At 71.7% G+C, this 225,807-nt stretch carries 201 protein-coding genes and 11 pseudogenes (2 of these 212 cut by a window edge); 111 read left to right on the forward strand and 101 right to left on the reverse strand.

The features are described 5' to 3' along the window. A protein-coding gene (gndA, locus tag Q8A52_RS11010; RefSeq protein WP_316750562.1) for an NADP-dependent phosphogluconate dehydrogenase crosses the window boundary here: on the reverse strand, positions 1–1,402 show its 5' portion. 38 nt of this gene lie to the left of the window's left edge; only the first 1,402 of its 1,440 coding nucleotides appear in the window; it begins with the start codon at positions 1,400–1,402; its stop codon lies off the left edge, out of view. Positions 1,403–1,792: 390 nt separating this feature from the next. Between gndA and Q8A52_RS48990 the strand changes: the two are divergent. Continuing rightward, positions 1,793–1,999: pseudogene (locus Q8A52_RS48990) on the forward strand (transglycosylase family protein); the annotation flags it as partial. A gap of 168 nt (positions 2,000–2,167) precedes the next feature. Continuing rightward, positions 2,168–2,917 (forward strand): annotated as a pseudogene (locus Q8A52_RS48995) (M23 family metallopeptidase); the annotation flags it as partial. Here Q8A52_RS48995 and Q8A52_RS11020 read toward each other — a convergent pair. Next, positions 2,907–4,181, reverse strand: coding sequence for a DMT family transporter (locus tag Q8A52_RS11020; protein ID WP_316750565.1), 1,275 nt, complete (start codon positions 4,179–4,181; stop codon positions 2,907–2,909). The pseudogene Q8A52_RS48995 and the gene Q8A52_RS11020 overlap by 11 nt on opposite strands. 210 nt (positions 4,182–4,391) lie before the next feature. Here Q8A52_RS11020 and Q8A52_RS11025 point away from each other — a divergent pair, with 210 nt between their 5' ends. The 6 genes from Q8A52_RS11025 to Q8A52_RS11050 all read left to right on the forward strand — a co-directional run bounded on the left by Q8A52_RS11025 (position 4,392) and on the right by Q8A52_RS11050 (position 13,197). Further along, positions 4,392–5,168, forward strand: coding sequence for a (2Fe-2S)-binding protein (locus Q8A52_RS11025; protein WP_316751022.1), 777 nt, complete (start codon positions 4,392–4,394; stop codon positions 5,166–5,168). A gap of 38 nt (positions 5,169–5,206) precedes the next feature. Continuing rightward, positions 5,207–6,376, forward strand: a complete 1,170-nt coding sequence (gene glgA, locus Q8A52_RS11030; RefSeq protein ID WP_316750567.1) for a glycogen synthase — start codon at positions 5,207–5,209, stop codon at positions 6,374–6,376. Between the two features lie 53 nt (positions 6,377–6,429). Continuing rightward, positions 6,430–7,650: a glucose-1-phosphate adenylyltransferase gene (glgC, locus tag Q8A52_RS11035; protein ID WP_316750570.1), complete on the forward strand. Its 1,221-nt coding sequence runs from the start codon at positions 6,430–6,432 to the stop codon at positions 7,648–7,650. A 134-nt stretch (positions 7,651–7,784) separates the two neighbouring features. Next, positions 7,785–10,106, forward strand: a complete 2,322-nt coding sequence (locus tag Q8A52_RS11040; RefSeq protein ID WP_316750572.1) for a GH92 family glycosyl hydrolase — start codon at positions 7,785–7,787, stop codon at positions 10,104–10,106. A gap of 145 nt (positions 10,107–10,251) precedes the next feature. After that, complete coding sequence (locus Q8A52_RS11045; RefSeq protein WP_316750574.1) at positions 10,252–11,589, forward strand: wax ester/triacylglycerol synthase family O-acyltransferase; 1,338 nt, start codon at positions 10,252–10,254, stop codon at positions 11,587–11,589. A gap of 114 nt (positions 11,590–11,703) precedes the next feature. Then, the gene (locus Q8A52_RS11050) at positions 11,704–13,197 is read left to right on the forward strand and encodes an SDR family NAD(P)-dependent oxidoreductase (RefSeq protein ID WP_316750577.1); all 1,494 of its coding nucleotides are present in this window, start codon (positions 11,704–11,706) and stop codon (positions 13,195–13,197) included. A 119-nt stretch (positions 13,198–13,316) separates the two neighbouring features. On the opposite strand, the pseudogene Q8A52_RS11055 reads toward Q8A52_RS11050, so the two are convergent. Further along, positions 13,317–13,953: pseudogene (locus tag Q8A52_RS11055) on the reverse strand (SDR family oxidoreductase); the annotation flags it as partial. Positions 13,954–13,978: 25 nt separating this feature from the next. Next, positions 13,979–14,383, reverse strand: a complete 405-nt coding sequence (locus tag Q8A52_RS11060; RefSeq protein ID WP_316750579.1) for a hypothetical protein — start codon at positions 14,381–14,383, stop codon at positions 13,979–13,981. Positions 14,384–14,832: 449 nt separating this feature from the next. Here Q8A52_RS11060 and Q8A52_RS11065 point away from each other — a divergent pair, with 449 nt between their 5' ends. Both Q8A52_RS11065 and Q8A52_RS11070 read left to right on the forward strand, forming a co-directional pair. Then, positions 14,833–15,006, forward strand: coding sequence for a hypothetical protein (locus Q8A52_RS11065; RefSeq protein ID WP_110633937.1), 174 nt, complete (start codon positions 14,833–14,835; stop codon positions 15,004–15,006). Positions 15,007–15,061: 55 nt separating this feature from the next. Further along, complete coding sequence (locus tag Q8A52_RS11070; protein WP_316750585.1) at positions 15,062–15,547, forward strand: GNAT family N-acetyltransferase; 486 nt, start codon at positions 15,062–15,064, stop codon at positions 15,545–15,547. Here Q8A52_RS11070 and Q8A52_RS11075 read toward each other — a convergent pair. Further along, the gene (locus Q8A52_RS11075) at positions 15,525–16,910 is read right to left on the reverse strand and encodes an amidase (protein WP_316750588.1); all 1,386 of its coding nucleotides are present in this window, start codon (positions 16,908–16,910) and stop codon (positions 15,525–15,527) included. The two genes, Q8A52_RS11070 and Q8A52_RS11075, sit on opposite strands and share 23 nt — an antisense overlap. Before the next feature lie 547 nt (positions 16,911–17,457). Here Q8A52_RS11075 and Q8A52_RS11080 point away from each other — a divergent pair. Together Q8A52_RS11080 and Q8A52_RS11085 are read left to right on the forward strand one after the other, a co-directional pair. Next, on the forward strand, positions 17,458–17,844 hold the full coding sequence (locus Q8A52_RS11080) for a hypothetical protein (RefSeq protein WP_316750589.1): 387 nt from the start codon (positions 17,458–17,460) through the stop codon (positions 17,842–17,844). 2 nt (positions 17,845–17,846) lie between these two features. Further along, positions 17,847–20,081 (forward strand): caspase, EACC1-associated type, encoded by a 2,235-nt coding sequence (locus Q8A52_RS11085; protein WP_316750590.1) that lies wholly within the window; start codon positions 17,847–17,849, stop codon positions 20,079–20,081. 26 nt (positions 20,082–20,107) lie between these two features. On the opposite strand, the gene Q8A52_RS11090 is transcribed toward Q8A52_RS11085, so the two are convergent. Next, the gene (locus Q8A52_RS11090; RefSeq protein ID WP_316750591.1) at positions 20,108–21,154 is read right to left on the reverse strand and encodes a LacI family DNA-binding transcriptional regulator; all 1,047 of its coding nucleotides are present in this window, start codon (positions 21,152–21,154) and stop codon (positions 20,108–20,110) included. Positions 21,155–21,374: 220 nt separating this feature from the next. Here Q8A52_RS11090 and Q8A52_RS11095 point away from each other — a divergent pair, with 220 nt between their 5' ends. The 7 genes from Q8A52_RS11095 to Q8A52_RS11125 all read left to right on the forward strand — a co-directional run bounded on the left by Q8A52_RS11095 (position 21,375) and on the right by Q8A52_RS11125 (position 31,417). Further along, complete coding sequence (locus Q8A52_RS11095; RefSeq protein ID WP_316750592.1) at positions 21,375–22,667, forward strand: ABC transporter substrate-binding protein; 1,293 nt, start codon at positions 21,375–21,377, stop codon at positions 22,665–22,667. Between the two features lie 6 nt (positions 22,668–22,673). After that, positions 22,674–23,570: a carbohydrate ABC transporter permease gene (locus Q8A52_RS11100; RefSeq protein WP_316750593.1), complete on the forward strand. Its 897-nt coding sequence runs from the start codon at positions 22,674–22,676 to the stop codon at positions 23,568–23,570. Continuing rightward, positions 23,567–24,472: a carbohydrate ABC transporter permease gene (locus Q8A52_RS11105; RefSeq protein WP_316750595.1), complete on the forward strand. Its 906-nt coding sequence runs from the start codon at positions 23,567–23,569 to the stop codon at positions 24,470–24,472. Before Q8A52_RS11100 ends, Q8A52_RS11105 begins: the two co-directional genes overlap by 4 nt. A 28-nt stretch (positions 24,473–24,500) precedes the next feature. Then, complete coding sequence (locus tag Q8A52_RS11110; protein WP_316750597.1) at positions 24,501–25,757, forward strand: glycoside hydrolase 5 family protein; 1,257 nt, start codon at positions 24,501–24,503, stop codon at positions 25,755–25,757. Next, complete coding sequence (locus tag Q8A52_RS11115) at positions 25,754–27,805, forward strand: endo-beta-N-acetylglucosaminidase (RefSeq protein ID WP_316750599.1); 2,052 nt, start codon at positions 25,754–25,756, stop codon at positions 27,803–27,805. The genes Q8A52_RS11110 and Q8A52_RS11115 overlap by 4 nt, the downstream gene beginning before the upstream one ends. A 31-nt stretch (positions 27,806–27,836) precedes the next feature. Beyond that, entirely contained in the window at positions 27,837–30,857 is a 3,021-nt protein-coding gene (locus Q8A52_RS11120) for an alpha-mannosidase (RefSeq protein ID WP_316750601.1), read from the forward strand. 92 nt (positions 30,858–30,949) lie between these two features. Next, entirely contained in the window at positions 30,950–31,417 is a 468-nt protein-coding gene (locus tag Q8A52_RS11125; RefSeq protein ID WP_316750603.1) for a DUF4231 domain-containing protein, read from the forward strand. 30 nt (positions 31,418–31,447) lie between these two features. On the opposite strand, the gene Q8A52_RS11130 is transcribed toward Q8A52_RS11125, so the two are convergent. Further along, complete coding sequence (locus Q8A52_RS11130; protein ID WP_316750605.1) at positions 31,448–32,149, reverse strand: FadR/GntR family transcriptional regulator; 702 nt, start codon at positions 32,147–32,149, stop codon at positions 31,448–31,450. Between the two features lie 164 nt (positions 32,150–32,313). Between Q8A52_RS11130 and Q8A52_RS11135 the strand changes: the two genes are divergently transcribed. From Q8A52_RS11135 to Q8A52_RS11170, 8 genes are read left to right on the forward strand one after another with little or no spacing between them, the layout of a single operon-like run. After that, positions 32,314–33,384, forward strand: coding sequence for a sugar ABC transporter substrate-binding protein (locus Q8A52_RS11135; RefSeq protein WP_316750607.1), 1,071 nt, complete (start codon positions 32,314–32,316; stop codon positions 33,382–33,384). Continuing rightward, a complete protein-coding gene (locus tag Q8A52_RS11140; protein ID WP_316750609.1) occupies positions 33,381–34,883 on the forward strand; it encodes a sugar ABC transporter ATP-binding protein in 1,503 nt (500 codons plus the stop codon). Before Q8A52_RS11135 ends, Q8A52_RS11140 begins: the two co-directional genes overlap by 4 nt. Then, entirely contained in the window at positions 34,876–35,901 is a 1,026-nt protein-coding gene (locus tag Q8A52_RS11145; RefSeq protein ID WP_316750610.1) for an ABC transporter permease, read from the forward strand. The genes Q8A52_RS11140 and Q8A52_RS11145 overlap by 8 nt, the downstream gene beginning before the upstream one ends. A gap of 38 nt (positions 35,902–35,939) precedes the next feature. After that, positions 35,940–37,280 carry an L-fuconate dehydratase gene (locus Q8A52_RS11150; protein WP_316750612.1) on the forward strand — a complete coding sequence of 447 codons (1,341 nt, stop codon included), beginning with the start codon at positions 35,940–35,942 and terminating at the stop codon, positions 37,278–37,280. Then, on the forward strand, positions 37,277–38,032 hold the full coding sequence (locus Q8A52_RS11155; protein ID WP_316750614.1) for an SDR family NAD(P)-dependent oxidoreductase: 756 nt from the start codon (positions 37,277–37,279) through the stop codon (positions 38,030–38,032). The genes Q8A52_RS11150 and Q8A52_RS11155 overlap by 4 nt, the downstream gene beginning before the upstream one ends. Next, entirely contained in the window at positions 38,029–38,997 is a 969-nt protein-coding gene (locus Q8A52_RS11160) for an aldo/keto reductase (protein ID WP_316750616.1), read from the forward strand. The genes Q8A52_RS11155 and Q8A52_RS11160 overlap by 4 nt, the downstream gene beginning before the upstream one ends. Beyond that, on the forward strand, positions 38,994–39,347 hold the full coding sequence (locus tag Q8A52_RS11165; RefSeq protein WP_316750618.1) for an L-rhamnose mutarotase: 354 nt from the start codon (positions 38,994–38,996) through the stop codon (positions 39,345–39,347). Before Q8A52_RS11160 ends, Q8A52_RS11165 begins: the two co-directional genes overlap by 4 nt. Next, positions 39,344–40,183: an amidohydrolase family protein gene (locus tag Q8A52_RS11170; RefSeq protein ID WP_316750620.1), complete on the forward strand. Its 840-nt coding sequence runs from the start codon at positions 39,344–39,346 to the stop codon at positions 40,181–40,183. Before Q8A52_RS11165 ends, Q8A52_RS11170 begins: the two co-directional genes overlap by 4 nt. Here the strand turns inward: Q8A52_RS11170 and Q8A52_RS11175 are convergent. After that, positions 40,171–41,592 (reverse strand): lipase maturation factor family protein, encoded by a 1,422-nt coding sequence (locus tag Q8A52_RS11175; RefSeq protein ID WP_316751024.1) that lies wholly within the window; start codon positions 41,590–41,592, stop codon positions 40,171–40,173. The genes Q8A52_RS11170 and Q8A52_RS11175 overlap by 13 nt on opposite strands. A 116-nt stretch (positions 41,593–41,708) precedes the next feature. Here Q8A52_RS11175 and Q8A52_RS11180 point away from each other — a divergent pair, with 116 nt between their 5' ends. Genes Q8A52_RS11180 through Q8A52_RS11190 form a run of 3 tightly spaced genes read left to right on the forward strand, consistent with a single transcriptional unit; the run spans position 41,709 to position 46,037 of the window. Continuing rightward, the gene (locus Q8A52_RS11180; RefSeq protein ID WP_316750622.1) at positions 41,709–42,995 is read left to right on the forward strand and encodes a DUF6777 domain-containing protein; all 1,287 of its coding nucleotides are present in this window, start codon (positions 41,709–41,711) and stop codon (positions 42,993–42,995) included. Positions 42,996–43,054: 59 nt separating this feature from the next. Beyond that, a complete protein-coding gene (locus Q8A52_RS11185; RefSeq protein WP_316750623.1) occupies positions 43,055–45,142 on the forward strand; it encodes a SpoIIE family protein phosphatase in 2,088 nt (695 codons plus the stop codon). Between the two features lie 31 nt (positions 45,143–45,173). Further along, complete coding sequence (locus Q8A52_RS11190; RefSeq protein WP_316750626.1) at positions 45,174–46,037, forward strand: Fpg/Nei family DNA glycosylase; 864 nt, start codon at positions 45,174–45,176, stop codon at positions 46,035–46,037. Positions 46,038–46,044: 7 nt separating this feature from the next. Here the strand turns inward: Q8A52_RS11190 and Q8A52_RS11195 are convergent, their stop codons facing one another. From Q8A52_RS11195 to Q8A52_RS11210, 4 genes are all read right to left on the reverse strand, one after another. Next, positions 46,045–46,629 (reverse strand): hypothetical protein, encoded by a 585-nt coding sequence (locus Q8A52_RS11195; RefSeq protein WP_316750627.1) that lies wholly within the window; start codon positions 46,627–46,629, stop codon positions 46,045–46,047. 81 nt (positions 46,630–46,710) lie between these two features. After that, positions 46,711–47,364: a zf-HC2 domain-containing protein gene (locus Q8A52_RS11200; protein ID WP_316750629.1), complete on the reverse strand. Its 654-nt coding sequence runs from the start codon at positions 47,362–47,364 to the stop codon at positions 46,711–46,713. Positions 47,365–47,505: 141 nt separating this feature from the next. Then, positions 47,506–48,021, reverse strand: a complete 516-nt coding sequence (locus tag Q8A52_RS11205) for a hypothetical protein (protein ID WP_316750631.1) — start codon at positions 48,019–48,021, stop codon at positions 47,506–47,508. Between the two features lie 146 nt (positions 48,022–48,167). Further along, on the reverse strand, positions 48,168–48,716 hold the full coding sequence (locus Q8A52_RS11210) for a sigma-70 family RNA polymerase sigma factor (RefSeq protein ID WP_316751026.1): 549 nt from the start codon (positions 48,714–48,716) through the stop codon (positions 48,168–48,170). A gap of 228 nt (positions 48,717–48,944) precedes the next feature. Here Q8A52_RS11210 and Q8A52_RS11215 point away from each other — a divergent pair, with 228 nt between their 5' ends. Next, entirely contained in the window at positions 48,945–50,096 is a 1,152-nt protein-coding gene (locus tag Q8A52_RS11215) for a CapA family protein (protein ID WP_316750633.1), read from the forward strand. 18 nt (positions 50,097–50,114) lie between these two features. Here Q8A52_RS11215 and Q8A52_RS11220 read toward each other — a convergent pair whose 3' ends face one another. Together Q8A52_RS11220 and Q8A52_RS11225 are read right to left on the reverse strand one after the other, a co-directional pair. Further along, the gene (locus tag Q8A52_RS11220) at positions 50,115–51,527 is read right to left on the reverse strand and encodes an amino acid permease (RefSeq protein ID WP_316750636.1); all 1,413 of its coding nucleotides are present in this window, start codon (positions 51,525–51,527) and stop codon (positions 50,115–50,117) included. Positions 51,528–51,578: 51 nt separating this feature from the next. Then, positions 51,579–52,541: a LysR family transcriptional regulator gene (locus tag Q8A52_RS11225; protein WP_316750638.1), complete on the reverse strand. Its 963-nt coding sequence runs from the start codon at positions 52,539–52,541 to the stop codon at positions 51,579–51,581. Positions 52,542–52,617: 76 nt separating this feature from the next. On the opposite strand from Q8A52_RS11225, the gene Q8A52_RS11230 reads away from it, so the two are divergent. Continuing rightward, positions 52,618–53,898 (forward strand): MFS transporter, encoded by a 1,281-nt coding sequence (locus Q8A52_RS11230; protein ID WP_316750640.1) that lies wholly within the window; start codon positions 52,618–52,620, stop codon positions 53,896–53,898. On the opposite strand, the gene Q8A52_RS11235 is transcribed toward Q8A52_RS11230, so the two are convergent. Then, positions 53,834–54,304, reverse strand: a complete 471-nt coding sequence (locus Q8A52_RS11235) for a universal stress protein (RefSeq protein ID WP_316750642.1) — start codon at positions 54,302–54,304, stop codon at positions 53,834–53,836. The genes Q8A52_RS11230 and Q8A52_RS11235 overlap by 65 nt on opposite strands. An 89-nt stretch (positions 54,305–54,393) precedes the next feature. Between Q8A52_RS11235 and lysX the strand changes: the two genes are divergently transcribed. Together lysX and Q8A52_RS11245 are read left to right on the forward strand one after the other, a co-directional pair. Next, a complete protein-coding gene (lysX, locus tag Q8A52_RS11240; protein WP_316750644.1) occupies positions 54,394–57,672 on the forward strand; it encodes a bifunctional lysylphosphatidylglycerol synthetase/lysine--tRNA ligase LysX in 3,279 nt (1,092 codons plus the stop codon). A gap of 89 nt (positions 57,673–57,761) precedes the next feature. Continuing rightward, positions 57,762–58,595: a polysaccharide deacetylase family protein gene (locus Q8A52_RS11245; RefSeq protein WP_316750646.1), complete on the forward strand. Its 834-nt coding sequence runs from the start codon at positions 57,762–57,764 to the stop codon at positions 58,593–58,595. Between the two features lie 30 nt (positions 58,596–58,625). Here Q8A52_RS11245 and Q8A52_RS11250 read toward each other — a convergent pair whose 3' ends face one another. Next, positions 58,626–59,303, reverse strand: a complete 678-nt coding sequence (locus Q8A52_RS11250; protein ID WP_316750648.1) for a class F sortase — start codon at positions 59,301–59,303, stop codon at positions 58,626–58,628. 970 nt (positions 59,304–60,273) lie between these two features. On the opposite strand from Q8A52_RS11250, the gene Q8A52_RS11255 reads away from it, so the two are divergent. Beyond that, entirely contained in the window at positions 60,274–60,684 is a 411-nt protein-coding gene (locus Q8A52_RS11255; RefSeq protein WP_408649192.1) for a hypothetical protein, read from the forward strand. Between the two features lie 398 nt (positions 60,685–61,082). Here Q8A52_RS11255 and Q8A52_RS11260 read toward each other — a convergent pair whose 3' ends face one another. Continuing rightward, positions 61,083–61,847: a bestrophin-like domain gene (locus Q8A52_RS11260; protein WP_316750650.1), complete on the reverse strand. Its 765-nt coding sequence runs from the start codon at positions 61,845–61,847 to the stop codon at positions 61,083–61,085. Between the two features lie 42 nt (positions 61,848–61,889). Continuing rightward, on the reverse strand, positions 61,890–62,375 hold the full coding sequence (locus Q8A52_RS11265; RefSeq protein WP_316750652.1) for a hypothetical protein: 486 nt from the start codon (positions 62,373–62,375) through the stop codon (positions 61,890–61,892). Between the two features lie 320 nt (positions 62,376–62,695). Between Q8A52_RS11265 and Q8A52_RS11270 the strand changes: the two genes are divergently transcribed. The 3 genes from Q8A52_RS11270 to Q8A52_RS11280 all read left to right on the forward strand — a co-directional run bounded on the left by Q8A52_RS11270 (position 62,696) and on the right by Q8A52_RS11280 (position 67,004). Then, positions 62,696–63,661 carry an SCO0930 family lipoprotein gene (locus Q8A52_RS11270; protein WP_316750654.1) on the forward strand — a complete coding sequence of 322 codons (966 nt, stop codon included), beginning with the start codon at positions 62,696–62,698 and terminating at the stop codon, positions 63,659–63,661. Between the two features lie 392 nt (positions 63,662–64,053). Next, positions 64,054–64,866, forward strand: coding sequence for an SAM-dependent methyltransferase (locus Q8A52_RS11275; protein WP_316750656.1), 813 nt, complete (start codon positions 64,054–64,056; stop codon positions 64,864–64,866). After that, complete coding sequence (locus tag Q8A52_RS11280; RefSeq protein WP_316750659.1) at positions 64,863–67,004, forward strand: putative bifunctional diguanylate cyclase/phosphodiesterase; 2,142 nt, start codon at positions 64,863–64,865, stop codon at positions 67,002–67,004. Before Q8A52_RS11275 ends, Q8A52_RS11280 begins: the two co-directional genes overlap by 4 nt. 122 nt (positions 67,005–67,126) lie before the next feature. On the opposite strand, the gene Q8A52_RS11285 is transcribed toward Q8A52_RS11280, so the two are convergent. Next, positions 67,127–68,011: a LysR family transcriptional regulator gene (locus tag Q8A52_RS11285; protein ID WP_316750661.1), complete on the reverse strand. Its 885-nt coding sequence runs from the start codon at positions 68,009–68,011 to the stop codon at positions 67,127–67,129. Positions 68,012–68,131: 120 nt separating this feature from the next. Here Q8A52_RS11285 and Q8A52_RS11290 point away from each other — a divergent pair, with 120 nt between their 5' ends. The 6 genes from Q8A52_RS11290 (at position 68,132) to Q8A52_RS11315 (ending at position 74,463) form a co-directional block, all read left to right on the forward strand. Then, a complete protein-coding gene (locus Q8A52_RS11290; protein ID WP_316750663.1) occupies positions 68,132–68,803 on the forward strand; it encodes a succinate dehydrogenase in 672 nt (223 codons plus the stop codon). Position 68,804: 1 nt separating this feature from the next. Next, positions 68,805–70,754: a fumarate reductase/succinate dehydrogenase flavoprotein subunit gene (locus Q8A52_RS11295; protein WP_316750664.1), complete on the forward strand. Its 1,950-nt coding sequence runs from the start codon at positions 68,805–68,807 to the stop codon at positions 70,752–70,754. Then, complete coding sequence (locus tag Q8A52_RS11300) at positions 70,751–71,500, forward strand: succinate dehydrogenase/fumarate reductase iron-sulfur subunit (protein ID WP_316750666.1); 750 nt, start codon at positions 70,751–70,753, stop codon at positions 71,498–71,500. The genes Q8A52_RS11295 and Q8A52_RS11300 overlap by 4 nt, the downstream gene beginning before the upstream one ends. Positions 71,501–71,599: 99 nt before the next feature. Beyond that, positions 71,600–72,625, forward strand: a complete 1,026-nt coding sequence (locus Q8A52_RS11305; RefSeq protein ID WP_316750667.1) for a hypothetical protein — start codon at positions 71,600–71,602, stop codon at positions 72,623–72,625. 156 nt (positions 72,626–72,781) lie between these two features. Further along, complete coding sequence (locus tag Q8A52_RS11310) at positions 72,782–73,558, forward strand: GNAT family N-acetyltransferase (RefSeq protein ID WP_316750669.1); 777 nt, start codon at positions 72,782–72,784, stop codon at positions 73,556–73,558. Beyond that, on the forward strand, positions 73,558–74,463 hold the full coding sequence (locus Q8A52_RS11315; RefSeq protein WP_316750671.1) for a lysophospholipid acyltransferase family protein: 906 nt from the start codon (positions 73,558–73,560) through the stop codon (positions 74,461–74,463). Before Q8A52_RS11310 ends, Q8A52_RS11315 begins: the two co-directional genes overlap by 1 nt. A 198-nt stretch (positions 74,464–74,661) precedes the next feature. Here the strand turns inward: Q8A52_RS11315 and Q8A52_RS11320 are convergent, their stop codons facing one another. Beyond that, positions 74,662–76,995 carry an excinuclease ABC subunit UvrA gene (locus Q8A52_RS11320; RefSeq protein ID WP_316750673.1) on the reverse strand — a complete coding sequence of 778 codons (2,334 nt, stop codon included), beginning with the start codon at positions 76,993–76,995 and terminating at the stop codon, positions 74,662–74,664. An 86-nt stretch (positions 76,996–77,081) separates the two neighbouring features. After that, positions 77,082–77,273: an antitoxin gene (locus tag Q8A52_RS11325; RefSeq protein ID WP_316750675.1), complete on the reverse strand. Its 192-nt coding sequence runs from the start codon at positions 77,271–77,273 to the stop codon at positions 77,082–77,084. 151 nt (positions 77,274–77,424) lie between these two features. Between Q8A52_RS11325 and Q8A52_RS11330 the strand changes: the two genes are divergently transcribed. Next, a complete protein-coding gene (locus Q8A52_RS11330; protein WP_316750677.1) occupies positions 77,425–79,896 on the forward strand; it encodes an ATP-dependent Clp protease ATP-binding subunit in 2,472 nt (823 codons plus the stop codon). Between the two features lie 232 nt (positions 79,897–80,128). Here the strand turns inward: Q8A52_RS11330 and Q8A52_RS11335 are convergent, their stop codons facing one another. Together Q8A52_RS11335 and Q8A52_RS11340 are read right to left on the reverse strand one after the other, a co-directional pair. Then, a complete protein-coding gene (locus Q8A52_RS11335) occupies positions 80,129–81,142 on the reverse strand; it encodes an LLM class flavin-dependent oxidoreductase (RefSeq protein ID WP_316750678.1) in 1,014 nt (337 codons plus the stop codon). A gap of 52 nt (positions 81,143–81,194) precedes the next feature. Beyond that, positions 81,195–81,617, reverse strand: a complete 423-nt coding sequence (locus Q8A52_RS11340; protein WP_316750680.1) for a (2Fe-2S) ferredoxin domain-containing protein — start codon at positions 81,615–81,617, stop codon at positions 81,195–81,197. Between the two features lie 97 nt (positions 81,618–81,714). Between Q8A52_RS11340 and Q8A52_RS11345 the strand changes: the two genes are divergently transcribed. Then, a complete protein-coding gene (locus tag Q8A52_RS11345) occupies positions 81,715–82,206 on the forward strand; it encodes a phosphatase domain-containing protein (RefSeq protein WP_316750682.1) in 492 nt (163 codons plus the stop codon). A gap of 25 nt (positions 82,207–82,231) precedes the next feature. Here the strand turns inward: Q8A52_RS11345 and Q8A52_RS11350 are convergent, their stop codons facing one another. Next, positions 82,232–82,447 (reverse strand): dodecin, encoded by a 216-nt coding sequence (locus Q8A52_RS11350; RefSeq protein WP_316750684.1) that lies wholly within the window; start codon positions 82,445–82,447, stop codon positions 82,232–82,234. A 228-nt stretch (positions 82,448–82,675) separates the two neighbouring features. On the opposite strand from Q8A52_RS11350, the gene Q8A52_RS11355 reads away from it, so the two are divergent. Further along, a complete protein-coding gene (locus tag Q8A52_RS11355) occupies positions 82,676–83,935 on the forward strand; it encodes an extracellular solute-binding protein (protein WP_316751028.1) in 1,260 nt (419 codons plus the stop codon). 51 nt (positions 83,936–83,986) lie between these two features. Here Q8A52_RS11355 and egtD read toward each other — a convergent pair whose 3' ends face one another. The 4 genes from egtD to egtA are packed head-to-tail and all read right to left on the reverse strand — an operon-like array spanning position 83,987 to position 88,441. Beyond that, positions 83,987–84,955, reverse strand: coding sequence for an L-histidine N(alpha)-methyltransferase (egtD, locus tag Q8A52_RS11360; RefSeq protein WP_316750686.1), 969 nt, complete (start codon positions 84,953–84,955; stop codon positions 83,987–83,989). Then, positions 84,952–85,767, reverse strand: a complete 816-nt coding sequence (gene egtC, locus Q8A52_RS11365) for an ergothioneine biosynthesis protein EgtC (RefSeq protein WP_316750687.1) — start codon at positions 85,765–85,767, stop codon at positions 84,952–84,954. Before egtC ends, egtD begins: the two co-directional genes overlap by 4 nt. After that, entirely contained in the window at positions 85,767–87,083 is a 1,317-nt protein-coding gene (gene egtB, locus Q8A52_RS11370) for an ergothioneine biosynthesis protein EgtB (RefSeq protein WP_316750689.1), read from the reverse strand. The genes egtC and egtB overlap by 1 nt, the downstream gene beginning before the upstream one ends. Beyond that, a complete protein-coding gene (egtA, locus tag Q8A52_RS11375) occupies positions 87,080–88,441 on the reverse strand; it encodes an ergothioneine biosynthesis glutamate--cysteine ligase EgtA (protein WP_316750690.1) in 1,362 nt (453 codons plus the stop codon). The genes egtB and egtA overlap by 4 nt, the downstream gene beginning before the upstream one ends. Before the next feature lie 269 nt (positions 88,442–88,710). Between egtA and Q8A52_RS11380 the strand changes: the two genes are divergently transcribed. Next, positions 88,711–89,535, forward strand: coding sequence for a TIGR02452 family protein (locus Q8A52_RS11380; RefSeq protein WP_316750692.1), 825 nt, complete (start codon positions 88,711–88,713; stop codon positions 89,533–89,535). Here Q8A52_RS11380 and Q8A52_RS11385 read toward each other — a convergent pair. The 5 genes from Q8A52_RS11385 to Q8A52_RS11405 form a co-directional block, all read right to left on the reverse strand. Beyond that, positions 89,520–89,966, reverse strand: coding sequence for a type II toxin-antitoxin system PemK/MazF family toxin (locus tag Q8A52_RS11385; protein WP_316750694.1), 447 nt, complete (start codon positions 89,964–89,966; stop codon positions 89,520–89,522). The two genes, Q8A52_RS11380 and Q8A52_RS11385, sit on opposite strands and share 16 nt — an antisense overlap. Positions 89,967–90,011: 45 nt before the next feature. Continuing rightward, the gene (locus Q8A52_RS11390; protein WP_316750695.1) at positions 90,012–91,493 is read right to left on the reverse strand and encodes an SPFH domain-containing protein; all 1,482 of its coding nucleotides are present in this window, start codon (positions 91,491–91,493) and stop codon (positions 90,012–90,014) included. Between the two features lie 131 nt (positions 91,494–91,624). After that, positions 91,625–91,843: a hypothetical protein gene (locus tag Q8A52_RS11395; RefSeq protein ID WP_316750697.1), complete on the reverse strand. Its 219-nt coding sequence runs from the start codon at positions 91,841–91,843 to the stop codon at positions 91,625–91,627. Positions 91,844–91,920: 77 nt separating this feature from the next. Beyond that, entirely contained in the window at positions 91,921–92,316 is a 396-nt protein-coding gene (locus tag Q8A52_RS11400; RefSeq protein WP_316750699.1) for a hypothetical protein, read from the reverse strand. A 66-nt stretch (positions 92,317–92,382) separates the two neighbouring features. Further along, a complete protein-coding gene (locus tag Q8A52_RS11405) occupies positions 92,383–93,846 on the reverse strand; it encodes an amidase (RefSeq protein WP_316750701.1) in 1,464 nt (487 codons plus the stop codon). 555 nt (positions 93,847–94,401) lie between these two features. Here Q8A52_RS11405 and Q8A52_RS11410 point away from each other — a divergent pair. The 4 genes from Q8A52_RS11410 to Q8A52_RS11425 all read left to right on the forward strand — a co-directional run bounded on the left by Q8A52_RS11410 (position 94,402) and on the right by Q8A52_RS11425 (position 102,869). Next, positions 94,402–98,505, forward strand: coding sequence for a bifunctional nitrate reductase/sulfite reductase flavoprotein subunit alpha (locus Q8A52_RS11410; protein WP_316750703.1), 4,104 nt, complete (start codon positions 94,402–94,404; stop codon positions 98,503–98,505). A 317-nt stretch (positions 98,506–98,822) separates the two neighbouring features. Next, positions 98,823–100,934, forward strand: coding sequence for a xanthine dehydrogenase family protein molybdopterin-binding subunit (locus Q8A52_RS11415; RefSeq protein ID WP_316750704.1), 2,112 nt, complete (start codon positions 98,823–98,825; stop codon positions 100,932–100,934). Between the two features lie 31 nt (positions 100,935–100,965). Beyond that, complete coding sequence (locus Q8A52_RS11420) at positions 100,966–101,436, forward strand: (2Fe-2S)-binding protein (protein ID WP_316750706.1); 471 nt, start codon at positions 100,966–100,968, stop codon at positions 101,434–101,436. A 551-nt stretch (positions 101,437–101,987) separates the two neighbouring features. Continuing rightward, complete coding sequence (locus Q8A52_RS11425; RefSeq protein WP_316750708.1) at positions 101,988–102,869, forward strand: LLM class F420-dependent oxidoreductase; 882 nt, start codon at positions 101,988–101,990, stop codon at positions 102,867–102,869. A gap of 65 nt (positions 102,870–102,934) precedes the next feature. On the opposite strand, the gene Q8A52_RS11430 is transcribed toward Q8A52_RS11425, so the two are convergent. Then, positions 102,935–103,492 (reverse strand): NADPH-dependent FMN reductase, encoded by a 558-nt coding sequence (locus tag Q8A52_RS11430; protein WP_316750710.1) that lies wholly within the window; start codon positions 103,490–103,492, stop codon positions 102,935–102,937. Between the two features lie 100 nt (positions 103,493–103,592). Between Q8A52_RS11430 and Q8A52_RS11435 the strand changes: the two genes are divergently transcribed. Then, positions 103,593–104,276 carry a TetR/AcrR family transcriptional regulator gene (locus Q8A52_RS11435; protein ID WP_316750712.1) on the forward strand — a complete coding sequence of 228 codons (684 nt, stop codon included), beginning with the start codon at positions 103,593–103,595 and terminating at the stop codon, positions 104,274–104,276. A gap of 81 nt (positions 104,277–104,357) precedes the next feature. Here Q8A52_RS11435 and Q8A52_RS11440 read toward each other — a convergent pair whose 3' ends face one another. Together Q8A52_RS11440 and Q8A52_RS11445 are read right to left on the reverse strand one after the other, a co-directional pair. Then, the gene (locus Q8A52_RS11440) at positions 104,358–105,494 is read right to left on the reverse strand and encodes an FAD-dependent oxidoreductase (protein WP_316750714.1); all 1,137 of its coding nucleotides are present in this window, start codon (positions 105,492–105,494) and stop codon (positions 104,358–104,360) included. Positions 105,495–105,514: 20 nt separating this feature from the next. Then, positions 105,515–106,198 (reverse strand): TetR/AcrR family transcriptional regulator, encoded by a 684-nt coding sequence (locus Q8A52_RS11445; protein WP_316750716.1) that lies wholly within the window; start codon positions 106,196–106,198, stop codon positions 105,515–105,517. 143 nt (positions 106,199–106,341) lie between these two features. On the opposite strand from Q8A52_RS11445, the gene Q8A52_RS11450 reads away from it, so the two are divergent. Continuing rightward, positions 106,342–107,388, forward strand: a complete 1,047-nt coding sequence (locus tag Q8A52_RS11450; protein ID WP_316751030.1) for a LacI family DNA-binding transcriptional regulator — start codon at positions 106,342–106,344, stop codon at positions 107,386–107,388. A gap of 157 nt (positions 107,389–107,545) precedes the next feature. On the opposite strand, the gene trxA is transcribed toward Q8A52_RS11450, so the two are convergent. Then, positions 107,546–107,926, reverse strand: coding sequence for a thioredoxin (gene trxA / locus Q8A52_RS11455; RefSeq protein WP_316750718.1), 381 nt, complete (start codon positions 107,924–107,926; stop codon positions 107,546–107,548). A 119-nt stretch (positions 107,927–108,045) separates the two neighbouring features. On the opposite strand from trxA, the gene Q8A52_RS11460 reads away from it, so the two are divergent. Then, on the forward strand, positions 108,046–109,479 hold the full coding sequence (locus tag Q8A52_RS11460; RefSeq protein WP_316750720.1) for a dihydrolipoyl dehydrogenase family protein: 1,434 nt from the start codon (positions 108,046–108,048) through the stop codon (positions 109,477–109,479). Positions 109,480–109,490: 11 nt separating this feature from the next. Here Q8A52_RS11460 and Q8A52_RS11465 read toward each other — a convergent pair whose 3' ends face one another. The 7 genes from Q8A52_RS11465 to Q8A52_RS11495 all read right to left on the reverse strand — a co-directional run bounded on the left by Q8A52_RS11465 (position 109,491) and on the right by Q8A52_RS11495 (position 113,494). Continuing rightward, positions 109,491–109,646, reverse strand: coding sequence for a hypothetical protein (locus Q8A52_RS11465; RefSeq protein WP_316750722.1), 156 nt, complete (start codon positions 109,644–109,646; stop codon positions 109,491–109,493). Positions 109,647–109,750: 104 nt separating this feature from the next. Continuing rightward, positions 109,751–110,404 (reverse strand): peptide deformylase, encoded by a 654-nt coding sequence (locus Q8A52_RS11470; protein ID WP_316750724.1) that lies wholly within the window; start codon positions 110,402–110,404, stop codon positions 109,751–109,753. Between the two features lie 197 nt (positions 110,405–110,601). After that, on the reverse strand, positions 110,602–110,949 hold the full coding sequence (locus Q8A52_RS11475; protein WP_316751032.1) for a tetratricopeptide repeat protein: 348 nt from the start codon (positions 110,947–110,949) through the stop codon (positions 110,602–110,604). Positions 110,950–111,011: 62 nt separating this feature from the next. After that, on the reverse strand, positions 111,012–111,458 hold the full coding sequence (locus Q8A52_RS11480) for a MarR family winged helix-turn-helix transcriptional regulator (RefSeq protein WP_316750726.1): 447 nt from the start codon (positions 111,456–111,458) through the stop codon (positions 111,012–111,014). Next, positions 111,455–111,943, reverse strand: coding sequence for a MarR family winged helix-turn-helix transcriptional regulator (locus Q8A52_RS11485; protein WP_316750727.1), 489 nt, complete (start codon positions 111,941–111,943; stop codon positions 111,455–111,457). Before Q8A52_RS11485 ends, Q8A52_RS11480 begins: the two co-directional genes overlap by 4 nt. A gap of 88 nt (positions 111,944–112,031) precedes the next feature. After that, positions 112,032–112,997: a pirin family protein gene (locus Q8A52_RS11490; protein ID WP_316750729.1), complete on the reverse strand. Its 966-nt coding sequence runs from the start codon at positions 112,995–112,997 to the stop codon at positions 112,032–112,034. Positions 112,998–113,164: 167 nt separating this feature from the next. Beyond that, positions 113,165–113,494 carry a TfoX/Sxy family protein gene (locus Q8A52_RS11495; RefSeq protein WP_316750731.1) on the reverse strand — a complete coding sequence of 110 codons (330 nt, stop codon included), beginning with the start codon at positions 113,492–113,494 and terminating at the stop codon, positions 113,165–113,167. A 153-nt stretch (positions 113,495–113,647) separates the two neighbouring features. Here Q8A52_RS11495 and Q8A52_RS11500 point away from each other — a divergent pair, with 153 nt between their 5' ends. Beyond that, on the forward strand, positions 113,648–114,553 hold the full coding sequence (locus Q8A52_RS11500) for a LysR family transcriptional regulator (RefSeq protein WP_316750733.1): 906 nt from the start codon (positions 113,648–113,650) through the stop codon (positions 114,551–114,553). 9 nt (positions 114,554–114,562) lie between these two features. On the opposite strand, the pseudogene Q8A52_RS11505 reads toward Q8A52_RS11500, so the two are convergent. Both Q8A52_RS11505 and Q8A52_RS11510 read right to left on the reverse strand, forming a co-directional pair. Then, positions 114,563–115,113: pseudogene (locus Q8A52_RS11505) on the reverse strand (GNAT family N-acetyltransferase). Next, the gene (locus tag Q8A52_RS11510; protein ID WP_316750736.1) at positions 115,110–115,709 is read right to left on the reverse strand and encodes an HD domain-containing protein; all 600 of its coding nucleotides are present in this window, start codon (positions 115,707–115,709) and stop codon (positions 115,110–115,112) included. The pseudogene Q8A52_RS11505 and the gene Q8A52_RS11510 overlap by 4 nt, the downstream one beginning before the upstream one ends. A 56-nt stretch (positions 115,710–115,765) precedes the next feature. On the opposite strand from Q8A52_RS11510, the gene Q8A52_RS11515 reads away from it, so the two are divergent. Further along, complete coding sequence (locus tag Q8A52_RS11515) at positions 115,766–116,440, forward strand: transmembrane-type terpene cyclase (RefSeq protein ID WP_316750738.1); 675 nt, start codon at positions 115,766–115,768, stop codon at positions 116,438–116,440. A 7-nt stretch (positions 116,441–116,447) separates the two neighbouring features. Here the strand turns inward: Q8A52_RS11515 and Q8A52_RS11520 are convergent, their stop codons facing one another. Then, complete coding sequence (locus Q8A52_RS11520; protein ID WP_316750740.1) at positions 116,448–118,322, reverse strand: glycoside hydrolase family 47 protein; 1,875 nt, start codon at positions 118,320–118,322, stop codon at positions 116,448–116,450. Between the two features lie 388 nt (positions 118,323–118,710). On the opposite strand from Q8A52_RS11520, the gene Q8A52_RS11525 reads away from it, so the two are divergent. Beyond that, positions 118,711–119,076: a cupin domain-containing protein gene (locus Q8A52_RS11525; RefSeq protein ID WP_316750742.1), complete on the forward strand. Its 366-nt coding sequence runs from the start codon at positions 118,711–118,713 to the stop codon at positions 119,074–119,076. A gap of 69 nt (positions 119,077–119,145) precedes the next feature. Here Q8A52_RS11525 and Q8A52_RS11530 read toward each other — a convergent pair whose 3' ends face one another. The 4 genes from Q8A52_RS11530 to Q8A52_RS11545 form a co-directional block, all read right to left on the reverse strand. Beyond that, on the reverse strand, positions 119,146–120,117 hold the full coding sequence (locus Q8A52_RS11530) for an NAD(P)-dependent alcohol dehydrogenase (RefSeq protein WP_316750744.1): 972 nt from the start codon (positions 120,115–120,117) through the stop codon (positions 119,146–119,148). 119 nt (positions 120,118–120,236) lie between these two features. After that, complete coding sequence (locus tag Q8A52_RS11535; RefSeq protein ID WP_316750746.1) at positions 120,237–121,211, reverse strand: pyridoxal-phosphate dependent enzyme; 975 nt, start codon at positions 121,209–121,211, stop codon at positions 120,237–120,239. 63 nt (positions 121,212–121,274) lie between these two features. After that, on the reverse strand, positions 121,275–122,633 hold the full coding sequence (locus Q8A52_RS11540) for a VWA domain-containing protein (protein ID WP_316750749.1): 1,359 nt from the start codon (positions 122,631–122,633) through the stop codon (positions 121,275–121,277). Next, the gene (locus tag Q8A52_RS11545) at positions 122,630–123,487 is read right to left on the reverse strand and encodes an AAA family ATPase (RefSeq protein WP_316750751.1); all 858 of its coding nucleotides are present in this window, start codon (positions 123,485–123,487) and stop codon (positions 122,630–122,632) included. Before Q8A52_RS11545 ends, Q8A52_RS11540 begins: the two co-directional genes overlap by 4 nt. A gap of 164 nt (positions 123,488–123,651) precedes the next feature. Here Q8A52_RS11545 and Q8A52_RS11550 point away from each other — a divergent pair, with 164 nt between their 5' ends. After that, positions 123,652–124,224: a TetR/AcrR family transcriptional regulator gene (locus tag Q8A52_RS11550; protein ID WP_316750753.1), complete on the forward strand. Its 573-nt coding sequence runs from the start codon at positions 123,652–123,654 to the stop codon at positions 124,222–124,224. A gap of 113 nt (positions 124,225–124,337) precedes the next feature. Next, the gene (locus tag Q8A52_RS11555; protein WP_316750755.1) at positions 124,338–125,291 is read left to right on the forward strand and encodes a hypothetical protein; all 954 of its coding nucleotides are present in this window, start codon (positions 124,338–124,340) and stop codon (positions 125,289–125,291) included. Positions 125,292–125,331: 40 nt separating this feature from the next. Here the strand turns inward: Q8A52_RS11555 and Q8A52_RS11560 are convergent, their stop codons facing one another. From Q8A52_RS11560 to rhaI, 6 genes are all read right to left on the reverse strand, one after another. Next, a complete protein-coding gene (locus Q8A52_RS11560; protein WP_316750757.1) occupies positions 125,332–125,973 on the reverse strand; it encodes a LutC/YkgG family protein in 642 nt (213 codons plus the stop codon). Next, entirely contained in the window at positions 125,970–127,553 is a 1,584-nt protein-coding gene (locus Q8A52_RS11565; RefSeq protein ID WP_316750759.1) for a LutB/LldF family L-lactate oxidation iron-sulfur protein, read from the reverse strand. The genes Q8A52_RS11560 and Q8A52_RS11565 overlap by 4 nt, the downstream gene beginning before the upstream one ends. Continuing rightward, positions 127,550–128,305, reverse strand: coding sequence for a (Fe-S)-binding protein (locus Q8A52_RS11570; protein WP_316750761.1), 756 nt, complete (start codon positions 128,303–128,305; stop codon positions 127,550–127,552). The genes Q8A52_RS11565 and Q8A52_RS11570 overlap by 4 nt, the downstream gene beginning before the upstream one ends. Before the next feature lie 73 nt (positions 128,306–128,378). After that, positions 128,379–129,827, reverse strand: a complete 1,449-nt coding sequence (locus tag Q8A52_RS11575; protein ID WP_316750763.1) for a rhamnulokinase — start codon at positions 129,825–129,827, stop codon at positions 128,379–128,381. Further along, positions 129,824–131,863: a bifunctional aldolase/short-chain dehydrogenase gene (locus Q8A52_RS11580; RefSeq protein ID WP_316750765.1), complete on the reverse strand. Its 2,040-nt coding sequence runs from the start codon at positions 131,861–131,863 to the stop codon at positions 129,824–129,826. The genes Q8A52_RS11575 and Q8A52_RS11580 overlap by 4 nt, the downstream gene beginning before the upstream one ends. A gap of 113 nt (positions 131,864–131,976) precedes the next feature. Further along, positions 131,977–133,137 (reverse strand): L-rhamnose isomerase, encoded by a 1,161-nt coding sequence (gene rhaI, locus Q8A52_RS11585; protein ID WP_316750767.1) that lies wholly within the window; start codon positions 133,135–133,137, stop codon positions 131,977–131,979. Positions 133,138–133,398: 261 nt separating this feature from the next. Between rhaI and Q8A52_RS11590 the strand changes: the two genes are divergently transcribed. The 10 genes and pseudogenes from Q8A52_RS11590 to sigJ all read left to right on the forward strand — a co-directional run bounded on the left by Q8A52_RS11590 (position 133,399) and on the right by sigJ (position 142,901). Continuing rightward, the gene (locus tag Q8A52_RS11590) at positions 133,399–134,916 is read left to right on the forward strand and encodes a sugar ABC transporter ATP-binding protein (protein WP_316750768.1); all 1,518 of its coding nucleotides are present in this window, start codon (positions 133,399–133,401) and stop codon (positions 134,914–134,916) included. Next, positions 134,913–135,953 carry an ABC transporter permease gene (locus tag Q8A52_RS11595; protein ID WP_316750770.1) on the forward strand — a complete coding sequence of 347 codons (1,041 nt, stop codon included), beginning with the start codon at positions 134,913–134,915 and terminating at the stop codon, positions 135,951–135,953. The genes Q8A52_RS11590 and Q8A52_RS11595 overlap by 4 nt, the downstream gene beginning before the upstream one ends. After that, complete coding sequence (locus Q8A52_RS11600) at positions 135,946–136,920, forward strand: ABC transporter permease (RefSeq protein ID WP_316750772.1); 975 nt, start codon at positions 135,946–135,948, stop codon at positions 136,918–136,920. Before Q8A52_RS11595 ends, Q8A52_RS11600 begins: the two co-directional genes overlap by 8 nt. Before the next feature lie 158 nt (positions 136,921–137,078). After that, on the forward strand, positions 137,079–138,161 hold the full coding sequence (rhaS, locus tag Q8A52_RS11605) for a rhamnose ABC transporter substrate-binding protein (protein WP_316750774.1): 1,083 nt from the start codon (positions 137,079–137,081) through the stop codon (positions 138,159–138,161). Positions 138,162–138,206: 45 nt separating this feature from the next. Further along, positions 138,207–138,377, forward strand: a pseudogene (locus Q8A52_RS11610) (L-rhamnose mutarotase); the annotation flags it as partial. Continuing rightward, positions 138,372–138,662: pseudogene (locus Q8A52_RS11615) on the forward strand (Tat pathway signal sequence domain protein); the annotation flags it as partial. The pseudogenes Q8A52_RS11610 and Q8A52_RS11615, both read left to right, overlap by 6 nt. Before the next feature lie 79 nt (positions 138,663–138,741). Further along, entirely contained in the window at positions 138,742–139,767 is a 1,026-nt protein-coding gene (locus Q8A52_RS11620; protein WP_316750776.1) for a LacI family DNA-binding transcriptional regulator, read from the forward strand. Positions 139,768–139,864: 97 nt separating this feature from the next. Continuing rightward, positions 139,865–141,166, forward strand: a complete 1,302-nt coding sequence (locus Q8A52_RS11625) for an alpha/beta fold hydrolase (protein WP_316750778.1) — start codon at positions 139,865–139,867, stop codon at positions 141,164–141,166. A gap of 52 nt (positions 141,167–141,218) precedes the next feature. Further along, positions 141,219–141,962 (forward strand): PIG-L deacetylase family protein, encoded by a 744-nt coding sequence (locus Q8A52_RS11630; protein WP_316750780.1) that lies wholly within the window; start codon positions 141,219–141,221, stop codon positions 141,960–141,962. A gap of 45 nt (positions 141,963–142,007) precedes the next feature. Beyond that, positions 142,008–142,901, forward strand: coding sequence for an RNA polymerase sigma factor SigJ (sigJ, locus tag Q8A52_RS11635; RefSeq protein ID WP_316750782.1), 894 nt, complete (start codon positions 142,008–142,010; stop codon positions 142,899–142,901). A gap of 3 nt (positions 142,902–142,904) precedes the next feature. On the opposite strand, the gene Q8A52_RS11640 is transcribed toward sigJ, so the two are convergent. After that, positions 142,905–143,105, reverse strand: a complete 201-nt coding sequence (locus tag Q8A52_RS11640; RefSeq protein ID WP_316750784.1) for a DUF5999 family protein — start codon at positions 143,103–143,105, stop codon at positions 142,905–142,907. Between the two features lie 149 nt (positions 143,106–143,254). Then, positions 143,255–143,716: an aldo/keto reductase gene (locus Q8A52_RS11645; RefSeq protein ID WP_316751034.1), complete on the reverse strand. Its 462-nt coding sequence runs from the start codon at positions 143,714–143,716 to the stop codon at positions 143,255–143,257. Between the two features lie 94 nt (positions 143,717–143,810). On the opposite strand from Q8A52_RS11645, the gene Q8A52_RS11650 reads away from it, so the two are divergent. Continuing rightward, positions 143,811–144,641 carry a pentapeptide repeat-containing protein gene (locus Q8A52_RS11650; RefSeq protein ID WP_316750786.1) on the forward strand — a complete coding sequence of 277 codons (831 nt, stop codon included), beginning with the start codon at positions 143,811–143,813 and terminating at the stop codon, positions 144,639–144,641. Here Q8A52_RS11650 and Q8A52_RS11655 read toward each other — a convergent pair. Beyond that, the gene (locus tag Q8A52_RS11655; protein WP_316750788.1) at positions 144,603–146,138 is read right to left on the reverse strand and encodes a cytochrome P450; all 1,536 of its coding nucleotides are present in this window, start codon (positions 146,136–146,138) and stop codon (positions 144,603–144,605) included. The two genes, Q8A52_RS11650 and Q8A52_RS11655, sit on opposite strands and share 39 nt — an antisense overlap. A gap of 118 nt (positions 146,139–146,256) precedes the next feature. Here Q8A52_RS11655 and Q8A52_RS11660 point away from each other — a divergent pair, with 118 nt between their 5' ends. Both Q8A52_RS11660 and Q8A52_RS11665 read left to right on the forward strand, forming a co-directional pair. After that, positions 146,257–146,862 carry a TetR/AcrR family transcriptional regulator gene (locus tag Q8A52_RS11660; protein WP_316750790.1) on the forward strand — a complete coding sequence of 202 codons (606 nt, stop codon included), beginning with the start codon at positions 146,257–146,259 and terminating at the stop codon, positions 146,860–146,862. Between the two features lie 80 nt (positions 146,863–146,942). Then, positions 146,943–147,668: a DUF2470 domain-containing protein gene (locus Q8A52_RS11665; RefSeq protein ID WP_316750792.1), complete on the forward strand. Its 726-nt coding sequence runs from the start codon at positions 146,943–146,945 to the stop codon at positions 147,666–147,668. Here Q8A52_RS11665 and Q8A52_RS11670 read toward each other — a convergent pair. The 4 genes from Q8A52_RS11670 to Q8A52_RS11685 all read right to left on the reverse strand — a co-directional run bounded on the left by Q8A52_RS11670 (position 147,636) and on the right by Q8A52_RS11685 (position 152,034). Next, positions 147,636–148,880: a lactonase family protein gene (locus Q8A52_RS11670; protein ID WP_316750794.1), complete on the reverse strand. Its 1,245-nt coding sequence runs from the start codon at positions 148,878–148,880 to the stop codon at positions 147,636–147,638. The two genes, Q8A52_RS11665 and Q8A52_RS11670, sit on opposite strands and share 33 nt — an antisense overlap. 115 nt (positions 148,881–148,995) lie before the next feature. Continuing rightward, the gene (locus Q8A52_RS11675) at positions 148,996–150,060 is read right to left on the reverse strand and encodes a hypothetical protein (RefSeq protein ID WP_316750796.1); all 1,065 of its coding nucleotides are present in this window, start codon (positions 150,058–150,060) and stop codon (positions 148,996–148,998) included. A 60-nt stretch (positions 150,061–150,120) separates the two neighbouring features. Next, positions 150,121–151,374: an FUSC family protein gene (locus tag Q8A52_RS11680; protein ID WP_316750797.1), complete on the reverse strand. Its 1,254-nt coding sequence runs from the start codon at positions 151,372–151,374 to the stop codon at positions 150,121–150,123. Between the two features lie 81 nt (positions 151,375–151,455). Beyond that, positions 151,456–152,034 (reverse strand): CGNR zinc finger domain-containing protein, encoded by a 579-nt coding sequence (locus Q8A52_RS11685; protein WP_316750798.1) that lies wholly within the window; start codon positions 152,032–152,034, stop codon positions 151,456–151,458. A gap of 115 nt (positions 152,035–152,149) precedes the next feature. Between Q8A52_RS11685 and Q8A52_RS11690 the strand changes: the two genes are divergently transcribed. The 4 genes from Q8A52_RS11690 to Q8A52_RS11705 all read left to right on the forward strand — a co-directional run bounded on the left by Q8A52_RS11690 (position 152,150) and on the right by Q8A52_RS11705 (position 156,377). Then, positions 152,150–153,145 (forward strand): quinone oxidoreductase family protein, encoded by a 996-nt coding sequence (locus tag Q8A52_RS11690; RefSeq protein WP_316750800.1) that lies wholly within the window; start codon positions 152,150–152,152, stop codon positions 153,143–153,145. A gap of 233 nt (positions 153,146–153,378) precedes the next feature. Further along, on the forward strand, positions 153,379–154,668 hold the full coding sequence (locus Q8A52_RS11695) for an ROK family transcriptional regulator (RefSeq protein WP_316750802.1): 1,290 nt from the start codon (positions 153,379–153,381) through the stop codon (positions 154,666–154,668). Between the two features lie 520 nt (positions 154,669–155,188). Next, positions 155,189–155,410, forward strand: a complete 222-nt coding sequence (locus Q8A52_RS11700) for a hypothetical protein (protein ID WP_408649186.1) — start codon at positions 155,189–155,191, stop codon at positions 155,408–155,410. Between the two features lie 118 nt (positions 155,411–155,528). Next, positions 155,529–156,377: an alpha/beta fold hydrolase gene (locus tag Q8A52_RS11705; RefSeq protein ID WP_316750804.1), complete on the forward strand. Its 849-nt coding sequence runs from the start codon at positions 155,529–155,531 to the stop codon at positions 156,375–156,377. Here the strand turns inward: Q8A52_RS11705 and Q8A52_RS11710 are convergent. Both Q8A52_RS11710 and Q8A52_RS11715 read right to left on the reverse strand, forming a co-directional pair. Further along, complete coding sequence (locus Q8A52_RS11710) at positions 156,374–157,339, reverse strand: SDR family NAD(P)-dependent oxidoreductase (RefSeq protein WP_316750806.1); 966 nt, start codon at positions 157,337–157,339, stop codon at positions 156,374–156,376. The genes Q8A52_RS11705 and Q8A52_RS11710 overlap by 4 nt on opposite strands. Before the next feature lie 306 nt (positions 157,340–157,645). Then, the gene (locus Q8A52_RS11715; protein ID WP_316750808.1) at positions 157,646–158,677 is read right to left on the reverse strand and encodes a PHP domain-containing protein; all 1,032 of its coding nucleotides are present in this window, start codon (positions 158,675–158,677) and stop codon (positions 157,646–157,648) included. A gap of 126 nt (positions 158,678–158,803) precedes the next feature. Between Q8A52_RS11715 and Q8A52_RS11720 the strand changes: the two genes are divergently transcribed. Continuing rightward, entirely contained in the window at positions 158,804–159,052 is a 249-nt protein-coding gene (locus Q8A52_RS11720) for a hypothetical protein (RefSeq protein ID WP_316750810.1), read from the forward strand. Positions 159,053–159,117: 65 nt separating this feature from the next. Here Q8A52_RS11720 and Q8A52_RS11725 read toward each other — a convergent pair whose 3' ends face one another. Both Q8A52_RS11725 and Q8A52_RS11730 read right to left on the reverse strand, forming a co-directional pair. Next, the gene (locus tag Q8A52_RS11725) at positions 159,118–160,350 is read right to left on the reverse strand and encodes a ricin-type beta-trefoil lectin domain protein (protein ID WP_316750812.1); all 1,233 of its coding nucleotides are present in this window, start codon (positions 160,348–160,350) and stop codon (positions 159,118–159,120) included. Between the two features lie 97 nt (positions 160,351–160,447). Then, entirely contained in the window at positions 160,448–161,113 is a 666-nt protein-coding gene (locus Q8A52_RS11730; protein WP_316750814.1) for a VanZ family protein, read from the reverse strand. 262 nt (positions 161,114–161,375) lie between these two features. Here Q8A52_RS11730 and Q8A52_RS11735 point away from each other — a divergent pair, with 262 nt between their 5' ends. Genes Q8A52_RS11735 through Q8A52_RS11760 form a run of 6 tightly spaced genes read left to right on the forward strand, consistent with a single transcriptional unit; the run spans position 161,376 to position 165,130 of the window. Continuing rightward, positions 161,376–161,558: a hypothetical protein gene (locus Q8A52_RS11735; RefSeq protein WP_316750817.1), complete on the forward strand. Its 183-nt coding sequence runs from the start codon at positions 161,376–161,378 to the stop codon at positions 161,556–161,558. Then, a complete protein-coding gene (locus Q8A52_RS11740; RefSeq protein ID WP_316750819.1) occupies positions 161,555–162,007 on the forward strand; it encodes an MrpF/PhaF family protein in 453 nt (150 codons plus the stop codon). Before Q8A52_RS11735 ends, Q8A52_RS11740 begins: the two co-directional genes overlap by 4 nt. Then, positions 162,000–162,260, forward strand: coding sequence for a Na(+)/H(+) antiporter subunit B (locus tag Q8A52_RS11745; protein ID WP_316750821.1), 261 nt, complete (start codon positions 162,000–162,002; stop codon positions 162,258–162,260). The genes Q8A52_RS11740 and Q8A52_RS11745 overlap by 8 nt, the downstream gene beginning before the upstream one ends. Beyond that, on the forward strand, positions 162,257–162,997 hold the full coding sequence (locus Q8A52_RS11750) for an MnhB domain-containing protein (protein WP_316750823.1): 741 nt from the start codon (positions 162,257–162,259) through the stop codon (positions 162,995–162,997). Before Q8A52_RS11745 ends, Q8A52_RS11750 begins: the two co-directional genes overlap by 4 nt. A 19-nt stretch (positions 162,998–163,016) precedes the next feature. Beyond that, positions 163,017–163,364, forward strand: a complete 348-nt coding sequence (locus Q8A52_RS11755; RefSeq protein ID WP_316751038.1) for a sodium:proton antiporter — start codon at positions 163,017–163,019, stop codon at positions 163,362–163,364. Then, the gene (locus Q8A52_RS11760) at positions 163,364–165,130 is read left to right on the forward strand and encodes a complex I subunit 5 family protein (protein WP_316750825.1); all 1,767 of its coding nucleotides are present in this window, start codon (positions 163,364–163,366) and stop codon (positions 165,128–165,130) included. The genes Q8A52_RS11755 and Q8A52_RS11760 overlap by 1 nt, the downstream gene beginning before the upstream one ends. Here the strand turns inward: Q8A52_RS11760 and Q8A52_RS11765 are convergent, their stop codons facing one another. Next, the gene (locus tag Q8A52_RS11765) at positions 165,131–165,793 is read right to left on the reverse strand and encodes a DUF4230 domain-containing protein (protein ID WP_316750828.1); all 663 of its coding nucleotides are present in this window, start codon (positions 165,791–165,793) and stop codon (positions 165,131–165,133) included. It abuts the gene before it with no gap. A gap of 210 nt (positions 165,794–166,003) precedes the next feature. On the opposite strand from Q8A52_RS11765, the gene Q8A52_RS11770 reads away from it, so the two are divergent. Next, complete coding sequence (locus Q8A52_RS11770) at positions 166,004–166,966, forward strand: ribose-phosphate diphosphokinase (RefSeq protein WP_316750830.1); 963 nt, start codon at positions 166,004–166,006, stop codon at positions 166,964–166,966. Between the two features lie 63 nt (positions 166,967–167,029). Then, positions 167,030–168,223, forward strand: coding sequence for an elongation factor Tu (gene tuf / locus Q8A52_RS11775; RefSeq protein WP_316750832.1), 1,194 nt, complete (start codon positions 167,030–167,032; stop codon positions 168,221–168,223). A gap of 10 nt (positions 168,224–168,233) precedes the next feature. On the opposite strand, the gene Q8A52_RS11780 is transcribed toward tuf, so the two are convergent. After that, positions 168,234–168,614 (reverse strand): anti-sigma factor antagonist, encoded by a 381-nt coding sequence (locus Q8A52_RS11780; protein ID WP_316750834.1) that lies wholly within the window; start codon positions 168,612–168,614, stop codon positions 168,234–168,236. A gap of 243 nt (positions 168,615–168,857) precedes the next feature. Further along, a pseudogene (locus tag Q8A52_RS11785) lies at positions 168,858–169,031 on the reverse strand (zinc-binding dehydrogenase); the annotation flags it as partial. Between Q8A52_RS11785 and Q8A52_RS11790 the strand changes: the two are divergent. Then, positions 169,027–169,161, forward strand: a pseudogene (locus Q8A52_RS11790) (AraC family transcriptional regulator); the annotation flags it as partial. The pseudogenes Q8A52_RS11785 and Q8A52_RS11790 sit on opposite strands and share 5 nt — an antisense overlap. A gap of 4 nt (positions 169,162–169,165) precedes the next feature. Here Q8A52_RS11790 and Q8A52_RS11795 read toward each other — a convergent pair. The 3 genes from Q8A52_RS11795 to Q8A52_RS11805 all read right to left on the reverse strand — a co-directional run bounded on the left by Q8A52_RS11795 (position 169,166) and on the right by Q8A52_RS11805 (position 171,241). Continuing rightward, positions 169,166–169,729 carry a TetR/AcrR family transcriptional regulator gene (locus Q8A52_RS11795; protein ID WP_316750835.1) on the reverse strand — a complete coding sequence of 188 codons (564 nt, stop codon included), beginning with the start codon at positions 169,727–169,729 and terminating at the stop codon, positions 169,166–169,168. After that, a complete protein-coding gene (locus Q8A52_RS11800) occupies positions 169,726–170,088 on the reverse strand; it encodes a DUF1304 domain-containing protein (protein WP_316750837.1) in 363 nt (120 codons plus the stop codon). The genes Q8A52_RS11795 and Q8A52_RS11800 overlap by 4 nt, the downstream gene beginning before the upstream one ends. 64 nt (positions 170,089–170,152) lie before the next feature. Beyond that, complete coding sequence (locus tag Q8A52_RS11805; RefSeq protein ID WP_316750839.1) at positions 170,153–171,241, reverse strand: helix-turn-helix domain-containing protein; 1,089 nt, start codon at positions 171,239–171,241, stop codon at positions 170,153–170,155. Between the two features lie 486 nt (positions 171,242–171,727). Between Q8A52_RS11805 and Q8A52_RS11810 the strand changes: the two genes are divergently transcribed. Genes Q8A52_RS11810 through Q8A52_RS11830 form a run of 5 tightly spaced genes read left to right on the forward strand, consistent with a single transcriptional unit; the run spans position 171,728 to position 176,273 of the window. Further along, positions 171,728–173,659 carry a sensor histidine kinase gene (locus Q8A52_RS11810; RefSeq protein ID WP_316750840.1) on the forward strand — a complete coding sequence of 644 codons (1,932 nt, stop codon included), beginning with the start codon at positions 171,728–171,730 and terminating at the stop codon, positions 173,657–173,659. A 5-nt stretch (positions 173,660–173,664) separates the two neighbouring features. Beyond that, on the forward strand, positions 173,665–174,075 hold the full coding sequence (locus Q8A52_RS11815) for a roadblock/LC7 domain-containing protein (protein ID WP_030043913.1): 411 nt from the start codon (positions 173,665–173,667) through the stop codon (positions 174,073–174,075). Further along, positions 174,072–174,443: a DUF742 domain-containing protein gene (locus Q8A52_RS11820; RefSeq protein WP_316750842.1), complete on the forward strand. Its 372-nt coding sequence runs from the start codon at positions 174,072–174,074 to the stop codon at positions 174,441–174,443. The genes Q8A52_RS11815 and Q8A52_RS11820 overlap by 4 nt, the downstream gene beginning before the upstream one ends. Continuing rightward, positions 174,424–175,029 carry a GTP-binding protein gene (locus Q8A52_RS11825; RefSeq protein WP_316750844.1) on the forward strand — a complete coding sequence of 202 codons (606 nt, stop codon included), beginning with the start codon at positions 174,424–174,426 and terminating at the stop codon, positions 175,027–175,029. Before Q8A52_RS11820 ends, Q8A52_RS11825 begins: the two co-directional genes overlap by 20 nt. Continuing rightward, positions 175,026–176,273, forward strand: coding sequence for a cytochrome P450 (locus Q8A52_RS11830; protein WP_316750846.1), 1,248 nt, complete (start codon positions 175,026–175,028; stop codon positions 176,271–176,273). The genes Q8A52_RS11825 and Q8A52_RS11830 overlap by 4 nt, the downstream gene beginning before the upstream one ends. A 106-nt stretch (positions 176,274–176,379) precedes the next feature. Here the strand turns inward: Q8A52_RS11830 and Q8A52_RS49425 are convergent. The 4 genes and pseudogenes from Q8A52_RS49425 to Q8A52_RS11850 all read right to left on the reverse strand — a co-directional run. Continuing rightward, a pseudogene (locus Q8A52_RS49425) lies at positions 176,380–176,592 on the reverse strand (IS982 family transposase); the annotation flags it as partial. 72 nt (positions 176,593–176,664) lie between these two features. Further along, entirely contained in the window at positions 176,665–178,278 is a 1,614-nt protein-coding gene (locus Q8A52_RS11840) for a hypothetical protein (protein ID WP_316750848.1), read from the reverse strand. A gap of 756 nt (positions 178,279–179,034) precedes the next feature. Beyond that, the gene (locus Q8A52_RS11845; protein ID WP_316750850.1) at positions 179,035–180,666 is read right to left on the reverse strand and encodes an amidohydrolase; all 1,632 of its coding nucleotides are present in this window, start codon (positions 180,664–180,666) and stop codon (positions 179,035–179,037) included. Positions 180,667–180,684: 18 nt separating this feature from the next. Next, a complete protein-coding gene (locus Q8A52_RS11850; RefSeq protein WP_316750854.1) occupies positions 180,685–182,187 on the reverse strand; it encodes an APC family permease in 1,503 nt (500 codons plus the stop codon). 123 nt (positions 182,188–182,310) lie between these two features. On the opposite strand from Q8A52_RS11850, the gene Q8A52_RS11855 reads away from it, so the two are divergent. The 3 genes from Q8A52_RS11855 to Q8A52_RS11865 all read left to right on the forward strand — a co-directional run bounded on the left by Q8A52_RS11855 (position 182,311) and on the right by Q8A52_RS11865 (position 184,005). Further along, on the forward strand, positions 182,311–183,030 hold the full coding sequence (locus Q8A52_RS11855; RefSeq protein WP_316750856.1) for a TetR/AcrR family transcriptional regulator: 720 nt from the start codon (positions 182,311–182,313) through the stop codon (positions 183,028–183,030). 66 nt (positions 183,031–183,096) lie between these two features. Beyond that, positions 183,097–183,561: a pyridoxamine 5'-phosphate oxidase family protein gene (locus tag Q8A52_RS11860; RefSeq protein ID WP_316750858.1), complete on the forward strand. Its 465-nt coding sequence runs from the start codon at positions 183,097–183,099 to the stop codon at positions 183,559–183,561. Positions 183,562–183,612: 51 nt separating this feature from the next. After that, positions 183,613–184,005: a VOC family protein gene (locus Q8A52_RS11865; RefSeq protein ID WP_316750860.1), complete on the forward strand. Its 393-nt coding sequence runs from the start codon at positions 183,613–183,615 to the stop codon at positions 184,003–184,005. A gap of 12 nt (positions 184,006–184,017) precedes the next feature. Here Q8A52_RS11865 and Q8A52_RS11870 read toward each other — a convergent pair whose 3' ends face one another. Further along, positions 184,018–184,356: a DUF4235 domain-containing protein gene (locus Q8A52_RS11870; protein WP_316751039.1), complete on the reverse strand. Its 339-nt coding sequence runs from the start codon at positions 184,354–184,356 to the stop codon at positions 184,018–184,020. Positions 184,357–184,391: 35 nt separating this feature from the next. After that, positions 184,392–185,405 (reverse strand): glutathione S-transferase family protein, encoded by a 1,014-nt coding sequence (locus Q8A52_RS11875; protein WP_316750862.1) that lies wholly within the window; start codon positions 185,403–185,405, stop codon positions 184,392–184,394. Between the two features lie 52 nt (positions 185,406–185,457). Between Q8A52_RS11875 and Q8A52_RS11880 the strand changes: the two genes are divergently transcribed. Then, entirely contained in the window at positions 185,458–186,519 is a 1,062-nt protein-coding gene (locus Q8A52_RS11880; RefSeq protein WP_408649193.1) for a cation diffusion facilitator family transporter, read from the forward strand. A 147-nt stretch (positions 186,520–186,666) separates the two neighbouring features. Here the strand turns inward: Q8A52_RS11880 and Q8A52_RS11885 are convergent, their stop codons facing one another. Both Q8A52_RS11885 and Q8A52_RS11890 read right to left on the reverse strand, forming a co-directional pair. After that, positions 186,667–187,116, reverse strand: a complete 450-nt coding sequence (locus tag Q8A52_RS11885) for a nitroreductase family deazaflavin-dependent oxidoreductase (RefSeq protein ID WP_316750865.1) — start codon at positions 187,114–187,116, stop codon at positions 186,667–186,669. 91 nt (positions 187,117–187,207) lie between these two features. Beyond that, a complete protein-coding gene (locus tag Q8A52_RS11890; RefSeq protein ID WP_316750867.1) occupies positions 187,208–187,840 on the reverse strand; it encodes a LysE family transporter in 633 nt (210 codons plus the stop codon). A gap of 288 nt (positions 187,841–188,128) precedes the next feature. Here Q8A52_RS11890 and Q8A52_RS11895 point away from each other — a divergent pair, with 288 nt between their 5' ends. From Q8A52_RS11895 to Q8A52_RS11905, 3 genes are all read left to right on the forward strand, one after another. Beyond that, the gene (locus tag Q8A52_RS11895) at positions 188,129–189,358 is read left to right on the forward strand and encodes a cytochrome P450 (RefSeq protein WP_316750869.1); all 1,230 of its coding nucleotides are present in this window, start codon (positions 188,129–188,131) and stop codon (positions 189,356–189,358) included. A 12-nt stretch (positions 189,359–189,370) separates the two neighbouring features. After that, complete coding sequence (locus Q8A52_RS11900; RefSeq protein WP_316750871.1) at positions 189,371–189,574, forward strand: ferredoxin; 204 nt, start codon at positions 189,371–189,373, stop codon at positions 189,572–189,574. An 81-nt stretch (positions 189,575–189,655) separates the two neighbouring features. Then, positions 189,656–190,192: a flavoprotein gene (locus Q8A52_RS11905; RefSeq protein ID WP_316750873.1), complete on the forward strand. Its 537-nt coding sequence runs from the start codon at positions 189,656–189,658 to the stop codon at positions 190,190–190,192. Positions 190,193–190,217: 25 nt separating this feature from the next. Here the strand turns inward: Q8A52_RS11905 and Q8A52_RS11910 are convergent, their stop codons facing one another. Then, positions 190,218–191,084, reverse strand: coding sequence for an endo alpha-1,4 polygalactosaminidase (locus Q8A52_RS11910; protein ID WP_316750875.1), 867 nt, complete (start codon positions 191,082–191,084; stop codon positions 190,218–190,220). Positions 191,085–191,324: 240 nt separating this feature from the next. On the opposite strand from Q8A52_RS11910, the gene Q8A52_RS11915 reads away from it, so the two are divergent. Then, positions 191,325–192,293 (forward strand): aldo/keto reductase, encoded by a 969-nt coding sequence (locus Q8A52_RS11915; protein WP_316750877.1) that lies wholly within the window; start codon positions 191,325–191,327, stop codon positions 192,291–192,293. Positions 192,294–192,324: 31 nt separating this feature from the next. Here the strand turns inward: Q8A52_RS11915 and Q8A52_RS11920 are convergent. Next, positions 192,325–193,002, reverse strand: a pseudogene (locus Q8A52_RS11920) (phytanoyl-CoA dioxygenase family protein). Positions 193,003–193,168: 166 nt separating this feature from the next. Here Q8A52_RS11920 and Q8A52_RS11925 point away from each other — a divergent pair. Continuing rightward, on the forward strand, positions 193,169–193,429 hold the full coding sequence (locus Q8A52_RS11925; RefSeq protein WP_316750879.1) for a hypothetical protein: 261 nt from the start codon (positions 193,169–193,171) through the stop codon (positions 193,427–193,429). A 429-nt stretch (positions 193,430–193,858) separates the two neighbouring features. Further along, positions 193,859–195,829 (forward strand): RICIN domain-containing protein, encoded by a 1,971-nt coding sequence (locus tag Q8A52_RS11930; protein WP_316750881.1) that lies wholly within the window; start codon positions 193,859–193,861, stop codon positions 195,827–195,829. Between the two features lie 93 nt (positions 195,830–195,922). Here the strand turns inward: Q8A52_RS11930 and Q8A52_RS11935 are convergent, their stop codons facing one another. The 5 genes from Q8A52_RS11935 to Q8A52_RS11955 all read right to left on the reverse strand — a co-directional run bounded on the left by Q8A52_RS11935 (position 195,923) and on the right by Q8A52_RS11955 (position 201,537). Continuing rightward, positions 195,923–196,414 (reverse strand): universal stress protein, encoded by a 492-nt coding sequence (locus Q8A52_RS11935; protein ID WP_316750883.1) that lies wholly within the window; start codon positions 196,412–196,414, stop codon positions 195,923–195,925. Positions 196,415–196,434: 20 nt separating this feature from the next. Beyond that, complete coding sequence (locus tag Q8A52_RS11940; RefSeq protein WP_316751041.1) at positions 196,435–197,685, reverse strand: arsenic transporter; 1,251 nt, start codon at positions 197,683–197,685, stop codon at positions 196,435–196,437. A 64-nt stretch (positions 197,686–197,749) separates the two neighbouring features. Beyond that, on the reverse strand, positions 197,750–198,994 hold the full coding sequence (locus Q8A52_RS11945; RefSeq protein WP_316750884.1) for a polysaccharide deacetylase family protein: 1,245 nt from the start codon (positions 198,992–198,994) through the stop codon (positions 197,750–197,752). Between the two features lie 189 nt (positions 198,995–199,183). Further along, positions 199,184–199,864: a DUF4232 domain-containing protein gene (locus tag Q8A52_RS11950; RefSeq protein WP_316750886.1), complete on the reverse strand. Its 681-nt coding sequence runs from the start codon at positions 199,862–199,864 to the stop codon at positions 199,184–199,186. A gap of 137 nt (positions 199,865–200,001) precedes the next feature. Then, the gene (locus Q8A52_RS11955; protein ID WP_316750888.1) at positions 200,002–201,537 is read right to left on the reverse strand and encodes a serine/threonine-protein kinase; all 1,536 of its coding nucleotides are present in this window, start codon (positions 201,535–201,537) and stop codon (positions 200,002–200,004) included. Between the two features lie 46 nt (positions 201,538–201,583). Between Q8A52_RS11955 and Q8A52_RS11960 the strand changes: the two genes are divergently transcribed. Further along, positions 201,584–202,132, forward strand: coding sequence for an RNA polymerase sigma factor (locus Q8A52_RS11960; protein ID WP_316750890.1), 549 nt, complete (start codon positions 201,584–201,586; stop codon positions 202,130–202,132). A gap of 19 nt (positions 202,133–202,151) precedes the next feature. Here the strand turns inward: Q8A52_RS11960 and Q8A52_RS11965 are convergent, their stop codons facing one another. Then, positions 202,152–204,530, reverse strand: coding sequence for a SpoIIE family protein phosphatase (locus Q8A52_RS11965; protein WP_316750892.1), 2,379 nt, complete (start codon positions 204,528–204,530; stop codon positions 202,152–202,154). 131 nt (positions 204,531–204,661) lie between these two features. Between Q8A52_RS11965 and Q8A52_RS11970 the strand changes: the two are divergent. Beyond that, a pseudogene (locus Q8A52_RS11970) lies at positions 204,662–206,239 on the forward strand (DUF4982 domain-containing protein); the annotation flags it as partial. A 58-nt stretch (positions 206,240–206,297) separates the two neighbouring features. Here Q8A52_RS11970 and Q8A52_RS11975 read toward each other — a convergent pair. Beyond that, positions 206,298–206,678, reverse strand: a complete 381-nt coding sequence (locus Q8A52_RS11975; RefSeq protein ID WP_316750894.1) for a DUF2267 domain-containing protein — start codon at positions 206,676–206,678, stop codon at positions 206,298–206,300. Positions 206,679–206,895: 217 nt separating this feature from the next. On the opposite strand from Q8A52_RS11975, the gene Q8A52_RS11980 reads away from it, so the two are divergent. Further along, positions 206,896–209,139, forward strand: coding sequence for a glycoside hydrolase family 9 protein (locus Q8A52_RS11980; protein WP_316750896.1), 2,244 nt, complete (start codon positions 206,896–206,898; stop codon positions 209,137–209,139). Positions 209,140–209,153: 14 nt separating this feature from the next. Here the strand turns inward: Q8A52_RS11980 and Q8A52_RS11985 are convergent, their stop codons facing one another. Together Q8A52_RS11985 and Q8A52_RS11990 are read right to left on the reverse strand one after the other, a co-directional pair. After that, positions 209,154–209,876 carry a 2OG-Fe(II) oxygenase gene (locus Q8A52_RS11985; protein ID WP_316750898.1) on the reverse strand — a complete coding sequence of 241 codons (723 nt, stop codon included), beginning with the start codon at positions 209,874–209,876 and terminating at the stop codon, positions 209,154–209,156. Between the two features lie 14 nt (positions 209,877–209,890). Further along, positions 209,891–210,394 (reverse strand): methylated-DNA--[protein]-cysteine S-methyltransferase, encoded by a 504-nt coding sequence (locus Q8A52_RS11990; protein ID WP_316750900.1) that lies wholly within the window; start codon positions 210,392–210,394, stop codon positions 209,891–209,893. 164 nt (positions 210,395–210,558) lie between these two features. Between Q8A52_RS11990 and Q8A52_RS11995 the strand changes: the two genes are divergently transcribed. From Q8A52_RS11995 to Q8A52_RS12005, 3 genes are all read left to right on the forward strand, one after another. Then, entirely contained in the window at positions 210,559–210,798 is a 240-nt protein-coding gene (locus Q8A52_RS11995) for a hypothetical protein (RefSeq protein ID WP_316750902.1), read from the forward strand. Positions 210,799–210,801: 3 nt separating this feature from the next. After that, a complete protein-coding gene (locus Q8A52_RS12000) occupies positions 210,802–211,179 on the forward strand; it encodes a toxin Doc (RefSeq protein ID WP_316750904.1) in 378 nt (125 codons plus the stop codon). 472 nt (positions 211,180–211,651) lie between these two features. Next, entirely contained in the window at positions 211,652–213,298 is a 1,647-nt protein-coding gene (locus Q8A52_RS12005; protein ID WP_316750906.1) for an RICIN domain-containing protein, read from the forward strand. Between the two features lie 49 nt (positions 213,299–213,347). Here Q8A52_RS12005 and Q8A52_RS12010 read toward each other — a convergent pair whose 3' ends face one another. After that, positions 213,348–214,517: a lactate 2-monooxygenase gene (locus tag Q8A52_RS12010; protein WP_316751043.1), complete on the reverse strand. Its 1,170-nt coding sequence runs from the start codon at positions 214,515–214,517 to the stop codon at positions 213,348–213,350. Between the two features lie 521 nt (positions 214,518–215,038). After that, entirely contained in the window at positions 215,039–215,602 is a 564-nt protein-coding gene (locus Q8A52_RS12015) for a hypothetical protein (protein WP_316750908.1), read from the reverse strand. A 324-nt stretch (positions 215,603–215,926) separates the two neighbouring features. On the opposite strand from Q8A52_RS12015, the gene Q8A52_RS12020 reads away from it, so the two are divergent. Beyond that, positions 215,927–216,361: a protease inhibitor gene (locus tag Q8A52_RS12020; protein WP_316750910.1), complete on the forward strand. Its 435-nt coding sequence runs from the start codon at positions 215,927–215,929 to the stop codon at positions 216,359–216,361. Between the two features lie 135 nt (positions 216,362–216,496). On the opposite strand, the gene Q8A52_RS12025 is transcribed toward Q8A52_RS12020, so the two are convergent. Together Q8A52_RS12025 and Q8A52_RS12030 are read right to left on the reverse strand one after the other, a co-directional pair. Further along, positions 216,497–216,904, reverse strand: a complete 408-nt coding sequence (locus Q8A52_RS12025) for an STAS domain-containing protein (RefSeq protein ID WP_316750912.1) — start codon at positions 216,902–216,904, stop codon at positions 216,497–216,499. 222 nt (positions 216,905–217,126) lie between these two features. After that, entirely contained in the window at positions 217,127–218,632 is a 1,506-nt protein-coding gene (locus Q8A52_RS12030) for an MFS transporter (protein WP_316750914.1), read from the reverse strand. Positions 218,633–218,792: 160 nt separating this feature from the next. Here Q8A52_RS12030 and Q8A52_RS12035 point away from each other — a divergent pair, with 160 nt between their 5' ends. Continuing rightward, complete coding sequence (locus tag Q8A52_RS12035) at positions 218,793–219,137, forward strand: ArsR/SmtB family transcription factor (protein WP_316750916.1); 345 nt, start codon at positions 218,793–218,795, stop codon at positions 219,135–219,137. A 6-nt stretch (positions 219,138–219,143) separates the two neighbouring features. After that, positions 219,144–219,671, forward strand: a complete 528-nt coding sequence (locus Q8A52_RS12040; RefSeq protein WP_316750917.1) for an SRPBCC family protein — start codon at positions 219,144–219,146, stop codon at positions 219,669–219,671. 4 nt (positions 219,672–219,675) lie between these two features. Here Q8A52_RS12040 and Q8A52_RS12045 read toward each other — a convergent pair whose 3' ends face one another. From Q8A52_RS12045 to Q8A52_RS12060, 4 genes are all read right to left on the reverse strand, one after another. Then, a complete protein-coding gene (locus tag Q8A52_RS12045; RefSeq protein ID WP_316750919.1) occupies positions 219,676–222,528 on the reverse strand; it encodes an NHLP bacteriocin export ABC transporter permease/ATPase subunit in 2,853 nt (950 codons plus the stop codon). 1 nt (position 222,529) lies between these two features. Next, positions 222,530–224,752, reverse strand: a complete 2,223-nt coding sequence (locus tag Q8A52_RS12050) for an NHLP family bacteriocin export ABC transporter peptidase/permease/ATPase subunit (RefSeq protein ID WP_316750921.1) — start codon at positions 224,750–224,752, stop codon at positions 222,530–222,532. Next, positions 224,749–225,555, reverse strand: a complete 807-nt coding sequence (locus tag Q8A52_RS12055; protein ID WP_316750923.1) for an HlyD family efflux transporter periplasmic adaptor subunit — start codon at positions 225,553–225,555, stop codon at positions 224,749–224,751. The genes Q8A52_RS12050 and Q8A52_RS12055 overlap by 4 nt, the downstream gene beginning before the upstream one ends. Positions 225,556–225,662: 107 nt before the next feature. Continuing rightward, on the reverse strand, positions 225,663–225,807 hold the 3' portion of the coding sequence (locus tag Q8A52_RS12060) for a type A2 lantipeptide (protein WP_316750924.1). Its footprint extends 71 nt past the window's final position; only the last 145 of its 216 coding nucleotides appear in the window; its start codon lies off the right edge, out of view; its stop codon occupies positions 225,663–225,665.

Genomic DNA, 225,807 nt, shown 5'->3' on the forward strand with positions numbered 1-225,807 from the left:
TGTGGAAGGAACCGTCCTGGTCCACCCGCCGGTACGTGTGCGCCCCGAAGAAGTCCCGCTGCCCCTGCGTGAGGGCGGCGGGCAGGCGCTCGGCGCGCAGCCCGTCGTAGTAGGCGAGGGCCGCGGCGAAGCCCGGCGTCGCCACACCCTGGCGGGTGGCGGCGATCAGAACCTCGCGCCAGTCGTCCTGGGCGGCCGCGATCTCCTGCGCGAACGTCTCGTCGGAGAGCAGGCTCGGCAGGTCGGGCCGGGCGTCGTAGGCGGCGCGGATGCGGTCCAGGAAGGCCGCGCGGATGATGCAGCCACCGCGCCAGATCGAGGAGACCGCGCCGAGGTCGATGTTCCAGTCGTACTCGTCGCTGCCCGCGGCGATCTCGTGGAAGCCCTGGGTGTACGACACGATCTTCGAGGCGTACAGCGCCTGCTCCACCCGGTCGGCGAAGGCCCCCGCCTCCGACTCGGACAGCGCCGTGGGCTTCGGCCCGGCAAGGCCGCGCGAGGCCTCGCGCAGCGCCGCGTGACCGGACAGCGAGCGGGCGAAGACCGCCTCCGCGATGCCGGAGACCGGGACGCCGAGGTCGAGGGCGATCTGGACCGTCCAGCGGCCGGTGCCCTTCTGCTCGGCCTGGTCCACCACGACGTCGACGAAGGGCTTGCCGGTCGCCGCGTCCACGTGGGACAGGACCTCCGCCGTGATCTCGATCAGATAGGAGTCCAGACGGCCCGTGTTCCAGGTCCGGAAGATGTCCGCGATCTGCGCGGGGGAGTACCCGGCGACATCGCGCAGCAGCTGGTAGGCCTCACCGATCAGCTGCATGTCGGCGTACTCGATGCCGTTGTGCACCATCTTCACGAAGTGTCCGGCGCCGTCCGGGCCGACGTGCGTGACGCAGGGCGCGCCGTCCGCGGCCTTCGCCGAGATCTTCTCCAGCATCGGGCCGAGCGAGTCGTAGGACTCCTTCGGGCCGCCCGGCATGATGCTCGGCCCGTGCAGCGCGCCCTCCTCACCGCCGGAGACGCCCATGCCGACGAAGTGGATGCCCTGCTCACGCAGCGCCCTCTCACGGCGGCGGGTGTCCGCGAAGTGCGCGTTGCCACCGTCGATGATCATGTCCCCGGGCTCCAGCAGCGGGGCGAACTCCTCGATCACGGCGTCCGTCGGGCCGCCGGCCTTGACCATGATGACCAGCCGGCGCGGGCGCTCGAGAGCCGCAACGAACTCCTCGGCGGTCTCGGCCCCGATGAAGTCCCCCTCGTTCCCGAACTCCTCCACCAGCGCCTTCGTCCGCGACACCGTACGGTTGTGCACGGCGACCGTGTAGCCGTTGCGCGCGAAGTTCCGCGCGAGGTTGCGGCCCATGACCGCGAGACCCGTGACGCCGATCTGCGCTGAAGTGCTCATACCGCCTGCTCCTCAAAGATCCGGTGGATCCGCTGGATCCTGCAAAACAACAAGGGTGGTGCCGGGCGTGCTCGTCAGTATTGCCCTTCGACCATCCTGACGTGCCGGTACGGCGACCGCACATCCGACCCGCCGGGCTTGATTACGCACGGAAGGTGCCCAGCGCCTCAGCCGGTTCGGCCGATCCGGCCAACGAGGGCCGATTCCTGGCCACTTGCGGTGACCAGTGGCCCGATTGCCTTCTTGTCATGGCCTGTTCGCAGCGCTTACTTTTGCCCCTTCTGACGCATGTCGAGGGGGCTCTCCATGGCCGTACGCGGCCGGCACCGCCGGTACCAGCCGAACAGGATCAACCGCGCCTCACTCACCGTCACGGCGGGCGGCGCCGGAATGGCGATCCCGCTGGTGGCCGCCGGGACCGCCGGCGCGGCCGACGCGGCCACCTGGAACAAGGTCGCCGCCTGCGAGTCCAGCGGCAACTGGAGCATCAACACCGGCAACGGCTACTACGGCGGACTGCAGTTCACCCAGTCCACCTGGGAGGCCTACGGCGGCACGAAGTACGGCCCGCGCGCGGACCTGGCCACCAGGGACCAGCAGATCGCGGTCGCCGAGAAGGTGCTCGACGGGCAGGGCCCCGGCGCCTGGCCGGTGTGCTCGGTGCACGCCGGACTCACCCGGGACGGCTCCGCCCCCGATGTCCACACCGAGAGCGTCTCGACCCGGCCCACGAAGAGCGCACAGGGCGCCAGGGGCTCGGTGCGCGACGTACAGCCGCAGACCACGCCCCAGTCCCGGGCGGGCAAGGCGGAGATGTACACCGTCGTGCACGGCGACACACTCTCCGGCATCGCAGAGGAGCGGCACGTACCGGGCGGCTGGCACCGGCTCTACGCCGCCAACCGTACGACCATCGGGGCCGATCCCGATCTGATCCTGCCGGGGCAGCGACTGAACCTGCGCGGCAAGGCCGCCCCGGCGGCCGGCACCGACACCCACACCACGGCCAAGCCCTCGACGAAGAAGCCTTCTTCGAAGCAGTCCTCGAAGTCGGCTTCGGGAACGAAGAAGTCCTCGTCCGAGGGCACCCACACGACGTCCACGAGTGGCCACTCCCTGGTCGCCCCGGTCAACGCCGCCATGGGCACGCCCTACCACCAGGCAGGTTCCCACTGGTCGAAGGGCTACCACACCGGCGTCGACTTCCCCGTGCCCACCGGCACCTCCGTGCGGGCGGTCGCCGCCGGACATGTGGTCGCGGCCGGCTGGGGAGGCTCCTTCGGCTACCAGGTCGTCATCCGGCACGCCGACGGGCGCTACACCCAGTACGCCCATCTGTCGGCCATCTCCGTGAAGGCCGGGCAGTCGGTCTCCGCGGGCCAGCGCATCGGCCGCTCGGGCTCCACCGGAAACACCACGGGCCCGCATCTGCACTTCGAGGTGCGGACCGGACCCGGTTTCGGTACGGACATCGACCCGGTCGCCTATCTCCGGGCCGGTGGCGTCAGGATTTGACCCTGATGCGGTGCCGGTTCACGACGGGCAGCGGTATATAGACGCCCGTGTAGAAGGGGCTGAAGGTGGGCGGGAGGATGTAGGGGTCCGAGGGCTCCTCGCCGTCGTTGCGCGTCCCGTCCGCCGCCGGTACGAGGACGTCGTCCAGGACGGTGTCGTCGAGGACGGTGTCGTCGAGGACGGTGTGGACGTCGAGGACGGTGTCGTCCAGGATCTCCTCCAGGGCCGCGTCGGCAGGCGCCGCGTCCTCCAGGGCCGCCAACTCCCGCAACTCCTGGAGGTCCTCCAGCTCCTCCAGGGCCGACGCGACCCGCTGCTGGGGCAGGACGACCGACGGCGTACCGGCGGGTGCCGGCTCGGCGAGGGCGAGCACGGGCGCGGCCTCCGCAACCGGGGCCGATCCGGCCTCGGGCAGCGGCTCCGTCGTACGCGGGGAGTGCTCCAGCCGCTCCGTGGTCAGCAGGATCAGACCGCCCGCCGCCACCACACCGCAGCTCAGGGCGAGCGCGGTGCCCGTGGTGCCGTAGCGGAAGCTCTCGCCGAACATCGTGATGCCGACCGCGGCCGCCAGCACCGGGTTCACCACGGTCAGGGTGGCGAGCGGCGCCGCGAGGCCGCCGGAGCGGTAGGAGGCCTGCGACAGCAGCACACCGGCGACCGCGAACACACCGATCACGGCCAGGGACGGCAGGTCCGCGAGGGTGACCCCGCCGGTCCAGTCGACGGCCACGGTCTTGGTGAACACGGACGACATGCCGAAGGCTATGCCGGACGCGGTGGCGAGCAGCATGCTGCGCACCGCCGGGTGCCGGTGCGCGGCCCGGCCCGCGAGCATCAGCGCGACGACCGCGCCGCCGGTGACCAGGGCCACCGCCACGCGCTGCGGCGTTTCGAGGGACCGGGCGTCGGACGAGCCGACCAGGGAGAGCAGACCGGCGAGTCCGACCGTCGCCATGATCGCGCCCCGCCAGGCGGTGGCTCCGGCCTTGCGGCCGACGAACAGGGCCGCCATGGGCAGTGCGAACACGATGGTCAGCGCGCCCAGCGGCTGCACCAGACTGAGGGGGCCATAGGCCAGCGCCACCACGTGGAGCAGCCCGCCGAGCCCGTTCAGCGCCAACGCCGCCCACCAGCTGAGGCGGCGCAGCGGCGCATACTGCTCGTCGGGGGAGGACACCGCGACCTGCTCCTGCACGATCGCTCCGCCCGCGTACGCGACGGCGGAGACGAACGACAGCAGCACGGACAACGCGAGGGCGCTCATGAGCTGTTCCTCTGCGTGAGGCCGGGGCCCTGAGCCCGGTTCGACGAACGGTCTGCTTCCATAGCCAACACTCTGCCGTGTCGAGTTCTTCCCGTCGTCGTACCTGAGCAGGCAATGGGTCCTACTGCCGATGGAGTACGCCGGGACCCCGATCATCCCCAAGGTGGGCGACACAGGGTGGAGACCCTCGGGGACGCGCTGCTACCGCCCCTGGTACTACTGCTGCTCGTGGACCTCGACCCCGACCTTGCCGCGCTCCGCCCGCTCGGCGGCTTCTTCGTCCTACGCACGGCAGGAGGAGCGGCCGCGGCAACACCGGGAGAGCTGCCCACACTTGCCGAAACCTACGAAAAAGCGACGGCGGACGTTCGTGACAATGCGCTGACTTTCCGGGTCGAGACCGTCGCACATCGTCTCCGCACCCGGGAGTCCCGGGTGGCGGCGTCAATCGCCCACCAGGGGCTCGCGGCCCGCCTGTGGTCGGCGGCCCTCGGCTGCGCCGCCCTGTACGGCCGCCTCCCCGACCTGGACGCCCGCCTGCTGCGCTGGGACGCGGCCGCCGTCGCCCCCGACGACCTGTGGCTGACCGAGCTGCGCCCGCTGCCCGGCGACCCCGGGCTCGCCGCCACCCTCGCCGCCGCCGTGCTGCGGGACCATCTGGAGCCCCTAGGGGAAGCCCTGAGAGCCCGGCACGGCCTCGCGGCCGGCCTCCTGTGGGGCAACGCGGGCTCGGCGCTCGCCGGAGCGGCCCGCGAGCTCGACCGGTGGGCCCGCGGCAACGGCCGCGACGACGTGGCCGACCGGGCCCGGACGCTCACCGCCGGACTCTTCACCCACCCCCTTCTGAAGGACACCGGCTCCCTCACCGGCACCTCCTTCCGGCGCCGCAGCTGCTGCCTCTACTACCGGGTGCCCGGCGGCGGGGTCTGCGGTGACTGTTGTTTCACTCGGCCACCGCGCTCTTCCCCGGGCGCCGCATCTGGGTGACCATGAGGGGACCGGCCGGTGAGACCAGGGGGTTGCAGGTGCGAGTGGGACTGCTGAGCCGGGAGTACCCCCCGGACGTGTACGGCGGCGCGGGCGTCCATGTCGAGTTCCTGGCAAGGGAGTTGAGGTCGCTGGTCGACCTCGAGGTGCACTGCTGGGGCGAGGGCCGCGGAGTGGGCGTCGTACGCCACCGGCCCTGGTCCGCGCTCGACACCGCCAACGACGCACTGCGCACCTTCTCCGTGGACCTCTCCATCGCCGCGGCCCTCGAAGGCCGTGAGCTCGTCCACTCCCACACCTGGTACGCCAATCTCGCCGGCCACGTCGCCAAGCTCCTGTACGGCGTCCCGCACGTGATGACCGCGCATTCGCTGGAGCCGCTGCGTCCCTGGAAGGCCGAGCAACTCGGCGGCGGCTACGCCCTGTCCGGCTGGGCCGAGCGCTCCGCGATCGAGGCCGCCGACGCCGTGATCGCCGTGTCGGCGGCGATGCGCGAGGACATCCTCGGCTGTTACCCCGTGCTGGACCCGGCGCGGGTCCATGTCGTGCACAACGGCATCGACACCACCCTCTACCGGCCGGACCGCGGCACCGACGTCCTCACCCGCGTCGGCCTGGACCCGGACCGCCCCTTCGTACTGTTCGTCGGCCGTATCACCCGGCAGAAGGGTGTGCCCCATCTGCTGCGCGCGGTGCGGCACATCGACCCGGCGGCACAGGTCGTGCTGTGCGCGGGCGCGCCCGACACCCCGGAGATCGACCGGGAGTTCCGCGACCTGTTCCAGGAGCTGAGCCGGGTCCGCGAGGGCGTGCACTGGATCCCGCAGATGCTGCCGCGCGCGGACGTCATCCAACTGCTCACGCACGCCGCCGTGTTCGCCTGCCCCTCGGTGTACGAACCGCTCGGCATCGTCAACCTGGAGGCGATGGCCTGCGGCACGCCCGTCGTGGCCTCCCGGGTCGGCGGGATTCCCGAGGTCGTCGAGGACGGGGTGACGGGCCTCCTCGTCCCCGTGCACAAGGAGGGCGCGGACCCCGGGGAGTTCGAGGCGGGCCTGGCGCGGGCACTCGACTCGATCGTCGGCGACCGGGAGACGGCCCGGCGGATGGGGGAGGCCGGACGAGAGCGCGCGGTGGGCGAGTTCGGCTGGGACACGGTGGCCCGCCGCACGGTCCGGCTGTACGAGGAGATCCTCAAGCAGGCTTAGTCCGCGGCGCGCTGGGGCAGGCATGGGGGCAACCAGGGTGAGGGGGAGCGGCCATGCGTCGTGGAGGACCTTCAGTTCTCGGAATGGTGCTGGCGGGCGGCGAGGGCAAGCGGCTGATGCCGCTGACCGCGGACCGGGCCAAACCCGCGGTCACCTTCGGCGGCACCTACCGTCTCGTCGACTTCGTACTCTCCAACCTCGTCAACGCCGACATCCTGCGCATCTGTGTGCTGACCCAGTACAAGTCGCACTCGCTGGACCGGCACATCACCACCACCTGGCGGATGTCCAGCCTGCTCGGCAACTACATCACCCCGGTCCCGGCGCAGCAGCGGCTCGGCCCGCGATGGTACCTGGGCAGCGCGGACGCGATCCTGCAGTCGCTCAACCTCGTCCACGACGAACAGCCGGACTACGTCGCCGTGTTCGGTGCCGATCACGTCTACCGCATGGACCCGCGCCAGATGCTCGAGCAGCACATCGAGGGCGGCGCGGGGGTGACGGTCGCGGGCATCCGGGTGCCGCGGGCGGAGTCCTCCTCCTTCGGGGTGATCACCCCGGGCTCGGACGGGCGGACCGTCGAGCGCTTCCTGGAGAAGCCCGCCGATCCGCCGGGCCTGGCGGACGACCCGGAGTGCGTCTTCGCCTCGATGGGCAACTACATCTTCACCACCAAGGCGCTGATCGAGGCGCTGCATCGGGACGCCGAGGACGAGCAGTCCGTGCACGACATGGGCGGTTCGATCCTGCCCCAGCTCACCGGCCGGGGCGAGGCGCAGCTGTACGACTTCAGCGACAACCACGTCCCCGGCGAGACCACCCGGGACCAGGGCTACTGGCGGGACGTCGGCACCCTCGACGCCTACTACGACGCCCATATGGACCTGATCGCCGAGCGTCCCACCTTCAACCTCTTCAATCGCAGCTGGCCCGTCTACACCCACTCCAACCAGCTCTCCCCGGCCCGCTTCAACGCCGGCGGCATGGCGAGCGAGTCCATCATCAGCTCGGGCTGCCTGATCCGCGGTCAGGTCACCCGCTCCGTCCTGTCGCCCGGCGTGCTGGTCGACCCGGGCGCCGTCGTCCAGGGCTCGATCCTGCACGACAACGTCCACATCGGCCGGGGCGCGGTCGTGCGCGGCGCCGTCCTCGACAAGAACGTCGAGGTGCCGCCCGGCGCGACCATCGGCGTCAACCCCGAGCGGGACGCCGAGCTTTACACGGTCTCCCAGGGCGGGGTGATCGCGCTCGGGAAGGGGCAGCGGGTCCCGTAGGTCTCGTACGCCTGTTTGGTAACTCCCTCTTCTGACACGACGCGTTTTGTTCAATTAGCCCTGGATGCCCGGGTTTCGGATCTCCGACCCTCACGATGCAGACAGCGATGTCGAACCATCGGAGGTCATCCGACATGAGACGGACCCGGCACCCGCGGCTATGCCTGGCCGGGGTGATGACAGCGTCCGCGCTGCTCGCCGCCCCTGCCGCAGGGGCCGCCGAGCCGACCGGCGGTCACCTCACCGACCTGGTGAACCCGTTCATCGGGACCCAGAACGAGGGCAACACCTTCCCCGGCGCGGCCGTGCCCTTCGGCATGGTGCAGCTCTCGCCGGACACCGGGCACAGCACCGGCTACGACTACTCCCAGAACCGCATCCGCGGCTTCTCCCTGGTCCACCTCTCGGGCGTCGGCTGCCGGATCGGCGGTGACCTGCCCGTCCTGCCCACCACCGGCGACGTCACACAGACGGACAACGCGAAGTACGCCGCCGGGTTCCGGCACGAGGACGAGACGGCGAGCCCCGGCTACTACCGGGTGGGCCTGGCGTCCGGCATCGGAGCCGAACTCACGGCGACCGCACGCACCGGCGTACAGCGCTTCACCTTCCCCGCCACCGACAAGGCCAATGTCCTGCTCAACGCGGGCCAGTCGCTGCACAAGAAGGTCTCCGGCAAGGTGGAGGTGCTGGACGACCGGACGGTACGCACCGCCATCACCGGCCGTGGATTCTGCCGGGACACCCTGCCCTACACGGTCTACACGATCACCCGCTTCGACCGCCCCTTCACCGCATACGGCACCTGGGACGGCAAGGCCGTCACCCCCGGCTCCCGGGCCGGAAAGGACGGCGCCTACCTCCGCTTCGACACGACCCGGGACCGTACCGTCACGGCCACCACCGCCCTGTCCTACGTCGACGCGAACGGAGCGGCGGTCAACCTCGGCGCGGAGGGCGGCCGTTCCTTCGACGCCGTACGCGACGCGGCCCGGCGGGCCTGGGAGGAGCGCCTCGGCGCCGTCCGCGTCCAGGGCGGCGGGGAGCCCCTGCGGCGCACCTTCTACTCGTCCCTGTACCGGTCCTTCCTGGCCCCCAACGCCGGCAGCGACGCGGACGGCCGCTACCGCGGCTGGGACCTGCGCGTCCACCGCGCCCAGGGCTTCACCTACTACCAGAACTGGTCCCTGTGGGACACCTACCGCACCCAGTGCCAGCTCCTCGCCCTGCTCGCGCCCCAGGAGGCCCGCGACATGGCGCTGTCGGTGCTGAAGGTCGGCGAGGAGGGCGGATGGCTGCCCAAGTGGGGCTACGGCACGGTCGAGACGAACATCATGACCGGCGACCCGGTCACCCCGTTCCTGACCACCGCCTACCAGCAGGGCCTGCTGAAGGGGCACGAGCGACAGGCGTACCGGCTGCTGCGCCGCAACGCCGACGGCGTGCCGCCCGCCGGCCTGCCGATCGCGGGCCGGGAGGCCAACGCCGAGTACATCGCGAACGGCTTCGCGCCCTACATCAAGGGCCGCCCGCAGGCGAAGCTCGGCGACTCGGACTACCACCAGGGGGCCTCGGTCACCCTGGAGTACGCCCTGTCCGACGCCATGCTGGCGCAGATGGCACGCGGCCTGGGCCACGTCGCGGACGCCGAACGGTACGCGGCCCGCTCCCGCAACTACCGCAACATCTTTGATCCCTCGACCGGGTTCTTCCGGGCCCGGGACGCCTCCGGAGCCTTCGCCGGACCGGACGACCCGGCCCTGAGCGTGGGCTTCCACGAGGGCACCGCCTGGCAGTACCAGTGGCTGGTGCCGCAGGACCTGCCGGGCATGATCGGACTGATCGGCGGCGAACGGGCGGCGAACGACCGGCTCGACGCGTTCTTCGCCTACGACCGGCTGCTGGCCGACCCCGAGCGCACCGCGCGCGAGGTGTGGGTGCACGGCAACGCGTACGCCTACTACAACGCGGCCACGTACAACCCGCAGAACGAGCCCGACCTCATCGCCCCGTACACCTATCTGTCGACCGGGCAGCCCTGGAAGACCACCGACGTGGTGCATGCGGCACTGACGCTCTTCACGGACTCGCCGACCGGCATGACCGGAAACGACGACCTCGGGACGATGTCCGCCTGGAACGTGCTGTCGTCGATCGGGCTCTTCCCGGTCCAGCCCGGATACGGCACCTGGGGTCTGTCCACGCCCGTCTTCGACCGGGTCGACCTCGCCCTGGACCGCCGCTACTGGCCCGGCGGCCGGCTGACCGTGACCGCGCCCGGTACCTCGGCCACCGACCGCTACGTCCAGTCGGCCCGTACGGACGGATCGCCCTACGGCCGGACCTTTCTGACGACCGAGGCGCTGCGCTCCCTGCGCGAACTCGCCTTCACCGTCGGCCCCGAACCGTCCCAGTGGGGTACGTCACGACAGGCGGCGCCACCGGTGCTGAAGTGACCTCGGGCGGCTCTTGAGTCCCGCCCGTTTCACTGAGGGCGGGACTTAATCTGCTGTTAACTGAGCGTAGCCTGATCGTACTTGACCGTAATTGCTTGTGGGAGGTTGACTTCTTGTCCACCCACCGTCGACGCGAGGCAAGCCCTTGACTGATGACCTGCTCGCTCCCCTCGACCTGGCGTTCTGGAACATCGAGTCCGACCGGCACCCGATGCATCTCGGCGCACTCGGCGTCTTCTCCGCGCACTCACCCACGGCAGGTGCTCACGCGGCAGATCTGCTCGCCGCCCGTGCCGCGGCCGTGCCCGGGCTGCGGATGCGCATCCGGGACGTCTGGCAGCCACCGGACCTGCGCCGGCCGCTGGCCTTCGGCGGTGCCACCCGCGAGCCCGACCCCGGCTTCGACCCGCTGAACCATGTACGGCTGCACGCCCCGGCCGCCGACTTCCACGCCGTCGCGGGCCGGCTCATGGAGCGCCCGCTGGAGCGCGGCCGGCCACCGTGGGAAGCCCATGTCCTGCCCGGGGAGGACGGCGTCTCCTTCGCCGTCCTCTTCAAGTTCCACCACGCCCTCGCCGACGGCCTGCGCGCGCTCAAGCTCGCCGCCGGAGTCCTGGACCCGGTGGAGCTGCCGGTGCGCACCCCCCGCCCGATCGAGCCGCCGCGCGGTGTACTGCCCGACGTGCGCAGACTGCCAGGCCTGCTGCGGGGCGCGCTGTCCGACATGGGCCGGGCCCTCGACATCGGCGCCTCCGTCGCCCTGTCCACCCTCGGCATCCGCTCCTCCTCCGCGCTGACCGCCGAGCCCAGCGGTACCCGGTGCACCGCCGGAGTGGTCCTGGACATCGACGATGTGCACCGGATCCGCAAGGCCGTCGGCGGGACCGTCAACGACGTGCTCATCGCCGTCGTCGCGGGCGCCCTGCGCCGCTGGCTCGACGAGCGCGGCGACGGCAGCGAGGGTGTCGCGCCCCGCGCCCTGATCCCCGTCTCCAGGCGCCGCCCGCGCACCGCGCACCCCCAGGGCAACCGGCTCTCCGGCTACCTGATACGGCTTCCCGTCGACGACCCCGACCCGGTCAGCCGCCTCGGCACGGTCCGCACGGCGATGGACCGCAACAAGGACGCCGGCCCCAACCGGGGCGCGGGCGCCGTCGCCCTGCTCGCCGACCACGTGCCCGCGCTCGGCCACCGCCTCGGCGGCCCGCTGGTCGGCCAGGCGGCCCGGCTGTGGTTCGACATCCTGGTCACCAGCGTGCCCCTGCCCGGCCTCGGGCTGCGGCTCGGCGGACACCCGCTGACGGAGGTCTTCCCCTTCGCGCCGCTCGCCCCCGGCCAGTCCCTGGCGGTGGCGATCTCGACCTACCGCGGCCGGGTGCACTACGGGCTGGTCGCCGACGCACGGGCGGTGCCGGACCTCGACGTACTCGCACGAGCGGTGACGGACGAACTGGAGTCACTGATCGCCGCCTGCGACCCCTGAGCGGCCGGCCTGCGGAACGAGTTTGGCGTGCGGCCCGGTGCTCCGTAAAATTCCCCGTTCGAAAGCGGGCGCGAGTCGGAGCGCTGCGCAGATGATCAGGGAAACGGCAGCGCGATGACGGTGACACAGGACGGCCCGATGGCCGAGGACGAGGCGGTCTACGGCCACGGCATCGACCCCGAGCGCCTGGCCGTCTGCCTCAGTGTGCTCGAGGAGCTCGACAAGCTGGAGGTCGACCACCCCGACGCCATCGCGGTGCGCCGGGCCACGGCCGGCCTCTACCGCACGGTCAAGCAGCGCCGCCGCCAGGAGCGCCGGGCCGCCAAGACCGCCCACGACAAGGCGGTCACCGAGGCCACCGCCACCGGCTCCGCCCAGCGCATCGACGACGAGACGGAGGGAATCCTGCCGTCGTCGATCACCGCGGAGGGCAAGGTCGCGGGGATACTCCAGCGCCCGCGCTCCTGCTACACCTGCAAGAGCCGGTACGTCGAGGTCGACTACTTCTACCACCAGCTCTGTCCGGACTGCGCCCGGACGAACCGGGCCAAGCGCGAGGCCCGCGCCGACCTCACCGGCAAGCGCGCGCTGCTCACCGGCGGCCGCGCCAAGATCGGCATGTACATCGCGCTGCGGCTGCTGCGCGACGGCGCCCACACCACGATCACGACCCGATTCCCCAAGGACGCCATCCGCCGCTTCAAGGCGATGGACGACTCGGCGGACTGGATGCACCGGCTGGAGGTCGTCGGCATCGACCTGCGCGACCCGGCGCAGGCCGTCGCCCTGTCCGAGCAGGTCGCCGAGGCGGGTCCGCTCGACATCCTGATCAACAACGCGACGCAGACCGTGCGCCGACTGCCCTCCGCGTACGCGGCCCTGGTCGAGGGTGAGAGCGCCCCGCTGCCCGCCGGGGAGCTCCCCGCCCACCACGTCATCGGCGCCTTCGGGTCCGGCGCCGTCGACGGCATCGCCGCACTGCCCCTCGGCACCAGCGGCCTGGACGCGCAGAAGGTCGCCGACCTCGCGCTCGTCGCGGGCAACGCCAGCGTCGCCCGGCACCTCGACGGCACCGCCATCGACGCGGGCGGCCTCGTCCCCGACGTCGTCGAGACCAACACCTGGGTGCAGACCATCGACCAGATCTCGCCGGTCGAGCTGCTGGAGACCCAGCTGTGCAACTACACGTCGCCGTTCATCCTGATCAGCGCCCTGCGCCCGGCGATGGCGGACGCCGCGAAGAAGGCCGCCAGCGGCCGTGCCTACGTCGTCAACGTCTCCGCGATGGAAGGCGTCTTCGGCCGCGGCTACAAGGGTGCCGGACACCCGAACACCAACGCCGCCAAGGCGGCCATGAACATGGTCACGCGGACCAGCGCCCAGGAGATGTTCCAGACCGACGGCATCCTCATGACCTCCGTCGACACCGGCTGGATCACCGACGAGCGTCCGCACTACGACAAGCTGCGTCTGGCCGAGGCGGGCTTCCACGCCCCGCTCGACCTGGTCGACGGTGCGGCGCGCGTCTACGACCCGATCGTGCGCGGAGAGGCGGGCGAGGACCTGTACGGCGTCTTCATGAAGGACTACGCGCCGGGCAAGTGGTGACACCCGCTCCAGGGCGGTAATCCGGTGGCCGGTGTGCGCGTCGGCGCCCTGGGGTGAGGCACGTACACCGGAGTGCCCGGTGCGCAGGTCACGTGTTCTTCGGGGTGGAATTCCACCAGGCGGGCCCTCTCCGGGGCCGCCCCCCCTTCAGGGGCGCCCGCGCGGCCGACTTGATCTCCGGCACCAATGGCCGCGTCCGATACCAGCCACAGCACCGCCCGCGCGACGTCCTCGGGCTCCCCGATGCACCCGAGGGCAGCCCCGCGGCGATCTCCTCTTCGCCGGTCTCCCACACGAACCTGGCCATGTCCGTGCGGACGAGGCCGGGGGAGACGGAGTTGACCCGCACCCGGGGCGCGAGCTCGCCCGCGAGCTGCTGGATGAGGTGGAGCAGCGCGGCCTGCTGGTGCCGTACGCCCCGACATGGAGCCCGGCGTGCCCCGCGCCCTCCGCGCAGATGTTGACCACCGCGCCACCGTGCTCGCGCATCCACCCCCACCGTGCGCACTGCACCAGCCGCAGCGGCACCTCGACGCTCGGCGTGAACGCGTCACGCCACGCCTCGGGGTCGACGTCCATGAGCGGCCTGTTCGGCCGGCTGGTCGCCGCGTTGTTGATCAGGGCGTCGAGTCGGCCGAACTCCCGGAGGGCCGGCGTCCCGGCGGCGCCGAGCACCTGGGCGACGGCGCGCCCGATCCCGCGTGTGCCGCCGGTGACGACGGCCGCCCTGCCCTCGAGCCCGTACGACGACGTCATCGCCGTACCGCCTCATGACGGACCGTCAGTCGACAGCTCCCAGCGGCGAGTTCCTGGCCGAGACCAGCTCCAGGACGGTGCGCCAGTCCTCCAGGACCCCGGCGTCGAATCCGGCGGTCCGGCTCTCCTCGTCCGCCTGGCGCAGCCGCTGAAGATCGTCGTCGGCGAGGCCGAGGGGCCCGCGGTGGTGTCGTACGAGGTGGGAGACGCGCTCGCCGAGCAGGGGCCGTACCGCGTCGGCCGCGCGGTCCGCCTGAGCGGTCTCGTCACCCGGGCCCAGCAGCCGGCCGATGCAGTGCACCAGTCCGGCCACCTGGAGCTCCTTGTCGGCGGGACGGCTGCGGCGCAGCAGGGCGGCGGTCCGCAGCGCATGCTGGTGCCGACAGGCATACAACAGATCCATCAGCTCCTCGACGCTGCGCAGCTCCATGCGTCAGTCCTCCCGCGAGACAGCCGTTGCGGTACCTCAGCAGATCATGGCGAGCTTGCGACGCGGCCAACGGCACTTGAACTGCACGGCGTGGACTCCTCTGTAGGCCAACCGGGTGGATCCAAACCGAGCGATATGTAATGAACAGTCCCAGAATGGTGCCGATGGAGTACCGAGCGACTCGAGATAGTTACACCTTGTTTGCACTCCCTATCGAGCGGACCCCCGCTCATTTGGTTAGTCTGTAGTCCGACGGACAGCAGTACGGGGTCCCACCCACACCCACGGTCCGTCCCGGGACAAGCCGGTTCACCACGGCCTGCCCTTCCGAGTATCCGGCGCCACCGCGTCCGAACTGGCCTTCCATCCAGACCCGAGCGGGCGTCAGGTGCCGGATCGCAGACTGTCCGGTACGCCCCGAGGGTGACCCGACACATAAGGAGTGCGCGGTGACACCGGAGAAGACGAATCGCGATCAGCGCCCCAAGGAACGCACGGAGCGCGCGGGCCGCAGGCCCGGAGAGCTCGGCAGCCTCGACGTGTGGGCCCGGTCCGCCCCGATCCGCCTCGCGGGCTACGAGGACGACCTCGCCGAACCCCACATCCTGCCGAGCGTGGACTGACCCGCAGGTCAGCCGTATCGCGTTCGCCTGGCATGGGCGTGCGAGACTCACGCCCATGCTGATCAGAGAAGCCGTGGCCGACGACTGGCCACGGATCTGGCCTTTCTGGCACCGGATCGTCGCCGCAGCCGAGACCTACGCCTGGGACCCGGACACGTCGGAGGAAGCGGCCCGCGCACTGTGGATGGGTCCGGCCAAGCGGGTCTACGTCGCCGAGGACGACACCGGCGCCGTGGTCGGCTCCGCGTATCTCACCCCGAACTACGGCGGCCCAGCCGCGCGTGTCGCCAACGCCGGGTTCATGGTCGACCCGGACCGGGGCGGCCGCGGCATCGGCCGCGCCCTCGCCGAACACCTCCTGGCCGAGGCCGAGGCGCAGGGCTACCGCGCGATGGTCTTCAACGCCGTCGTCGAGACCAACCCCGCCGTAATACTGTGGACCTCCCTCGGCTTCACGATCCTGGGCACGGTGCCGGAGGCGTACGAGCATCCCCGGCACGGCCGGGTGGGGCTGCACATCATGTACAAGGCGCTGGGCTGACGGAGCCAGGACGCGTGCGCTGGTCGAGCGGTGCCGTGCGCTGCCACGGGTGCAGTTCCTCCAGCTGCCCGGCCAGCTCCAGCAGATCCGCCTCCGTGCCCGGCCGTCCCACCAGCTGTACGGCGCAGGGGGCGCCCGAGGGAAGCGTGCCGAACGGGACGGACATCGCGGGCCAGCCCGTGAGGTTCCACGGTGGGGTCATCGGGGAGTAGTTGGTGTTGGCCAGGACGTTGGGCAGCCAGCCCCGCTCGTGCCACGGCACGGACCGGGGGGAGCGGCGGGCCAGGGCCGGGGTCAGCAGAACGTCGTGCTCGGTGAAGAAGGGGATCAGCCGGCGCCGGAGGCGTTCACGCTGGTCACCGGTGCGCACGCCGCGTACGAAACGGCGCCCGACGGCCGCGTGCACCCGGGTCCGCCGGGCCAGCCGCGCCAGGTCGAGGCCCTCGGCGTCCACCGCCGTACCCGCCGTCCAGTGCTGGAGCGCGGTGACGCCGAGCGAGAGGGGATACGGCGGATTCGCCGTGCGCACCTGATGACCGGCCCCGGCCAGCACACCGGCCGCCTCGCGGACGGCGGTCGTATACGGCTTGGTGACCGCGACACCGGCGAGGGGGCTGCGCAACGAGACCGCGATCCTGCGAGTGGCGGGCTCCTCCCGGCGTACGAACTCCTCCTGAGCGAGGACCGAGAGCACCAGGCGCAGATCCTCGACGGTGGTCGCCAGCGGTCCGTTCTCCGACATGCCGAACCAGTCGCCGTTGCCGATCCCGGCCGGCACCAGACCGTGGCCCGGCTTCAGTGTGACGAGGCCGCAGTTGGCCGCCGGTATGCGCAGCGAGCCCATGCCGTCGTTGCCGAGCGCGACCGGCACCAGGCCGGCGGCCACCGCGGCCGCGCTGCCGCCCGAGGAACCGCCCGCCGTGCGCGAGGTGTCCCACGGATTGCGGGAGGTGCCGAGAACGCCCTCCGTGGTGCCGAAGATGCACAGCTCGGGCACATTGGTCAGGCCCACCACCACCGCGCCCGCCGACCGCAGCCGGGCCACGGTGACATGGTCGTCGTCGGCCGGGGTGTCCGGGGTGGCGGCCGAGCCGATCCGGGTCGACTCGCCACGCACCGCCAGATTGTCCTTGACCGCCACGGGCACACCCGCCAGAGGAAGTTCGGCCAGGTCGGAGCGGGCCGCCACCTCGTCGGCGGCCGCGAGCGCCGATTCGGCCAGAACCTTGCGGAACGCGCCGATCCGGCCGTCGAGGCGCTCGATCCGCGCAAGATGCTCCGCGACCACCTCACGGGGCGTGGCCCGCTTCTCGCGTACGGCGGCGGCGATCTCGGCGGCGGTCCGGCCGATCCAGCTGGTCACGGGCGCTCCTAGGCAGGGTGCGGGGTGGTGCGCGGGCGCGTACCCATCGGTACGTAGGGAGAACTGTGCACGGTCGCACGCGGCGCGTCGAGAGCCCGTCGGCGCCCTTGGACGTTCGGTACGCCCTCGCGCGCTCCCTCGCCCCGGATGCCGCCGTCGCCGTCTCCGGCCCGCCCTCGCCCACGACGCCCCCGACAAGGGGAGCCGCGCGGCGCTCGTGGCCGCCCGTCCGGTGGCGGACTTCCCGTAGCGGTGGCCCGCGGAGTGTGATGTGTCCATCCGGGACGGGTGGTTCTACCGTGCCGGCCAACGGCCCAAGACCGTAGGTCGGTTGACGGACATCTGCGTCCGGTCCCTGGGGCGCAACGCGGTGCTGCTGCTCTACGTCCCGCCGGATGTTCCGGTCGCGGTGAGTGTTGAACGGTCAAAAAGTGTGCGAAGCCCTCCGATTGAAGCCTGAAATACTGTTCGCCGAATGATTTGCCCGCTCGTGGTCGGCGGCAGAGACTGGATACGACGGAGTGGATCCACCGAAAGGGCTGACCCGGTGGAAAACGAACTGCGCATTCTCCTTGCCGAAGAGGGGGCGGACTCCGAACGCGTGGCGAAACTGTCCGGTTTTCTGCGTGAGGAACTGCTCCAACTCGATGTGGACGACGTGACCCCCCTGCCGGGCGAGGCGGCTCCGCCCGGCGCGCGGGCCGTGGGCGTCACCGAGATCGGCGCCTTGCTGGTGAGCCTGGGCGGTTCCGCCACCGCGCTGAGTCAGGTGATGAACGTGATCCGCGACTGGTTCGGCCGCCACCACGGTTCGCATCCGTCGCTGCGCCTGACGATGGACGACGACTCGCTGGAGATATCCGAGGCCACGGACGAACAGGTGGCGGAGGCGTTCGACCTGTTCGTCCAGCGCCATTCCACGGCCGGAGCCTAGCCATGGGCGAGTCCCGGCACGCGTTGATCATCGCCAATGACAGCTATCAGGACCCGGGACTGAAGAAGCTGAGGGCGCCGGCGCAGGACGCCGTCGCGCTCGCGCGTGTGCTGGGCGACCCCGGGATCGGCGGTTTCGAGGTCGAGGTGGTGAGAAACGAACTCGCGCACGTCATCTGGCGGCGCATCGACGAGTTCTTCTCCGACCGCAGACCCTCCGACACGCTCCTGCTGCACTTCTCCTGCCACGGTCTGAAGAGCGAGTCCGGTGCCCTGTACTTCGCGGCCACCGACACCCTGCCGCGGCTGCTGGACTCCACGGCGGTACCGGCCGGATTCGTCCGCCGGCGCATGGCCTCGACCCGGGCGCGCAGCATCGTGCTGTTCCTGGACTGCTGCTACGGCGGCGCCTTCTCGCAGGGCGCGGACGCCGTGCGCGCGGCCGGGGACGTCAACGTCCTCGACTCCTTCGCGGGGGAGAAGCTCGGTGGCGGGCGGGGCTGGGCCGTGATCACCGCGTCCAACTCCATGGAGTACGCCTTCGAGGGCACCGAGCTCACCGAGGGTGCCGAGCCCGGGACGTCGGTGTTCACCAGCGTGGTGGTGCAGGGCCTGGCCACCGGCGAGGCGGACCTCGACGAGGACGGGCGGGTCTCGCTGGACGAGCTGTACGAGTACGTCTTCGACCGGGTACGCGAGCGGAATCCCCATCAGACCCCGAGCCGCACCGTCGACATGCAGGGCGACCTGTATCTGGCCCGCAGTCAGCGCCGTCGTATCACCCCGTCCCCCGTACCGGAGGACGTGCAGGCCGCGATGCGCAGCCCGGACATCTACACCCGCCGAGGAGCCATCGCGGAGTTGCGGGCCCGCATGGAGAACAGCGACCTCTCCGTCGCGCTGGGGGCGCGCACGGCGCTGGAGGAGATGGCGCGCAAGGACATCCGGGCCGTCGCGGACGAGGCGGGACGGGCCGTGAACGAGGTCGGCGTCAACCCGTATCCGACGCGGCTGGACTTCGGTCCGGTGCCGCAGAACTCACCCGCGCCGCGCATGACGGTACGCCTGCTCGGCCCGCCCCTGGCCCGCAGCTGTGTCGCGCACGCCAAGAGCGACCGGCTCCGGGTCGAGGAGTCGGCCGACGGCCTGGACGTGCGCCTCGACACCGCAGCGCCGGGGGAGCTGAGCGGCGAGATCGTACTGAAGGGGGTCGTGGGCGAGGCGGTGCTGCACGTCGAGGCCGAGGTGCTGCCGGCATCGGACCACGGCGATATGGCCCCGGCCGCACCCGCGACGGACGTCCCGTCGCCGCCGGCCGCCTCCGCGTCCCCGCCGCACGCACCGCACCCTTCCCCGGGTTCCACCGGGCCCGGTGCGAACGACTCCTCGTCGAAGAGCGAGATGTTCCACCACACGCCGCCACCACCGCCCGAGTGGTACGTACAGGGGCAGGCCCCGAAGCCCGGCCCCGCCGCGGCCACGCCCTCACCCCGGCTGCTCGACACGCCCCGCACCGCGGAGCGCGCCCGCCTCGCGACTCCGTCAGCTCCCGCTCGCGCGCACTCCGGGAATCCGGCTTCTCCGGCTTCTCCGGCTTCTCCGGCGCGCTCGCAGGGAGTGCCTCCGAAGGCGTCCGTACAGAAGAGGTACGGCGGGTCGGCCGCGCCTCGCGGCGGGGTTCACCCCGGTCCGGCCCCGGGCCCCGCCCCGCCGGACGGCTCGCTCGCACCGCCACCGCCGAACCGCGCCCGCACCGCGCCCCCGGCACCTCCCGGCCGCTCCCACGGCACGCTTTCCCCGCCTCCTCCCGCCGCCGGCGTGGGCCAACGGCACGAGCCCGCCTTCGCGGGAGCCGGGGGCAAGGCCCAGCGTGCGGCGCTGCGGGCGCCCCTGCTGGCCATGGCCGGGGCGAGCCTGGCCGTGGTGTCGGCGTTCCTTGTCCTGGAGGCCGCCGTGGACGTTGTGCGCCGGCAGTTGGCGGACAGTACGGTCGGCCTGGCCGACCACGCCCGGGCCGCGGATCTGCTCAGCCCGCTCGCGGTCGTGCTGCTGACGGGCACGGCTGCCTACCTGTTCGGCGCCTTCGCCGGCCACGACCTGGCGGACCGGAGCGCACGCTACCCCGCCTCGACGACGACCACCACGAAGATCCTGATCCGGACCACGCAGCTGCTGGCGATCCCGGCGGTGGTCCTGGGAGTGCTCCTGGGCATCACCTATCTGATCCTGACCGCGTAGGCGTCCCCGGCCGGTGCCACTCCCGCTCAGTGCCGCCGTGCAGCCCCCGTACTGCCCCGCCCGATCAACCCGGGCACCGGCGCCCGCACGGTCCGCGCCGGCCCCCCGTCCAGCAGCGCGGTCAGCTCGGTCGCCGCCGTGCGGCCGAACTCCACGCTGTCCCGGGACAGTGCCGACAGCCACGGCTTGACCATGCGGCAGAGCGCCGAGTCCTCCCAGGACACCACGGACACGTCCGCGGGCACGGAGAATCCGAGTTCGGCGGCGGCGGCCACACCGGCGACGGCCATCACATCGTTGTCGTAGACGAGCGCGGTCGGGGGAGGGGAGCCGCGCAGCACTCGGCGGGTCACGGCCGCGCCCTCGGCGTCCGAGTAGTCGGTGGTCACGGACGTCACCTCGGTCAGGCCACGCCGCTCGGCCTCGGCGCGCAGCGTGCGGATGCGGCGCTGGGTGTGCGCGAGCCCGGGCAGTCCCGCGATGTGGACGATCCGGCGATGGCCCAGGGCGGTCAACTCGTCAACGACCGAGGCCATCGCGCCGGCGTCGTCCGCCCACACCGTCGACAGCCCGGGGTGCCGCTCATCGGGCGCGCCGCCGATCACCACGGCGGGCAGGCCGAGTTCGTCGAGCAGGTCGGGGCGCGGGTCGTCCGCGCGCGGGTCCACGACGAGCAGGCCGTCCACCCGGTGCTCGGCCCACCAGCGCCGGTACACCGCGCACTCGTCGGCGACGTCCTCCACCACCTGGAACAGCAGCCCGAGATGACGTTCCGCCAGCACCTCCTGGATGCCGGAGACCAGCTGCAGGAAGAAGGAGTCCACGCCGAGCGTGTGGGCGGGACGGGCGAGGACGAAGCCGACCGTGGCCGCGCCCTCCCCGGACAGGGCGCGGGCCGCCGTGCTGGGCCGCCAGCCCAGCTGTTCGGCGACCCGGCGCACCCGGTCGCGGGTGACCTCGGAGACGCCCGGACGGCCGTTGAGCGCGAAGGACACCGCGCTCTCGGAGACACCGGCGCGCTGCGCGATGTCCTTCATCGTCGGCCGACGGGCGGGGGAACGTTTGGCCGGCACGTTGCTCCCATTTCTGCGCGGATTCCAGCTAATGCGCTTGAGTGCAAGAACCCTAAAGCGCATTAGCGATCCATGGCAAGTTTTCGGCCACACCGTCTTGACCTGCACTAATGTCAGGGGAATTTCTTTAGCTGTGGCCACTCCATTGACTTCTTCCAAACGTCGCGGGCATGGTCGCTGGCGTCCCAGCCGCCGACGCCACCAAGGGAGCCGTGTCACCGTGCCCACATCCCGCAGAGCCTTCGCCGCTGCCGCCGTAGCCGCCCTCGTCCTGCCGCTCAGTGCCTGCGGCTCCGGCGACGACGGCGGCGGATCGACCGACACCTCCGGCAAGGTCGAGGGCGACATCACCTTCCAGACCTGGAATCTGCGCGCCAACTTCAAGCCGTACTTCGAGGGCGTGATCGCCGCCTTCGAGAAGAAGTACCCCGGGACCCACGTGAAGTGGATCGACCAGCCCGCCGAGGGATACGCCGACAAGATCAGTGCCGACGCCGCCGGCGGCACCCTGCCCGACGTCGTCAACGTCTCCCCGGACCTCGTCGCCCCGCTGGCCAAGGCGGGCCTCGCGCTCGACCTCGACAAAGCCGCTGCCAAGTACAAGCCCGAGTATCTCGACGGCGCCTGGGCAAGCCACCGGATACCGGGGATGAGCGGCACGTACGCCTTCCCCTGGTATCTGAACACCGGCCCGCTGTTCTACAACAAGTCCCTGTTCAAGAAGGCAGGGCTCGACCCGGAACAGCCCCCGAAGACCTACGACGAACTCTTCGCCGACGCCCTGGAGCTGGCCCGGCAGAGCGACGGCAAGGTCGCCACCCTCGCCAACGTGCCCACGATCGAGGACTTCGGCCGCTACGGCGTCCGGCTCATGAATCAGCGGGGCACCGGCTTCGCCTTCAACGACGCCAAGGGCATCGAACTCCTCGCCAAGTACAAGGAGTTGTACGACGCCAAGGCGCTCGACCCGCAGGCCCTGACCGCGACCCCGGAGTCCTCCGGCAAGAAGTTCCTCACCGAGGCCGTCGCCATGAACCCCGGAAGCGCCCTCGACCTCGGCAACTTCAAGAAGCAGGCGCCGAACCTGTACCGGAACATCGGCATCACGGACCAGATCACCAGCACCGGCCACGTCAACATGTATGTGATGGGCGTGATGGTCAACTCCCGCACCAGGCACGCGCCCGCCGCGGTCGCCTTCGCGCACTATGTGACCGACGCACAGAACCAGATGTCCTTCGCCGAGAAGGTGGCCATCTTCCCGAGCACCGCCGGCTCCCTCGACGACGCGTACTTCACCAAGGAGGACGGGACCGACGAGACGAAGGTGCGGATCGCCGCCGCCAAGTCCCTGAAGAACGCGGTCAATTACACGCCCGTGCTGTTCAGCGAGCAGATGAAGACCGCGCTGCGCAACGAGGTCGCCAAGGCGCTGCAGGGCAAGGAGAGCCCCAAGGCGGCTCTTGACAACGCTGTCAAGGCCTGCGACCGGCTCCTCCGGCAGCAGGGCTGAGCCGGGATGGCGGATCTCACGGCGCGGTCCCGGGTGCGGCGCCAACTTCCCACCAGTCCCTGGCTGTTCGCGGCCCCCGGACTCCTGATCGCGGGCGCCTTCGTGCTCTACCCCTTCCTCTTCACCCTGTACAACTCCCTCACCGACCGGCGCACCCTGATCCCGGGCCGCTTCGTGGGCCTCGCCAACTTCCGTGAGCTGCTCCACGACGACATGTTCTGGACCGGGCTGCGCAACAGCTCGCTCTACGTCCTCGGCGTCGTACCGGCGCTGGTGGTCCTGCCACTGCTGCTCGCCCTGCTGGTCCAGAAGAACATCCCCGGTATCACCTTCTTCCGGTCCGCCTTCTACACCCCGGTCGTCGCGTCGATCGTCGTGGTCGGGCTCATCTGGGTGTGGCTGCTGGACGAACGCGGGCTGGTCAACTCCCTCCTCGAGACGGCCGGGATCGGCCGGGTCGGCTTCCTCAGCGACCAGTGGCTGCTCCTGCTGAGCGCCATGGCCGTCACGGTCTGGAAGGGCCTCGGCTACTACATGATCATCTATCTGGCCGCGCTGGCGAACGTCCCCCGCGAACTGCACGAGGCCGCGGCGGTGGACGGCGCGGGCCCGGTGCGCCGCTTCCTGAACGTCACCGTGCCCGCCGTGCGCTCGACCATGGTCCTGGTCGCCGCGCTCTCCTCGGTCGCCGCCTTCAAGGTGTTCTCCGAGGTCTATCTGATGGCGGGCCCGAGCGGCGGCCCGGCCGGCGAGGACACCACCCTGGTGATGCTCGTCCAGCGCGCCGGCACCGGTCTGACCGGCCGCGTCGGCTACGCCTCCGCCCTGTCGGTCGTCGTCTTCGCCGTGACCGTCGCCCTGATGCTGCTGGTCCTGCGCGCCGACCGGAGGGACGAGGCATGAGCGTCATGGAGAAGGTACGACCCTTGCGGGCGCCCGCCGTCGCCCGGCAGACGCGGGTCACCGACCAGCACGGACGCCGCATCCGGGTGTGGGAACTGGTGCTGCGCTACACACTGTTGCTCATCGTGCTCGCGCTCGCCGTCGGACCGTTCGTATGGCAGCTGTCCACCTCGCTCAAGGGTCCCACCGAGGACATCTTCAGCTCTCCGCCGAAGTTCCTGCCCGGCCGTCCGACCCTGCACAACTACGAGCGGGTCGCCGACACCATCCCCGTCTGGGACTACGCCCTCAACTCACTGAAGGTCGCCGGCGCCAACGTCGTGACCAACTGCGTCGGCTCGGCGCTCGCCGGGTACGCCCTGGCCCGGCTGCGCTACCGGGGCCGCGGTGTGGCCACCCTCGTCTTCGTCCTGGCGATGCTCGTGCCCGTCGAGGGCATCGTCATCGCCCAGTTCACCACCATGCGCGAACTCGGCATCAACAACACCCTCGTCGGCGTCGTCCTGCCCGGCTCCATCGGCGCCATGAACGTCCTGCTGATGCGCAATGCCTTCCGCAACCTGCCGTACGAGATCGAGGAGGCGGCCTTCGTCGACGGTGCGAGCGCCTGGCAGCGGTTCCTGCGGATCGCCCTGCCCTCGGTGAAGGGGACCCTTGCCGTCGTCGCGATCTTCGCCTTCATGGGCGCCTGGGACGACTTCCTGTGGCCGCTCATCGTGCTCAGCGACCCGTCCAAGTTCACCCTCACCATCGGACTCAACTATCTGCACGGCACCTTCGCCAACGACGAACGGCTCGTCGCCGCCGGCACGGTCATCGCCGTGGCCCCCCTCATCGCCCTCTTCGCCTGCCTTCAGCGGTACTTCTTCCGGGGAGTCGGCGAGGGAGCCGTCAAGGGCTGAACCCCATCACCGCTCGCAAGGACACCGCATGCCTCCTGCCGTGCGCTTCGGCGTCAACTACACCCCGAGCGAAGGGTGGTTCCACCACTGGCTGGACTTCGACCTGGACTCCGTACGCGCCGACCTCGACTCCATCGCCGCACTGGGCCTGGACCACATCCGGGTGTTCCCGCTGTGGCCGTACTTCCAGCCGAACCGGGCACTGATCCGGCCGCGTGCCGTGGAGCAGCTCGTCGCGCTCGCCGACGCGGCCGCCGAGCGCGGACTGGACGTCAATGTGGACGGTCTGCAGGGGCACTTGAGCAGCTTCGACTTCCTGCCCGCCTGGACGGGCACCTGGCACCGGCGCAACATCTTCACGGACCCGGACGTGGTCGAGGGTGAGGCCGACTACCTGCGGACCCTCGCGGCCGCCCTCGCCGACCGGCCCAACTTCATCGGGATGACGATCGGCAACGAGGTCAACCAGTTCGCCGCCGGCCCCCACCCCGACCCCGACCGCATCACCTCCGAGCAGGCGGCGCGGTGGCTGTCCCGGCTCCTCGCCGCCTGCGCCGAGGGGGCTCCCGGCAGGCTCCATCTGCACGCCTCGTACGACGCCGCCTGGTACCAGGACGACCAGCCGTTCACCCCGGAGCACTCGGCCCGCCTGGGCGACGTCACCGCCGTGCACTCCTGGGTCTTCAACGGCACCGCCCAGCGTCACGGCCGCACCTCCGTGCCGACCGAACACCACGCCGCGTATCTGATCGAACTGAGCAAGGCCTGGGCCGACGCCCCGCACCGGCCCGTGTGGCTCCAGGAGGTCGGCGCGCCCGCGCCGCTCATCCCGGCCGCACACGCGGCCGCGTTCACCGAGGCGACCCTCGTGAACACGCTGGACTGCCCTGATCTGTGGGGCATCACCTGGTGGTGCTCCCACGACGTCTCCCGCGCACTCGCCGATTTTCCGGAACTCGAGTACGCGCTGGGCCTGTTGACGAACGACCGGCGGCCCAAGGACATCGCCCGCGTGCTGGCGGCCGCCGCTCGCGAACACCGGGCCGAACCCACTGCCCGCGGCACCGCACTCGTCGTACCGGCCGAACCGGCCCACCGCTCCCGGTGCGCCCCCGGCGGACCCGTCTTCGAGGCCTTCTTCCGGCTGGTCGCCGACGGCGCCCGCCCCACCACCGTCCTCGACTCACGCGCGGACGACAAGCACCACCTCGCCGCCCGCGGCATCACCGAAGTCGTCACTCCCGACGAGGTACTCCCCACCCCACAAGGAGGCACCCGCTCGTGAACCCCACCAGACGCACCGTCCTGATCGCCGCCGGCGCGGCGGCCCTGGCGCCGTCCCTGCCTGTCGCCGCGGCCCCGAAGGTCACCGCCGCGACCCAGCCGTACGCCTCCTACTGGTACCCGGACTCGTTCCCCTCGGGCACCCCGGACACCGGCGTCACCTGGCGCAGCCTGAAGAGCTGGCGGGCCGCCGACGACGCCGACCTCACCTTCAACGCGGCCACGGTGCCGCTCGCCGCCCGCTTCGCGCCGACCCCGGCCAACACCACCGCCCGCTCGGACCAGGCCCGCATTCAGGCGCTGGTCTCCTTCGGGCCCACGTCGGGCAACCCGTCCCAGGGCTCCGCCACCGCCGACTACTACGCCCTCACCCACTGGGCGTACCTGGACGAACTCGTCTTCTGGGGCGGCTCGGCGGGCGAGGGGCTGATCCTCGCCCCGAACGCGCCGATCGTGGATGCCGCCCACCGGCACGGCGTCCCCGTCCTCGGCAACATCTTCCTGCCGCCCGTCGCCTACGGCGGACAGCTCCAGTGGACCCGCGACCTGGTCCAGAAGGACTCCGCCGGGCACTGTCCGCTGGCGGCGCAGCTCGTTGCCGTGGCGGCGGCCTACGGCTTCGACGGGTGGTTCGTGAATGCCGAGACGGGCGGCGGGAACAGCGCCCTGGGCTCCGCGATGCTCGGTTTCGTACAGGAGCTGAAGTCCCTTGCCGCGGCGAAGGGGCAGCGGGTCACCTGGTACGACGCCATGACCGCGAACGGGACGGTGAGCTGGCAGGGGGCGCTCAACAGCCAGAACCAGGCGTTCTTCCAAGCCGCCGACGACATGTTCGTCGACTTCCGGTGGAGCTCGGGCACGCTCGCCTCCTCGGGGCGCAAGGCCGTCCAACTGCGGCGGAACCGCTATGAGTTGTGGGCCGGGGTCGACGTCGAGTCCAACGGCTCGAACACCTCGGTGAACTGGGACGCGATGGTGCCGACCGGGAAGACGCACATCACCTCGATCGGCTTCTACCGGCCCGAGTGGACGCGCAACCACCTGCCGGCGGGGCGCACCCCGGGCGACTTCCACGCCGCCGACGACCGGTTCTGGACCGGGCGGTCGCTGGATCCGTCGCGGCCGGACGGGAGCGACCCCTGGCGGGCGCCGGCGGTGTCGGTCGCGGACCGCTCGACCGTGTCGTCGGTGCCGTTCGCGAGCGTCTTCAACACCGGGCACGGGCTGCGCTGGTACGAGGAGGGGGCGGTCACCTCGGACACGCCGTGGAACCACCTCGGACTCCAGGACCGGCTGCCGTCCCGCCGGTGGGCGGTGCGCACGGCGGGGCAGCGGCCGACCGTCTCCTTCGACTTCGCGGACGCGTGGCGGGGTGGCAGCAGTGTGCTGGTGGACGGTGAACTGGATCAACCGGTCGTGCTGGACCTGTACGCGACACGGCTGCCGATCACTGTTGACACGGTTGTCGAGCTGACGCATCGGACCGACGCTGGGGATGTGAACGTCGAGCTCGCCGTCGCCACAGCCGAGCCGGGTGCCGCCGGTGCGACACCGCCGTACACGTATCTGTCCGGTCTCTCCGGTCTCTCCGGTTTCCCTGGTCCGTCCGGTCTTTCCGGCGTGGCTGTGAACTCGGTCAACGGCTGGCCGACCACGACCGTGCCGCTCACAGGCCTGTCCGGCACCGTACACGCGATCGGCGTCCGGCTCACCGCGACCGACGGCCCCGTCCGGTGGAGGCTGGGCGGACTCGCCGTCCATGACACCGCCCGGACCCCCGCCGCCCCCTCCGACGCGCGGATCACCGCCGTCTCCGGGGGCGATCTGCGCTTCGCCTGGAGCGCCGCTCCCGGCGACGTACGCCATTACGAACTGCACCGCCTGCTGCCCGACGGCACCCGCCGCTTCCTCGGCGGCACCTGCCAGCGGGCGTACTTCGTCCCCGGACTCCGGCCCGAGCAGGGCGAGCGGACGGCGCGGTTCGAAGTGCGGGCCGTGGGGGAGCTCTACACCGCGTCGGCCCCCGTGACCGTCACGCACACCTGGTAACCGCCCTCGACCCAGCAACGGAGCACCCCGCATGCATGACGACCGCAGCCTGGTCGAAGCCCGTCTGAGGCGCGTCCTCGAAGAACGCGTCCGCCCCGCCGTGTACCCCGAGTCCGTGCCCCTCCAGGTCGCGGTATGGCACGCGCCCGGCGAACCCGTACCGGTCGACGAGGGGCTCGCGGCCGAGCCCGAGCCGATCGCTGTGGGCGCCCGGTGGGGTGCTCCCTGGGGCACCAGCTGGTTCCGGGTGACCGGAACCGTGCCCGAGGCCTGGGCCGGGAGGACCGTGGAGGCCCTCCTCGACCTCGGCTTCGACGAGAACATGCCCGGCTTCCAGTGCGAGGGCCTGGTCTACCGGCCCGACGGCACCCCGGTGAAGGGCCTCAACCCACGCAACCAGTGGGTGCGCATCGGCGCGCCCGTCGAGGGCGGCGAGGAGGTACGGCTGCACATCGAGGCCGCCTCCAACCCCGTCATCCTCGACTACCACCCCTTCCGGCCCACGCAGCTGGGGGACAGGGAGACCGCGGGCAGCGAACCGCAGTACACCCTCACCCGCATGGACCTCGCGGTCTTCGACGAGACCGTGTGGCAGCTGGTGATCGACCTGGAGGTGCTCGGCGAGCTGATGGCCGAGCTGCCCGTGGAGTCGGCGCGCCGCTGGGACATCCTGCGCGCGCTGGAGCGGGCGCTCGACGCCATCGATCTGCAGGACGTCAACGGCACGGCGGCGCCGGCCCGTTCGTGCCTGACCGACGTCCTCGCGGCTCCCGCCGTCCCCTCCGCGCACCGCATCAGCGCCGTCGGTCACGCGCACATCGACTCGGCATGGCTGTGGCCGCTGCGCGAGACGGTCCGCAAGGTGGCCCGTACGACGGCCAACATGACCGCCCTCCTGGAGGACGAGCCCGACTTCGTCTTCGCCATGTCGCAGGCCCAGCAGTGGGCGTGGGTGAAGGAGCACCGGCCCGAGGTGTGGGCGCGGGTGAAGAAGGCGGTGGCGGACGGACGGTTCGTGCCGGCCGGTGGCATGTGGGTGGAATCGGACACCAACATGCCCGGCTCGGAGGCGATGACCCGCCAATTCGTCCACGGCAAGCGGTTCTTCCTCGACGAGTTCGGCATCGAGAACGACGAGGCGTGGCTGCCGGACACCTTCGGCTTCGCGGCCGGGCTGCCGCAGATCATCAGGGCCGCGGGCGCCAAGTGGCTGCTCACGCAGAAGATCTCCTGGTCGCAGACGAACAAGTTCCCGCACCACACCTTCCAGTGGGAGGGCATCGACGGCACGCGGATCTTCACGCACTTCCCGCCCGTCGACACCTACAACTGCTCCATGCGCGGCTCCGAGATCGCCCACGCCGCCCGCAACTTCAAGGACAAGGGGTCCGCCCGTCACTCCCTCGCGCCCACCGGCTGGGGAGACGGAGGCGGTGGTACGACCCGTGAGATGGTCGCCAAGGCCGCCAGGCTGCGCGATCTGGAGGGCTCGGCGACGGTCGTCTGGGAGAGTCCCCGAGCCTTCTTCGAGAAGGCGGAGGCCGAGTACGCCCATCCGCCCGTCTGGGTCGGCGAGCTCTACCTCGAACTCCACCGCGCCACCCTCACCAGCCAGGCGCGGACCAAGCAGGGCAACCGCCGCAGCGAACACCTCCTGCGCGAGGCGGAGTTGTGGACGGCAACGGCCGCCGTTGGCACCGGATTCCCTTACCCCTACGAGGAGTTGGACCGCATCTGGAAGACGGTCCTGCTGCACCAGTTCCACGACATCCTGCCCGGCTCCTCCATCGCCTGGGTGCACCGCGAGGCCCGCGCCACCTACGACCGGCTCGCCGCCGAACTCGACGCGATCATCGAGGCGGCCCAGCGGGCCCTGGCCGGTGAGGGCCCGACCCTCCTCGCGTTCAACGCGGCCCCGCACGCCCGGGCCGGCATCCCGGCGGGCGGCGCGGGCACCCCGGTGACCGAGGGCGGCACGACCCTGTCACCCGGACCGGACGGCGGACATGTGCTGGACAACGGCGTGCTGAGGATCGTGATCGACACCCATGGCCTGGTCGTGTCGGCGTACGACATCGAGGCCGACCGCGAGACGATCGCCCCGGGCCGGGCCGCGAACCTGCTGCAACTCCACCCGGACTTCCCGAACATGTGGGACGCCTGGGACGTCGACGCGTTCTACCGCAACATGGTCACGGACCTCACGGACACCGACGAGGTGACCCCGGGGGAGGACGGCCGGTCGGTGCGGATCGTACGGTCCTTCGGCGCCTCCCGGGTCAGCCAGGTGCTGTCGCTGGCGCCGGGCGAGCGGCGGCTGGTCCTCGACACCGAGGTCGACTGGCACGAGACGGAGAAGTTCCTCAAGCTGGCCTTCCCGCTGGATCTGCACGCCGAACGGTACGCATCCGAGACCCAGTTCGGGCACTTCCACCGGCCCACGCACACCAACACCTCCTGGGAGGCAGCCAAGTTCGAGGCCTGCAACCACCGCTTCGTCCATCTGGAGGAACCCGGCTGGGGCGTCGCGGTCGTCAACGACTCGACGTACGGCCACGATGTGAGCCGCACCGTCCGCACCGACGGCGACCGCGGTACGACCACCACGGTGCGCGTTTCCCTGCTGCGCGCCCCGCGCTTCCCCGACCCCGAGACCGACCAGGGCGTCCACCGCTTCCGGCACGCCCTGGTACCGGGCGCGGGCATCGGCGACGCGGTCCGCGAGGGCTGGCGGATCAACCTCCCGGAACGCCGGCTGACCGGCGCCCACGAGGTCGCCCCGCTGGTGACGGTGGACGACGACGCGGTCGTGATCACGGCGGTGAAGCTCGCCGACGACGGCAGCGGTGACGTGGTGGTGCGCCTGCACGAGGCGCACGGAGGACGGGCCAGGGCCACGCTGACGGCGGGCTTCGAGGTCGCGGACGTCACGGCCACGGACCTGTTGGAGCGCCCTTGGGACGAGGGGGCGTTGCCGCAGCGGGACGGCGACCGCATCGTCGTACGGCTGCGTCCGTTCGAGCTGGTGACCTTGAGGCTGCGCAGGGGATGAACCCGAGGTACGCACGGCCGGCGCCCCGTGTGTCCGGCCGTGCGTACCGCCCGGGGTTTCCCCGGCGCGGGCTCGGCCACGATGATGTGCCGATGAGACGAAGAAGGGTCCCCGACAACTCCTGGGCCGCGGAGCCGGATCCCCTGCTCGCCCTCGCCCGACGGGAGCTGACGTTCTACACGCGGACCTGTGACCGGGCCAGGAGGCTGCACCATGTCACCGAGCTCGGCGCTCTCCTCACCACGTCGGTGACGGTGGTGGCCGCCGGACTGCATGCTCCCGCCTGGCTGACCGCGCTGATCGCGGGCGGCGCCGTCTTCTTCACCGGCATGCGTCAGCTGTACGGCGCCGGCTCGCGTTGGGTGCTGGCCGCGCAGGCGCGGGAGGCCCTGCGCCGGGCGATCGACCGCTACCTCCTCCTGCCCGAGTCCGAGCGCGACGCCGCGGCCCGGCAGGCGCTGCAGACGGTGGTCGAGCAGGTCGGGGCCAATGAACTGCGGGCTTGGTCCGAGGCGCAGGGCGGGCGCCCGGAACCACCGGTGCCCGCGGTGGGAGGGTGACCGCAGGCGGGGTGACCGTATGCGGGCGGGTCAGGGCCCCAGCTGGGCCCTGAGCCACTCCTCCACCTCGCCCACGTGCGCAGCCGCCGCCGCGCGGGCCGCCTCCGGGTCGCGTGCGGCCAGGGCGCGGTGGATCGCCGCGTGCTCGCGGCGGGTGCGGGCGAAGGCGCCCTCCTCCTGGTAACCGCGCCAGACGCGGGCGCGGAAGGTGCGGGAGGACAGGCCCTCCAGGATCGCCGCCATGGTCTCGTTGCCCGCGGCGGCCGCGATCTCGCGGTGGAAGGCGAGGTCGTGGGCCAGGATCTCCTCGGGGTCGTCGGAGGCATTCATCGCGGTCAGATGCTTCTCCACCTCGGCGAGCCGGTCCGCGGTGATGCGCGCGGCGGCGAGGGCGGTCGCCGTGGACTCCAGGATCCGGCGCACCTCCAGCAGTTCGACCAGACGCGGGCCCCGTGAGAGGTCGGCGACCACTCCGAAGGTCTCCAGGAGGTCGCCCGCCTCGAGCGCGGTCACATAGATGCCGGATCCGTGCCGGGCCTCCAGGACGCCCAGTACGGTCAGCGCGCGGATCGCCTCGCGCATCGAGCTGCGGGAGATGCCCAGCTGGGCGGCCAGATCCCGCTCGGTGGGCAGTCGCTGGCCCGGCTCGAGGCTGCCGTCGGCGATCATCGCCTTGATCCGCTCGATGGCGCGTTGCGTCACGGTGCCCTTCTGCGGGGCTGCTTCCTCCACGCCACTCCTCCAGTCGCCGAGTGCGTCGCAGTCTAGCCACCAAGGTGGTCCGACCACTACAGGCAAGAAGCGGCGAAATCTGCGCTCGAAGGCTGTTGTGTCGTGTCATTGGTCTGATAAGTATGCGGGCATCTGCTCGAACACGCTCGATGAGGAGCTGCCAGATGCCCGGCAGAACACTGAGGAAGCGGAACAGGACCCGGATCATCGGCGTGGCGGCCCTGGCCGTCGGCGCCTCGCTCGTACTGGCCGCATGCGGCAGCACCAAGGACGACGGCGCCGCAGGCGCCAAGGGCGGCGGCACCGGCCAGGTCGGGGTGATCCTGCCCCTGCTGACCTCGCCGTTCTGGCAGTCGTACAACGACTACGTGCCGAAGATGGCCAAGTCCGAAGGGGTCGACGCGCTGAAGACCGTCAACTCCAACAGCGACGCCTCGCAGCAGATCACCGACATCAACAACGAGCTCAACCAGGGCGTCAGGGGCCTGGTCGTCGCCCCGCTGGACAGCGCCGCCATCGAGGCCGGACTCGACCAGGCCGACCGTAAGGGAGTGCCGGTCGTCGCCGTGGACGTGGCGCCCGACAAGGGTAAGGTCGCCATGGTCGTACGCGCCGACAACGTCGCCTACGGCACCAAGGCCTGCGACTACCTCGGCAAGCGCATCACCAGCGGCAAGGTCGTGCAGATCATGGGCGACCTCGCCTCGGTCAACGGCCGGGACCGCTCCGAGGCCTTCCGGACCTGCGTGAAGAAGAACTACCCGAAGCTCAAGGTGCTGGAGATCCCCGCCAAGTGGGAGTCCGACACCGCGGCCTCCGAGCTCGACACGCTCCTCAACGCCAACCCCGACATCAAGGGGATCTACCTGCAGGCGGGCGGGGTGTACCTCGCGCCGACGCTGCAGACCCTGAAGTCGAAGAACATGCTGAAGACGGCGGGCCAAAAGGGCCACATCGTCATCGTCTCCAACGACGGCATCCCGCAGGAGTACGACGCCATCCGCAAGGGCGAGATCGACGCCACCGTCTCCCAGCCGGCCGACGCCTACGCCAAGTACGGCATGTACTACATCAAGGCGGCGATGGAGGGGAAGACGTTCCAGCCGGGTCCCACCGACCACGACTCGACGATCGTCAGGCTGCCCAGCGGCATCCTCGAGGACCAACTGCCCGCGCCCCTGGTCACCAAGGACAACGTCGACGACCCGAAGCTGTGGGGCAACACGATCAAATGAGCGCACCCGAGAACGCGCCGCTGGTGGAGGCACGCGGCATCGTCAAGCGCTACGGCCCCACGGTCGCCCTCGCCGACGGTCGGCTCACCGTGCTGAGCGGCGAGTCCCATGCCCTCGTCGGCCGCAACGGCGCGGGCAAGTCCACCCTCGTCAACGTCCTCACCGGCCTCCAGGCCCCGGACGAGGGCGCGGTCCGCTTCGACGGCCGGCCCGCGCCCCCGCTCGCCGACCGCGACGCCTGGCGGAGCAAGGTCGCCTGCGTCTACCAGAAACCCACGGTCGTACCGGAGCTGACGGTCGCCGAGAACCTCTTCATCAACCGCCAGCCGCTCAACCGGGGGTTCATCGGCTGGCGCAGACTGAAGACCGAGGCAGCCGAACTCCTCGACACCTGGGACGTCCACGTCGACCCCGAGGCCCGCACCGCCGACCTCAAGGTCGAGGACCGTCAAATGGTCGAGATCGCTCGGGCGTTGAGCTTCGGGGCCCGGTTCATCGTCCTCGACGAGCCGACCGCCCAGCTCGACAACCGGGAGATCGAGCGGCTGTTCAGCCGGATGCGGGCGCTGCAGGACTCCGGCGTCACCTTCCTGTTCATCTCCCACCACCTCCAGGAGGTGTACGAGGTCTGCCAGACCGTCACCGTGCTGCGTGACGCCCGCTGGATCACCACCGTCCCCGTCGCCGACCTGCCCAGGACGGCCCTGGTGGAGGCGATGGCGGGGGAGACGGTCACCCGGTACGGCCCTGTGCGTGCCACGGTCGCCGCCGATTCCCCCGTCGTGCTCGACGTGCGCGGCCTCCACTGCGCCGCGTACCGGGACGTCGACCTCACCGTGCGCGCCGGTGAGGTCGTCGGCCTCGCCGGAACCAGCGGCAGCGGCAAGATCGAGCTCGCCGAGTCGCTCGCCGGACTGCACACCCCGAGCGGCGGGTCGGCCCGGCTCGACGGGAAAGCGCTCCCCTTCGGCGACGTACGGGCCGCGCTGACGGCGGGCGTCGGCTGTGTCCCCCGTGACCGGCACGAACAGGGCCTCGTCCCCTCCATGACCATCGGCGACAACACGACCATGAGCGTCCTGGACCGGCTCGGCCGTTACGGCTTCGTCGGCAGCCGGCGCAGGCGCGGCTTCGCCACCGAGCTGATCGAGCGCCTCGACATCCACGCCGAAGGCCCCGAACAGCCCGTCTCCGACCTCTCCGGCGGCAACGCGCAAAAGGTCGTCATGGCCCGCGCCCTCGCCTCCGACCCCCGCCTCCTCGTCCTCATCAACCCCACTGCGGGCGTCGACGTGAAGTCCAAGGAGTCCCTGCTGGCCCGCATGGACGACGCCCGCGAGGACGGCACCGCCGTGCTCGTCGTCTCCGACGAACTCGACGACCTGCGCCGCTGCGACCGCGTCCTAGTCCTCTTCCACGGCCGCGTCGTCGCCGAGCACCCGGCCGGCTGGCGCGACCACGAGCTGATCGCCTCCATCGAAGGAGTGGACCATGGCTGACACCAAGGCCCCACCGCTCGCCCCGGTACGCTCCCCCGACCCGCGGGCGGCCAGGGCCGTACTGATTCGCCGGGCCCGCGAACTCGCCCTCGTGCCCGCCCTGTTGCTGCTCATGGTGCTCGGGGCGGTGGTCAACGACTCGTTCCTCACGGAGCGCAACCTCATCTCCGTCCTCGGCGCCTCGGCCGCGCTCGCGATGGTCGTGCTCGCCGAGTCGCTGGTCCTCATCACCGGCCGGTTCGACCTGTCCCTGGAGTCGCTCGTCGGCATCGCGCCCGCCGTCGGAGCGCTTCTGGTGCTGCCCTCCGCCCAGTCCGGCTGGGGCACCGAGCTCCCGGCACCGCTCGCGCTGCTCGCGGTCCTCCTCGTCGGCGCGGCCGTCGGTGCCTTCAACGGCATCCTGGTCGTCAAGTTCAGACTCAACGCGTTCATCGTGACGCTGGCGATGCTGATCGTGCTGCGCGGACTGCTGGTCGGCGCGACGAAGGGCAAGACCCTCTTCGGCATGCCGGACAGCTTCTACTCGCTGGCGACCACCACCTTTCTCTCCGTCCCGATGTCGGTGTGGCTCGCCGCCGTCGCCTTCGCCGTCGCCGGGTTCGTGCTGAAGTACCACCGCGTCGGCCGCGCCCTGTACGCCATCGGCGGCAACGCCGACGCGGCCCGGGCGGCCGGCATCCGGGTCGAGCGGGTGATGCTCGGCGTGTTCGTCGTCGCGGGGGTGCTCGCCTCGGTCGGCGGGATCATGCAGACCGGCTATGTCGGTGCGATCAGCGCCAACCAGGGCAACAACATGATCTTCACCGTGTTCGCGGCGGCCGTGATCGGCGGCATCAGCCTGGACGGCGGCAGGGGCACCATGTTCGGCGCGCTCACCGGCGTACTCCTGCTGGGTGTCGTACAGAACCTGCTCACCCTCGCCCAGGTGCCGTCGTTCTGGATCCAGGCCATCTACGGCGGAATCATCCTCGTCGCCCTCATGATCGCCCGCGTGACGACGGGCCGGGCCCAGGACTGACCCCCGCCGCCCCCTCTTCACCGACCGAAAGGCCTTCCGTGTCCCCGACCCCCGCCCGCGTCACCGCGGTCGACACCTACGACATCCGCTTCCCCACCTCGCGCGGGCTGGACGGCTCCGACGCGATGAACCCCGACCCCGACTACTCGGCGGCGTACGTCGTGCTGCGCACCGACGCGCCCGACGGACACGAGGGGCACGGATTCACGTTCACCATCGGGCGGGGCAACGACGTCCAGGTCGCCGCGATCGACGCACTGCGGGGCCATGTGCTCGGCCGCTCCGTGGACAGGATGTGCGACGACCCCGGGTCGCTCTTCCGGGACCTGATCGGGGACAGCCAGCTGCGCTGGCTCGGCCCCGAGAAGGGCGTGATGCACATGGCGATCGGGGCCCTGGTGAACGCGGTCTGGGACCTCGCCGCCAAACGCGCCGGCAAGCCGCTGTGGCAGCTGCTCGCCGACGCCGAACCCGAGTGGCTCGTGCGGCAGATGGACTTCCGGTACATCACCGACGCGCTCACCCCCGAGGAGGCGCTGGACCTGCTGCGCCGCGGCCGGGACGGGGCCGCCCAGCGCCGGGCCCGGCTGCTGGAGCGCGGCTTCCCCGCCTACACCACCTCCGCGGGATGGCTCGGTTACGACGACGACAAGCTCACCCGGCTGGCCGCCCAGGCCGTCGCCGACGGCTTCCGGCAGATCAAGCTGAAGGTGGGCGCCGACCTCGACGACGACGTACGCCGCTGCCGCGTCGCCCGCTCGGTCGTCGGACCCGGCATCCGCCTGGCGATCGACGCCAACCAGCGCTGGAACGTCGACGAGGCGATCCGCTGGACCAAGGCCCTCGCCGAGTTCGACCCGTACTGGATCGAGGAGCCCACCAGCCCCGACGACGTCCTCGGACACGCGGCGATCCGCGAAGCCGTCGCCCCCGTGAAGGTGGCCACCGGCGAGCACGTCCAGAACCGGATCGTCTTCAAGCAGATGCTCCAGGCGGGTGCTCTCGACGTGGTCCAGATCGACGCGGCCCGGGTCGGCGGCGTCAACGAGAACCTCGCCATCCTGCTGCTCGCGGCCAAGTTCGGCGTCCCCGTCTGCCCGCACGCGGGCGGCGTCGGACTGTGCGAACTCGTCCAGCACCTGTCGATGTTCGACTACCTCGCGGTCTCCGGCACCACGGACGACCGGGTCATCGAGTACGTCGACCATCTGCACGAGCACTTCCTCGCCCCGGTGGTGATCCGCCAGGGTCACTACACGGCACCCACCACGCCGGGTTTCTCGGCCGCCATGCGGCCCGAGTCCATCGCGCGGTACACCTTCCCCGGCGGCACCTTCTGGGCCGCCGACCCCGACACACAGAAGGGACGGGCGGCGTGAGCGACTTCGAGGGACTGAGCGCACTGGTGACCGGCGGTGCCTCCGGGATCGGCCGGGCCACCTCCGCACTCCTGGCCGCACGCGGCGCCCGGGTCGCCGTCCTGGACGCCGACCCGTCGTCGGTGGCCAAGCCACTGCTCGGCTACCGGGGCGATGTCACCGACGACGCCTCGGTGCGCGAGGCCGTCGGGCGGGCGGCCGAGGAGCTCGGCGGGCTGGACATACTCGTCAACAACGCGGGCATCGGCGCCCAGGGCACCGTCGAGGACAACGACGACGCGGAATGGCGCCGGGTCTTCGACGTCAACGTCCTCGGGATGGTCCGCACCGCCCGTGCCGCCCTTCCGCACCTGCGCCGGTCGCGGCACGCGGCGATCGTCAACACCTGCTCCGTCGCCGCCACCGCCGGACTGCCGCAACGGGCGCTCTACAGCGCCACCAAGGGCGCCGTGTACTCCCTGACCCTGGCCATGGCCGCCGACCACGTCCGCGAGGGCATCCGCGTCAACTGCGTCAACCCCGGCACCGCGGACACCCCGTGGATCGGCCGTCTGCTGGACGCGGCACCCGACCCGGCAGCCGAGCGTGCCGCACTCGAGGCCCGGCAGCCCACCGGACGCCTCGTCTCCGCGGACGAGGTCGCGGGCGCCATCGCCTATCTGGCGAGCCCGCTGTCCGGCGCCACCACCGGTACCGCCCTGGCCGTCGACGGCGGCATGCAGGGCCTCAGGCTGCGCCCGGCGGGCCGATGAGCGCCCTCGGCCGCAGCGGCGTCGAGGTCAGCACGCCGGCCTTCGGCGCCGCCGGGATCGGCAACCTGTACACCGAGGTCGGGGACGAGCAGGCCTACGAGGCGGTGGCCGCCGCCTGGCAGCGCGGCATCCGCTACTTCGACACCGCCCCGCATTACGGGCTCGGCCTGTCCGAACGACGGCTCGGCGCGGCCCTGCGGAACTTCCCCCGCGCGCAGTACACCGTCTCCACGAAGGTCGGCCGCCGCCTGGAGCCCGCGGACCTCCCCGGCGACGACCTGGCCAACGGCTTCGCCGTGCCCGCCAGATGCCGCCGGGTGTGGGACTTCAGCGCCGACGGCATCCGCCGCACCCTCGAGGCCAGTCTGGAACGCCTCGGCCTCGACCGGGTGGACGTCGTCTATCTGCACGACCCCGACGACCACGCCGAGAAGGCCTTCCGCGAGGGCTACCCGGCCCTGGAGAAGCTCCGGGACGAGGGCGTGGTCGGCGCCATCGGCGCGGGTATGAACCAGACCGCGATGCTCACCCGCTTCGTCCGCGAGACGGACGTCGACGTGGTGCTGTGCGCCGGCCGCTACACCCTCCTCGACCACAGCGCGCTCACCGACCTGCTGCCGGCCGCGGGTGAACGGGGCACGTCGGTCGTCATCGGCGGCGCCTTCAACTCCGGCCTGCTGGCGGATCCGCGGCCGGGAGCGACGTACGACTACGGGGTGGCTCCGCGGGAGTTGCTGGACCGCGCCCTGCGCCTCAAGTCGGTCGCCGAGCGTCACGGCACCACCCTGCGCGCAGTGGCCCTCGCCTTCTGCGCCGCGCATCCGGCGGTCGCGAGCGTCCTGGTCGGGGCCCGCTCCGCGGCCGAAGTCCACGACTGCGCCGACCAGTTCGAGGCCACCGTCCCCGACGCCTGCTGGCGGGAGCTGCGGGAGACGGGCCTTCTGCCCAGCGAGGAGCCGTCATGAGAGTTGCCCTGCACACCAAGGTCCGCGCGGACCGCGTCGCCGACTACGAAGCCGCCCACCGCGAGGTCCCGGCGGAGCTCACGGACGCCATCCGCGCCGCCGGTGCCACGTCCTGGACGATCTGGCGATCGGGGTACCCCCTGTTCGAGCGCAGCCGAGAACTTGGGGGAGGCATCGACCTCTTCCACCTCCTGGAGTGCGAGGACTACGCCCGCCTCCTCGCCGAACTGGAGAAGCTGCCGGTGAACGTCGCCTGGCAGGCGCGGATGGTCGAACTCCTCGACGTCGTGCACGACTACTCCGCCGACGGCGCGGTCGCCGGCCTGCCCGTCGTGTGGGAGCTGCCGTGACCGTCGACGCCCACCACCACGTCTGGGACCTCTCGGTGCGCGACCAGGACTGGATCACCGGCCCCGAACTCCGGCCGCTGCGCCGGAACTTCACCCTCGCCGACCTGACCCCGCAGACGCGGGCGGCCGGAGTGGACCGCACGGTCCTCGTCCAGACGATCACCGTGCCCGAGGAGACCCCCGAGCTCCTCGCCCTCGCCGGGGAGCACGACCTCGTCGGCGCGGTCGTCGGCTGGACCGACCTGACCCGCCCCGACGTCGCCGACGAACTGACCCGGCTGCGTGAACTCCCGGGCGGCCGGTACCTGAAGGGCATCCGCCACCAGGTCCAGGGCGAGCCGGACCCGCAGTGGCTGCTGCGCCCGGACGTACGCCGAGGGCTCGCCGCCGTGGCGGACGCGGGCCTGGTGTACGACCTCGTCGTCCTGCCCCACCAGCTCCCCGCCTGCGCCAAGGCGGCCGCATCGCTGCCCGGGCTCACCTTCGTCCTCGACCACCTGGGCAAACCCCCGATCGCCGTGGGGGAACTCGAGCCCTGGGCGACGGCCGTCCGGACCCTGGCCGCACTCCCCAACACGGTGGCCAAGCTCTCCGGACTGGTCACCGAGGCCGACCACGCCTCCTGGGCGGCCGGCGACCTGCGCCCTTACACGGACGTGGCCCTGGAGGCCTTCGGCCCGCACCGCCTGATGTTCGGCTCGGACTGGCCGGTGTGCACACTGGCCGCCGGCTACGGCGAAGTGCTCACCGTCGCGGGGGAGTTGACCGCGGAGCTCAGCGAGCCGGAACGTGCCGCCGTCCTCTCGGGCACCGCCGCCCGTGTCTACCGCCTCTGAACGGCCTCGGCGAGCCGCGTCGGCGGCAGATACTCGCGCACATACGTCCGCTCCCAGCACGCGCCCGTCTCCCGCAGCTCCCGCCAGGTCGTGTAGCGGTAGCGGAAGAGACGGGCGCGGATGTAGCGAGGGGGCTCGTCGGGCGGGAACGGGGAACTGCGCAGCAGCTTCAGCGTGTCCCGGTCGTTCTCCAGCAGCCGCTCCACCAGGCCGCCGAACCAGGACCCGGCGTACGCGGGGGAGAGCGCGGCGAACCACATCAGCCAGTCCAGCCGCAGGTGGTACGGCGCGAACTGGCGCGGCCAGCGCCGTGGATCGCCCGGCTTGCCCTTGAACTCGTACTCCCGCCACCGCGCCTCCTCGTGCAGTACGTCGTCGAGCGTGCCCTCCACCACCACCTCGTAGCGGACCCGGCTGATGCTGCCGAACGCGCCGTAGGTGTTCACCAGATGCAGCGGGTCGAAGGAGCGGTTCATGACCTGGCGGCGGGAGATCATGTTCATCACCGGGTGGTAGCTCAGCCAGACGATGAGCACGGCGACAGCCAGGACCACGATCTCGTACCAGAGCGGCGCCGGGGGCACGGACGGCGCGGCGGCGGGGATCCGGAGCGCCGACAGGGCCAGCACGATGGTGATCCAGTTCAGCCAGGAGAAGTTGCCGGACAGGACCAGCCACAACTGGGTGACGATCATCAGGGACGCCGCGGCCGTCGCGATCGGCTGCGGGGTGAACAGCAGCACCGGCACCACGAGTTGGGTGAAGTGGTTGGCGGCCACCTCGACGCGGTGCAGCGGCTGCGGCAGATGGTGGAAGAACCAGCTCAGCGGGCCCGGCATCGGCTGGGTCTCGTGGTGGTAGTAGAGGCAGGTCAGCTTCCGCCAGCAGGCGTCACCGCGCATCTTGATCAGACCGGCGCCGAACTCGACGCGGAACAGGATCCAGCGCAGCAGGAACAGCACCACGACCGGCGGCGCCACCTCGTCGTTGCCCACGAAGGCGCCGAGGAAGCCGACCTCCAGGAGCAGTGACTCCCAGCCGAACGCGTACCAGGTCTGGCCGACGTTGACGACCGACAGATACAGCGCCCAGGGCACCAGCCACAGCACCATCCCGGCCCACAGGGGGAGTTGTGAGTCCAGGCCCGCGAGCAGTGTCGCCGACACGGCACAGCCCGCCCAGCAGCAGGCCGCGAACATGCGGTCCGAGTAGTGGAGGTGGAAGAGGCTCGGCGCGTACCGGAACCGCACCCGGCGCAGAAAGTGCGGGATCGGCAACATGCCCCGCTCGCCCAGCAGCGCGCGGAACTGCAGGGCCGCGGTCAGGAACGCGACGAGATACACGCCGGCCAGAGCCCGCTGGAAGATCAGTCGGCTCCACCAGTACTCGGGTGCGGTGAACCAGTCCACGGCCGTGCGCTCCTCCCTCCATTGTGGCGCCGCCAGCACGGCGCGCTCCTTGTGCTCGTCACTCTGTGTACCGCATCGCTCCACTTGCGTGACCCGGACGAGTGAAGCAGACAATAGTGAACGAATTGCCCCAGATGATGTGGGAGAACGTGGTGCGGATACCCACCGGAACCACCGTCATGGCCTGTCTGCTCTCGGCGGCGCTCCTCGTCGCCGGATGCGCCCGCGACGGCGGCAGGGACGCCGGTCCGAGCGGCGAGGTCTTCCTTCTGCCGGTCGCGGCCGAGGGTCCCGACCCCTTCACCGGTTCCACGGCGACCGGCCCGGACTCCGCGGTCACCCGGACGGCGCAGTCGGCCCGCCCCATCGGGAACGCCGTGCCCGTGGGCGGGGTGCGGTCCGTCTCCGGCGGCACGCCCGGCCTGTACGGCGGCACCGCCCGGGTCGGCAGTTGCGACGTCGGGCGGCAGATCGGGTATCTGGCCGCCGACCCGGCCAGGGGAAGCGCCTTCGCCCGGGTCGAGGGCATCACCCGGACGGCGGTGCCCGGATATCTGCGTGGTCTGACGCCGGTCGTGCTGCGCGCCGACACCCGGGTCACCAACCACGGGTACCGGGACGGGCAGGCGGCCGGATTCCAGTCCGTCCTGCAGGCCGGCACCGCCGTGCTGGTCGACGACCGCGGGGTGCCGCGAGTGCGCTGCGCCTGCGGTAACCCGCTGAAGCCGCCCGCGGCGGCCCACGGCGGCTCCGGCACCGGCGGGCAGGCCTGGTCGGGCTACCGGCCCGGCGAGGTGATCGAGGTGACTCCGGCACCGCACGCCATCACCAACATCACGATCATCGACCTAGGGTCACATGCGTGGATCGAACGCCCGATAGGCCATGACGTCCAGCACGACCACGTTGTGCACCCGCCCGTGAGCGCGGCACAGCCGCCGCGCACCCAGGAGCAGAAGCCGCACGAGAACCGCCCCAGTGCGTCCCCCGGCGAGAGCGGCAGGGCGCCGGTCGCCCCCTCCGCCGCCCCGGTCGGCTGCGTCACCCCGACGCCCACCCGCCGCCCGGACTCCGGCGGCGCGACGGCGCCGGTCGCCGCGGACGTCGGCGGCGCCGTCGCCCCGGCCCGGCCGCAGGCGCCGGGCTGTGCCGCGACGACGCCGGCCACGACCGTCCCCGGCACCCAGCAGGCTCCCGTCAGCGGCAGGCCCACCCCCGGCATCTCCGAGTCCTCCCCGGACTCCACCGGGTCCGCCGCCTCCCCGGACACCGCCGGCGAGATCGGCCCCGCGACCGTCCCGGACGTCCCCGACCGGCCCGACGGCGGCGGACTCGCCCCCGATGACGGCACGACGGTCACCGACAGCATCTTCGACAGCCCCACCGGCGTCTTCGGCGGCTGAGCCCCACCGTGTCCTCGATCCCGGTCGAAGAATCTGACGAATCCTGGCAAGGTGGCCCCATGGCTGATCAGGGGGCGACCGCCCTGTCAGTCCCGGACGACTGGCCCGCCCACCCGGATCCGATTCTTGCGCTCAACCGCATGGGCTCGTTCGACTGGGACCTGGACAACGGCCTCTTCCACATGGACGCCCAGGCCCACGAGGTGTTCGACATCCTCCCCGAGGAGTACGACGGACGCCCGGAGAGCCTGTCGCTCCGGGTGCCCCAGCCGGAGGGCAGCCGGCTCGACGCCGTGGTCGCCCGGGCCATCAAGGACGGCAGCGAGAACTACGGCGCCTACTTCCGCATCCGCTGCCGCGACGGCACGCTGCGCTGGACCCACACCCAGGGCTACATCCGGCGGGACGAGACGGGCCGGCCGCGCCGGGTCATCGGCATCGTCCGGGATGCCACACAGGAACTGCAGGACAGCGAGGCGCGCAGCCTGCGTGCGGCCCAGGACGAGGCGGTCCGCAGACAGACCAACGTCGTGCAGGTGATCACGGCGGCCCTGTCGCACGCCCGGAGCGTGCAGGACGTCATCGACGTCCTCAAGGACACCCATGGCGTACGGCACCTGGGCGCGACCAGTCTGGTCATGGGCCTGGTGGAGGCCGGGCGGATCCGGCTGGTGGCCGAGGGCCCGGAGGGCAGCTTCGTCCCCGGCACCCGGGTCACCCGCATCGACGAGCCCTACCCGATGAGCGAGGTCGTACGGACCCTCAGCCCGCGCTTCATCGAGTCCCGGGAGGAGTTCGCCGAGGGGTATCCGATCCTGTGGCCGCACATCACGGACCTGAACATCACCTCGGCCGCCTATCTGCCGCTCATCGCCCAGGCCCGCCCGATCGGTGCCATGGGCCTGCTCTACAACGACCGGCAGGGCTTCCCCGACGAGGAGCGCACCGTCATCGTCGCGCTCGGCAGCAGCATCGCGCAGAGCCTGCAGCGGGCCATGCTCTACGAGCAGGAGAAGGACCTCGCCCAGGGCCTGCAGCAGGCGATGCTGCCGCGCACCATCCCGAGCGTGCCCGGCGCCGATGTCGCCGTCCGCTACCGTTCCGCCTCCGCCGGGGGTTCCCTCGGCCGGGACATCGGCGGCGACTGGTACGACCTCATCCCGCTGCCGGGCGGCCGGGTCGGGGCCGTCATCGGCGACGTCCAGGGCCATGACACGCACGCGGCGGCCGTCATGGGCCAGCTGCGCATCGTGCTGCGTGCCTACGCCGCCGAGGGCCACACCCCGGCCACCGTGATGGCCCGTGCCTCCGTCTTCCTGCACGAACTCGACACCGACCGCTTCGCCACCTGCCTGTACGCGGAGGCCGACCTGTCCACCGGTGTGGTCCAGGTGGTCCGCGCCGGTCATATCGACCCACTGGTGCGGCGGGCCGACGGCAGCTGCCACCGGGTCTGCGTGGAGGGCGGGCTGCCGCTCGGTCTGTCCGCCGAGTTCGGCCGGCTGGAGTACCCGGTCTCCACCCTCGAACTCGACCCCGGCCAGACCCTGCTGCTGTGCACCGACGGACTCGTCGAGCAGCCCGGCGCCGACCTGGACGACGGCATGCAGACCCTCACCTCGCTGATCGCCACGGGCCCGGACGACGTGCGCAGCCTTGCCAACCGGCTCATCCAGGTGGCCGAGGCGCGCGGCGGCGACGACGACGTCGCCCTGCTCCTGCTGCGCCGCCGGGTCCTGGACAGCGTGCGGACCCCCGCCCGGCTCCAGCAGCACGTGGCCCCCGGCGACCCCGAGGCGCTGACACTGGCCCGGCACATGATCCGCGCCGCGGTCCGCGCCTGGGGCGCGGGCGACCGCGCCGACGAGATCGAGCTGGTCGCCGACGAGCTGATCACCAATGCACTGATGCACACCGAGGGCTTCGCGGTCGTCACCCTCAGGGTCCTCAGCGGCAGCGACCGTCGGCTGCGTGTGGAGGTCGAGGACTCCTCCAGCGCTCTGCCGCGACGCCGGGAGGCGGGGGAGTCGGGGGTTTCCGGGCGTGGGCTGCTGCTGGTCGACATGCTCACGGACGTGTGGGGTGTGGAGGCGCGGGGCGGCGGCAAGTGCGTGTGGTGCGAGTTCCTGGTGCCGGAGCGCGGCTGACCGGGGCGGCCCCGGATGGCACCCTGGACCCATGCCGGAACTCCCCGAGGTGGAAGCGCTCAAGGACTTCCTGACCGAGCAGCTGGTCGGCCACGAGGTCGTCCGGGTGCTGCCGGTCGCGATCAGCGTGCTGAAGACGTACGACCCTCCGGTCGGCGCGTTCGAGGGCAGCGAGGTCACCGCCGTGCGCCGGTACGGCAAGTTCCTCGACGTCGAGGGGGACAAGGGCCTGCACTTCGTGACGCACCTGGCCCGCGCGGGCTGGCTGCAGTGGAAGGACCGGCTGCCCGACGGCCCGCCGCGCCCCGGAAAGGGCCCCCTGGCCCTGCGGGTCGCCCTGGAGACCGGTGCGGGCTTCGACCTCACCGAGGCCGGCACGCAAAAGCGCCTCGCGGTGTACGTCGTACGGGACCCGCAGGAGGTGCCGGGCGTGGCCCGCCTCGGTCCCGACCCGCTCGCCGACGACTTCGACGAGGCCCGCCTCGCCGCCCTGCTGAAGGACGAGCGGCGGCAGCTCAAGGGTGCCCTGCGCGACCAGAGCCTGATCGCGGGAGTCGGCAACGCCTACAGCGACGAGATCCTGCACGCGGCGAAGATGTCCCCGTTCAAGCTCGCCGCGTCCCTGACCCCGGAGGAGACCCGAAGACTCCACGAGGCGCTGCGCAGCACGCTCGGCGAGGCGGTCGAGCGTTCCCGGGGGATGGCCGCCGGCCGGCTCAAGTCCGAGAAGAAGAGCGGTCTGCGCGTCCACGGCCGCACCGGCGAGCCCTGCCCGGTCTGCGGCGACACCATCCGTGAGGTCTCCTTCAGCGACTCCTCGCTCCAGTACTGCCCGACCTGTCAGACGGGCGGCAAGCCGCTGGCGGACCGCAGGCTGTCCCGGCTGCTGAAGTGAGGCCGACTCAGCCCTGGCTGTTGCGGAACCCTATGACCACGGCACCCCACCAGCAGACCTGGGACACGAGTGCGGTCGTGGCTCCCCGGGCGAGCACGCGCGGGGCGAGCGGAGCCCCGTCCCGCTGCCGGGCCATGCGTCTGGTGAGCAGTCCGGCCTGCAGCCCGTTGAGGGTGAGCGCGAGCACCAGGCCCAGCTTGACCCGGGTGACGGTGGAGGTGAGGTCCGGCTGGAGCATCGCACCGCTGACGACGAGACCGGCGAGGCCGGTCCAGATCGGGACGTGGAGCCGGTGTGTGCTGCCCAGGGCCTCGCGCAGGGTGCACCGGCCGGTCAGCCAGAGCAGCGCGGAGTAGTCCGCCGACAGGACGGCCCCGAAGCCGAGCACCAGCGACGCCAGATGCACGAAGAGGGCGACCGTGTGCAAGGCGGCGTCCACCCGCAGGTGCAGCGAGATCCATGCGCAGGCCGAGAGCCCGAGACAAACGGCGACCGCGGCGGCCGCGACCGTCCACCAGGCGTCGTACAGTCCGAGCCGCTGTGCGGGCGCCGCCTGAGGGGACACGGACGACTCGGAGGGCAGCGCGGACACGGGTGGCTCCTAGGGGACTCACGGCAAGACTGAGGTAAGGCTCACCTAATGTGAATCTTTGGTCAAGTCCCCGCGGGCCCGCTACCGGGGCTCGAGCGTCACCAGACGCTCCCCGGTCGCGCTGCGCACCTCGTACCGGGCGATCTCTTCGGGATGCATCGCGGAGCCGCCGCGCATGGTGTTCATCCGGTCGCCGTCGCCGCTCTCGCGCCAGCTGGCCACGATCTCCTCCGAGCCGTCGCGGCCGACGGCGACGAGGCGGCAGGAGTGCGGTCCCGCCGCGTCCTTCACCTTCAGCTCCAGCTGGCTGCCGAAGTCGGCGTCCGCGGTCCTGACCTGTGCCCACACGCCCGACTTCGCATCGGTCGCCGCCGTGATCCGCACGGCCTGGCTCTCATGGCCGGCGTAGGCGACGATCCCGGGACCGGCCATGGCGATCACCACCGAGGCGGCCAGGCCGTACAGAAAGCGCCGACGGCGCGCCCGGTGTCGTACGGCCACCTCGCCGAGCAGGCGGTCCAGCAGCCGGGGGCCGGGCTGGGTCATGGGGTGCACGAAGCGCGGCGTGGCCCGCCGGTACAGCATCAACTGCCGTGTCGTCGGCCCGAATTCGGTCACGTGTGCCGCGCAGCGAGGGCACTCCATGAGGTGGTCCTCGAAGCGGAAGGCCTCCGCCTCGTCCAGCACGCCGAGCGCGTACGCGCCGACGTCGCGATGCCTTTCCAGGGACCTCATGCCGAATCCTCGTGCCGAAGGGTGTGGGTGGGGTTACTCCTTGCTCCCACCCGTACGCATCGGACAGCCGAATCACTCAAGGCACACGCAGAATCGTAATCAAGGAGTTCGGAGCGGCCGGGCCCGCGGATTGGTCCTGAATCAAAAAAGATGGATCGCGAGATGTCCGAGGGGCAGTCCGAGCTGCCAGGCGGGTGTCCAGACCTTCGGTCCGTCCTCCTCGCCGACCACCGCACCGCCGCCCGGCACCGCGTCCAGGTCGGGGGCGAGGAGCTCGGTCTCCTCCAGCCAGCGCCAGGCCTCGGCCGCGAGGTCCAGGTCGGGCGACGGAGTGCCGGACTCGGCGGCCGCGGCGGCCAGCTGGGCCATCCGCTCGGCCACCCAGTCCTGCCACGGCTGGTCGTACGCCGTCAGCGAAAGCCAGGTCTCCAGCTGGGTGACGACCCGGATGCCGGAGAGCTCGCCGTCGGTGTCGGACAGGAAGATGGTCAGCGCCAGCGCGTCCCGGCCGGCCCGGAACTCGAAGGACGTCGGCGGCATCAGGTCGCCGGTGCGCAGCAGCTCGTCGGCGATGTACTCCGCGTACAACCACGCCATGGGGACGGTCAGTTCACCGCCGCCGGTGCCGTCCGTGCTCTCTTGACCTCTGTGCAGCATCCCTTCCTGCCTTCCTCCGGTGCGTGCGCGTCGCCCGAACCCGGGCCTGGGGCAAGGCCCCATCCGGAACACGGATGAAGACAGCTGATTGCTCAAACGTGGTCCTCAGCAAGGCGCTTTGCTAAGGCTTTACGCCGACCCTGGTTTCAGTGCAGGTCGGCCGCGTAGCCCGGAAGCACCCGGCGCAGGGCGCGCAGCGCGTAGTACGCGCGAGACTTCACCGTACCGGGCGGAATTCCGAGGGCCTGCGCGGCCTCCGCCACACTCGCCCCTTGGAAATACACCAGCACCAGGACTTCACGGTGCTCGGGAGTGAGTGTCTTCACAGCCTCGCGCACGTCCAGGGTCGCGGCCGACCGTTCGGCGTGGTCGGCGATCACCCGCGCGTTCTCCAGGATCGCGTCGCCGACCTCGGGCGGGCGCGCCTGCCGGGCCCGCCGTGCGTCGATGGCGAGCCGCCGTCCCACGGTCAGCAGCCAGGGCCGTACGGAGTCGAAGTCGTCGGCGCGCAGTGCCTCGGGATGCTGCCAGGCGCGTACGAAGGTCTCCTGCACGAGATCCTCGGCGCGCTGCCGGTCGCCGTCGCACAGCCGCAGCAGCAGTGCGAACAGCGGTCGGCCGTGCTCGCGCTGCAGCGCGGCGAGCTCGTGCTCGGCGGTCGTCGTCCCAAGGGGAAGGGTGGTTCCGGCCGTCATGGCCGTATGGCATCGCAGGGCGCGCCGTCGGGACAGGGTGCGCACCGGGATCTGCGACGGACGGTCGATCGCGTCGACGAACGGTGCGACGAACGGTCCGTCAGGCATGGTCCCGGACACCGGACGGGTTAATGAGACGGCCGAAGCCGTTTGCGACGGCATCCAGATTCGTACCCATTTGTCTATCAATATGACCGTCCGCTCATAAGACGACTCTGGGGTGAGTTGATGATCGCACGCAGACGACAGGTGGCCCTGGCGCTGACCGCGCTCCTCGCGGCGGCCGCCGCCTGCCAGGCCCAGGAGCGGCAGGCCGCCGAACCGCCCGGCCGTCCGGCACCGGCCGCCACCCGCGGCTTCACCCTCGTCGCCTCCGGCGACATCCTGCCGCACGCCCCGGTCATGGAACGGGCCCGCTTCGACGCCGGCGGCCAGGGCTACGACTTCCGCCCGATGCTGTCCGGAGTCCAACCGGTTGTCGCCGGCGCCGATCTGGCGCTGTGTCACATGGAGTCGGTCTACGGCGCGGGCAGTGACCGCACCGGCTACCCGGCCTTCACCTACCCGCCGGAAGTCGCCCTCGCCCTCGTGGCCACCGGCTACGACGGCTGCTCCACCGCCTCCGACCACGCGCTGGACGACGGAGCCGCGGGCATCGGCCGCACCCTCGACGCCCTGGACCGGGCGGGCCTACGGCACGCCGGAACGGCACGCACCGAGGGCGAGGCACGCACCGCCACGATCATGCCCGCGGGCCAGGCCAAGGTCGCCGACCTGTCGTACACGTACGACACCAATGGTCTCGCGCTCCCGCCGAACCAGCCCTGGGCCGTCAACCTGATCGACGAGCGTCGTATCGTCGCCGACGCCCGGGCCGCGCGGCAGGCGGGCGCCGACGTGGTGGTCGTCTCCCTGAACTGGGGCACCGAATGGCGGGAGGGCCCCGACGACCAGCAGCTCACCCTGGCAAAGCGGCTCACCGCCTCGAACACCGGCGGCCGCCCCGACATCGACCTGATCCTCGGCAGCCACACCCGCCTCCCGCAGGCCTACGAGAAGATCAACGGCACCTGGGTGGTCTACGGCATGGGCGACCAGGTCGTCGGCGATCTGCGCAACGGCCAGGGAGTCCTGGACCTGCACGGCAACCAGTCCACCATCGGCCGCTTCACCTTCGCCCCGCCCGCCCGGCCCGGCGGCCGCTGGGAGGTGACCAAGGCCGAGTTCATCCCGCAGCTCTACGACCTCGACGCCGGCCGCGTCATCGACCTCAACGCGGCCATCGCGCAGGGCGCCGAACTGACCGGGGTACGCGACCGGATCCGCGATGTCGTCCTCAGCCGGGGTGCCGCCAAGGACGGCCTGATCATGGGTCAGTGACGCGGCCCTCCGCAGCGGTCAGCGTTCGGCGAGCTTCGACCGCTTGTACGAGTAGCCGAAGTAGATCACGCACCCGACCACGAACCACACGGCGAACCGCACCCACGTCTGCCACTTCAGGAACGTGATCAGCCAGATCGAGAAGACGACACCCAGCGCCGGCACGAACGGCATCCACGGCGTCCGGAAGGCGCGCGGCAGCTCCGGCTGCCGGTAGCGCAGCACGATCACCGCCGTGCACACCACCACGAACGCCAGCAGGATGCCGATGTTGGTGAGTTCGGCCGCCTCGCCGATCGGCACGAACCCGGCGAGGGCGGCCGACGCGAACCCGACGATCCAGGTGACGCGCGTCGGCACATGCCGCGTCGGGTGCGTCTTCGCGAACCACGCGGGCAGCAGCCCGTCCCGGGACATGGAGAACCACACCCGGGTCACACCCAGCATGAACGTGAACATCACGGTGAGGATGCCGATGATCGCGCCCACCGCGATCACGTCCGCGAGCGCGTCCAGGCCCACCGACTTGAACGCCGACGAGAAGCCGCTCTCCGGGTCGATCTCCGTGTACTTCTGCATGCCGGTCAGCACCAGACAGGCCGCCACGTACAGCACCATCGAGATCGCGAGCGAGTAGATGATCGCCTTCGGCATGTGGCGTGCGGCGTCCTTCGACTCCTCGGCCGCGGTCGACATGGCGTCGTACCCGAAGACCGCGAAGAACACGGTCGCCGCACCGGTGAACACCCCGCTGATGCCGAACGGGAAGAACGGGTGGTAGTTCGCCGTGTTGATGTGGAACACACCGACGCCGATCACCACCAGCACCACCAGCACCTTCAGCGCCACCACGAACGTCTCGAAGCGGGCCGCGCTGCGGATGCCCTGGTTCAGCAGCCAGGCGATGAGCAGGCACAGGACCGCCGCGAACAGGTCCACCCGGTGCCCGTGCCCGGTCCCCGGCGCGCCCAGCATCCACGCGGGCAGGTTCGCGCCCAACTCCTCGACCAGGAACCCGAAGTACCCGGAGATGCCGATCGCGACCACCGCCACGATCGCCGTGTACTCGAGCAGCAGGTCCCAGCCGATGAACCAGCCCGCGAACTCGCCGAGCACCGCGTACCCATAGGTGTAGGCCGAGCCCGCCTTCGGGATCAGCCCGGCGAACTCGGCGTACGACAGCGCGGCCGCCGCGCTCGCGACACCGGCGATGAGGAACGAGATGACCACCGCGGGTCCCGCGACGCCGTTGGCCACCGTGCCCGCGAGCGTGAAGATGCCCGCGCCGATGATGCCGCCGATACCGATCGCGGTCAGCTGCCACAGGCCGAGCGTCCGGTCGAGCCGCGGGCCGGCGCTGATCTCCGTCTCCTCGATGTGTTCGATGGGTTTGCGCCGGAGAATGCCTTCACCCATGCGCACCTTGGCCATCTGGCTCACCTCTTCGCCGACGGAAAACGGCTGACGGCGGATCATGATGGCTCAGGGGCGTCCCTCGAGGAAGGCGCCACGCACGGCCTCGGCCCACGGGGGAGTCCAGGTCCTGGCGTCGGCGCGGGCGGGCCGGGCCGCGGCGAGATGCGAGCGGAGCGCGGCGAGCGCCGGGTGGGCGTTGGCGGACTCCCACAGCAGCGAATGCGGATAGACCGGCGTCGGATCGCGCACGGTGATGCGGCGCAGATCGTGGCCCGCGGGCCAGACGAGCCGGGTCTGCTCCCCGACGAAGGTCGCCAGCGCCGAGGAGTCGGCGACCGCGTCCAGGAGCGCCTCGATGCCGAAGTTGGGCCCGATCGAGTCGATGGCGAGCCCGAACTCGGCGGCCAGGGCCTCGTAATAGGCGGCCCACTCGGTGCCGTGGACGATCCCGGGCATCCAGATCCGGTGCCCGGCGAGCTGTGCGGGCGTGACCGAGCGGGCGGCGGCGAGCGCATGGCCCGGTCCGGTGAGGAGCTGGAGGGGCTCGTCGAGGACCCGGACCGCTTCGACGCCCTCGGGGAGCTGCCGTCCCGGCATGGTGACGGCCCGGAAGGTCGCGTCGATCGTGCCGGAGCGCAGGGCGGCGACGGCCGCGTCGGCGTCGAAGAGGGTCACCACGTCGAGGTCGATCCCGGGGTGCGCGAGATGGAAGCCGCGCAGCAGTGCCGCAGGCGCGAGCCGCTGACCGATCACGTCGACGCGCAGCACCCGGCGGCCCGGCCGCACGGAGGCGGCCGCCCGCTCCTCGGCCAGCAGCAGCTCGCGGGCGTGCGGCAGGAACGCCTGTCCGTCGATGGTCAGCTCGGCCCCGCGCGGGGTCCGGGCGAACAGCCGCACACCGAGCTCCCGCTCCAGCGCGGCGACGCGCTTGGAGACGGCCTGCTGGGTGACCGCCAGCACCGCTGCGGCCTCCTGGAACTGTCCCGAGTCCGCCACCGCGACGAAGGTGCGCACGGCTTTGAGGTCCACATCCCTCACCGTACAACCGATGGTTGTGGCGCATCGGCATCGAGTTGTTTGATCCGGACGCCGTCGGCTCGCTTTCATGGGCCCGGTCAACGGGAGGTTGTGCGTGGGACGGCGCTTTGGGTGGCTGTGGGCGGCGTACTCGGTGAGCGCGCTCGGTACCTGGCTCGCCTTCGACGCGTTCTCGCTGATCGCGGTCCTCGTGCTGCACGCCGGGTCGGCCCAGGTGGCGCTGCTCGCCGCGACCGGACCCGCCGTGGGCGCCGTGCTCGCGGTGCCGCTCGGGCCGTGGGTGGAGTTCCGGCGCAAACGGCCGGTGATGGCCGGGACGGACCTGGTCCGCTGTGCCGCGCTGCTCAGCATCCCGGCCGCCTACGCGTTCGGCGTCCTCGGCCTCGGCCAGCTCCTGGCCGTGTCCGTCGTCGTCGCGGCCGCCGACATCACCTTCAACGCGGCCTCCGGCGCCTTCCTGAAGGGGCTCGTACCGGCCGACCGACTGCTCACCGCGAACGCCCGGTTCGAGTCCACGACCTGGACCGCCACGGTCCTCGGACCACCCCTCGGCGGCGCCGCGTTCGGCCTGCTCGGACCGGTGGCGACGGTCGTGGCCAACGCGGTCAGCTTTCTGCTGTCGGCCCTGGGCATCCGGGCCGTCGGCGGTGGCGAACACCGCCCCGAGCGCACCGGCGCCGCCCGCCTGCGGGCCGCCGACCTGCTCGACGGCTGGCGGCACATCCTCTCCAGCCCGGTCCTGCGGCCCCTCTTCCTCAACACGCTCGCGGTCAACGGCCTGATCATGGCCGCCGCGCCGCCGCTGGCCGTCCTCATGCTCGGCCCGCTCGGCTTCGCCCCCTGGCAGTACGGCCTCGCCTTCGCCGTGCCCTGCCTGGGCGGTCTCCTCGGCTCCCGGCTGGCCCGCCCGCTCGCCGCCCGGTACGGGCAGCGGCGGGTGCTGCGCACCGCGGGCACCCTGCGCGCCCTGTGGACCGTCGGACTGGCCTTCGTCCGGCCCGGCCTGCCCGGACTGCTGCTCGTGATGGCTGTGGAACTCGGGCTGATCACCTGCGCGGGCGTCTTCAACCCGGTCTCCGCCACCTACCGCCTGCAGTGCACCCCGGACGACCGGATCGCCCGCACCCTGTCCGCCTGGTCGATCACCGGCAAGGCCACCACCGCCGCGCTGACCGCCCTGTGGGGCGTGCTGGCGAGCCTCACCGGGCCGCGCACCGCCCTCGCCCTCGCCGGTGTCCTACTGCTGGCGACCCCGCCGCTGCTCCTGCAAGAACCCCGAGGGGCTACGGCACCACCGTCACCGGCCAGCGCCCCGCCTTCACGAGCCGGATCGCCACCGAGCCGATGATGCGGTGGCCCGCCTGTTCCGAGGCACCCACCACCACCGCGTCCGCCTTGAGCTCGTCCGCAGCCTTGACCAGGCCGTTGTACGGGTCGCCGCGGAACGTGTGGAACTCCCAGCGCACCTCGAATATCCCCTTGACCCGCTCGGCCGCCTCCCGGATCTGCCCGATCAGATCCTCGGCGATCTCGTCGGTCGTCTCCGCCACCGGCGCACCCATCGCCGCGCCCGCCGTGAGCAACGGCTGTACATACACGACCGCGAGCAACGCGTGCTGCCGCCGGGCCAGCCCGCCGGCATAGGCCGCGGCGCGCAGCGAGGAGTCCGAACCGTCCACGCCGACCACGATGACCTTCGGGCCGTCCGTGCCCCGCTCGAACCGGTGCGCGTGCTGTTCGTGCTGTTCCGTCACAGCCGTGAGGCTATCGGAACACCCGGCTCCGGCGAGAGCACGGGACCGCTCGACGAGCGAGCCGCACGGCGCCTTCCTACAGTCGGAACATGAGTGCCACCGCGGAGGCCGCCACGGGGAAGGGCGCCGCGGGCCCGATACGGCCGCCCGCGGTCGGCTTCCTCAGCCGGGTGCCCGAGGGCTTCGCGACCTTCTTCGGCGCCCTCGGCCTCCTGTGCGGTCTGCTCGCCTTCATCGCCCCGCTGCGCGTGCTGCTGCGCCCGCTCGTCCACATCCTCGACCTGCTCCTCGTCCCGGTCAGCGCCAACCTCGCCTACGCCGTCTTCCTGTTCCTGCTGGCCGCCGCCACCGGCGCGCGCAAGAAGGTCGCCTGGTGGCTGGTCGTGGTCTATCTGGGCCTGATCGTCCTCTCGGACATCCTCGGCCTCGCGCTCGGCCATAACGCCGAGTCGGTCCCGTCCCTGGTGGTGTGCGGTCTCGCGCTGGTCCTGCTGGTCGTGGCCCGCAGGGAGTTCTACGCCGCCTCCCGGCGCGGAGCCGTATGGCGGGCGCTCGCCGTCCTGGTCGCCGGACTCGCCGTGGCGATCCTGGTCGGCTGGGGCCTGGTCGCGCTGTTTCCCGGCACCCTGCCCGAGGGCCAGCACCTGGCCTGGGCGGCCGACCGGGTGTGCGGCGGTCTGGTCTCCGACCGGTCCTTCGACGGCCGCCCGCCCCGCGCCGTCACCTTCGTGCTCGGCCTGTTCGGCGCGCTCGCCCTGCTGAACGCCGCGGCCACCCTCTTCCGCTCACAGCGCCTGGAGGCCGCCCTGCACGGCGACGAGGAGGCCCGCATCCGCGCCCTCCTCAAGGCGTACGGCGAGGACGACTCCCTCGGCTACTTCGCCACCCGCCGCGACAAGGCCGCCGTCTTCTCGCCCAGCGGCAAGGCCGCCGTCACCTACCGCGTCGAGGCCGGCGTCTGCCTGGCCAGCGGTGACCCCGTCGGCGACCGGGAGGCCTGGCCGCACGCCATCGCCACCTGGCTCGATCTGGCCCGTCGTCACGCCTGGGCCCCCGCGGTGATGGGCGCCTCCGAGGACGGCGCCAGGGCCTATGTCCGCGCCGGACTCGGCGCGCTCCAGCTCGGTGACGAGGCCATCGTGCACGTGCCCGGCTTCGACCTGGACGGCCGCGACATGCGCGTCACGCGGCAGGCCGTGCACCGGGTCCGGCGCACCGGCGCCACCTGCCGCGTCCGCCGTCACGCCGCGCTCACCGACGCGGAGATGGAGGAGGTCGTCGACAAGGCCGACGCCTGGCGCGACACCGAGACCGAACGCGGCTTCTCCATGGCACTGGACCGGCTCGGCGACCCGGCCGACGGCGACTGTCTCCTCGTCGAGGCGCTCAGCGACGACGGCCGGCTCCTCGCCCTGCTCTCCTTCGTGCCCTGGGGCGGCGACGGCGTCTCCCTCGACCTGATGCGCCGTGACCGCACCGCCCCGAACGGCGTCATGGAATTCATGGTCGCCGAACTCTGCGCGGCCGTCCCCAAACTGGGCGTGCACCGCATCTCCCTCAACTTCGCGGTGTTCCGCTCGGTGTTCGAGGAGGGCGCCCGCATCGGCGCCGGACCGGTGCTGAGGCTGTGGCGCCGCCTGCTGCTGTTCTTCTCCCGGTGGTGGCAACTGGAGGCCCTGTACCGCTCCAACGCCAAGTACCTGCCCGAGTGGTACCCGCGCTTCATCTGCTACGCCGACACCGCCTCCCTCGCCCGCATCGGCCTCGCCTCCGGAATCGCCGAGGGCTTCGTCGCCGTACCTTCGCTGCGCAAACTCTGGGGAAAGGGGCACTCGAAGGCCGGGCAGCGGCTCACGACCACCGAGGGTCTGCCGCCCCTGGTGGAGCTCGGCCTCGACGGAGGGGGCGAGACCGGGCCCGCAGCCGCGGACGCGGGCCTGCCCGAACAGGTCCGCGTCCGCCACCACCGGCTCGACCGGCTGCGGGCCGACGGCACCGACCCCTACCCCGTGGGGGGTCCGCGGCCCACCCACGCCCTGGCCGAGGTGAGAGAGGGCCAACAGGTCACCGTCGCGGGCCGGATCATGCTGGTCCGCGACTTCGGCGGCATCGTCTTCGTCGTCCTGCGCGACTGGTCGGGCGACCACCAGCTCGCCCTCACCCGCAGCGACTGCGGCCCCGCACTCGACCGCTTCACCGCCGACACCGACATCGGCGACCACATCACCGCCACCGGCCGCGCGGGCCGCAGCGCCAAGGGCGAGCCGACCGTCTTCGTCACCTCCTGGCAGCTGACCGGCAAGTGCCTGCGCCCCCTGCCCGACAAGCGCCGCGGCCTCACCGACCCCGAGGCCAAGGTGCGCATGCGCTACCTCGACCTGGTCACCAGCCCCGACGCCCGTGACGTCGTCCGCGTCCGCTCCACCGCCGTACAGGCCCTGCGCCAGGGCCTCCTCGACCGTGGCTACCTGGAGGTCGAGACCCCGATGCTCCAGCAGATCCACGGCGGCGCCAACGCCCGTCCCTTCACCACCCACATCAACGCCTACGACCTCGACCTCTATCTGCGGATCGCCCCCGAGCTGTATCTGAAGCGGCTGTGCGTCGGCGGCCTGGAGAAGGTCTTCGAGTTGGGCCGCACCTTTCGCAACGAGGGCGTCTCCCACAAGCACAACCCCGAGTTCACGATGCTGGAGGCCTACCAGGCCCACGCCGACTACGACGTGATGCTCGACCTCACCCGCGAACTCGTCCAGGGCGCGGCCACCGCCGCCTTCGGCCGCCCGGTCGCCCACAAGGACGGCAAGGAGTACGACATCTCCGGGCGCTGGACGGTCAGCACGGTCTACGGCGCGATCTCCGAGGCGCTGGGGGAGGAGATCGGTCCCGGCACGGATCCGGAGCGCCTGCGCCGGTTGTGCGACCGGGCGGGCGTGCCGTACACCGCGGACGACGGGCACGGTGACATCGTCCTGGAGATGTACGAGCGGCTCGTCGAGGAGCGGACCCAGCTGCCGACCTTCTACAAGGACTTCCCGACCGAGGTCTCCCCGCTCACCCGGCAGCACCGCACCGATCCGCGGCTCGCCGAGCGCTGGGACCTGGTCGCCTTCGGCACCGAACTCGGCACCGCCTACTCCGAACTGACCGACCCCGTGGAACAGCGCCGCCGCCTCACCGCCCAGTCCCTGCTCGCCGCCGGGGGAGACCCCGAGGCGATGGAGCTGGACGAGGACTTCCTCGACGCCCTGGAATACGCGATGCCGCCCACCGGCGGACTCGGCATCGGTGTCGACCGACTGGTCATGTTCCTCACCGGACTGACCATCCGTGAGACGCTGCCGTTCCCCCTTGTGCGCCGTCGCTGACCGCCGGGACTGGGCCGAGCGGGTGCTTTCCCGCGGCCGTACCGGTGTCGCTGTGGTGCGCCGGAGCCTCTTCGGGCGACTGATGAGTCATGCAGAAGGATCAGTTGCTCACACGGCGCCGGGTGCTGCTCGGTGCAGCCGCTCTGGGAGCCGCCGGTACGGCAGGACTGCTCATGTCCGGCACGGGCGGCGAATCGGTACGGTCGGCGGCGCCCGCCTGGGGCCCGCAGGCGCGCGCCGCGCTCAAGCCCAATGCCTACCGGCTCCAGCCCCTCGCCGGTGACGCACCGCCGCGCAGGCGGCCCGGCAGGGTCGCGGTGCGCAGCGAACCCATCATGGAGCTGCCCGTACACGGCCGGCTCATGGTGCTGACCTTCGACGACGGACCCGACCCCCGCTACACCCCCGACATCCTGGACACCCTGGACGAGTACGGCGTCCGCGCGATGTTCTTCGTGTGCGGGGAGATGGCTGTGGACAACAAGGAGCTGCTGGCCCGGATGGCCGACGCCGGGCACATCGTCGGCAATCACACCTGGACGCATCCGCTGCTGACCCAGCTCGACCGCGCCGAGATCCGCTCCGAGATGGTGCGCACCAGTGATGTCATCGAGGACGCCTACGGGGAACGGCCCTGGTGGTTCCGGGCGCCCTACGGGGCCTGGAACCGCGCGGCGTTCCAGCTGGGCGCCGAGATGGGGATGGAGCCGCTGGCCTGGACGGTCGACAGCCTCGACTGGACCACTCCGGGCACCAGCACCATCATCGACCGGGTCGAGAACGGCGCCGCCCCCGGTGTCGTCGTACTCTCCCACGACGCCGGGGGCGACCGCTCGCAGACCGTGCGGGCACTGCGCAAGTACCTGCCCCATCTGCTCGACGACGGCTACCACTTCACCGTTCCGCGGCGCCGCACCGTCTGAGGGGGCCGGCCCGCCCCGCCGGGGGAACGCTCAGCGGACCTCGGCCAGGCGGGCGAAGACGACGACGTTCCCGTCGTAGCCGTGCTGCTTGGAGAATCCGCCTCCGCAGGTGATGACGCGCAACTCGGGCGTGCCCTTGGAGCCGTAGACACGGTCGCCGGGGAAGTTGTTCTTCGCGAAGACCTCGATGCCGTAGATCTCGAAGACGGCGGTCTTCCCGTCCTTGCGGCCGACCTCGATGCGATTCCCCTTCTTCAGCGACCCGAGTCCGTAGAACACGGCCGGGCCCTGCTTGTTGTCGACGTGTCCGACGATCACCGCCGTGCCCTTTTCGCCGGGAGAGACGGCGCCGGTGAACCAGCCGGCCAGGTTCGCGTCCTCGGGCGGTGGCGCGCCGACCCAGCCGTCCGAGTCCAGGCCCACGGGGATGACGGGTGCGTCGACCCGGATCGAGGGGATCCTGACCCGGTCGGCCGCGGCGAACGACAGGGCCTGCGAGGCGCCCGCGACGGTGGTACCGGGCACCCGGCTGTCCGCGGCCGCGGCCGCGGCCTGGGCGGGCTGGGGCGGCCCGACGTCGAACTCCCCGGAGCCGTTCCGAATGAGCGCGAGCCCGGTCAGCAGAACAAGCGCTATCACGCCCCAAGGGGCGCGCTTCCTTTGCCGCTCCTCCACTTCGACGAGCTCGGAGAGCCCGGACGCATACATTCGCCATCCCCTCTCGACGAAGCCGTCGCCACGTCATTCGCGCATACGAGAACGCTAAGTCCCGCACGGGCGACCGGCGACGGGGCATACGGCGAACGGGTGGCCCGGACGCCCATTGGTGCGCCATCCGAGTTGCCATCGGCCGGAAATTTTCTGACGGTCCGTGACCTGCAATGTTGTCCGATTGTGCGGTTTTCCTTCGGCGTGTCCACTCACCAGGACGGACCATTCTCGAAATGCGGGCGTGTTCCCCGGGTCCGAGGGTCTTTCCTGGAGGTGCTTTCTCGCCGATCGACCGGGGACGGGTCCCGGGGTGCCTCCCGCGGAGGATCACATGAGGAACACACGTGCCCTGGCGGCCGCGGCCTTGACGGCCGCCGCCCTCGGGCTCGCCGCCCCCGCGGCCGTCGCGGACGGTGTGGGTAGCGGCGGCGGTCCGAGCAGCACCGATCTGAACGGTGTGAGCGGCGTAGGCGGCGTGAGCGGTGTAGGTGGCGTAGCCGGTGTAGGTGGTGTGGGCGGCGTCGGTGGCGTCGGTGGCGTGCTCGTCGGGGGCGATCAGGGCAACAACGGGCTCCGCCCCGGCAACAACAACGGGTACGGCAACAACAACGGCTATGGCAACAACAACGGGGCCGGGAACAACAACGAACGGCCGGGGAACAACAACGGGGCCGGCAACAACAACGGGTACGGCAACAGCAATGGGGCCGGGAACAACAACGAATCCCGTCCGGGGAACAACAACGGGGCCGGGAACAACAACGGCGTCGGCAGCAACAACGGGCCTGGCAGCAACAGCGAGATCCGGCCGGGCAACGAAAACGGCAGCGGGAACAACAACGGGGCCGGGAACAGCAACGGGGCCGGGAACAGCAGCGGCACCGCGAACAACACCGGTGCCGGCAACAACAACGGGTCGGCCAACAACAACGGGTCGGCCAACAACAACGGGTCGGCCAACAACAACCTGGGTGACTTCGCGAGGAACATCAACGCCGCGCCCAGCGCGATCGCCGCCGGCGGCCGGCTCACCATCACGGCGGAAGGCTGCCGCGGCGGCGGCACCGCGTCCTCGCGTGCCTTCCGCGCCATCGCGCTGTCGCCGCTCGCCGGCACGACCGACACCGCGCGGGGCATCGCGACGGTCAACAACGACGCTCAGGCCGGCCAGTTCGACATCGACGTCAACTGCAACGGGCGCACACTGACCCGCCCGGCGGCCTTCAGCGTGCTCGGCGGCGTCCGTGGCGGCGTCGGCGGCAGCATCTCGTCCGGGGCGACGAAGACCGACATGGCCATCGGCGGCGGTCTGGTGGCCGCGGCCGTGATCGGCGGTGGGGTGTTCTGGGTGCGCCGCAGGCACGAGAAGCGGATCTGACCGGGTGGCCCCTCTCCCTGGCAAGGTCCCCTTCGGAGAGCGCAGCGCACGGTGACAGGCCTTCGCCCCGGTCCTCGACGGATCCCGGGGCGAAGGCCTGTAGGGGCGTTGGTGGGGGCAGGCACCGTCCGCGCTGAGGCCGAACCAGGCGCTGCCGCCGCCACGACCGTCGGAGACGGCGGGCTCCGCCGACCTCCGCGCGGTCGAGGCAACGCGTATCGCGCCCATGGTCTGTCCCTCCGGTCACCGAGGAGCGGCTGCGGACCTGCTCCGCTCGCGCCTGAAACGCACCTCGCTGATTCGAACGCTAGGGACGCCGGCCCACGGGCGCGATCGGGGTAGAGCGAACGGGTCACGCCCGTGGGCCGCACGGGTGAGGGCTCGAACCCTGGCCGTCGTCATGCCTTGACGTGCGGGAAGAGCGCGAAGAACGGTTCGGCCGTCGCCGCGATGCCCCGGCTGTAGGGCGCGTCGAAGTCCCAGATGAGGAACAGCATGAAGGCGATCGTCGCGGAGAACAGCCCGGCCAGGACGAGCTCGCGTGTGGTGCGTCTGATCTGCAGGGCGAAGACCATGCCGATGGTGATCGCGGCCCCGGTGAGCAGCCCGAACCACACCACGCCCGGCATCGTCGCCCCGGTCGAGTCGGCCCGGGCGTTGCGTGCCTGGTCGGCAGTGGTCACCTGGTCGACCAGCGGCTGGTAGGCCTGCGCCTGGAAGTCCGACTTCGGCTGGAAATCGGTGACGTCGTGGCGGACGCGGTCGAGCAGCTCGGTGCCGCGCGGGGTGAGCCGGCCGTGGTCGGTCATCGCCTTCCACTCGGTGGTGACGACGTGTCCGACATAGGCGTTGACATCGGCCCGAATCCGGTCGCGGACGTCCGGCGGATAGACCCGGACCCGCTCCGAGATCTCGTGCAGCGCCTGGGCCTCCGCCTGAACATGGTCCTGGGCGGCGCTGCGTGCCTCCCACGCCCCGGCGATGGCCAGGCCCAGCACGATGGCGTACACGACGCCGATCCACATGGTCATGTACTCGATGACGTCGGGGGTCTCGCTGGGATCGTCGTCCTCGGCGGCCGTGCGGTGGCGTACGAGGGTGACGACGACCACCACGGCGCACGCGCCCAGCATGGCGAGGGCGAGAACAAGCCATTCCGACAACAGGTGCCTCCAGAGAACAGCGCGTGTCTGTGCGTCGACGTGTCAGCGCGGACGCAGCGCGGCGACGGCGACCACCGCGGGGACGGTGATGAGCAGGACGTAGGTGACCGGGGACGTACGCCCGTGCGTCGTCCCGCCGGTCGGCTTGGGCCGGTAGTGCGGGTACTTCACCGGTGTGGGCGAGGGGTGCGGGGTGGGCTTCGGCTTGGGCCTCGGCGGCGGAGTGGGCGTCGGGGTGGGGACGAACGCCGGCCGGAGCGGGGGCGGCTCGGGGGCGGGCGGCGGCTTCGGCGTGGGCTTCGGTGGCGGTGGCGGCGTCGGACGCGGGGTGGGCGTCGGCCTCGGCGGAGCCGGGGTGGGTGTCGGCGTGGGAGTGGGCGACGGGCAGGCGGGCGGCGTGGGCCAGGAGCGGCTCCCGGCGACGGCCACCGCGACCATGCCGTCCGGGCCGGTCGAGGCGTACGCGCAGGCGTCGGCCGCCGCCGGCCCCGCCGGGCAGCCGGCGAGGGTCCACGTCAGCGCCAGCACGGCCAACACCCTTGGGGTGGGCGCGAGTCGGGTCCGTTCGGGTCCTTGCACGACGGAGATCATGGGCAGCGGAACACCGTCCCACACCGCCGTGCCCGGGGATTGCCCCGAAGGGGGGACCGGCGCCGTACGGCGGTTTGAACGGCGGGGCGAGGCGGCCCGGTGAGGCGCACGCGCGTGCGGTGTGCGGCGGGGTGTGTCACAGCGTCCGGAAAGAAATTTGTGCGCCGGTTGAACACAACGCCCGCCTCCGTCCGTACCCAATGTCGTGCGGCGGCGCAGAGGCGCTGCAATATCCAGGCGATTATGGGGAGTTGACGATGAAGACCTCCTGGCGGAGCGCCTCACTTGTGGCGACGGCCGCATCGGTGCTTATGCTCACGACGGCGTGCGGTCAGGACAATGCCACCACTCCGTCGTCGGCGGCCCAGAACGTCGGTGCGACGGCCGCGGCGGGCGGTTACGGCAGCGCCACCGCCGGTGCGGGTACCGGCGCCGGAAACGGCTACGGCGCCGACGGCAGCCAGAGTTCGAGTTCCCCGAGCCCGGCGGCCCCCGCGGGCAAGCTGTCCGTGGCCACCAACCCGGACCTGGGCAAGGTGCTGACCGACGGTTCCGGTCTCACCCTCTACCGGTTCGACGCGGACACCGCCAATCCCCCCAAGTCGAACTGCGACGGCGACTGCGCCACGACCTGGCCGCCGGTTCCCGCGGACGACGCCGCGGCCGGAGAGGGCATCGACAAGTCGCTCCTCGGTGAGGTCACCCGCTCCGACGGCACCAAGCAGCTGACCATCGGCGGCTGGCCGGCGTACCGCTACGCCAAGGACGTCAACGCCGGTGACGTCAACGGCCAGGGCGTGGGCGGCAAGTGGTTCGCGCTCGCCCCCAACGGCAAGAAGGCGACCCTCTCCGATCTGCCCGGTCTGTCCGTCCGCAAGGACGCCAAGCTCGGCGACATCGTCGTCGACAAGAACGGCATGACGGTCTACCGCTTCATCAAGGACAAGGCGTGGCCCAAGTCCGTCTCGAACTGCACCGGAGCCTGCCTGCAGAAGTGGCCGGCCGTCGCGGAGGTCAGCGCGGACGACACCAAGGGCGTCAAGAAGAAGGGCCTGATGGGCTTTACCCGGCCCGACAACGGCGTCAAGCAGATGACGGTCAACTGCTGGCCGATCTACACCTTCTCCGGTGACAAGGCCCCCGGGGACACCAACGGCCAGGGTGTCGGCGGCACGTGGTACGCCGTCTCGCCCGAAGGAAAGCTGGTCGGCGCGTCGAAGTAAAGATCACCTCCCCAGGGTTGATCGCCTCGCCCATGTCGTATCGGACCACCGCGGAAGGGAGGGACGAGGACGAGCGAGAGTGCCGGACGCACGACAATCGGCGCACGACCACAGGTCCGCCCCCTTCGCACCGCACGGAGGGGGCGGACCTCTTTGCGTGGGCGCGGGGCCGCGCGCCCCGCGGAGACGGGGGGAACGGGGCGACTGACCACGAACCGCCCGCACCCGACCGACGGGCCGAACACCCCCAAAGCGCAGCTCGGCGTTGCCGCAGGCAGTGACCGGGAACGGACGGTCAATTTCCGGTTCGGGTCGCTCCTTTGGCGGGCGATCAGTAGCCTCAGCTCGAACACCGGATCGCCTGACCTGTCGCCTACGCCTTGGAGAGATACATGGAGCGTCCCGCCTGGGCCCCACGAAGCATCGACATCTCGGTGCCGAGCGTTTCGCGTATCTACGACTACTACCTGGGCGGATCGCACAATTTCGAGGTCGACCGCGAGGCGGCCCGCAAGGCCATGGAGTTCATGCCGGGCCTCCCGAAGATCATGCAGGCGAACCGGGCGTTCATGCGCCGGGCCGTGCGCTTCGCGGCCGACGAGGGCATCGACCAGTTCCTCGACATCGGCTCGGGCATCCCGACCTTCGGCAATGTCCACGAGGTGGCCCAGACGGCCCGGCCCGGCGCCCGGGTCGTGTACGTCGACCACGATCCGGTGGCCGTGGCGCACAGCCAGGCGGTCCTGGCGGGCAACGAGCGCGCGGATGTCGTCGCCGCGGACCTCCGCAAGCCCCAGGAGATCCTCTCGAGCCCCGAAGTGGAGCGTCTGATCGACCTGAATCGGCCAGTGGCGCTGCTTCTCGTTGCCATACTGCACTTCGTGGAAGACGCGGACGACCCGTACAGTGCGATGGCCGAGCTGCGAGAGGCGCTCGCGCCCGGCAGCCTGCTGATCCTCACGCATGCCTCGTACGAGGGAATCCCGCTGCCACCGGAGCGGGCGGAGGGTGCGGTGGACGTATACAGGGACATTCGCAACCCGCTGATCATGCGTTCGCGCGACGAGATCGCGCGGTTCTTCGAGGGGTACGACATGGTGGAACCGGGGCTGGTGCCGATGCCTCACTGGCGGCCTCAGACGGCGCCGCAGGACGAGGATCCCTACGCCTTCTCCGGTTTCGCCGGCGTGGGGCGCACGGCGTGACCGCGGAGCCGGACGGGCCGGAAGGCAGATTGCGCCGGTTCGCGACGATCTGGAGCAGGGCCGTCTTCCCCGTCACCTCCACGTCGCTGACCCGGCCGGAGTTCGAAGAGCAACTCCTGCCGCTCGCACGTCGGTTGAGCGACGCGCTGCGGGCACGCAGCTTCGACGCGGACGAGGCCAGGGCGGTCGGCGCGGCGCTGATCGAGGCGCACTGCACCGACCCCGAAGCGCTCACCCGCACCCTGGACTGTGTCGACGCCTACCTGGTGCTCTACTGCGGCGAGGACGGCCCCCAGGACGAGATGCGGATGCGCTCCTCGCGGGTTCAGCACTCCATGGCCGCCGGGTTCGCGCAGGCGCTGCGTGAACGGACCCTGGCCGAGCAGGAGGCCATCGCCCAGGCGGCGTTGCAGGCCCAGGGCGTGGTCGCCCAGGCGCTGCACGCCAGCGAGGCCCGGTTCCGCGCGGTGTTCGAGGGTGCCGCCATAGGCATCGGCATCGCCGACCTCGACGGCAACGTCCTCCAGGTCAACGGGGCGCTGCTGCGAATGTTCGGCGGCTCCGAGCAGTCCGTGCGCGGCCGTAACGTCATGGAGTGGACCCACCCCGAGGACGCGCCCCAGACCTGGAAGCTCTACGACGAGCTGGTGCGCGGCGACCGCGAGCACTACCACGTCGAGAAGGCCTTCAACCGGCCCGACGGAACGGTCCTGTGGACCAATCTCACGGTCTCCCTGCTCAGGGACGCCGACGGCAGTCCGCAGTACCAGCTCGCCCTGATGGAGGACACCACCGAGCGCCGGCTGCTCAACCTGCGGCTGCGCTACGAGGCCACCCACGACGCGCTGACCGGTCTGCCCAACCGCACCCTGTTCTTCGAACGTCTGGAAAAGGCCCTGGCCGCGGGCGAGGGCCAGCGCTTCGGCCTGTGCTACCTCGACCTCGACGGCTTCAAGACCATCAACGACAGCCTCGGTCACGCGGCAGGCGACCGGCTGCTCGTCGAGGTCGCCGACCGGCTCCAGTCCTGCGCGACCGCGCCCGGCGAGATGGTGGCGCGGCTCGGCGGCGACGAGTTCGTGGCGCTGACCACCGGCCCCGGCACCGAGGCCGAGGTGGACGAGCTCGCCGAACGCATCATGCACGCGCTCGTCACCCCGATCAGCATCGACGGCCGCGAACTCCTGGTCCGCGGCAGCATCGGCATCGTCGAGGGTCCGGCGGGCGAGCGCACCCCCGCGGAGGTGCTGCGCAGCGCCGACATCACCATGTACCGGGCCAAGTCGGCGGGCGGCAACCGCTCGGAGCTCGCCGACCCGGAGGCCGACGCGCGTGCCATCACCCGGCACGGCCTGACCACCGCGCTTCCCGCGGCCCTGGACCGGGGCGAGTTCTTCATCGAGTACCAGCCGCTGGTCCACCTCGGCGACGGCAGCGTGCGCGGCGCCGAGGCCCTGGTGCGCTGGCTGCACCCGCAGCACGGCGTCCTCGGCCCCGACCGGTTCATCCCGCTCGCCGAGCACACGGGCCTGATCGTGCCGTTGGGCCGCTGGGTGCTGGAGGAGTCCGTCCGCCAGGCCCGCGAGTGGCGGGAAAGACACGATCGGGCGGCCGACGGACCGCTGCGCATCAACGTCAACCTCTCGCCGTGCCAGCTCACCCACCCCGGTCTGGTGCAGGACACCGTGGAGATCCTCGAACGCGCGGGCGTCGCGCCGGACTCGCTGTGCCTGGAGGTCACCGAGTCCGCCCTCATCGGTGCCGACGACGATCTGCTCAAACCGCTGCGCAGGCTCGCCGAGATGGGCGTCGACATCGCCCTCGACGACTTCGGCACCGGCTACTCCAACCTGGCCAACCTGCGTCGTCTGCCGGTGAGCATCCTGAAGCTGGACCGCTCCTTCACCCAGAGCATGCAGCGGTTCCCGGCCGACCCCGTCGACCTCAAGATCGTCGAGGGGATCGTTTCTCTGGCCCACAGCCTCGACCTCGCGGTCACCGTGGAGGGCGTGGAGACGGGCGCCCAGGCCGAGCAACTGCGCATCCTGGGCTGCGACACGGCCCAGGGCTGGTACTACGCCCGCCCGGGCCCACCGGAACGCCTCCACGAACTGGCACTGGTGGACGCAACGGGCTGAGCCTTTGAAGCACGGGCGGCGCAGTTCCCCCGAGGGGCGCGGGGAACTGCGCGACAAGCCACGACACACCCGCACGCCCGAACGGTGCTACCAGGGCACAAGCAACCGGGCACAAAGCACCCTCACCGCTCGAGCAACATCCGCTGCAACTCACGCGCCGCCCGAGGCGGAGCCACATCGCTGCGGTGGGCCAGCGCGATCGCGCGGTGCAGTCCCGGCCGGGCGAGCGGAGTGACCCGCAGCCCCCGCCCGGCCCGAGTGGCAACCATCCGCGGTACGACGGCCACGCCCAGCCCCGCCCGCACGAACCCCAGCACCGCGTCCATCTCACCTCCCTCCACGGCGAAGTCCGGCTCGAACCCCGCGGAGCGGCACGCGCTCACCGTGAGCTCGCGCAGGTCGTACCCGTGCCGGAACATCACGAGACGCTCGCCCTCCAGGTCGGCGATGCGCACGGCCGGCTCGCCCCGGCCCGGTGCGGGCGCCTCCGGTGACGACACCACCACCAGGTCCTCCCGCAGCAGTTCCACCGTGGTGAGGGCGGGTGAGGCGGGCGGCAGCGGGAGCACGATCAGGGCGAGGTCGAGGGCGCCGCGCGCGAGCTCCCGTACGAGGTCGTGGGAGCCGCCCTCCTCGATCAGCAGCCGGATGCCGGGATAGCGGTCGTGGAAGGCCCGCAGCACGTCCGGGAGCAGGCCGGTGCACAGGCTCGGGGTGGCGCCCAGGCGGACCCGGCCACTGCGCAGCTGCACCAGCTCCTGCACCTCGTGCCGGGCGGTGTCGGCGTCGGCCAGGATCCGGCGGGCCAGCGGCAGCAGTGCCTCGCCCGCGTCGGTCAGGGTGATGTTGCCGCGCGCCCGCAGGAACAGATCCGCACCCAGCTCCCGCTCCAGCGCCTTGATCTGCTGGGACAGGGACGGCTGCGCGACATGGACCAGCTCGGCGGCCCGGGTGAAGTGCCGGGTCTCGGCGACCGCCACGAAGTACTGGAGCTGCTGGAACTGCATGGTTTCAGAATAGCCCCAGCCTATGGAAACAAGCCGGACCATGTCTTGGACCGATCGGGACCTTCGGCCCTAGCGTTCTGACCCATGGCTCTGGCAACGCGGACGGACCGACGGCCGTCCATGGCACGCACTGTGTGGGACTCCACCGTCGGCAAGAAGACCGTGATGGCGGTCAGCGGCCTGATCATGCTGCTGTATCTGGTGGCGCACATGATCGGGAACCTGAAGATCTACTTCGGGGCGGGCGAGTTCAATCACTACGCCCACTGGCTGCGCACGGTCGGTGAACCGTTCATGCACTACGAGTGGACGCTGTGGCTCATCCGCGTCGTCCTGGTCGTCGCCGTGGTGGCCCACGCCACGTCCGCCTACCAGCTCAGCCGCCGTGACATCAGGGCGCGCCCCAGCAAGTACGTGCACAAGAGGCCCCGGGCGAGCTACGCCACGCGCACCATGCGCTGGGGCGGGATCATCCTCGGCCTGTTCATCGTCTGGCACATCCTGGACCTGACCACCGGCACCGTGCACTCCGGCGGCTTCCAGGAGGGCCACCCGTACCAGAACGTCGTGGACACCTTCTCCACCTGGTACGGCAACGTCATCTACATCGTCGCGATGCTCGCGCTCGGCCTGCACATCCGGCACGGCTTCTGGAGCGCCGCACAGACCCTCGGCGTCGGCAGCCGCGCCCGCGACCGCGCCCTGAAGACCGTCGCCAACGTACTGGCGCTGCTGCTCACGGCCGGCTTCATCGCCGTACCCGTGGGCGTCATGACCGGAGTGGTGAGCTGACATGACAACCTACGCGAACTACGAGACCGGCGCGCCCGTCGTCGACGCCAAGGCACCCTCCGGCCCGGTCAACGAGCGCTGGGACAAGCGCCGTTTCGAGGCCAAGCTGGTCAACCCCGCCAACCGCCGCAAGCACACGGTGATCGTCGTCGGCACCGGCCTCGCCGGCGGCTCCGCCGGCGCCACCCTCGCCGAACAGGGCTACCGCGTCGTCCAGTTCTGCTACCAGGACTCCCCGCGCCGCGCCCACTCCATCGCGGCACAGGGCGGCATCAACGCGGCCAAGAACTACCGCAACGACGGCGACTCCGTGCACCGGCTGTTCTACGACACCGTCAAGGGCGGCGACTTCAGGGCACGGGAGTCCAACGTCCACCGGCTGGCGCAGATCTCCGTCGAGATCATCGACCAGTGCGTGGCGCAGGGCGTGCCCTTCGCGCGCGAGTACGGCGGTCTGCTCGACACCCGCTCCTTCGGCGGCGTCCAGGTCTCGCGCACGTTCTACGCCCGCGGCCAGACGGGCCAGCAGCTCCTCCTCGGCGCCTACCAGGCGCTGTCGCGGCAGATTGCGGCCGGGAACGTGGAAATGCACCCGCGCACCGAGATGCTCGACCTCATCGTCATCGACGGACGGGCGCGCGGGATCGTGGCGCGGGACCTGATCACGGGCCGTATCGACACCTACTTCGCGGATGCCGTCGTGCTCGCCAGCGGCGGCTACGGCAACGTCTTCTATCTGTCGACGAACGCCATGAACTCCAACGCCACCGCGATCTGGCGGGCCCACCGGCGCGGCGCGTACTTCGCCAACCCCTGCTTCACCCAGATCCACCCCACCTGCATCCCGCGCACCGGCGACCACCAGTCCAAGCTCACCCTGATGAGCGAATCGCTGCGCAACGACGGCCGGATCTGGGTACCCAAGGCCAAGGGCGACACCCGGCCGCCGAACCTGATCCCCGAGGACGAGCGCGACTACTACCTGGAGCGCATCTACCCGTCCTTCGGCAACCTGGTCCCGCGCGACATCGCCTCCCGCGCCGCGAAGAACGTCTGCGACGAGGGCAGGGGAGTGGGCCCCGGCGGGCAGGGCGTGTATCTGGACTTCGCGGACGCGATCGAACGGATGGGCCGCAAGGCCGTCGAGGCCAAGTACGGCAACCTCTTCGACATGTACCAGCGGATCACGGACGAGGATCCGTACGAGGTGCCGATGCGCATCTACCCCGCCGTGCACTACACGATGGGCGGCCTCTGGGTCGACTACGACCTGCAGACCACCGTCCCCGGCCTGTTCGCCATCGGCGAGGCCAACTTCTCCGACCACGGCGCCAACCGGCTCGGCGCGTCCGCGCTGATGCAGGGCCTGGCCGACGGCTACTTCGTGCTGCCGGCCACCATCAACGACTACCTCGCCCGCAACCCCCACCAGGAGGCGGTGACGGTCGGACACCCCGTCGTGCAGGAGGTGCTGGCCCAGACGCAGGACCGGCTCAACCTGCTCCTCTCCGTCGACGGCGACCGCACCCCCGACTCCTTCCACCGCGAAGTCGGCGAACTGATGTGGGAGTTCTGCGGCATGGCGCGCACGGACGCCGGTCTGCGCAAGGCCCTTGAGCGCATCCCGCAGATCCGCGAGGAGTTCTGGCGGCGCATCAAGGTTCCGGGAACGGGCGAGGAGCTCAACCAGTCCCTGGAGAAGGCGAACCGCATCGTCGACTACCTGGAGCTCGCCGAGCTGATGTGCCTCGACGCGCTGCACCGCGCCGAGTCCTGCGGCGGCCACTTCCGCGAGGAGTCCCAGACACCCGACGGTGAAGCCGCCCGCAGGGACGAGGAGTTCTCCTACGCGGCCGCCTGGGAGTTCACGGGTACGGGCGAGGCCCCTGCCCTGCACAAGGAAGACCTGGTCTTCGAGTACGTCCACCCCACCCAGCGGAGCTACGCATGAAGCTCAACCTGCGCGTCTGGCGGCAGAAGAACGCCGACGCCGAAGGCGCCATGTCCACGTACGAGGTGGACGGCATCTCCTCGGACATGTCCTTCCTGGAGATGCTCGACACGCTCAACGAGGAACTCATCCTCAAGGGCGAGGACCCGGTCGCCTTCGACCACGACTGTCGCGAAGGCATCTGCGGCGCCTGCTCGCTCGTCATCAACGGCGACGCGCACGGCCCGGAGCGCACCACCACCTGCCAGTTGCACATGCGGTCCTTCAAGGACGGCGACACGATCGACGTCGAGCCGTGGCGGGCGTCCGCCTTCCCGGTGATCAAGGACCTGGTCGTGGACCGGTCCGCGTTCGACCGGATCATCCAGGCGGGCGGTTACATCACCGCGCCGACCGGTGCCGCCCCCGAGGCCCACGCCACGCCGGTGCCCAAGCCGGACGCCGACTTCGCCTTCGAGCACGCGGAGTGCATCGGATGCGGGGCGTGCGTGGCCGCGTGCCCCAACGGCGCGGCGATGCTGTTCACCTCCGCCAAGGTCAACCACCTCAACGTCCTGCCGCAAGGGGCGCCCGAGCGGGAGACCCGGGTGCTGGACATGGTGGCGCAGATGGACGAGGAGGGGTTCGGCGGCTGCACGCTCACCGGCGAGTGCGCCACCGCCTGCCCCAAGGGCATCCCGCTGATGTCCATCACGAACATGAACAAGGAGTGGCTGCGGGCCACCCGCAAGGCGGCCAAGCGGTAGGGCCGTTGATCGTTCGCCGACCGGGTGCGGACGGGCGGGGCCGGGAGTGGTGCTCATCCCCGGTCCCGCCAGGTACCCGGCCATCGATAGGCTGCGCGCATGATCTTCGAGAACAACGGGAGGGAGCGGTTCCTCGAGGCCGTCACGGACTTCGAGGCCGCTGTGCGCGAGCGGGACGTGGACCGTTCGGAGCGCGCGTTCGGAGAGCTGTACCGGAGCATCGGGGAGGCGGGGGAGCAGGAGGTCGGCAAGGCCGCGCCGCGGCTCGCCGCGCTGCTGCCCGAGGTGCCTCCGGGACCCCGCGGCACCATAGCCGTGATGGTCGGCGCCTGCGTGGAGCGCGGCGCCGACGCGGTGCCCTGCGCACCGTACGTCTTCGCGGAGCTCGCCGAGACGCTGGCCGCGGTCGGTGAGTTCTGCGAGCGCTGGGCGGAGACCGGCGGAGGGGACTTCCCCGACCCGGACGGCGGCGAGCCCGACCCCGCCCTCTTCGACCGGGTCGGGCCGGAGCAGGCCCTCGCCTGGCTGACACTGCCCCAGTGGGAGATGGCCTCCGTCGCCGTGCTCAGCCACGCGGCCGTGCGCACCGCGCTCGACGGAGCCCTGCGCGCCCGGCTGCTGCGGGCCGTGGAGTCCGTCGCGGAGGCGTCCGGGCACAGCTTCAAGTGCCTGACGTACGCCCTGCTGGTCCTCGACGAGCCACTGATCGTGCTGCACCGGCCCACCGGCACCGGCTACGCACTGCGCATGGGCGGCATCGGCGACAACTTCCAGCTGCACACCCTGCTCGCCGATGTCCTCGTCGGCGGCGGCCATGTGCCCGGCCGCGCCCCGTCCGTCCAGGAGGCGGCCGTGTGCCGGGACCAGCCCGGGCAGGTGCACACCACCGGCTCCTTCAACCTCGTCACCCCCACTGGGGAGTGGGTGTGGAACGAGGGGACGCCCAGCGACATCCCCGTCGTCGACGGAGTACGGCTGCTCGTCCTCGACCCCCCGCCCTACGAGCGGAGCTGGCCCTCCGGCCGGTTCTTCCCGAACATGACGGGCGACCTCGTCCTGGAGCGGGTGCTCGACCCGGAGGAGGCCGGGCGACTGCTCGCCGGGTGCGTGACCAAGGACGGCTGACCGGTCGGTAACCCCGGCGTTCAACATCCCCACATCCACTCTCCTGGCACAGGTCACGCGCAGGCCAACCGGCATCGGAAGAACAGGAGCGGCGGCCCGTACGCATCCGGTCCGCCCGCTTCCCCCGCCGAACCGGCCCGTGACCAGGAGAGAGCCATGACCGGCGTTTCCACCCTCGACCGTCCCCCGCAGCCCGCGGCCCCCACCCGCTACACCGTCACCCTCGCCCGTGACGAGGCCGACGTGCGTGCCGCGCAGCGGCTGCGGCACGACGTGTTCGCCGGGGAGATGGGCGCCCTGCTGTCGAGCCCGCAGCCCGGATACGACATCGACGCCTTCGACGCGTACTGCGACCACCTGCTCGTGCGTGACACCGCGACCGGGCAGGTCGTCGGCACCTACCGGCTGCTGCCGCCGGAGCGGGCCGCGGTCGCCGGCCGGCTGTACTCGGAAGGCGAGTTCGACCTGGCCGGGCTCGACACGATCCGGCCCGGCCTGGTCGAGGTCGGCCGCTCCTGTGTGCACCCCGACCATCGCGACGGCACGGTCATCGGCCTGATCTGGGCCGGAATCGCCCGCTACATGGTCGACCGCGGCCACGAGTGGCTGGCGGGCTGCTGCTCCATCCCGCTCGCCGACGGCGGCGCCCTGGCTTCCGCCACCTGGGAGCGGGTGCGCACCAAGCACCTGGCTCCGGAGGAGTTCCGGGTACGGCCGCTGCTGCCCTGGGTCCCGGACGGCGAGGTCCCGGCCCAGGCCGCGCGCACCGAACTGCCCGCCCTCCTGCGCGGCTATCTGCGCCTCGGCGCCTGGGTCTGCGCCGAGCCCGCGCACGACCCGGACTTCGGGGTGGCCGACCTGTACGTGCTGCTGTCGATGCGCCGGGTCAACCCGCGCTATCTGCGGCACTTCCTCTCGCTCGTGCCGGCCTGATGAGCGTCTGGCTGCCGAGCGCGCCCTGCACCCCGGGGGCGTGTGTGGAGCCGACGGGGTCCGCGACGGCCGTACCGCGTGCCGTGCTGCGGCTGACGGGGGTCACGCTCCTGGTCCTGACCGGGATCGTGCTGGCCCCGCTCGGCGGGAGGATCCCCGCCGGGCTGGTCAGGCGGTGGTGCCGGGCGATCGTGCGGGCCGCCGGGGTCCGGGTCCGCCTCACCGGCGCCGCCGCACCCACCGGCGGACTCCTCATGGTGGCCAACCACATCTCCTGGCTGGACATCCCTCTGCTGGGCGCCGTGCGTCCGGCGCGGATGCTCGCCAAGACGGAGATACGGCATTGGCCGGTGGCCGGGGCACTGGTGGCACGCGGCGGGGCCCTGTTCATCGAGCGCGACCGGCTGCGGGCGCTCCCGCAGACCGTCGCCCGTATCGCCGACGCCCTGCAAGGCGGCGCCGCCGTGGTCGCCTTCCCGGAGGGCAGCACCTGGTGCGGCCGCGCCCAGGGCCGCTTCCACCGGGCCGTCTTCCAGGCCGCGCTCGACGCCGGGGTCCCCGTCCAGCCGGTGCGGCTGCACTACCGGATCGCCGGTGGCGCGGCCAGTACCGCGCCCGCGTTCGTGGGCGAGGACACCCTGTTCGCCTCGGTGTGGCGGGTGGTGTCGGCGCGTGGTCTGGTGGCCGAGGTGGAGGTGCTGCCGGTGATACCGCCGGGCACCCACCCCGACCGCCGCACCCTCGCCCGCGCCGCGGAACCGGCCACGCACGGGCCTGCCTGGACCCATGCGGCCCTGGTGACCCGTGACCGGGCGATCAGTGATCGTTCTCGTGGTGCGGTCCGCCCGGGTTCGGGGTCGGAGGCGGTGCTCCCGGGCTCCCGGGAGGCTCTGGAGCGCGCCTGAAGATCACTCGGGGAACGGTTGCGCTCCCCGGCACTCGTCGGCCGGACCCGCCATGCCTGGACCCTCGTCTGGACCCGTGTGGGCCTGGTGCCTTGCGAGCAGGGGACCAGTGATCGTTCTCGTGGTGCGGTCCGCCCGGGTTCGGGGTCGGAGGCGGTGCTCCCGGGCTCCCGGGAGGCTCTGGAGCGCGCACGAAGATCACTCGGGGAGTGCCCGCCGCAGATAGGGCGCCGTCGCGCTCCCCGGCGCTTGCGCCACCGCGCCCGGTGAGCCCGTCGCCACGATCCGGCCGCCCGCGTCGCCGCCGCCCGGTCCCAGGTCGATCACCCAGTCCGCGCCCGCGACGACCGTCATGTCGTGCTCGACGACCACGACCGTGTGCCCGGCGTCGACCAGGCCGTGCAGCTGGCGCATCAGCACCTCGACGTCGGCCGGGTGGAGCCCGGTCGTCGGCTCGTCGAGGAGGTAGAGGGCGTGACCTCGCCGGGCGCGCTGGAGTTCGCTCGCCAGCTTGATGCGCTGGGCCTCCCCGCCGGACAGCTCGGTGGCGGGCTGCCCGAGCCGCAGATAGCCGAGCCCCACGTCGAGCAGCGTGCCCAGGCTGCGGGCCACGGCCGGGGTGTCCGCGAAGAACTCCGCCGCACTCTCCACGGTCAGGTCCAGCACCTGGGCGATGTTCCGTTCCCGGTACGTCACGTCGAGCGTCTCGGGGTTGTAGCGCGCCCCGCCGCAGTCCGGGCACGGCGCGTAGGTGCTCGGCAGGAAGAGCAGCTCGACGCTCACGAACCCCTCGCCCTGGCAGGTCTCGCAGCGCCCGCCCGCCACGTTGAAGGAGAACCGCCCCACGCCGTAGCCCCGTTCGCGAGCGTCGTCGGTGGCCGCGAAGACCTTCCGTACGACATCGAACAGACCCGTGTACGTGGCGAGGTTGGAGCGCGGGGTGCGTCCGATCGGCCTCTGGTCGACCGACACCAGCCGGCCGACCCCGGCCGCCTCCTCGGTGATCTCGCCGATGAGCGTGGACTTCCCGGAGCCCGAGACACCCGTGACCGCGGTGAACACGCCGAGCGGAAACTCGGCCGTCACCCCGCGCAGGTTGTGCCGGGTCACCGGACCGACCTTCAACCAGCCCTGCGGACCGCGGACTTGACGCACCGGCGCCGGGGAGCGGCCGAAGAGGAAGCGGGCCGTCGCCGATCCGTCGACCCCCGCCAGCGCCGTCACCGGCCCGCTGTGCAGCACCTGCCCGCCGTGCTCGCCCGCGCGCGGGCCCACGTCCACCAGCCAATCGGCGCCGCGCATCACGTCCAGATGGTGCTCCACCACGAACACCGAGTTGCCCGCTGCCTTCAGCCGGGCCAGGACCGTGAGGAGGGCCTCGGTGTCCGCCGGGTGCAGACCGGCCGACGGCTCGTCGAGCACGTACACCACACCGAACAGTCCGGACCGCAACTGGGTGGCCAGCCGCAGCCGTTGCAGCTCACCCGCCGAGAGGGTCGGCGTGGCGCGGTCGAGGCTGAGGTAGCCGAGGCCGAGCTCGACGACCGGCGCGATACGGGACTTGAGGTCCTCGGTGAGAACACGCGCGGTCTGCGAGGTGCCCTCGAGCAGCCCGGCCAGCTCGGCGAGCGGCAGCGCGGCCAGTTCCGCGATCGTACGGCCCGCGAAGGTCACCGCCAGCGCCCGGGGCCGCAGTCTGCTGCCGCCGCACACCGGACACGGCGCGCTGGTGAGGAAGCGCTCCGCCTTCGCCCGCAGGGACGCGCTCTTGGAGTCGGAGAACGTCTTCATGACGTACCGGTGGGCACTCATGTACGTGCCCTGGTACGGCCGTTGGATGCGGTCGGCGTCCCGCACCGGATGCACCGTGACGACCGGCTGCTCGTCCGTGAAGAGGATCCACTGCCGCTGCTCGGCCGGCAGCTCGCGCCAGGGCCGGTCCACGTCGTGGCCGAGGGCGTCGAGGATGTCGCGCAGGTTCTTGCCCTGCCAGGCGCCCGGCCAGGCGGCGATCGCGCCCTCACGGATCGACAGCGACGGGTCGGGGACCAGCAACTCCTCGGTCGTACGGTGCACTTGACCGAGACCGTGGCACTCGGGGCAGGCGCCGGCCGCCGTGTTGGGGGAGAAGGCGTCGGAGTCGAGCCGCTCGGCGCCCGGCGGGTAGTCGCCGGCCCGCGAGAACAGCATGCGCAGCGAGTTGGAGAGGTTGGTGACCGTGCCGACCGACGAGCGCGAGGTCGGGGAGGAGCGGCGCTGCTGCAGCGAGACCGCGGGCGGCAGCCCGGTGATCTCCCCGACTTTCGGCGCGCCCACCTGGTGGATCAGCCGGCGGGCATAGGGCGCCACCGACTCGAAGTAGCGCCGCTGTGCCTCCGCGTAGATGGTGCCGAACGCCAGCGACGACTTCCCCGAGCCCGACACGCCGGTGAACACGGCCAGCACGTCCCGCGGGATGTCCACGTCGACGCCCTTGAGGTTGTGCTCGCGGGCGCCGCGGACACGGACGTACGGGTCGTGAGCGCTGTGCATGCGGGGTTACTCCGTACGGGGGCCGGGCGGGGACAAACCCCGCGATTCTAGCCCGGCGCCCGTCTCGCCCCCAGGAGTGGGCTGCCCTAGGGGTGCGGCGGGATGTCCCGCTCGTGGCCTCCGAGCTCGTCCTTCATCTTCTGCTGTGCGGTGTCGACCTGGGACTGGTACTTGTTCCCGGTCTTCTGGTCGACGTGGTCGCCGCCCTTGTCGATGCCCTTGGAGGCCATGTCTTCGTGGCCCTTGAGCATGCCCTTGATCTTGTCCATGAAGGACATGACGGTCCTCTCAGCCGGTAGACGTTCCGTCTCCCAGCCTCGTCGGCCGCGGCGCCGTCCGCATCTCGGCGGCCGTCCCCGTGCGGGGGTGCCCACCCTGTGCGAGCTTGGAAGGCGCGGTATGCCTGGCGCACCAGAAAGGCCCGTTCCCATGACTACTTCCGGTTTCGGTTTCGGACGCAGCCCCTTCGAAGAGTTCGACGACCTCATGAATCGGTTCTTCGGTGGATCCGGCCCGGCCTCGTCCGGCAGGCGGGTGCAGCGGGTCGACATCGGCAGCCTGCTGTCGGAGCGCGCCCGCGAACTGGTCGCGGACGCACGCGACATCGCCGCCGTGGAGGGCAGCGAGGAGCTCGACGCACGGCACCTGCTGGCCGCCGCCACCGAGCACGAATCCACCCGCCGCCTGCTGACCGAGGCGGGCGCGGACCCCGACCGGATCCGGGAGCGGCTCGGCACGGCCCCGGGCGGCGCCGAGAAGTCCGAGCCCACCACGCTGACCCCGGCCGCCAAGCGTGCGCTGCTCGACGCCTACCAGATCTCCCGCGCCGAGGGCGCGTCCTACATCGGCCCCGAGCATCTGCTGCGGGCGCTCGCCGCGAACCCGGAGTCGGTGGCCGCGCGGGAGCTCACCGACAGCGGCTGGGAGCCGACCCGGATGCCCGCGGAGGGGGCGGCGGAGCGCCGCAAGCCCAGCAGCACGCCGACGATCGACGAGTACGGCCGCGACCTCACCGAGGACGCCCGGGCCGGGCGTCTCGACCCGGTGATCGGACGGGACGAAGAGGTCGAACAGACGATCGAGGTGCTCTCCCGGCGCAGCAAGAACAACCCGGTCCTCATCGGCGACCCCGGCGTCGGGAAGACCGCCATCGTCGAGGGCATCGCCCAGCGCATCGCAACGGGCGACGTCCCCAAGACCCTGGAGGGCAAGCGGCTCGTCTCCCTGGACCTGGCCGGGATGGTGGCCGGGACCAAGTACCGGGGCGAGTTCGAGGAGCGGATGAAGAAACTGCTCGACGAGGTCGGTGAGCACGGCGACGAACTGGTGCTGTTCCTCGACGAGCTGCACACCGTCGTGGGCGCCGGCGGGGGCGGCGAGGGCGCTCTGGACGCGGGCAACATGCTCAAGCCCGCCCTGGCCCGCGGCGAACTGCACCTCATCGGCGCGACGACCGTCGACGAGTACCGCAGGCACATCGAGAAGGACGCCGCGCTGGAGCGCCGCTTCGCCCCCGTCCTGGTCGGCGAGCCCACCGTCGACGACACCATCGAGATCCTCCGCGGCCTGCGCGACCGCTACGAGGCCCACCATCAGGTCCGCATCACCGACGAGGCGGTCGTCGCCGCCGCCGAGCTGTCCGACCGCTACATCACCTCCCGCTTCCTGCCCGACAAGGCCATCGACCTGATGGACCAGGCCGCCGCCCGGGTCCGGCTGCGGTCGAAGACACCTCTGTCGGACACCCGGGACATCGAGGACCGGATCGCCGCCCTCAACCGGGAGAAGGACCAGGCGGTCGCCGACGAGGAGTACGAGCGCGCCAAGGAACTGCGCGACCGGATCAAGGACGCCGAGGAGCAACTGGCCGGGTCGGACCGGGCCGAGGAGCACGCGCCCAAGGTCACCGCCGAGGACATCGCCGAGGTCGTCTCCCGCACCACCGGCATCCCCGTCACCCAGCTCACCGAGGAGGAGCGCGAACGGCTGATGAAGCTGGAGGAACACCTCCACGAGCGGGTCGTCGGCCAGGACGAGGCGATCACCGCGGTCGCCCGGGCCGTCCGCCGCGCCCGCGCCGGCATGAGCGACCCCAACCGCCCCGTCGGCAGCTTCCTCTTCCTCGGCCCCACCGGCGTCGGCAAGACCGAACTGGCCCGCGCGCTCGCCGCCGCCCTCTTCGGTGACGAGAACCGCATGATCCGCCTGGACATGAGCGAGTTCCAGGAGCGGCACACCGTCTCCCGGCTGGTCGGGGCGCCTCCCGGATACGTCGGCCACGAGGAGGCCGGCCAGCTCACCGAGGCCGTGCGCAGGCAGCCGTACGCCGTCCTGCTGCTCGACGAGGTCGAGAAGGCGCACCCGGACGTCTTCAACACCCTGCTGCAACTGCTCGACGACGGCCGCCTCACCGACTCCCAGGGCCGCACGGTGGACTTCAAGAACACCGTCGTGATCATGACCTCGAACATCGGCGCCGACCGGATCCTGTCGTCCGGTGTGGAGGACTACACGAAGGTCCGCGAGTCGGTGATGCCGATCCTGAACCGGCACTTCCGGCCCGAGTTCCTCAACCGCATCGACGAGATCATCGTCTTCCGCGGCCTGGACCGCACCCAGCTGCGCCAGATCGTCGACCTGCTGCTGGAACACACCCGGCGCCGGCTGCACGCGCAGGACGTCTCGATGGAGGTCACCGACGCGGCCGCCGATCTGCTCGCGAACATCGGCCACCAGCCGGAGTTCGGGGCCCGCCCACTGCGCCGCACCATCCAGCGCGAGGTCGACGACCGGCTCGCCGACCTGCTCCTGTCCGGTCAACTGAACGCGGGCGACCGGGCGGTGGTGGACGCGGCCGACGGAGCGATCGCGATCCGGACGGATCAGGCGGCCGCCGTCTGAGGACGACGCCCGGGCACGACCGGGGCGATCAGGGGCCGAAGCTCCACACATTGCCCGCCGGTCGCCCGTCGCGGCGCAGCACCGTGCCTAGCAGCGCCGTGCCTGTAGTGGACGCGCACGAGCGGCCCGTCCCGCTCGACGCAAGTGCCCCATGGCTCCCAGCGGCCCTCCGAGGGCGCGGCACCGCGGATCTGCCTCGCGTACTCGGCCCACAGCCGCGCGGAGGTGGCGCTCACTCGGTGTTCTTCTCCAGGTTCACGATCCCGGCGAGCCGCCGGTAGGAGTCCAGCAGCGCCGGTCGGTCGTACGTGCTGGTCGTGACGAGGATCTCCTGAGCGCCGGTGTCCTTCAACACCATTTCCAGCTCGTCGGCCACCTGCTCCTCGGTGCCCGCGATGTGCCCGGTCAGGCCGGACTCGTAGAAGCCGCGCTCCTTCACGGTCATCGCGCGGGCCTCGATCCGCTCGGCGGGCGACAGGGGCGGAAACGTGCCGTGGGTGCGCGAGTACGCCATGGACCAGGCTTCCGGGACGAGCAGGCGCCGGGCCTCCTCGGGCGTGGCGGCCACCGCGATCGTGCCGGAGACGACGACGTACGGCCGCGACGCCCAGGGCGAGGGCCGGAAGTGGGCGCGGTAGTGATCGATGCCGCGCAGCATCTTCTCGCGGTTGCGGAGGTCGCCGATCACCATGGGCAGCCCGGCGCGGGCCGCGATCCCGGTGCCCTCGCCCATGGCCAGCACGAACGGCGGCACGCGCCGCCCCTCCGCCGGACGCGCGTGCACCCCCGTCGGGGAGGTCCCCTCGAACCAGCCCAGCAGTTCCTCCAGTTGCGCGGCGAAGTCCTCCGCGTCGTCCTTGCCGCGCCCCAGCGCCCTGCGCACCCCGTCGGTGAAGCCAACCGAACGGCCCAGACCCATGTCGATCCGCCCCGGGAACAGCGACTCCAGCACCCCGAACTGCTCGGCCACGACCAGCGGTCGATGGTTCGGCAGCATCACTCCGCCGGTGCCGACCCGGAGCGTGTGCGTGGCCGCGGCCACCGCGGCGGCCAGCACGGTCGGGGCGGACCCGGCGACACCGGGCACGCCGTGGTGTTCGGAGACCCAGAACCGGTGATACCCGAGCTCCTCCAGCTCCCGCGCCAGCGCGACGGTGTCCCGCAGCGCCTCGGCGGGCGGATGACCCTCCCGGGTGCGGGAGCGGTCGAGAACGGAGAAGCGGGCCGAGGCGATCGCGGAGCTCATACGAGCTACAACACCGCAGCCCCCGCGGGATTCCTCACGGTGGCCGCCGTGGTCAGCGCCGCGACCGGGCTCGTGCGCCCCGCGGTGGACGGATGAACTGCAACTCCAGCGTCAACGGCGGTTCCGCGAGTCCGGGACCGCCTGCCGCCGCCCAGTCCACGACTTCCTGGGTGCAGTCGTCGTCCATGGCGAAGCCGATCCAGGTGGGCCGGCCCCCGGCCCGGCGGCCCGCGGCCGACGGCTGTACGACGATGACGTTGGCCTGGTCGCAGGGGCCCAGGCAGTCGGTCGTACGGACCTGGAAGCCGTGTTCGGCCGCGGCCGAGCGCAGCCGGTCGAGCTGCCCGGCGTGGTCCGTGCCGGGGTGCTTGCGCGGGTCGCCGCAGCAGCAGCCTCGGCACACGACGAGGGTGCAGGGACGCCGACGGGCGGCGCCGACCAGGGCCGTACGGGGGGTGGGAAGGGCGAAAGGCATGGCAGAAGCATGATCCATCGGCTCGGCGCCGTCTGCCGGAGGGTCCTTCCGCCCCTCTGCCCGGGTTCCGGGAGCCGCCGCTGATTAGGGTGGCCGGGTGACTGACAGCAATAAGCGCCCGCTCGCCGTGTTCGACCTCGACAACACGCTCGCCGACACCGCGCACCGGCAGCGTTTCCTCCAGGACAAGCCGCGCGACTGGGAGGGCTTCTTCGCCGCGGCGCCGCTGGATCCGCCGCTCGCCGAGGGAGTGGCGCTGGTGCTGGAGAGTGCACGGGAGTGCGAGGTCGTGTATCTCACCGGGCGGCCCGAGCGGTGCCGGCGCGACACGGCCGACTGGCTGGCTGCCCAGGGGCTGCCCGAGGGACGTGTCTTCATGCGGCGCGACGCCGACCGCAGGGGCGCCCGCTACACCAAGCTGGAGATCCTGCGGCGCCTCGCCCGTGACCGCGAGATCCGTGTCCTGGTGGACGACGACAAGCTGGTGTGCGAGGACGCCGAACGGGCCGGGTTCACCGTCGTACGGGCGCGCTGGGCCGACCGGTCCGCCGCCCTGGAGGACGCCCAGGAGCGGGAGGGGCGGACCTGAACCGGCCGGGCACGTCAGAGCCCGATCAGGTCTCGTCCTCGATGCGGAAGCCGACCTTCAGGCCGACCTGCCAGTGCTCGATCTGCCCGTTCGCGATCTGGCCCCTGACCTGCGTCACCTCGAACCAGTCCAGATTGCGCAGGGTCTGGGCGGCGCGGGCGATGCCGTTGCGGACGGCCTTGTCGACGCCGTCGGGGGAGGTGCCGACGATTTCCGTGACCCGGTAGGTGTGATTGGTCATGCGGGTGCTCCTCTCTCTCCGTGACGGGTGTGTCACGCGTCACTCCACCGTGCCGTATATGGAGGCTGAGCGCGAGGCGTCGCGGCCGTACCCCCGGTAGCCCTTGACCGCCGCATTGGTCCATACCAAAATCTTGCACACCCGTGCGAGCCCCGCGCTCGTCCCCCCACGCCGGGCCCCTTCGCCTGTCCGCCAGACAGAACAGGACCCCTCGTGAGACACGAACCGGTGCGCCGTCGGCTGCTCGCCCTCGTCTGTGTGTCCGCCTCCCTCGCCACGGGCTGCAGTGTCCTGCCGGGCGGTGGGAGCGAGCGCCACACGGTCACGGTGTGGCTGATGAAGGACAGCGCGTCGAAGGAGTTCCTGCGCCGCTTCACCGAGGACTTCGAGCGTACGCACAAGAGCATCCGGCTCGACATCCGCATCCAGCAGTGGACCGGCATCGTGCACAAGGTGCAGGCGGCCCTGAAGGCGCAGTCCAAGGACGGCCCCGATGTGATCGAGGTCGGCAACACCCAGGTCCCGCAGTACGTCGAGGACGGCCGGCTCACCGACCTGACGCTGGAGTCGGCGCGCGACTGGGGGATGTCGCACTGGCTGCCCGGCCTCGCCGAGCCCGGACGGGACAACACCCAGCAGTACGGCATCCCCTGGTACGCGGCCAACCGCGTCGTCATCTACCGCAAGGACCTGTTCGAGAAGGCCGGCATCGACGCGCCGCCGAAGACCCGCGAGGAGTGGCTCACCGACACCCGGAAACTCAACTCCGGCGGCAGCCAGGGCATTTACCTCGCCGGGCAGGACTGGTACACCCTCTCCGGATTCATCTGGGACGAGGGTGGCGACCTCGCCAGGGAGACGGACGGACGCTGGAAGGGCACCCTGGACACCCCGGCCGCGCTGCGCGGCATGGAGTTCTACCGCCGGTTGCAGGCGCTGGGCAGGGGACCCGCCGGTGCGGACGAGGAACATCCGCCCCAGGCGGGCGTGTTCGCGGACGGCAAGGTGGCGCAGATCGTGGCCGTGCCGGGACTCGCCCAGGCCATCGTGCAGCAGAACCCGGCGCTCGCCGACCAGTTGGGCTACTTCCCCGTCCCCGGCAGGACCGCCGCCCGTCCCGGCACCGTCTTCACCGGCGGCTCCGACCTCGTCGTGCCGCAGAACACCGACCGGCCGTACGACGCGGCGGCCGTCGTCGGGGCGCTCGCCGGGGCCAAGTGGGACACCGAGCTGGCCCGCACCATGAACTACGTCCCCAACAAGGCGACCCTGGCGGGCGCGGTGGCCGGGGAGGAGGGGGTCGCCGCCATGGCGGCCGGTGCCGCGCACGGCCGGGCGACCCCCACCACTCCTCAGTGGACCGCGGTCGAGGCCGACAACCCGATCAAGGAGTACATGACCAGGGTGCTCGGCGGCGCGGACCCGGCGACCGAGGCGCGCCGCGCCTCCCGGCGGATCACCGAGGCCCTCGCACCGAATCCGGGGTGAGGCGCCGTAACCTGGTCAGTGATCGGCACCCGCCGGTGATCGGCACTGTGCTCAGTGATCGAGCACTGTGCTCAGCGACAGTGCGAAGCGGTTCTGCGGGTCGGTCCACCAGTCGGTCAGCGTCATCCCCGCCGCGGCCAGTTCGGCGGAGATCCCCTCCTTCCGGAACTTCGCCGACACCTCGGTGCGCAGCTCCTCGCCCGCTGCGAACTCCACGGCCAGATCGACCGCGGGGATCTTCACGGTCTGGGCGGTACGGGAGCGCAGCCGCATCTCGATCCACTCGTTCCCGGCGTCCCACAGCGCCACATGGTCGAAGGCGTCCGGCTCGAAGTCGGCGCCCAGCTCGCGGTTGACGACGGCCATGACGTTCTTGTTGAACTCGGCCGTCACTCCGGCCGCGTCGTCGTACGCCCTGACCAGCACCTCCTCGTCCTTGACCAGGTCCGTGCCGAGCAGCAGCGCGTCGCCCGGCGACAGCAGCCCGCGCACCGACGCCAGGAAGCCGGCGCGTTCGGCCGGAAGCAGATTGCCGATGGTGCCACCCAGGAAGGCGACCAGCCGCGGGCCGGGGGTGTCCGGCAGGGTCAGCGGGGCGGTGAAGTCCGCGATCAGGGCGTGCACGAAGAGAGCCGGCCGCTCCTCGACAAGGGCCTCTCCGGCCTGGACGAGCGCGCTCTCGCTGACGTCCACCGGGACGTAGGTGTGCAGGTCGGTGAGCGCGTCGAGCAGGAAGCGGGTCTTCTCGGACGAGCCCGAACCCAGCTCGACCAGGGTGCGGGCGCGGGCCGCCGCCGCGATCTCGCCGGCCCGGGCGACGAGGATCTCGCGCTCGGCGCGCGTCGGGTAGTACTCGGGCAGTTCGGTGATCTTGTCGAACAGCTCGCTGCCCCGGGCGTCGTAGAACCACTTCGGCGGCAGGGTCTTGGGGGTGACGGTGAGGCCGTTGCGGACATCGGCGCGCAGCGCGGCGTCGGTCGCGTCCTCGGGAAGCGTGCGGGTGACGTGCAGGGGACTCACGTACAGGGCTCCTTAGGGGATGGGGGTCCCCCCGCTCGAACGGAGCTGAGAGTGGGGGAGAGTGCCGGGTCCTCGACCGGGGTGAGCAGCACACTTGCGCGGCTCGCCGTGAGCAGCGTGCGGTCGGGGACCTCCTGCCAGTTCGGGTCGTCGTCGTACGGCTCGGAGGCCACGACGGTGCGGGTGCCGGGTTCCGCGAGATAGAAGAGGGTGTCGCCCCAGGCGGTGGCGGCGACGGTCTCGCCGTCGGTGAGCAGCAGATTGAGCCGGGAGGCCGGGGCCGCCTCCGCGACCTGCCGCACCGTGCCGGCCAGCGCCCGGCCCAGGTCGTCGCCCTCGCGCAGCCGGTGCAGGACGAGTGCCCACACGAACGCCGAGTCGTTGCGCGCCTCGAGGGACAGCAGATCGACCGGAGGCAGTCCGGGGGCGAGCGGCGCCGCCGACTGCGGCCAGCCCGCGACGGCGCCGTTGTGGCTGAACAGCCATCGGCCGGCGGCGAACGGCGCGGCCGCGGCCTCCGCGTCGGCGCCCGCCAGGGTCGCGTCACGCACCGCGGCGAGCAGTGCTCCGGTGCGTACGACCCGGGCCAGATCGGCGAAGGAGAGGTCCGCCCAGATCGGCCCGGCGCGCCGGTAGCGGGCCGGCACCGGATCGTCCGGGGCGTACCAGCCCACCCCGAAGCCGTCGGCGTTGACCGTCCCGTACCGCTGCCGCCGGGGCGCCCACGACTGGCGGTACAGCCCGTGCGGGGGCTCCACGAGCAGCCGTCCCAGCGGCTCCTCGGGTCCCAGATAGGCCAGATGACGGCACATCAGACGGCCTCCGAGCGGGCGGTTCGGAACCCGGAGAAGATCTGGCGCCGGATCGGGTAGTCCCAGTTGCGGAACGTCCCCCGGCAGGCCACCGGGTCCACGGCGAACGAACCGCCGCGCAGCACCTTGTACTCGGACCCGAAGAACACCTCCGAGTACTCCTTGTACGGGAACGCGGTGAACCCCGGGTACGGCAGGAAGTCGCTCCCCGTCCACTCCCACACGTCGCCGATCAACTGCCGTATCCCTAGTGGGGATTCACCGGCCGGATAGCTGCCGGCCGGGGCGGGCCGCAGATGGCGCTGGCCCAGGTTGGCGTGCTCCGGCGCCGGATCGGCGTCGCCCCACGGGTAGCGCGTCGAGCGGTCCTGGGCGGGGTCGTACCGGGCCGCCTTCTCCCACTCCGCCTCGGTGGGCAGCCGGCGCCCGGCCCAGCGGGCGTAGGCGTCCGCCTCGTACCAGCACACGTGCAGCACCGGCTCGTCGGGCGGCACCACCTCGGTGACGCCGAAGCGGCGCCTGAGCCACTGCCCGCCGTCGCGGCTCCAGAACAGCGGTGCCGTGATGGAGTGCCGGCGTATGTGCTCCCAGCCCTCCGGCGTCCACCAGCGTTCCTGGTCGTAGCCGCCGTCCTCGATGAACGCCTGGTAGGCGGCGTTCGTCACGGGCGTGGTGTCGAGGTGGAAGGGCGCCACCTCGACCTGGTGGGCCGGGCGTTCGTTGTCCAGCGACCACGGCTCGGTGGAGGTGCCCATGGTGAACGGGCCGCCGGGCACCAGCACCTCGGCGGGACCGGTGAACAGCGGTGCCGGGTCCGGGTCCGGGGCGGTGAGGGCCTGCGGGCCCCTGCGCAGCTGATGGGTGATCAGCATGGTCTCGTCGTGCTGCTGTTCGTGCTGCGCGATCATCCCGAAGGCGAAGCCCGCCTCGGTCAGCCGTGTCCCGTGGAACGCCGTGCTCTCCAGCAGTTCCAGGGCGCGTCCGCGCACCTCGGCCGCGTAGCGGCGGGCCTCGGCGGGCGGCAGCAGCGGCAGCGACGGCCGCTCGGCACGCGGGTGCTCGAAGGCGTCGTACAGGCTGTCTATCTCGGGTCGCATCGCCTCCCGGCCGCCGACCGAGCGCAGCAGCCACAGCTCCTCCTGGTTGCCGATGTGGGCGAGGTCCCACACCAGCGGGGACATCAGCGGAGAGTGCTGGGCGGTGAGGTCGGGCTCGTCGACGCAGCTGGTCAGCAGCGTGGTGCGGTCACGGGCCGCGGTGAGCGAGGCCAGGGCGCGCTTGCGCAGGGCCTCGGGGTCGGTCTCGGGGGCGGTCATGTGCGGATGTCCTTCCCGTGGGCGGTGGGGATCCCACCGGTCGAGCGAAGCCGAGACCGCGGGTGTTCCGTGCCGCGCAGGCGGTCCAGCAGATCGTCGGCGGGGCAGCGGCCCCGGACGACATAGCGGTTCAGGTACGCCGCGACGGCGGCCGTGACGTCGGAGGTCGCGCCGAGACGGGGCAGGGCCTCCAGCGCCGCCGTGAAACAGGTGACGGCGGCCTCGCGCAGCTCGGGGTCGGCGAGCCCGGTCCGTGCCGCGTCGATCCACAGCGGATTGTGCGGCGCGGGGCGCGACAGGGCCCGCTCGGCCAGCGGCTTCACGGTCCGGTACGCGGTCTCGGCCGCCTCCGGGTCGTCGAACAGCGCCGCCGTCACCGCGAGCGGCACGATCCATCCGTCGTCGCCCGGCTGTGCGTCGATCATGCGCAGTTCCAGATGGCCACGCGGTCTGATCGGCGGGAACAGCGTCGTGAGGTGGTAGTCGAGATCCTCGCGAGTGGGCGGCCGGGGCGCGTTCGACCGGGTCCACTCCCGGAAGGTGAGCCCCTCGGGCACCTCCCACGGGCCGTCGTCCTGGCGTACGCACATCACCGGGGCGTCGAGGACGTGTCGGGCCCAGGCGTCGCGCGGCTCCCCGTCGAGCGGGGGAGCGCCCGCCTGCCCCGGGCCGATCTCCAGCCACAGCAGCTGCCGGGTGGACAGCCAGCCCGTGGGCTGCCGTCCCACCAGCGGGGAGTTGGCGAACGCGGCCACCAGCACCGGGCCCAGCTGATGCGCCAGCCACCAGCGGCGGCCGTGACCCAGCGGGCCGGGCTCCTCGTACCCGGCGTCCACGCACACCTGGACGGAGGCCGAGGTGCACATCATGTGCCGGCCCGCCGTACCCCTGCGGTCGAGCGAGGCCTCCATGGCCTCGTAGCGCGGATCGTGCAGGAACCGCCGGGGCAGGTGCCAGGGGTCGTGACCGATGCCGACGAGACCGAGGCCGTCCTCGGCAAGGACCGCACGGACGGCGTCCAGATCGGCGGAGACGGTACCGATGCACTCCATCAGGGAGGCGGCGGGCGGCGAGCTGAGCTCCAGCTGGCCGCCGGGCTCAATGGTGAGCGCCGACCTCAGGGGCACGGTACGCAGCGCGGCATAGGCCGCTTGGAGTCGTTCGGGTGTCACGGGGAGCTGCGGCTGTCGCAGCTCGTGGACCAGCCATTCCACTTCGACCCCGAGGCAGCGGGGCGGTCCGGTCTTGAAGCAGATGCCCCGTACCAGGGCCTCCACCTCGGCTTCGGCGACGGCGGTGCGTGGCTGCGTACAGTCGCTACAGTCACTCACCGAGCCGGCACTGGATGTATCGGACATATCGCGATCCTCTCAGAGATTCCGCGATGCCACCGGTCGGGCGTTCGACGAGCCCCGCTCGGCGGCACTCGTCCCACCCAAGACCCTCGTACCGATTCGCACAAGGGTGCACATAGGGGCGTTCGGGTCTCGTAATCTCCGCTTCCTGCTCGTTTCCGGGGCCGGGAAACTCTGTTGCACAGCAGGACCGGCATCGCTCACGATGCGTTCATGAGCACGACGGGGGAGACCGCGCGGCACGCGGTCGTGGCGCACACGGGGGTGGCGCCATGAGCGCGCGGCTGCGCGGTATCGCGACGGAGACCGAGCGGATCGTGGCGGAGGGTGCGTATCGCGCGCCCGGCGGTCACGAGGTGTCGCTCGCGGCCTGGATCGAGGCCGCGCGGGCGGGCACGCGCATGCACGGGCCCGACCCGGTCCCGTTCCCTCCCGCGACGGCCACGGCCACGGTCCTCGAGGTCACCGGCGAGAGCAGCCTGCAGGCGGCCCGCCGTCTCCCGGGACCGGTCGCCGTCCTGAACTTCGCCTCGGCCCGCAACCCGGGCGGCGGCTATCTGAACGGCGCCCAGGCCCAGGAGGAGGCACTGTGCCGCGCCTCCGCGCTGTACACCTGTCTGCTGCGGGCCCCGGAGTTCTACGACCACCACCGCACCCACCGCGACCCGTTCTACACGGACCGTGTCATCCACTCACCGGCGGTGCCGGTCTTCCGCGACGACCGCGGCCGACTGCTCGACGAGCCGTACACGGCCGGATTCCTGACCTCCCCGGCCCCCAACGCCGGAGTCGTCCTGCGTACGGCTCCGGAGCGGGCGTCCGACCTGCCGCAGGCCCTTGCGGTGCGTGCCGAGCGGGTGCTGGAGACGGCCGCCGCGCACGGCTACCGGAGGCTGGTCCTCGGCGCCTGGGGCTGTGGAGTCTTCCGGAACGACCCCGCGCAGGTCGCGGGCGCCTTCCGCGGGATGCTCGGGCCCGGCGGGCGGTTCGCCGGGACCTTCGAACACATTGTGTTCGGGATCCTGGACCGCACACCGGGAGCCTTGGTGCGAGCAGCCTTCGAAGGGACGTTCGCGGAGCGTCAGGTCCAGCCGTAGCGCTCGTGCAGCCGCTGCCGCACCAGATTGAACCGGCCGCGGTCCAGCGCGCACGCCTCCCGGCGCATGCCCTCCTCGTGCAGCCGCAGCACGCGGTCGACGTCCACCCAGGAGTCGCGCCCCGTCCGGTCCCACGGTCCGCTGCCGATGGCCACCCACTCCCGGTCGCCGTCGTGCCGCTTGCTGGACAGCTGGACGGCGAGGAACGTCCCCGCGGCCTCCCGCGCCACGACCAGCACCGGCCGGTCCTTGCCCCGCCCGTCGTTCTCCTCGAAGGGCACCCAGGTCCACACGATCTCACCGGGATCCGGGTCGCCGTCGTGCGCGGGGGAGTACTCGGTGCGGACCCGGCCGACCTCACGGGGGTCGGCCTCGGTGGTGGCGGTGGGGCCGTGGCGGCCCGGGACGTTCTCTTCGGTAAACGCAGTCACGGGGGCACCTTAGAGGGTGCCCCCGTGACCGTGTCAGCCCGTCACCTACTCCTTCTCCACCGGTACCTTCTGCGCCGGCGGTGTGGCGATCCCGTTGAGGGACGAAGTCCCGTTCGGGGTCGGTCCGTTCTGGTTCATCGAGGCCAGCAGCTGACGCGCCAGGCCGAGACCGGTGCCGCCCATGGTGAGCGCCTTGGCGAACATGTCGGCCATGCCGTCGGCACCGTTGAGCAACACCATGTTGTCGACGTTGCCGAAGGCCGACGCGCCGGCCTTCACGATCTCCGGCCAGTTCTCGGCGAGTTGCTGGGCGACGACCGCCTCCTGGTTCTCGGCGAGAGCCGCGGCCCGCGCCTTGATGGCCTCCGCCTCGGCGAGACCCTTGGCCTTGGCCGCCTCGGCGTCCGCCAGGCCCTTCGCCTGCGCCGCGGCCGCCTCGGCCTCACCGGTGGCCCGGGTCGCCGCGGCCGTGGCATCACCACGGGCCTTCATCGCCTCGGCCTCGGCGCCCGCGGCCGCCTTGACCCGGGTGGCCTCGGCGGCCGCCGCGAGCTCCGTCTCCTTGGCCTTGGCCTGGGCCCCCGAGATACGCGCGTCACGCTCGGCCTCGGCCAGCGTGCGCTTCTCGTAGGCCCGGGCGTCGGCGGGCTTGCGGATGTCCGCCTGGAGCTGCTGCTCGCGCCGGTGCGCCTCGAGTTCGGCGACCCGTGTCTCCTGGACGACGACCTCCTGCCGGGCGGCGGCCGCGGCGAGCGGACCGGCCTGCTGGGACTTGGCCATGGCCTTGTCACGCTCGGCCTGGTAGCCGGCCTGGAGGATCTCGCTGTCCCGGGTCGCCTCGGCCATCCGGGCGTACGACTGCTGCTCGGCCTCGGTGGCGAGACGATTCGCCTCCGCCTGCGCGATACGCGCGTCCCGCTGGACGGCCGCCGCGTGCGGGGCCGCCAGGTTCTGGATGTAGCCGGTCGGGTCCTCGATCTCGTGGATCTGCAGCGAGTCGACGATCAGGCCGAGCTTCTCCATCTCCGTGCCGCAGGCGGCCCGGGTCTGACCGGTGAGCTTTTCCCGGTCACGGATCATGTCCTCGACCGTCAACCCGCCCACGATGGAGCGGAGATGACCGGCGAAGACGTTGTGCACCCGCTCCGACATCAGCTTCTGCTGGTCGAGGAAGCGCCGGGCGGCGTTGGCGACCGACACGAAGTCGTCGCCCACCTTGAAGATGACCACGCCCCGCACCTTGAGCGGGATGCCCTGCTGGGTCACGCAGTCCACTTGCAGTTCGGTCTCGTTCAGGTCGAGGGAGAGCTTGCGCACCGCCTGGACACCGGGCAGCACCAGCGTGCCGCGCCCCGTGACGATGCGGAATCCCATGCCTTCCTCGAGGCCCTCGGTCCGATGCTTCGAACCGGAGATGATGAGCGCCTCGTTCGGTTCGGCGACCCGCCACATCAACTTGAACACACCGATCAACACGAGGACGGCAACGACCGCCGTCCCCGCAACGACGCCGACAACCATCGGCATACGCCCCCTTTGCATGGTGCCCTTTCGGCACCGAACGAAGGGAGTTTGCTCCTGCGCAAGCCCATGGAGAAGACGCTGACGGATCCTTGTCGCAATCTTGATGCGCGGCCCTCACCTGGGGTGGAGCATGCTCAACTGTCGTATGCGGCAGTGACGTAGACGGTTCTCGGCGGCAGGTACTCCACCACCATCACCACCGTGCCCCGCTCGAGCCGTCCCGTGCCGTCTGCGGCGTACGCGAGGAAGTGCTCCGCACCCCCGCGCACCCGGACGATCACCTCGCCGACGAGCCCGGGCCCGATCGTTCCGGTGACCCGCCCCATGAGCCCGACCATCGACGCATCGTCCATGGTCACAGCGTAGGTCCTCACATCGCCCGCGGGACCGGGACGGGCTCAGTCCGGTGCGGGGTCCGCGGAATTGACCGTCACCGGGTCCCGGGCCCACGGGCTCCCGCCGTACCGGCGCGAGCCTCGCGCGGCCAGGGCCGGTGTGTGACCCCGGACCCGTCGTCCACCGCGTCGGCGGGCGGCGGGCAGTGGCGTACGGCGGCCTCGACCGGGATCATCCGGCGACCCAGAGACCGGGCGGATCGCCGGTGGCCCGACTGAAGATCCGGACCGTACGGCCGCGGGCCGACCGTACGGCCGCGGGCCGGACCGCACGGCCGCAGCCGGGCCGGCTCGCGGCCGGCGGGCGCCGGAGCGGTCAGCCGCAGGACCGCGACGTCTGCGAACTGCCCGTCGGCAGGTGCCGAGCCGCCCGGCAGGACCGCGGTGTACGACACCCCGCCGGTCCGGGACGCCGGATGGGCGAGTGCCACCCGCCGCTCCTCGGATGTGTCAGCAGTGGCTGGAGCAGCGGGATCCGGAGGATTCGGTGCGTATCGTCACGCGGCTTGCGGTGCGGCCGCGGTCGGCTCCGGCGGCCACAGTTCGTGCCAGCGCAGCTCCGCCTCCAGCTGGGCGGCGACGGAGATGAGCAGGCCCTCGCTGTTCGCCGGGCCGAGGAGCTGAGCGCCGACCGGAAGCCCCCCAAGGTCTCGGCCTCGCTCGACCAGGGAGGTGCCCCCACCGTCGACGAACCCGGCGGGGACGTTGACGCCGGGCCAGCCCAGGACGTTCCACGGCCAGGCGTACGGGCAGGCCGCGATCATGGCGCGGTCGGTGGCCAGACCGCTGAGCTTCAGCATCGAGCCGATGCGGGGCGGGGGAGCGGCCGTGGTCGGGGCGAGGATCAGGTCGTACGTCCCGAAGAAGGCGCCGATGCGCCGGTGCAGCGTCGCCTCCGCGCGCCGGGCCGCGCGCAGCGGGGCCCCGCCGAGCAGCCGGCCCAGGCGGGCGGCGCCCCGGGTGCGGCGGTCCAGCAGCGCGGGGTCGGGTGTGTCGCGGACGTGCTCGGCGATGCCGACCGTGGCGCGCGGTACGAAGGTCAGCCCGATCTGGCCGTAGGGCGGGTCGGCCTCCTCGACGGTGTGCCCCAACGCGGCGAGTTTTTCGGCGAGTTCGAGGACCCTGGCCCGCACCTCCGGCTGGAGGCGGGCGGGCACCGCGGTGAACGGCGGCTTCAGCGACAGCGCGATGCGCAGCCGCCCGGGGTCCCGGCCGACCGCGTCCGAGGCCGTCAGCGCGGGCGGCTGGTGCGGGTCCCGGTCGTGGTTGCCGCTGGCCGCGTCGAGGAGCAGTGCCGCGTCGGCCACGGTCCGCGCCAGGGTGCCGTTGACCGTGATGCCCTGGAAGGCCTCGCCGCGCGGCCAGGTGGAGATGCGGCCGCGCTGCGGCTTGATGCCGATCAGGTGGGTCCAGGAGGCCGGGATCCGTACCGAACCCGCGCCGTCGGAGCCGAGTGCGGCCGGGACGAGCCCCGCGGCGACCGCCGCCGCCGAACCGCCGGAGGAGCCGCCCGGGCTGTGGTCCGGGTGCCAGGGATTGCGGGTGTCGCCGAACGCGGGCCCCTCGGTGAACGGCCACTGTCCGAGCTCACAGGTGTTCGTCTTGCCGACGATCACGGCTCCGGCCGCGCGCAGCCGCCGTACCGCCTCGCCGTCCTCGGCCACCGGCGGGAAGTCGCCCGGGCAGCCGAACGCCGTCGGCTCGCCGGCGACGTCCATGTCGTCCTTCACCGCCACCGGCACGCCGAGCAGTGGGCCGCGCGCACCCGTGGCCAACGCCCGGTCGGCGGCGTCCGCTTCGGCGAGCGCCGCCTCGCTGCGTACGATGCGGAAGGCGTTCAGGGAGCCCTGAGTGGCCTCGATGCGGGCGAGGGCCTGCTCGACCAGCCGGCGGGAGGTCACCTCCCCCGCGGCCAGTGCGCGGGCGGACTCGGCCAGGCCTTGGGCACGGTCGAGCGTCATTGCGGGACCACCTCCGGAGCACGTTGTCTACCGGAGAGTAACGTCGGAACGGCCGGCGCAGTACAGGTTTCGCACAGGTGACCGCGAGCCGTGTCGAAAGCATTGACGTGCACCTGCCTCCATTCCGCTTCCTGCTCGACTTCTCGAACTCCCTCCGCCGAGCCGGGCGCCCGTGTCGCCGCCCGTCCCCTCACCGGCCGTGTCGCGGTCGTCACCGGCGCCTCCAGCGGCATCGGCGAGGCGTCGAGGCGGGACTGGCAGGGCACCCGGCCGAGGCCGCGTCCCGCCCGGCCCGGTCAAGGCATGGAAGAACGACGCCGCGAGCTCGCCGATTTCCTGCGCACCCGCCACGCCCGGATCACCCGCGACCAGGCGGGACTGCTGGACGGAGCCCGGCGGCGGCCCCGCTCACACCCGCCCTCCGGGGCCTGTGCGGCGGGCTTAACTCCCGATGATCGGCCGAGGTGATCTCGACGTAATCAGCGGTACGTACGTTGGCCCTGTACGAACCGGCCCGATCGCCAGGGACCCGACCACCAGGGAGAGGAGGCGCCCGTGGCCGCGCCCGATCCGCGGACCGACGGCAACTCGACGGTGCGGACGGTCTGTTCGTACTGCGGCGTGGGCTGCGGCATGGTCCTCGACGTCGGACGGGCGCCGGACGGCCGCCGTACGGTGCTCAAGGCCTCCGGGGACAAGGAGCACCCGGCGAACTTCGGGCGGCTGTGCACCAAGGGCGCCACCACGGCCGACATGCTGTCCGCCCCCGGGCGGCTGACCACGGCCCTCCTGCGGCCCGAGCGGGGTGAGGAGCCGGTCCCCGCTCCCGTGGACACGGCGATCCACGAGACCGCGCAGCGGCTGCGGGCGATTATCGACTGGCACGGTCCGGACGCCGTCGCCTTCTACGTCTCCGGGCAGATGAGCCTGGAAGCGCAATACCTCGCCAACAAGCTCGCCAAGGGATTCATCCGCACCAACCAGATCGAGTCGAACTCCCGGCTGTGCATGGCGAGCGCCGGCACCGGCTACAAGCTCTCGCTCGGCGCGGACGGTCCGCCCGGCTCGTACCAGGACCTCGACAGGGCGGACGTCTTCCTCGTCATCGGCTCGAACATGGCCGACTGCCACCCCATCCTCTTCCTGCGCATGATGGACCGGGTGAAGTCGGCCGGCGCCAAGCTGATCGTCGTCGACCCGCGCCGCACCGCAACGGCCGCGAAGGCGGACCTCTTCCTGCAGCTCAGGCCCGGCACCGACCTCGCCCTGCTGAACGGCCTTCTGCACCTCCTGCACGAGAACGGCCACACCGACCCCGATTTCATCGCCGCTCACACCGAGGGCTGGGAGGCGATGCCCGGGTTCCTCGCCGACTACCCGCCCGCCACCGTCGCCGAACTCACCGGCATCCCCGAGGCCGATCTGCGCGAAGCCGCACGGCTGATCGGCGAGGCGGGGGAGTGGACCAGCTGCTGGACGATGGGCCTCAACCAGTCCACGCACGGCACCTGGAACACCAACGCGCTCATCAATCTCCACCTCGCCACCGGTGCGATCTGCCGCCCGGGCAGCGGCCCCTTCTCCCTGACCGGCCAGCCCAACGCGATGGGCGGGCGGGAAATGGGTTACATGGGCCCGGGGCTGCCCGGGCAGCGGTCCGTGCTCGTCGACGACGAGCGCGCCTTCGTCGAGGAGCTGTGGGAGCTGCCGCCCGGCACGATCCGCGCGGACGGCGTCGGCAAGGGCACCGTCGAGATGTTCCGGAAGATGGCCGACGGGGACATCAAGGCCTGCTGGATCATCTGCACCAACCCGGTCGCCTCCGTCGCCAACCGCAAGACGGTCATCGAGGGCCTGGAGGCCGCCGAGTTCGTCGTCACCCAGGACGTCTTCACCGACACCGAGACCAACGAGTACGCCGATGTCGTACTGCCCGGTGCGCTGTGGACCGAGACCGAGGGCGTCCTCGTCAACAGCGAACGCAACCTCACCCTCGCCCGGCCCGCGGCCGACCCGCCCGGCGACGCCATGGCGGACTGGCGGATCATCGCGGCCGTCGCCCGTGCGATGGGCTACGAGCAAGGGTTCTCGTACGACAGCGCCGAGCAGATCTTCGAGGAGATCAAGCGCGCCCGGAACCCGAAAACCGGCTACGACCTGCAGGGCGTCACCTACGAGCGACTGCGCTCCACCCCGGTCCAGTGGCCCGCGCCGACCCCCGACGGGCCCGACCGCAACCCCGTCCGGTACATCGGCCCGGACGGCTCCCTCACCTTCCCGACCGCCACCGGCCGGGCCGTCTTCCACCCCCGCCCGCACCTCCCGCCCGCCGAGATGCCGGACGACGACTACCCGTACGTCCTCAACACCGGCCGCCTCCAGCACCAGTGGCACACCCTGACCAAGACGGCGAAGGTGGCCAAGCTCAACAAGCTCAACCCCGGGCCCTTCGTGGAACTGCACCCCGAGGACGCGGCCCGGCTCGGCATCGAGGACGGCGACTCGGTGGAGGTCGCGTCCCGGCGTGGCAGGGCCGTGCTGCCCGCGGTCGTCACCGACCGGGTACGGCCCGGCTGCTGCTTCGCGCCCTTCCACTGGAACGACCTGTTCGGTGAGTACCTGAGCGTCAACGCGGTGACCAGCGATGCCGTCGACCCGCTGTCCTTCCAGCCGGAGCTGAAGGTGTGCGCGGTGTCGCTGACCAAGGTGTCCACACCGGTCGCCGTGCAGACCCCGGAGGCGACGCAGACCCCGGCAGCGGTACAGACCCCGGCAGCGGTACGGCCGGCCCTCACCCCGACCGCCGTGCAGCCCTCGGCCGCCGCCGTCTTCGGCCTCGACCCCACGCCCCCGCCGGTCCTGACCGAACGCGAACGGCAGTATCTGGTCGGCTTCCTCGCCGGCATCCCCGCGGGCGCCCCCGGCGTGCCCGTACTGCCGCCGGACGCCCCGTTCGGTCCCGAGCACGCGCTGTGGGTGAACGGCACCCTCGCCGGCATGTACTCCCGCACCGCCGCCGCCCCGGCCGCCGAACAGGCCGCCGGCCGCCGGGTAGTGATCCTCTGGGCGTCCCAGACCGGAAACGCCGAGGACTTCGCCGCCGCCACCGCCGAGCGGCTCACCGCCGAGGGCCACACCTCGTCCCTCGTCGCCATGGACGAGGCCGACCCGGGCGCCCTGCCCTCCGACGCCGACCTGCTGCTCATCACCAGCACCTTCGGCGACGGCGACGCCCCCGACAACGGCGCCGGCTTCTGGGACACCCTCACCGCGCCCGGTGTCGGCCGCCTCGAGGGGCGCCGCTATGCGGTGCTCGCGCTCGGCGACTCGTCGTACGACGACTTCTGCGGCCACGGCCGGCGTCTGGACCGGCGCATGGACGAGCTCGGAGCGGTACGCCTCGCGCCGCGCACGGACTGCGAACCGGACTACGAGAAGGCCGCACACGGCTGGCTCGACCAGGTGCTCACCGCCCTCACCGGCACGCCGGGACCGGCGCCGGCGTCGGCACCGGCCTCGGTGACCGCCCGCCCCAAGCGCCCCGCCCCGGTCACCGCGCGCCTCATGGGCAACCGGCTGCTGAGCCTGCCCGGCGCGGGAAAGGAGGTGCGCCGGTTCACCTTCGACACCCGGGACAGCGAGGTGCCGCTCGTCTACGAAGCGGGCGACGCCCTCGGCGTACGACCGCTCAACTCCCCGGATCTGGTGGGGGAGTGGCTGACCGTCACCGGTCTGGACGCGCACACGGCCGTCGAGGTCGACGGCGTCGGTGAGATCGCCTTCGGCGAGGCGCTCCTGCGCCATCTCGACATCACCCGGATCACCCCGGAGCTGCTGCGCTTCGTCGCCGAACGAGCCCGCGACCCACGCGAGTTGAGAAAACTGCTGCGCCCGGACAACAAGGGCGAACTGGCGCAGTGGTCCTGGGGCCGGCAGGCGGTCGACGTGGTCGCCGAGTTCGGTGTCCGGGCGGACGCCGGGGCCTGGGCCGGAACCCTCGGACGGCTGCAGCCCCGCCTCTACTCCATCTCCTCCAGCCCACTGACCGACCCCCACGTGGTGTCGCTGACGGTCTCCGTCGTGCGGTACGAGAACCTGCACGGCCGCCCCCGGCAGGGCGTCTGCTCCCCGTTCCTCGCCGACGCCGGGACGGACACGTCCGTGCCGGTGCACGTCCAGCGCTCGCCGCACTTCCGGCCGCCCGCCGACCCGGCGACCCCCATGGTGATGATCGGCCCCGGCACCGGTGTCGCTCCGTTCCTCGGTTTCCTGGAGGAGCGCCGGGCCCGCGGCCACCGCGCCCCCAACTGGCTGTTCTTCGGCGAGCAGCACCGGGCCACCGACTTCTACTACGAGGAGGAGCTGACCGACTTCCTGGCCGACGGCACCCTGGACCGCCTCGACACCGCCTTCTCCCGGGACCAGCGGGCCAAGGTCTATGTGCAGGACCGGATGCGCGAACACGGCCCCCTGCTCTGGTCCTGGCTCCGCGACGGCGCCCGCTTCTACGTGTGCGGCGACGCCTCCCGCATGGCCAAGGACGTGGACCGCGCACTCAGGGACATCGCAGTGGTGCACGGCGGGCTGACGGAGGAGGAGGCGATTGCCTACGTCAAACAGCTCGGCACCGAGCGGCGGTATGTCCGGGACGTCTACTGACCTCGCGCCAAGCGGCGCGTCCAGCGTGCCCACCGAGGAGCCGTTGCCCTGGTTCCTGCGCACTGCCGTCGGCCGTGACCTGTCCCGCGGTCCGGGCGGCGGCGGCCCAGGAGCGGGGGGCGGACCGTCGGGCATCACGTTCACCCCGGCCCGGTCTTCGAGGAGACCGGGCTTCGGCACGCAACCGAGGGCGCGGTCGGTCCCTCATATCTGTCGAGACGAGTCGTGACGCACCGACAATCGACAGGAGCCCTCGTTTGGACGCCAACGAGTCCCCGCGGCCCCGTCAGGCCGACGGGTTGTCCCGGCGGAGATTCATGGTCTACACAGTGGCGGCGACCACTCTGACCGTCGCCGCCCCGCTCGGCTGCGACACACCGTCCGCGGAAGGTGCCGAACCCACCGCGGAGGGCGCGCACCGGGCCTCCGCCGTCCTGGTGACCGGCACCGACGAGGAGATGCTGGTCCTGGAGGTCACCGCGGCGAACAGGATCGTCGTACGGCTGCCGCGCCTCGAGGTCGGCCAGGGCATCACCACCGCGGTCGCCATGATGATCGCCGAGGAGCTGGACGCCCGCCTGGCCGATGTCTCCATCCCGCTCGCCGACGCCCGGACCAAGGGCAACCAGTACACCGGCGGCTCGAGTTCGGTCAGTTCGCTGTACGGACCGGCCCGGCAGCTCGCCGCCACCGCGCGCGCCAGACTGGTGACCGCGGCCGCCCGGCGATGGCATCTGCCCGCGCGGCTGCTGCGCACCCGGGACACCATGGTCGTCGCGCCGGACGGGCGCACCGCCACCTTCGGGTCGCTCACCGAGAGCGCCGCGCGCATCCGCCGCCCGGCCGTGCCCGACCGGCCCAAGCCGGCCTCCCGGCACCGGGTGATCGGACGGCCGGCGAACCGGATCGACGCCCGGGACATCGTCACCGGCCGGGCCGAGTACGCGGGCGACCTGTCGGCGGCCGGAGCAAAGCCGACCGTGGTGGCCCGGCCGCCGACGGTCAGGGGGAAGCTCGTCTCGGTCGACGACGCCGCGGCCCGGGCCATGCCGGGGGTCCTCGCCGTGGTCAAGGCGGCCGGTGGGGTCGCCGTCGTCGCGGAGACCTTCCACCATGCCCTCAAGGCCCGGGACGCGTTGCGCATCACCTGGGCCCCGGGCCCGCTCGCCCCGCTCTCGGACGCGGGCATCCGCACCCGGCTCAAGGGCGCGGTCCCCCGGCTCTCCACCCCGCCGCACGGATCGACGCAGGTCCAGGGCGAGTTCGAGTTCGCCTTCGTCAGCCATGCCCCGATGGAGGTGCTGACCGCGGTGGCCGATGTACGCGCCGACCGTGCGGAGTTCTGGTTCTCCTCGCAGACACCGATGGACGCCCGGGACACGCTGGCCGGCCTGATCCGGCTGCCGAAGTCCAAGGTCCGGGTCCATGTGATGCGCGGCGGCGGCTCGTTCGGGCGGCGGCTGGACTTCGACGCCGCGATCGAGGCGGCCCTGATCTCCAAGGCGGCCCGCCGCCCGGTGAAGCTGATGTGGACCCGCAACGACGACATCCGGCACGGCCGGATGCGTCCGGCCAGCCACCACCGTATCCGGGCCAGCGTCGCGGGCGGCCGGGTGGTGGCCTTCGAGCACGCGATGGCCTCGGTGGGCGAGTCGTCCGAGGGCAAGGGGCTGACCGCGCAGGGCGGGGCGGCCCCCACCGCGCTCGTCACCCGTCGTACGCCCGCGGCCGGCCCGTCGCCCAGCGACAGCGGCCTGTACAACTTCGGCCGGGTGTCCGGGAATTCGGGCGGGATCGAGCTGCCCATTCCGCTGGGAGCCTGGCGGTCGGTGGACTCCGGCACGATGCGGACCGCGGAGGAGATCGTGGTCGACGAGATCGCCCGCAGTCTGGGCAAGGACCCGATTGCGTTCCGGCGCACCACGCTCCGGAGCAAGGCGGTGAAGGCCGTGCTCGACAAGGTGGCGGCCGCCGGGCACTGGGGCCGCTCCATGCCGGCCGGCACGGCCCAGGGCGTCGCCGTCCACGAGGAGTACGGCTCCTGCGTGGCCTGCCTCGCCGAGATCGACGCCACCGATCCGAAGCATCCCAGGGTGACCAAGGTGGTGATGGCCGCGGACGTCGGGACCGCCGTCAACCCGCGTGGTCTGGAGGCCCAGCTCATGGGTACCGCGATGGACGGCATCTCCACCGTGCTCCAGGCCGGTCTCCACATCGACCGGGGCGCCGTTCGCGAGGGCAGCTTCGCCGACTTCCGCTATGCCCGCCAGGCGCAGGCCCCGCTGCACTTCGAGGCGCATGTCATGCCCTCCCACGGGGAGCCGGGCGGGGCCGGTGAACTCGGTGTGCCGGCCGCTTCCGGCGCCGTCGCCAACGCCTACGCCCGGGCGACGGGCACCAAGCCCCGTCGCTTCCCCCTCAACTTCTGATCAGCCGCCGATCAACTCCGAGAAGGCTCCGATGCGTTCGTACTCCTTCGTTCTCAACGGGAAACCGGTCACCGTGGAGGCGCCCGCCGACATGCCGCTGCTGTGGGTCCTGCGCGACATGCTCGGGGTCACCGGCCCCAAGTACGGCTGCGGGGTGGGCGTCTGCCGCGCCTGCACCAGCCACCTCGACGGCGCGGAGATCCAGCCCTGCGTCGTACCGGTCGCGGACTGCGCGGACCGCAGCGTCACCACGATCGAGGGCCTGGCCGACGGTGACACCCTCCACCCCGTCCAACAGGCCTGGATCGACTGTGACGTGGCGCAGTGCGGCTTCTGCCAGCCGGGACAGATCATGGCCGCGGCGGCCCTGCTGAAGAAGACACCCCAGCCGACGGACGCCGACATCGACCGCATCGAGAACGTCTGCCGCTGCGGCACGTACTTCCGAATCCGGGAAGCGATCAAGAAGGCGGCGGCCGCCGGCCCACCGAAGGATCACTGACTCCGGACGCGCACGAGCCGCATGCCGCGGGCCGGTCGGTTTCGCCACCGGCGGGTCGGCCGTCGCAGGCGTGACGCCTGCCCGCCGTTGGCCTGGCCGGCTGCCGTGGGCAGTTGCGCTCACCGCGTCAGCAGTCTGTCGGAGCCCGTCCAGGTGGGACACGTCCGTGACGCCGGCCGGGGCGGCGTACGGCGACACGTCCGGGCCGCCCCACCGCTGCCCGAGCGGTGCGGTCCAGCCGGTCTCGTGGGCCGTCCGGTCCGGGAGCCGTGCCTCGGGCCCATCAGGAGCTGCCGGTCAGCCGCGGCTGCTTGCGGTTCCTGAGGAAGCGGGGCCGACGCCGCGGTGAGGCCACCTCCCGTGCTCGCGCCCCCTGTGCGGAACCTGCCCGGCTCCGCCCGGCCTCGCAGCCGTACCAGCTCATGACGAAGGCACCGCGGCGGCAGCGCTCGCGCCCGGCTCGAGGATCGCTGAAGGGCCTTCGCCCGGACAGTCCTCCAAGTCCTAATCTCGCTCCTGTCGTTGAGGGCCCGGGCGGAACGGAGACGGACATGCGGGTGGGCGTGCACATCAACCGGTTCAACCATTCCGAGGGTGCTCCCGCGCTCCCTGCCGAACTGGCCGCGGCGGGCAGCGCGGCCGAGGCGGCGGGCGTGAGCTGGCTCTCGGTGATGGACCACTACTTCCAGATGGAGATCAACGGCGGCGCCGAGGACCCCATGCTGGAGGCCTACACGACCCTCGGCTACCTGGCGGGCCAGACCTCGACCGTTCGTCTGGGCGCGCTGGTCACCGGGGTGACGTACCGTCACCCCGGCCTGCTCGCCAAGATCGTCACCACCCTCGACGTCCTGTCCGGCGGCCGCGCCACGCTGGGCATCGGAGCGGCCTGGTACGACCGTGAGCACCATGGGCTCGGCGTGCCGTACCCGCCGCTCGCGGAGCGCTTCGAGCGGCTCGAGGAGACCCTGCGGATCTGCCTGCAGATGTGGGACCCGGAGAACGACGGCCCGTTCGAGGGGGAGTACTACCGGCTCGCCGAGACGCTGTGCGTGCCGGGCCCGGTCAGCGCCCCGCATCCGGAGATCATGATCGGCGGCACGGGAGAGAAGAAGACGCTGCGTCTGGTCGCCCAGTACGCGGACGCCTGCAACCTGATCGCCACGTCCCCGGAGCAGCTCCGGCACAAGCTCGAGGTGCTGCGCGGGCACTGCGACGCCCTCGGCCGCGACTACGACGCGATCCGCAAGACCATCGGCTACATGGGCGAGTCGGCCACCGCCGAGGACCTCGACGCGTTCCTGACCGACATCAGCGGCTACACCAAGCTCGGCATCGACACCGTCGTCCTCTTCCCGTTCCTGGGCGAGCCCGCCGGATGGATCGAGCGCTTCGCCGCCCCGGTGGTCGAGCGGCTGGCCGAGCTGGAGTGAGGGGGATGCGGCAGGGGCCGGAGCTCCGGGAGCTCCGGCCCCTGCGGGACTCGCGACGACCCGGCTCAGGCAGCCGCGCCCACGTTGCCGTGCAGCCGCGCCACGACGTCGGTCAGAGCCGCGGCGACCTCGGCGTCGTCGGCCGGGTGGGTCTCGGCGAAGCGGGTCAGCGAGCCGGGGATGGACAGCTTGACGTCCTCGAGCACCTTGCCGCCGGCGATGCCCACGGCCTTGCGGGCCTCGTCCTGGGCCCACACACCGCCGTACTGGCCGAAGGCGGTGCCGACCACGGCGACCGGCTTTCCGCCGAAGGCGCCGGCGCCGTACGGACGGGACAGCCAGTCGATGGCGTTCTTCAGGACGGCCGGGATGGTGCCGTTGTACTCGGGGGAGAAGAGCAGGAACGCGTCTGCGGCCTGCGCGGCCTCACGCAGCCTGACGGCGGCCTCGGGGACGCGGCCCTCGACGTCGATGTCCTCGTTGTAGAAGGGGATGTCGGCCAGGCCCTCGAACAGAGCGATCTCGGCGCCCTCGGGAGCGTGCTTGACGGCGGCCTCGGCGAGCTGGCGGTTGGTCGAACCGGCGCGAAGGCTGCCGACGAGCGCGAGGATACGGACAGACATGGCGTACTCCAGGGGGCTGAAACAGTGCGGTTACGATCCGGACCGGGGTCCGTTTATCGTTGTAGCACCCTAACCGGACCACGGTCCAGTTTTGTTCCCGGTGCTTTACGCTGTCGTCATGTCCAGCGCTCTGCCGCCTTTCCCGAAGCAGCCCCAGGAGCCCTTCGACACGCCCCAACTGCTGGAGGTCGGCTTGGGGCCCGATGAGCCGTGCCTGCGCGCCGACGCGGCCCGCAACCGCGCCCGGCTGCTGGAGGCCGCCGCCCGGCTGATCGCCGAGCACGGGGTGGCCGGGGTCACGATGGAGGCCGTGGCCGCGGCCGCCGACGTGGGCAAGGGGACCGTCTTCCGGCGCTTCGGCGACCGCACCGGCCTGCTGACGGCGCTGCTCGACCACTCGTCGCGGCAGCTGCAGGCCGACTTCCTCGGCGGGCCGCCGCCGCTGGGTCCCGGGGCGCCTCCGGTCGAGCGGCTGCGCGCGTTCGGCATCGCGGTGCTGTACCGCGCGGCGGAACAGCTGGACCTGCAACTGGCCGCCCAACCGGAGGCGACCCGTCGCTTCTCCCACCCCTCGGTGCAGGCGCTGCGCACGCACGTCACGATGCTGCTGCGGCAGATCCTGCCGGACGCCGACTGCGAGCTCCTCTCGCAGACGCTGCTGGCGTATCTGGACCCGGCCCTGATCAACCATCTGAACAGGCAGTGCGGGATGCCCATGGAGCGGCTGGAGGCCGGCTGGACCGACCTCGTCGCCCGGGTGACCGGCACGGAGCCGCCCGCGTGACCGGTACGGAGCCGCCCGGCTGACCGGTATCGAGCCGCACGGTCGAGCCCGGTCGGTCGAGCCCGGTCGGTCGAGCCCGGTTCACCCGAGCCCGGCGAACTGCTCCAGCAGACCGCGCGGCGCGTCCTCCCGGAACAGCAGCACCGCGCCGCGGGCCGAGTCGGCCGCGGATGCCTCGCTGCGCGGGAACAGCCTCTCCTCGTACGCGGCCAGCGCGGCCTCGACGTCACCCGGGTGCGCGGCGATCGCCAGGCCCAGTTCCGCCCCGTCGAGCAGGGCGAGGTTGGCGCCCTCGCCCGCGAACGGCGACATCAGATGGGCGGCGTCACCGAGCAGCGTGACACCGGGGACCCGGTCCCAGCGGTGCCCGACCGGAAGGGCGTGGATCCGTCGCGGCACCAGTGCGCCGTCCGCGTCCGCGACCAGCGCCCGCAGACGCTCGTCCCAGTCCGCGAAGTGTTCCAGGACGGCCGACTTGGCCCCCTCGGTGTCGTCGAAGTCGATGCCGTCCAGCCACTCCTCGGGGGCCTTCAGGGCGACGTACACATGCAGGCTGCCGTCGCTCTCGCGGTGGGCGAGGAAGCCGCGTCCCGCGTCGAGCGCGAACAGCATGCCGCCGCCGACCACCTCCGCGCTCACCGGATGACGGGTGTCCGCCTCCAGCAGGTCCGCCTCGACGAACGACACGCCCATGTAAGCGGGTTGGCCGGCGGAGAGCAGCGGGCGGATGCGCGACCAGGCGCCGTCGGCGCCGATCAGCAGGTCCGTGGTGAAGCGCCCGCCGTCCGCGAGATTCACCTCGTGCCGGCCGTCGCCGAGCGGGCGGGCCCCGGTGACCTTCGTGCCCCAGCGGACCGTGCCCTCGGGCAGGGACCGCAGCAGCAGGCCGCGCAGGTCGCCGCGGTCGATCTCCGGCCGGCCGCCGGTGCCGTCGTCGGACTCGTCCAGGTGGACCACGGCGCTCTTGTCGAGGATCCTCATCTGCTGTCCGCCCGAGTGGACGAGCGTCAGGAACTCCTCGTGCAGGCCGGCGGCGCGCAGCGCCTCCTGGCCGGAGTCGTCGTGGATGTCGAGCATGCCGCCCTGGGTGCGGGCGGCGGGGGAGTCCTCCAGGTCGAAGACCGCCGCCTCGATGCCGTGCACATGCAGGACACGGGCGAGGGCGAGCCCGCCGAGACCGGCGCCGACGACGGCCATGGGGTGGTGGGCGATGGGCATAGTGGCCTCCTGGGAGATGGTCAGTCGGGTACGGCGGTCCGCTCGATGCCGTGGATCAGTGCCTGGAACGCCCACGACAGGCGGGCCTCGGGCGTCCCCGACACCAGCTCGCCGGCGGTGGCGGCGATGTGCGGATGGGTCTGCTCGGAGGCGTTGCCCAGCGCTCGGGCCAGGGCGTCCCAGTCGCCGCGCGCGGTGGGCGAGGCGTCCTGTCCGGCGTGCTCGGCGGCGGTCGCCGTGGCGTGCTGGAGCAGCAGGTCCACGCCCCACGCGGCCCGGGCGGACGGCACGCCGCCCTCGTCGAGCAGCGCCAGCATGGTCTCGATGAGGTCGAGGTAGTGCGGGCCGCTCGGGCGGGCCGTCAGTGCGGAACGGGCGAGGCTGGGGTGCTCGAGGAGCATCCCGGTGTACGCGGTGAGCACCCGCTCCAGGCGCTCCCGCCAGGTGCCGTCGGCCGGGGCGGGCCCCACCGTGCCGAGCAGCTCGTCCAGTACGGCCGCGTGCAGTTCGTCGGTGTTGCGCACGTAGACGTACAGCGATGCCGGGCCGGTGTCGAGCTCCTGTGCCAGGCGCCGCATGGTGACCTTCTGCAGTCCTTCGGCACGGAGCACGGCGACCGCGGCGGCCACGATTCCCTCCCGGGTCAGGGCGGGCTTGGCCGGGCGCTCCCGGCGGCTGCGGGGGGTGTCGGGTCGGGCTGTCATGCCCTCACGATAACGAACATGTTCGTCGCGAACAAGCTCGTAACGAACATGTTCGTCACAGCACGCGCCCGTTGTGCGCCCGCTTTGGTGCAACTGTGAACCACGTTCCCCCGCCGCTCCCGTCGCTCGGCGTCTCTGCCAAGATGCGGTACGTCATGGTGCAGATACCGAACACGCCCTCGTCCGCGTCGCCCGCACCGCGCTCCGTCCCCACGAGCGCCGATGTGGCCCGCCTGGCCGGCGTCTCGCGCGCGACCGTCTCCTACGTCCTCAACAACACCAGTGCCGTACGGATCAGCGAGCCCACGCGCCGCCGCGTCCATGAGGCCGCGAAGGAACTCGGGTACGTGCCGCACGCGGCCGCCCGCAGCCTGCGCGCCGGGCACAGCCGCATGGTCCTGATACCCGCCCCGACCATCCCGGTGGGCCCGCTCTACGGCCAGTTCCTCAATGAGCTCCAGTGGGCCCTCGGCCGCCTCGACTACACGGTCGTCCAGTACGGCACGGTAGGACTGCAGGGTGACGAAGCGGCCCGCGCCTGGGCCGAGTTGCGACCGGTCGCCGTCCTGGTGCCCGGCGCCGGACTCGGCCCCCAGGGAGTCGCCGTCCTCAAACGCGCCGGCGCCCGCGCGGTGGTCACCCTCGGCCCCGAGGGCGTCGAGGGGGCCCATGCCCTGCTGATGGACCACGACGGCGTCGGCCACTGCGCCGGCGTCCATCTGTATGCCCGCGGCCGGCGCCGCATCGGCGTGGTCGTCCCGGAGGAACCCGGCCTGGAGGCCTTCTCCCGGCCTCGCCTCAAGGGCCTGCGCGATGCCCTGCACGGCACGGACGCCACGGTGACCGAACTGCCCCTCGCCTACGACGAGCGGGCCGCCGCCGAACTCGCCGCCCGTTGGCGGCACTTCGGTCTGGACTCGGTGTTCGCGTACAACGACGAGTACGCGATGCTGCTGATGCGGGCCCTGCAGGACGAGGACGTCCGCATCCCCGAGGACACGGCCGTCATCGGCGCCGACGACCTGATGCTCGGGCGGCTGCTGCGGCCCCGGCTCAGCACCGTCCACATCGAACTGCCGTCCGGCCGCGACCTGGCCGAACTGGTCGACCGCGCGGTACGCAACCCCGGCGCGGCACCCGAGACGCACAAGGTCCTGGGGGCATCGATGATCCACCGGGACTCCAGCTGACGGCGGCCGCCGCCGTGCCCCTGACAGTCAGCGCAGCGCGCTGATCCCGCCCACCCGTTCCGTGCACGACGAGGCGTGGCGTCGTCCCCTTTCCGGCCGTGACCCGCCCGGCCGTGACCCTTCCAGGGGGACACGGCCGTTCCCGGGAATCGTGGGACTACTCGCCCTGCGTGCCGGCCTGCTGCTCGGCGATGCTCTTGCGGACCTCGTCCATGTCCAGCTTCCGGGCCTGCCCGATGACATCGGTCAGGGCGGCCTCGGGCAGCGCGCCCGGCTGCGAGAACACGGCCACCTGGTCACGGACGATCATCAGCGTCGGGATCGACTGGATGCCGAAGGCCGCCGCCAGCTCCGGCTGGGCCTCCGTGTCCACCTTGCCGAACACCAGGTCCGGGTTCTCCTGCGCGGCCTTCTCGTAGACCGGGGCGAACATACGGCACGGCCCGCACCAGGACGCCCAGAAGTCGATCAGGACGAACTCGTTCTCCGTGACCGTCTGGTCGAAGTTCTCCTTGGTGAGCTCCACGGTGCTGCTCATGCGTGATCCCTACTTCCTGCTGTGGGGGCGAAACCGTCCGCACAACACGGCGGCCCGGGTACCTATTCCGCGCGCTTACCCATGTGGTCTCCGGGCACACCACCCACCAGACTGACCCCATGACGGAAACGGAATCCATCGCTTACGACGTCGTGGTGCTCGGGGCCGGACCCGTGGGGGAGAACGTGGCCGACCGCACCCGTGCGGCCGGACTGTCCACCGCGGTCGTGGAGAGCGAGCTGGTCGGCGGCGAGTGTTCGTACTGGGCGTGCATGCCCAGCAAGGCCCTGCTGCGCCCGGTCATCGCCCAAGCCGACGCCCGACGCCTGCCCGGCCTGAGCCAGGCCGTCCAGGGCCCCCTCGACACGGCCGCCGTCCTGGCCCGCCGCAACGAGTACACCTCGCACTGGAAGGACGACGGCCAGGCCCGCTGGCTCGACGGCATCGGCGCCCACCTGCACCGCGGCCACGGCCGCCTCGCCGGACCCCGCACGGTCACCGTGACCGGCACCGACGGCGAGACGACGACCCTCACGGCGCGGCACGCCGTCGCCGTCTCCACCGGCACCCGCGCCCTCCTGCCCGACCTGCCCGGGCTCGCCGACGTGAAGCCCTGGACCAGCCGCGAGGCCACCGCCGCACAGGCCGCTCCCGGCCGGCTGATCGTGGTGGGCGGCGGTGTGGTCGCCACCGAGATGGCCACCGCCTGGCAGGCCCTCGGATCGCGGGTCACCCTGCTGGTCCGCGGCAAGGGCCTGCTGTCCCGCATGGAGCCCTTCGCCGGCGAACTGGTCGCCGAGGCCCTCACCGAGGCCGGCGTCGATGTCCGCACCGGCACCTCCGTGGAATCCGTGACCAGGCAGAACGGCACCGTCGTGGCGATCACCGACGCCGGCGACCGCATCGAGGCCGACGAGATCCTCTTCGCCACCGGCCGCGCCCCGCGCACCGACGACATCGGCCTTGACACGATCGGCCTGGAACCCGGCTCCTGGCTGCCGGTCGACGACAGCCTCCGCGTCACCGGCAGCGGCTGGCTCTACGCAGTCGGCGACGTCAACCACCGCGCCCTGCTCACGCACCAGGGCAAGTACCAGGCCCGCATCGCGGGCGCCGCCATCGCCGCCCGCGCCTGCGGCGTCCCGATCCTGGAGACGGACCCCTGGGGCGCCCACGCCGCCACCGCCGACCACCACGCCGTACCCCAGGTCGTCTTCACCGACCCCGAAGCCGCCGCCGTGGGCCTCTCCCTGGCCGAGGCGGAACAGGCCGGACACCGCGTCCGCGCGGTCGACGTCGAGTTCTCCTCGGTGGCCGGAGCGGGTCTGTACGCCGACGGCTACCGCGGCCGCGCCCGCATGATCGTCGACCTGGACGAAGAGATCCTGCGCGGCGTGACCTTCGTCGGCCCGGGTGTCGGCGAGCTGATCCACTCGGCGACGATCGCGGTCGCCGGCCGGGTCCCGGTCAACCGCCTGTGGCATGCGGTGCCGTCGTATCCGACGATCAGCGAGGTGTGGCTGCGGCTGCTGGAGGCGTACCGGGACGTGTGACGCCGGCCGGCTCAGGGCGCCGACAGGGCGCCGAGTCCGGTCAGCCGGAGGGCGAGCCAGTGCTCGTCCACCAGCGCGTACCCGAGGTCGGGGGCGGCGGTCGGATCGGTCACCGTCCCCGGCAGCGGAACCGTGAGGGGATCGCGGTCGGGCCGGGCGGGTTCCACCCGCGCAGGGGCTCGTCCGCGCAGGCGGCGGCGATCAGGTCCTGGCCGGACCGCTCCCGTCGCCGTTCCGGCGAGCAGTGCGGCACGGGGTTTCGCCCGCCGGTTCACGGCAGCCGGAAGCCCAACTCCTCGGCCGCCCTCTGTGGTGTCGCCTGCGTCCACCGCTCCGCCATCGCCTCGTTCGACGACAGCGACCGGAGTTCCGCGCGGTCGAGGTAGAGCTTGCCGTCGAGGTGGTCCGTCTCGTGCTGGACGATCCGGGCGGGCCAGCCGGTGAAGAGCTCGTCGAGTGTGCGGCCGTGCTCGTCCTGGGCGTGCAGCCGCACCTCCGCGTGCCGGGCCACCACCGCCTGCCAGCCCGGGACGCTCAGGCAGCCTTCGAAGAACGCGGCCCTGGTGGTGCCGACCGGCTCGTACGACGGGTTGACCAGTACGCGGAACGGCTGCGGCACCCGGCCCCGGGCCAGCCGTACCTCTTCCGGTACCGGCGCCGGATCCTCGACGACCGCGATCCGCAGTTCCACCCCGACCTGCGGCGCGGCGAGGCCGACGCCAGGGGCCGCGTGCATGGTGACGCGCAGGGCCTTGACGAACCGCGCCAGCAAGGCGGGCTCCAGCTGCCCGTCGTACGGCTCGGTGCCGCGCCGCAGCACCGGGTCGCCGGCCGCGACGATGGGCAACGGGCCTTCAGCGGCAAGGAGTTGCTCTACTCGCTCGGCGAGGGGCACACGAGGGACGCGGCCATGGGGAGTTGACATCGCGTCAGCATGACACGGCACTGCGCCCTCTCCGGTGACGCAGGTCACTTCATCGGTCGGGAACCCGGGCTCCTCACGGTCCGACTACTGGACCGTCATCCCTGAGGAACGAGTCCCCCACCGTAGGACCACCGCATGACGAACGGGGGCCCGGTTCCTGGTCGGTGAACCGGGCCCCCGTGTGCCGGGTGTCCTTCTCAGCCGCGGTCGAAGTCGCCCGCGAGCGCCGAGGCGATCCGCAGGTGCTGCTCCGCCTCCTCGTGCCGCGCCTGCCGCTGGAGCGTGCGGCCCAGCAGCAGCCGGGCGTAGTGCTCCACCGGGTCGCGCTCGACGATGACGCGCAACTCGGCCTCGGCGCGCCGCAGTTGGGCCGAGTGATAGTAGGCGCGCGCCAGCAGCAGCCGGGGTCCGGTCTGCTCCGGCATCTCCTCGACCAGCCCGGCCAGGACGCGTGCCGCCCCCGCGTAGTCCTTGGCGTCGAAGAACTGCTGGGCGCGCTCCCAGCGCTCCGCCGCCGTTCCGTGGTCGTAGTACCTCGTGTCCACCTGGGTCTCCACTCCTGACCTCCTTCGAGGCGGACAACGGAACCCGGTGGTTCAATATTCCACTACTTGCTCAGGGTGGTCAGCTCGGCGTTGGCACGCTCCGTGACCAGCGTCAGCACACGGCCGGCGACGGCCCGGTCCTTCTCCGGGATGCCGTCGTAGATCCGGGCGGCGATCGTCGCGGTCTCGGTGGAACCCTTGGCGTACAGCTCCCGTCCGGCGTCCGTGATCCGCATGCGGGACGGCCCCTCCTCGGTCAGCAACCCCGCGGCGATCAGCTCTGCGATCGTGCCGTGCACATCGGACGCGTCGACCTTCACCGCGCCGGTGACGCCGTCGACGAGCGTGTCGCGCTCGACGGGGCCGTCCGCCACGGCGGCCAGGCGCAGGGTGATGAACTGCTGGAAGGTGACGTCGTACTGGGAAAGGACGCGTTCCAGGACGGCGCGTGCGGCGTAGTGGGCGAGGGCCACGACGCGACCGTCGACGATGGGTGCGCTGGTGGTCATGACTGCTCCGTCTCGTTGTCGGACGTGCTGAACGGGTCGAGTGGTGCGTCGAGCAGGGTTGCCAGGTCCCGGGTGAACTCCCGGGTCCGCGTGCTGTCGAGCCCGCCGAGCGGCTCCAGCAACTGCTTCAGGAGTCCGTGGACCACGTCGATCGCCCGCCGGGTGACCTCGCGGCCCTCCTCGGTGAGTGCCAGCTGTACGGCACGCGGGTCGTGCGGATCCCTGGTGCGTTCGACGAGGCCGGCCGATTCCAGGCTGCGGGCCAGCTTGGACACGTACAGGGCCTCCAGGCCGGTGTGGTCGGCGAGGCGGCGCTGGCTGGGCCGCAGGCCGGAGCGCTGCATGCCGTACAGGGACGCGACGAGCGAGTACTGCGCGTGGGTGAGTCCGAGCGGAGCCACCGCACGGTCGACCGCGACCCGCCACTTCATCGACAGCCGCCACACCAGAAAACCGGGCGTGGCCCCTTCGGAACCGTTGCTCATGCAGTTACCGTACATGGCTACTATGTCCATGGCTACTATTCTTGACGCGTGAAGGTTCGGGTGACCGCAGCACGTCCCCGGAGGCGGGCTAGCGCGTGCGACCCCGCGGCTTCAAGGGCGTCGGCGGGAGCTCGGGCGCCGCCAGCGGAGCGCCGTCGTACCCCTTGACGTCACCGAAGCGAGAGCCCGTCGTCCAGTCCGCGCGGGCCTGCTCGATCTCCGCCTGAGTACGGCCGACGAAGTTCCACCACATGATCAGCTCTTCCTCGAACGGCTCGCCGCCGAGCAGCATCAGCCCCGCGTCCGACTCGGCACGCAGCGGCAGTTCGGTGCGTCCGCTGCCGAGGTAGAGCATCGAGCCCGGCAGCACGGGCACCCCGTCGACGTGCACCTCGCCGGACATCGCCAGGACGCCGTACTCGAAGTCGGGTTCGAGCGGCAGCCGGACGTCGGTGCCGTGGCTCAGCGCGAGGTCGGCGCCGACGATCGGCGTGTACGCCGTACCGGGCGAGGCCGAGCCGTCCAGGGCGCCCAGGACGACCGTCGCCGTGAGGCCGGGGGAGGTGACCGTGGGCAGTTCGGGGTGATGCTCGAAGTGGGGGTCGGTGTCGCGGTGCGCGTCGGGCAGCGCGACCCACAGCTGTGCGCCGTGCAGGAAGCGGGCGTGCGGCCGCGGGCTCTCCTCGGAGTGGCTGATGGCGCGGCCCGAGGTCATCAGGCCGAGCTCCTTCGGCCTGATGGTCTGCAGACTGCCGGTCGAGTCGCGGTGCAGCACCTCGCCCTCGTGCAGCCAGCTCACCGTCTGCAGCCCCATGTGCGGATGCGGCGGGACCTGCATGCCCGGCTCGTCGGCGATGTCGTCCGGGCCGTAGTGGTCGACGAAGCACCAGGCGCCGATCATGCGGCGCCCCAGATTGGGCAGCAGCCGCCGTACCGCGGTCGACTCGCCCAGCCGGACCTGACGAGGACTCAGCAGCTCCCGGACGGGTTCCGCGACGACGAACCCCCGGCCGCCGCACACACTGGGCACCGCATGACGGTCAAGATTGCTCATGCCGCACAACCTAGCCCCGGCGCGGCCTCACCGGCAGACCAACGCCTCGGCACGGCCGCCCGTTCGGCCGGTCGCGAAGCCGCCGTGAGTCACCGCGGGCCGCCGCGAGCTGCCTCGGCGGAACCTCGGCGTCCGTGCCGTCGCGGTCCTCGCCCGGGACCTGCGCCTCACTTGGGCGGCAGGCCCGCCGCGAAGCCGTGTCCCTCGTCGATCCACTCGCCCAGGACCGCTTCGTCGGTCAGGGCCGGGCCGGCGACCAGGATCCAGCCGCGCATCGGGCGGCCGGCCCGGTCGAAGAGGCGCGCTCCCGGGCGGGCCAGGGCCGCGTCGGTGGCGTCGGGGGCGATACGCACGATCAGGTCGTCACCGCTCACGCCCACGGCCATGTTGCCGTGGCACAGGAAGCCGATCCCGCCGAACATCTTCTTCTCCACGATGTCCGGATCCCCGCCCAGCCTCTCCCGGATCCGCTGGGCCAGTCCTTCGTCGTATGCCATGAGGAGCCTCGCTTCCGGCCGACCCGGCGCGGATGCCGTCATGCCGGCCGGTCGTGACTCCAGGATCCGCGCAGCCAAGGGCCATAGGCAACCACTGGGGCTTGGACTGTCCGGCATTGGAAGATCTATGGGACGCGGACCATACTCGGACGGGTGGACAGCTCCTCCCTCGACCTGAACCTGCTGCGCACCTTCCTGGCCGTGTACCGGTCGGGCTCCTTCACCGGCGCCGGGCAGTTGCTGGGGCTGTCGCAGCCCACGGTGACCACCCAGATGCGCACCCTGGAGCGGCAGGCCGGACGGGAGCTGTTCGAGCGGCTCCCCAGGGGCGTCGCACCGACGGCGGTCGCCGACGAGCTGGCGGCGCGGATCGCCGCACCGCTCGACGAACTCGCGGCCGTGGCGGGCCCGCGGCCCACGCCGGACGGCCGCGCCGACCCGGTCCATCTGGCAGGCCCCGCGGAGTTCCTGTGCATCAGTGTGCTGCCCGCCCTGGCACCGCTGGTGGCGGAAGGGGTACGGCTGCGCGTGGCGACGGGGCTCACGGACCCGCTGCTGGACGAACTGCGTGCGGGCCGCCACGACCTGGTGATCTCCACGACCCGCCCGCGCGGCCGCACCCTGAGCGCGGTCCCGCTCGCGGACGAGGAGTTCGTGCTGGTCGCCGCCCCCGTGTGGGCCGAGCGGCTGAAGCGGCAACTGGCCGTCGAGGGACCCGCCGTGCTGCACTCGGTGCCCCTGATCACCTACGCCGAGGATCTCCCGATCGCCCGCCGCTACTGGCGCCACGTCTTCGGCCGGCGGCTCTCCTGCCCCGCCGCCGTGACCGTGCCCGATCTGCGCGGTGTCCTGGCGGCGGTGACCGCGGGCGCGGGCTTCACCGTCCTGCCCCGCTACCTCTGCCTCGACCAGCTGGCCTCCGGCGCCCTCGTAGCGCTCCACGAGCCCGACGATCCGCCCATCAACACGGCCTTCCTGGTCCAGCGCCCCGGCCGGTCCGAGAACCCCGGCGTGGCCCGCGTCCGCGACCACCTGCTGCACATCGCGCGGTCCTGGTAACGACGGCCGTCAGCGGAGCCACTCCGGCGCCGGCACCGCCCAGATCTCCTCGTCGTGCCGCTTCCCCCGATAGAGGTAACTCTCCCGCAGTACCCCGGCCTTGCTCATCTCGAGCCGCCGGGCCACGGCGATGCTCGGCCCGTTCTCCGGGGACACCCACCACTCGACGCGGTGGACTCCACGCTCCCTGACGGCCCAGTCGATGAGCACGCGCGCGGCACGGGTCACCAGACCCCGGCCCACCGCGGCCGGCTCCAGCCGGCAGCCCGCCTCGGCGATCCCCCGCCCCACGTCCAGCCTGCGCAGCACGACGGCGCCGACGAGCTCGCCGTCCACCCGGACACCGGCGATACGCCCGGTGCAGGCGCGGCCTTCTCCGCGTACGCGCGCAGGAACGCCCGGCTCGACTCCAGGTCCGTGACGACGTCCGGCAGCCCGTTGAACCGGCCGATGAACTCGCGCCCCCGGTCCACATGGGCCAGGAACTCCCCGGCCCGACTCGGTTCGAGAGGGCAGAGCTCGGCGCCGTCGTCGCCCAGGGATGTCACGTACTTCGTCACCTTCCTGCCAGGGGATGGGACTTCTGGTACGCCAGCCTGCGGTCGGCGTCCTCACCGATGGCCGTGAGGACCTCGTCCAGCCGCAGGAACTCCTCCCACTCCGGCCGCCCGCCGGCCCGGGAGAGCCGCGCCACGACCAGGTTCTCCAGGGCGGGGACGCGCTTGTTCTTCCAGACCTTGTCGGCCAGGCTCACCAGCAGGTCCTCCACGCCGACCCCCGGGGCGTCCCAGGACGCGTGCGTACCGGCGAACCGGGCCAGTCCCGGGTCGACCCCGTGCGCCAGCAGGAGTTCACGTCCGGCCTCCTCGTGCCGCGCGCCGGGGCCGGAGAGTTCGCCCGGATGCCGGGTCTTGCCGATGTCATGGGTGGCGGCCCCGAAGAGCACCGCCTTCCGGTCGAACTCCAGTGCCGGGCAGTGCTCTTGGGTCCACTCGGCCAGCCGTGCCGCGACATCGTGCACCGCCCGGAGGTGGGCGACCAGGCGGGGCGGGGCATCAAGTCGTTGCAGCAGTTCGGCGGCCCTCGGCGGAAGCGGTCTCAGCGGCGGGTCCCAGGTTTCGTCCACGGCGATCGAGAGCACGTTCGTGAGGGTCACCGTGCCAGAGTAGTCACCGGCGCGAGCCGGACCGGGGCGGCTTACGGAGGGCATCCATGCATGCAGTGCACACGGCGTTTCTCCTGGGGACGGGAGTCTTCTGGACCACTGCCTACGTGCTGCTGATCCGGACCGGGGTGCGGGAGCGGACGTTCGGCATGCCGGTCGTCGCGTTCGCCACCAACATCAGCTGGGAGTTCATGTTCGCCTTCGTGCGGCCGCCGTCCGGTCTCGGGCATGTCATCAACATCGTGTGGTTCTGCTTCGACGTGGCCGTCGGTTACACCGTCGTCCGCTTCGGCCGGGCCGAATTCCCCTACCTGCCCGACCGGTTGTTCCTGCCCGCGCTGGGCGCACTGCTGCTCCTCGCCTATCCGGGCATGAACTACGCCTCGGAGGAGTTCGACGCGGGCGACGGCGTCCTCACCGCGTTCGGCAGCAACCTGGCGATGTCCGGACTGTTCCTGGCGATGCTGGCCGCGCGCCGTGGGACGCGCGGCCAGTCTCCGGGTATCGCGCTGACCAAACTCCTGGGAACCGCCTGTGCCTCCCTGACGATGCTCACCGACCCCGACGGGGACCCGCGCTACGACAACGCCCTGATGTACTACCTCTACATCGGCTGCTTCGTCGTCGACCTCGCCTACGCGTACGCGGTGTTCGCCGTAGGCCGTGCCCAAGGCGCCGCCGCTTCGGGCGAGTTGGCCGCGCAGGCTGCCGTCCGGCCCTGATGCGCCCTCACACCCTCTCCAGCCGCCACTGCTGCGAGACCGCGTCACCGGCCGTCCGCTGCACCACCGCCGCGCCGTTGGCGGTGCCGTCGACGTCCAGGGCCTTGCCGCTGTTGCGGTTGACGAGGCGCTGGTAGCCGCCGCCCATCGCCTGGAGCGTCCACTGCTGGGTGGCGGTGCCGTTGTGCGCCCACTGGTTCAGGGCGGTGCCGTCCGCGGTGGAGGAGCGTGGTACCTCCAGAACCTTGCCGCTGTTGAGGCTGGTCAGCTTGGTGAGTCCGCCCGAAGTGGTGGCGATCCAGCGCTGGTTGGCGCCGGAGTGCGGGGTCCACGCGATCACCGCGCCACCGTCCGCCGTCGATGCGCCGCTCACGTCCATGACCCGTCCGGTCGACCGGTTGACCAGCCGGAAGGTGCCGCTCGGCGCGGGTGCGGCGACCCGGTTGGCGCCGCGCAGCACATTGCCCTCGGTGGTGAGGTAGTTGGTGGTGTAGTCGAAGCGCGGCGCAGCGGACCACAGCAGGTAGTAGTACTTCATGTTCTCGGAGAACCAGTACCCCGGTGTCAGATCCCCCTTGGTCGTCGGGGTCGTCGTCATGTCCGACACGATCGAGTAGCCGTTCGTGACCTTGCAGTGGTTCTTCTGTGCGTTCCAGAGCCACTTGGCGCGGTCCCGGTAGACCTCCTTGCCGGTCAGCAGCCACAGGAACAGCGCGGAGTCCACGTACTCGGGGCGCAGCTGGTACTGCGTGCTGGTCGCCGAGAGCGTCGAGTAGTCGATCCCCTCCGGCGGCAGCCGGAACGACGCCAGTGCCGCCGCCCACGAGGAGTGGTAGGACTCGCCCTCGCTGAGATTGCCGCCCTGGGCGAGCAATCCCGCGTAGAACGCGCTGAGTTCGGACTGCCGTCGGCTGAGCAGCGCCCCGCTGTTCATGTCGGCGGACCTGAACCACAGGCGCCCGTCGTAGGTCTCCCCGAGCCGGTGCAGGACCGCCGAGGTCAGGGTCTGGTACCAGCCGCGGATCTCCGTGTCGCCGAGGAACTGACAGGCGTCCCACAGATACTCGAAGTAGGAGTCCACGGGTGGGTCCACCCGGGCGGTGGGGTCGGTCCAGGCGCCGGTGTCGACGTTGAGCGTCGTCCCGACCAGGTTCAGCGACGAGCGCCGGTCGTACGGTGCCTTCAGGGCCTTCTTGGCCGCGTCGAAGTACTTCTGGTCGCCGGTCAGCCGGGACAGCCATCCCAGTTCGGTGATGTTGCTGCCGATCTCGGCGAGCGGCGCCTGGTTGCCGCTGACGGCGCCCGTGCGCAGATTGACATACCGGTACGGCGCCCCGGTCGGCGACGACGTGAAGGCCGGCAGCAGCCGGTCGGCCAGATCGCGGGCCTTGGTCAGCAGGACCGTCTCGCCCGTGCAGTGGTAGCCGGAGAGCAGGCCGCCGACCAGTCGGATGATCGTCTCGAAGACCTGCACGCTCGCGTCGCGATCGAAGTCCAGGCTCCCGCTGATCCAGGAGACGGCCGCGTCGAGTTCGCCGTCCAGCTCCATCAGGTACAGCGTGTCCAGCGACTCCACGACGGTCAGCCCCAGCGGCACCCCGCTGATGAAGAAGTCGGAGCCGGTGCCGGACACCGGGCGCAGCTCGTCGCGGCCCCAGGTGAGCCGCCGGTAGGCGGTCCAGGAGGTGAGGAACTCCTGGCGCACGTCCTCGGCGAGAGCGGGGTCGGCCGGTCCGGGCGCGGCTGCCGCCGACGCCGCTGCGGGTCCGCCGAGCGCGGCGAGCGCGGCCGCCGTCCCGGCTGCCGTGCGCAGCAGGGAGCGGCGCGTGAGCCGGGCGCCCAGCGGTCCGACCGGGATGCTGCTGGTGGGGGGTGTTGCCATGAGGGGCCTCCGTTCGGGGCGTTGACAACGTTGTCTCGGCATGGGTTCCTGGCTCAGCATGCGGGGATGACCCGGGTTTTCCGGTGAACGGACCGCGCGTCGCGGGGAGTCGGGCGTACGGGCGCGGGTCGGCCGGGCGGCGGGAGCGGCACCCGGACAGCCGAGTCTGAGGTGAATTACATGGCCATGTCAATCCTGGGAGCGGAACTGCCGCCCCGCAGGAGCCCCGCTGCACTGCGCTGTTCCCCGAATGGCGGCGCCGAGTTGACAGGCAGACGATGGACCGGTGGGGCACGGCCGCCGTCCGAACGCCTGGTGCCACCCGGGGTCGCCGGGAGACGGAGACCGGCCCCGGCCGTCGTGAGCGGCCGGAAGGGAGGACACCGTCATGCTGGAAGTGAAGACGGTCGACAAGCCGGACGAGCGGCGCGACTTCCCCCGCGGCCATCTCGAAGCGGTTCATCTCACCGGGCTCGACTTCGCCGTGGCCACGTTCGAGCCGGGCTGGCGCTGGTCGGAGTCCGTGGGCCCGATCGTGGGCACCGAGACCTGCCAGATCCATCACAACGGCTATGTGGTCCAAGGGCGGATGCACCTGCGCATGGACGAAGGCGGCGAGGGCGAGGTCGGCCCCGGCGACGTCTTCGTGTGCCCGCCCGGCCACGACGCCTGGGTCGTGGGCGACGAACAGTGCGTGGTGTACGACTTCGCGGGAGCCATGGCACAGGACTACGCGAAGGCCCCCGGGACCTGAGCGGATCCCGGTGTGCCCCGCGGTGCGTGCGGCGCCGCGGGGCACCGGCATGAACCGCGGCCGGCCCGGTCACACCGTGACGACGACCTTCCCCCGCGCGTGCACGTCCTCCAGGTACCGGATGGCCTCGGGCGCCTCGTCGAGTGCGTAGGTCCGGTCGATCACCGGGGCCAGCTTCCCGGCGTCGGCGAGCTTCCGCAGCTCCGCCAGCACCTCCTTGCTGGGCGCCGGACCGATGAGCGGGCGCAGGCGCTGGCGCACGAAGGGGGAGAGAGCGAGCCCCTTGAGAATGAGGACGGGAGCCCCGAAGAACTGCCCCGGGCTGCCCCCGCTGCCGAGGACGAGCGTCCCGGTGGGCGTCAGGGCGCGCCGGAGGCCGGAGATACCGTGGCTCGCCGCGAGGTCGAGGACCACGTCGTAGCGTCGCCCGCCGCGCGTGAAGTCCTCGCGTGTGTAGTCGACGACGTGGTCCGCGCCCAGCGAGCGGACCAGCTCGGCGTTGCGCGTGCTGCACACGCCGGTCACCTCGGCGCCGAGCGTCTTGGCGATCTGCACGGCGAACGTGCCGACCCCGCCGGAGGCTCCGTTGACCAGCACATGCTGGCCCGGCCGCACCCCTGCCACGTCACGCAGTCCGCGCAGGGCGGTGGCCCCGGCCAGCGGCAGGGCCGCCGCCTGCTCGAAGGTCAGGGCCGCGGGCTTGCGCTCCACCCAGGCGTCCGGGACGCACACGTACTCCGCGAAGGTGCCGTCGACCTCGCCGAACACCTCGTCGCCCGGCTGGAGATCCCCTACGTTCCGGCCGACCGCCGCCACCTCGCCCGCGAAGTCCCGGCCCCGGATCCGGGCGCGGGGCGCGCGCGGTCCCAGCGCCAGCCGGGCCACATACGGGTCACCGCGCATGAGGTGCCAGTCGTACGCGTTCAGCCCGGCGGCCCGTACGCGCACCAGCACCTCGTCGTCGCCCGGCACGGGCTTGTCCACGTCCCTGAGCTCCAGTACGTCCGGTGAGCCGTACCGGTCCTGGACGACCGCCTTCATGTCATCTCCCCCTTGCCGCGTACTCGCAGGTTAGAGGCAGGCCCGCCGGCCGGGCATCGGGGAAGAGCCGTAGTCCCGGGGAAGGAGGAGCGCAGGTGCGTGTAAGGGGCCGGGTGCCGTCAGGGCTCGTGGACGACGACCCCCTGCTCGGCGTACGCGACGGCCTCGGCGTGCCCGAACAGGCCGGGCAGCCCGCCGGTGTGCACGAACACGGTCCGCTCGCCCGGCCGGACGTCACCGTCCCGGACGGCGGCGGCCAGCCCGGCCAGGGCCCGGCCGGTGTAGACCGGGTCGAGGACGAGCCCCTCGGTGCGGGCGGCGAGCCGGAGCGCCCCGGCGGCGGGTCCGGTGAGCGTCGCGTACCCGTCGCCCACCTGGTCGCGCCGCACCCGCAGCCGGTCCGGGGCGACCGCCTCCGCGGTGAGCGGCGCCGCGAACTTTGCGACGGCGGCGGCCGGATCGGCCAGCGCGCCCACGTCGACGCCCAGCACCGCCGCCGACCCGAGCGAGGCGACGAGTCCCGCCATGGTGCCGCCGGATCCGAGCGCGACGACCACGGTCCGCGGATCCGGAACCTGGCGGCTCAGTTCCTCGCCGCACCGCACATAGCCGCGCGCCCCCAGCGTGCTCGACCCGCCGAACGGGACGAGCGCGGGCCGGGAGCCGTTCTTCCGCAGCCGTTCGCACACCTCGGCCGCCATCGCGTCCAGGCCCGCCCGGTCGACGTCGCCCGCCCAGACCAGCCGCGCCCCGAACAACCCGTCGAGCGCAAGGTTCCCGGACCGCGACACGCCCGGCGAGCCACGCAGCACCAGGACGACGTCCCACCCCAGCCGGGCGCCCGCGGCCGCCGTCAGCCGGGCATGGTTGCTCTGTGGCGCGCCGGTGGTCACCAGCGTGTCGGCCCCTTCCGCGAGCGCCGCGCCCAGCGTCCACTCCAGCTTGCGGATCTTGTTGCCGCCACCGCCGAGACCGGTCAGGTCGTCACGCTTGATCCACAGGTCGTCCGGGCCGAGCCCGAGTGCGGCGGCCAGCCGGGGCGCCGGTTCCACGGGAGTGGGGAAGGTGCCGAGTTCCACGGGCGGGTGGGTCATGTCGTACGTCCTCGTCTGCGGGCGGATGTGCCGCAAGTCGACCACACATCGGGGTCGGCCGGCTCACACCGGCAGCAGCCGCGTGACCAGTGCGCCCAGCTGCCGCGCCGTGCGGCACTCGTGCATCTGCACCAGCTCGGCGTAGGCGGGCGCGGCGGAGTCGCCCGTGCCCCACTGGGAACGCTGCTCGGGGTTCAACCAGTAGACGCGGCGGGCCCGTTCGGCGACACGGCGGACCGCGGGCAGGTTCGGGTCGCTCATGTTCGTACGGGCGTCACCGAGGACGAACACGGTCGTGCGCGGGCCGACCGCGTCGCCGTAGCGCTCCGCGAACTCGCCCAGGGCCACGCCGTAGTCGCTGCTGCCGTGCCAGCCGGTGAGCGTCGCCTCCGTGCGAATGCGGGCACTCAGGCCCTCGGGGTCTGCCCGGCCGTGGTCGAGCAGACCGGTCACCTCGTCGATCCGGTTGACGAAGGCGAACACCCGCACCTTGCTGAACTGGTCGTGCAGCGCCTGCACCAGCAGCATCGTGAAGTCCGAGAAGCCCGACACCGAGCCCGACACATCGCACAGCAGGACCAGTTCGGGCCGGACCGGACGGCGCCTGCGCAGCACCGGCCGCATCGGCACGCCGCCCGTCGACAGCGACCCGCGCAGGGTGCGGCGCAGATCGATCGTGCCGCGCGCGGCCCGGCGGCGGCGGGCGGCCAGCCGGGTGGCCAACTTGCGAGCGATCGGCTGAACGGTCCTGCGCAGTTCCCCCAGTTGGTCCCGCCCGGCGGACAGGAAGTCCACCCGGTCGGCGGTCGGGCGCACCGCCCGCCGGGCGATCATGTCCCGGTCACGCCGCTCGGCGACCCGCCGCCGCGCCTCGGCCGCGACCATCCCGCGGAACGCCTCGATACGGCGCCGGATCTCGTCGTCGAGCAGCCGGTCGGCGAAGCCCGCGCCCCGGTCCCGCTGCCGGACGTCCGTCCGTACCCGGGCCAGCAGCGTCTGGGGGCGGAGCCGGTCGAGGGTCTGGTACGAGGACCAGCCGTCCGACTCCGGTGAGCTCCCGTATCCGCCGAGCCCGTCGACGGCCTCCGCCGCCAGCCGCGCCATCATGGCCCGGTCGTCCGCCGCCAGCGCCGCCGCGAGCCGGTCGCGCAGCTCCTCCCGGTCCGTGGACCGGGTTCCGGGCGCGCCGACGCTTCGTGGGAAGTAGAGGTCGAAGACCGGGTCGAACACGGCCCGCTGGCCCGTCCCGTGCAGCAGCGTCGCCGCCAGGCCCTCCCGCAGCAGCTCCCGGTCGGCGAGCCCGAGCGCCTCCACCGCGCGGGCCGCGTCCACGGTCTCGCCGGTGCCGACCCGCACGCCGTGCGAGCGCAGCGCCCCGACCAGACCCGTCAGCCGCTCGGCGACACCGACGGGGGTGCTCACAGGTTGTCCAGGTCCAGCTTGGCGGCCGCCTTGAGGACGTCGTCCTGGTGCTTGAGGATCACGCCCAGGCTGTCCCGTACGACCGTCTCGTCGAGCGCGTCGGCACCCAGCGCCAGCAGGGTGTGCGCCCAGTCGATCGTCTCGGCGACCGACGGCACCTTCCGCAGGTCCATCGCGCGCAGCGCGCCGATCACCCGCACCACGGACTCGACCAGCGCCTCGCCGAGGCCGGGCACCTTCAGCCGTACGATCCGCCGCTCCAGCTCCTCGTCCGGGAAGCCGATGTGCAGGAACAGACAGCGACGGCGCAGGGCCTCGGACAGCTCACGGCTGGCGTTGGAGGTGAGCACGACGAAGGGGCGGCGGGTGGCCGCGATGGTGCCCAGCTCGGGGACGGTCACCTGGAAGTCGCTGAGCACCTCCAGGAGCAGCCCCTCGACCTCGATGTCGGCCTTGTCGGTCTCGTCGATCAGTAGCACCTTGGGGTCGTCCCCGCGGATGGCGGTCAGCAGCGGCCGCGCGAGCAGGAACTCCTCGCTGAAGATGTCCGTGCGCGTCTCGTCCCAGGTCTCGTCGCGCCCGGCGGTGATCCGCAGCAGCTGCTTGGCGTGGTTCCACTCGTACAGCGCGCGGGACTCGTCGACGCCCTCGTAGCACTGCAGTCGTACCAGCCGGGCGTCCGCGACCTGGGCGACGGCCTTGGCCAGCTCCGTCTTGCCGACCCCGGCGGGCCCCTCCACCAGCAGCGGCTTGCCCAGCCGGTCGGCCAGGAAAACGGTCGTGGCGACCGCGGGCGACGCCAGATAGCCGGTCTCGGCAAGGCGTGCGGAGACGTCGTCTACGGAAGTGAACAACGGGGCCTCCGGCTGGGGTCGGGTTCGGTGTCCGGGCCCCTATCTAAGCGCTTGTTCAGCGCGCCTGTCACGTGTGTTCGACGCCTCTGTCATGTGGGTTCGCTGTGAGGCAGTCGAGTATACCGATCGGTTTCCCGCCGTCACCGGCGCGGTAACCTCCGGGTATGGCCACCACGGACAAGGCATCACCCCGGGACCGGCTGCTCGACGCGGCCGCCCAGCTCTTCTACCGCGAGGGCGTCTCCATCGGCGTCGAGGCGCTGTGCCGGACGGCGGGTGTCTCCAAGCGGTCGATGTACCAGCTCTTCGACAGCAAGGACGAGGTGCTGGCCGCGACGCTGGAGCAGCGGCTCCCCTGGTACGAGGCCCGGTTCACGCCCGCCGACCCGGAATCCGTCACGCCCCGGGAGCGGATCCTGTACGTCTTCGAACGGCTGGAGAAGTTCTCCGTGGACGCCGAGTACCACGGCTGCCCCTATCTGGCCGTGCTGGTCGAGCTCAAGAATCCCGAGCATCCGGCGAGCGCGGTCGCCCGCGTGGCCAAGGAGCGCCTTCAGGAGGTCTTCCGCAGCCAGGCCGAGCGCGGTGGCGCCCGTGACCCCGAGCTCCTCGCCCGCCGGCTCATGCTGATCTACGACGGCGCCAGCGCCCGGGCCGGAGCGCATGTGGAACGCCTGGACGACGGACTGGCGACGGCGACGGCGGCGGCGCTGCTGGACGCTGCGGGGGTCGAGTAGGGGGCGATCGTCCTCGGGTCGTACCCGCGGTGGTGACCGCTCCGTGACGACGGTGACCGTACTGGTGCCGTGGCCGCCTTCCGGCCGGGCGGCGGTGCGGGTACAGGTTGTCCATGACGAGCAACGGGGGCTGCCACCGGTCGTGGTGGCGGAGATTACGCGACGCGGTGCTGGGCGCCCGCACCGACACGAAGGCCGACGGGCTGGCCAACCTGGTGGAACCGGGACGCGAGGCGGCGTACGAGCGGTTCATCACTGCCTTTCCCGGCCAGCACATGAACCTCCAGCTGATCCACGGCGAGGCACAGCGGTCGTTCGAGTACGAGACCCGGCAGTCGCTGCGGATCACGGTGGGCTGTGTGCTGGGCAATGTGCTGCACGACCCGCGACTGGCCGCCGGGGAGTGCGACAGGCATCTGAAGGAGTACCTCAACAAGGAGATCGCGGGCCTGCGGGCCCGGATCGAGCAGGACAGCGCGCTCGCCGTGAGCCGCGGCATCAACGTCGGACTCGGTCTCGGCGCGCTGATCAGCGTGGTGCTGCTGAGCGCGCCGCTGGCGGTGGGGGCCGTGGGGCTGCTCGACGTCCTGCGTGTGGACATCGGGTGCAGCGACCGGTGGAGTCTGATGGGGGCCTTCGTGTGCGGCGGGGTCGGGGCGTTCGGCGCGGTGCTCAGCGTGCTGGTGCGGCTGCGCAGGAACGGGGAGGCGCTCGTCCGGCGGAGGACCAACGGGGACCGGGGCACCGTGGCTCCGGGGCAGCTGGCTCGCGGCATGCGCCACGAGGGTGTCTACCGGGTCTTCGTCGGCTGGATCCTGGCCCTGGCGGTGTACTTCCTGCTCAACGCCGACATCGTGCAGGTGATCGACACGCCCGCGACCACCGGCGAGATCTGCGCCGCCCACGCGGACGGGGCGGGCACCGCGTTCTGGGGCTTCTGGTGTGCGGTCGGCTTCCTGGCCGGCTTCAACGAGCGCTGGGCCTTCGGCCTGCTGGACCGCTCCCGGACCGACCGCCGCGACCAGCCCCCGCGCCAGACGCCGGCCACCGATCCCAGCGGCAGCTGACCATGCGCCGGAGCCGGGCCCGACGGTCAGGGCCCCGGCGTCAGTCCACCAGCACGACCTCCAGGGTCCGTGGGCCGTGCACCCCCTCCACCCGGTCCAGCTCGATGTCGCTGGTCGCCGACGGGCCGGAGATCCAGGTCAACGGGCGGGTCGGGTCGAGGCGTTCGAGGGCCTGCGGTACGGCGGAGACGACCTGCCCGGGGACGCGGACGACGCAGATGTGGTGGTCGGGGACCAGGGTGATCCGGCGGCGCCCCTGGTCGGGGCCGCCGTCCAGCACGAGGGTGCCCGTCTCGGCGATCGCCACCGCGCACGCCGTGACCACGCTGTCGACCCGGTCGAGTTCGTGCGGGGTGCTGTCCGGCCGGTCGGCGACGCGCGCGATCTCGGTGGCCGCCAGCCAGCCCTCGTCCAGCCCGGCCGGCACGAGCACCGAGGCCGACTCACGCGCGGCCAGCAACCCGGCGATCACCGAGGGGAGTTCAGCGGCCGTACAGCGGTGCACGATCGCCCGGTAGTCCGCCAGGTTCTCCGCGAGCAGGTCCACCGTCTCCGCCACGGTGCGCTCGGCGTGCTCGCGCAGATAGTCCCGGGGGACGGCCTGCTCGTACGGCGTGTCGTCCCGCGGGACGTCCGCGAGCGCGCGCTCCACCCGGCCCAGGATCCGTTCTCTGCTGGTCACTTGGCGGCCCCCTTGCTGCCGTGCTCGCCGCTCGTGCGCCGCCACCAGTCGCGGAAGGACTCGGGAGGCACGGTCGGCAGGTCGCGGGTGCCGGTCCACGCCCGGCCGGGGCCCGGGAGCGTACGGGGGTGGAGGCGGCGGGTGCGGGAGGCGAGCCGCTGGCCGGCGCGCAGGGCGCCCGGGTGGGTGAAGGCCCAGCGTGCCGCGCGCATGGCGGCCCGCTCGGCGGCATGCCCCTTCGCGGGTTGCAGCACCACCTTGTTGCCTTCCCGGATCACCTGCCCGCCTTCCACGACCCGCTCGCGCAGATGCACCAGCACCTCGGGGATGTCGATGGCCACCGGGCACACCTCGTAGCAGGCCCCGCAGAGCGAGGAGGCGTAGGGGAGGGAGGCGTCGATCTCGCTTGCCGTGCCGCGGAGCTGGGGGCTGAGGATGGCGCCGATCGGGCCGGGGTAGACAGAGCCGTACGCATGGCCGCCCGCCCGCTCGTACACCGGGCACACATTGAGACACGCCGAGCAGCGGATGCAGCGCAGTGCCTGGCGCCCGACCTGGTCGGCCAGCGTGTCGGTGCGGCCGTTGTCCAGCAGGACCAGATGGAAGGTCCGGGGGCCGTCCTCGTCCGTGGTGCCGGTCCACATGCTCGTGTACGGGTTCATGCGCTCGGCCGTGGAGGAGCGGGGGAGGGTCTGCAGGAAGACCTCCAGGTCCCGCCAGGCCGGCACGATCTTCTCGATGCCCACGACGGAGATGAGGGTCTCGGGCAGGGTCAGGCACATCCGTCCGTTGCCCTCCGACTCGACCACGACCAGTGTGCCGGTCTCGGCGACCATGAAGTTGGCGCCGGAGATGCCGACCTTGGCGCGCAGGAACTTCTCCCGCAGATGGAGGCGGGCGGCCTCCGCCAGTTCGGCGGGCGCGTCGGTCAGGCCCTCGGGGGCCGGGCGGCCCCACTCGCCCATCTCGGTGCGGAAGATGTCCCGGATCTCGCCCCGGTTGCGGTGGATCGCCGGGACCAGGATGTGCGAGGGCCGGTCCTTGCCCAGCTGCACGATCAGCTCGGCGAGATCGGTCTCGTAGGCGCGGATGCCCTCCGCCTCGAGCGCCTCGTTGAGCCCGATCTCCTGCGTGGCCATCGACTTGACCTTGACGACCTCCGACTCGCCGGTCTCCTTGACGAGTCGGGTCACGATCCGGTTGGCCTCGGCGGCGTCCGCGGCCCAGTGGACGGTGCCCCCGGCCGCGGTCACCGACTCCTCCAACTGCATCAGATAGCGGTCGAGGTGGCGGAGCGTATGGTCCTTGATCCGCTTGCCGGCCTCCCGCAGCGCCGCCCAGTCGGACACCTCCGCGACCGCCTTCGCCCGCTTGGCGCGGATGGTGTGGGTGGCGTGCCGCAGATTGCCGCGCAGGGTCTGATCGTGCACGGCCTCGTGTGCGGCTTTGGGAAAGGCCGGGTGGGTGGGTGGGGGAGACGCCGGGTGGGTGGGTGGGGGAGACGCCGGGTGGGTGGGTGGGGGAGACGCCGGGTGGGTGGGTGGGGGAAACACAGGCATCCCTACGAACGTTCCGCTCATGCGGCCGGCTCCTCCTCCGTGCTGGCCAGGATCTCCGCGATGTGCACCGGCCGCAGGTCGGTCCCGAGCCGGGTGATGGTGCCGCCGATGTGCATCAGACAGGAGTTGTCGGCCGCGCACAGCACCTCCGCGCCCGTCGACTCGGCGTTGCGCACCTTGTCGGCGCCCATCGCCGCCGAGACGTCGGAGTTCTTGAGCGCGAAGGTCCCGCCGAAGCCGCAGCACTCCTCGGCCCCGGGCAACTCGACCAACTCCAGCCCCTTCACGGCCTGGAGCAGTCGCCGCGGCCGGTCACCGAGCCCCAGACTCCGCAGCCCGTGGCAGGTGGGGTGATACGTCACCCGGTGGGGGTAGTACGCCCCGACGTCGGTCACCCCCAGCACGTCCACCAGGAACTCCGTGAGTTCGTAGGTCTTCGGGACCACCGGCGCCAGGGTGGCCGCGAGGGTGTCCCCGCGTCCCTCCGCCCGCGCCCGTTCACCCATCCGCGGATACAGCTCCCGCACCATCGCCCCGCACGAGCCGGACGGCGTGACGATCGCCTCGTACTCCCCGAAGACATCGGAGAAATGCCGGGCGAGCGGCTCCGCCTCATGCCGGTAGCCGGTGTTGTAGTGCGCCTGCCCGCAGCAGGTCTGCGCCATCGGGAAGTCGACGTCGACGCCCAGTCTGGTCAGCAGTTTCACCACCGCGCGGCCGGTGTCCGGATAGAGCGTGTCGTTGACGCAGGTCAGGAACAGGGCGACACGCATCGCGGCTCCTTGGGGTCGATCATCCGATGAGTGCAGCGTAGTGGGAGGGGACGAGCGCAGGGGAGACCCCGGTTCACCGCGCGGCGAGTCGGGCCTCGGCCTCCCGCCAGCGCGCCGTCGTGCCGAGCGGCTCGTACCGGGTGAGCGGCTGGGTTCGGACGACCAGCCGGCGCAGGTCGGTGTGATCGCCGGCCAGACCGTGGGCGCGCGCCTGGACCAGGACGTTGCCGAGGGCCGCGGCCTCCGTCGGACCCGCAACCACCGGCAGCCCGCACGCGTCGGCCGTGAGTTGGCACAGCAGCGCGTTGCGGGTGCCGCCACCGACCACATGAACGACGTCCACCGGATGGCCGGCGAGCCGCTGAGCGTCCTCGACCGCCCGGCGATGGGCCAGGGCGAGGGAGTCGAGGATGCAGCGGGTGACCTCGGCCGGAGTGTGCGGTACGGGCTGCCCCGTGACCCGGCAGGCCTCGGCGATCCGCTCCGGCATCCGGCCGGGCGCCAGGAACGCCGGGTCCCCCGCGTCCACGACCGACCGCAGCGCCGGAACCTCGGCCGCCGCGCGCAGCAGCCCACCGAGATCCGGGTCGCCCCAGGCCCGTACGCACTCCTGCAGCAGCCACAGTCCCATGATGTTGCGGAGATACCGGACCGTGCCGTCCAGCCCCAGCTCGTTGGTGAAGTTGGCGACGCGGCTCGCCTCGGTGAGCACGGGCGCGTCCAGTTCAAGGCCCGCCAGGGACCAGGTGCCGGTGCAGATGTAGGCGAAGCGCTCCCCCACGGCCGGGACCGCGGCCACCGCCGACGCGGTGTCGTGCGAGCCGACCGCCGTCAGCGGCACCGGACCGGCGAGCCCCGTCTCCTCCAGCACCTCGGCCCGCAGCACACCAGCCGCGTCGCCCGGCTGCCGAAGCGGCGCGAAGAGGCTCAGGTCGATGCCCAGGCGGGCGGCGACGTCGTACGACCACTCGCGCGTGCGGGGATCGATGAGCTGGGTGGTGGAGGCGTTGGTGAGCTCCGTGCCCTGCTCGCCCGTCAACCAGTAGGCGATCAGGTCGGGGACGAGCAACAGGCGCTCGGCATGGGCGAGTTGCCGGGTGTCACGGGCCGCCGTCAGCTGGTACAGGGTGTTGATGGGCGCGTACTGCAGTCCGGTCGCCGCGTACAGCTCGGGGGCAGGCACGGTCGACCACACCTTCTCCGCGGCGCCCTCGGTGCGGGCGTCCCGGTAGTGCACGGGGTTGCCGAGCAGGGCTCCGTCGGCGTCGAGCAGTCCGTAGTCCACGCCCCAGCCGTCGATGCCGACGGAGTCCACCTGTCCGGCCGCCCCCAGCCCCTCCAACACCCCGGCGTACAGCGCGAGGACGTCCCAGCGCAGCCCCTCCGGCACCCGGACGGGCCGGTTGGGAAAACGATGAGCTTCGGCCAGCTCCAGGCTGTCGGTGCCGACCCGGCCGACCATCACCCGCCCGCTGGAGGCACCGAGGTCGACCGCGGCGTACGACTTCACGGCGGCGCTCATCGCAGGAACGCGGCCGCCACACCCGCGTCGACGGGGACGTGCAGTCCCGTGGTGTGCGTCAGGTCCCCGCCCGTGAGCGCGAACACGGCGTTCGCCACGTGCTCGGGCAGCACCTCGCGTTTGAGGATGGTCCGCTGTGCGTAGAACTCGCCCAGCTTCTCCTCCTCGACCCCGTACACCGCCGCCCGCTGTGCGCCCCAGCCGCCGGCGAAGATCCCGGAGCCGCGCACCACACCGTCCGGGTTGACCCCGTTGACGCGGATTCCGTGCTCACCCAACTCCGCTGCCAGCAAACGGACTTGATGGGCCTGATCGGCCTTGGCGGCGGAGTACGCGATGTTGTTCGGACCGGCGAAGACGGCGTTCTTCGAGGCGATGTAGACGATGTCCCCGCCCAGCCCCTGCGCGATCATCACCCGGGCCGCCTCCCGCGACACCAGGAAGGAACCGCGGGCCATGATGTCGTGCTGGAGGTCCCAGTCCTCGGCCGAGGTCTCCAGCAGCGGCCTGGAGATGGAGATCCCCGCGTTGTTGACCACGAGGTCGACCCCGCCGAAGGCCAGCAGCGCCGCCTTGAAGGCCGCGGCGATCTGCGCCTCGTCCGTCACGTCCACGGTCACGGCCACGGCCTTGTCCGGCCCGCCCAGCTCCTCGGCGACCTTCCCGGCGTTCTCGGGGTCGAGGTCGGCGACGACGACACACGCTCCCTCGGCGACCAGCCGGTGGGCGATCGCCCTGCCGATCCCGCTGCCCGCGCCCGTCACCAGCGCCACCCGGGTCGCCAGGGCCTTCGGCCTCGGCATCCGCCGGAGCTTGGCCTCCTCCAGCGCCCAGTACTCGATGCGGAACTTCTCGGACTCCTCGATCGGCGCGTACGTCGACACCGCCTCGGCACCGCGCATCACATTGATCGCGTTGACGTAGAACTCGCCGGCCACGCGCGCCGTCTGCTTGTCCTTGCCGAAACTGAACATGCCCACGCCCGGGACCAGCACGACGGCCGGGTCGGCGCCGCGCATCGGGGGGGAGCCGGGAAGGGCGTGCCGCCGGTAGTAGGCCGCGTATTCCTCCCGGTACTCGGCGTGCAGCTCCTTCAGGCGCGCGACGGCCCGCTCCACCGGCACGCTCGGCGGCAGGTCCAGGACGAGGGGCCGCACCTTCGTCCGCAGGAAGTGGTCGGGGCACGACGTGCCCAGCGTGGCGAGCCGCGGGTGCCCGGCCCGCGCGAGGAAGCCGAGGACGACGTCGGAGTCGTCGAAGTGCCCGACCTGTGCCTTGTCCTGGGCGGCGAGGGCACGCACATACGGCGCGAGGGCGGCCGCCCGCTCCCGCCGCTCACCCTCCGGCAGCGCTTCGTACCCCTCGATCACGGGCCCGAACGGCTCCGCCTTCCCGCGCTCCGCGAGGAAGGCCTCGGCGGTACGGATGATGTGCAGCGAGTTGCGCTCGCACTCCGCGGAGCTGTCGCCCCATGCGGTGATCCCATGCCCGCCGAGGACGCACCCGATGGCCTGCGGGTTGGCCTCCTTGACCGCGGCGATGTCCAGGCCGAGCCGGAAGCCGGGCCGCCGCCACGGCACCCACACCACGGTGTCGCCGAAGCACTCGACGGTCAGCTTCTCCCCGTCGGCGGCACACGCGAGCGCGATGCCGGAGTCGGGGTGCAGATGGTCCACGTGCGGGGCGTCCACCAGCCCGTGCATGGCGGTGTCGATGGACGGAGCCGCTCCGCCCTTCCCGTGCAGGCAGTAGTCGAACGCGGCGACCATCTCGTCCTCGCCCTCGACACCCGGGTAGACGTCCGTGAGCGCCCGGAGCCGGTCGAGCCGCAGCACGGCGAGCCCGTCCTCGGTGAGCGTCCCGAGATCGCCGCCCGACCCCTTCACCCACATCAGCTCGACATCGCGGCCGGTCACGGGATCGGTGTCGGTGCCTTTGGCGGACGCGTTGCCGCCGGCGTAGTTGGTATTGCGCGGATCGGCGCCGAGCCGATGGGAACGGGCGAGGAGGGCGACGGCTTCGGGGTGGGGTGCCATGAACCTTCAGTCCTTTGCAGAAGAGAGTGGTGAAGTGCCCTCAGGGGCGCGGGGAACTGCGCGATCAACCACATACGACCCGCAGTCCGCGGACAACGGAACCCGGCAGACGCTCACGCCCCCCAACCGGCCTGCTGACCACCGACCCGCTCAGCAACGATCCGCTCGGCCCAACCGGACCGCCGGTAGGCGTCAACGGGTTCGGGATCCAGTCCCATCTCTTCCCGTACGTCGGCCAACAACGGCCGCACATCCGTGTTGTACGCGTCCATCAAGACGGCATTGGCCTCCAGCACGTCACCGGAGGACTGCGCCGCAGCCAACGCCTCCCGGTCAACCAGCAGCGCCTTCGCCGTAGCTTCTTGCACATTCATCACCGACCGGATGATCGCCGGAATCTTCGCCTCGATGTTGTGACACTGATCGAGCATGAACGCGACCTCGGGCCCGAGCCCGCCGCCACGCACGACCTCATACATGATCCGGAACAACTGGAAGGGATCGGCGGACCCCACCATCAGGTCGTCGTCCGCATAGAACCGCGAGTTGAAGTCGAACCCTCCGAGCTTCCCCTCCCGCAGCAGCGTCGCCACGATGAACTCGATGTTCGTCCCCGGCGCATGGTGCCCCGTGTCCACCACGACCTGCGCCTTGGGCCCGAGCTTGAGGCAATGGGCGTACGCGGTACCCCAGTCCGGGACATCGGTCGTATAGAACGCGGGCTCGAAGAGCTTGTACTCCAGCAGCATCCGCTGCCCCTCACCGAGCCGCTCGTACACCTCGGCCATCCCCGCCGCCAGCCGGTCCTGCCGCTCCCGCACATCGTCCTGGCCGGGATAGTTCGTCCCGTCCGCAAACCACAGTTTCAGGTCGCGCGACCCCGTCGCGTCCATGATGTCTACGCACTCGAGCAAGTGATCAAGAGCTTTCCGCCGCACCGCCGTGTCCGGATGGCAGATGCTTCCCAGCTTGTAGTCGTCGTCCTGGAAGGTGTTCGAGTTGATCGCGCCGATCCGCAGCCCGCGCTCCTCCGCGTACTTGGCCAGCGCGGCATAGTCCTCCACCTTGTCCCAGGGGATGTGGAGCGCCACGGTCGGTGCGACACCGGTGAGCGCCTGCACCTGCGCGGCGTCCTCCAGCTTCTCCCGCGGATTGCGTGGAACGCCCCGCTGGGCGAACACCTTGAACCGGGTCCCGGAGTTCCCGTACGCCCACGACGGCGTCTCGATGGCCTGGGTCTTCAGCGCGGCCTTCACGGTGGCGAGGTCGGTCACTTCAGGGCTCCTGTGGTGTCGGTCGGAACGACTGAGCGTGTGAAACGATTCAGAACGGCAAGCTATGAGTCGGTCCAGGGGGGTGTCAAGCCATCCGGCGACCGTGCATTCCATGATTCGGCCCGGACCTTCAGCTATTGAAATATTTTCGACAGGACCCATTGACGCGGCATGGCTGCCATGCCTAACGTCCCGGCCATCCCGTTGAAACCTTTCACGGCGTGGTGGGGGCCGTCCCGCCCGCGTCGTCGAGGAGCTCCCATGACCCACCCGTCCGACCCGGGACCGCCCCCGGTGCTGGCGCTGAAGGACGTCTCCAAGTGCTTCGGCGCCGTACGTGCCCTGCGGGACGTCTCCCTGGAGCTGTTGCCCGGCGAGGTGCACGCCCTCGCCGGTGAGAACGGCGCGGGCAAGTCGACCCTCATCAAGACCCTCGCAGGGGTGCACCGACCGGACACCGGTCAGGTGCTGCTCGACGGCCGGCCCGTGGTCCTCCACGGCCCCGGCGACGCCCGCGACGCCGGAATCGCCGTCATCTACCAGGAGCCCACGCTCTTCCCCGACCTGTCGATCGCCGAGAACATCTTCATGGGCCGTCAGCCCCGGCGCGCCCTCGGCCGCATCGACCACAAGGCCACCCACGCGGCGACCGCCGCCCTGATGAAGCGCCTGGGCGTCGAACTCGACCCCGAACGGCCCGCCCGGGGTCTGTCCATCGCCGACCAGCAGATCGTCGAGATCGCCAAGGCGCTCTCCTTCGACGCCCGGGTCCTGATCATGGACGAGCCGACGGCCGCGCTGACCGGCAGCGAGGCCTCCCGCCTCTTCGCCGTCGTACGCACCCTGCGCGAACAGGGCGCCGCGGTGCTGTTCATCTCGCACCGGCTGGAGGAGATCCTCCAGATCTGCCGGCGCGTCACCACGCTCCGGGACGGGGCCCTGATCGCCAGCGAGCTCCTCGACGGCATGACCGAGGAGGACCTGGTCCGCCGCATGGTCGGCCGCGACCTCGACGAGCTCTACCCGAAGCAGGACGTCGTGCCCGGTGAAGTCGCGCTGAGCGTACGGCGGCTGACTCGCGAGGGTGTTTTCACCGACGTCTCCTTCGAGGTGCGGCACGGCGAGATCGTAGGCCTCGCCGGGCTGGTCGGTGCAGGGCGCACCGAGGTGGCCCGGGCCGTTTTCGGCGTCGACCGGTGGGACGCGGGTGAGGTCGCGGTCCGGGGCAGGAAGCTGACCAATGGCGCCCCGTCCACCGCGATGGCCGCCGGGCTCGCCCTCGTCCCCGAGGACCGGCGCGCCCAGGGCCTGATGATGGACATGTCCATCGAGCGGAACATCGGTCTGACCGGACTCCGTACGACCGTGAAGGCCGGGCTGATGGACCGGGGCGCCGAGCGCAGCCGCTCGCTCGACTGGGCGGTCAAGCTCCGGGTGAAGTACGCCCGGATCGCCGACGCCGTCTCCACCCTCTCCGGCGGCAACCAGCAGAAGGTCGTCCTCGCCAAGTGGCTGGCCACCGGCCCGAAAGTGCTGATCGTCGACGAGCCGACCCGCGGCATCGACGTCGGCACCAAGGCCGAGGTGCACCGGCTGCTCAGCGAGCTGGCCGCCGACGGGGTGGCCGTCCTGATGATCTCCTCCGATCTGCCGGAGATCCTCGGCATGGCCGACCGCGTGCTGGTGATGCACGAGGGCCGGATCACCGCCGAGATCCCGCGCTCCCAAGCCACCGAGGAAACCGTGATGGCCGCAGCCACCGGGAGGGCCGCCGCATGACGGTGACCGCCCCGAACGAGACACCGCTCGCCGAGGTGCCCGAATCCAGCGGCACCCGGCTGGTCGACCGTGTCTTCAAGATGCGCGAACTCGCCATCCTGGTCGTCTTCCTGGTGATGATCGCCGTCACCCAGGCGGGCAACAGCGAGTTCCTGTCCGAGCAGGGCATCAAGGACCTGCTGCTGAACGCGACCATCCTGATGCTCGTCGCCACCGGCCAGTCCCTGGTGGTGATCTCGCGGAACGTCGACCTGTCGGTCGGCTCGACCCTCGGCATCAGCGCCTTCGCCGCCGGCACCTATCTGCACGGCGGCGGGAACGCGGTCGTCGCCATCGCCTTGGCCGTCCTGCTCGGCATCGGCTTCGGGCTGCTCAACGGCCTGCTGGTCAGCCTCGGTCAGGTGCCCGCGCTCGTCGTCACGCTCGGCACGCTGTACATCATCCGCGGCATCGACTCCATCTGGGTCGGCTCCCGGCAGATCACCGCGGCCGATCTCCCGGGCGGATTCGTCGACTTCGGCTCCGGCGGCATCTCGGCGGTGCCCTGGCTCGCGCTCATCGCCCTGGCCGTGCTGGTCGCCACCGCCTACTACCTCAGGCACTTCGGCAGCGGACGCGAGCTGTACGCGCTCGGCTCCAGCCCCGAGGCCGCCCGGCTCGCCGGCATCCCCGTGCGCAAGCGCATCCTGGCCGCGTACACCTTCTGCGGCGGTCTGGCCGGGCTCGCCGGAGCCATGTACCTCGCCCGCTTCGGCAACGTCGACTCCGGCACCGGCAACGGCTACGAACTCACCGTGGTCAGCGCGGTCGTGGTCGGCGGCATCGCCTTCACCGGCGGCTCCGGCAGCGTGTACGGCGCGGCCCTCGGCGCACTGCTGCTCACCTCGGTCAACAGTGTGCTGCCCGCGCTCGGGGTCGGCTCCGTCTGGGTGCTCGCCATCAACGGCATCCTGCTCCTTCTCGCCATCGCGGTCGACCGCATCGTCGCGCTGCGGGTGGCCCTGGCCCTGAAGAAGAGGAACGCCCGCCATGCCTGACTCCTTGACGCGCGCGATCCGCTGGGACACGGTCGTCGGCGCGCTCCTCCTCGTCCTCCTGCTGCTGTCGTTCTCCTTCGTGGACGGCTTCGGCAACGCCCTCAACCTGTCCTTCCTGATCGGCAACACCCTTCCGATCGCGCTGATCGCCCTGCCTATGACCCTCCTGGTGGTCGTGGGCGAGATCGATCTCTCCGTCGCGTCCACCGCCGGTCTGTCCGGGGCCGTACTGGGCAAGCTCTGGAACGAGGGCATGGCCATCGAGACGATCATCCCGCTGTGCCTGCTCCTCGGTGTGGCATGCGGCATGGTCAACGGTCTGCTCGTGACCCGCCTCGGGCTGCCGTCCCTCGCCGTCACCATCGGCACCCTCGCCGCCTACCGGGGCATCGCACAGATCGTGCTCGGCTCGGACGCGGTGACCGACTTCCCCACGCAGTACCTGGACTTCGCGGCCGGACGCATCGGGAACAGCTTCCTGCCCCGGGCCTTCCTGCCCTTCCTGGTGCTGCTCGCGATCGCCGTGGTCGTGCTGCACGCCACCCCCTTCGGCCGGTCGCTGTTCGCGGTCGGCGCGAGCGAGGAGGCGGCCCGGTTCGCGGGCATCCGCGTCAAGCGCCACAAGCTGATCCTGTTCACCGCCATCGGATTCATGTCCTCCCTCACCGGCGTCTTCTGGGCGCTGCACTACGCCAGCGCCCGCTACGACAACGCCACCGGACTCGAACTCTCCGTCGTCGCGGCCGTGTTGCTCGGCGGCATCGACTTCGACGGCGGCAAGGGCACGCTCGGCGGCGCGATCGCGGGAGTCTTCCTGCTCGGCGCGCTGCAGAACGTGATGAGCCTGCTGAACGTCTCCGCCCAGTCGCAGATCGTCGTCACCGGCGTCCTGCTCGTCGTCTCTGTGCTCGGTCCCCGGGTCGTTCGCCGGCTCTCCGTGGCGAGAACGGCACGCTCCGCCGGTTAGGCCGTACGACAGCCGCGAGCCCTCCGTGGCTGGTCGCTCCCCCAAGTTCTCGGCTTGGCTCGAACAGGGGGCACCCCCATCGCGGCGAAGCCGCATGTCGACACAGCCCCGCGCCCCTTCGGGGCACCTCCACTCACCTCCGTACAAAGGATCCGAAGATGCGCAAGTCAGCCCTCCGCCGTGCCTGCGCGGCCCTCGCCGCCGTCTCCTTCCTCGCCCTCGCCGCCACCGCCTGCGGCGGCACCACCAAGAACGACGTCAAGAACGAGAGCACCGGCCCGGCCGCCGCGACCGGCAAGGCGGACCCGGGTGCCGCCCTCAAGAAGGGCCTCACCGTCGGCTTCCTGCCCAAGCAGGTCAACAACCCGTACTTCACCTCCGCCGACAAGGGCGGCGAGCAGGCCCTGACCGAACTGGGCTCGAAGTACAAGGAGGTCGGCCCGTCCAGCGCCACCGACACCGCCGGCCAGGTGAGTTACGTCAACACGCTCACCCAGCAGCAGGTGGACGCGATGGCCGTCTCCGCGCAGGACCCGGGCGCCCTGTGCACCGCGCTCAAGCAGGCCATGAAGAACGGCATCAAGGTCGTCACCTACGACTCCGACACCAACCCCGAGTGCCGCAACGCTTTCGTCTCGCAGGCCGGTGCGGAGGACCTGGGCCGTACCGAGGTGCAGCTGCTCGCCGAACAGATCGGTTACAAGGGCGAGATCGCGATCCTGTCGGCCGCGCAGACCGCGACGAACCAGAACACCTGGATCGGCTATATGAAGGACGAGCTGAAGGACCCCAGGTACAAGAATGTCAGGCTGGTCAAGATCGCGTACGGCAACGACGACGCCCAGCAGTCCTTCCAGCAGACCCAGGGTCTCCTCCAGGAGCACCCGAACCTGAAGGGGATCGTCTCCCCGACCACGGTCGGCATCAAGGCGGCCGCCCAGTACCTGTCCGGTTCCAAGTACAAGGGCAAGGTCAAGCTCACCGGCCTCGGCACCCCCAACGACATGCGCAAGTACGTCAAGAACGGCACCGTCGACGCCTTCGAGCTGTGGGACCCGGCCAAGCTCGGCGACCTGGCCGCCCGGACCGCCGTCGCCCTGGTGTCCGGACAGATCACCGGCAAGGAGGGCGAGACCTTCCAGGCCGGAGCCACCACGTACACCATCGGCAAGGACGGCGTGATCAACCTCGGCAAGCCGACGGTCTTCGACAGCAAGAACATCGACCGGTTCAACTTCTGACGATCCAATCCGGACTACCCGATTCGGTCGGTCCAAGGGGGGTTGATGCAGCTCGTGTGCTTCCTGCTGAAGGTCCGGGCGGACCGTCTCGACGAGTACCGCGAGCGGCACGCCGCCGTCTGGCCGGAGATGCTCGAAGCGCTCTCCGCCACCGGCTGGCACAACTACTCGCTCTTCCTGCGCCAGGACGGCCTGCTCGTCGGCCATCTGGAGACCCCCGTCGTGCCGAACTCCAGCCGGCGCATGAAACTGGTCCTGGACCTGTACGGCCACGCCTACGCGGTCTTCCCCTTCGGCCGGATCGCGGGTGCCTCGAAGTCCTCCGGGTACACGGACTGGGCGCTGCTGTACGACGGAAGCGACCTGAACGCGTTCGGGGAGGTCGTGATCGACGAGACACGGGTCGTGGCGGACCACGTGATGTCGTTCATGTACCAGGAGAAGTCGGTCGGCACGACCCTCTCGCCACTTCATGTCGTGGACTTCGCACTCCCTGCCTGACCGGTCTGTTCCGGGCAGCGGTGACGGTAATGTGAAGGCCTTCCCGCCGCCCCTCGTTTCACCAGGAGGTCTCCGCCCGATGGCCCAGTCGGTGGGTATCAAGGACGTCGCCCGCGCCGCCGGAGTGTCGGTGGGCACGGTTTCGAACGTCATCAACCGCCCGGACTCCGTTGCCAGCGAGACCCGGGCGCGCGTGCAGTCGGCGATCGACCGGCTCGGCTACGTCCGCAGCGAGTCGGCGCGCCAGCTGCGCGCGGGCCGCAGCCGGATCATGGGCCTGCTCGTCCTCGACATGGGCAACCCGTTCTTCGTCGACGTGGCGCGCGGCGCCGAGCGGGCGGCACGGGAGGCCGGGCTCGGCGTGATGGTCTGCAACAGCGCGCAGGACGCGGGTGAGGAGGCCGAGTATCTGTCGCTCTTCGCCGAGCAGCGGGTGCGCGGGGTGCTGCTCACCCCGGCCGACGCGACCGGGCGCAACATCGAGACGTTCCGCCGGCACGGCATCCCCTTCGTGCTGGTCGACCGGGTCGCCGAGGGCACCACCGAGTGCTCGGTCTCCGTCGACGACGTGGCGGGCGGCGCCCTGGCCGTGCGCCACCTGGTGGACGCCGGGCACCGCTCGATCGCGTACGTCAGTGGCCCGCCCGGACTGAACCAGGTCCGCGACCGCCGCACCGGTGCCCTGAACGCGCTCGCGGAGGCCGGGCTCGGTCCGGAAGCCCTGCGCGAGCTGCCCACCGAGCGCCTCGACGTCGCCGCGGGCCGGGACGCGGGTGCCCGTCTCCTCGGTCTTGCCGAGCGCCCGACCGCCGTCTTCTGCGCCAACGACCTGCTCGCCCTCGGCGTCCTGCAGGCCATGTACGCGGCCGGGGTCACCGTGCCCGACGATCTCGCGATCGTCGGCTACGACGACATCGAGTTCGCGGCCGCGGCCGCCGTGCCGCTCACCTCGGTGCGGCAGCCCGCGGTCACCATGGGCGCCCTCGCCGCCGAGCTCCTGCTGGAGGAGACCGAGGCGCAGAACGCGCCGGGGGCGCACGAGCACCGGCGGGTGGTGCTCCAGCCGGAGCTCGTGGTGCGCCGCTCGAGTCTTGCCGCCCGCTGATCGCGGGTTCAGTAAGAAACCATGATCCCGGGGGTCGGACGGCGGACGCACATGTGCTGAACTGGGACGCGACCATCCGTCCGTCCCGGGAGACCTGTTGAGCCTCAGCTATCGCCAGCCCGGCGTCGTCCTCACAGACCGCCACTTCACCGTGCCCCTGGACCACGCCGACCCGGAGGGCGAGACGATCGAGCTCTACGCCCGTGAGGTCGTCGCCAGTGCCAAGGCGCGGCAGGACCTGCCGTGGCTGGTCTATCTCCAGGGCGGTCCCGGCTATGGGGCGAACCGTTTCATCGGGCGGCAGGCCTGGCTCGACCGAGCCCTGGACGAGTACCGCGTCCTGCTCCTCGACCAGCGTGGCACCGGCCACTCCACGCCCGCCAACCGGCAGACTCTCCCGCTGCGCGGCGGCCCCGCCGAGCAGGCCGACTACCTCGCCCACTTCCGCGCCGACTCCATCGTCCGCGACTGCGAGCTGATCCGCGCCCGGCTCACCGGCGGCGCCCCCTGGACCGTCCTCGGTCAGAGCTTCGGCGGCTTCTGCACGGTCAGCTATCTGTCCCTGGCCCCGGAGGGCCTGGCCACCGCAGTGATCACCGGCGGCCTGCCCTCCCTGGACGCCCACGCCGACGACGTGTACCGGGCCGCCTACCCGCGCATCGAGCGCAAGGTCACCGCGCACTACGCCAGCTACCCGCAGGACGTCGAGCGCGCCCGCCGTATCGCCGACCACCTGCTGACCCACGACGTGGTCCTGCCGAACGGCTACCGCCTCACCGTCGAGGCCTTCCAGTCCCTCGGACTCATGCTCGGCGCTAGCGACGGCAGCCACCGCCTCCACTACCTCCTGGAGAACGCCTTCGTCCGCACCCCGCAGGGCACCGAACTGTCCGACGCCTTCCAGGAAGAGGTCCAGGGCCTCCTCTCCTACGCGGACCACCCGCTCTTCGCCCTCCTCCACGAGCCGATCTACGGCCAGGACACCCGCCCCACCGCCTGGGCCGCCGAACGGATCCGTGCCGAGTTCCCGCAGTTCGATGCCCCCAAGGCCCTTGCCGGCGACGCGCCGGTGCTGTTCACCGGCGAGAACATCTACCCCTGGATGTTCGACAGCGACCCGGCCCTGCGCCCCCTGCGCGACACGGCCGACGCGCTTGCCGCCCGCACCGACTGGCAGCATCTGTACGACCCGGCCCGGCTCGCCGCCAACGAGGTCCCGGTCGCCGCGGCCGTCTATCACGACGACATGTACGTCGACACCACCCACTCCCTGCGGACCGCCCGTGCGATCCGTGGGCTGCGCACCTGGGTGACCGACGAGTTCGAGCACGACGGCCTGCGGGCCGGTGCTCCCCGCGTCCTGGACCGGCTGCTCGCGCTGACCCGTGACGAGGCTTGAGCGCGGACTCAAAAGCGGTTGCGAGGACGGCAGGGCCGCATAGTCTGCGCCCATGACCGAGCCGAAGATCAGTCAGCTTCAGCCCATGCCTGACGACTGGCGGCGCGCCCTGGCCGTGGTGGCGCACCCGGACGACCTCGAGTACGGGTGCGCCGCGGCGATCGCCGCTTGGACCGACGACGGCCGCGAGGTGGCCTACGTCCTGGCGACGCGCGGCGAGGCGGGCATCGACACACTCGAACCCGCCAAGTGCGGTCCGCTGCGGGAACAGGAGCAGCGGGCGAGCGCGGCCGTGGTCGGAGTCTCGACCGTGGAATTCCTCGACCACAGGGACGGCGTTGTCGAATACGGCACTGCCCTGCGCCGCGACATAGCCGCCGCGATCCGCCGCCACCGCCCCGAACTCGTCCTCACCCTCAACCACCGGGACACCTGGGGCGGCGTCGCCTGGAACACCCCCGACCATGTCGCCGTCGGCCGCGCCACCCTGGACGCGGCCGCGGACGCCGGCAACCGCTGGATCTTCCCGGAACTCGCCGAACAGGGCCTGGAACCATGGAACGGCGTCCGCTGGGTGGCCGTCGCCGGCTCCAGCAGCCCGACCCACGCGGTGGACGCCACACCCGGCCTGGGTCGCGCGGTGCGCTCCCTGCTCGAACACCGCACCTATATACGGGCGTTGACCGACGAGGACCCGGAGACCTACGCACGCACCTTCCTGACCGGGCACGCCACCGCCACCGGCGAACGCTTCGGCGGGAAGCCGGCGGTCGCCTTCGAGCTGTTCGGCCGCTAGGGACTTAGCGGCCCTGCGCCACTCAACCAATCGAACGGGGACGGAATGAACGACACGGAACTCCTGGCCGACCGCTTCGAGGAACACCGCGGACATCTGCGCGCGGTGGCCTACCGGATGCTGGGCTCGCTCGCGGAGGCCGAGGACGCGGTGCAGGAGTCCTGGTTCAGACTGGGCCGCACCGATCCGGACGAGATCAGGAATCTCGGCGGCTGGCTGACCACCGTGGTCGGGCGGGTCTGCCTCGACATGCTGCGCTCCCGCGGCGCCCGCCGTGAGGAGCCGATGGACGACACGTTCGTCCCGGACCCGGTGATCCGGCCGCTGTCGCAGATCGACCCCGAACAGGAGGTGCTCCAGGCCGACTCGGTCGGCGTGGCCCTCCTGGTCGTCCTGGAGACGCTGGAACCCGCAGAGCGGCTGACGTTCGTCCTGCACGACCTGTTCGCGGTGCCGTTCGACGACATCGCGCCCGTCGTGGAACGCACCCCGGCCGCGACCCGGCAGTTGGCCAGCCGGGCCCGTCGCCGGGTCCAGGGCGCGACCCCGCCGGCCGACCCGGACCTCGGGCGGCAGCGCGAGGTGGTCGAGGCCTTCCTGGCCGCCTCGCGCGGCGGCGACTTCGAGGCGCTGGTCGCCGTGCTCCACCCGGACGTGGTGCTGCGCGCCGACGCCGGCGCCCTGGTGCGCGGAGCGGCCGTGTCCAAGGTCGTGCACGGGGCCAAGGCGGTGGCCGAACAGGCGGCCACGTTCTCGCAGTTCGCCGGATTCGCCCGGCTCGCGCTGGTCAACGGGTCCCTGGGGCTCGTCACCGCGCCGGAGGGCAAGCCCATGGCGGTCGCGTCCCTCACCGTCGCGGACGGGAAGATCACCGGGATGTACATCCTGGCCGACCCCGAGCGACTCGCCCGGCTCGAGCTGCCCGCACTGGAGGAGTGAGGTTCAGGCGGCCACGGCCGGCGGGCCCAGGGCGCGGTGCGGGTCCACGGCCTGTCCGTCGGGAAGGAGTTCACCGGTGTCGTCGAAGACGATGGTGCCGTTGCAGAGCAGGCTCCACCCCTGCTCGGGGTGGGCCGACACGATGACGGCCGCGTGGTGGTCGGGCAGGTCGGCGGTGGGGCACGGGGGCTGGTGGCTGCACATGGTCCGTCTCCTCGGCTCGGTCGGCTCCTGCCTCTGCGGGGTGCTCCCTCTGTGGTAGCCGAGCTTGTTTTCCGTTGCATGAGAAGACCCCCACAGGGCCGGAAACTCATCGGTGAGTTTCCGTTCCCTGAGGGGGGATCGGGGCCTGCTCAGTAGCGGGTGGTATTGGCGAGCAGCGGCGGATACACCAGGCTGGTCACGCCGTCGACGGTGGCACCGGCGTTCTTGAGCATGGGGCCGACCCGGCGGTTGAGGTCGTAGGGAAAGTTGAGGACCGGGGCCGACACCTCGTCCAGCGCCGCCGTCTGATCCGGCGTCAGCCGTACGTCCGGCGCGGCCACGTTGGCCTCCAGGTGCTCCAGTGTGCGCGGGCCGAGGAGGGTGGAGGTGACGCCGGGGCGGCCCTGTACCCAGGCCAGAGCCACGGCCGCCGGGCTCGCGCCGGCCTCCTCCGCCACGGTCGCGAGCGCCTCGATCACCGTGAACCGCGCCTCGCTGGGCCGGCCGAGGACCGAGGCCCGCTTGGCGTCGCCGGGCGCGGCCTGCCCGCGGCGCGGTGCGTGCGCCTCGGCCTGCCGCCCGGTGAGGACGCGGCATGGCTGCGGGCGCAGGAAGACGGCGCTTCACGGCGGGTGCGGAGGGGCGGGACTGTGGGGCGTTGAGCGCGAAGGCCGGGGTGGTTCCGCAGGTCAGTAGGCTGGGCGCATGCCAGACCAGATAGCCGACCGGACCGGACTGCGTGGCGATTGCGTGCGTTGCTTCGGGCTCTGCTGTGTCGCCCTGCCCTTCGCCGCCTCGGCCGACTTCGCGGTCGACAAGCCCGCCGGCCAGCCCTGCCGGAACCTCCAGGACGACCACCGGTGCGGCATCCATGCCGGCCTGCGGCAGAAGGGCTTCACCGGCTGTACGGTCTACGACTGCTTCGGCGCCGGTCAGCAGGTCTCGCAGGTCGTCTTCGGCGGACAGGACTGGCGCGGCGGTTCCAAGGAGCACGCCCGGCAGATGTTCGAGGTGTTCCCGGTCGTACGACAGCTCCATGAACTGCTCTGGTACCTCACCGAGGCGCTGAGCCTCCCCGCGGCCCGCCCCGTCCACGCCGAGCTGCGCGCGGCCCTGGAGAAGACCGAGCGGCTCACCGGACAGAGCCCCGGGGAACTGGCCGTGTTCGACGTGGCCGCCCACCGGCAGGAGGTCAACGTCCTGCTGCTGCGCACCAGCGAACTGGCGCGGGCGGGCGTCCGAGGCAAGAAGAAGGACCGCCGGGGCGCCGACCTCATGGGTGCCCGCCTCAAGGGGGCCGACCTGCGCGGCGCCAGCCTGCGCGGTGCCTACCTCATCGCCGCCGACCTCACCGGCGCCGATCTGCGCGGCGCGGACATGATCGGCGCCGATCTGCGCGGCGCCGATCTCACGGACGCGGATCTGACCGGCGCGTTCTTCCTGACCCAGCCGCAGCTCAACGCGGCCCGGGGAAGCACCGGAACCAGACTGCCGGAGTCAGTCGCCCATCCCGTGCACTGGGCAGCGCGGCTCTGACGCCGGGGCCTCGGGGACGGTGACCGGCGCGGCCGGCGCGGGTGCGGGGCGGCGCTCCAGACGCAGCCGCAGCCCGTCCGGTATCAGCGTCAGCCGCTCGGTCACCCGCAGCCGGTAGTCCGGGTCGGACACGAGGTCGTAGCGGCGCAGCAGCAGGCCGAGGACCAGGGTCGCCTCGTGCAGCGCGAACTGGCGGCCGATGCAGGCCCGCGCCCCGGAGCCGAACGGTTTGAAGGTGTGCGGCGCACGCCCGCGTACGGCCTTCGCGTCGAACCGGTCCGGGTCGAACTCCTCGGCATCCGCGCCCCACACCTCGGGATCGCGGTGCAGCATCGGCGTCAGCACCAGCGCCCAGGCGCCCCGCCGCATCGGATGCTCCCCGGCCAGCACCGTGTCCTGCCGTGCCTCGCGGGCGTAGGCGGGCGCGGTCGGCCACAGCCGCAGCGACTCGTCGAGCACCCGGCGCACATACCGCAACTTGGCGACCTGGTCGTATCCGGGCGCCGCGGTGTCGCCCCAGACACGGTCCACCTCGGCGCGGGCCCGGGCGGCGACGTCCGGGTGCCGGGAGAGGTAGTGCAGGGCGAAGGACAGCGCGCCGGAGGTGGTCTCGTGCCCGGCCACCAGGAAAGTGATCACCTGGTGCCGGACGTTCTCCGGCGACAGCCGCTCCCCGGTCTCCGGATGCGCGGTGTCGAGCATCCGGTCGAGCAGGTCCCCGGCCCCGCTGCCCGACCGGCGCCGGGCCTGTACGAGGCCGTCGACGGTGCGGTTGAGGAAGGCGATGTCGGCGGCGTTGCGCCGGTCGGCCCGCCGCAGTAGCAGCCGGACCAGCGGCGCGGGCACGGTGTTCAGCCGCTGGGCGTAGGTGAGCGTGCCCACCATCGAGCTGACGAAGGGATGCAGCCGGTCGCGCTCGAACGACCCGAAGTCGTGCCCGAACCCGGTGCGGGCGATCGTCTCCAGGGTCAGCTTGGTCATGTCGCCGGGCACGTCCACGGCGCGGCCCGCGGCCAGCTCCCGGTCCCAGTGGTCGGTCAGCTGCCCGGCCACGGCCAGCATCATGGGGTGGTAGCCCTCCATGGCCTCGCGGCTGAAGGCGGGGGCCAGGACGTCGTGCGCCAGCTGCCAGTTGGGCTCGTGGTTGTACGCCGTGAACAGCCCGTCCCCGGCGACCGGACGCAGATTGGCGACACCCAGGCCCACATGCTTGGCGAACCGGGACTCGTCCGAGATGTCGGCCGTGAGGCGGGCGCCCCACACGAACACGAACTCGTTGCCGAACGCCTTGCGCCGGAAGATCGGGCCCAGCTCACGGGCGTAACGCAGCGAGTCCTGCACGGGGGTGCGCCGGTCGACGCCGAGCACATCGCCCAGCAGGGGGACCCTGCGCGGCGGATGCGGAATGCGGTGCAGCTCGGGCCAGCCCTGCTCGGCGCCACGAAAGCCTCTGGGCAGTGCTTCCCCGGCCGTCGTCGAGGTGTCCGTCTCCGCCATGACGCGATCTCCTTTGATCCAGCGGCAGGTTGAGCTGCGGTGAGCGTGTTGTACGTGGGTTCAATAGTGGGTTTCAGTCTGGTCCCCTTGTTGAACAGGCGTCAAGTAAAGTGCGGACATGGCCGCGAACCAGGGCGAGCGCACCCGCCGCAGACTCACCACCGGGGAGCGTCGGGAGCAGCTCCTGTCCGTCGGGGCCAGACTGTTCTCGGAGAGCCCCTACGACGACGTGTGGATCGAGCAGGTAGCCGAGATCGCCGGGGTCTCCCGGGGTCTGCTGTACCACTACTTCCCGACGAAACGGGACTTCTTCGCGGCGGTCGTCGAGCGCGAGAGCGAGCGGATGCTGCGTATGACGGCGGCGGTGCCCGGGGTGCCGGTGCGCGAGCAGCTCACCGCCGGTCTCGACACCTATCTGCAGTACGTCGAGGCGCACGCCCACGGCTACCGGGCCTTCCATCGCGCCGACGCGGCCGGCGACCAGGCGGTGCGGCGGGTCTATCGGCGGGCTCTGGCCGCCCAGGAGCAACAGATCCTGGCGGCCCTGTCCGCGGACCCGGAGTTCGGGCCGCTCTTCGAGGAGCGCCCCGAGGTGCGGCTCGCGGTCCGCGGCTGGCTGGCCTTCACGACGGCCGTGTGCCTGGAGTGGCTGCGCGGCTCGGACCTGACCCGGGACCAGGTGCGGGATCTGTGCGCGCGGGCGCTGCTGGGGGTCATCTCCTGACGGTGCGGGCCGGAGCGCCCGGTTGGCGTGTGCCCCGATCTTCGGTAGGTTAGGCAAGCCTTACCTAAGGAGGTTTCGGGATGGGTGACAGCCAGGCCTGGACGGCCGCGCCCGGGGCGGCGGAGCAGGCGCGGTCGGTGCTCGCCGCCGCTTGGTCCTGCGCGGCGACCGCGGAGGGCGGCCGTGAGGAGTTCGTCGGTGCGCACACCGTCACCGGGGACGGCCGGGTGATCCTGCACGTTCCCGAGGACAGCGCCCTGCTCGCGGCCGCGATCTGCGCACCGCGCGGGGAGCCGTCGGCCGTGCTGGAGTTCGCCGACGTCGCGCCCGTCCCGGTGCGCAGCCGGATCCGCGCACGCCTCTGGCTCGCCGGCTGGTTCGCCGTCGAGGACGGCCACCTCGCCTTCCGGCCCAGCCGGGTCGTGCTGCGCCGGCCCTCCGGCTCCGTGGTCGTCGACCTCGACGAGTTCGCCGCCGCCGCACCCGACCCGCTGGCCGCCGCAGAGGCCCAGCTCCTCACCCATCTCGCCGACGCCCATCCGGACGCCGTCGAGCGCCTCACCCGCCTGGTCGAGCCCGACAGCCTGCATGCGGCGGTCCGCGTCCAGCCCCTCGCCGTGGACCGGCACGGGCTGACGCTGCGCATCGAGCGCGCCCGCGCCCACGGAGACGTACGCCTGCCGTTCCACGCACCCGCCGACGACGTCGGGCAGCTGACCGAGCGCATGCACGTCCTGCTGACGCAGGCGAGCGCGGCCTCCTGCCCCCGCCCGCTACAGCGGCAGCGCGCAGACGGCGACCGGTGAGGAGAACGGCTCGCCCGCGAGCCGCAGTTCACCGCTGCTCACGTCCACATGGAAGACGCTGACCGTGCTGGAGCGCTGGTTCGCCGCGAACAGCAGCCGCCCGTCCGGCGAGAAGGCGATCTGTCGCGGGAAGTCACCGGACACCGGCACGGTGCCGAGCAGCCGCAGCCGGGCCCCGTCCGCCTCGACGGCGTAGCGCGTGAGGCTGTTGTGGCCGCGGTTGGCCAGGTAGGCGTACGAGCCGTTCGCGGTCACCAGGATCTGCGCCGGGTAGCTCGTGCCCTCGCCGGTGCCCGTGGACTGCGCCTCGCCGATCGTCAGGCGACCGGTGCGCGGGTCGTAGGCGCACACCGCGACCGTGTTGTCCACCTCGTTGGCCAGATAGGCGTACCGGCCGCCCGGGTGGAAGGTGAGGTGGCGCGGGCCCGCGCCCGGCCGGGTCGCGGCCCGGGCGACCTCGGTGAGCGTGCCCTTCACCGGATCGAGGCGGTAGCTGTAGACGGTGTCGGTGCCCAGGTCGACGGCGAGGGCATGACCTCCGTCGGGGCTGGTGACGAACTGGTGCGCATGGGGCCCCTGTTGCCCGGGACCGGGCGCCGGGCTGGAGTGCGTGACCACGTCGGTGTGCTCCCCGAGGGCGCCCGAGGCGTCGATCGGGTGCACGGCCACGCTGCCCGACTGGTAGTTGGCGCTCAGCAGCCACCGTCCGGAGGGGTGGACGGACAGATGACAGGGGGCCGAGCCGCCGGTGCTCCGGCTGCCGAGGATCCGCCGGTCGGCCAGGCGGACCGCGGTCACGCCCCCGTCCGCGCGCTCGTTCACCGCGTACAGGGTGCGGCCGTTCGGATGCAGGGCGAGATACGACGGGTCGGCGAGGCCGGTGAGCGTCCCGGCGCCGGTGATCCCGCCCGTCGCCGGGTCGTACGCGGCCAGGCCGATGCCGGTGCCGCCGCCCTCCGCCGAGGTGTAGGTGCCCAGGTAGAGGGGGTGCGGGCGGGGCGGTTTCCGGGAGGCCTCGGCGGGCGCCGGTTCCTGTGCCGCCGGTGCGCCCGTCCGAGGAGCCTCGGATGCCCCGGTCCGTGGAGCCTGCGGTGCGCTCGTCCGCGGAGCCGCCGGTGCCGGGACGGTCACCATAACCGCCGTTCCCGCCAGGGCCCCGACGAACCGGCGCCGGCTCCAGCCGCCGCCCGCCGCTTGCGCCCCACTGTCCATGCCCGCACCCTCAGGTCGTCGGCTGCCTCGGTCGTGACAGTCACCTTGGCGCGGACCCGCGGTCAAACGCAAGAACGGCAATGAGCGTTGCGCAGGGTGCAATGAGAAGCGGTGTCTACCACTCACCGTCCTCGACCGGCTCGCCCGGCGTGTCCTTCAGCTGCTTCACCTGGCCGCAAGTGGGCTCCTGCCAGGGCTCCAGGTCGTCCCCGAGCCAGTCGCCGACCGGCTTGACCGCGCCGAGGGTGTCCGTGGGGGCGAGGTCCTCGCCGTCCTGGTCGTAGTAGTCGTACCAGGGGAGTCCCGCCCGGGTGTACGCCGCCCGGTCCACCGGCGACGGCGGGGGCGCCTCGCCCGTGATGCGGCGCCACTCCGGGGGCGTCACCAGATGCACGAACACCCGCCCGGCCGGCTTCTCGGCCCAGTCCTTGAGCTTCCGGTCGTCCTGGTAGACCTCCTGGCGCATCGAGCCCCCGACGCCGAGCCCCATGGCGGCGGCCATCGGGGAACGCGGCGCGGCGGCAGGCGCCGGTATCGCGCCGGGGGCGGGCGGTGCCCCGGGGGCCGGCGCGGCCATGGGCATGGCGGCGCCGTACCCGCCGACCGCCATGGTCGTGCTCATCCGCTCCCGGCGGATCCGCTCCTGCCTGCGCCACTCGGCGAGCGGCTCGTCCCGCAACGGGAACGACTGCAACTGGACGCCGCCCCACACCTCCTCGCCCGTGACCTGACCCTCCACCGTCGCGCCCAGCCCCAGCGGCACGGCCACGAACTGGCGGACCGTCCCCTTCCCGGAGTTGATGCCGTCCAGCCAGGGCTGCCGGGGCAGCACGACATAGTTCTGCGGCCTGCGCGACAGCCGATCGCTCCACCGCTTGCCGGACACGGCGCACACCTTGCCGACCCCGACCTGCAGTGCGGCCGGCTCCGTCGTGCCCGCGAAGCTCAGCCACATCGCCTCGCGCAGATACACCGGCAGCATCACGCCACCGCGGGCCCGCCACTGCGCCGGCACCGTGTCCGGGAAGTCGGCCACCCGCCGGACGGGGAACTCGCCCAGACCCGGCGGCAGCGGATGCGTACCCGTCTCGGGCAGCCGCAGCGTGCGCACGAACCGCACCGCCACACCGCCCGGCAGCCGCAGCGTGTTCCCGTCGATCCGTACGGCCGTGTCGCTCATCCGCGTGTCCCCCTTCGCTGCCCCCGGGTGTCCCCTCGGTTCGACGGCCCGGGTGTCCCGTCAAAGAGAACGCCGGTCGGCACCCGGGCGGTTCCGGCGCAGCCTCTCGGGTACGCCCACCCGCTCCCGCAGCCAGGTCAGGCGGGGCAGCTTCGCGCGCTGCTCACCGGAGACACGGTCCAGTTCCTCCAGCAGTCGGCGTGAGCGGTGCTCGGTGTCGAGTTCGTCGATCATCCGGTTCACCTCGGTCAGGACGGCGCCGTGCAGCTGCCAGTGCCGGCTGTCGCGCTCGACCTCGTCCCGCAGCAGCAGGGCCAGCTTGTCGCGGGTGGCCGCCGCGGCGTGCAGCTCCGCGCTCAGCCGCTCCTCCGCCGCGTCGGCGCTGCGGCTGAGGTCGGTGGTCACCAGCACCGCGAAACTGACCACGGCGTCACCGATCTCGGACAGCAGCCGCTCGACGGTCGCGCCCGCCTCCGACGGGAAGAGCGGCTCGGGGTCGCGGGCCTTGGTCAGATCGGTGAAGGTGCGGGCCAGCACCCGCATCACGACCGTGCAGATCTCCAGGGTGTCCAGGCCGGTGCGCAGCACCACCCGGCGCAGCAGCCCCTCCTTGACGCGCGGATTGAGCCGCAGGCTGTCCTCGGCCTGCCGCAGCGCCCCGTCCACCTCGACGATGTCGTGGTCGAGCCGGCGCGCCTCGTGCAGCCGCGCCGCCGCCACCTCCACCGGAGTGCGGCCGGCGGCCTCCTCGCCCATGCGCAGCATCAGTTGCCGCACCCGCCGCGCCAGGCCCTCGATCGACTCCCCGGCCTCGTCCACCCACACCGGGGGCGGCAGCAGCAGATTGCAGGCCATGCCCACGGCCGCCCCGATCAGTGTCTCCACCACCCGCGCCCAGGCCGTGTTCCCGACGGTCGTGACGCCGAGCACCAGCATGGCGCTGATGGCCACCTCGGGCACGTACTCGTCGACGCGCACCAGATGGCCCACGGCCAGCGAGGCCACGATCAGCAGCGCGAGACTCCACCAGGTCAGCCCCACCAGCAGGCTGAAGGCGATGGCGACGAGGACGCCCGCCACCACCGAGTTCACCCGGCGGATGCCGTTCTTGAGCGTGGCGTACAGGGTGACCTGGACGACCAGCAGGGCGGTCAGGGGCGCGGTGAGCGGCGCGGGCTCCGGGCTCAGCCGCAGCGCGAGGACATACGCGATCGTCGCCGCGGCGGCCGAGCGCAGCGTCTGTACGACCACGGGGTCCCGGTGGCGCCTCAGGAGCCGCGCCGCCCCCGCCGTCCACTTCCGTTCCTCTTGCATCCCTTGGCGTCTTCCCTTTCGGCGGCGGCGTCGAACGTACAGGGCACAGAAGAACGCCTGCTCCGAGGGGGTTCTCCGCCGTCAGCGAGTGGTCGCGGCCCGGCCGCGCGACCGGTAGCCGTGGACCTTCGCGAGGTTGCCGCACCGCTCCATCGAGCACCAACGGCGACGCCGGGCCTGGGAGTCGTCGAGGAACAGCAGCGAACATTCTGGGTTCCCGCACTCCTTCACCCGCTCCAGCTGGGGGCTGCCCACCAGCAGGACGGCGTCCCGGGCCACGGTCGCCAGGGCGGCGCGCGCCGGATGCCGTGCCGTCCAGCGCCGGGGACCGAGCTGGGGCGCGAGGTCGGGTCCGGCCGCCGTCTCGTTGACCCGCGCCACGTCGTCCGCCTCCGGCTCCCGCCCTGCCATCGCAGCCCGTACGACGCGGTTCACGGCCTCCCGCAGCACCCGGGCCTCGGCCAGCTCACGGGCCGTGACCGGTACGGGCGGGTCACCCGCCACCAGCTCCGCCTCCTCGATCCAGCGGGCCAGCGCGTCGGTGTCGGAGAGCCGCTCGACGGGGGTTGAGTGCCGTCGGCCGAGCGTGGCGACGAAGTTCAGGCTCGGGCGTCCGCCGAGGAACGGGAACGCGAGCGCCGGGTCGGGTGCCGAGGTCATGGACTCAGACTAGCGCCTTGACACCGGTTCATGAGGTGTCGCATGGTGACACCAGTTCAACCGGTGTCGGCGTGGGTCGGTGCCGGGTGTCTTCCGGAGCAAGGGTGGGTGCGGTATGCGTGCGGTTCGGATCGACGAGTTCGGCGGGCCCGAGGTGCTGGTCCCGGTGGAGGTGCCCGAACCGGTGGCCGGTCCCGGTCAGGTGCTGGTGCGGGTCGTGGCGGCGGGGGTGAACCGCGCCGACGCCCTGGTCAGGGCCGGGTCCTACCACCGGGCCGGACGGCCGCCGCTGATCCTGGGCGTGGAGGGGGCCGGGACGGTGGCCGCGGTGGGGGAGGGGGTGACCGGCTTCGCGGTCGGGCAGCGCGTCCTGGCGCTCGACGGGGTGAACGCGCCGGGTTTCTACGCCGAGCTGGCCGCCGTCCCCGCCACACAGGTCACCGCCCTGCCCGACGGCCTGGACCTCACGTACGCGGCCGCGCTGCCCGTGGCCTGGCTCTCGGCCTGGTACTGCCTGCGCCGCCTGGCGAAGGTCACCAAGGAGGACACGGTCGTCGTGAAGGCGGCCGCCGGCGGCGTGGGCACCGCTGCCGTGCAGATCGCCGCCGAGGCCGGCGCCCGCGTCATCGCCCTCGCCGGGTCGGCGGAGAAGGCGGCCTGGGCGGGCGGCTTCGGGGCGCGGGACGTCGTCGACACCTCACGGCACGCGGAGGACGCCGAGGTCGAGGAGGTGCTGCGGCTGACCGGCGGGCGCGGTGCCGACATCGTCCTGGACACGGTCGGCGGCCGGGCCCTCGGGCGGAGCCTGCGCGAGGCCGGGCACGGCGGCCGGGTCGTGGCCCTCGCCAACGTCGCCCTGGAGCCCAGCACCATCGACACCCGCGACTTCTACCCGAAGAACATCTCGATCCTCGGCTTCCAGCTCACCAACCTGCAGATCCACGGCTACGATCCGCGTGCCGACCTGCGCGAACTGGCCGACCGCGTCGCCACCGGCGCCTACCGTGTGCCGATCGAGACCCTCCTGCCCCTTCAGGAGGCGCGGGCCGCCCACGAACGCCTGGAGAGCAGGGACAACCGGGGCAAGATCGTGCTGGCCGTGGGCGGATGAGGAAGCATCCAGGTCAGGGGTGACGTCGAGGAATTACGGTGGCCGCCGGCGGATGGGCACGGCACAATCCCCGCTCGTGGGGATCAACGTGCGCGCACTCGACCGGTCCACCCTCGCTGAGCGAGTTCACCGGTCCGCTTAGCTCATAGCGTGAACTAAGGGTTGGACGAATGTCGCGCCGAGCCCACGAGCAGAGGTATGTTGCAGGTCGGGCAGGGTTCGAAGGGAGCCACATGGCGGGGCGGAACGGGCGCACGGTACGCGACCTCAGGCGGGGCAACCGCACGGCGGTGCTGCAACGGCTGTACTTCGACGGGCCGCTCAGCCGCTTCGAACTCGGCCCGGCGACCGGACTGAGCTCCGGCTCGGTGAGCAATGTCGTCGCGGATCTGATCGCCGACGGACTCGTCGAGGAGGCCGGCAGCGTCGACTCCGACGGCGGCCGTCCCCGCACCCTGCTGCGGGTCGCTCCGCACAGCGGGCACATGATCGGCGTGGACGTCGGCGAGACCCGGGTCCGCGTCGAGCTGTTCGACCTCACTCTCACCGAACTCGCCCGTGCGGAACGGCCGTTGGAGCACCAGCGGTACGACGTCGACGTCATCGTCGGCCATGTCCGCGACGGCGTCACCGAGGTCCTCGCCGAGGCCGGGACCGATCCCGAACGGCTGCTCGGCGTCGGCGTGGGCGTCCCCGGCATCGTCGAGCACACCGCGGACCGGGGTGCCGTCGTGCACGGGCAGACGATCGGCTGGGACGCCGTACCGCTGGAGGAACTGCTCCGCTCCGGCTCCCAGCTCCCGGACTCCGTGCAGTACTTCATCGACAACGGCGCCAAGACCCTCGGCCAGGCGGAGATGTGGTTCGGCGCGGGCCGCGGCGCCCGCAACGCGGTCGTGGTGCTCTTCGGCTCCGGCGTCGGCGCCTGCCTCGTCACCCCCGAGGTGGAGCACGGGCGGGCCGTCGAGTGGGGGCATCTGACGGTACGGGTCCGGGGGCGGCGCTGCCGCTGCGGCGCGCTCGGCTGTCTGGAGGCCTACGCGGGTGCCGAGTCCTTGCTCGCGCGCTGGGAGGAGAAGGGCGGGCGCCCGCCGGAGGGCACCGACGAGGAGACCGCGATCACCGCGATGCTGGCCGCCGCGTATCCGCCCGAGGGCACGGCCGAGGATCCGGTGGCGCTCGCCGTCCTCGAGGAGACCGCCGAGTACCTAGGTGCCGGCCTCTCCGACCTGATCAACCTGTTCCAGCCGGAGCGGATCCTGATCGGCGGCTGGGCCGGACTCCAGCTCGGTGCCCGCTTCCTGCCCGCCGTACGCCGCCACGCGACCACCTACGCGCTGCGCCACCCGGCCGAGAAGGTGACCATCGACCTGGGCCGCCTCGGCCCCGACGCGGTCACCGTCGGCGCGGCGATCCTGCCGCTGGCCGACTTCTTCGCCCGCGGCGGCAGGCGTGAGCAGCCGGCGGCCGAGGACCGCCTCCCGGCCTGGCGAGCGGCACTTCAGGAGCGGGCGCCGAACTGACTGCCCGGGGAACAAGTCGGGTGCGGCAAGCGATCCCGCCCAGTCCGCCGCCGCCGAGGCCCCGCCGACCGGGAGAGGTGCCGCACCGTGGCCGTGACCGCGCCGGACGACAGGACCACGCGTACTGATCGCCCTCCAGCGGGAACACCGGCCGCCCCCACACCCCACCCGGTCGCCGACGGTTCCGGGCCGCAGCGAGGCCGCGCACCGTGCCGGGGACCGGGCTCGCCCCTACGGCCTTGGGTCCACCGCCGAGTCGCCGGCCGGGCACGACGGCGACATCCGGTCACCCTGCGGGACCGGGGCGCCTTCCACGGCACCGGCCTCGACGCCCGGCTGCGCCGCCGCTGCCATGACCCGGACGGTGCTCGGCGGGGTCGCCACCAGCCCGGGTGTCGAGTCCACCGCCCGCGCCGACCTGTTCGCGAGGACACGTTCCTGACCGAGGCTCCCGGCACGTTTGGCGACGCGCCCACGCGGTACTCGCGTACGGCTCGAACCGACGCGAGGGGAGTACGTCGTGGCCGACCGCCGCCACCGCGGGCCCGTTCCGCGCGACATGCAGGACCAGCAGACCCGTACCGGGGAGGACCCGTGGGAGGCCGACCCGAAGCAGCCGCCCGGCGACCGCGCCGAGGAGGACGTCCCCGACACCGACGAGGCGGGCACGGGGCGGCGGGGCGCACCGCACTCGGGGGCGGTGCACCCCGAGCACCCCGTACCGGACGAGCCCGCCGACTGAACGCCGCGTCGGGGTACGCCCCTGACCTCCGAGGTAATCGACGCCCGGCGCCACTCCCGCAAGCATGGACGACGTACCCAGCCAGCCGCTCGACCAGCGGATTCCAGGAGGACGTCCCATGCCGTACTTCGACAGCCCCGCCGACGGCACGCGCCTGCACCACGTCGACTACGGACCGGCCGGCGGCCCGGTCGCCGTGTTCGTCAACAGCGCCTACCTCGGAACCGAGATGTGGGAGCACCAGATGCTGCCGCTGGCGCGGGAGGGCCACCGCTGCGTCGGCCTGGACCGGCGCGGGCACGGGCGGTCCGACGACGTGTGGGACGGCTACGACCTCGACACCCTCGCCGACGACCTGCACGCGCTCCTGGACCATCTGGATCTGCGCGCGGTGACCCTGATCGGCCACTCGCTGGGCTGCGCGGAGATCGTGCGCTGTCTGACCCGGCACGGCGCCGGGCGCGTGGCCCGCGTCGCCCTCGTCTCCGGCATCGCACCCGGCGTGGTGCGCTCGGACAACAACCCGGACGGCTGGGACCCGGAGGTCATGCGCGCCGGCGCCGAGACCTTCCTTCGGGATCGGGCGGCCTTCTTCAACGACCCCGACGCGGTGCGGGACTTCTTCGCGCTCGGCCGGCCCGGCGTCGACCTGTCGCCCGCCCACGTCCGCTATCTCAAGGACCGCTGCATGGTCGCCACGGCCCGGGCGTCGAGCGCGGTCCAGGAGACGATCGCCACCGTGGACGTCGCCCCCGAACTGGCCAAGCTCGACCTGCCGGTGCTGGTCCTGCACGGTTCGCTCGACGTCTCCGCACCCCTGGAACTGACCGGCCGGCGCAGCGCGGCGCTCGCGCCCGACGCCACGCTCAAGGTCTACGAGAACGCGGGCCACGGACTGTTCGCCACGCATGCCGGCCGACTCACCGCGGATCTGCGGGAGTTCATGGCCGTTGCGGAGGCGGTCTAACCGGCGAAGGCGTTCACCCCCGTCAGCTCCGCCGACAGTGCCCACAGGCGGGCCGCCTGCTCCGGATCCGTCGCCCAGTCCTTCACGCCGGTCCGCTCCCCGTCCGCGGTGGCGGGCTCGGCGATGTCGCAGTCCTCCAGATACACCCCGCCCATACCGTCGAGTTGGGGCGAGGTGGCCGCCCACAGCTGGGTGGCCGCACCCTGCTGCGGGGTCTTGAAGCCCTCGGGGTTCAGTACGTTGCCCTGCTCGTCGATCCAGCCGCGCTCGACCATCTCCTCCCGGGCCAGGTGCCGTTGCAGCGGGGTGATGATGCCGCCCGGGTGCAGCGAGAAGGCCCGCACGCCGAAGTCCCGGCCCAGCTTGTCGAGGTGCACGGCGAACAGGACGTTCGCGGTCTTCGCCTGCCCGTACGCCTCCCACTTGTCGTAGTCCCGGCGCCAGTGGACGTCGTCCCAGCGGATGCCGGAGAAGTGGTGGCCGCGGGAGGAGACCGAGACGACCCGGGCGCCGCCGGGCGCGATCGCCGGCCACAGCCGGTTGACCAGGGCGAAGTGCCCGAGGTGGTTGGTGGCGAACTGCGCCTCCCAGCCGGGCCCGACCCGGGTCTCCGGACAGGCCATGATCCCGGCGTTGTTGATCATGAAGTCGATCTGTCGGCCGGAGGCCAGAAAGCGCTCGGCGAAGTCGCGCACGCTGTCCAGGTCGCCGAGGTCGAGCTCGTCCAGCTCGACACCGTCGATCCCGGCGAGCGCCTGCCGTGCCGTGTCCGGGCGCCGCGCCGGTACGACGACGTGGGCGCCCGCGGCGGTGAGCGCGCGGGTGGTCTCCAGACCGAGGCCCGAGTAGCCGCCCGTGACGACCGCGGTGCGTCCGGACAGGTCGATGCCCCGCAGGACGTCCTCGGCGGTGCTGTCGGCGCCGAAACCCGAACCGATCTTGTGCTGTGCAGTAGTGCTCATGTCCGGAACGCTACGAATTGGAGTGCGCTCGAAGTCAAGCGGAACGAGACGGGCGTGAGCCGTGCGGGCCGCAGGCAGAGGAAAGCCCCGACCGCGATGGGGGAATCACGGTCGGGGCGGCCAGACGGTGGGCACGGATGGCGGTCGCCTCTCGGCGAAAGGCTCCACAGGGCTTCAGCCGAACGATCGTCCCTGTGGGCAAAAGGTGAGGCCCGGGGACACTGTCCCATCCGCACCCACGGCTCGTTCAACGGGCAACCACCCTGGGGTGTTCCAGCCGGACGGCCGGTTCGGCGGTGATCTGCGTCACTGCGTCCGCGTCGGCACACGGCCCTCCCGGGTCCAGGCCAGCAGCTCCGGGGCGGACCAGGTGGTCACCACCCGTTCGGCGGGGACCCCGCACTCCTCGGCCCGGGCGCAGCCGTGGATCTGCCAGTCCAGCTGGCCGGGCGCATGCGCGTCGGTGTCGATCGAGAACAGGACACCCGCGTCGACGGCCCGCCGCAGCAGCCGCAGCGGAGGGTCGAGCCGCTCCGGACGGCTGTTGATCTCCAGGGCCGTGCCCGACTCGGCGCACGCGGCGAACACCGCGTCGGCGTCGAACTCCGACTCCGGTCGCCCCCGCCCCGTGACCAGCCGCCCCGTGCAGTGCCCCAGGACGTCCGAGAGCGGGTTGCGTACGGCGGCGACCATGCGGCGGGTCATCGAGCGGGCGTCCATCCGCAGCTTGGAGTGCACGGACACCACGACCACATCGAGCCGCTCCAGCAGCTGCGGCTCCTGGTCCAGCGAGCCGTCCTCGAGGATGTCGCACTCGATGCCGGTGAGCAGCCGGAACGGCGCCCAGGCGGCGTTCAGCCCCGCCACCACCTCCAGCTGCTCGCGCAGCCGCTCGGGCGACAGCCCACGGGCGACGGTCAGCCTCGGGGAGTGGTCGGTCAGTGCCGCCCACTCGTGTCCCAGGCGCGCCGCGGTGCGCCCCATCTCCTCGATCGGGCTGCCCCCGTCGGACCAGTCGGAGTGCAGGTGGCAGTCCCCGCGCAGCTGCTCCCGCAGCCGCTCCCCGCCCTGGGCGAGCGGGCCCCCGGCCTCCTCCTCCAGCCTGCGCAGATACTCGGGCACCTGCCCGGCCAGGGCCTCGCGCACCACCTGCGCGGTCTTCGGGCCGACGCCCTTGAGCGACTCCAGCGTCCCGGCGGCCGCGCGCTCGGCCGCCTCCCCCTCGGGCAGCGCCGCGAGCACCCCCGCGGCGGTGCGGAAGGCACGCACCCGGTATGTCGGCGCCAGGGACCGCTCCAGCAGGAAGGCGATCCGGTCCAGAGCCTCGACGGGATCCATCGCCACCTCCACCTCCAGGGTTCCCCAGCGCCGACGGGGCCGCACGACGGATGGCGGGGGCCGGTCCACCACCCGATCAGTGACGTGCGTCACTCGCGCTCGCCGGTTGCGTTCTACGCTCTATGCATGACCGAAATAGCAGCCCCGCACATCTCCCACCCCCGCGTGATGGTGCTTGGGGTGATGACCGGCAAACCGGGCACCCCGCCCTTCCGCATCGTGGAGATCGACGGTCAGGTCGTCGGTGAGGCGCACGCCATCACCGACGTCCTCGAAACCGCCGCGGCCTTCGGTATCACCGTCCACGACCTGGACGACCCCGAGGTGATTCGCTGGGTGGGCGGCGACAAGTTCACGTGGGTGCCGCGCCGTTAGGCGCTGTCGTCAAATCCGGGCAGGCGGGGATTTGACGACAGGGCCCAGGCGCTGTCCCGGCAGCCTCAGCCGACCGTCCACTTCTGGTTGGCGCCGCCCGTGCAGGTCCAGATCTGGAGCCGGGTGCCGTTGGCCGGATTGTTGCCGGTGACGTCCAGGCACTTGTTCGCCTGGGGGTTCACGATGTCGTGTGCCGCGGAGACGGCCCACTTCTGGTTCGGTCCCCCGGTGCAGTCCCACAGCTGGACGGTCGAGCCGTCCGCGGTCCCGTTGCCGGTGACGTCCAGGCACTTGCCGAGCGCCCGGAGGGTGCCGTCCGAGCCGACCGTCCACTTCTGCGCGCCCGTTCCGTTGCAGTCGTAGAGCTGTACGGGGGTGCCGTTGGCGGAGTTCGCCCCGGCCACGTCGACGCACTTGCCGGCCAGCCCCTTGACCGCGACCGCGGACGCGGAGTCGCCCGTGGTCACCGAGACCGAGTCCACCACCAGCTGCTGCGGGAAGACGGTGGAGCCGTCCGGGTCGCCGGGCCAGTAGCCGCCCACGGCCAGGTTCAGGATCAGGAAGAACGGCTTGTTGAACACCCAGGTCCGCCCGCCCAGGTCGGCCGGCGTGCGCCGCTGGTAGACGTTTCCGTCCACCGACCAGGTGATCGAGTCGGGCGCCCAGTCGACGGCGAAGGTGTGGAAGGCGTCCGCGAAGGCCTGGCCGCCGGGCAGCGAGTAGGCGGCCCCGATGCCGCCCGAGCCGGAGTAGCCGGGGCCGTGGATGGTGCCATGGATGGTCGAGGGCTCGTAACCGACGTTCTCCATGACGTCGATCTCGCCCGAGTCGGGCCAGTTGACGGGTGTGCCGAGCATCCAGAACGCGGGCCACATCCCCTGTCCGCGCGGGATCTTCATCCGGGCCTCGACATGCCCGTACTGGGCGGTGAACTTCCCGGCGGTGTTCAGCCGGGCCGAGGTGTACTGGCAGGTGCCGTACCAGCACTGGTAGCCGGCCGGGTTCTCGCGCCGGGCGGTGATCACCAGATGGCCCTGGCCGTCCAGGGCCGCGTTCCGGTTGCCCGCCGTGTAGTACTGCCGCTCGTGGTTGTTGACGTTGTCGCCGGTCTCGGTCTGCCACTTCGAGGAGTCGGGCGCCGCGCCGGCGGGCCCGTCGAAGCTGTCCGAGAAGGTCACGGCGGCGGCGGAGGAGGCGCCGGATGTGTCCGCCCGCGCGGGGCCGACCGCGGCGGACGCGACGAGGGCGGCGGACAGGGCGGCGAACAGACATCTGCGGAGCAGGCGTGGGGAGGCCATGGCTCTCCATTCCGGTGGGGGACGGACGGGTCGCCACTTGATTTAAGAAGTGAGATAAGAGGGCGTCAATAGTCTGGTACGGACCAATATTCCGTGATCAGTGTTTCCGCACCCGCGCATGCACCGACCGCCCCAGTCGCCGTCCCAGGAGCAGGTAACCGCCCAGCGCGCCCACGGTGTTGAGGATGACGTCGTCGATGTCGAAGGCGCGCCCGGTCACCAGCGCCCCCTGCGCCAGCTCCACCAGCAGCATCACGATCGCGGTGAGCAGCAGGATCTGCAGAAGGCCGCGCGCCCGCGGCGCCAGCACCGGCACCAGCACCCCGAACGGGACGCCCAGCAGCAGGTTCCCGCCGATCTGCTTGACGGCGTCGCGCAGACCCGGCTGGTCCAGATACGCCTTCAGTGACCGGCCCGGATGCAGATTGGTGTGCGTGAGCGGGACCGATGCCGGGGACGGCTCCAGGGTGAGCCGGGCCAGCACGACGGCGAACGCCACCATGAAGGCGAATGCGCACACCATCGCGAGCAGCCGTAACGGGGTGGGCAGTGCGTGGCGAGTGCCTTTGGCCGTCTGCTTCGCCTCGCGGGTGCCCCCGCCCTTGGCCGTCCGTTTCGCCTTGCCGGCGCCCCTGCTCCTGTTCGTCCGCTTGGCCTTGCCGGTGCCTCCGTTCTTCGTGGCTCGAAGCCTCTTGGCCGCCGGACCGGCCTTGGTGGTCAGGCCGGACCAGATGGTGCGCAGGCTCGGGGCGGTGCGGGCCATTCGATCCTCCATTCTTCAACTTCCCTGCGTGACAAAGCGGTTACCCGGGAAGGCGGCGAGGATGCCGCCGACAGGGCCGACGGCGGGCGCACGCCCCCGGTTTGCGCTCGCGCCCCCAGGGCACTCGGGCCCAGGCTCCCGCGCGCCGCCAACCTCACAGGCTCGGGCGGTGCTTGGATGCCAGAAGCGGCGAACCGGACATTACGCAGCGCAAGAACATCACGCAGCGCAAGAGTCGAACAGCGGCCCGAGGAGGTGGCACGTGAAGCGGCGTACGGCACTCCTCGCCGGGGGCGAGCTCCTGGCCTGGTGGGGCGCGCTCGTGCTGCTGTGGCTGGTGCTGATCAGCTCGGTCGACACCCTGGAACGCGTGGTCGGAGCGGGCGCCGCCGCCGTGGGCGCACTCGCGGCACGGGCCGGGCGGCGGGCGGTGACCTGGCGGTGAACGGCTGGATCCTCGCGGGGACGGTGGTGCTGGCCGCGGGAGCCGGGGCGGCCGTGTGGGGTGTGTCGACCGGTCCGCTGCGGCGCCGGGTCGTGGCCCAGAACCTGTCGACCTCGGTGGTCTGCCCGAGCCTGCTGCTCCTCTCCCAGGGCTACGGCCGCCCGTCGTACGTCGACCTGGCTCTCCTGCTCGCGCTCCTCGGCCCGGTCGGCACCCTCGTCTTCGCGCGGCTGCTCGCCGACGAACTGGAGCGCGACCCGGCCAGTGCCTGGGGGCCGACCTTCGCGGCCGCGGGGCTCGGCACGCTGACCGTCCTCGTCCTGTGCGCGGCTGTCGGACCCGGCCGGGCGATGGTGAAGCTCCTGGTCGTCGGAGCGCTGCTGGTCGGCGGCAACCTCGTCGCCTCGCGGGCGCTGTCCGGCGGGTTCCGGGGGGTCCGCCGTGGCTGACGCGGTGATCGTCGTCGCCCTGCTGCTGGTGGCCGTCGCGGCCACCGCGGCCGTGGTCACCCGCGATCCGGTCCGTCAGGCGCTGGTCCTGTCCGTCCTCGGGGTCGTGCTCGCCGTCCTGTTCACCGTCCTCCAGGCCCCCGACGTCGGCCTGTCGCAACTGGCCGTCGGAGCCGCCCTCACCCCGCTGCTGATCATGCTGTCGGTGCGCAAGGTGAAGCGGCACGCGCGGTCGAAGGACGGCGACCGGTGAGCCGGCGCGCCCGGCTGTGGCTCCTCGGCTTCGGCGGCGCGGGCCTGGCCGCGCTGCTCGTCGCCGCCTGCCTGGACCTCCCGCCGTTCGGCGGCCGTTCGCATCCGTACGGCGACCGCGCCGTCCGCGCCTCCCTGGCCCGGCACATCGCCAACACCATCGCCTCGGTCAACTTCGACCAGCGCGCCTACGACACGCTCGGCGAGATGAGCATCCTGTTCGCCGCCGTGCTCGGCTGCGTGGTCCTGCTGCGCCAGACCCGCGACGAACAGCGGGCCCGTCCGGAACCCGCGGAGGTCCCCCTGCCGGTGCGCCGATACGCCCTGATCGTGCTGCCCGTCGCCCTGGTGACCGGCCTGTACGTCGTCGCCCACGGCCAGCTCAGCCCCGGCGGCGGCTTCCAGGGCGGGGTCGTCGCCGCCACCGCCCTGCACCTGCTGTATCTGGGCGCCGACTACCGCGCCCTGGAACGCGTCCGCCCCGTCGGCGTCTTCGAGGTGGGCGACTCGCTCGCCGCCTCCGCCTACCTCGTGCTGGGCCTCGCGGGCCTGCTCGCCGGGACCGCGTTCCTCGCCAACACGTTCCTGCCGTACGGCACGTTCAACACGCTGTCCTCCGGTGGCACCGTCCCCCTGCTGAACGCGGCCATCGGCATGGAGGTCGCCTGTGCCGTCGTCGTCCTGCTCGCCCGGTTCCTGGACCAGGCGGTCGAGATCGAGGAGGAGAGCGAGAGGTGAGACCGCTGTGACCGCCGTACTGCACGTCCTTCCGTACCTGGTCGCCGTCTGGATCTTCCTGACCGGCTGCTACGGTCTTGCGACCAGCCGCAATCTGATCCACGCGGTCGGCTGTCTGGCCGTGTGCCAGTCCGCCACGTATGTGCTGCTGCTGTCCGTGGGCTACCGCGCCGGCGGCACCGCGCCGGTCTTCTCCGACATCGAGCCCGGCTCACGGCCGGTGGTCGACCCGGTCGTGCAGGCCCTGGCCCTCACCGATGTCGTCGTCGGCGCCACCGTCACCGCGCTGCTGCTCGCCCTCGTCCTGCAGATCTCCAAGCGGCACGGCACCGTCGACCCCGATGAACTCTCGGAGCTGCGTGGCTGATGCACCATCTGCTCCCGCTGCTCGTCGCCCTTCCGCTGCTCGGCGCCGCCCTGCTCATCGCTGCCGGCCGCAGGCTGCCCCGGGTCGCCGCCGAGAGCGTCGGCTGCGCCGTCTCCGGCGGCACGGCCGGCCTCGCGCTCGTGCTCCTCCTCAACTCCTCGCCCCCGCTGGTCGAATGGGCCGGAGGCTGGGTGCCCGTGGACGGCGAGAGCGTCGGGATCGTGCTCGTCGGGGACGGGGCGGGGCTCGGCATGGCCGCGCTCGCCTCCGTGCTGACGCTGGCGGCCCTGGCGTACTCCTGGCGCTACTTCGACGAGCCGCCGCGCCGCCACGCGGGCTCGTTCCCCGCCCTGATGCTGGTCTTCCAGGCCGGCATGTGCGGGTTCGCGATCGCCGGCGACCTCTTCAACGCGTTCGTGTTCTTCGAGCTGATGAGCGTCGTCGCCTACGCGCTGACCGGCTACCGGATCGACGAGGCGCGGGCCGTGCAGGGCGCGCTGACCTTCGGGGTGGTCAACTCGCTCGGCGCGTACGCGATTCTGCTGGGAATCGCCCTGCTCTACGCCCGCACCGGCGAGCTCGCCATGACGAAGATCGGGCGCGGCCTCGACGGCGCGGCCGCGCCCGGCGGGCCCGACGCCCTCGTCCTCGCGAGCTTTGTCCTCGTCCTGACCGGACTGCTGATCAAGGGCGCCGCCGTTCCCTTCCACTTCTGGCTCCCGGACGCGCACGCCGTCGCGCCCACGCCGGTGTGCATGCTGATGTCCGGCGTCATGGTCGAGCTCGGCGCATACGGCGTCTGGCGGGTGTACGGCACCGTCTTCGCCGGACCCGGCGGCATCCCGCCCGCCGACCTGGAGCGGACCCTGGTCGTGCTCGGCGTGCTGACCGCGACCGTGGGCGCCGTGATGTGCTGGTACCAGCGTCACATCAAACGGCTGCTGGCCTACTCGACGGTCGCGCACACGGGACTGTTCCTCGTCGCCATCGGCGTCCTCACCCCCGAGGCCGACGACGGGGCCGCGCTGTACCTCGTCGGGCACGCCGGGGTGAAGGCCGCGCTGTTCGCCTGCGCGGGCATCCTCCTCGACCGTTACGGCAGCGTCGACGAGCACGAGCTGCACGGCAGGGCCCGCCGACTGCGCACGGTCGGCGTGCTGTTCGCCGTCGGCGCTCTCGGGCTCGCCGGGCTGCCGCCGTTCGGCACCGCCCTGGGCAAGGCCGTCACCGAGGAGGCCGTGGGCGGTCCGCTCACCGTGCTGTTCATCGCCGCGTCCGCGGTGACCGGGGGAGCGGTACTCCGGGTCGGCGCCCGGGTGTTCCTGGGCCTCGGGCCGAAACCCAGGACGGACTCGGCGTACGAGACCACCGGCTCCGGTGAACAGCCCGAGACCCGGCGCCGGCTGTCCCGCGTTCCCGACACCATGACCGTGGTACCGGCGCTGCTGCTCGCCGGGTCGCTGGCCGTCGGAGTGGCCCCCGGCTTCGGCGAAGCCGTGGGACACGCCGTGAACGAGGCCGGGTCCGGGGGAGCGGTCACCTCCGTGCACTGGACGGTGACGGGGGTCCTGCTCGGGCTGGTCTCGTCCGTCCTCGCGGTGGCGCTCGCGGCCGTGGCCGTCACCCGCCCCGAGCTGCTCGCCCCCGACGGGGCACGCCGGCTGCGGCGCCTGGCGTCGGGGCACGTCGGCGACTACGTGGCCTGGGTCCTGGTGGGCGCCACGCTGATCGGCGCCCTGGCGCTGCCCGGTGTGCTGGGTGCCTGATCAGGACCCGTACGACACATGCACCTCCTTGAAGCCCAGGGAACCCAGCAGACCCTGGAGCATGCCGGTGGTGTTCGTCTCGGCCCGCGTGGTCAGCCCGCTGCCGGTGGCGGCCTCGCCGATGTGGCGTACGGCGAGCCGCTGCACGGCGTGCTCGCTGTTGGGGTTGTCCGAGAAGAGATCGCCGAGCCGGTCGATCAGGCCGCGCTGCTTGGACACGGTGTAGGAGTGGTCGGCGTCGAGAGCCGGCTTGCCGAGCCGTGCATGCGGCAACCGGAGGGTGGCGGAGGTGCGGTCGCCGTTGACCGACACGTCCTTCTCGCCGACCTTGCCGAGGTCGACATACGCGTCCACGGTGCCCGCCCCGACGTACAGGGTGCGGGTGCCGCGGATCGCGGACGGCAGATACTTGGCGTCCTTCTCCAGATCCACGACGACCTGGAAGTTGCCGGAGGCGGCGTCGTAACGGCTGATGTCCTGGATCGACTTGAGGAGCGCGGGGCCGGACCGGTCGTGCGTCTCGGTGCCGAAGAGGTCCTTGAGGCCGGGGAGCACGGCCAGCCTGATCCCCGCGAACAGCACCGCGAGCACCAGGACGAACGCGGTCACCAGCTTCGCCCACAGGGGCATGCGTGCCGGCAGGGCCTTGATGGACGTCGTCATGTCGACGGCCCTCCTTCCTACCGTCCGCATGCCCGCCAAAGCCATTGCCAGGCCGGTGCGTTGGCCGATTGGCACCCCTGAAGCAGGCGCGCCGGGCGCACGGGGGTGGCCGGCCTGCCTTCCCGGCCACATGACATCGTGCCCCGGCGAGCGCCGACGGCGTCAGTAGCATGAGCCCGCAGCCAGTAATGATCATGCGAGGAGCGGATCGTGCGTGACATCGCCGTCTTCAGTGGCAGTGCCCATCCCGAGCTGGCACAGGAGGTCTGTGCGCACCTCGGGGTGCCGCTCAGCCCCACCCGGGTCAGCCGGTTCGCCAACGACTGTCTAGAGGTGCAGCTTCAGGCCAACTGCCGGGAGCGGGACGTCTTCATCGTCCAGCCGCTGGTCAAGCCTGTGCAGGAGCACCTGGTCGAGCTGCTGATGATGTGCGACGCGGCCCGGGGCGCCTCCGCGGGCCGCATCACGGTCGTCATGCCGCACTACTCCTACGCCCGCTCCGACAAGAAGGAGGCGCCCCGCATCTCCCTCGGAGGCCGGCTGGTCGCCGACCTCATGGTCGCGGCGGGCGCGAGCCGGGTCCTGGCCATGACACTGCACTCGCCGCAGGTGCACGGCTTCTTCTCGGTGCCCGTCGACCACCTCCACGCGCTGCGTGAACTCGCCGCGCACTTCAGGCAGTACGACCTCTCGCGCACCACCGTGGTCTCGCCGGACCTGGGTAACGCCAAGGAGGCCGCCGCGTTCGCCCGGCTGATCGGCGCCCAAGTCGCGGCCGGTGCCAAACAGCGGTTCGCGGACGACCGGGTGAGCATCAGCTCCGTGATCGGCGAGGTGGCCGGGCGGGATGTCATCGTGCTGGACGACGAGATCGCCAAGGGCAGCACGGTGATCGAACTCCTGGGGCGGCTCCGGGAGTCGGAGCCGCGCTCGATCCGGGTGGCCTGCACCCACGGGCTGTTCGCGGCGGGCGCCCTCAAGCGGCTGACCGAGCAGCCGGACGTGCTGGAGATCGTGTGCACCAACACCGTGCCGTTGCCGGTGGAGGAGCACCAGGAGCACAAGGCCAAACTGCGCGTCCTGTCCATCGCCCCGGCGCTCGCGGAGGCCGTGCGCCGGATTCACAACGGTGAGTCCGTAAGCGCCCTGTTCGACGCGCCCCGGAGCGAATAGACATAAAGACGAGAGGCAGCGGAGCCGCGCTTGACATCACCCACCTGACCAGGAGGGCCGGCAGTGGCGAAGGCGAAGTTCGAGCGGACCAAACCGCACGTCAACATCGGCACCATCGGTCATATCGACCATGGCAAGACGACCCTCACGGCAGCCATCACGAAGGTGCTGCACGACAGGTACCCGGAGCTCAACCCCTTCACGCCGTTCGACCAGATCGACAAGGCGCCCGAGGAGCGGCAGCGGGGCATCACCATCTCGATCGCGCACGTCGAGTACCAGACCGAGCGCCGGCACTACGCGCACGTCGACTGCCCGGGCCACGCGGACTACATCAAGAACATGATCACCGGTGCCGCGCAGATGGACGGCGCGATTCTCGTCGTCGCGGCCACCGACGGGCCGATGCCGCAGACCAAGGAGCATGTGCTGCTGGCCCGGCAGGTGGGCGTGCCCTACATCGTCGTCGCGCTCAACAAGACGGACATGGTGGACGACGAGGAGATCCTGGAGCTCGTCGAGCTGGAGGTGCGCGAGCTGCTCACCGAGTACGAGTTCCCCGGCGACGACGTGCCGGTGGTGAGGGTCTCCGCGCTCAGGGCCCTGGAGGGCGACCCGCAGTGGGCCGCCTCGGTGCTCGAACTCCTCGACGCCGTCGACGAGTTCGTGCCCGAGCCGCAGCGCGACGTGGACAAACCGTTTCTGATGCCGATCGAGGACGTCTTCACCATCACCGGCCGCGGCACGGTCGTCACCGGCCGGATCGAGCGCGGCACGCTGAGGGTCAACAGCGAGGTCGAGATCATCGGCATCCACCAGCAGAAGACGAGGACGACGGTCACCGGCGTCGAGATGTTCCGCAAACTGCTCGACGAGGGCCGGGCCGGGGAGAACGTCGGACTGCTGCTGCGGGGCGTCAAGCGGGAGGAGGTCGAGCGCGGCCAGGTCGTCATCAGGCCGGGGTCGGTCACGCCGCACACGGTGTTCGAGGCGCGGGCGTACATCCTGTCCAAGGACGAGGGGGGCCGGCACACCCCGTTCTTCGAGAACTACCGCCCCCAGTTCTACTTCCGCACCACCGATGTGACCGGTGTGGTGACCCTGCCCAAGGGCACCGAGATGGTGATGCCGGGCGACAACACGACCATGCACGTCGAGCTGATCCAGCCGATCGCGATGGAAGAAGGCCTGAAGTTCGCCATCCGGGAGGGCGGGCGGACGGTGGGCGCCGGTCAGGTCACCAGGATCATCACGTAGGCGGGCACGGTCACAACGAGCCGGACGTGGCCTCGGGCTGGCCCAGGGCCGCGTCCAGCGTCGGCTGGGGGGGCAGGAGACGCGACAGTCCGGTGAGCCGGAAGACGCGCAGGGTCAGCGGGTGGGTGCAGACCAGCTGCAGCTGCCCGTCCCGGTCGAGCACCCGGCGCCGGGCCCGGTACAGCAGGCGCAGCCCCGAGCAGTCGAAGAATTCGATGTGCCGCAGGTCGAACACGATCCGGGCACCGGTACGATCCGTCACCCGGTCCAGGTGCGGAGCGATCTCCGTGGCCGCCGCGATGTCGATCTCGCCGCGGAACTCCAGCACCGTGTGACCGCGGTCCTGGTGGATGTGCAGATGCCGGGACAGCGGTGCCGGGTCCTGTCGCACGGCCGAACCACCTCCCACCCGCGCCCGGAAAACTGTTCCCCGCCCAGCAAGTTACCCTCGATAGAGGGAATTTGAGCATGTTCGATTGACATATGTCTTCGAGTTTGGCGCATGTCTGCCGGTGGCGCGGGTGACAGGGCTACGACGGCGCGTGTCCGACGTCGGTGACGAGCCGGGGTTTCGACGCGCTCGCCGCCCGCGGGCAAGGCGGTCAAGCCCGTACTCACCCTCTGAGCGTCCGAGTCACTCCGCCAGCAGGACCAGCTTCCCCGTGGTCCGGCCGGTGCCGCCCAGTTCGTGCGCCCTGGCGGCGTCGGCCGGCGGGACCGTCCCGGCGATCGTGGCGCGCGGCCTGCCCGCCTCGGCCAGTTCCGCGATCGCCAGCATCCCGGCCCGGTCGGCGTCGACGAGCGCCCGCGCCCGGCATCTGCTGGAGTCCAGCGACCTGTCCGTGGACCGCATCGCGGGCGAGGTCGGCTTCGCGACGGGCGCCTCCCTGCGCCAGCATCTGCACGCGGCGACGCAGGGCGGGCCGGCCTGCAGGTGACCCGTCACCGGCTCATGTGCAGCGCCACCAGCAACTGCCAGACCTGGTCGGCCACTTCGTCCGAGGTGGCCGAAAGGAGCCCGTGCAGCCAGTCGGCGAGCACCCCGGCGAAGGTGGCGGCCACGGCCGAGGCGACCAGCGGGGCGTCCGCGGCACCCGCCAGCTCCCGTTCGGCCAGGCTGCGGGCCCGCAGGTCCCGGTGCAGGACCCGGCCGAGCGGCCCGCCGCCGCCCGGCGCGAGCAGGGTCCGGTACAGAGTTGCGTGCGGGGCGAGGCCCGCGAAGAACTCCCGCAGCGCGGGCGGGGCATGTACCGGATCGGGGCGGCCGCGCCAGGCGTGCAGCGCGTCGACCGCGTCCCGTACGACATCCGCGCAGGCGTCGACCGCCAGCGCCTCCAGGCCGTCGTAGTGCACATAGAAGGTGGCCCGGCCGACCTCGGCCCGGCGTGCCAGCGCGGCCACGCCCACCTCCTCCAGGGGCCGCTCGGCGCACTCCTCGAGCAGGGCCGCGCGCAGCCTCGCCCGGGTGCGCGCGGTCCGCGGGTCCTCGGGTGCGGGCCTGGTCACTGCGCGAGGAGGACGGCGGTCAGGGCGAGCGCGCCGGGCAGCGCCTGGGCGAACAGGATGCGGCGGTTGGCCGTGAGTGCGCCGAACACGCCCGCGACGACCACGCACGACAGGAAGAACACCTGCACCCGGAAGCCGGTCGGATCGGCGGCGATCAGTCCCCACACCAGGCCGGCCGCCAGGAAGCCGTTGTAGAGCCCCTGGTTGGCGGCGAGCGGCGCGGTGGCCCGGGCCATCTCCGGGTCGAAGCCGTGCAGCCCCCGGCCCGGCTTCCGCTGCCACAGGAACATCTCCAGCACCAGGATGTACGCGTGCAGCGCGGCCACCAGGCCGACCAGCACGTTCGCCACGATTTCCATGATCAGCAGACTCCTCAGGCCACTTGGACAGGTGTCCAATATAGCTGGACAGGTGTCCAGGAAATCACCCCGGGGTGCCCGCCCCGGTTCCGCCGCCCCTGCGGAGCTCCCGGGCTCGCAGGGCCAGTTGCATCTCGAAGCGGGCCTCCGGGTCGTGCAGCAGGCCGCCGAACAGCTCGTCCAGCTGCCGCATCCGGTAGCGCACGGTCTGCGGGTGCACGGCCAGCCGTGCGGCGACCTCGGGCACGCCCCGGCCGGACCGGAGCCAGCTCAGCAGGGTCTCCGCCAGTCGCTCGCGCTGCGGCGGACGCACCTGCGCCAGCGGGCGCAGCCGGCGCTCGGCCATCGCGTCCAGCAACGCGTCGTCGCGCAGCAGCAGAAGCGTGGACAGATGGTCCTGGCAGCGCACGATCCCAAAGTCCGCCTCGGGACCCGCGAGCAGACCCCGGCGCACCAGGTCCAGTGCCTCGGCCGCCCAGCGCAGCGACCGCGCTCCTTCCTGGAGAGCGACCGTCGGCCCCATCGCCGCCCGCAGTCCGTTCAGCGCCCCGGCCACCGCCCGCGCCCGGCCCGGCCCCTCCGGGTCGGGCACGACCAGCAGGGCAGGCTGCCCGTCGAACCGGGCCAGGAACTCCGGCGGCACGATGGGCTCGGCCCCCGACCACTGCCCGTGGTCGACCGCCACCACCGCCACCGCTCGCGGCACCGCCCAGCGTGCGGCGTGCGCGAGATCCGCGATCGCCTCGGCCGAGGCCGGGGGATCGGCGGTGAGCAGATCGACCAGCCGTGCCCGCCGCTGCTGGAGCTCACCGGCCGCGTGCAGGCGCGCCTCGGTGTAGCCCGCCGTCGTCGCGGCCGCCATCTCGTCCAGGTGCAGAAACAGCGCCTCGCCGAAGGCACCCAGCACGTGGCGGGGCAGCAGACCCTCGTCGACCAGTGCGTTCACCCGGCGCCAGGTCACCCGTGCGCCCAGGCGCAGCGCCGACTGGAACGAGTCGAGGCTGCGCCCCTCCTCGGCCTCACCGCGGCCGATGCGCTGGTAAGTCGCCTTCACCGGCTCCCAGTCGGTGTCCGGTTTTGCCATCCGCTCCAGGAATCCCTGCAGCGCATGGTCCACACCGAGGTGCACGCCCTGCATATAGGTGTCGTCCATCGGGCGTGCGTACTCCGGGATCTCCGTTCTGATCGCCCGGACGACCTCCTCGGTGATATCGGCGAAAAACGGTCTCAGTCGGTCGGGAAGACCTGGCGGCAACGCCTTGAACGGGCCGCGAGTGTCGACTATCCCCGCTGCGGCTCTCTTCGGCACGTCTGTGACGATACCGGCGAGTAACCCGTGGGGGCTCATCAATGGAGGACAGTTGTCCGGGCGCGAGTTGTCCCGCGGTGACAAGCGGAGTGTCAGTAAGTTCCCTGATCTGTAAGGGTGTTTGTCGATTTGGGGTTCCTGCCGGAGAGTGACGGAACCCTCACGTCCGCGACTGCCCGAGGTTGATCCTTAGGGGTTCAAACCCGATAAGCTCCAGACCGGCACTGCGAGTTGACGGCACCTTTGATGGGTCGACCCGTAGTGCGTACTCATGAGTGCGGCCTTTGCACACCCCCCCCGTTTCGATCGTGTTGCTTTCGAAGGATGCAGATGGAACTCGCCACTCCGCCACCGGCGGCGCGGGCCCCTGTCGCCTGGTACAGCTGGTGGCTGATGCCACTGGCCTTAGGAGGCGGGACGGTTGCCGCCACGTTCATGAGCTCCGAGCGAATAACCGCCGCCGTCGCCGGTGCCGCCGCGACCGTGGCGAGCTCGGTCTGTGTACGGCTCCTGATCCGCTCGCAGAAGCAGTTGCGCCGCGTCGAAGGCAGCTTCCGCTCGTCGCAGGCCGAGCACTCCCAGCAGTGGCAGCAGCATGTCGCCACCCTGGAACGGAAGTTCAGCTCCGAGCGCGCGTCTCTCGAGGCCCAGCTGACCGAGCAGGCGGCCGTCTACGAGGCCCAGCTCGGTGAGCACACCGCGGTCTACGAGGCTCAACTCGGGGACAACGCAAGGGCGTACGAGGAGCGGCTGGCCGACCAGGCCAAGTCCTACGAAGTGCAGCTCACCGACCGGGCCGAGGTGTGGCAGGAGCAGGCCGTCCGCCAGCGGACCGCCGTCGCCCGGCTCGCCGACGAGCAGCTGCCCGAAGCCCTGAAGCGACTGCGCGCCGGTGACGCCGTCGACGACCTGCTGCCCGCGCCGGACCGGTCCGCGAAGCTCGACGCGGAGCTCCAGGCGGACCTCCGCAGGATTCTGCGGACCTCCCTGATCGGTGTCGAGGAGGAGTTCAACCGCTCGACCTCCGCCCAGCAGGCCGTGATCAGCATCGGCAACCGTATCCACGTCCTGACCAGCAAGCTCCGTGGCCGGCTGCACGAGATGCAGGGCGAGCACGGCCGGCTGCCCGCGGTGGCCAGGGGCCTGATGGAACTCGACCAGGAGCTCGGCCCCGCCGACTCGCTCGCCGCGAGCATCGGCGTGCTGGGCGGCTCGGACCGGCCGGGACGGCAGTGGCAGGAGCCGCAGCGACTGCTGAGCGTGGTCCGCGGCGGCATCGGCCGGATCAAGGACTTCCATCGTGTCCAGGTACGGCATCTGCCCGAACTCGGCGTCGACGGCGGCCTGGTGGACCACCTCACGCTGATCTTCTCCCACCTCCTGGACAACGCGGCCCGCTATTCGCCGCCCACCGAGCCGGTGCTCGTCTCCGGCAAGGAGGTGCCCAACGGCGTCGGCATCGAGATCCAGGACTCCGGCAAGGGCCTGAGCGAGGAGAAGAAGCGCGAGGCCGAGCACTCCCTCGCGGGCACGGCGGCGGGTCCCGGACTCGGCGGCATCTCGGAGGACGCGAACATCGGCCTGCGCGTCGTCGGCATCCTCGCCCGCCGCTACGGCATCCGGGTCACCTTCGCGGACTCGCCCTGGCTCGGTACCTCGGTGGTCGTCGTGGTCCCGCACAAGTACTTCAGCCCCCTCCCGGCGGCCACCCCGGCGACCGCGCCCGCCACCCCGGCCGCCCCGGCGACGGCGGCGCTCGCGCCGCACGGCCCGGAGCCCGACGAATCCGTGGAGGCCGGCAGCACCGGACCGGTGGACACCACACCGGGCGGACTGCCCCGGCGCAGGAGCAGGCGACGTGAGGCGGAGGAGGCTCGGTCACCCCAGCCGGCCGGCCGCGCAGACGGCACCAAGGTCGCCCCGGTGCCCCCGGACGAGTCCTTCGCCGGCCTGGCCGCCTTCGCCACGGCCGGACGCGAGTCGGCCGGGTCGGAGACGGCGCCCGCGGACCGGTCCTCCATGGAGTTCGGGATTCCGGTCGCTGTCGGGCATGAGTCCGCTGAGGAGGACACCCTCGGCCTGCGCCGGGAGTCCGCCGCACCCGGAACGGACGAAGGCCGCGCGCACGGCCGGGCAGCCGAGCCGGTGGAGACAGCCGCGGCCCATGACCGTGCCTCGGGCCCGGGACCCGAATCCGCCGTGGCACCCGCGCCGTTCGACGGCCGCGAGTCCACCGAGCACCGAATTGAAGAGAGCGACTAGTCCACATGACGCAACAGGGAACCGACGTGAGCTGGGCGCTCCGCGATCTGGTGGAGAGCATCCCGGAGATCCGCTTCGCCCTCGTGGCCTCCAGCGACGGCAAGGCCATCACCTCCTTTGGCGCCGAAGACCCCGACGACGTGGACCGCTTCGCGGCCGTGGTGGCCGGCCTGCAGGCCCTGGCCCAGCCGGTCGCCGAACAGTTCCCCAAATACGCGGGCCAGTTGCGGCTCGCGATGATCGAGGTCGACGGGGGTCATCTGTTCGTCGTGCGGGCGGGTGTCGAGACGTATCTCGGCGTCCTGGCCCGTGAAGGACTCGACCAGGGCCTGCTGGGACACCAGATGAGGGACTTGGCCCGCAGGATGGGTGAGCTCCTCGGCACCACTCCGCGCCTGGAGGAGCACTCTGGATGAGTGCTCCCCGCCGGCCCACAGACCCGTCCGGCCTCGAGCGCTACTACGTCCTCACCGGGGGACGCAGCAAACCGGGCGGGTCGGCGTCGAGCCTCGACGTCGCGACCCTCATCGTCTCCCGCACCGCGCCCTCACCGGGGATGCAGCACGAGCACGAGGAGATAGTCCGGCGCTGCCGCGATCCGCTGTCGGTGGCCGAGCTCGGCGCCCATCTCGGATTGCCCTTCAACATTCTCGCGGTGCTGCTTGCAGATCTGCTCGAGGCAGGCCGCGTCGAAGCCCGTGACCCCATCCCGGCGCACGACGCCGGTCGCGGGCCCGACCTCGCGCTCCTTGAGGAGGTACTCAGTGGACTTCAAAGGCTTTGACCATCCCGGCCGGCCGGCGGCCGGGGGCACCCGCTCGGTGAAGGTGATGATCGCCGGCGGCTTCGGCACAGGAAAGACCACCATGGTCCGCTCGGTCAGTGACATCAAGCCGCTGACCACCGAGGAGACCCTCACCCAGGCCAGCGCAGGCGTCGACCACCTCATCGGCGTCGCGGACAAGACGGAGACCACCGTAAGCCTGGACTTCGGCAAGATCGGCATCAACGACGAGCTGGTGCTCTACCTGTTCGGCACCCCGGGCCAGGAGCGGTTCTGGTTCCTGTGGAACGGCCTGTTCAAGGGCGCGCTCGGCGCGATCGTCCTGGTGGACACCCGCCGTCTGGCCTCCAGCTTCCGGGCGATAGAGGAGATGGAGCGGCAGGACGTCCCCTTCGTCATCGCCCTGAACGTCTTCCCCGACTCCAAGCACCACCCGATCGAAGAGATCCGGGACGCTCTGGACATCCCCCCGCACACGCCGATCGTGGCCTGCGACGCCCGCGACCGGGCCTCCAGCCGTGACGTACTGATTGCCCTGATAAGTCATTTGAAGGAACGCTCCGCCGTCGCACTGGAGCCCCGATGAACGACCAGAACCTCGACAGTCCCGACGCCCCTCGCGGTTGCCCGGTCGCACACGGTTCGGCCGAACCGGCCCGGCTGTACGGGCCCGAGGCGGCGACCGACCCGCTCGGCATCTACGAACGGCTGCGCAAGGAGCACGGCTCCGTCGCGCCGGTGCTGCTGGAGGGCGACATCCCCGCCTGGCTGGTGCTGGGCTACCGGGACAGCAGGCGGGTGCTCGACAACCCCCGCCAGTTCGCCCGGGACGCGCGGATCTGGCGGGACTGGCGGGAGGGCCGGATCGCGGAAAACTCTCCGCTGGTTCCGATGCTCGGCTGGCGCCCCGACTGCGTGTCCCAAGACGGCGAGGCGCACCGCAGGCTGCGCGGCGCCGTCAACGATGTGCTGCAGGCCGCCGCCGGCCGCGGTATCCGGCGCCACGCCACGCACTTCGCCAACAAGCAGATCGACGCGTTCGCGGACAGCGGTCGCGCAGATCTGGTGGCGGACTACGCCGACTACCTGCCGATGCTCGTGATGAGCCGCATTCTGGGGCTTGCCGAGGCGGAGGGGCGTCGGCTGGTCGAGTCCTGCGCCCAGGTGCTCAAGGGCGGCGAGGACGCCGTAATGCACGACGGCATGATCAGGGAGATCTTCGGTGAACTCGCCGAGCGCAGGCGGTCCGAACCCGGCTCCGACCTCGCCACCGGCCTGCTGGAGCATCACGCGGCTCTCGACCACGACGAGGTCGTCCACCACCTGCGCGTGGTGCTGATCGCCGCGCACGTGACGACCAACCTGCTGGCCCGGGTACTGCGGCTGGTCCTGACCGACGCCTCCCGGCTGTCCGGGCTGATCAGCGGTCAGCTGAACATCTCGGCGGTGGTGGAGGAGGTCATGTGGAACTCTCCGCCGCTGGCCGTCCTGCCGGGGCGCTTCGCCGCCAGCGATGTCGAACTGGGGGGGCACCGCATCGAGGAGGGCGACCTGCTCGTTCTCGGTCTCGCCCCGGGCAACCTCGACCCCGAGGTCCGGCCCGACCCGGGTGTCTCGGTGCACGGCAACCAGGCGCACCTGGCGTTCGGTGCGGGCCCTCACGAGTGCCCCGGGCAGAGCATCGGGCAGTCCATGATCGAGGTTGCGGTGGACGTCCTGCTGCACCGGCTGCCGGGCCTGCGGCTGGCCCTGCCGGCGGATGAGCTCACCTCGACCGCCTCCACCTGGGAGTCCCGCCTGGACAGGCTGCCGGTCGAGTTCCCGGTGTGAGCACGCTGCTGCCCGGTCGAAAACCGACCGGGCAGCGCGCACTCGTGGTTGCCGTTGCTCCAGTGCTGGATGGTCTCCACACCCATCCGCACCCGGTCCCGCTCGTCAGGACGCGGACGGCGGATCCGGCAGGGCCCCTGCCGCCGTGTCGTTCCAGGTCGAGCCGGCCCTTGAAGGTCCGGTTGACCGATTCGAACGTCCGTCGGAGCGGCTTGGACAGGTGCGATCCGGCCCGTTCGGGTTCCCCCTTGCGGGCCGGCCGCAGCAAGACCAGCTCACGGCCGGTGAGGTCGTGCTCGAACTCGTGGCCGAAGTAGTGATCACGGTCCGAGGTCGATGGTGAGGGTGGCCCCACCACCATCTCCCGGGTTTCTGGAACAGGATTGAGGCGTCAGCCGTCGAGCCAGTCGCCTGCGAGGGCCGTGGGACGGTATCCCATGGCGTTCCAGAGGAAATGCGGGTGGGCGCAGCCGTACATGTAGGCGAGGATCGCGGTGTCTTCCCTCCCGGTTCGAGGGTCGTACAGGGTGTAGAACCTTTCAGACCCGACTGCGCCGGCGTCTTGTTGGACATCACGAGCGCGGGCCGGGGACGGTGCGGCGCTGGATGCCTCCACGGCGGCGATGTAGGTGCGGCGCAGGATCTCCCATGTGCTGTCGGTGTTGCCGTACCAGGGGCCGTGCAGTGCTTCGAAGGCATGGAGCTCGGCGTCGAAGAGGGGCCATGTCCGGGGGTATTGGGCTCGGCAGCGTGCGGACAGCTCGGCGGTCCGGGTGCTCAGCGCTGGTGCGGTGGGCCGCGGGGTGATGGTGAGGGTGGTGCCGTGGGTGAGGATGCCGGTGCATGCGTTGGGCTGCAGATCGCAAAGCGGGCACGCCTCGGCCGGGGGGAGGCCCTGGGTGATGCCGTCGAACCACAGGGCGTGGCGGCCCGTGAGCCCCAACCAGGCGACGGTGCTGGTCATCAGCCAGGTGTTCCACATCGGGGTATGCGCCTCGGGCATGCAGCCGTACTTGACGAGGGCGATGGCGCAGGCAGCGTAGAGGGCCTTGGTATGGGTGGGCATGTCGGCGAGCCAGAAGTTGCTGATCTCGCCGGTGAGGGCGTCGGCTCGTACGTCGGTCATGTCGTCGATGACGCGGCACAGCAGTAGGGAGGCGAGGTGTTCTTCCTGCCAGAGTTCGGTGTCGGGTGAGACGTGCCAGAACAGGCAGTCCAGCATCTGCAGGAGTGGGTAGGTGCTCTGGCCGAGCGGGTTGGTCTGGGGGAGCGTGACGCTGCCCGCGTGGTGCTGTTGGAGCCAGTACTCGTCGACGGATCGCTTATGGGCTGCGTAGAGTCCGCAGACCAGGGCCCGTGCGCTGTTGGTGCTGAAACTCTCGGCCAAGCGGCCTTCGACGAGTTGGGTGACGCGCGTAGTGTCGATGGTGTCGATCACGCGTTTGTATTCATGGAAGAGGAGGATGTCGTCTTCGAAGCGGTGGCGGAGGCCAAGGTCTCGTTCAAGGTCGTTCATCTGCCGGACCAAGGACCAGCCACCGGTCAGGACGCTGTCGAGTTCCTCGCGGTATGGCCAGGTCTTGACGGTGAGGGGACGCCCGGCGCTCTGCCGCCAGCGGTAGTCACCCAGTGTGCGTGCGGGGGGCGTGGGCAGACGACGGCACAGAGGGCAGGCGCAGTCGGTTATTCGCTCCTCCTCGAGCGGCGGGGTGAGTGCCCGGCTCCTCCAGGCCCCTTCCAGCATCGTGCAGGTCAGTCGGCAGACCTCGACATCGGTGCTGACTTGGGGGAAGGCTGCTTCGATCATGCGCAGGCTGGTGTCGAGGTGCCTCAACCTGGCGTAGCCCTCCTCGTCGGGCGGGAGGAACGCGGGCGACGCCAGATGGAAGGCTCCCTCCACATGCAGTGTGGTGCTGGAGTCGGGGGATCCGAGTGCGTCCAGCCGCTCCTGAGCGGCGTTCTGGCAGCTTCGGTACTGGTCCGTGCTCCCCTTGATGTGTTTCACCAAGAGGCGGGCCAGGGTGCTACCCGCCTCCGCGGGCTGGAGCTGAGCGCTTGGCTGCGCCGGGAGCAAGCTGTCGGCGGACGCCTCCGGACCAGCATCTACGACTCGAGATTTCACACCGGTTTCCCTTCAACCTTTGGTCCTGGCAACGGAATCGATCGGCCGTGGTTGTCGGCCGGCGTGTCCGAGAATCTTCTGTACCTACCGCGACGGCCTCGCCGAGCAGCCGGACTCACGCGACCGGCTGCGGCTCCTGCTGCGAACGACCGCGAGGGGTACGACTGCTGCGTTGACGGCCCAGGACGATGGGGCAGAGCGCCCGCGGCCTGCTGCTCGCGGGGCGCAGCGGGGTGACGATGAGCTCAAGCGCCACCTCGGCCATGTCGTCGGCCGAGGTGTGTGGGCAGGTGCGGGCGGTGGCCTGCGGCAGATCCCATGACGTGTACTCCTCGAACCCCGGCCTGGCCGCGGACCAGGCCCAGGTCCCGGATCCAGCACAGATGGCGCTCCTGGACGTACTCCAGATGTCTGCTGACAGTGATGTCGAAGGGGAGGCCGAACGTGACGTCCTGAGGCATGCGCTTCCTTTCGGGAGACGGAACGCAGAGCCCCCACCCCTGCGAACGGGCGACCCCGCTGGGCCGCCCGCGCACTCGAACTGAGCCTCGTGGTACGAAAGTTGACCGAGAAGCGATACGAGACTGCCCAAAGCGTAAATGATCTATACCGGGTGCTGGCCGTGACGTGTGTTACTGCTCACGCCTCATGAGTCGCGTACACTCGCGCGCCCCCCACATAGGTCAGCGCCACCTTCGTCTCCGCGATCGCCTCCGGCGGCCCCGCGAACGGGTCGCGGTCCAGGACGACCAGGTCGGCCAGCGCACCGGCGCTCACCTCGCCGGCGTCGTCCAGGTGGTTCACATACGCCGTGCCCGCCGTGTACGCCGCGAGGGCCTGCGTCAGTCCGAGACGCTCACCCGGCAGGAACACCGGCCCCGCTTCACCCGGCTCCACACGGTTGACCGCGACATGGATGCCCTGCAGCGGATCGGGGCTGCTCACCGGCCAGTCGCTGCCCGCCGCCAGCCTCGCCCCGGAGCGCAGCAGCGCCCCGAACGGGTACTGCCACGCGGCCCGTTCGGGACCGAGGAAGGGGATCGTCAGCTCGTCCATCTGCGGCTCGTGAGCGGCCCACAGCGGCTGGATGTTGGCGGTGGCGCCGAGCCGGGCGAAGCGCGGCACGTCGTCGGGGTGAACGACCTGGAGGTGCGCCAGATGCGGCCGGGTGTCGCTCGGCCCGTTCGCCGACCGCGCCGCCTCGATCGCGTCCAGCGCGTCGCGTACGGCCCGGTCGCCCAGCGCATGGAAGTGGCACTGGAAGCCGAGGGCATCCAATTCGGTCACGTACTTGGGAAGTTGCGCCGGGTCGATGAAGCTCTTGCCCCGATTGGCGGTGGCGCAGCCGCACTTGTCCAGATACGGGTCGAGCAGCGCGGCCGTGCCGTTCTCGGCGACCCCGTCCAGCATCAGCTTCACACTGCCCGCACGGAACCGGCCGTGGCTCGACGCGGCCCGTCGCTCCACGAGTTCGGGAATCTGCTCGGCCCCGCGCTCCCGGTCCCACCACAGGGCGCCGACCACCCGTGCGGTGAGCGAACCGTCCCTGGCCGCCGTCAGATACGCGTCGGACGGATCGTCCATGCCGAGGAAGTCCCCGACGAGGGCGTCCTGCCAGGCCGTGATGCCGAGCGTGTGCAGATGGCGCTGGGCGTGCAGCAGGGCCGCCAACCGGTCGGCCGCGGTGGCCGGCGGGGCGAGACGCCCCACGAGCTGCATCGCACCCTCCTGGAGCGTGCCGCTCGGCTCGCCGGAGGCGTCCCGCTCGATCCGCCCGTCGGCCGGGTCGGGCGTGTCCCGGTCGATGCCGGCCAGCTCCAGGGCGCGGCTGTTGACCCAGGCGCCGTGGTGGTCGCGGTTGGGCAGATAGACCGGCCGGTCGGGGACGGCCGCGTCCAGCAGCTCCTTCGTCGGGGTACCGCCCTCGAAGGCCTCCATCGACCAGCCGCCGCCGAGGATCCACTCCCGCTCGGGATGGGTGGCGGCGTACACCCGGATGGCGGCCAGGGTCTCCGCGGCGGTCCTCGTCGCGGTCAGGTCGCACTGGGTGAGTTCGAGTCCGGCCGGCACGGGGTGGACGTGCGCGTCCTGGAAGCCGGGCAGCAGCAGCCGTCCGGCCAGGTCCACCACCTCGGTCCGGGGCCCGGCGAGTTCGCGCACCTCGTCGCGTCCGACGGCGGTGATCCGGTCACCGGTGACGGCCACGGCGGTCGCCGTGCGGCCCTCGGGGGTGAGGACGGGGCCGCCGGTGAAGAGGAGATCAGCGTGCATGTTCTCTTTCCTTGGAGGTCAGTTGGGGGTAGCGAGCAGCTGCGGCGCGTCGGCGTCCGTGCCCTCGCCGGTGCGGAAGTACGGGGAGCGGCGCACCCACTTGGCATACGCGGCGGCGAGGAATCCGGACGCGATCATCGCCAGTGGCATGAGCAGCAGGAACCAGCCGTTGTCCGCGCGGAGTTGGAGGTGGTCGGCGGAGGTGTAGAAGGACCAGCCCAGGTAGCCGCCGAGGCCCAGGAGCGCGGCGGCGCTCAGGCCGGGCAGCACCACCGCCCGCACGCCCTGCCAGAGGTCGGTGCGCAGCAGGGAGCGGAAGCGTACGGCGGCGGCGAGCGCGGTGAGCGCGTAGGAGAGAGCGACGACGATGCCGACGGCGTTCACGGTCGCCAGGATCATGTCGGCGAGCCGCGGGATCACCAGGGCGAGCGCGGCCACCGCGGTGGCGATCGCCCCGATCAGCAGCGTGCCGGCCGCCGGTGTCCCGTACCGGGAGCTGATCCTGGACCACACCGGGCCGACGGTACGGTCCCGGCTCATCGCGAACATGCCGCGCGCCGTGGGAATCACCCCGGCCTGCAGCGAGGCCACGGCCGAGAACATCAGGGCCACCAGCGGCAGCGCGGCCAGCGGCTGCGCGGCCAGCCGGTCGCCGAAGTACGCCAGGCCCTCGGCGCCGTGTCCGGCCAGCTCCTGCTCGGACAGCACCCGCTGGAAGGCGACCGAGCCGAGCAGGAACAGCGCCAGCATCGTCACCAGGGTGATCGTGCCGGCGCGGGAGGCGTCCCGTGGGTCGCGGACCTCCTCGTTGACGCTGAACGCGACCTCGAAGCCCCAGTAGCAGAACACCGACAGCAGCATCCCCTGCGCGAGCGCCGACGCCGAGGGGATGGCGAAGGGGTCGAACCAGGAGAGGCTGAAGTCGTGCGGACCGGCGACGATGCCGTAGCCGCAGAACCCGAGCAGCACGACGTACTCGAAGACCAGCAGGCCGGTCTGCAGCCGCGCCGCGGTGCGGATGCCGGTCACGGCGGTCAGCGTGACGGCGATCAGGATCCCGATGCCCACCGCTGTCGACTGCGCGGTCGACCCCGGGTCCAGCGCGAGCCCGGCCAGCCGGTGCAGCCCGGCCTCGCCGGCCAACTGCAGGATCGCCGACCCGGTGACCGCCGTGGTGTACGCGAGGAACGCGATCGACGCCGAGAGGTTCACCCAGCCCACCATGAAACCGAGCCACGGGTTGAGCGAACGTCCCACCCACACGTACCCGTTGCCGGCGTTGGGCTCCACCTTGTTCAGCCGGGAGAAGGCGCCCGCGATGCCGAGGATCGGCAGGAACGCCAGCAGCATGATGGCCGGCAGATGCAGCCCGACCACCGCGGCCGTGACCCCGAGGCCGATGCCGATGCTGGTGGTCGCGGCCGTGCTGGACGCGGCGACGGCGACACCGTCGAGGACTCCGAGGGACTTGCGCAGCTCCTGCCGCTGGGGCGGGTCGGCGCCGTAGGGCGTTTCGGTCATGGCCAGCTCTCCGCTCGCACCGGGGGGCCTGGTCGGCCCCGGTGACCGCACATGAAACTGTCCTGTACTTCACAGGTCAACGCCGTTGTCATAAGGTGTCCGCACACCCCAGGGAGGGCTTCCATGAGCGAACGCGTCGTTCCGCCCGCCGCCCGCCGACGCAGACGCCCCACCAAACAGGGCGTGGTCCTGTCCGAGAAGCTGATCGTCGAGACGGCCCTCCGCCTGATCGAGGAGCACGGAGCCGACGCCCTCTCCGTCCGCCGCCTCGGGCGGGCCCTGGGCGCCGACCCCAGCAGCCTGTACCGCTACTTCCGGCACACCGACGATCTGATGCTCGCCATCGCCGACGAGCTCATCGGCCGCACGATGAGCATCTGGCGGCCCACCGGCGACTGGCGCGCCGACCTGCGCGACCTGGGCCTGCGCATGCACGCGGGAGCACTCGCGCACCCGCGGGCCGCGGTGCTCAGCTCCTACCGGGTGACCGGCCGCGTACACGAGATCCAGGCCGTGGAGACCGCCCTCGGCGTGCTGCGCGACGCCGGCTTCCCCGACGCCGAGGCGGTACGGATCTACCACGCCTTCGTCGACCAGGCCCTGGCCTTCGGCGCCCTGGACTCCGCCAATGTGTCCCTGCCGAGGCCCGCCCGGGAGGCCGAGGCGGAGATCTGGCGGGCGACGTATGCCCGGCTGCCGGCCGACACCCACCCGCACATCGCCGCCACCGCCCGCCACCTCGTGGCCTCGATGCGGGGCAGCGCCTACCCGGCCGCCCTGGACCTGCTGCTGACCGCGGCGGCAACCCGGCTGTCCGAAATCAGGGCGGCAGCGGACGGGTGACGGTCACACTGGTCCGTGTTCGATCGTCAGCCCCATGAGATCCGTCCACGAGGAGGCCGTACGACGATGACCCCGCCGCCCGCACGCACCGCCGAACAGCGCATGCAGGACACGCTCCACCGGCTGGAGCACGACGAGGACCTCTGGGTCGCCACCGCGTCCGTCGACGGGGGAACGCCGTATCTCGTCCCGCTGTCCTTCGTGTGGGACGGCACCACCTTGCTCATCGCCACCCCGGCCGCCAGTCCCACCGGCCGCAACCTGACGGCGACCGGCACCGCGCGGCTCGGAGTCGGACCGACCCGGGACGTGGTCATGATCGAGGGCGACGCCGAGCCGCTGAGCCCCGACGAACTGCCCGGGGAGGAGGCCGACCGGTTCGCCGCGAAGACCGGCTTCGATCCGCGCCGGCTCACCACCCGCTACTGGTACTTCAGGATCCGCCCGACGCGGGTGCAGGCCTGGCGCGAGGCCAATGAGCTGGACGGGCGTGAGCTGATGCGTGACGGGAAGTGGCTGGTGGGCGACTGAACCGGGCGGCCGGGGATATCCGCAGGGGAGGACATTCCCAGGGAGGAAGCAATGCCTTTGGTGACCGCGGCCGTGGTGGTGCTCGACTGCGCCGAGCCCGAGAAACTCGCCGAGTTCTACAAGGAGTTGCTGGAGGGCGAGGAGACGGCCGTGTCGGCCAACCTCGTGGAGATCCGGGGCGCCGACGGGGTCCGCCTGGCGTTCCGCCGCGACGTCAACGCGACCCCGCCGAGCTGGCCGCGCCCCGAGAACTCGCTCCAGGCCCATCTGCACTTCGTGGTCGACGACCTGGACGCGGCCGAGCGCCGGGTCGTCGGGCTCGGTGGCCGGCCGCTGGACACCAAGGACGCGTTGGGGCCCCACGAGGAACGTGGCTGCTCCGACCCGGCCGGCCACCCCTTCACACTGCGCCTCGTGCCCACCAGGGCACCCAAGCGGGGCTGAGGCGGCGGGGGTTCAGTCCCGGCCGCCCTTGTCGGCGGTCGGCCACACCCCCGTCGAGCGCTCGATGGCCTTGGCGCCGGTGCGGTCCACGGCGCTGCGCACCACGGCGAAGATGGCGCCCTGGACCGCCGCGGCCAGCAGGATCTCGCCCCAGCCGCGGTCCCGGTCCAGCGCGTCGGGCGCGTCCTCCTCGTGCCGTATCGCCATCCAGGTCTTGCGGAAGGCGAGCCCGGCCAGCGCCCCGCCGGCCCAGCTGAGCACGAAGCCGACGGGCTTGTAGGCGAGGGGGAGCTTTCTCTTCTTGCCGGCCACCGGTGTCTCCTTCTTCGTCTTCGTCGTCGTCATCGTCATCGTCATCGTCGTCAGGGTCTGCGCTCGGGCGGTGATCAGGGCCGCCCCGGAAGGGGCACCTCCTCGGCGGGAGGCACCGGTCCGGGCGGTGTTCCGTCGCCGAACGGCCGGCCGCCGAGCCGCTCGCGGTGATGCGGGGCGAGCCAGCCGGAGAGATCCGGTCCGAGGGGCACGATCCGGGTCGGGTTGATGCCGTTGTGGACCTGGTAGTAGTGGCGTTTGATGTGGTCGAAGTCGACGGTGTCACCGAATCCGGGCGTCTGGTAGAGGTCGCGGGCGTACGCCCACAGCACCGGATTCTCCGTCAGCTTCCAGCGGTTGCACTTGAAGTGGCCGTGGTAGACGGCGTCGAACCGGACCAGCGTGGTGAACAGCCGGATGTCCGCCTCCGTGACCGTGTCGCCGACGAGATAGCGCTGCCGGGCCAGCCGGTCGGTGAGCAGCTCCAGCCGCCGGAACACCGCGGCGCACGCGACCGCGTACTCCTCCTGGGTGGTCGCGAACCCCGCCCGGTACACACCGTTGTTGACGTCCTGGTAGACCTCCGCCATCACCTCGTCGATCCGCTCGCGCAGCGCCGCCGGGTAGAGATCGGGCGCCCCCGGCCGGTGCAGTGCCGTCCACTCGGTGGCGAGGTCGAGGGTGATCTGCTGGTAGTCGTTGGTGACCAGTCTCCCGCTGGGCACGTCCACGATCGCGGGCACGCTCACCCCGCCCGGGTGGCCGGATTCCCGCCGGTCGTAGGCCTCGCTGAGGAAGCGGATGCCGAGGACGGGGTCGCGGCCGTCCGGGTCGAGGGTGAAGCGCCAGCTGCGGTCGTCCTGGATCGGGTCGGCGATCGCCATCGACAGCGCGTCCTCCAGGCCGAGCAGCCGCCGCGAGATCACGGCCCGGCTCGCCCACGGACAGGCGCGGCTGACCACCAGCCGGTAACGCCCGGCGGCCACCGGCCAGCCGTCCTCGCCGTCCGCCGTGATCCGGTCCGTGAAGTGACTCTTGGACCGGGTGAAGGGCCGGTGCCCGTAGGCGGGGTTGCCCTCACCGCTCATGCTTCCTCCTCGTGACAGATGCCGTGATGACCGCGTTCCCCGATTTCCGGCTCTGGCACGGTGTGAGCGACGCCGGCCGGGGCAGTCGGCGAAGGTGAGCGGGACACCTTCGGAACGGAACCAGGCACCGGGTCGTGCGGGCGCGCCGGACGGGAGCGGTCACCATCAGGCCGATTCCAGGACCCGCGTCACCGTGCTGATCGCGCTCGCGGCCAATCTCGTCATCGCCGTGGCCAAGGCCGTCGGTGGCTTCCTCGCCGCGTCGCCCGCGCTGCTGTCGGAGGCCGCGCACTCGGTCGCGGACAGCATGAACGAGGTCTTCCTGCTGGCGGCGCTGCGCCGCAGCAGACGTCCGGCCGACGAGCGGCACCCCTTCGGCTACGGCAAGGAGCGGTTCTTCTGGTCGCTCCTCGCGGCAGTCGGGATCTTCGTCATGGGTGGCTGCTTCTCCTTCTTCCAGGGCTTCGAGGCCCTCCGCAACGGCACGGAGGAGAAGTTCAGCGGCTATGTGGCGGGCCTCGTGGTGCTCGGCGTCGCGCTGGTCGCCGAGGGGGCCTCGCTGCTGCGGGCGCTGCACCAGGTCCACCGGCAGGGCGGTGGCCTCGCCAGGCTGCGCGACCCGGCCCTGCGCACCGTCGTGGCCGAGGACGCCACCGCGGTGCTCGGCGTACTGCTCGCGACGGCCGGCATGGCACTCCACATGGTCACCGGGCAGGTCGTCTGGGAGGCCTCGGCCTCGCTCGGCATCGGACTGCTGCTCGTCTACGTCGCCTACCGCCTGGGACGGGACGCGCGCGACCAGCTCATCGGGGAGGCCGTCGACCCTGAGCTGAGCGCCCGGATCCGAGGGCTGCTGGAGGAACAGCCGGAGATCGACAGCGTGGAGGCCCTGTTCACCATGAAGACGGGGCTCGACTCCGCCCTGGTGGCGGCCCGGGTCGACCTGGTGCCCGGCGTGGACAGCGAGCAGGTCGAGGAGGCGGCCGTACGGATCAAGCGCTCCATCGGCCGTGAGGTCCCCGAGGCCGACCGGATCTTTCTCGACGTGACCGACCGTCCGGCGGGCGAGGCATACGGAAGCCCCGCCGCGACGGGGGAACGCGGCGGGGCCTGACGCACGGGTGCCCAGGGCGGAGCCGGTTCATGCTTGCCCGGAACAGATTTTTCTGAAAGTCGGCGGCCCGCGGCCGGAAAGACGGCGGCTCCGGGCCCCGAGGACGGGGGCCGGGGCCGGAGGCGGCCGCCGTCCGCAGTTCCGGGATCAGCCGGCGTCGGCCGGTTCGAGGAGGAAGACCGGGATCGCGCGGGAGGTCTTCTCCTGGTACTCCGCGTACGGCGGATACGCGGCCACGGCCCGGTCCCACCACACGGCCTTCTCCTCGCCGGTCAGCTCACGCGCCGTCATGTCCTGCTTGGCCGGCCCGTCCTGCAGTTCCACACGGGGATCGGCCTTGACGTTGAAGTACCAGACCGGATGCTTCGGCGCGCCGCCCTGCGAGGCGACCACCGCATACCGGCCGTCGTGCTCCACCCGCATCAGCGGCGTCTTGCGGATCTTGCCACTCCGGGCACCCAGGGTCGTCAGCAGGATCACGGGCAGCCCCGTGTCCAGCAGCGTCGTCCCTTTGGTGCCACCGGAGCTCTCGTACAACTCGACCTGCTCCCGGACCCACTGGGCCGGGCTGGGCTCGTACTCGCCCTCAAGAGGCATGAGGTTCGTCCCCTCTTCGGTACCGCGTCCTACTGGCAGCCTGCTTCAACACCGGGGGAGACACGAATCATCCGCACCGCGGTCCCGTCCGTCACACCGGTGATACCGCCATCCGTATCGCGAGCGCCAAGATCACGCCACTCGACAGCAACGCCGTCACCAGCCGTCCGCGCAGGCCGGTCAGGGCCCGGCCGAGCAGTGCGCCGCTGCCGGCGAGCAGGAGCTGCCAGCTCGCGGAGGCCGCGAAGGCGGCCAGCACGAACACCCCCTGTTCCAGGGGTGGCACGGCGTGTGCGGTACGGGTACCGAGGACCAGCGCGGCGAAGTAGATCACGGTGGTGGGGTTCAGCAGGGTGATGCCGAGAAGGCCGAGATACGCGCGTGCCGGGCCGGGTACCGGCCGGTCGGGCCGGGAGCTGAGCCGGTGCTCGCGGTAGTGCCGCAGCGCGATGACCGCGCCCCGCGCGGCCAGCGCGGCCAGCACCAGGGCGGAGGCCCAGCGCAGCGGTCCGAGCACCGGCCGCAGCGCCGCCGCGAGGGCCGTGCCCCCGACTGTGGCCGCCAGCGCGTACAGGCCGTCGGCGCTGGCCACGCCCAGCGCGGCGCAGGCGCCGGTCCGCAGTGACGTACGAGCCGTGAGGGACACTAGATATGTCGCTACCGCTCCGACCGGTACGGCGATGCCGTACCCGGCGAGCAGGCCCGCGACCAGCGCGGCCGTCACGGGCGTGTGGAATCGGGCCTCCGCGGACGGCAGGGCTGCTGCTGGACCGGCACCGCGGGGACGGCGGAGGTCGGCGGCAGAAAGGCGTCTGTGGTGGTCATGGGCAGATCCTGCGGTCGGTGAACCGGCCGTGGCAAGCGAATTTCGGCGCGGAATCGACGGCCGGGCACCGCATGCTCGGCCAGATCGCGCTGATCACCGATCTGGCCGAACTTGCCGTCGTTCCATAGATGCCCGGGGCATCTAATGAAGATCGGCACGACGCACTCTTCGTCTGCGAGGTGTTCCATGACGGAACTGACGGAACTCACGGAGCCGGCCGGTCCGGCCGCACCCGTCGCCTTCCCCCAGGACCGCACCTGCCCCTACCACCCGCCCACCGGCTACGACTCGCTGCGCGACCGGCGCCCCCTGGCCCGGGTCACCCTCTACGACGGCCGTCCGGCCTGGATGGTCACCGGCCTTTCGGCCGCCCGGGCGCTGCTGTCCGACCCCCGGCTGTCCACCGACCGCACCCGCCCGGGCTTTCCCATGCCCACGGCCCGCTTCGCCGCTTCCCGCGCCGTCCGGGTCGCGCTGCTGGGCGTCGACGACCCCCAGCACCGCACCCAGCGGCGGATGATGATCCCCTCCTTCACCCTGAAACGCGCTGCCGGACTGCGGCCCGACATCCAGCGGATCGCCGACGAGCTGATCGACGCGATGATGGCGCACGGCCCGGGCGCCGAGCTCGTCAGCGCCTTCGCGCTGCCCGTGCCGTCCATGGTGATCTGCTCGCTGCTCGGCGTCCCGTACGCCGACCACGAGTTCTTCGAGGGACAGTCGCGCCGCCTGCTGCGCGGACCGGAGGCCGCCGACACCCTGGACGCGCGGGCGCGGCTGGAGACGTATCTGCTCGCGTTGATCGAGCGCAAGCGGCAGGACCCGGAGCCCGGCGACGGCATTCTCGACGAACTCGTCCACCAGCACTTGCGCGACGGCGACGTGGACCGCGAGGAACTCGTCGCACTGGCGATCATCCTGCTGGTCGCGGGCCATGAGACGACCGCCAACATGATCTCCCTCGGCACCTACACGCTCCTGCAGAACCCCGAGCGGCTGGCCGAGCTCCGCGCCGACCCCGGGCTCCTGCCCGCCGCGGTCGAGGAGCTGATGCGGATGCTGTCCATCGCGGACGGGCTGCTCCGGATCGCCCTGGAGGACATCGAGCTGGAGGGGGCGACGATCCGGAAGGGCGAGGGTGTGGTCTTCGCGACCTCCGTCATCAACCGCGACGACTCCGTGTACACCGAGCCCGACACCCTGGACTGGCACCGCCCGGCCCGCCATCACGTCGGCTTCGGCTTCGGTATCCACCAGTGCCTCGGCCAGAACCTGGCCCGCGCCGAGCTGGAGATCGCCCTCGGCACGCTCTTCGCGCGGCTGCCGGGACTGCGTCTTGCCGCCCGGCCGGAGGAGATTCCCTTCAAACCCGGCGACACGATCCAGGGGATGCTGGAACTCCCCGTGACCTGGTAAGAGGCTCTTGCCATGCGCATCGACATCGACAGGGACGTCTGTATCGGCGCGGGCCAGTGCGCCCTGGCCGCCCCGAACGTCTTCAGCCAGGACGACGACGGCTACAGCATGCTCATCCCCGGCAAGGAGGACGGCGCCGGCGATCCGATGGTGCGGGACGCGGCCCGCGCCTGCCCGGTCGGCGCCATCAAGGTGACCGAGGCCGCCACCGGCTGACACCGGCCGCCGCGCTCCGGCGGCATCCACGCACCCGAGCGCGGGCGGGAGCCGTACCGTGCGCCCGAGTAGGGTGCCCGGATGACCGAACAGACCGACCGGCCCTTCCTCTACCTCGTCGTCTGCGCCGCCGGGATCGCCGCGGGCGTCAGCAAGCTGATCAGCGCCGCGCAGGAGCGGGACTGGGAGGTCGGCGTCATAGCGACGCCGGTCGCGGCGGGCGGGTTCTTCGACATCGCCGCCGTCGAGGCGCAGACCGGCCGTCCCGTCCGCTCCGCCTGGCGGACCCCGGCCGATCCGCGCCCCTTCCCGGCACCGGACGCCGTGGTGGTCGCGCCGGCCACCTTCAACACGGTCAACAAGTGGGCGGCCGGGATCGCCGACACCCTCGCCCTGGGCACGCTCTGCGAGGCCTGCGGTCTCGGCGTCCCGATCGCCGCCCTGCCGTGCGTGGCGGACGCGCTGGCCGCCCATCCCGCCTACCAGGACAGCCTGATACGGCTGCGCGGGATGGGTGTCCGGATCGGCCAGCCCTACTCCGGTGAGCCCGACGAGTCCGGCAGGCGGCCGGAGTTCCCGTGGGAGGACGCGCTGGAGCTGCTGGAGCGCGACCGGTGAGGGGCGCGGCAGGGTGGGCGCGAGGTCACGGGCGCACCTTGCGCACGTATTCGGCACTGCCGGGCGTCGACACCATCCGGTCCCGGCGCACGATGCTCAGCCTGTCGCCGAAGCCCGCGACGGCCTTGCGCAGCCCCTTGTCCGAGTACTCGATGACGACCACCCGGTCGTCGAACGCCCTGGCATAGGTGCCGCACTCGTCGTACTCACCGCACTCCTCGGCCACCGCGAAGTCCAGCCCGGCCTTCTTCCTGACGCCCGCCAGCTCCGGTGTGTTCTTCTGGCCGACGGCCAGGTGCCGGGCGTGCGCGTGCCGGGAGAGCAGGGCGATGAACGCGGTCGCGTCGTCGGCGGTCAGCAGGTCCTGGGAGCGTGTGTAGCTGTCGTAGTTGTCCGGCTCGACGGCGTCGAAACCCTTGGTGGCGCACTGGTCGATCCACCGGTCGACTCTCTTGGCGACGCGCTCGCGCCTGGCCGGGGTGCGGATGTCGAGCAGCGGCTCGTCCCAGTCCTCGTCGATGACCACCTTGCCGTCGGCATCGCGCAGCAGCAGGTCGGCGGGCCAGGCGGCGTGCTCCTCCGGCTGGGCCTGGAAGGCGTTGACGTAGCAGATGTTGTAGAGGCCGGGCGCGGGGGACGAGGAGCGGTCCCGGCTGACGATGCGCACGCCCTTCGGCGGGGGATAGGCACCGCCGATCTGGTAGTCGAAACCGGCGTGCCGCGGCGGGAGCCGCACCTGCGCGGACGCGGTCCGCGACGGATGCGCCGGGTCCGGCTTCGACGACCCGCTCGATCCGCATCCGGCCAGCCCCACGGCCATCAGGACGGCAAGCACAACGGCGCCGACGGTCGTCCCGGGACCTCCGACGCGGGGAACACCCTTGGCGGGCATGTACTCCGCTCCATCGATCGCGGGTACGGCCCCGCCTCGGACCGGCGCGGCGGTCCTGGTGACTCGGGCCGGGCTGAGAACGTGTCCGTTACCGGCTGGGCGCACCTCTGCGTGCCTGCGCTCAGCGCGGCGGCACGTGTTTCAGGATCCAACCGTCCGCACACGATCGTCGTCAAGCGGGGGTGGTCCGACGTCGTACGCTCCCAGTTGACAACCGACCCGAAGGCAGGAGCAGCAACGATGCAGTACGTGAAGCTCGGTTCGACGGGCCTGGACGTGTCGCGGATCTGTCTGGGCTGCATGACCTACGGCCTGCCGGACCGCGGAGTCCACGAGTGGACCCTCGACGAGGAGGCGTCACGCCCGCTGATCCGGCAGGCGCTGGAGGCGGGCATCAACTTCTTCGACACGGCCAACGTCTACTCGGACGGCACCAGCGAGGAGATCGTGGGCAAGGCGCTGCGCGACTTCGCGTCCCGCGACGAGGTCGTGCTCGCCACCAAGGTGCACGGACGGATGCGCCCGGGACCGAACGGGGGCGGGCTGTCCCGCAAGGCGGTCATGTCGGAGATCGACCACAGCCTGCGCCGTCTCGGCACCGACTACGTCGACCTCTACCAGATCCACCGCTATGACCACGCCACGCCGGTCGAGGAGACGATGGAGGCGCTGCACGACCTGGTCAAGGCGGGCAAGGTCCGCTACATCGGGGCCAGTTCGATGTACGCGTGGGAGTTCTCCAAGGCCCAGTACACCGCCGAGCGGCACGGCTGGACCAAGTTCGTGTCCATGCAGAACCACTACAACCTGCTCTACCGCGAGGAGGAGCGGGAGATGCTGCCGCTCTGCGCGGACCAGGGTGTGGGCGTGCTGCCCTGGAGCCCGCTCGCCCGCGGCCGCCTCACCCGCGACTGGGGCACCGTCACCGAACGCAGCGCGAACGACAACTTCGGCAGCCGCCTCTACCTGGAGGGCGACCACGCGATCGTGGAGGCCGTCACCCGTATCGCCGGCGACCGGGGCGTCCCGCGCGCCCAGGTCGCCCTCGCCTGGCTGCTGCACCAGGGCACGGTGGTCGCGCCGATCGTCGGTGCCGCCAGGCCGCAGCACATCGAGGACGCGGTGGCCGCCGTGGAACTCGAACTGAGCGAAAAGGAGATCGAGGAGCTGGAGCGGCCCTACACCCCGCATGCCATCAGCGGCCACTGACGGCCCGTCAGCGAGGTCCGTGCGGTGCGAACTAGGTGCCGCACGGGGCGGCGCACGGGGCGGCGCCTTCGCTCTCGCGGAGCGGGACGCGGCCGCCGGACATGGACAGCGTGCGGTAGTAGCCGCCGATACCCCGCGTGGAGCGACCCGCGTGGTGACCGATGTCACCCGGTGCCATGTCGACCGGTACGGCCGTCGGACCGGGCGGCGGCGGTACGTACTCCCGGGCGAACGACAGCTCCTCGTCCGCCTCCTCGGGGCGGAGCAGCTCCATCCGGTGCGTGCCGGGGACGACTTCGAGCCCGCCGTCGTCCCGGTCGATCACCTCGCAGGCGACCCAGGCGGCGACACAGGTGTCAGAACATGCTCTCCGCGGCCAGCGCCTCCTCGCCCAGAAGGGCCTCGAAGACGGTCCGCAGCCGCACGTGCAGAAGGAAGGCGCGGGCGAGCGGGCTGAACTCGTGCGGCTGCATCACCCGCGGATGTGTGTGCAGCGGACCGGCCGGGCCGTCGCCCCGCGGGGGCCGGGGCTCGAAGCGCCCGGGCACGGGACCGGACGCGTGCAGCGCCGCGAAATCGGCGCACAGCCGGTCGATCTCGTCGTACCCGAACAGCCCGCGTACGACCGCGACGCCCGCCTCCTCGAACTCCTGCCGCACCGCCTGCGGCAGGATGGGGCGCCGGCGGCGCCGATGTCCGTGGCTGTCATGTGTCCACCCTTCGGTCCGGTGTGCTCGGTCCCGTCCTCGGTCCGCCAAGCCAGGCCGACGCCCGCGCCCGGAGGATGCCCGTGACCACTGAGGGACTGCCCGAGGCTGCCGCCCCGGGAGATCCCTCCCCGCCGCCCCACCTGGACGACAGGCGGGCGCGGCCTGATGTGCCAGGGCACGGCGGAGGCGCACCCCGCGGCCGGGGACCTGGTGGTGCTCGCCCCCGGCGTCCGGCACCGCCATGCGGTCCCCCCCGGCTCGCGGCGCCGGCGGTTCTGGTGGACGCACTGCCAGGCCAGGCCCTCCTGGACCGCCTGGCTGTGCCGCTGCACCGTGGGCGACGGGATGCACGCCGTCCCTGCCGTGGTGGCCGTCGCCCATGGCAGCGCGGCACCGATCCTCGGGTGCGCCGCGCCGAGGACTTGATCGCGGCCGACCCCGGCGCCGCGCACACGGTCCGCTCGCTCGCCGGGAGTGCCGCGCTGTCGCCCTTCCGGTTCGCGTATCTCTTCACCGAGGATCGATACCGCAATTACCGGGCGATTCGCCACGGCAAGATCTCACCCGCGGGACCTATTGACGATTCGTCAATTCCCCCGGATCGCCGAGCAATGCCAAAACGTCTGGATCTCTTGTTCATACAGGCTGACCTGTGCAAAAGTGTGCGCTGTCGGCGCGCAGACAATTACTTTTGCCGCTGTGCGCGCGAGGCCGCTCCCGTACGCCCCCCACGCTTCAAAAGAGCTGCCGAAGGCGAACGTTCGAGATGCCGAACCCCGTTCGGGCCAAGTCGGCCCGGCCGTATGCCTATTGGTATGGACTAAATGCCGTCTTGCGTCTGGGAGGAATGCAGCCGTGAATGACGCAGGCTCGTCGAATTCCCCGGGCCCGGTCAGGCCGTTCGACGTCACGGACGAGCAACTGAGTGCCGAGCTGAAGAAGTGGACGGGGACGACGCCCGCGCTCCATCCCGTGGGCGAACTCCTCGACCGCCATTGGGAAGCGGCCTTCGCCTACGCCCGGCTGTGCACCGACGGACCGCGCGCGGCGGGGATGCTCACCACCGCCGCGTTCACAAGGCTCTTCGGCGAGTCGCTCCGGCAGGCGGGCCCGACCTCCGCCTGGCGGCCCCATCTGCTGGTCACCGTGCGCCGCATCGCTGCGGAGTGGGACAGCGACGGCCGTCAGGAACTGCTGCACCCCGCCCTCCTCACCGGCACCGGCCCCGGGGACCGCGCGGCGGCCCGGCTGCTGCCGCCCGCGAACCGGCGCCTGCTGTCCCGTGCGTTCCAGCGGCTGCCCCAGTCCTCCCGCGCCGTGCTGTGGCACACCGAGGTCGAGGCCGAACCGCTCGCGGTGCCGGCGGCCCTGCTCGGACTGGACGAGGAGGGGGCCCGTGCCGAACTCCGCCGGGCCCGCGCGCGGCTGCGCGAGGAGTCCTTGCAGGTCCACCGTGAACTCGCCACCGAGGACGAGTGCCTGCGCTACATCCGCATGCTGGACGTGACCTTCCGGCGCGGCGCAATGACCGTCGACCCGGACCTTCAGCAGCACCTCAACCGCTGCACGCACTGCCGCAACACCGCCGACCAACTGGACAGGTTCAACGGATTCCTCGGCCTCACCCTGGCCGAGGCCGTGCTCGGCTGGGGCGCACAGGCCTACGTGGAATCCAGAGCGGGGCTGACCGGGGAGCCCGCCGAACCGGAGCCCCCGCGGCCGCCGGCCGCGGCTCCGGCGGGGGGCGAACCGTTCACCTCGGCCGCGGGCGAGGCCTTCGCCGCGACGGCGCCCGGCACCGCCGACGGCGACACGTACGTCCCCACCGGCCACGAATCATCCGCTGCTGCGGCCCCCGGACGCCCCGCTTCCGCCCCGCGTACCGGTGCCCGACGCTCGGCCTCCGGCCCCCGTGCCGCGGCCCGCCCTTCCGCCCCCGCGGACGGTGCCCGCTCCCACCGCTCCGCGTACCGGGCGGCCCGGCGCGCCCGTCGGCGGAATCTCGCCGCGGCCGTGGTGACCGTGAGCGGGCTCGTGGTCCTTCCGCTGGTCCTGTGGTCCGTCCTGTCCTCCGGCGACGGCCCTGCGCCGGCCCCGGGTGGCAAGCCCTCCAAGACGCCCGGCTCCGGCCCGTCGACACCGGGTCCCTCCTGGGCGGGCGCGAGCGAGACCTCCCAGGGCACCCTGAGCGGCCGGCTGCACAACGTCGGCTCCGGCCTGTGCGTCGCCGTCGTGGGCAAGAAGACCGTCGAGGGCGCGGAGACCGAGCTCGCCAAGTGCTCCTCGGCCGCGAGCCAGCGGTGGACGTACGAGACCGACGGACTGCTGCGCAACGCCGCCGCCCCCGACCTGTGCCTGGACTCCCACCTCGGCTACTCGGTCCGGCTGGCTTCGTGCGACGGCACCTCCCGGCCGAACGCCAAGGACATCCGGTACGACTTCACCCTCCAGGGCGCCCTGGTGCCCCGCTGGGACCAGGACCTGGCCCTCGCCCCGGCCGCCACCGACGGCGGGGGCGCCCTCGTCGTCAAGACCCGCGCGAACACCGCGGACCAACGCTGGGTGATCGACGCCTCCAAGCCCGACCTCCAGATGGAGGTGGTCAACTGGGGTGCCGACAGCCCGCCGTCGGCACCCGCCGCCACCCCCAAGTCGGCGACACCCTCACCTACCCCGTCGGCGACCGCGCCGACCCCGCAACCGACGCCGTCCGCCTCCGGTTCCGTGGACGTCTGCCCCACCTACCCGTACTACTGCTCCTGGGGCGGTCAGGACGCCGGCCGACACGACGGCGGCTACGGCCCGGGCACCGGACGCCGCCGCTGAGAGGTCGCGCCGACTCAGCGGTGGTGCCGGGGGAGCGGGTGCGAGGCTCGGTGCGGGTTCAGCCTCGGCCCGGGCACCGGGCGTCGCGGCCGCTCAGCGGTGGTGCGGTGGGGCGGGTGGCAGGGTGGCGAGGCCCGGTGCGGGTTCCGGCCAGACCAGGAGGACCGGGCTGGGGGCGTGGTCGACGACGAAGCGTGCGGCGGGACCCAGGCTGTGCGGGCCGAGTCGGGAGCGGTCGCCGTCACGGGCCAGGACGAGCAGATCGGCGCCCTCGGCCGCGGCGACCACCTCGCGCTCGGCGCGTCCGGCCCGTTCCTGTCGGGAGCACGGCCGTCCCAGGCGTTCGGCGGCGGCGTCGAGGAGCCCGGCCGCCGACACGCCGCCGAAGTCGTCCATCCGGTCACCGGGGTCGCGCTCGGGGTGACCGCGGCCGAGCAGCCCGGCGAAGGCCCCGTGCCCGAGCCCCGGCACACCCGGCTCACTGACGTGCAGGAGCACCACGTCCTCCGCCGCCGGAGCATGGGTGCGCACGGCGTCCACGCAGGCGGGCCAGGTGCCCTCGACGAGCCAGACGATCACCCGCATACGACCGGCCTCCCTCGGCCTCACAGAACCTGGAGCGACCCCCACAGTGCCACCACGGCCGGGACGAGGGCGGACGGCACGGCGAGCAGACCCAGCCGCGTGAACTCCTTGAGGTCCACCCCGTGTTCGTGCCGGTGCACGATCCGCCGCCACAGCAGGGTCGCCAGCGACCCGGCGTAGGTGAGGTTGGGGCCGATGTTCACCCCGATCAGCACGGCGAGGACGGCCCCGGGCCCGGCCGGCGCGATCAGCGGCAGCAGGACCAGCACCGCAGGCAGGTTGTTGATGAGATTGGCCAGGACCGCCGCCAGCGCGGCGACACCGAGCAGCGCCGGCAGACCGGTGCCGCCGGGCAGGACGTGCCCGAGGGCGTCGGCGAGCCCGTTGTCGACCACCGCCCGGACCACGATGCCGAGCGCGAGGACGAACGCGAGGAAGGCGGGTGCCGCGGCCCGCACCACCGTCAGCGGACCGGCCTTGCCCCGCACCAGGGCGCGCCCGGCGAGCACGAGCGCCCCCGCCGTCGCGGCCCACGCCGGGTCCACGCCGAGCGCCGAGGCCAGCACGAACCCCGCCAGCGTGCAGGCCACGGTCACCAGCGCGAACAACGGCAGCTCGGGCCTCTCGCCGTCCCCCGACGAGGGCGCCGCAGCCGACAGGTCGCGGGCGAAGAACCGGCGGAAGACGACGTACTCCGCGCCGATCGCGACCAGCCACGGCAGGGCCATCAGCGCCGCGAACCGGGTGAAGCTCAGCCCGCTCGCGGCGAACGCCAGCAGGTTGGTCAGGTTGGACACCGGAAGCAGCAGCGACGCCGTGTTCGACAGATGGGTGCAGGCGTACACATGCGGCTTGGGCCGTACGCCCGTCCGCGCGGCGGTCGCGAACACGACCGGTGTCAGCAGCACGACCGTGGCGTCCAGACTCAGCACCGCGGTGATCGCCGAGGCCAGCACGAACACCGCGGTCATCAGCCGCACCGGCCGGCCCCCCGCCCCCCGCGCCATCCACGCCCCGCAGGCCCTGAAGAGCCCCTCCACGTCGCAGAAGTGAGCGAGCACCAGCACCGCTGCGAGGAACCCGATGACCGGCCCGAGCCGCTCCGCCTCCTGCCGCGCGTGGTCCAGGGTGATCGCGCCGGTGGCGATCGCGATCCCGGCGGCGGGAACGGACATCACCGCCTCCGGCCACCCGAAGGGCCGTACCACGGCCCAGGCCAGTACGGCGACGAGCAGGACGACGGACAGGGCCTCGGCGAGCGCGGTGTTCAGGGCTCGGACCTCCGGGAGCGGATCACATGGTGCCCGCCCATGAAAACAGACTCCCTGGGGCGGGTTACGCGGACGGTGTGCCCGCCGCGCCCAGGAACTCCGCCCAGCCGCCCGTGGGGGACTGCCCGGGGTTGAGCGTGCGCAGCTTGCGCAGCACCGCCGGGTCCTGGGCCTCCAGCCATGCCACGAGCTGCTTGAAGGAGACGAAGCGTACGTCGTCGTGCTCGGCCATGCGGCCGATGGCCTCCTCGACGGCGTCCATGTAGATGCCGCCGTTCCAGCGCTCGAAGTGGTTGCCGATGAAGAAGGGCGCCCGGTTGGTGGTGTAGGCGCGCTGGAAGCCGGCGAGGTAGGTGTCGCGGGCCTGGGCGCGCCAGGCGTCGTACTGGGAGCGGTCGCCCAGCGGATTGCCGGCGGACTGGTTGAACATCATGTTGTAGTCCATCGACAGCACCTGGAAGGAGTGGCCGGAGAACGGTATGGACTGCAGCGGGAAGTCCCAGATCCGGCCGCCCTGCACCTTGCCCGGCCAGATCTGCAGCCCGCCGGGGGAACTGGCGTCGTACTTCCAGCCGAGCGCGGCCGCCGTGGGCAGCAGTGCGGCCTGGCCCTCCAGACACGGGGTGCGGCCGCCGATCAGCTCCTTGCGGTAGTCGAAGGGCAGCGGTTCGAGGTCGGTGAAGCCGGTGTTGGTCTTCCACCGGGTGACGAAGGAGACGGCCTGGTCGATCTCGCTGCGCCATTCGGCCGACGACCACTTGCGCACGCCGTCCGCGCCGCAGAAGTGCCCGTTGAAGTGGGTGCCGATCTCGTGGCCCTCGAGCCAGGCGGCGCGCACCTGCTGGATGGTGGCGTGGATGTGCCGGTCGGCGAGGTAGCCGATCGCGGAGGCGCCGACCGGGTGCTGCGGCGGACGGTAGAGGTGCTTCTTGGACTCGGGCAGCGTGTAGATGCCGCTGAGGAAGAAGGTCATCGAGGCGCCGTGGTCGGCGGCGATCCTGCGGAACCGGGAGAAGAGCTGGTTGCTGAGCTCGCCCGCTCCGTCCCAGGAGAACACCACGAACTGGGGCGGCTGCTTCCCGGGCTTCAGCCGGGTGGCCTTCGGCTGCTTGGGCTGGGCGCCGGTGTCGGCGGTGGAGCCGTCGCCGATCGTCTTCACGGGCCGGGCCTGCTGCTGTGTGCCCGTGCCGGGTCCGGGGCCCGAGTCACCACTCAGCGACCAGCCCCCGCCCGAACAGGCCGTCAGGGCGCCCAGGGCGCCCGCCGTCGCCCCCGCGGTCAGCAGACCCCTGCGTGAGATGCCGCTCATGTTCGTCCCCGATTCCTCGTCGCGGCTCCGGGCGGAGCCTCCTCGCTGTGCGGTCGACGGGTTTCGATGGGCGGTCACGGCGGAAAGATCGGTGCGGCCGGGGCCTGTTGCCGTCCTGTGACACTTGTGGCGCAGCAATGACGAACCCCGCTGCCGGGGGAGAGGCAGCGGGGTCCGGGTCGGGGTGGGTCAGGCGCCGGTACCGGCGCTGAAGACCGTCAGGAAGACGGCGGAGGCATTCCCGGAGACGGGCACCTCGCCGGCCGTCCACGTCACTTTGAGCGGGTCCCGTTCGTCCGGCGGGGTGACGACCAGCGCGGCCGGGGTCGCCGTCTTCGCCCCGCTGATCTCCGGGTTGGAGAAGGAAAGCCCGGCCCAGGCGCTCTGCCCGGGCTTCAGGGTGACCGTGGCGGGCGAACCGGAGGAGCGCTTGGGGTCCGGGCCGAGCTGGGCGCCCGAGGCGCTCACGAACGCGGCGCCGGGGTAGCCGCGCACGGTGCAGGTGCGAGCCGACTTGTTGGTGAGGACGATCGGGAAGTTCTCCTGTCCGGCGCCCGGGTTGTTGCGGCCCACCGAGGCACTCAGCTCGGAGGTGTGGCAGCGCGCGGTCGTGCCGGTGGTGGTCGTGGCGCCGCTCGTGCCACCGGTCGCCTTGGCGGAGGACGCCGCCCCACCGGTCGCGGCGGAAGCGCTGCCGGACGACGGTGCGGCGGAGCCCGCCGTGTCCTCGGTCGCGGGCCCGGCCGTGCCGGAGGCCGTGCGCGGGGGCGTCGTCTGGGCCGCGGGACTGCCGCAAGCGGTCAGGAGGCCCAGTACGGCGACAGCGCTCACGAGCAGGGTCCCGCGCTGCAAGGAGGGTGTGTGCACCATGTCTCTCAACACTCCTGGATCTTCGAGGCACACGGCGGACGCGTGCCTGCGGCGCCGTGTGCGCCGTCATGACTCTGCGATGCACGGGCCACCGAAAAGGTTCGCGACCCGCGTGGTTCTTCTACGATCCTTGCCCGTCAGGTGACCCGGAGCGAGCGGAGTATGCCCTCGGTCGCGTCGCCGTCCCCGCGCACCTGCACATACACCTGCGGCTGCGCGGCACCGTCCGCCGGGGTCAGCGCGGTCTCCGTGAGGGAGCCGCCGTCCGGGCAGCCGCTCCAGGCGCGGATACGGCCGTGCCAGTCCGTACCGGTGAAAGGGCGGGCGCCGGCGAAGTGGCAGCCGGAGTGGGCGAGGGCGTTCACCCGGGCGGTGACGTCGCCGTGCTCGCTCAGGCCGATGAAGACCCCGTTGACCTCGGCCGTGAGATCCGGCCACTTCGACAGGTCGTCGGCGACCTCCAGCCCCGGCTCGTGCCCGGACTTCAGCCCCAGTGCCTGCGGGTTCCAGCCGGAGTCGCGCAGCTGGCGGCCCCAGTCGGCGGGTACCTCGGCCACCACCCGTCCGGTGGAGTCCGCCACCCGCATGTCCTCGGCCGCCGCGGAGTGCCGGTGCAGCCAGGTGACCGTGCCGGCCGCGATCACCGCGGCGATCACCGCGGCCAGGGACAGCGTGAGCACGTTGAGCCGGTTGCGGACGCCGTCGAGCCTGCGCCGACGTGGTCCGGCGGGCGCGGGGTGCGGCGACCGCCCGACCGAGGACCGGGCGGCGGACGCCGCACGCGCGGGTCCGCCGGCCGGCACCACCGGGGACTCGGACCCGGGGCCGGCGGAACGCGCGGGCCTGAGCCGGCCGGCCCCGCGGCGTGCCGGTGCCGCCGACGCACGCGCGGCCAGTCGGTCCAGCTCGTCCGCGAAGGCCCCGGCACCCGGCCAGCGCCGCTCCCGGTCCGGCTCCAGGGCGCGCATCAGCGCCCGCTGCACGTCGTCGCCGAGATCCGGACGCAGCCGCTGCGGGCGGACGACCTGCCCCGGCGGTCCCGGCACGGTGCCGGTGACCAGCTCGTAGCCGACCGCACCCAGGCTGTAGACGTCGGCACGCGCGTCGATGCCCGCGCCGGGCTGTGCCTGCTCCGGCGGCTGGTATCCGGCCGAGCCGGCGGCCAGGGTGAGCCCCGAGGCCTGCGCCAGGCTCTTGGCAAGGCCCAGGTCGGCGAGCAGGACGCGATGGGTGCCGCCCGGCGCGCTGCGCAGCAGGACGTTGCTCGGCTTGATGTCCCGGTGCACGATGCCGGCCTCGTGCAGGGCCGCCGCACTCCGGGCGGCCTCGGCCGTCAGCCGCAGCGCCTCGGGCACCGGCAGCGGCCCTGCGGCGACCCGGTCGGCGAGGGTGCCGGCGTCGCCGTACTCCATCACGAAGTACGGCCTGCCGTCCTGCAGTTCCCCGATGTCGTAGACCTGCACCACGCGATTGGAGTCGGCCTTGCGCAGCAGCCGCGCCTCGGACAGGAACCGGTCCCGGATGTCCAGGCGGTGCGACCAGTTGTCGGCGAGGACCTTCACCGCGACAGGTGCCTGGAGCACGTCGTCGTGGGCGAGCCAGACGGTGCCGAAGGCACCGCTGCCCAGGGGGCGTTCGAGGCGGTAGCGGCCGATCCGCTCCGGGGATTGCATGCGACTATCATGCCTGCCCTGAGATCGACTCCGAGGGGGACCTTCTGTGGACGACGCGGCGCTGACCGAAGACCTCGCGCGGCGGGCCGCCGCGGGCGACCCCGCGGCCCTGGAACGGCTGCTGACCGAGGTCCGGCCCGAGGTCGTCCGGCGCTGCGGGCGCTTCCTGCCCTGCCGTGAGGACGCGGAGGAAGCGGCGCAGGACGTGCTGCTCCAGATAGCCCGGAAGATCTCGACCTTCGAGGGCCGCAGCCGGTTCAGCACCTGGCTCTACACGGTCGTCGCGAACTGCGCCCGCCAGAAGTACCGCGAGCTCAAGCGCCGAGCGGCGGAACAGCCCGCCTCGATCGAACCGTCCCAGTACGTCGACCCGCGCACCACCAGCGTGATCGCGGGCTCCCGGGTGGACCTGCTGGAGGCGCTGGACCGCCTGGAGCGCGAGCACCCGCACCTGGTCGCGCCGCTGATCTACCGGGACATCTGCCAGCTGGAGTACGCGGAGGTCGCCGAGCGCGTCGGCATTCCGCTGGGCACGCTCAAGTCGCGGCTGCACGAGGCCCGCAAACAGGTGCGGCCCTGGCTGACGGCCTCCTGAGCCCGATCGCGGCAGGCGGCTACTCGTCCTCCTCCTCGAACAGGCCGATCTCCGCCCAGATCGTCTTGCCCTCGGCCGTGTGCCGGCTGCCCCAGCGCTGGGTGAGCTGGGCGACCAGGAGCAGCCCGCGCCCGCCCTCGTCCCAGGTCTTGGCGCGGCGCAGGTGGGGGGCCGTGTGGCTGGTGTCGGAGACCTCGCAGATCAGGGTGGCCGCGTCGTGGATCAGCCGCAGCCGGATGGGGTGCGCGCCGTACCGGATGGCGTTGGTGACGAGCTCGCTCACCACCAGTTCCGTGGTGAACGCGGCATGGCTCAGCCGCCAGCTGTCGAGCTGCTCCACGGCCTGCTTGCGGATCGGCGCGACGAGCGCCGGGTCGGCCGGGATGTCCCAGGTCGTCACCCGGGAGGCGGGCAGCCCCTGGGTGCGCGCGAGCAGCAGGGCCACGTCGTCCTGGGCGCCGCCCGGCGGGAGCAGGGCCTTCAGGACCCGGTCGCAGGTCTCGTCCAGGGAGTCCGCGTACGACGCCAGCGCCTGGTGCAGCAGCCGTTGACCGGTGTCGACGTCCCGGTCGAGGGCCTCGATCAGACCGTCGGTGTAGAGCGTGAGCACGCTGCCCTCGCGGAGCTCGACCTCGGTGGACTCGAACGGCAGCCCGCCGAGGCCGAGCGGGGGTCCGGCCGGCATGTCGAGCTGCCGGGGCGGTCCGCCGGGCGGGATCAGCATGGGCTGGGGGTGCCCGGCGCGGGCCAGGGTGCAGCGGCGTGACACCGGGTCGTACACGGCGTACAGGCAGGTCGCGCCGACCTCGCCGGGGCTGCTGTCCCCACCCGACTCCTCGGACAGCCGGACCACCAGGTCGTCGAGGTGGGTGAGCAGCTCGTCCGGGGCCAGGTCGATGTCCGCGAGGGTGCGCACGGCGGTGCGCAGCCGGCCCATGGTGGCCGAGGCCTGGACGCCATGGCCGAGGACGTCCCCGACGACCATGGCGACCCGCATCCCGGACAGCGGGATCACGTCGAACCAGTCACCGCCCACCCCGGCGCTCGCCGCCGGCAGATAGCGGGAGGCGGCCTGCACGGCGGCCGTGCGCGGCAGCGAGCGGGGCAGCAGACTGCGCTGGAGGGCGAGGGCCGTGTCGCGCTCGCGGGAGTAGCGGCGGGCGTTGTCGACGCAGACGGCGGCGCGGGCCGTGATGTCCTCGGCCAGCAGCACGTCGTCCCCGGTGAAGGGGTCCGGGCGGCGGTGCCGGGCCAGCACGGCGACCCCCAGGGTCAGCCCGCGCGCCCGGATCGGCACGGACATCACCGAGTGGATGCCGAACTCCCGCGCCCGCTCCCCGCGCGCCGTGTCCGCGGCCAGCCACTGCTCGATGTCGGAGGGCACCGAGGCCACGATCGTGCGGCCGGCCGTGAGCGAATCGGCCTGCGGGGACGAGGCGGGGTAGAACTCGACATGGCCGGGCTTGATCACTGCCTCGGGGGTGCCCCGGAGCACCGACCGGTGCGCGGCCCGGCGCAGCGGGACCGGCGCGGTGATCCGGGCCGGGGGCTCGCCGCCGTGCTCCTGCGGATCCAGCAGGTCGACGCGGACGAAGTCGGCGAGCGCCGGCACACACACGTTCGCCAGCTCCTGAGCCGTGCGCGTGACGTCGAGTGTGGTGCCGATGCGGGCACTCGCCTCGTTGACCAGTTGCAGCCGTTCCCGGGCCCGGTAGTTGTCGGTGAAGTCGTGGGCGGTCAGGGACACCCCGCGCACCCGCCCCTCGGCGTCGGTGACCGGGGCCATCCGGGCCAGCCAGGCGTGCTCCCGGTCCTCGCGGCCGGCCCGCATGAAGGTCTCGACGTCCAGCGGCCGCCCGGTGCTGAGCACCCGGAGCAGATGGCTCTCGAGCTCCTCGCTCTCCGGCTTGCCGCCGATCTCGGACATCCGGAGCCCCTGGGCGTGCTCCAGGGGCAGCCCGATCACCTCGGCCATCGCGGCGTTCATCGTGCGCAGCCGGAGCTGTTCGTCGTACACCGAGACGGCGCACGGGGACTGGACCAGCGTGGCGCCGGCCAGCGGGTCGTCCGGTGCGGGCGGGCCGCCCTCGAGCGGGGTGACGACGAGCCAGTCGGCGGGGCGGCCGGCGCGCGGCGGACGGTGGTGGGCCAGCAGCCACACCGACACCGTACGGCCGTCGCGGTGGCGCAGACCGACCGTGCCGTCCCAGCGTGAGCCGGCGGGCAGGGACGGGACGCCGTCTTCGGCCAGCAGCCGTGCCGCGGGACGGCCCACGACATCGGCGGCCGGGTGGCCGAGCAGCCGGCGGGCGCCCTCGTTCCACTCGACCAGCGTGCCGTCCTCGCCGATGACAGCCCGGGCCGTAGCCGCATCGTCGAACGGATAGTCCGGGCTCATCGTTGCCACTCCCAAGCGCACACTCACAGTGAACAGGTGCGTCACTTGTGTTCCAGCCTAGTGCGTTCGCCTCTTCCACGGACGGCAACCGCTCGGTGACCGGGCGGGCTGGGCAAGGGGGCTCTTTCGGCCGATGCGTCGACGCCCTGCACGCGGCCTACCCGAACCTGTTCCTCTTCGAGTCCGAGTCCTCGTCGGAGACCTCGACCCGGGGCGCCTACCAGGAGCCGCAGCACCTCAACACCGGCGAGAACCACACCCCCGGCAGGCGCGCCACGTCCTCGTACGACAACAACCTCGCCTCCTGGACCATGAGCGGCGAGTACGGGCACAAGAAGGACCGTGACCGGAAGTGGTTCGCGGGCCAGTTCCTCTGGTCGGGCATCGACTACATCGGGGAGCCGACGCCGTACAACGTCTTCCCGGTCAAGGCGTCCTTCTTCGGCGCGGTCGACACGGCCGCCTTCCCCAAGGACATGTACCACCTCTTCCGCAGCCAGTGGGTCACCGAGCCGATGGTGCATCTGGTGCCGATGAGCTGGAACCACGAGGCCGGGGACACGGTGGAGGTCTGGGCGTACGCCAATGTCGCCTCCGTGGAGCTGTTCCTCAACGGAAGGTCCCTGGGCGTCAGGGAGTTCGACACCAAGACGACCACCGACGGCCGGGCCTGTCTGGAGACAACCGAGGCCTCCGGAGACGACAAGACCTTCACCGGGGGCCCCTACCCGGGCAGTTACACCAGCCCGAACGGCAGCGCGGGCAAACTGCATCTGACCTGGCAGGTGCCCTACGAGCCCGGTGAGCTGCGGGCGGTGGCCCGGCGGGACGCCAGGACGGTCGCCACCGACGTCCTGCGCACGGCCGGTGCCCCGCACGCCGTACGGCTCACCGCCGACCGCAAGTGCCTTCCCGCCGACGGCCGTTCACTGGTCTTCGTGACCGCCGAGATCGTCGACGCCCACGGGGTGGTCGTGCCGGACGCCGAGCACCTCATCAGGTTCGACGTGAGCGGCGGCTCACTGGCCGGGCTCGACAACGGGCGTGAGGAGAGCGCGGAGCGCTATCAGGCCAGTACCCGGACAGCCTTCCACGGCAAGGCGCTTGCCATCGTGCGGTCCGGCACCGAGGCGGGCACGCTGAAGGTCGCGGCACGCGTGGAAGACCTGCGCAAGGGCACCGCGGCGGTACGCACCACGCCCGCGCGCTCCGTCGCCCGCACCCCTGCCCTCGCGTTCGGACCCGACCTCCCGACGCCGCCGAACCACCCCTGTGCGGACGCGAGTTACTCCGGACGCCTCGACACGCTTCCGGCCGCGATGCTCGACGGCGACCCGGCCACCGGCTGGTCCAACGGCTTCACCAAGTCGGCGACTGCACTGCTGCCCGCCTTCAGCGGGGACCGCCCCAGGGACTGGGTCGCGGTCGACTTCGGGCGCGTGCGCACCTTCGACCGGGCGGAGGTCTCCTTCACCGCGGACGCGACCCATTCGCTGCCCGCGTCCGTCGAGGTCGCGGTGTGGGACGGGCGTACCTACCTGGCGGTGGAGGACGCAACGGTGGACTGGGCGGCCTCCTCCGACACCCCGACGGTGATCACCTTCGGCCTGGTGCGCGGCTCCCGGATCCGGCTCACCCTGACCAGCGGCCACCCGGGCGGGACGCAGGGCGCCGTGCGCATCAGCAGGCTGGACGTGCCCGCAGGCTGAGTCCGCCGGGAACGGGTCGCCTCGCCGCCCCACCTCGGCGGCGAGGCGCCGTGGCCCGTCACTCGGCCGATGCGACCGCCTGCGAGAACTCGGTTCCGAGCTGCGACATGAGCTGAACGAACTCCCGCTCGCTGATCGCCTCGTGGAGTTCCGCCAGGACGGCGCGCATGCCCCGGTCGGTCGCCTCCTCGGTGAGCATGTTGTGCTCGGCCACCCGTCGTACGGCGTCCTGGTAGCCGAAGCTCTCGGTCCGGCCGCCGAGTCCCCTGCGCACGGACTGGGCCAGGCCCTCCGGCAGCTCCATGATCAGTTCAAGGGCCTCGCCCGAGCTCAGCCGATGGGCGAGCGTTTCGAGTGTGGCCCGGGTGAGGTCCGCGGCTTCCTGGCGTGTCAGGCCCGTGCGCTCCGACACCGCCTGTATGAATTGCTTCTCGTCCATGCCTCTGCCTCTTTTGGTTCTTTGTCTGGTTTGGTATGAATCATCCCCTTCCCTTGACCAGCCTTGCATGCAAGGGCGGTCCTCGCGCGGGAGTGACGGCGCAGTGTGTATGGCGGGAATTGATCCTGCCGCGGCCGTTGACGCCCTGTCATGACTCGAACAATATGACCGGCGTACGCATATGGGAGCGCTCCCATCGACTCTGGAGGAGCGGGACGTGAAACGACGCAGAACCGCCCTGTTCGCCGTGACGGCCCTCCTCGCGGCCGCGTTCACCGCGCTGCCCGCCCCGCAGGCCGGCGCCGACGAGGCCGAGCAGGTCAGGAACGGCACCTTCGACACCACCACCGAACCGTGGTGGACGACGAGCAATGTCACCGCGGGCCTCTCCGACGGGCGGCTGTGCGCCGACGTGCCGGGCGGCACCACCAACCGCTGGGACGCCGCCGTCGGTCAGAACGACATCACCCTGGTCAAGGGCGAGTCGTACAAGTTCGCCTTCAAGGCCTCGGGTTCGCCCGAGGGGCACGTGGTGCGGGCGATCGTGGGGCTCCAGGTGTCGCCGTACGACACCTGGTACGAGGTCAGTCCACAGCTGAGCGTCTCGGGCGACGGCTACTCCTACACCTTCACCTCGCCCGTCGACACTACCCGGGCACAGGTCGCGTTCCAGGCCGGAGGCGCCGCGGACGCCTGGCGGTTCTGCCTCGACGACGTGTCATTGCTCGGCGGGGTGCCGCCGGTCGTCTACCAGCCCGACACAGGGCCGCGGGTCAGGGTGAACCAGGTCGCCTATCTGCCCGCCGGACCGAAGAACGCCACGCTGGTCACCGGCGCCACGACGCAGCTGCCCTGGCAGCTGAAGAACGCGGGCGGCACGACGGTCGCCCAGGGCCGGACCGTACCGCGCGGCACCGACGTGTCCTCCGGGCAGAACGTCCAGTCGATCGACTTCGGCAGCTACCGCGGGCGTGGCCAGGGCTTCACGCTGGTCGCCGACGGGGAGACCAGCCGCCCCTTCGACATCGGCACCGATGCCTATGAGCAGCTGCGCCTCGACTCGCTGAAGTACTACTACACGCAGCGCAGCGGCATCGAGATCCGGGACGCGCTCCGGCCCGGCTACGGCAGGCCCGCCGGGCACGTCGGCGTGGCACCCAACCAGGGCGACACCGGCGTGCCCTGCCGGCCCGGCGTGTGCGACTACTCCCTTGATGTCACCGGCGGTTGGTACGACGCGGGCGACCACGGCAAGTACGTCGTCAACGGCGGCATCTCCACCTGGGAGCTGCTGAGCACCTACGAACGCTCCCTGTCGGCCTGCACCGGACACCCCGCGCGGCTCGGCGACGGCACACTCGCCCTCCCCGAGAGCGGCAACAAGGTGCCCGATGTCCTGGACGAGGCCCGCTGGGAGCTGGAGTTCCTGCTCAGGATGCAGGTGCCGGCCGGCCGGCCGCTGGCCGGCATGGCCCACAGCAAGATCCATGACGCGCAGTGGACCGGCCTCCCGCTGCTCCCCAGCGACGACCCGCAGAAGCGGGAACTGCACGCCCCGACCACCCAGGCCACGCTCAACCTCGCCGCCGCGGCCGCGCAGGCCGCTCGCCTCTACCGGCCCTACGACCCGGCGTTCGCGGCGAAGGCCCTCACGGCGGCCCGCAGGGCGTGGACCGCCGCGCTCGCCCACCCCGCGCTCCACCCCGACCCCAACGACGGTACGGGCGGCGGCGCGTACCCCGACGACAATGCCACCGACGAGTTCTACTGGGCGGCCGCCGAGCTCTACCTCACCACGGGGGAGAAGCAGTTCGCCGACCACATCCTCAACTCCCCGGTGCACAAGGCCGACATCTTCGGACCCCTCGGCTTCGACTGGGGCCGCACGGCCGCGGCGGGCCGTCTGGACCTGGCGACGGTGCCGAACACCCTGCCCGGCCGGGACGAGGTACGCCGGTCGGTGACCAGAGCCGCCGACAACTACCTCGCGACCCTCACGGCACAGCCCTACGGCATGCCGTACGCGCCGCCCGGCAACCTCTACGACTGGGGCTCCAACGCCCAGGTCCTCAACAACGCGCATGTCATCGCCGCCGCCTACGACCTCACGGGTGCCACCAAGTACCGCGACGGAGCGGTCCAGAGCGTGGACTACATCCTCGGCCGCAACGCCCTGAACATCTCGTACGTCACCGGCTACGGCGAGGTCCATGCCCACAACCAGCACAGCCGCTGGTACGCCCACGAACTCGACCCGAAATTCCCCGCACCCCCGAAGGGCACCCTCGCCGGAGGCGCCAACTCGAGCATCCAGGACCCCTACGCACAGAGCAAACTCCATGGCTGCACAGGCCAGTTCTGCTACATCGACGACATCCAGTCGTGGTCGACGAACGAGACGGCGGTCAACTGGAACGCGGCGCTGGCGTGGATGGCCTCGTTCGTGGCGGATCAGGGGTAGGGCCTGCCGCTCGGTCACGACGCGTCGTGGAACACCAGCCCCAGGGTCCGCCGCCGCCCGGAGCGCACGGTGCTCACGCCATGCCGCATCGCCCCGGCCGACCAGCCGCGCCTCGTGCGCACCGGGCGGTCCCGGGTGGTGAACACCAGGCCGTGGCCCTGGCGGAGCACGGTCGCGGTGCCCCTCGACTGGGCCCGCGGCCGCTGCTCGGTCATCAGGAACTCGCCGCCGGTGTAGTCGGTGCCGTACTCGTCGAGGGCCACGACCACCTGGAGTGGGAAGACCAGTTCTCCGAACACGTCGCGGTGCAGGGCGTTCCAGTCGCCCGGCCCGTAACTCAGCAGGATCTGTGCCGAGCGGTCCTGACCGGCCGCGTGGCAGCGGGCCAGCCATTCCTCCAGTGAGTCGGGCCACGGGGCGGGGCGGCCCAGGCGGGCCGCCCAGTCGCGGGCGATCGGCAGCAGATGCGGGTAGAGCGCGGCGCGCAGGGCGGCCACCGGGGCGGGCAGGTCGTGTGTGAAGTAGCGGTACTCGCCGGAGCCGAACCGGTGCCGGGCCAGGTCGACCGTCGTCCGGAACAGCTCCGGCTTCTCGTACAGGGCGGCCAGTTCGCGGCACTCGGCGGGCGCCAGCATCGGCTGGGTCGGCGCGCTGCCGTGCACGTCCAGTTCCTCGGCGAGCGCGGCCCAGTCGGTGGCGGCCGTGCGGTGGCGGGCTTGGGCAGGGGTGAGCGCCATGGCGGCTCCTTCCGTCATACGAGCGTCGGCTGGAGCGCACCCTCGTGCATGAGCAGCCGTACCTTGCGCTCGACACCGCCCGCGTACCCGCGCATCGATCCGTCCGCACCGATGACACGATGGCAGGGGCGGACCAGCAGCAGCGGATTGGCGCCCACCGCCGCGCCGAGCGCCCGGATCTCGGCACGCGGCACACCCAGGCGTTCGGCCAGTGCGCCGTACGTCGTCGTGGTGCCGTACGGGATCTCGTCCAGCGCCTGCCACACCCGCCGCCGGAACTCGGTTCCCGAGGCGGCGAGCGGCAGCTCGAACCGGGTGAGCCGGCCCGCGAAGTACGCGTCGAGCCGACGGGTCACCTCGGCGAAGGCGCCGTCGTCGCGGCGCACGCCGGGCCCGACGGCGGGGGCGTTGGGCTGCCCGGGCATGGACAGGGAGGTCAGCGTGAGGACGCCCGCCGACTCCTCGCCGGTCAGCAGCAGTTCGCCCAGCGGGCTGTCGTGGACGGTGTACACAGTCATCGGTTCTTCCTCGCTCTCGTGTGGTCCGCTGACGAGTCTGCTGCGCCGCGCGCCGTGTCACCGGCGGGAATCGGACATGACGCTCGGCCGTGGCAGGTACCGCTGGACGTGCCTCTTGACCTGGGGGTATTTACGGTTGAGTACCCGAGCGGTACCGTGTGGTCATGCCAGCCCTCAACGTGGAGTTCAGCGAGCGTGAGCTAGAGGACCTGCGCCAGATCGCCAAGGAGCGCGGTACGTCGATGAAGGCACTCGTACGCGAGGCGGCCGCGGCCGACATCGCCCGGCATCGTGCCCTGCAGGAGGGCGCGGACGCCTTCCGCCGCTTCTTCGCCGCGCACGCCGACGAGTTCGCGGCCGCGTTCCCCGACGATGAACCGCCCACCAAGGGCGAGGCCGCCTGACCGATGCCGCCCGTCATCCATATAGACGTGCCCTGGCTGCTCCAGCGCCACGAGGAAGTGCTGCCGGACCAGCCCACCGTCAACGACTTCTCCGCGCTGGTCGCCGCCGTAGCCCGGCACCGAGTCGACCCGCCCCGCCTCGGCGTGGACTCCGACCCGGCCTGGCGGGCCGCCGCGCTGCTGCACACCCTCGCCCTGCTCAAGCCGCTCCCGGCGGCCAACGCACGGTTCGCGTGCGCGACCGCCGTCGCCTACATGTTCGTCAGCGGCGTCGGGATCGACCCGCCCTACGGTGCCCTCGTGGACCTCGCCCGGGATCTGATCTCCGGCAAGACGGATGTGTACGGCGCGGCCGACCGGCTCCGCTCCTGGCAGATCTGACCTTCGCCCGGGGCCGGGGCGCGCGAGGGGGAAGCCGCCCCGCCCCGGGGCCGCCGGCCGAGGGCGGGAGGAACGGGGCCGGCGGCCGGTTTCGCGCGGGAGAGCCGCCGTCCTGCGCGGGGCCTCCGAGAAGGGCCGCCTCCCAGTGCACTACCCGGCCGTGCGCGCCGGGAGCGTGCGCGACGGGCCGCCATGTGCGCGTGCTTCACACGGGGCGCATGAAATGTCGAAAGCGGGTGCGAATGACGTACGTCCACGCGCTTTCTGACTTTCTTTCAAACCTGTCGATGTGGGGCGGGCGCCTTGTTGGCCGTGAGGATGGTGTGCAAGGGTGAAACTCCCGTGCGGGGGTTAAAGTGCCGGGGTTCATTCCGCGGCCGAGAAACCCGGTCCGACGAGAGGCCGCCGAATTCCCGCTCTCCGCACGCACACCTAAAAGGTACGCACCATACGCAACAAAGGAACCCGCTCAGTGCCCACCCCCCACCCCCCGCGTCCTCCCTATCCGCCGCCCGGCGGGGTGACGGAGGAATCCGACGAGGCTCTCGCCGCCCCGCTGCGAGCCGGCTCGGACGAAGTGGCCTCCCGGTCCGTCGCGCTGCTGATGGCCCGGCACTGGCAGCCGGCACACGAGTACGCTGCCATCTGCCTCGCCACCTCGGGCCCCCTCGCCCACATGGTCACCGCCACCGCCTTCCACCACATCCTCGACCGGCTGGTGCTGGGCGAGTCCGCCGAGGCGATCAGGCCACGGCTGCTGGTCGCCGTCCGGGACACGGTCGCCAACTGGTCCGCGGAGGACCGAATATCCGAGGTTCTGCCGGACCTGGGGAAACCCGCCGGGGGCCGCGGTATGCGCACCGTGAAGTCCATGCCACCCGAAAACCGCAAACTCGCCGAGCGGTCATTTGTCGGCCTTCCGGCGCTCGCCCGGTGTCTGCTCTGGCACACCGAGGTCGAGGCGGAGTCGATAAATGTCCCCGCCGGTCTGCTGGGCATGGACGTCGACACCGCGACCGCCGCACTCGCACAGGCGCGCGAGAAATTCCGTGAGGGCTGTGTACGAGCCCACCGGGAACTCGCACCGAGCAAGGAATGCCGTTTCTACAACCGCCTTCTCGACGTGCCGATCCGGCGTGGCGGCGCGCTGCTGCCGGACGTCCAGCAGCATCTGGGGGAGTGTCCCTACTGCCGCCACGCGGCAGAGCAACTGAGCCATGTCGAGGCCGGCATGGGAACGCTCCTCGCGGAAGCGGTACTCGGCTGGGGAGCCCGCCGCTACCTCGACTCGCGCCCGGGCCGTGCGAGTGCGGCAGGGACCCGTACGCGCAGTGCGACCCGCCGGAGCGGCGGACCCCGGCACGGGGGGACGCGGAACCGGCTGCTGGCGCGGATCCCCGCACCCGCGCGCCGTGGTCCGGGGGACACCTGGTCGTCCAGGACTCTGCTCACCGGCGTCGGCATCGCCGGGGCCGGACTGCTCGCGACCGTCCTCGCCGTCAGTGTCTGGCCGGACGGCGGCGACGGCACCGACCCGGTCGCCTCCACCGGTGTCTCGGGCGCCCGCGGCACGGTGCCCGGCGCCGACACCCAGTCCCCGCCCGCCGGTTCCGCCACGGGTCTGCCCACCGCGACCCGGCAGACGCGGCTGCGCAACGCCGCGGCCGGCCTGTGCCTCGACATCGACGGCAGGCCGAAGGAGGGGGCGGGCGCGGTACTGGCTGCGTGTTCCTCCGCGTGGACCCAGCAGTGGACGTACGAGACGGACGGGCAACTGCGCAGTGTGGCCGACCCCGATCTGTGCCTGGACTCGCACGCGGACGCGGGCGTGGTCATCCTCGGCACCTGCGCGGACAAGAAGTCCGCGCGGGGCGACGACGTGCGCTACGACCTCACCGTCCAGGGCGAGTTGCTGCCCCGCTGGGACGAGACCCTCGCCCTGGCATCCGCCGGTGACAGACCGGGGGCCGACATCGTCGTCAAGGTCCGCGACGGCTCCAACGGCCAGCACTGGCTGACCGACCCGTCGTCGGCGAGCCCCGGTTCGCTGTCGATCGCCGGAACCGGCGGGCCGTCGGCACAGCCGGCACAGCTGTCGGACCAGGTCTCGAACGGTTAGCACGGCCGGACGGGCCCCGGGGCGAAGACGCCGGGGCCCGCCCAGCCGGTCACACGGGGTCCTCGACGAGGTCGGCGGTGCCGATCGTCGCCGGGGTGGCGTGGCCGGACAGGGCCAGGGTGAGGTCGAACTCCGCGAGCAGACACCGGATCACGTGCTCGACGCCCGCCTGGCCCTCGAGGCCCAGCCCGTAGACGTACGGCCGCCCCAGCAGGACCGCGCGTGCGCCGAGGGCGAGCGCCTTGAAGACGTCGTCGCCGGTGCGGACCCCGCTGTCGAACAGCACGGTCAGCCGGTCGCCGACCGCCTCCACGACCCGGGGCAGCGCATCGGCCGCCGCGACCGAACCGGCCACCTGCCGGCCCCCGTGGTTGGACACCACCACCCCGTCCACCCCGGCGTCGGCGGCCAGCCGGGCGTCGTCCGGGTGCAGGACGCCCTTGAGGACGATCGGCCCGTCCCAGTGCTCACGCAGGAACGCCAGGTCGGGCCAGGTGTGGCTCGCGTCGCCGAACAGACCGAGGAAGTGCAGCACGGCCGCGTTGGGATCCTCGTGCACCGGCTTGGCCAGCCCCGCCTGAAAGGCCGGGTCGGAGAAGTAGTTGGCGGTCCCCACCCCGTGCAGGAACGGCAGATAGGCCTGGTCGAGGTCGCGGGGCCGCCAGGCCAGGATGGGCGTGTCCAGCGTGACGACCAGCACGGTGAACCCGGCGGACCTCGCCCGGCCGAGGAAACTCCGGGTCACCTCGCGGTCTTTGCCCCAGTACAGCTGGAACCACCGCTCGGCGTCCCCCATCGCCTCCGCCACCTGCTCCATCGGCGTGCTGGAGGCGCACGACAGGATGTACGGCACGCCCTGTGCAGCGGCTGCTCGCGCGGCGGCGGTCTCCGCCTCCGGATGCATGATCGACAGCACGCCGACGGGCGCGAGGGCCAGCGGCGCGGGCAGTGCGCGGCCCAGTACCTCGACGGTGAGGTCCCGCTCGTGCACATCGCGCAGCATGCGCGGGACGATCCGCCGCCGGTCCAGGGCGGCCCGGTTGGCGTGCGCCGTACTGCCGTTGCCCGCGCCGCCCGCCACATAGCCGACCGGGCCGGGTCCCAGCCGGTGTTCGGCCAGCTCCTCCAGCCGGGTCAGATCGGTGGGGAGCCGCGGCACGGCTCCCGACATCCCGTTCAGATAGATCTCGTACTGGAAGTCCGCCCAGTGCTTCGCCATCTGCACGTGCCGCCTCTCCTCGTCGAGCATGCGTCGCGCCGACGATACTCGCGGGTAGCCGCAGTTCGTCCAGCGGGGATTCCGTCAGCCGACCGGGCGACCACCCGCCTCCACCATGGCCCGGGCCGCCTCGGGAATCGGCCAGGACCGGTCCAGCGGCAGCTCGTCGAGACGCGCCAGGCATCGTCCACGTGGTACGGCACGCCGACGCGGGCGCCCGACTGCGAACCCAGGTGCAGATGCAGCACGTTGACATGATCGGCCGGGGCCGGTGATCTCGGCGGACCCCACCAGGCGGTCATCCCGCGCCAGTTCCAGCCGTGCGCGAACGCGGAAGCCGTATACACGCACGGCGAGGACGAGTCGGGCGAACCGTGCGTATGCGACGAAGAACGACAGTGTGCCGTGCTCCAGGGGCCGGACGGTCGTTCCGCGTGCCCGGACGTGCGGGGAACGGATGCCGTCCTCCAGGGGCTCCGCCGACGCCAAAGCAAGCGGCGGCATCCGTTCCGGAGGTTGTTTTATCCATCTTCTCCGTCTTCGGTGGATGAATCGGCCACCCCCTCGACATCCGGTCCCTGGGCCCGTACCCGCTGGACGTGCTCGAGGGACGCGCTCAATTCGCCGAGCCAGTCGTCGGTGTGACGCTGGACCAGACGCACGCACCAGGCGAGCGCGTCGCTGCGGCTGCGGGCGACACCTCCGGCGATCAGTGTGTCGAGGACCTGGCGCTCGGGCTGCCGCAGCCGGGTCATCACGGGGGCGGCCACGTGGGTGTACAGGCCTCGTTGGCCCTCGCACTCCACGCCCCACGAGACCTTCCTGCGGAAACGGTGCTCGGCCTCGCGGGCCACCAGGATCCGGGCCTCCCGGGTGCGCTCCCGGAACTCCTCGATCCGGCCCTGGACGGCCGCCTCCCGCTCGGCGTCCGAGACGCCGTCGGAGAGCCGGGGGCCGGGGATGCGGCCGATCACGGTGATCTCCTCGCGGTCGGCGGTCACCTCGACCAGTTCCTCGAAGAGATCGTCGGGCAGACGGCCGGCGAACCAGCCTCGTATCTTCTCTCGCTGCTCCGCGGTAATCATGTAATCACGATTACTCCGGTCGAAGATGAACACAAGGGGTCGCGGAGAAGTCTGCCGAGAGCTGAAGCGGAATGTTTCAGGCCTATTAACGATGGGGTGGAAATCGGCCACCTGGCCGCTTCGAGCGATCAAGAGGCGCCCAGTTTCGGGGTTGTAACGTTCGAATTCCGTAACTTCACGCCACTGATTCAACACGCAAGGTTACTGAAACATGTGGGTGGGATGTGTGTTTCGGCGACGGACTCGGCAGAGTGTGGCCCGCCGCTCCGGCACCCACCGGTCCGAGGGCGGCACCCTGTCGATTCAAGCGGAAGGATGCACACAATGCGGAACACCGCGCGCTGGGCAGCGACCCTCGGCCTCTCGGCCGCCGCCATCTGCGGACCCCTGACCGCGGCCTCCGTCGCTTCCCCGGGCAGCGCCCCGGCTTCGCTCTACGCCCCCTCGGCCCTGGTGCTCACCATCGGCCACGGCGACAACGTGGCCACCGTGACCCCGGAGCGTGCCGTCACTCTGACCTGCGCCCCCAAGGCCTCCGGAACTCATCCGGCCGCGGCCCTTGCCTGCGCCGAACTACGTGGCGTCGGCGGCGATTTCGATGCCTTGTCGGGCCGGGACGATGTGCCATGTACCAGGGAGTACAACCCGGTGCTGGTCACGGCCCAGGGTGTCTGGCAGGGCAAGCGCGTCTCCTATACGCGCACCTTTGGCAACGAGTGCGTGAAGAACGCCAACGGCTCGAGCGTCTTCGCGTTCTAGGACCGGGATCGCCCGGTTCCCGGACATGCCGGAACAGGCCCGCAAAATGGGGAGTGCGAGCCCCTGTCGCGGGGACCGGCGATCTCGCACCGGGGGTCGGACGGGCGGAGTGGGGCCGCCCGCCGACCCCCGGCATCACGGCCGCTCCTCGGGAATCCGGGGGAGCGGCCGAAACCGTTCCAGCAGCCCCGCCCCGCGCAACAGCCGCTCCAGGCCGATCCCGACGCCCACCAGGCGCAGCCGGCCGCCGCGCTGTCGGGCCCTCGTCTCGGCCCGGCACAGCACCCGCAGACCGGAGCAGTCGAAGAAGTCCACGGATCGCAGGTCGACCAGCACATCGGGCTGGGGCCCGGCGGTCGCGGCGTCCAGATGTTCGCCGAGGAGACCCGCCGTCGCGATGTCGATCTCTCCGTACGCCTCGATCACGACGACCGGCCCCAGAGTCCTGGTGCGGGCACAGGGGTTGGGTGCGGGTGGCTGCGCAAGGGGGCACTCGGCGCCGGCAAGCCGGCGGGTGCCTCGGTCGTCGGCTTCCGGTGTCATGACTGTCTCACCTCGCCCCGGGCATGGGGCCGGGTAGCTACCCCGACGGGGACACGGCCATCCCTGCGACACGGCCCGCAAGATCGACTGCACTCGAAAGAGTGAATCTCCCGTCGCTGTCCTTGACTTCGCTCGTACGACGATGGGCCGCCGTCTCCCTGTGGACGGCGGCCCATCGGCCGTGCGGCTCCGATCGGCGGCTCCGCGGAGCTCGTGCGGTGGTCACATGTGGACGACCGGTGCGGCGGCGGCCTGCCGCGGCACCCCGCGGCGGTAGAGCAGGAACGCGATCAGCGCGCCCGCCGCGAAGAAGCCGGCCGACCACCAGAAGGCGGTGGTGTAGCTCTCGATGGTCGCCTGCGCCTGCACCAGCTTGCTGGTCGCGTCACGGCCGGCCAGGTAGTCGGTCGCGGCGCTCGCGGCGAGCGTGTTCAGCAGGGCCGTACCGATCGAACCGCCCACCTGCTGCATCGCGTTGACGGTCGCCGAGGCGACACCCGCGTCCTCCGCGGCGACCCCGCCGGTGGCCAGCTGCATGGCGGGCGGCATGACCAGACCCAGGCCCGCGCCGATGACGATCAGCTGCGGCAGTACCGCGCTCATGTAGTGGGAGCCGACGCCGATGCCGGTCAGCCAGGCCATGCCGGCCATGGCCACGGCGAAGCCCAGCGGGATGACCGCCTTCGGGCCGATCCGGGGCAGCAGGACGGTGGTGCCGAGCTGTGCGGCCACCATCAGCGCGCCGACCATCGGCAGGAACGCCACACCGGTCTTCGTCGGGCTGAAGCCGAGGTTGAGCTGCAGGTAGTAGGTGAGGAAGAGGAATACGCCGAACATGCCCGCACCGGTGATCAGCACCGCGAGGAACGAGGCCGCCCGGTCGCGGTCGAGCAGGATCCGCAGCGGCAGCAGCGGGTGCTCCGCCCGGGTCTGCCACCAGGCGAAGGCCGCCAGGAGCAGACCGCCCGCGATCAGGAAGCCCCAGGTCAGCGGTGAACCCCAGTCATGGGTCTCGGCGTTGGAGAAGCCGTAGACCAGGGTGAAGAGACCGGTGGCGACGAGGATCGTGCCCGGCACGTCCAGCCTGGCTCCGGCGGCGTCACGGTGGTTGCTCAGCAGGATCCAGCCGCCCGCGAAGGCCACGACCGCGATGGCCACGTTCACATACAGGGTCCAGCGCCAGTCGAACGCGTCCGTCAGTACGCCGCCGAGCAGCAGGCCGACCGCACCGCCGGCGCCGGCGATGGCGCCGTACACGCTGAACGCCCGCGCCCGCTCCCGGGCGTCGGTGAAGGTCGTGTTGAGCAGCGAGAGCGCGGCGGGCGCGAGGAGCGCGCCGAAGGCACCCTGCAGGGCACGCGCGGTGACCAGCATGCCGAAGCCGGTCGCGGCACCGCCGAGCGCGGATGCCGCGGCGAAGCCGACGACGCCGACGAGGAAGGCCGGCTTGCGGCCGAAGAGGTCGGCTGTCCGCCCGCCGAGCAGCAGCAGGGAGGCGAAGGCCAGGGCGTAGGCGGTGACGATCCACTGCCGGTTGCCGTCCGAGAAGCCGAGGCCGGCCTGGGCGGAGGGCAGGGCGATGTTCACGATCGTGGCGTCGAGGACCACCATCAGCTGCGCTATGGCGATGATCGCGAGGATCCACCACCGCTTCGGGGAGGCGGCGGGCGGCGCCTCCATGGCTTCGGCACCTGTGTGGGTGCTGTCGGCCAGGGTCTTCTCGGGCATCGGGAAACTCCAGGGAAGTCGTACGGGCTGTGCAGAACCTAAACGAAACGGTTTCGTACACGTCGAAGCTAATGCACTCCGCGCGAAACGGCAACGTTTCGCTCAGGGGGGCTTCTTGCATGCCTTGACTGGCATATAACTGCCAAGGCATATTGGGGTCATGTCCGACTCCGCGCTCTGGACCGCCCTCGCCGACCCCCACCGGCGGGCCATCGTCGCGTTCCTCCTGGAGCGGCCCCGACCCGTCGGGGAGATCGTGGAGGCATGCGGTCTGAGCCAGCCGAGCACCTCCAAGCACCTGAAGGTGCTGCGTGAGGCCGGACTGGTGCGCGTACGACAGGACGCCCAGCGCCGTGTCTACGCCCTCGACCCGGCACCCATCGCGGCACTCGACGCGTGGCTGGCCCCCTACCGCAGGCTCTGGAACAGCAGCCTGGACGCACTGGGCCGGCGGCTCGACGAGACGTCGGACGACAGCAGGCAAACCCCCGCCCCGAAGGACTGATCCACCATGTCCGCCGAACCCACCGGCACGTTTGTGACCCTGGACGACGGCCGCCCGGCCGTCCGCTTCACCCGCGTGTACGACCACCCGCTCGACCGTGTCTGGCACTTCGTCACCGACCCCGGCGAACTCGCCCAGTGGTTCCCCTCCCGCGCCGACATGGAGCTGCGCCCCGGCGGCACCATCCGGTTCAGCGGCGACCCGAACCAGCCCGAGTCGACCGGCCGCGTGCTCGCCGTGAACGCGCCCCGTCACCTGTCCTTCGAGTGGGGCGGCGACGAACTCCGCTTCGACCTGGAGGAGGCCGAGGGCGGGCGCACCCGCTTCACCCTCACCAATGTGCTGAGCGCCGAGAACACCGCCGCCCGCAACGGCGCGGGCTGGGAGGTGTGCCTGGCCGCCCTGGACGCGAAGGCACGCGGCGAGCAGTTCGAGGGACCGCACGCCGGGGCGAGCGCGCCCTGGAAGGAGTTCTACGCGGGCTACCTCGAGGCTGGGGTGCCCTCCGGCGCACCGGTGCCCGGCCTCGGCTGACGCGTCATGCCAGCTGCCGTCGTACCAGCTCGTGCAGCCGGCCGCCGGTGTCCGCGAGCAGTTCGGCGGGTGTGCCCTGCTGAGCGACCTTGCCGTCCTCCATCACGATCACCCGGTCGGCGTCCAGCACTGTCGACAGCCGGTGGGCGATGACGATCCGCGTGGCGTTCAGCTTGCGTGTGCTTTCGATGACGGTGCGCTGGGTGTCGTTGTCCAGTGCGCTGGTGGCCTCGTCGAAGAAGAGGATGCGCGGGCGGCGGATCAGGGCTTGGGCGATCATCAGACGCTGGCGCTGGCCGCCCGAGACCGCCCCGCTGCCCGAGACGATCGTGTGCAGGCCCATCGGCATCCGCTTGATGTCCTCCGCCAGCCCGGCCATCTCGGCCGCCGCCATCGCCTCCTCCGGTGTGCAGGGCTCGGTGCCGCAGATGACGTCCAGGATCGAGCCGGTGAACGGCTGCGCGTGCTGGAGCACCACCCCGCACTGGCGGCGTACGGCCGACTGGTCCAGGGCCGCCAGATCCTGCCCGTCGTACAGCACGCTGCCCGAGACCGGCCTGTCGAAGCCGATGAGCAGCCTGAGCAGAGTGGACTTGCCGCAGCCGCTGGGCCCGACGATCGCCACGAACTCGCCCGGCCGCACCTCGAAGGTCACATCGTCCAGGACGAGCGGACCGTCGTCCGCGTACCGGAACGACAGCCGACGGGCCTCGAGCGCCCCGGACAGCGGGCCCGGCCGGGTGCTCGCGGTGCGCACCTCGGGCGTCGCCTCCAGCACCGGCCTGATCTCCTCGAACAGCGGCAGCGCGGCCACGGCGGAGACGAACGAGCCGGTGAGCTGGGTGACCGAGGTCAGCAGCATCGTCACCGACGTGTTGAAGGTCAGGAACGCCGCCGCCGACATCGCCCCCTTCGCAGGGCCCGCCAGCAGCATGAACATCAGCAGGGTGCAGACCGGCAGGTACACCGCGCCCATCACCGTGGTGAGGTTCTTGATGCGGCCCACCTTCTGCTGGAGCTCGCGGCTGCGCGCGAACTCGCCCGCCCACGCGGCGTACGCGTAGTTCTCGGCCCCGGCCACCCGCAGCTTCGGCAGGCCGCGCAGCGTCTGGAAGGCCTGGTTGTTCAGCTTGTTGCCGAGCACCACGAGCCGTCGCTGCCAGCGCACCTGCCACAGCCCGAGCCCCAGGAACAGTGCGGCGATGACCGTGAGCATGCCGATCGCCGCGAGCGCCATCGGCACGCTGTACCAGAACAGCAGGGTCAGGTTCATCGCGCCGACGGTCACCGACTGGGCGACCACGGGGCCGACTCCGGCCAGCAGCCGCCGTATCGCGCTGATCCCCATGGCCGCACTGGCCAGCTCACCCGTCGAGCGCTGGGTGAAGAACTTCGTCGGCAGGCGCAACAGGCGGTCCCAGACCGCCGGTTGGAGCGTCGCCTCGATACGGCCCTCGAGGCGCAGGACGGTCAGGTTCTCGAGGAGCATGAACGCGGCCGCCACCACGCCGCTGACCAGCACGGCCAGACAGACCTGCACGATCAGCCCCTGCTGGGCCCTCGGCACGTACTCGCCGAGCACCTTGCCGGTGGCGATCGGCACGAGCGCACCGATCGCCACCGTCACCAGACCGGCGAGCAGCAGATGGAGCACGTCACCGCGCGTGCCCCGCATGCTGAACCGCAGCAGTCCGAGCGGACCGAGCCTCCGCTCGGGCAACGGACGGTAGAACATCACCGCGCGCGGTTCGAACTCCTCCGCGTTGGCCTTCTCGACGGGGGTCTCGCGGCCGGTCGCCGGATGGACGGCCACATAGCCGCCCCGCCGCCACAGCAGCGCGACCGGCGCTCCGGACAGGGCCCGGTGCCCGACCAGCGGGCCGACGTCGTCCCGCCACCAGCGGCCGTCCAGGCGTACGGCCCTGGCGCGCACCCGGGACGCGAGCGCCACCCGCTCGACAGGGTCCAGGCGGTCGCTCTCGGTGCCGCTCTGCGCGGGTCCGGCGAGCGTGATCCCGGCGGCCCGGGCGACCAGCTTGCAGGCGGCGTACGTGGCGTCGGCGTCGGCGGCCGTCGCGCGCCTCGCCGGCGCCTTGCCGATCGACGCGAGCAGTGTGCGGTCGGCCTGGACGCGGACCGCCTCACCGGCCTTGATCCCGGCCGCCGTGCGCGTCTCGTGGGTGTGCTCCAGCTGCTCGATCCACCGGTCCAGGGTGGTGAGAAGGCGGTACTGCTGGTCGACCATGCTCTGCCACACGGCCGGGTCCATCAGCAGGTCGGCGGCGGCCTCCGCCCCGTACAGGGACCCGTACCGGACACTGCCCGGCGGCACCTGCATCCAGAACACGTCGTCGTCCTCCCCCACGCTCGAACGAACTCGCGCGGGGGCACCCCCGTCATCGGCCGCTCGTTCGGTCGCCATCGGCGCCTGGAAGAGGATGGACAGGCTGCGGCCGACGCCCAGCGCGAGGGCGTACTCCAGCGGGCTCGATGTCGGGGGTACGTACTGGGGGTTGCCGTACTCGTCGTACGACCAGGTCTGGGTGTGCGCGGGCTGGTACAGCTCGCGCAGCCCGATGCGGTGCACCACGCAGTCGCGCAACGGGCGTGCGACCAGGGTGTGCCGCGGCCCGGCGACCGGGCCGAGCAGCAGCGAGCCCGCCTCCAGACGGCCCAGGTGGTGCCAGTGGCCCTGCTGTCCGGCGTCCACCGCGAACAGGTCCAGGGCGCCCCCCGCGACCAGCCACAGCACCTGCGGCCCTTCCAGGTCGAGGCGGTTGAAACCGCTGCAGTCGAGGGGCGTGCCCAGCGAGCCGAGCGCGCCCAGGACGAGGTCGCCTTCGTGCACGGAGGTCATCTCACCGCTCCCTGACCAGGGCGGCATACGCTCCGCCGCGCGCCACCAGCGCGTCGTGCCGGCCGCGTTCCACGATCGTGCCGTGCTGCAGCACGACGATCTCGTCGCTGTCGCGCACGGTGCTCAGCCGGTGGGCGATCACCACACAGGCACAGCCGCGCCGCCGCAGATTGTCCATCACGACCAGCTCGGTCTCCGCGTCCAGCGCGCTGGTCACCTCGTCCAGCACGAGGATGCTGGGCCGCCGGACCAACGCCCGGGCGATCTCCAGACGTTGACGCTGACCGCCGGAGAAGTTCCGGCCGTCCTGCTCGACCTTGCCGTGGATGCCGCCGGGCCGCCGCACGACGACGTCGTACAGGGCCGCGTCCCGCAGCGCCTCCACCACCGCGTCGTCCGGGATCGACGGGTCCCAGAGCGCCACGTTGTCGCGGACCGAGCCCTCGAAGAGGAACACGTCCTGGTCGACGAAGGACACGGAGGACGCGAGGGCACCCCGCGCAATGTCCTCCAGACGCTGCCCGTCGATGCGGATCACCCCCTCCCAGGGGGCGTACAGACCCGAGATCAGCCGGGAGACGGTCGACTTGCCACTGCCCGAACCACCGACCAGCGCCACCTGCTGCCCGGGTCCGACGGTCAGGTCGAAGCCGGTGAGCAGGGGCTTGTCGAGGGGGCTGTAGCCGAAGGAGATGTTCTCCAGCTCGACATGGCCCTGCAGGCGGCGCGTGGAGTCCCCGCCGCCGGGGCGGGCGTAGAGCGGGTCCGTCCGGAAGTTCTCCACGTCCTTCAGCCGGGCCACATCGGCCGCGAAGTCCTGGATACGGCCCGCCACGCCGTTCAGCCGGGTGAGCGGCGCGGTGAAGCGGGTGACCAGCGCCTGGAAGGCGACCAGCAGACCGACCGAGATATGTCCCTCCACCGCCCGCATACCGCCGATCCAGAGGATCAGCGCACTGTTCACGGTGGCCAGCGTGGGCGCGACCACGCCGAGCCAGGCACTGGGCACCCCGAGCCGCTGCTGCTCCTCCAGGGTGGTGGCGTGCTGTCCCGCCCACTTGCGGAAATAGCCGTCCTCGCCGCCGGTCGCCTTCATCGTCTCGATCAACTGGAGCCCGGTGTAGGCAGTGTTGGTGAGCCGTGCGGTGTCCGCGCGCAGCTTCGCCGTACGGGTCGCGCGCAGCCTTACGACGAGGCGCATGGCCACGACGTTGAGCAGCGCCACGCCGATGCCGACGAAGGTGAGCTGCGGGTCGTAGGTGTAGAGCAGCACCGCGTAGAGCACGACCACGACCGCGTCCACACCCGCCGCCGCGAGGTCACGGGCCAGGGTCTCGGCCACCTGGTCGTTGGACTGGAGCCGCTGCACCAGGTCGGCGGGGCTGCGCTGGGCGAAGAACGTCACCGGCAGCCGCAGCAGATGGCGCAGGAAGCGGGCGCTGGAGAGGGTGGAGGAGATGATGCGGCCGTGCAGCAGGTTGGCCTGCTGGAGCCAGGTCAGCACCAGTGTGAGCAGCACGCAGGTGCCCATCGAGGCGAACAGCACACCCAGCAGCGATGTCTGACCGCCGATGAGGAACACGTCGATATAGGTCCGGCTGAGCGCGGGCACCGCCGCGCCGACCGCGACGAGCAGCAGACTCGCCAGCACCGCGGCGGGCATGGTGCCCGCGGTGCCGCGCAGCCGGGCCGGCATCGCGCCGAGGACGCCCGGCTTGCGCCCGCCCTTCTCGAAGCCTTCTCCCGGTTCCATGACCAGGACGACCCCGGTGAAGCTCCCGTCGAACTCCTCGATGGGCACGAAACGGCGGCCCTTGGCCGGGTCGTTGATGTGGACGCCGCGCCGTCCGAAGCGGCGCCCCATGCCGTCGTAGACGACGTAGTGGTTGAACTCCCAGAAGAGGATGGCCGGCGCCGTGACCTCCGCGAGGGCGGCCAGGTCCATCTGCATGCCCTTGGCGGTCAGGCCGTAACTGCGCGCCGCCTTCAGCAGATTGCTGGCGCGCGAGCCGTCACGGGAGACACCGCAGGCGATGCGCAGCTCCTCCAGCGGGACATGGCGGCCGTAGTGCCCGAGCACCATGGCGAGGGAGGCGGCGCCGCACTCCACCGCCTCCATCTGGAGCACGGTGGGCGTGCGGACGGTCTTCCAGCGGCCCTTGGGGACCGGGCGTCTCGCCGGGGCGGCCCGCCGGCGGCCGCGGGTTTCCTGGGCGGTGGTCACGGGAGCAGCCAATCGACGGGTCGCTGGTCGGCCAGCCGGATCGAAGCCGTGGCCAGGGTCATGGAGTCGAGCCGGTACGGCGGTCCGTCTGCGGACGACCACCGGTAGCCGCTCTTCGTCGAGGACGACCTGTCCAGCCTCACCAGGACGGCCACCGGACGGCCCTTCCCGGTGAACTGCTCGCCCAGCTGGCTGTCCCCGAGGAACGCGGCGATCGACTGGGCGGACTGGGCGGTCCGGTCCACCGACTTCACATGGCCGCGCAGCACGCCGTACCGCTGCGCGGACACCGTTGACACCGTGAGGTCGACCGTGGCGTCGGCGGGAACGGAGGCCGCGTTCTCGGCGGGGACGTACACCGTCGCGTACAGCGGGTCCGAGGAACGGGCGACCTTCTCCACGGCGGCCACGTTCGCGCCCGTCCTGATGATCTGCCCGATGGTGGCGGCGAGCGCTGTGACGCGGCCCGCGGCGACCGTGCGGACGACCGAGTAGCCCTGGCTCGTACGGACCTTCAGCACGGGCGAGCCTGCGGGCAGCCGCTCACCCTGCCGGGCGAGGACGGCGGTGACCTGGCCGGCGACGGGGCTCTGCAGGATGTAACTGCCCTGCCCGTGCGTGAGGATGGCCTGCGCGCCCACCGTGGAGGCGACCGAGCCGGTCACCGCCCAGACGGAGGCGGCCGCCATCACCACGACGGCGACGGAGAGCGCCAGCCAGCCCTGCGGGCGGGCGAGGCGCACCGGAAGGTCGAGCTCCTCCGGCGACTGGAGCTTGGCGAGGGCCTGTTGGCGAAACTGCACGGAACTTCCCTCACCTGTGGGAGAGGCTGCGCCACGACGTGGTTCTGGGCATCCGAGAGTCCCGGAGCCGGGGTACGGCTCCGGGACTCAACGGCAACGAGGTGCGATCAGAGACCGGCGACCAGACCGGCGACCGGGGCGGTGTTCAGACCGGTGACACCCTCGACGGTGCCGACGGCGGTGTCCGCCAGGCCGGAAACCGGGGCAAGGCCGTTCGCAGCACCGGTGACGGTGTTGAGGGCGTTCACGGAA

The sequence above is a fragment of the Streptomyces herbicida genome (assembly GCF_032656585.1).
Taxonomy (GTDB): Bacteria; Actinomycetota; Actinomycetes; order Streptomycetales; family Streptomycetaceae; genus Streptomyces; species Streptomyces herbicida.

What these genes read in the sequence shown, in the direction of transcription:
- Q8A52_RS11975 (WP_316750894.1), bottom strand. Translation starts at nt 206,678, where the DNA reads ATGGACGAGAAGCAATTCATACAGGCGGTGTCGGAGCGCACGGGCCTG.
- Q8A52_RS11600 (WP_316750772.1), top strand. Translation starts at nt 135,946, where the DNA reads ATGCCTGACTCCTTGACGCGCGCGATCCGCTGGGACACGGTCGTCGGC.
- Q8A52_RS12010 (WP_316751043.1), bottom strand. Translation starts at nt 214,517, where the DNA reads ATGGCGAAGCACTGGGCGGACTTCCAGTACGAGATCTATCTGAACGGG.
- Q8A52_RS11105 (WP_316750595.1), top strand. Translation starts at nt 23,567, where the DNA reads ATGAGCGTCATGGAGAAGGTACGACCCTTGCGGGCGCCCGCCGTCGCC.
- Q8A52_RS11145 (WP_316750610.1), top strand. Translation starts at nt 34,876, where the DNA reads ATGGCTGACACCAAGGCCCCACCGCTCGCCCCGGTACGCTCCCCCGAC.
- sigJ (WP_316750782.1), top strand. Translation starts at nt 142,008, where the DNA reads ATGAACGACACGGAACTCCTGGCCGACCGCTTCGAGGAACACCGCGGA.
- Q8A52_RS11905 (WP_316750873.1), top strand. Translation starts at nt 189,656, where the DNA reads ATGACCGAACAGACCGACCGGCCCTTCCTCTACCTCGTCGTCTGCGCC.
- Q8A52_RS11595 (WP_316750770.1), top strand. Translation starts at nt 134,913, where the DNA reads ATGACGGTGACCGCCCCGAACGAGACACCGCTCGCCGAGGTGCCCGAA.
- Q8A52_RS11305 (WP_316750667.1), top strand. Translation starts at nt 71,600, where the DNA reads ATGATCTTCGAGAACAACGGGAGGGAGCGGTTCCTCGAGGCCGTCACG.
- Q8A52_RS11250 (WP_316750648.1), bottom strand. Translation starts at nt 59,303, where the DNA reads ATGTATGCGTCCGGGCTCTCCGAGCTCGTCGAAGTGGAGGAGCGGCAA.
- Q8A52_RS11135 (WP_316750607.1), top strand. Translation starts at nt 32,314, where the DNA reads ATGCCCGGCAGAACACTGAGGAAGCGGAACAGGACCCGGATCATCGGC.
- Q8A52_RS11815 (WP_030043913.1), top strand. Translation starts at nt 173,665, where the DNA reads ATGACGCAACAGGGAACCGACGTGAGCTGGGCGCTCCGCGATCTGGTG.
- Q8A52_RS11725 (WP_316750812.1), bottom strand. Translation starts at nt 160,350, where the DNA reads ATGGCCTCCCCACGCCTGCTCCGCAGATGTCTGTTCGCCGCCCTGTCC.
- Q8A52_RS11665 (WP_316750792.1), top strand. Translation starts at nt 146,943, where the DNA reads ATGGGTGACAGCCAGGCCTGGACGGCCGCGCCCGGGGCGGCGGAGCAG.
- Q8A52_RS11415 (WP_316750704.1), top strand. Translation starts at nt 98,823, where the DNA reads ATGGTCTACACAGTGGCGGCGACCACTCTGACCGTCGCCGCCCCGCTC.
- Q8A52_RS11310 (WP_316750669.1), top strand. Translation starts at nt 72,782, where the DNA reads ATGACCGGCGTTTCCACCCTCGACCGTCCCCCGCAGCCCGCGGCCCCC.
- Q8A52_RS11060 (WP_316750579.1), bottom strand. Translation starts at nt 14,383, where the DNA reads ATGGAGCTGCGCAGCGTCGAGGAGCTGATGGATCTGTTGTATGCCTGT.
- Q8A52_RS11950 (WP_316750886.1), bottom strand. Translation starts at nt 199,864, where the DNA reads ATGGTGCACACACCCTCCTTGCAGCGCGGGACCCTGCTCGTGAGCGCT.
- Q8A52_RS12030 (WP_316750914.1), bottom strand. Translation starts at nt 218,632, where the DNA reads ATGCCCGAGAAGACCCTGGCCGACAGCACCCACACAGGTGCCGAAGCC.
- Q8A52_RS11820 (WP_316750842.1), top strand. Translation starts at nt 174,072, where the DNA reads ATGAGTGCTCCCCGCCGGCCCACAGACCCGTCCGGCCTCGAGCGCTAC.
- Q8A52_RS11480 (WP_316750726.1), bottom strand. Translation starts at nt 111,458, where the DNA reads ATGACCACCAGCGCACCCATCGTCGACGGTCGCGTCGTGGCCCTCGCC.
- Q8A52_RS11110 (WP_316750597.1), top strand. Translation starts at nt 24,501, where the DNA reads ATGCCTCCTGCCGTGCGCTTCGGCGTCAACTACACCCCGAGCGAAGGG.
- Q8A52_RS11230 (WP_316750640.1), top strand. Translation starts at nt 52,618, where the DNA reads ATGGGCCCGGTCAACGGGAGGTTGTGCGTGGGACGGCGCTTTGGGTGG.
- Q8A52_RS11425 (WP_316750708.1), top strand. Translation starts at nt 101,988, where the DNA reads ATGCGGGTGGGCGTGCACATCAACCGGTTCAACCATTCCGAGGGTGCT.
- Q8A52_RS11450 (WP_316751030.1), top strand. Translation starts at nt 106,342, where the DNA reads ATGCGGTACGTCATGGTGCAGATACCGAACACGCCCTCGTCCGCGTCG.
- Q8A52_RS11100 (WP_316750593.1), top strand. Translation starts at nt 22,674, where the DNA reads ATGGCGGATCTCACGGCGCGGTCCCGGGTGCGGCGCCAACTTCCCACC.
- Q8A52_RS12000 (WP_316750904.1), top strand. Translation starts at nt 210,802, where the DNA reads ATGCCGCCCGTCATCCATATAGACGTGCCCTGGCTGCTCCAGCGCCAC.
- egtA (WP_316750690.1), bottom strand. Translation starts at nt 88,441, where the DNA reads ATGTCCGATACATCCAGTGCCGGCTCGGTGAGTGACTGTAGCGACTGT.
- Q8A52_RS11710 (WP_316750806.1), bottom strand. Translation starts at nt 157,339, where the DNA reads ATGAGCACTACTGCACAGCACAAGATCGGTTCGGGTTTCGGCGCCGAC.
- Q8A52_RS11805 (WP_316750839.1), bottom strand. Translation starts at nt 171,241, where the DNA reads ATGGACGACACCTATATGCAGGGCGTGCACCTCGGTGTGGACCATGCG.
- Q8A52_RS12045 (WP_316750919.1), bottom strand. Translation starts at nt 222,528, where the DNA reads ATGACCTCCGTGCACGAAGGCGACCTCGTCCTGGGCGCGCTCGGCTCG.
- Q8A52_RS11955 (WP_316750888.1), bottom strand. Translation starts at nt 201,537, where the DNA reads ATGCAATCCCCGGAGCGGATCGGCCGCTACCGCCTCGAACGCCCCCTG.
- Q8A52_RS11380 (WP_316750692.1), top strand. Translation starts at nt 88,711, where the DNA reads ATGAGCGCGCGGCTGCGCGGTATCGCGACGGAGACCGAGCGGATCGTG.
- Q8A52_RS11860 (WP_316750858.1), top strand. Translation starts at nt 183,097, where the DNA reads ATGACCCCGCCGCCCGCACGCACCGCCGAACAGCGCATGCAGGACACG.
- trxA (WP_316750718.1), bottom strand. Translation starts at nt 107,926, where the DNA reads ATGAGCAGCACCGTGGAGCTCACCAAGGAGAACTTCGACCAGACGGTC.
- Q8A52_RS11945 (WP_316750884.1), bottom strand. Translation starts at nt 198,994, where the DNA reads ATGAGCGGCATCTCACGCAGGGGTCTGCTGACCGCGGGGGCGACGGCG.
- Q8A52_RS11685 (WP_316750798.1), bottom strand. Translation starts at nt 152,034, where the DNA reads ATGACCTCGGCACCCGACCCGGCGCTCGCGTTCCCGTTCCTCGGCGGA.
- Q8A52_RS11575 (WP_316750763.1), bottom strand. Translation starts at nt 129,827, where the DNA reads ATGAGCGCCGCCGTGAAGTCGTACGCCGCGGTCGACCTCGGTGCCTCC.
- Q8A52_RS11490 (WP_316750729.1), bottom strand. Translation starts at nt 112,997, where the DNA reads ATGAGCAATCTTGACCGTCATGCGGTGCCCAGTGTGTGCGGCGGCCGG.
- Q8A52_RS11925 (WP_316750879.1), top strand. Translation starts at nt 193,169, where the DNA reads ATGTGCCAGGGCACGGCGGAGGCGCACCCCGCGGCCGGGGACCTGGTG.
- Q8A52_RS11655 (WP_316750788.1), bottom strand. Translation starts at nt 146,138, where the DNA reads ATGGCGGAGACGGACACCTCGACGACGGCCGGGGAAGCACTGCCCAGA.
- Q8A52_RS11650 (WP_316750786.1), top strand. Translation starts at nt 143,811, where the DNA reads ATGCCAGACCAGATAGCCGACCGGACCGGACTGCGTGGCGATTGCGTG.
- Q8A52_RS11800 (WP_316750837.1), bottom strand. Translation starts at nt 170,088, where the DNA reads ATGGAAATCGTGGCGAACGTGCTGGTCGGCCTGGTGGCCGCGCTGCAC.
- Q8A52_RS11995 (WP_316750902.1), top strand. Translation starts at nt 210,559, where the DNA reads ATGCCAGCCCTCAACGTGGAGTTCAGCGAGCGTGAGCTAGAGGACCTG.
- Q8A52_RS11525 (WP_316750742.1), top strand. Translation starts at nt 118,711, where the DNA reads ATGCTGGAAGTGAAGACGGTCGACAAGCCGGACGAGCGGCGCGACTTC.
- Q8A52_RS12035 (WP_316750916.1), top strand. Translation starts at nt 218,793, where the DNA reads ATGTCCGACTCCGCGCTCTGGACCGCCCTCGCCGACCCCCACCGGCGG.
- Q8A52_RS11885 (WP_316750865.1), bottom strand. Translation starts at nt 187,116, where the DNA reads ATGCCTCTTGAGGGCGAGTACGAGCCCAGCCCGGCCCAGTGGGTCCGG.
- Q8A52_RS11915 (WP_316750877.1), top strand. Translation starts at nt 191,325, where the DNA reads ATGCAGTACGTGAAGCTCGGTTCGACGGGCCTGGACGTGTCGCGGATC.
- Q8A52_RS11660 (WP_316750790.1), top strand. Translation starts at nt 146,257, where the DNA reads ATGGCCGCGAACCAGGGCGAGCGCACCCGCCGCAGACTCACCACCGGG.
- Q8A52_RS11215 (WP_316750633.1), top strand. Translation starts at nt 48,945, where the DNA reads ATGATCGCACGCAGACGACAGGTGGCCCTGGCGCTGACCGCGCTCCTC.
- Q8A52_RS11520 (WP_316750740.1), bottom strand. Translation starts at nt 118,322, where the DNA reads ATGGCAACACCCCCCACCAGCAGCATCCCGGTCGGACCGCTGGGCGCC.
- Q8A52_RS11270 (WP_316750654.1), top strand. Translation starts at nt 62,696, where the DNA reads ATGAAGACCTCCTGGCGGAGCGCCTCACTTGTGGCGACGGCCGCATCG.
- Q8A52_RS11695 (WP_316750802.1), top strand. Translation starts at nt 153,379, where the DNA reads ATGGCGGGGCGGAACGGGCGCACGGTACGCGACCTCAGGCGGGGCAAC.
- Q8A52_RS11190 (WP_316750626.1), top strand. Translation starts at nt 45,174, where the DNA reads ATGCCGGAACTCCCCGAGGTGGAAGCGCTCAAGGACTTCCTGACCGAG.
- rhaS (WP_316750774.1), top strand. Translation starts at nt 137,079, where the DNA reads ATGCGCAAGTCAGCCCTCCGCCGTGCCTGCGCGGCCCTCGCCGCCGTC.
- Q8A52_RS11050 (WP_316750577.1), top strand. Translation starts at nt 11,704, where the DNA reads ATGACGGTGACACAGGACGGCCCGATGGCCGAGGACGAGGCGGTCTAC.
- Q8A52_RS11705 (WP_316750804.1), top strand. Translation starts at nt 155,529, where the DNA reads ATGCCGTACTTCGACAGCCCCGCCGACGGCACGCGCCTGCACCACGTC.
- Q8A52_RS11870 (WP_316751039.1), bottom strand. Translation starts at nt 184,356, where the DNA reads ATGACGATGACGACGACGAAGACGAAGAAGGAGACACCGGTGGCCGGC.
- Q8A52_RS11430 (WP_316750710.1), bottom strand. Translation starts at nt 103,492, where the DNA reads ATGTCTGTCCGTATCCTCGCGCTCGTCGGCAGCCTTCGCGCCGGTTCG.
- Q8A52_RS11160 (WP_316750616.1), top strand. Translation starts at nt 38,029, where the DNA reads ATGAGCGCCCTCGGCCGCAGCGGCGTCGAGGTCAGCACGCCGGCCTTC.
- Q8A52_RS11395 (WP_316750697.1), bottom strand. Translation starts at nt 91,843, where the DNA reads ATGGACGATGCGTCGATGGTCGGGCTCATGGGGCGGGTCACCGGAACG.
- Q8A52_RS11210 (WP_316751026.1), bottom strand. Translation starts at nt 48,716, where the DNA reads ATGACGGCCGGAACCACCCTTCCCCTTGGGACGACGACCGCCGAGCAC.
- Q8A52_RS11315 (WP_316750671.1), top strand. Translation starts at nt 73,558, where the DNA reads ATGAGCGTCTGGCTGCCGAGCGCGCCCTGCACCCCGGGGGCGTGTGTG.
- Q8A52_RS11855 (WP_316750856.1), top strand. Translation starts at nt 182,311, where the DNA reads ATGAGCGAACGCGTCGTTCCGCCCGCCGCCCGCCGACGCAGACGCCCC.
- Q8A52_RS11565 (WP_316750759.1), bottom strand. Translation starts at nt 127,553, where the DNA reads ATGAGCGGAACGTTCGTAGGGATGCCTGTGTTTCCCCCACCCACCCAC.
- Q8A52_RS11670 (WP_316750794.1), bottom strand. Translation starts at nt 148,880, where the DNA reads ATGGACAGTGGGGCGCAAGCGGCGGGCGGCGGCTGGAGCCGGCGCCGG.
- Q8A52_RS12025 (WP_316750912.1), bottom strand. Translation starts at nt 216,904, where the DNA reads ATGACACCGGAAGCCGACGACCGAGGCACCCGCCGGCTTGCCGGCGCC.
- Q8A52_RS11715 (WP_316750808.1), bottom strand. Translation starts at nt 158,677, where the DNA reads ATGGATCCCGTCGAGGCTCTGGACCGGATCGCCTTCCTGCTGGAGCGG.
- Q8A52_RS11085 (WP_316750590.1), top strand. Translation starts at nt 17,847, where the DNA reads ATGGGCGAGTCCCGGCACGCGTTGATCATCGCCAATGACAGCTATCAG.
- Q8A52_RS11765 (WP_316750828.1), bottom strand. Translation starts at nt 165,793, where the DNA reads ATGACGACGTCCATCAAGGCCCTGCCGGCACGCATGCCCCTGTGGGCG.
- Q8A52_RS11680 (WP_316750797.1), bottom strand. Translation starts at nt 151,374, where the DNA reads ATGCAAGAGGAACGGAAGTGGACGGCGGGGGCGGCGCGGCTCCTGAGG.
- Q8A52_RS12020 (WP_316750910.1), top strand. Translation starts at nt 215,927, where the DNA reads ATGCGGAACACCGCGCGCTGGGCAGCGACCCTCGGCCTCTCGGCCGCC.
- Q8A52_RS12040 (WP_316750917.1), top strand. Translation starts at nt 219,144, where the DNA reads ATGTCCGCCGAACCCACCGGCACGTTTGTGACCCTGGACGACGGCCGC.
- Q8A52_RS11125 (WP_316750603.1), top strand. Translation starts at nt 30,950, where the DNA reads ATGAGACGAAGAAGGGTCCCCGACAACTCCTGGGCCGCGGAGCCGGAT.
- Q8A52_RS11485 (WP_316750727.1), bottom strand. Translation starts at nt 111,943, where the DNA reads ATGAGCAACGGTTCCGAAGGGGCCACGCCCGGTTTTCTGGTGTGGCGG.
- Q8A52_RS11220 (WP_316750636.1), bottom strand. Translation starts at nt 51,527, where the DNA reads ATGGCCAAGGTGCGCATGGGTGAAGGCATTCTCCGGCGCAAACCCATC.
- Q8A52_RS11275 (WP_316750656.1), top strand. Translation starts at nt 64,054, where the DNA reads ATGGAGCGTCCCGCCTGGGCCCCACGAAGCATCGACATCTCGGTGCCG.
- Q8A52_RS11290 (WP_316750663.1), top strand. Translation starts at nt 68,132, where the DNA reads ATGGCACGCACTGTGTGGGACTCCACCGTCGGCAAGAAGACCGTGATG.
- Q8A52_RS11405 (WP_316750701.1), bottom strand. Translation starts at nt 93,846, where the DNA reads ATGACGCTCGACCGTGCCCAAGGCCTGGCCGAGTCCGCCCGCGCACTG.
- Q8A52_RS11810 (WP_316750840.1), top strand. Translation starts at nt 171,728, where the DNA reads ATGGAACTCGCCACTCCGCCACCGGCGGCGCGGGCCCCTGTCGCCTGG.
- Q8A52_RS11620 (WP_316750776.1), top strand. Translation starts at nt 138,742, where the DNA reads ATGGCCCAGTCGGTGGGTATCAAGGACGTCGCCCGCGCCGCCGGAGTG.
- Q8A52_RS11630 (WP_316750780.1), top strand. Translation starts at nt 141,219, where the DNA reads ATGACCGAGCCGAAGATCAGTCAGCTTCAGCCCATGCCTGACGACTGG.
- Q8A52_RS11340 (WP_316750680.1), bottom strand. Translation starts at nt 81,617, where the DNA reads ATGCCTTTCGCCCTTCCCACCCCCCGTACGGCCCTGGTCGGCGCCGCC.
- Q8A52_RS11390 (WP_316750695.1), bottom strand. Translation starts at nt 91,493, where the DNA reads ATGCCGATGGTTGTCGGCGTCGTTGCGGGGACGGCGGTCGTTGCCGTC.
- Q8A52_RS11865 (WP_316750860.1), top strand. Translation starts at nt 183,613, where the DNA reads ATGCCTTTGGTGACCGCGGCCGTGGTGGTGCTCGACTGCGCCGAGCCC.
- Q8A52_RS11570 (WP_316750761.1), bottom strand. Translation starts at nt 128,305, where the DNA reads ATGCGTGTCGCCCTGTTCCTGACCTGCGTCAACGACACGCTCTATCCG.
- Q8A52_RS11285 (WP_316750661.1), bottom strand. Translation starts at nt 68,011, where the DNA reads ATGCAGTTCCAGCAGCTCCAGTACTTCGTGGCGGTCGCCGAGACCCGG.
- Q8A52_RS11070 (WP_316750585.1), top strand. Translation starts at nt 15,062, where the DNA reads ATGCTGATCAGAGAAGCCGTGGCCGACGACTGGCCACGGATCTGGCCT.
- Q8A52_RS11185 (WP_316750623.1), top strand. Translation starts at nt 43,055, where the DNA reads ATGGCTGATCAGGGGGCGACCGCCCTGTCAGTCCCGGACGACTGGCCC.
- Q8A52_RS11495 (WP_316750731.1), bottom strand. Translation starts at nt 113,494, where the DNA reads ATGGCATACGACGAAGGACTGGCCCAGCGGATCCGGGAGAGGCTGGGC.
- egtB (WP_316750689.1), bottom strand. Translation starts at nt 87,083, where the DNA reads ATGACCGCCCCCGAGACCGACCCCGAGGCCCTGCGCAAGCGCGCCCTG.
- Q8A52_RS11590 (WP_316750768.1), top strand. Translation starts at nt 133,399, where the DNA reads ATGACCCACCCGTCCGACCCGGGACCGCCCCCGGTGCTGGCGCTGAAG.
- Q8A52_RS11985 (WP_316750898.1), bottom strand. Translation starts at nt 209,876, where the DNA reads ATGGCGCTCACCCCTGCCCAAGCCCGCCACCGCACGGCCGCCACCGAC.
- Q8A52_RS11535 (WP_316750746.1), bottom strand. Translation starts at nt 121,211, where the DNA reads ATGACCCACCCGCCCGTGGAACTCGGCACCTTCCCCACTCCCGTGGAA.
- Q8A52_RS11580 (WP_316750765.1), bottom strand. Translation starts at nt 131,863, where the DNA reads ATGGCACCCCACCCCGAAGCCGTCGCCCTCCTCGCCCGTTCCCATCGG.
- Q8A52_RS11895 (WP_316750869.1), top strand. Translation starts at nt 188,129, where the DNA reads ATGACGGAACTGACGGAACTCACGGAGCCGGCCGGTCCGGCCGCACCC.
- lysX (WP_316750644.1), top strand. Translation starts at nt 54,394, where the DNA reads ATGAGTGCCACCGCGGAGGCCGCCACGGGGAAGGGCGCCGCGGGCCCG.
- Q8A52_RS11335 (WP_316750678.1), bottom strand. Translation starts at nt 81,142, where the DNA reads ATGAGCTCCGCGATCGCCTCGGCCCGCTTCTCCGTTCTCGACCGCTCC.
- Q8A52_RS11690 (WP_316750800.1), top strand. Translation starts at nt 152,150, where the DNA reads ATGCGTGCGGTTCGGATCGACGAGTTCGGCGGGCCCGAGGTGCTGGTC.
- Q8A52_RS11040 (WP_316750572.1), top strand. Translation starts at nt 7,785, where the DNA reads ATGAGACGGACCCGGCACCCGCGGCTATGCCTGGCCGGGGTGATGACA.
- Q8A52_RS11910 (WP_316750875.1), bottom strand. Translation starts at nt 191,084, where the DNA reads ATGCCCGCCAAGGGTGTTCCCCGCGTCGGAGGTCCCGGGACGACCGTC.
- Q8A52_RS11165 (WP_316750618.1), top strand. Translation starts at nt 38,994, where the DNA reads ATGAGAGTTGCCCTGCACACCAAGGTCCGCGCGGACCGCGTCGCCGAC.
- Q8A52_RS11845 (WP_316750850.1), bottom strand. Translation starts at nt 180,666, where the DNA reads ATGCACGCTGATCTCCTCTTCACCGGCGGCCCCGTCCTCACCCCCGAG.
- Q8A52_RS11850 (WP_316750854.1), bottom strand. Translation starts at nt 182,187, where the DNA reads ATGACCGAAACGCCCTACGGCGCCGACCCGCCCCAGCGGCAGGAGCTG.
- Q8A52_RS11120 (WP_316750601.1), top strand. Translation starts at nt 27,837, where the DNA reads ATGCATGACGACCGCAGCCTGGTCGAAGCCCGTCTGAGGCGCGTCCTC.
- Q8A52_RS11530 (WP_316750744.1), bottom strand. Translation starts at nt 120,117, where the DNA reads ATGAAGGCGGTCGTCCAGGACCGGTACGGCTCACCGGACGTACTGGAG.
- Q8A52_RS11200 (WP_316750629.1), bottom strand. Translation starts at nt 47,364, where the DNA reads ATGAGGTCCCTGGAAAGGCATCGCGACGTCGGCGCGTACGCGCTCGGC.
- Q8A52_RS11330 (WP_316750677.1), top strand. Translation starts at nt 77,425, where the DNA reads ATGACTACTTCCGGTTTCGGTTTCGGACGCAGCCCCTTCGAAGAGTTC.
- Q8A52_RS11470 (WP_316750724.1), bottom strand. Translation starts at nt 110,404, where the DNA reads ATGTCAACTCCCCATGGCCGCGTCCCTCGTGTGCCCCTCGCCGAGCGA.
- Q8A52_RS11320 (WP_316750673.1), bottom strand. Translation starts at nt 76,995, where the DNA reads ATGCACAGCGCTCACGACCCGTACGTCCGTGTCCGCGGCGCCCGCGAG.
- Q8A52_RS11900 (WP_316750871.1), top strand. Translation starts at nt 189,371, where the DNA reads ATGCGCATCGACATCGACAGGGACGTCTGTATCGGCGCGGGCCAGTGC.
- Q8A52_RS11550 (WP_316750753.1), top strand. Translation starts at nt 123,652, where the DNA reads ATGGCCACCACGGACAAGGCATCACCCCGGGACCGGCTGCTCGACGCG.
- Q8A52_RS11965 (WP_316750892.1), bottom strand. Translation starts at nt 204,530, where the DNA reads ATGAGCCCGGACTATCCGTTCGACGATGCGGCTACGGCCCGGGCTGTC.
- Q8A52_RS11830 (WP_316750846.1), top strand. Translation starts at nt 175,026, where the DNA reads ATGAACGACCAGAACCTCGACAGTCCCGACGCCCCTCGCGGTTGCCCG.
- Q8A52_RS11440 (WP_316750714.1), bottom strand. Translation starts at nt 105,494, where the DNA reads ATGCCCATCGCCCACCACCCCATGGCCGTCGTCGGCGCCGGTCTCGGC.
- Q8A52_RS11245 (WP_316750646.1), top strand. Translation starts at nt 57,762, where the DNA reads ATGCAGAAGGATCAGTTGCTCACACGGCGCCGGGTGCTGCTCGGTGCA.
- Q8A52_RS11875 (WP_316750862.1), bottom strand. Translation starts at nt 185,405, where the DNA reads ATGAGCGGTGAGGGCAACCCCGCCTACGGGCACCGGCCCTTCACCCGG.
- Q8A52_RS11420 (WP_316750706.1), top strand. Translation starts at nt 100,966, where the DNA reads ATGCGTTCGTACTCCTTCGTTCTCAACGGGAAACCGGTCACCGTGGAG.
- Q8A52_RS11350 (WP_316750684.1), bottom strand. Translation starts at nt 82,447, where the DNA reads ATGACCAATCACACCTACCGGGTCACGGAAATCGTCGGCACCTCCCCC.
- Q8A52_RS11140 (WP_316750609.1), top strand. Translation starts at nt 33,381, where the DNA reads ATGAGCGCACCCGAGAACGCGCCGCTGGTGGAGGCACGCGGCATCGTC.
- Q8A52_RS11445 (WP_316750716.1), bottom strand. Translation starts at nt 106,198, where the DNA reads ATGACAGCCCGACCCGACACCCCCCGCAGCCGCCGGGAGCGCCCGGCC.
- Q8A52_RS11675 (WP_316750796.1), bottom strand. Translation starts at nt 150,060, where the DNA reads ATGAGCGACACGGCCGTACGGATCGACGGGAACACGCTGCGGCTGCCG.
- Q8A52_RS11300 (WP_316750666.1), top strand. Translation starts at nt 70,751, where the DNA reads ATGAAGCTCAACCTGCGCGTCTGGCGGCAGAAGAACGCCGACGCCGAA.
- Q8A52_RS11020 (WP_316750565.1), bottom strand. Translation starts at nt 4,181, where the DNA reads ATGAGCGCCCTCGCGTTGTCCGTGCTGCTGTCGTTCGTCTCCGCCGTC.
- Q8A52_RS11640 (WP_316750784.1), bottom strand. Translation starts at nt 143,105, where the DNA reads ATGTGCAGCCACCAGCCCCCGTGCCCCACCGCCGACCTGCCCGACCAC.
- Q8A52_RS11205 (WP_316750631.1), bottom strand. Translation starts at nt 48,021, where the DNA reads ATGCTGCACAGAGGTCAAGAGAGCACGGACGGCACCGGCGGCGGTGAA.
- Q8A52_RS11295 (WP_316750664.1), top strand. Translation starts at nt 68,805, where the DNA reads ATGACAACCTACGCGAACTACGAGACCGGCGCGCCCGTCGTCGACGCC.
- Q8A52_RS12015 (WP_316750908.1), bottom strand. Translation starts at nt 215,602, where the DNA reads ATGATTACCGCGGAGCAGCGAGAGAAGATACGAGGCTGGTTCGCCGGC.
- Q8A52_RS11555 (WP_316750755.1), top strand. Translation starts at nt 124,338, where the DNA reads ATGACGAGCAACGGGGGCTGCCACCGGTCGTGGTGGCGGAGATTACGC.
- Q8A52_RS11730 (WP_316750814.1), bottom strand. Translation starts at nt 161,113, where the DNA reads ATGGCCCGCACCGCCCCGAGCCTGCGCACCATCTGGTCCGGCCTGACC.
- Q8A52_RS11460 (WP_316750720.1), top strand. Translation starts at nt 108,046, where the DNA reads ATGACGGAAACGGAATCCATCGCTTACGACGTCGTGGTGCTCGGGGCC.
- egtC (WP_316750687.1), bottom strand. Translation starts at nt 85,767, where the DNA reads ATGTGCCGTCATCTGGCCTATCTGGGACCCGAGGAGCCGCTGGGACGG.
- Q8A52_RS11720 (WP_316750810.1), top strand. Translation starts at nt 158,804, where the DNA reads ATGACCGAAATAGCAGCCCCGCACATCTCCCACCCCCGCGTGATGGTG.
- Q8A52_RS11935 (WP_316750883.1), bottom strand. Translation starts at nt 196,414, where the DNA reads ATGCGGGTGATCGTCTGGCTCGTCGAGGGCACCTGGCCCGCCTGCGTG.
- Q8A52_RS11760 (WP_316750825.1), top strand. Translation starts at nt 163,364, where the DNA reads ATGCACCATCTGCTCCCGCTGCTCGTCGCCCTTCCGCTGCTCGGCGCC.
- Q8A52_RS11325 (WP_316750675.1), bottom strand. Translation starts at nt 77,273, where the DNA reads ATGTCCTTCATGGACAAGATCAAGGGCATGCTCAAGGGCCACGAAGAC.
- Q8A52_RS11515 (WP_316750738.1), top strand. Translation starts at nt 115,766, where the DNA reads ATGCATGCAGTGCACACGGCGTTTCTCCTGGGGACGGGAGTCTTCTGG.
- glgC (WP_316750570.1), top strand. Translation starts at nt 6,430, where the DNA reads ATGCGTCGTGGAGGACCTTCAGTTCTCGGAATGGTGCTGGCGGGCGGC.
- Q8A52_RS11990 (WP_316750900.1), bottom strand. Translation starts at nt 210,394, where the DNA reads ATGACTGTGTACACCGTCCACGACAGCCCGCTGGGCGAACTGCTGCTG.